Here is a 230,686-nt window from a genome sequence, read left to right on the forward strand (position 1 = left end):
TCGTCCGGAGATCCGGGGAATGATCAACGTCGTGCGTCACCTCGTGACTGTGGAAGAGGTGGATTGATATGTCGAACGATGACTCACTCAAGGTCCACGATCTCCGTCCTGCTCCCGGAGCGAAGACCTCCAAGACCCGTGTCGGTCGTGGTGAAGCTTCGAAGGGCAAGACAGCCGGTCGCGGAACCAAGGGCACACGTGCCCGTTACCAGGTTCCTCACGGCTTCGAGGGTGGACAGACTCCGATGCACATGCGTCTGCCTAAGCTGCGTGGGTTCAAGAACCCCGCGAAGGTGACGTTCCAGGTTGTCAATCTTGACAAGCTGTCGGCCTTGTTCCCAGAAGGCGGCGACGTCACAGTCGCCGACCTGGTGGCCAAGGGCGCCGTGCGTCCGAAGCAGCCAGTGAAGGTTCTGGGCACCGGTGAGATCACCGTGGCTCTGAACATCACTGCAGACAAGGTCTCGGGTTCAGCACTCGAAAAGATCAAGGCTGCAGGCGGAAGCGTCAGCGAAGCCTGAAAGACTCCCGCACAGCGGGTCTGAGATTTCTCAGGAAGGGGCGGTCACGCAAGTGACCGCCCCTTCGTCGTCTCTGTTTCACCACTCTTATGACTGTTACCACAACCCGTAGAAGTGGGTGAGGACACAGTCCAGCCGACAACGGGCCCTACCCGCGGCCTAACGGGCCTCTCGGTTTCAGCCTGACGGTCATACCCTGGTAGTCTTTTGCAGGTATTTGACTCGTTCGCCAGGTCGTATCTGCGACCCTGACTTTTTCATCCCCCAATGAGGAGGACGCTTGATCGGCGCAATTCGGAGGGCCTTCAGAACGCCCGACTTGAGGAACAAACTCCTCTTCACCCTGGGCATTCTTGTCATCTTCCGCCTCGGTTCGTTCATTCCCTCGCCGGGAATCGATTACACCCAGGTACAGGAGTGCGTGGCATCCCCTCAGCTGAATGAGGGCGGGTTCGCAATGATCAACCTGTTCAGCGGCGGCGCACTGCTGCAGCTGTCGATCTTCGCCCTGGGCATCATGCCCTATATCACCGCCAGCATCATCGTCCAGCTTCTGCGCGTGGTCATTCCCCGCTTCGAGTCCCTCCACAAGGAGGGCGCTTCAGGACAAGCCAAGCTCACTCAGTACACGCGCTACCTCACCATCGGTCTCGCCGTGCTCAACGCCACCACGCTGGTTGCAACCGTGCGTTCCGGTGCCCTCTTCGGCGGAATCGAAGGCTGCAACGACCTCATCACGAACGACTCCTGGTGGGGCATCTCCGTCCTCGTCATCACCCTGGTGGCAGGCACCGGCCTCATCATGTGGCTCGGCGAGCAGATCACCGAACACGGCGTCGGCAACGGTATGTCGCTGCTCATCTTCACCTCCGTGGCATCAGCGTTCCCCTCCTCACTGGGAGCCATCTTCCGCGAGCAGGGTGTCGACATCTTCCTCATCGTCATCGCAGTCGGACTCGTGCTCGTGGCACTCGTCGTCTTCGTCGAGCAGTCCCAGAGGCGCATTCCGGTCCAGTACGCCAAGCGCATGGTCGGACGTCGGATGTTCGGCGGTACCTCGACTTACATCCCGATCAAGGTCAATATGGCCGGCGTGATCCCCGTGATCTTCGCATCCTCGGTTCTCTACCTGCCCAGCCTGATCTCGCAGTTCTTCGATCCGGAGAGTCAGTGGGTGGAGTGGATCAACACCTACTTCACGCGCGGTGACCACCCGATCTACATCGCCACCTACGCTCTGCTGACGATCTTCTTCGCATACTTCTACGTCGCGATCACCTTCAACCCGGAGGAAGTCGCCGACAACATGAAGAAGTACGGCGGTTTCGTCCCCGGCATCCGCGCCGGGCGACCCACAGCTGACTACCTGAGCTTCGTGCTCAGCCGTATCAACTTCCCTGGCTCGCTCTACCTGGCCTTCATCGCACTGATTCCACTGATCGCACTCGTGCTCATCAACGCGAACCAGAACTTCCCGTTCGGCGGCACTTCGCTGCTGATTGTGGTGGGAGTCGGTCTCGAGACCGTCAAACAGATCGACGCACAGATGCAGCAGCGTCACTACGAGGGCCTGCTGCGCTGACCGTCCCCGACCGCGGAATTCCATTGGAAGGACAAACACCTTATGAGCTCACGCATCATCCTGATCGGCCCTCCCGGCGCTGGCAAAGGCACCCAAGCTGCCCGTCTGTCTGAGGCGCTGAACGTCCCGGCCATCTCGACCGGTGACATCTTCCGTGCCAACGTGAAGGGCGAGACCGAACTCGGCAAACTTGCCAAGCGCTACATGGACGCTGGAGAGTATGTCCCCGACGAGGTGACGAACTCAATGGTCGCCGATCGTCTGGGTCAGGACGACGCCGCCGAAGGATTCCTCCTCGACGGCTACCCGCGCACCAGCGCACAGGTCGACGAACTCGATCGGATCCTCGCTGCTGAGGGCCATGAGATCGAACAGGTCGTCGAACTCACCGCCGACGTCGATGAGGTTGTCGCTCGTCTTCTGGCACGTGCTCAGACCGAGGGCCGCAGTGATGACAGCGAGGACGTCATCCGCCACCGTCTCGACGTCTACGCCGAGCAGACGCAGCCGCTGACCGACATCTACCGTGAACGCGGTCTGCTGCGCCAGGTTGACGGACTCGGCGAAGTCGCCGAGATCACCGACCGAATCCTCGACTCCATTCGATGATCTTCGGTCCCCGGATCGAGCTGAAGTCTCCCGAGCAGCTGGTCACGATGCGCCGGGCAGGCCTGCTCACGAGCGCAGTGCTCAAGGCGGCCCGATACGCGGCTGTCCCAGGCGCAACCACCGCCGAGGTGGACGCGGCTGCCGAAGCTGTCATCACCGAGGCCGGGGCGCAGTCCAATTTCAAGGGCTACCAGGGATTTCCTGCTGTCGTGTGCATCTCCGTGAATGAGGAGATCGTGCACGGTATCCCTGGGGACAGAGTGCTCGAAGCCGGTGACCTCGTGTCGATCGACGGCGGAGCCATCGTCGATGGCTTCCATGGAGATTCGGCGTTCACCATGATCGTCGGGGGAGATTCCGCTGGCTCGAGTGACGATATCGCACTGTCGCAGGCGGCGGAGAAGGCGATGTGGGTCGGCATCGCCGCGTTCGCTGCCGGGAACAAGGTCAGCGACATCGGTGACGCAATCGACGATCATGTCTCACGAGAAGCCCCGGAGCTGGGGTTGGTGGAGGAATTCACCGGCCACGGCATCGGCACCGCCATGCATATGGCCCCCGAGGTGCTGAACTATCGCGCGAAGTCGAACGGACCGAAGATCAAAGCCGGTATGTGTCTGGCAATCGAGCCGATGCTCACCGCCGGCAGCAGCGAGACCATCACTCTGGCAGACGACTGGACCGTCGTGACTGAGGATGGTTCGCGTGCGAGCCATTGGGAGCACAGCGTCGCCAAGCATGATGGGGGAATCTGGGTACTCACTGCTGCGGATGGGGGAGTGGCCGGGCTGGCACCGTTCGGAATCACACCAGTCCCGCCGGCTGGCTCCTGAGTCGATAGGTCGACCAGGCAGCCCTGCCGATGATGCGGTTCACGGTTGTGGAGTTCGCTGTGTTCGTTTGAGGTCGTTCGTCGTGACGATGTGAATGATGACGAACAGTGCCGAACCCGACATGAGGCTCAGCGCGAACATCCACGCTGCAGTGACCTGAATGTCGAAACCTGCGATCATGAAGGCCGCGAAGGTGATGAACGCTGTGATCGATGCGGTCAGAACCGCGGTCGTCCGCGCCCTCTGAAATACTCGTAGATTCGTTTCGTATGCCTCGTCGTCCATGACGCTGCTCCTTGTGTTCGGGGGCCGTTTTCGGCGGCCGTCTCAACACTATCCTTGTGATTTCACGTTAGGATCTGCTCATGACGGGTGTCCACGATCACACGAAACGTTCTGCAGATGTGGGCGATCGGTATCGCCTGACCCGCATCGCCTTCGACGTGATCTCTGCGTTCGGCTGTCTCCGCGCGCAGGGACTTCCGGGTCCTGTCATCGTCGGGATCCTCGCTGAGCACGGCTATTCGTCCTCGAGCGTGCACAATCAGCTGGTGAGGATGGTCCACCGCAGTATTCTGACCAGTGAGAAGTTCGGTCGGGTCACGGTCTACCGGTTGGGCGAACGCATTCTCTCCGGATTCATGGACATCGCGGGTGACCGGGAAGCGCCGACGTTCGACGGCTGTTTCCATTCCGCCCTGTACTCGATTCCAGAGACCTCGCGGATGCTGCGCGACAGGTTCCAATATGTGGCCAGGATGCTCGGATATCGGCAGCTGCGCCCGGGACTCCTGCTGTGTTTCGCCGATCTCTCCCAGGAGTTGTCCGCTCAGCTGCCCGACATGGTCGAGCCGGGTTGGTGCGAATTCGCGACGATACGGCCTCAGAGCCGGGAAGCAGCCGAACGGATGACCTCGCGTGCCTTCGACTTGGAGTCTGCGACCCTGCGGCTGCCACCTCTGGAGGAAGCTCTTGACGCCTTGAGCCTGAACGACACTCAGCCGGGCGCTGGACAACCGGACATATCGCTGGTGAGGTTCTTCGACATCTACTTCCAGGTCGCCGAGGCGGTCATGTCCCATCCGATTCTTCCGCCTGAGCTGGTCGGACCCGAGCAGCCTGCGCTGCGGTTTCGCATGCTGATGGACCGGTGCAATCTGGAGTACTACCTGAGGTTCGACCAGCAGCTTCTGGAGCGCGCTGGCGCCAGTTCGGCCTTTGACCTCATCGAATGGCTGCCGAGCAAATGAGACGACGGTGCAGACGCGGGTTGCTCACAGCGGCCGGGGTCGGCTCAGGCACCGCCTCAGTCGGTGACGTCAGGTCACAGGGCAGCGGCGATGCGATCGATCGCCTCGGTCAGGAGAGGGCGGGGCAGGGCGAAGTTGAACCGGATGTGGCCGTGGCCGACCTCACCGCACAGTCGGCCCTCTGTGATGGCCACCTGCGCACGTTCGTTGAAGTGCTGCGACAGTCCGGTCTCGAGACCGTACCCACGCAGATCCAGCCAGGCCAGGTACGTTCCCTCCGGTGGGAGGAATGTGGCATTGGGCAGACGAGTGGAGACAAGATCGGTCAGCAGTTCGCGATTGCCCTTGAGGTAGGCAGTGATCTCATCGAGCCAGTCTCCGGACTGGGTGTAGGCCGCAGTGGTGGCGAGAATGCCAGGGTTCGATGCGGCGCCTGAGACGAAGTTGCCCTTCTCGGCCCAGATCTTCCGATCCTTCTCACTGCTGAGAATGAGCTGCGCGCACTTGAGCCCGGGGATGTTGAATGCCTTGGATGCGGCGGTAGCGGTGGCGGTATGCCCCGCGGTGGTCTCATTCAGGCTCGCATAGGAGATGTGACGGGCCGGCGCATAGACGAGGGGAGCGTGGATCTCATCGGAGAACACGCGCGCACCATTGCGCTCGACCACCTCGGCGAGGGCCAAGAGCTCTGGTTCGGTGTAGACCTTGCCGATCGGGTTGTGGGGATTGCACAGCACCAGAGTGGCGCCGGGCACCAGAGCCGCATCGATCGCATCGAGGTCGACGGACCAGCCGGTCTCGGAGCGGATCATCGGGACCTCGATGAGTTCGCGCCCGGAGACCTTGGCGACGTCGAAGAAGGGCATGTAGGCGGGAGTCGGAAGGACTATCGGAGTGTCTGCCGGGGTCAGGTGTGTGAGAATGCCCAGGAAGCTCGCGATGACATCGCTGGCGAGTTCGACATGCTCGGTCGGGAACTGCCAGCCGTAGCGTTCGGCACAGAACGCCGAGGTGGCCGACTTGAGGTCGGCGACGATCGACTGCGGGGCATAGCCGAAGAGGTCACGCTCATCGACTTCGCGCAGTGCCTGACGCACACCCGGTGCGACTCCGAAGTCCATCTCCGCGATGAACGCACCGAGACTGCCCGGAAAGCTCGACCACTTTCGGCCGCCCTTGGCGATGAGTGATTCTTCTGTGATCGAATCCAGGTTCTCCACGTGATGCTCCTTCGGTGGCCGTTATGCGACTGTTGGTTTTCACGCTAGCAGGGGAGAGTGCGGTTGTGGCCCAGGTTCTGACATGCGCGGTCACGGTGGTCTGGCTTCGATGCTGGGACATGGCGACACACAGGCGGTCACGGACTACAGTGGAACCGGCGGCAGGAGCCGCTTCCGAATCGACAGTCCATGAAGAGGTGGAAGCCGCGATGTCAGCACACTCGTCTTCCGTCTTCCGGCGGAACCAATGGTCGCTGAGTCTGGCACAGCTCTTCTCCGGCATCGGCATCGCCACGGGATTCGCCGTCGGTGGAATCCTCGCCGAGCGTCTGACCGGTCGGACCGAGCTCGCCGGATTCGCGCAGACGGCGTCCATCCTCGGCGCCGGGCTCCTCGCGGTTCCCTTAGCGAAGCTGGCCGAGCGCAGAAGCCGCAGACTGGCACTGGCCAGTGCCTACGCGATTGCCCTCTGCGGCGCCATCCTCATCGTGCTGGCCATCCTGTTGGGCATCGACATCGCATTCTTCCTCGGAATGGGCTGCTTCGGAGCTGCCACTGCCGCGGGCCTGCAGGGCCGGTATGCAGCCACGGATGCCGCCCCTGACCACCTCAAAGGCTCCGCTATGTCCGTCGTCGTCTGGGCCACGACCATCGGCTCCGTGATCGGGCCCAACCTCTCCGGCCCCGGTGCCGGTATCGGCCGTGCCCTGGGACTCGATCCTCTGGCGGGACCATTCGTCATCGCCATTGCCGGGTTCGGCCTTGCGCTGCTCAGCGTGCTGTTCCTGCGCCGGCTCGCTCCCGCCACCCGTGAGCAGTCCTCGACCTCCCCGCGCCGAGGTGGCACCTGGCAGGCCATCCGACGTTCCCCGAGCGCGCTCATGGGGCTGCTCTCCGTCGTCACCGGGCACATGATCATGGTCGCGACCATGGTGATGACTCCGCTGCATATGGACCATCACGGGCTCGGCCTCGAACTCATCGGAATCACGATCGGGGGTCATATCCTCGGCATGTACGGCCTCTCGCCGGTCTTCGGCTACCTCACCGACAAGTACTCCGCCGGACGAGTCATCCTCGGCGGACACGCGTTGTTCGCGCTGTCACTGGTCCTCGGGTTCATCGATGCACTCGGGGAGTCCTCGTTCCTGCGGCTGTCAGTGGCACTCTTCGTGTTGGGCCTCGGGTGGAGCGCTTGCCTCATCGCCGGATCCACCCTGCTGACCAAGGAGATCGACCCCGCGCACCGCATGTCAGTCCAAGGCCTCTCCGACGCGGGAATGAACTTCGGAGCCGCTGCGCTGGCGGCTCTGTCGGGACCGCTGCTGGCCTTCGGTGGGTTCGCCTCGATCACCCTGATGGGATTCATCGTGCTTGCTGTGGCCGTCATCGCCAGCATCCGGGCAGGGTACGGAACCGCACACAGCACCTGAGTTCGGACCAGCCTCGGTGATGGTGGCGGTGATTGTAGGGGAGTTCGCGCGGGGAAGCCAGCACCATGTGGAAGAATCTTCGACGATAGTGTAGGGTTGTTGATTGGTCTGTTCTCACTCAACTCACCCTTTTTCAGTTGTGGGCGGCATCTGCCATCCGCAACTTTTCATGTGGTGGGACGAAACACAGACCATGGGGTCGTCGGGGTAAATCGACGATACACGATTACGTCGAACGCGAATGTTTCGCGGGAATACGAGGTTAGCGAACGATATGGCCAAAAAAGAAGGGGTCATTGAGATCGAAGGCTCTGTTGTCGAAGCCCTCCCGAACGCATCGTTCCGGGTTGAGCTGAGCAACGGGCACAGGGTGCTTGCGCATATCTCAGGGAAGATGCGACAGCACTACATTCGAATCCTGCCCGAGGACCGGGTCATCGTGGAGCTGTCTCCATACGACCTCTCGCGTGGACGAATCGTTTACCGCTACAAGTAAGGATCTTCGATCATTCGTACCCGCCCCTGCGCAGGGGTAAGGGTCGGAAGAAGGAAAAACCATGAAGGTTAAGCCAAGCGTCAAGAAGATCTGTGAGAATTGCCAGATTACCCGCCGTCACGGCCGGGTCATCGTCATCTGCTCCAACCCGCGTCACAAACAGCGCCAGGGTTGAGCAGCTCTTCGAGCAGATAGAGGCACCCGCAAGGGGCTTCAGCAGCACCACACCCGCGCAGACCTCGCCAGCACCACCGCCTCTGAGGCAGTGGCAGGGCGACACCTTCGGTCGGGGGCCGAGGACCTTGGGAAACCAGGGACAGGTCTGCATCAGCACCTCCGGAACTACAACAGGAGATAGTACCTATGGCACGACTTGCCGGAGTCGACATCCCGCGTGAAAAGCGCGTGGAGGTCGCCTTGACTTACATCTATGGTGTGGGCCGCACCCGTGCGAGCCAGACCCTGACAGAAACGGGAATCAGCCCTGATACCCGTGTGAAGGACTTGAGCGATGCCGAGCTCGTCCAGCTGCGTGACTATATCGAGGGCACATTCCAGGTTGAGGGTGACCTCCGCCGTGAGGTTGCTGCCGACATTCGCCGCAAGGTGGAGATCGGAAGCTACGAAGGCCTGCGTCACCGCCGCGGTCTGCCGGTTCGCGGACAGCGGACCAAGACGAATGCGCGTACCCGTAAGGGACCGAAGCGCACCGTGGCCGGTAAGAAGAAGTAACATGCTCACCCGGTTGACCAGCATCAGCCACCTCGATCAGGAGTAAAACACATGCCTCCCAAGTCACGCGCCGCTACAGTGCGCAAGCCTCGCCGCAAGCTCAAGAAGAATATCGTTGCCGGCCAGGCACACATCAAATCAACGTTCAACAACACCATCGTGTCGATCACCGATCCGACCGGTGCCGTCATCTCCTGGGCCTCCTCAGGTGAGGTCGGCTTCAAGGGGTCGCGCAAGTCGACTCCTTACGCTGCGCAGATGGCCGCGGAGTCCGCTGCCCGTCGCGCACAGGAGCACGGCCTCAAGAAGGTCGACGTCTTCGTCAAGGGACCAGGTTCGGGACGCGAAACCGCGATCCGTTCGCTGCAGGCCGCCGGTCTGGAACTGGGCACCATTCAGGATGTCACTCCGGTTCCCTTCAACGGCTGCCGTCCCACCAAGCGCCGCCGCGGCTGATCCTTCCGTGGATCTGTGATTGATGTCGGGCTCGGCCCGGCATCGATCACAGAACGGATTCCAAGATAAACCGAACCGTTCTTCATGGCTTCAGGCCATGACGTGCAGTGCGAACGTCATATAGCGGATGTTCGCTGAAAGGAAGCCCACGTGCTCATTGCACAGCGCCCAACGCTCACGGAAGAAGTCGTCTCCGAGAATCGCTCACGGTTCGCCATCGAACCACTTGAGCCAGGATTCGGCTACACCCTCGGCAACTCACTTCGTCGTACCCTGCTGTCGTCGATTCCAGGTGCAGCCGTCACATCCATTCGGATTGACGGAGTGCTCCACGAATTCAGCACCGTTCCAGGAGTCAAGGAGGATGTCACTGAGTTCATCCTCAACCTGAAGTCCCTGGTCGTGTCCTCGGAATTCGACGAACCTGTCGTTGCCTACCTGCGCAAGCAGGGCCCAGGCACCGTGACTGCCGCCGATGTCTCTGCTCCTGCCGGAGTCGAGATCCATAACCCGGATCTGCATATCGCCACGTTGAATGGTGAAGGCCGTCTGGACATGGAACTGACCATCGAACGTGGACGCGGTTACGTTTCGAGCGCTCAGAACAAGAACGCGGATGCAGAGATCGGTCGGGTCCCCGTTGACTCGATCTACTCGCCGGTTCTCAAGGTCACCTACAAGGTCGAGGCTACTCGTGTTGAGCAGCGCACCGACTTTGACCGCCTGGTGCTCGACATTGAGACCAAGCCGTCGATGACCCCGCGCGATGCCATCGCATCTGCGGGCAAGACACTGGTCGAGCTCTTCGGCCTGGCTCGGGAACTCAACGTCGAAGCCGAAGGCATCGAGATCGGACCGTCGCCGGTTGACGCAGCTCTGGCTGCTGATCTGGCTCTGGCCATCGAAGATCTCGATCTGACCGTGCGCTCCTACAACTGCCTCAAGCGCGAAGGCATCCACACGGTCGGCGAGCTCGTTGCTCGCAGCGAAGCCGACCTCATGGATATCCGCAACTTTGGTTCGAAGTCGATCGACGAAGTGAAGGCCAAGCTCAACGAGCTGGGCCTGAGCCTCAAGGACAGTCCCGCCGGGTTCGAAGCCGGTCTCGTTGATGAGGACCAGTCCTACGTCGAAGACGAACAGTACTGATTAAGACCTAGGAGTAAGACACTATGCCAACCCCAACAAAGGGTCCTCGTCTCGGAGGCTCCCCAACACACGAGCGCATGATGCTCAACAACATGGCTGCGGCCCTGTTCGAGCACAAGAAGATCACCACGACCGTGACCAAGGCCAAGCGCCTGCGTCCGGTTGCGGAGCGCATGATCACCGCTGCGAAGAAGGGCGACCTCGCCGCCCGTCGTCGCGTGCTCGGCAAGATCGGTGACAAGTCGATCGTGCACGAGCTCTTCACCTCGATCGCCGAAACCATGGCCGAGCGTCCCGGTGGATACACACGTATCACCAAGATCGGTCCTCGCGCCGGCGACAACGCGCCCATGGCCGTCATCGAACTGGTTCTCGAGCCCTACTCGCCTAAGCAGGCAACTGTGAAGGAAGCCGAGCAGGCCACCGAGACTGCCGCTGCGAAGAACGAAACCGCAGAGGTCGTCGAAGAGGCTCCTGCAGAGACCACCGAGGAGGCAGCCGATTCGGCCGCAACCGACGAGGTCGCTGAAGAGGCAACCGAGGAAAGCACCGAAGAGACCAAGTAAGGCTCCTTCGTCGCAACATCTCAGGCGGGCACCCGATGGGTGCCCGCCTGAAGTGTATTCACAGGGGCGTGGGCGTGTACGCGGGGGTGTGGGCGTCTCCCAGGGGAGTGGGCGGGCAGCACCTACCGGCAGCAGCATGTCGTACCCGGAGGCGGGCAGGAACCACTCAGCGGCTATTCCTCCCGTTGGTGGAGGAATAGCCGCTGGGTGTAGGGCGTAGCGATGGCGACGGGCCAAGCTCGCCGATGAGCAGCTGCCCGTCAGGCGAGCTGCTGGTTTGTCACTTCACGCGTGAGAGCTCGACCGATTCGTCGAACTCGCGATCCGTTTCTGCGTTCGGCTTGTACGTGAACTTGCTGACCACGATCGCCACAATGAGGTTGACGGCGAAGCCGGGGATGATCTCGTAGATCTGCTCGGTCAACGGGGTGCCGAGCTGTCCCCAGATGAACGCGACCGCCGCGCCCGAGATGAGACCGAAGAGTGCGCCCCAGTTGCTGAGCTTCTTCCAGAACAGGGTCAGCAGGACGACCGGTCCGAACGACGCGCCGAATCCGGCCCAGGCGAACGCCACCAGGTCGAGGATGCTGTTCGACGGCGAGATCGCCAGGAGCACCGCGATGAATGCGACGACGAGAATGCCGAGGCGTCCGAGCAGGACATAGGTCTTGTCCTGCAGGGTGCGCTTCGAACCTGTGCGCAGTGCCACGATCTTGTACAGATCCTCGATGAGTGCTGAGGAAGTGACGACGAGCTGTGAGGAGATCGTCGACATGATCGCTGCCAGCACCGCAGCCAGGACCAGTCCCGCGATGAACGGGTGGAACAGGATCTGCGCGAGGTCCAGGAACACTGTCTCCGGGTCAGTCGGCTTCATATCGGCATGCTCGGAGAAGTAGGAGATTCCAACGATCGCAGTGGCAATGGCGCCGAGGGCCGAAATACCCATCCAGCCCACACCGATACGGCGAGCGACCGTGGCATCTGCTGGTGTCCGCAGAGCCATGAACCGGACGATGATGTGCGGCTGGCCGAAGTAGCCGAGGCCCCAGGCCAGAGCTGAGATGACGGCGAGATAGGTGCCACCTGCCCAGAAGGGTCCGCTCCCGAAGAGACTGAGCATGCTGGGGTCGATCTCCCTGACGTTGGAGATCACGGTTGAGGGACCGCCGGCGTTGAACACGGCAACGACCGGCACGGCCACAAGGGCCGCGAACATCAGCAGCCCCTGGGCAACATCGGTGAGCGTGGCCCCGAGGAAGCCGCCGAACAGTGTGTAGACCATGGTGATGGCGGCGACGATGAGCATCCCAGCCAGATAGTTCAGACCGAAGCTCGATTCGAAGAATTTGCCGGCTGCGACCATGCCCGAGGACACGTAGAAGGTGAAGAACACCAGGATGATGATGCCGCAGACGATGCGCAGCAGACGGGTGTTGTCCTTGAGTCGCTGCTCGAAGAAGCTGGGGATGGTGATCGAATCACCGGCGGTCTCGGTGAAGGCACGCAGACGCGGGGCCACGAACTTCCAGTTCACCCAGGCCCCGATCGTCAGTCCCACAGCGATCCAAGCTTCGACCAGTCCCGAAAGGTAGATCGCTCCTGGCAGACCCATGAGCAGCCAGCCCGACATGTCAGATGCTCCGGCGCTCAGGGCTGCGACGCTGGGGCGCAGTCCGCGGCCTGCCAGCATGTAGTCGTCGAGGCTGTTCTTGGTCTTGCGGTACGCGAACCAGCCGATGGCCAGCATTCCTGCGAAGTACAGGACGATTGCAATTGTGCGGAAAGTGGTTTCCGTCATTCTTAAGTCGTCTCCTTTTGTAAACCGGGGCGACTCTACAACAGTTTCAGTACTCGACGTGAATCAACTGTGTATTGGCTCCACAGGGCGGCGGGCGGAGCGGGGCACCGCTGTTGTCGAGAGTCCGACGGAGAACGCGGCCACCGGCAGCGCATGCATGCCGTGATCGTCGAGGAGATAGTCGGAGACAGCGGATCTCGTCTGTGGGCAGTCTTTGATCTCGGAATGCACGTCAACGCGCAGGCCGTGCCGATCGAGCAGAAGCCAGATGCGCAGCAGGTTGCGGCCCAGCTCGATCTCCTGCTTCGCCAGCGAGTCGGCACCTGCGGAAGGAGCGGTGGAATCCTTGACGAGCACAAGATGATGCAGCGGTGCGGACCCGCCGGTGGAAGCCGGTGCCGGTGACCTTCTGTCTCTCGATGTTCGCCGCACCACCGAGGCCCGCAGTCTGTCGATGAGTTCCACGGGTGCCAAGGCCGCCGAGGTGAGCGCACCGATCCATGGCCGCAGTCTCGCCGTGTTGAGTCGGGCGGCGACCGCGGCCAGAGTTCTCGGGATCTGCAGGCAGTCCGCGCTCAACCCGTCCTGGGCGTAGGAGCTCGCCCGGCGGTCGAACCGCAGCCATTCCAGGGTTTCGGTGAAGATGTCTGCATGAGAGTACGAATATCGTGTGGCACGTGCCAGGTTCGTCTCCCACAGGTCATGGGGCACTTCGACGAGTGCCATGCCCTTGGTCGGTGCCCTCCCCTCAAACGGCGCCGTGCCCGAGGCGGCCAGCCCCCTTTCTGCGGCAGCGAATGCTGTGGCGAAGGGCTCTTCGGCTCTGCGCATCGGCCCCCGATCGACCTGACGATGGTGCAGATCGGCGGAGGTGAACCTCGGCCAGAGGTCAGAGGCACCGGGCCGGTCGGGGAGGGCTGTGAGCACCAGACGGATTTCGAGTGCGGGGCCGCGGCCCCGCACGGACCCGATGCCGACGTGGATGCCCACCTCGGCGGCGGCGATGGTGAAGGACTCCACCCAGCATCCCATGGCCAGATGCAGGTCCTGGGAATTCGGGTCGCCGACCGGAAGGGTGCGGGCCGGATCCACAGCCACGTGCACCTCCGCGGGGGACCTTGGCGTCGTCGCAGGTGCGAAGCGAGGAATCCAGGGCTGAGTGTTGTGCGCCGAGGGGGAGCGAGCCGCGTGTGCGAAGAGCTCAGCGATGAGAGTCGCGGTGATCGCCATCATCGTTCGTGCTCCTCGGTCGGGTCGCCCTCACACTGGTGCTCGTCGATCGGGACAGGAGTGCTATCAGAGGTGAGATCTCGGTCGAGGAAGGCGAGCTCGTGCAGGACCCGGCCGCCAGACCTCTCGAACACCGCGGCCGAGGCGGGATTGTCCTCGGCGATGAACGTCACCCGCATCCGCCGGTAGCCTCCGGCGGCAAGACCGGCGTTGAGATCACGGATGACCAGAGAGAGGATGCCCTGGCCCTGGAAGCGGGGATCTGTGCCCTGGATGATGAGCACAGCATCGTGCAGGCGGCGACGGTTGATGACGAGATCGAGGATCGCGCGTGGACCGAGCCGACCGCCGTGCCTGCGCAGGATCGGCACGGGGTCGGGGATGACGAGGGCGAAGCAGCGTGAAGGTGCGGAGTCAGCGTCCTCGGTGCCGACGATGTCGAGGATGAGAGCAGGATCCATGAGTGCAGGCAGCCCTGCCATCTGCGCCTGCAGCTGAGCGCGCGGGATCTGGGTGTAGTAGGGCAATTGCGCGAATGCGGCATTGAGTGTCGGCAGCAGTCTGCGGGCGAAGGCACGAAGGCCGGTGCGGGAGACCCGGCGCCGGCGCAGGCCTTGCTGTGCCCACTCGGACTCGGAGACGGCGGTGGCTCGTGCGGCGGGGATCGAGCCGACCTCGACTTCCCAGGTCTGGGCTCGGCCCCAGTCGGAGAATCCCGCGCTGTGGAATGAGGGTGCGAAGAAGGCCGGGTTCCAGGCGGAGTCGAAGAAGCCTGGATGCTCGGTGCCGGACAGCAGCAGACCGCCAGTGACATTGGGCAGAGGGGAGACGGGGCCGAAGATCCGTTCGGCCGCGAGCTCTTGGGCTCGTGTGGTGAGGAAGGAGATGAGGTGGTCAAGTGCAGCCTCGTCGGCGACCTCGAGCGCGCCGAAGAAGAGCGTCGTCGGTGTGTGCCCAGAAGCAGATGCGCCGGAAGTGTCGTCCTCGTGATCCGATGCTGCGATCTTCTGCGCCAGTTCGGGAGAGCGATGGCAGATGGTGCGGGCGACGGGCTGGTCTTTCGCGTCGAGGATGAGCCACAGTTCGACAGGTTCGCTGAACCATCCGCGGTGGGCGAACCACTCCTTGATGTCTGAGGCGAACAGGGGCACGTAGTGCTCCGATTCTCCTCGCTGCGCGGCCAACCGCGGTGCCAGGTCAATGAAGTCGGCCAGATCCTGACGCGTGCTGATCCGTTTCGCCTTCATGCGGTGCCGACCTTCATTCGGAACTGAGCTTGGTGAATGAGTCGATCATGCCCAGCCGGGAGTCCTCCGCGCGGAACTCTCCGTTCGTGTAGCCCCACTCCTCGGCGTTGAGGATGCGGATGAACCCGCCCTTCGCCGGGGATGAGTCTGCGCTGCCGACCAGCCATTTCATGATCTCGACGTGTTCAGGGGTGCGGGCATACTTCATGAGGTCATCTCGCGTAGCGAAGGCGACGATGAGGCCGATGCGGTCGGGGAATTCGTAGTAGCTGCGGTGCCACAGGTACCCGGGCGCCCGTTTGAGTCCCTTCGCCAGCTTGGGCCAGCGCCGCAGCTGGCCCACCATCACCAGGGGATTGCGATACCTGTTCGCGCCGAGGAAGACCACCTCGGCGCGGGCTTGAGGAGGGGCTTTGGAGAAATCATTCGATCTCATGGGTTCCATTCCTTCGCTGAATGATCAGTGCTGATGAAGAGTGCCGGATGTCGGGTGCCGAGGTCTCAGGTCCTCTGCACATACACGTTCTTGATCTTGGCGTTGCCGTCGGTGAAGGGACCGGTGGCGAAATCGTGGAGTTCGATGTGGATCTCCGCGGTCGTCGGATCCTCTTTCATGCTCTGGGCGAAGTCCCGTGACACCGAGGCCAGGTGGCCCAGGACTCCGGCTTGGATGGTCCCGGCCATCTCGGTGCGCTCAGGAGCCGACAGCTCTCCGCTGTCCTCACGCAGCTGGATGTGCAGAGTCGGGCGCTGTTCATGGTTGTCAGTCTCACGCAGCTCGATCCGGAAGGACTCGATGAGATGAGCCTGCGGATTGTCACGGTAGAGTCCGTTCTCGATGTCGAGTGGGTAGATGTTGGCACCCATATACGAGATGGTGGAATCGGCGCGGCCGAAGAGGAGCACGAAGGGTAGCTTCATGCCGTTGTCCGCGAAGGCTCGGGAGCATTCGGCGGCCAGCTGCGGATGCTTGCGAGTGAGTTCGACCATGCGCGGAAAGTCGATGAGGGTGGCCTCGTCGCCGATGTTGTATCGCAGCCGGGGGCTCATCACCGCGGCGGAGTTGATCGTCGCGACGAGCTCCCCGGAATCGGTCGTCTCCAGATAGGTCTCAAGCGGGTTGTACTGGAAGACCATCGGCACCCGCGATTCGGATGGTCCGAGCACCTCGGCGCGGAAGTCGAGGTCGTGGGCCAGTGACCGGCGGATGACGACGGAGAGATCGGACTCGCCGGCCATCCCGATCGTGAGATCGCTGGCCCCGTATCCGGAATAGACCCGATGGAAGCGTGACTGCACGTAGTCGCGCAGCCCCTCGGTCATGGCCTCTCCTCCGACGAAGCCGTTGATCCGGAACTCGTCCCAGACTCCGGGTTCGGAGTCCATCCGATCGACGAGGTGTTTGAGGAACGGGGGATAGGCGCTGATGAGGTAGGTGTGGCTCGGTCCGAAGTGGGTCATCGTGTCGAGGATCTTCTCGAGGTCGGGGCCGGTGTTCTTCACCATGGCGACCTTGGCCATCGCCAGGCCTGTGTTCGTTCCCGTGGCCCACGCGCCCATCGAGAATGCGTTGATGCAGAAGAGGTCCTTGTCGTTGAAGAGCATCGTCACGTAGCCGGCGACGTTCTTGTGGACGGTGTCGAGCTCCTTCTTCGACCGCATCCAGTTGAAGGGTGTGCCGGAGGAGCCGGATGATTCGTCGACGACCGTGCCGACTCGTTCGATCCGTCCATCCCAACAGCGGTGCTCCTCGCTGTAGCGGCGGACGAAATCATCCTTGGACGTCGGTGTATAGGCATCGAGGTCCCACCACCTGAAGGTGAAGCCGGTGCGTGCGAGATAGTCCTGATAGGCCGGGACATCGAGTGAGGCCTGCTGGCAGATCATCCACGCATTGAGCTTCGCGAAGGGCTCGAGGCCCGGATGGTAGTGCTTGGCCGTGAACCTCCAGATCGCTGGGTGGAGCCGGTAGGCTCCGTAGGCTGCGGTGAGTCCGACGTTGGCCAGGCGCAGGACGGCCTGGCGGGCCAGATTCACCGGACCGCGGGGGATCGGCAGGCGTTGGAGATCGGCGGCAACTCTGGTCTGGGGCTGGCTCATAATGTGACCGTAGCCCAGGTCACCGGGTCCTGGGTGGCAAACGCAGGATTTGTGTCAGAATCGCATCATCACCCCGCCGAGGTGGCCCTGCCTGGGTGGTCCCGCCGAGGTGGTCGGCTCAGTTGAAGACGACTGTGCGGTGGCCGTCCATGAGGACCCGGCCCTCGGCATGCCAGGCCACGGCGCGGGCGAGCACGGCTGCTTCGACGTCCTGTCCGCGCTGGACGAAGTCGGCGATATTGCGGTTGTGATCGACGCGGGCGACGTCCTGTTCGATGATCGGGCCCTCGTCGAGGTCAGGGGTGACGTAGTGGGCGGTGGCGCCGATGATCTTGACACCGCGGGCATGCGCCTGGTGGTAGGGCTTGGCACCCTTGAAGCTGGGCAGGAACGAGTGGTGGATGTTGATGACTCGGCCCTCCAGCCGAGCACACAGATCGGGGGAGAGGATCTGCATGTACCGGGCGAGGACGATGAGCTCGACGTCGAGGCTCTCGACGAGGTGACTCAGCCCCGCCTCGGCGGCCTCCTTCGTATCCCGGGTGATCGGAATGTGGTGGAAGTCGTGGCCGTGGAATTCGGCCAGTGACCGCAGCGAATCATGATTGCCGGCCACCCCGACGATGTCGATGGGCAGCTGACCCGAGCTCTGCTGGAACAGCAGGGTGTTGAGGCAGTGGGCGGCCTTGGACACGAGGACGAGGGTCCGCGTCTTCTTCTCCACCGGTTGGAGACTGAGCGTCATGTCGAAACGGTGGGCCGCCTCGGCGAGGGCAGACTCCAGAGTCGTGGCCTCGGCATCCGCACTCGTGACGAACTGGACCCGGAGGAAGAACTGCAGAGAATCGGGGGAGGAGAACTGCTGGGACTCGGTGATGTTGGCACCGAGCGAGGCCAGAACCCCGGTCACGGCGTGGACGATTCCGGTGGCGTCCGGGCAGGTGACTCGCAGGATCCATTCTCGACTCATGCGCTCGATTCTAATCGCCGACCCCACGCTGCTCCGAAACCGGCCCATCATCCGGATGACGAACGCCCCATCGGTGTGATCTGGTTCGCTGTTAGCATTGATTTCGGGTGCTCGCGGAGCCGATCGCGGCGTCCCACTCATCACTTTGGATGCCACAGGAGTGTACACATGACTGATAACACGATGCAGGCTTCGCTTGCAGACATCGATCCCCAGATTGCGGAAGTCCTCGACCAGGAACTGGGTCGCCAGCGTTCGACTCTGGAGATGATCGCCTCGGAGAACTTCGTGCCGCGCGCAGTGCTGCAGGCACAGGGCTCCGTGCTGACGAACAAGTACGCCGAAGGCTACCCGGGCAAGCGCTACTACGGTGGCTGCGAGTACGTCGATGTCGCTGAGACGCTGGCTATCGACCGGGCCAAGAGCCTCTTCGGTGCCGAATACGCCAACGTGCAGTCGCACTCCGGCGCCTCCGCCAACGCTGCCGTGATGCACGCGCTCGCCCGTCAGGGTGACAAGATGCTCGGCCTCTCCCTGGCCCACGGAGGTCACCTCACCCACGGCATGAAGATCAACTTCTCGGGCCGCCTCTACGACGTCGCCTCCTACGAAGTCGATCCCGACACGTACCGCATCGACATGGACAAGGTGCGCGAGCGTGCGCTCGAACACCGTCCAGAGGTCATCGTCGCAGGTTGGTCCGCTTACCCGCGTCAGCTCGACTTCCAGGCCTTCCGCGACATCGCCGACGAGGTCGGAGCGAAGCTCTGGGTCGACATGGCACACTTCGCCGGTCTCGTCGCCGCCGGCCTGCACCCCAACCCGGTGCCCTTCGCCGATGTCGTGTCCTCGACGGTGCACAAGACCATCGGCGGCCCACGCTCAGGCTTCATCCTCGGCAAGGAGGAGTACGCGAAGAAGCTGAACTCCGCAGTCTTCCCGGGGCAGCAGGGCGGACCTCTGATGCATGTGATCGCCGCGAAGGCAGTGGCGTTCAAGCTTGCCGCCTCGGCAGAGTTCAAGGCTCGTCAGGAGCGGACCGTGCGCGGTGCGCAGATCCTGGCCGAGCGCCTCCTGGCCGATGACGTCGCCAACGCCGGAGCCACGGTGCTCACCGGCGGCACCGACGTTCACCTGGTACTCGTCGACCTGCGCAACTCAGCCCTGGACGGACAGCAGGCAGAGGATCTGCTGCATGAGGTCGGAATCACGGTCAACCGCAACGCCGTTCCGTTCGATCCACGTCCGCCCATGGTGACCTCCGGTCTGCGCATCGGCACCCCGGCCTTGGCCACCCGTGGGTTCGGCGACGCCGAATTCACCGAGGTCGCCGATGTCATCGCCGAGGCGCTCAAGCCCGGTGCGAACGTCGAAGCCCTCAGCGCTCGGGTCAAGAAGCTCAGCGACAACTTCCCCCTCTACGAAGATCTGGAGCAGTACTGATGGCAGCCCAGATCCTTGACGGCAAGGCCTGTGCGAAGGAGATCAAGGACGAGCTGCGGACAGCCGTCGCGAACCTGGCCGAGCGGGGAGTCGTCCCCGGCTTGGCCACGGTCCTCGTCGGGGAGGATCCCGGTTCGAAGTGGTACGTGGCAGGCAAGCATCGTGACTGCGCCGAGGTGGGCATCCATTCCATCCGCCGTGATCTGCCGGAGTCGGTGAGCCAGGACGAGCTCCTGTCGGTCATCGACGAGCTCAATGCCGACGACGAATGCACCGGTTACATCGTGCAGCTGCCGTTGCCGTCCCACATCGACACGGACACCGTCCTCGAACGCATCGACCCGGCCAAGGATGCGGACGGGCTGCATCCGACCAACCTGGGCCGGCTCATGCTCAACGTCAACCGGGAGATCACGACCCCGCTTCCGTGCACCCCTCGCGGGGTCATCGAACTCATGCAGCGCAACGGGATCGAACTGGCGGGCAAGCATGTGGTCGTCGTCGGCCGCGGCGTCACCGTCGGCCGGTCGATCGGAGCACTGCTGACTCGCCGTGAGCACAACGCCACGGTGACGCTGACACATACCGGGACGAGGAATCTGCCCGAGCTGCTGGCTCAGGCCGACATCATCGTCGCCGCCGCAGGATCGGCTCGGATCGTGACCGCCGACGCGGTCAAGCCCGGTGCCGTCGTCCTCGACGTCGGAGTCTCACGCGAAGAGGACCCGGAGACCGGGAAGTCGAAGATCGTGGGAGATGTGGATCCTGCCGTCGCCGAGGTGGCGGCCTGGGTGTCCCCGAATCCTGGAGGAGTCGGACCCATGACCCGGGCACTGCTTCTCAAGAACGTCGTCGACGTGGCCGAACGCGCCGCAGCGGCCGCCTGAGCCGAAAGACAGTCAGAGACTGACGGCCTCCCACATCTGTGTGTGGGAGGCCGTCAGTCTCTGTTGTGCTGGTCAGACCAGTGTGTGCGCCCTTCGGCTCACTCCTCGAGGAGTTTGAGTTCGAAGAACACTCGAGGATTTCCTGCACCCGCGTAGTCCTCGATGAGTTCACCGCTGAACCCGAGCGAAGAATGGAACGAGATCGCTGCCGAGGAATCCGGCATGGTTGTCGCCTGCACCGATGAGACACCCAGCTTTCGGGCGTGCTCGATGAAATACTGGTACAGGTGCCGGCCGATGCCCTGATGGCGGAAATCTGTCCGAGCCGCAACCAGATGGATGTAGGCAGGGCCGTCATGGGGGACGACGCCGAGCAGATAGCCGACGATCTCCGAACGATACCTGGCAACCAACCCGGAGGTCACGAACTGATGGAACCAATAGGCATCGTGGTCTCCGCTGAGGTCCCTGTCTCCCCAGAAGTTCTTCTGCGCACCGAGCAGGAACTCTCGCATCTCACGGGCGTCTACTTCGTCGAGCGGGCTGATGCTCAGCTGCTCAGAATCGAAAGTCTCGTCTACGGCCATTGCGCCTCCTGAAATATGCTTCTTTCCATCACTGTATAACGCCCAGGCCCGGATGAGTAGTGCGCTCATGCCATGATAGGACACATGATTCGGATTGCATCAGTCAACGTCAACGGAGTTCGAGCGGCATGGAGAAAGGGGATGCCCACCTGGGTCGATAGTGCGAAACCCGACTTCATCACGCTGCAGGAAGTCAGGGCGGCCAACGACATCGCCCTCACAGTGCTCGAGGACACCGGGTACACCACGATCAGCCACGACGCCGAGGCGAAGGGACGTGCCGGAGTCGCCGTCATGGCTCGGAATGAGCCCGTCGAAGTCCGTGAAGGACTCGGCACGGACGGGTACTTCGATCGGGCCGGTCGGTGGTTGGAGACGGACTACCGCCTCGGCGATGGGTCGCTGCTGACTCTCGTCTCGGCCTACGTCCATTCAGGCGAGGTCGACACTCCCAAACAGGAGGACAAATACCGCTTCCTCGACCGGATGACGTTGCGTCTGCCTGAACTCGCAGAACACTCCGATCACGTGCTCATCACCGGTGACCTCAACGTCTGCCACACCGAACGGGATCTGAAGAACTGGAAGGCCAACCGCAAGAAGGCCGGGTTCCTGCCCGAGGAGCGCGCCTACTTCGACGGGTTCTTCGGCGAGGTCGGCTACGTTGACGTGCACCGCGACCTCAGCGGAGACGTCGACGGCCCCTACACCTGGTGGTCCATGCGTGGGCAGGCCTTCGACAACAATGCCGGGTGGCGTATCGACTACCAGATGGCGACACCGGCACTCGCGAAGGCAGCAGTCAAAGCAACGGTGGACAAGGCCGACAGCTGGGCCGAACGCTGGTCCGATCATGCTCCGCTCGTCATCGACTACGATCTGCCCGCACCAAAATAGTCGTCGCCGGCCGGCGATGTGACGGGGCCCGGGTCGGTGTGGAGATCTCCACACCGACCCGGGCCCCGTTTCAGCACTCACCAGCGCTGCTGGTCACGCGAACTGTGTTTCAGCAGCACCGAGCCTTCGGATTGCGGTCCTGCTCATCGGTGAGATCACGCCAGAACTCCTTCTCACCCATCGCACCCTCACGAGTGCCGTGGCGGCGCTCATAGGACTCCATGTAGTGGATGTAGGCGTTCTCGCCCATGATCTCCTTGAGATACCACAGGAGTCCCGCCGCGCCTCGGCGCAGCGAACCCCATGGGTCCTTGACGAGACGCTCAAGCGGATGTGTGCTTGCGCTGGTCATGATGTTGCTCCTCTCCGTGCCGTGGTTGCGACACTGAAGACGCGGTCATGGTCGGTGCTGCGGGGAATGCTCTTCCCACTGGGCCTGGACTTCGCGTTCGGCCTTCCTGGCGATGAGACCAGCCGGGGCGAACATCTTGGTCTCCGTGTAGGGCTCCTCGGAGGTGGGCAGCGAACCCTTCTTGATGGCTTCGACAGACTTCCACACGGCCATGATGACGACCATCGCCACCAGCAGCGCGAAGACGATCGAGAGAGTGCCCTGCACGAAGGTGTTGCGGACGACGGCTCCCATCGCCGCCGCACCTTCGGTGTTGCCCAAGGAGGTCTCTCCGGAGGCCAAGGCGTCCCTGTAGGCGAAGTGCTGAGCCCAGTAGCCGAGGGCGGGATCGGAGGAGAAGATCTTCTGCCACGACGCGGTCATGGTGACCACAAGGTCGATGACCAGAGGAATTCCCGGAATCCATGCCCAGCGGGCCAGGCCCATCTTGCACACGATGGCAAATATCACCGCCAGTGCAATGGCCGCCAACAACTGGTTGGAGATGCCGAAGAGCGGGAACAGAGTGTTGATGCCGCCGAGCGGGTCGGTGACACCCATCAGCAGGATCGACCCCCACGCTCCGACCATGATCGCCGTCGTCAGCCATGCGCCAGGGGTCCACGAGGGATCGCGGAACTTCTTGGAGAAGTTGCCGAGGGCGTCACTGAGCATGAAGCGAGCGACACGTGTGCCGGCATCGATGGTGGTGAGGATGAACAGGGCCTCGAACATGACCGCGAAGTGGTACCAGAAGGACATCCATGCGGGTCCGCCGAAGATGTTGTGGAGGATGTGTGCCATGCCCATTGCCAGGGTTGGGGCACCACCGGTGCGGGAGACGATGCTTCCTTCGCCGACGTCCTTGGCCGCCTGATCCAATATTTCGGGACTTGTCGTGACTCCGGACATGCCCAGCGAGTTGTTGATGAAGTCCGAAGCTCCCTGCGCTGTCCCTCCCGTGAGGGGTTCGGCGGCATTCATGGCGAAGTACAGTCCCTTGTCGAGGCAGATCGCGGCCACCAGGGCCATGATCGCGACGAAGGACTCCATGAGCATTCCTCCGTAGCCGATGAGGCGGGCCTGGGATTCCTTCTCGATCAGCTTCGGCGTGGTGCCCGAAGAGATCAGAGCGTGGAATCCCGATAGCGCCCCGCAGGCAATGGTGATGAAGAGGAAGGGGAACAGAGCTCCAGCGAAGGCAGGGCCTTCGGAGTTGAACGCGAACTCGGTCACGGCAGGCATCTGCACGCTGGGGTTGACGATGAGGATGCCGACAGCCAAAAGGATGATGGTGCCGATCTTCATGAATGTCGACAGGTAGTCACGCGGCGCCAGCAGCACCCATACCGGCAGGACGGCTGCAAGGAAGCCGTAGATCATCAGGCACCAGGCCAGGGTGACCTTGTCGAGGTGGAAGACCTCCGACCAGACAGGCGAGTTGTGGACCCAGCCGCCGGCCACGATGGCCAGGATCAGGAGGACGATGCCGATGACCGAGACCTCGACGACCTTGCCCGGGCGCAGGTAGCGCATATAGATGCCCATGAACACGGCGATGGGAATCGTCATGGCGATGGAGAACACACCCCAGGGGCTCTCGGCCAGAGCGTTGATGATGACGACGCCGAGGACGGCGATGAGGATGACCATGATGAGGATGATGCCCAGTGAGGCGATGATTCCGCCCGTGCGACCGAGCTCATCACGAGTCATCTGACCCAGCGAGCGGCCGTTGCGGCGCATCGAGAAGAAGAGCACCAGGTAGTCCTGAACGCCGCCGGCGACGATGACGCCGAGTACGATCCACAGGGTCCCGGGCAGGTAGCCCATCTGTGCGGCCAGGATCGGGCCGACCAGGGGGCCGGCACCGGAGATGGCGGCGAAGTGGTGGCCGAAGAGCACGCGCCGGTCCGTGGGCGCGAAGTCGCGTCCGTTGTCATTGAGCTCTGCCGGGGTGGCCCGCTTCGGGTCGGGGCGGCAGATCTTCCATTCGATGAACTTGGCGTAGAACCGGAACGCGATGAGGTAGCTGCCGACTGCAGCGGCGACGAACCAGCTGGCCGACATCTCCTCTCCGCGCACGAACGCCACCATCGCCCAACCGGCGGCCGCGACCAGCGCGATGACCACCCAGATGACGATCTTCACCGGGGTCCACCGCGGCTTCTCAACCACAGCCACCGGTGGCAACCCCTCTTCGGTTCTGACGTATTCGACCGACAAGATTTCCTCCTCGTTGAGCTCGATGACCATTCACCGAATCTTCGTTGCCCATGATCACCGACCGTCGCAAAGTCGGAGGCGAATCATAGTCGCTTGACCGAACCTTGTGAGATGCCTTGATGAATCATGTGATCTGCATCGTCACTATACCGCTTGCTGGTGGCGCACAGGTGGCGGAGGTCACCGGAGCAGAGAAGCCGGTCTTCAGTGCCGGTTTTACTCCAGTATTCCGACATCGTCGACACAGTGTGCTCGCGACTGCTGCCATCGGCGTCTCGCACGGGGGTGGTCTGCGAAGATGCGGGGGTGAAGTGGCATCATAGTTCTATGATGACTTCTTCTCAGCCACGCACAGTTTCCGGTATTCAGGCCACCTCGGACTCACTTCACCTGGGGAACTACATCGGAGCTCTGCAGCAGTTCGTGGCGCATCAGGAGTCACACGATGCCTTCTACTTCATCGCGAACATGCACGCGATCACCGTCGAGCAGGATCCGACGGACCTGCGCGAACGGACTCTGCGCACGGCGGCGCAGTTCATTGCGGCAGGCATCGATCCGGAGAAGTCGACGATCTTCGTCCAGTCTCAGGTCCCCGCGCATCCGCAGCTGTCATGGGTCCTCGAATGCACCACGTCCATGGGCGAGGCCAGTCGGATGACGCAGTTCAAGGACAAGTCGGCCAAGCAGGACCACGTGTCCCTGGGTCTGCTCACCTATCCCGCGCTGATGGCAGCCGACATCCTCCTCTACAACCCGCAGATGGTGCCCGTGGGTGAGGACCAGCGCCAGCACCTCGAACTGACGAGGAACTTGGCCGAACGCTTCAACTACCGGTTCGGTGAGACCTTCGTCGTCCCCGATGCACAGATCCTCAAAGCCACCGCGAAGATCTACGACCTGCAGAACCCTTCGGCCAAGATGTCGAAGTCCCTGCCCAGCCCTCTGGGCCGCATCGACCTCCTTGATGAGGCGAAGTCGCTGACGAAGAAGATCAAGTCTGCTGTCACCGACGACGGCAAGGAGATCGCCTACGACCCGGAGGCCAAGCCCGGAGTGTCGAACCTGCTCACGATCTACTCCTCCCTGACCTCTCGGTCGGTCGACGACATTGTGGCCGAGTACGAAGGGAAGATGTACGGCCACCTCAAAGTCGACCTGGCCGAGGTCGCCGTCGAGGCGCTCGCCCCTATTCGTGAGCGCACCAATGAGCTCCTGCAGGACCGGGCTCAGCTCCAGACGATCCTCGATGCCGGTGCTGAGAAGGCCAATGAGATCGCCGAGGTGACCCTGCGAGACGTCTATGACAAGGTCGGCTTCATCTGAGGCAGTCCCGGTTCGATCCGACCGCGTTCCCGCCAGCCCCCTTTCCAGCCCGACCCGAGCAGACCTGACCCGACGTGCGACGAGTGTGAAGGAAGAACCGTGGCGAAGAAGAAACCCGAAGAAGGACCGCTGAACCTCAGTCCGGACATGCTGCACACTGCGGCCCGACTGGAAGACCGTTTCAACGGCTGGCTGCAGAATCGCGCCACCGACCACACCTATCAGCGCACGGTCATCGCCTATGACACCTACGGTGGAACCGGGTGGGTGAGAGTGCTCGGCCGTTTGGTCCTGACGCCGACGGGCCAACCGGCGGCGGACGTGGAGGCGAGCATCCGCGGCTGGAGGTCCTTCGTCAGTGTGCCCCTGCCCAATGACACAGCGTGGGTGCGAGTCAACGACGAAGAGCATATGGTCACCGCTGACCGCGGCGGCATCATCGACACAGTGATTCCCGGGGACTTCGAGCCGGGAGAGACCGAAATCGAGCTGTGGACCGACGGGTCTCTCGTCGATTCCGCCAACGTGCGGATCATCGGTGAGGACTCGACGTTCGGCATCATCTCCGATATCGACGACACCGTCATGGTCACGTCGCTGCCCAGGCCGTTCCTGGCCGCCTGGAACACCTTCGTCCTCAGCGAACATGCCAGGTCGCCGGTGGCGGGAATGGCGGTCCTCTATGACCGGATCACCTATATGCGCCCCAACACTCCGATGGTCTATCTCTCAACGGGTGCATGGAATTCGGCGCTGACGATCAAACGGTTCCTGTCTCGCAATCTCTACCCGATGGGCCCTCTGCTGCTCACTGACTGGGGGCCGACGACGACGCGGGTCTTCCGTTCGGGCAAGGAACACAAACGCAATTCTCTCGAGCGGCTGTCACGTGAGTTCCCGTGGATGAAATGGCTGCTCATCGGCGACGACGGGCAGAAGGACGAAGAAGTCTACGGTGAGTTCGTCGACAACCATCCGGACAATGTCGCCGCTGTCGCCATCCGGCAGCTCACCGTCGGTGAAGCAGTCTGGGCCGGTGGCCGCTCGAAGCGCCACGGCCGCGGTCAGGGAGTGCCGTGGATCTATGCCCCGGACGGTGCAGGCCTGTCATCGCGCCTGACCGAACGGGGCATCATCTCCACGATCTGAGCTCGCGCCCAGACCGGTCTGGCCTCCCTGACCGGTCTCGCCTCAGAGGCGGGCGCTGAGTTCCTTCTTCGCCGCTTCGTACTCTGCTGCGAAGCCCTCGACGAGCTCTGCGGTGGTGCGCTTGGCACCGAGGACGCCGATGCCCTGTCCTGAGCCCCAGATGTCCTTCCACGCTTTGGAGTCCGAGCCGTCCTTGGTGCCGAAGTCCATCTTCGTCGGATCGGCCTCGGGCAGGTTGTCGGGGTCAAGCCCTGAAGCGGTGATCGATCCGCGCAGGTAGTTGCCCTTGACTCCCGTGAAGTAGTTGGAATAGACGACGTCTTCGGCTGCGGAATCGACGATCATCTGCTTGTAGTCGTCGACGACGTTGGCCTCGGTCGTGGACAGGAAGGCCGAGCCCACGTAGGCGCAGTCTGCCCCGGCGGCCAAGGCGGCGAGGACCGAGCGGCCGTGTGCAATGGCACCCGAGAGCAGCAGCGGCCCGTCGAACCAGGTCCGGATCTCCTGGACCAAAGCGAAGGGGGAGAGCGCTCCGGCATGCCCGCCGGCACCGGCGGCCACGGCGATGACGCCGTCGGCGCCCTTCTCCACGGCCTTGTGCGCGAACTTGTTGTTGATGACGTCGTGGAGGACGATGCCGCCGTAGGAATGGACGGCCTCGTTGACCTCTTCACGCGCTCCCAGAGACGTGACCACGATGGGCACCTGGTGGCGAACCACCTCGGCGAGGTCTTCTTCCAAGCGGTTGTTTGAGCGGTGAACGATGAGGTTCACCGCGAACGGTGCCGCAGGCCGGTCAGGATTCGCCGCGGTGAACGCGGCGTTGGACTCCCTGATCTCGTCCAGCCAGTCGGTGAGCATCGCAGCCGGACGGGCGTTGAGGGTGGGGAAGGAGCCGATGATGCCGGCCTGGCACTGGGCCTTGACCAGTTCGGGCCCCGATGCGATGAACATGGGAGAGCCGAAGACCGGCAGCCGCAGCTGGGGGAGAAGATTGGCAAAAGAATTCATAGTGCCTCCTTTGGGTGGATGAACATTTCCACTCTAACTGAACGATTGTTAAAAGTGATCACGGGAACAGAGACGACGATGGCGCAGACGAGTTCGACTCGTCTGCGCCATCGTTCATCCATTGCACTGCAGTGCCTGCCGCGGACTTCCGGGGTCAGGCACCGGGAATCAGGAATCCGTGAAGTTCGCGTCCCGCTTCTCGACGAATGCGGCCATTCCCTCGGACTGGTCGTTTGTGGCCAGGCTCGAGTGGAAGAGGCGACGTTCGTACTTCAGCCCCTGCTCGAGGGTCGTTTCGAATGCGGTGTTGACCGCTTCCTTGACCATCGCCGAGGCGATGCGGGACTTGGACGCGATCGTCTGCGCGATCTCGTTGGCCGTTGCAAGCAGTTCCTCGGGCTCGACGATACGTGCGACGAGACCCGAACGCTCGGCCTCCTCGGCATCCATCATGCGTCCGGTCAGGCACAGGTCCATGGACTTGGCCTTGCCGATGGCCCGAGTCAGGCGCTGGGATCCGCCCATGCCAGGCAGGACGCCGAGGTTGATCTCCGGCTGGCCGAATTTCGCCTTGGTCGAGGCGATGAGGATGTCGCCCATCATCGCCAGCTCGCAGCCGCCGCCGAGGGCGAAGCCGTTGACCGCGGTGATGACCGGTTTGCGGACGTCGGTGAGGCGGGTCCAGCCGGCGAACCAGTCGGCCTTGTACGCGGTGGCGAAGTCGAGGTCAGACATCTCCTTGATGTCTGCGCCGGCGGCGAAGGCCTTGCCGGTGCCGGTGATGATGATCGCTTTGACCTCGTCATCGGCGTCGAACGCGGCGGCCGCGTCGGTGACGTCGGTGAGCACCTGCATGTTCAGTGCGTTGAGGGCCTTCGGACGGTTGATCGTGATGGTGGCAACGCCCTGGTCGACGGCCGTGAGGATAGTTTCGTAGTCGCTCATGCGAACACCTTCTCTTCGTGGTCGGTGGTGAGGATGTCGTTGACTGTTTCATCGCTGACCTCGGCGAACGAGGCCGGCGACCACTGCGGATTGCGGTCCTTGTCGATGACCTGAGCGCGGATTCCCTCCTTGAGGTCCGGCCGCCGGGTCAAGGCGACGGCGGCGCGGTAGTCCTGCTCGAGGACCTCTGCCAAGGACATGTCTCCGGCCTTGCGGACGGCTGCCAGGGTGACCTTCACCGAGGTTGGAGCCTTGGTTTCGATCAATTGTCCGGTGGCATTGGCATCGGAATTCTCGTGCGCGGCCAAGGCTGCGACGATGTCTTCGACGCGATCTGCGGCGTAGCACTCGTTGATCCATCCTGCAGCCTCGGCGAGTTCGTTCTCCGGGGTCTCGGAGGCGTGGCGGGTGATGGTCTCCTCGACATCACCGCCAGCTTCGAGTTCGGCGATGAGTCCCGGGACATCGGCATCGAGCACGTAGTAGTCGGCCAGGCCCATGGCCAACGCTGCTCCCGCGCCGACCGGCTGTCCGGTCAGGGCCAGGTGGGTGCCCAGTTCGCCCGGGGCGTTGGCCAGCAGGTGGGTGCCGCCGACGTCGGGGAACAGGCCGATTCCGGTCTCGGGCATCCCGATCTTCGTGGAGTCGGTGACGATGCGGTGTGAACCGTGGCCCGAGATTCCGACGCCGCCGCCCATCGTGATGCCGTTCATGATCACGACATAGGGTTTGGGGAACTCGGAGATCGCATGGTTCATCTTGTATTCGCGATTCCAGAATCGGGCGTTCTCATCGGTTCCGGCCACAATGTCGTTGTAGACGGCCTTGATGTCGCCTCCGGCGCACAGTCCGCGTTCGCCGCGACCTGTGACCAGAACGGTTCTGATCGAGTCGTCGTCACGCCAGCTCTTGAGGGCGTCATCGATGGCGCCCACCATCTCCTGGCTCAGTGCATTGATCAGCTTCGGTTTGTTGAGCTCGATCCGGCCCACTCCGTTGGTGATCGAGGTGATCACCGAAGATTCCGTCGGCGGCGCCGAGGTCTCTGTTGTCATATCAGCCCACTCCTGTGCTCTTGCGCGAAATGATCACGCGCATGATTTCGTTGGTGCCTTCCAGAATCTGGTGGACGCGCAGGTCACGCACCAGCTTCTCAATTCCATACTCTGTCAGATAGCCGTAGCCGCCGTGCAACTGGAGTGCCCTGTTGGCGACATCGAAGCCCGAATCCGTGGCTGTCAGCTTGGCCATTGCCGAGAGCAGTGAGGTGTTCGGATCGCCTGAGTCGTAGGCGCCAGCGGCCCGCCAGAGGAGGGAGCGGGCGGCTTCGAGCTTGGTCTGCATCTCTGCGACTTCGAATCGCAGGGCCTGGAATGCCGAGAGTTCGGTGCCGAAGGCCTGCCGTTCGCCCATGTAGTCGATGGCCTTCTCCAACGCGGACTGGCCACCGCCGAGCGAACAGGCGCCGATGTTGAGTCGGCCTCCGTCGAGCCCGGACATGGCGATCTTAAATCCCTGACCGGGTTCGCCGAGGAGGTTCTCCTTCGGCACGCGCACATTTTCCATGATGACCTGTCGGGTTGGCTGCGCACGCCACCCCATCTTCTGTTCGTTGGGACCGAAGGAGAGTCCCTCCATGCCCTTTTCGAGGATGAATGCGGAGATTCCGCGTGATCCGTCCTGTCCGGAGCGTGCCATCACCAGATAGGTCTCGGAGGTGCCGGCTCCGGAGATGAACTGCTTGACCCCGTTGAGGACGTAGGAGTCCCCGTCCTCCCTCGCCGAGGTGCGCAGTGCGGCGGCATCGGAACCGGCGTTGGGCTCGGTGAGGCAGTAGCTGCCGAGGTGGTCCATCGACACCAGCGGAGTCAGGTACTTCTCCTTCTGCGCGGCATCGCCGTACTTGTCGATCATCCACGCCACCATGTTGTGGATGGAGATGTATGCGGCGACCGAAGGGCAGGCGGTCGACATCGCTTCGAAGATGAGGGCGGCGTCCATGCGTCCCATGCCGGTTCCGCCGGCCTCTTCGCTGACGTAGATTCCGCCCATCCCCAGATCGGCCGATCGTTTGATGACGTCGACGGGGAAGTGGTGGTCGGCGTCCCACTCCAGAGCGTGCGGAGCGATCTCGGAATCGGCGAATTCGCGCACCATACCGGAGATCGTCTGTTGTTCTTCGGTGAGACCGAACGGCAGGGCAGATGCTGTGCTGCGGGACATTGTTCCTCCACGGATAGGGCTATTCACGACTGAGGCTGATCGCCTACGTGATGATGTTCACCACGATACGGAGAAATTACTTGGACGTCCAACTAATTATGGTCAGCACGTCTCTTTCAGGTGCAGCAGACGGGGGTGGTCGGAGAACTGCTCAGCGGCAGAGCTTCAGACTCAGGCCTGGTCCTCGAGCTCGGACCGCAGCGATTCGAGGTGGGGGATGAGTTCGCTCAGATCGGCGCGTGCCAGCGCTGGTGAGCTGAAGACCTCGTCGTTGAGGGCGGCAGTGGCGCGTGAGGAGAGCTCACGACCGATTTCGGTCAGCTCGACGAGCGTGGTGCGACGGTCGTCAGGGTGGCTGCGTCGTTTCACGAGTCCGGCTCTTTCCAGCCGGTCGACCGAATTCGTCGTCGATGTGGCGTGGACTTGGAGGCGGGCCGAGATCTTCGACATCGGCAGAGTCCCTGATTTGGTGAAGGAGAGGAGCGTGAGGACTTCGTAGCGTGAGAACGTCAGCGCAAATGGTTTGAGTGCGGCATCGACCTTGGCCAGGAACAACTGATGGACTCTCATCACTGAGATCACGGTCGTCATGCCATCGGTGGAATCGTGCCAACCGTGGGCGAGCCACTGTTTCCTTGATTCCTCGATCGGGTCGAGTCTGCTCGCTGTTGTCTTTTCCGCCGCCATTGTCGACAGTGTAGTGAAGTGAGAAGATAAGCGCATGTGTGGTCGACTCAATATGTCTCTCGATCCGGCAGATCTCGCCGATGAGCTCCGCCTTGACGTCATCTCGTATGACTACACGCCTAAATACAACGTGCCACCAGGTTCCTTCGTGCCGATCGTCGTGGAACGTCTCGACGACAGCGGACAGCTGACGCGTCGGCTGGAGACAGCTTCATGGGGGCTGGTCCCCGGCTGGGCGAAAGACACCAAGATCGGGTTCAAGGCTTTCAATGCCCGATCGGAGACGGTCCTCGAGAAGCCGATGTTCAGGCAGTCCATCAAAAGGCGACGCTGCGCACTTCCGATCCCCGGCTACTACGAGTGGGAGACCACGGAAGACGGCAAGCAGCCATGGATGATGTCGGCGGCAGGCGCTGACCCACTGTTCATGGCCGGCCTCTTCGAGTTCTGGAAGCAGCCGGACCAATCCTGGTTGGTGTCGACGACGATACTGACTATGGAGGCAGCGGGGCATCTGCAGGACGTCCACAATCGGATGCCGGTCTTCCTTGAACGCGGGGCCATTGATGGATGGATCGATCCAGCGGTGTCGAGTGCCGAGGTTCCTCCGTTGTTGGAATCGACCCTGGCGCAGGTGGACCCAGCGAGCGTGACTCGTCACAAGGTGGGCAAGTCCGTGGGGAATGTTCGCAACGATGGTCCAGAGCTCACCGCGCCCGTGGCCTGACTGCTGACTCAGGTCTGCAGTGACCGTCTCATTGGGCGTCGGCCGGGCCCGAATAGGTCCGTTTTGCGCAGTCGGCAGGAAGTGTGTAGTGTGTACCGAGTTGCCAGCCCGCAAGGAACGGCAACAGTCGCTCTGATCAGGTTTGATTGCAGCAAATTGAAGATGAACTTCAAGTTGCGAAGATCGAAACAACACTGTAGAGTAGATATCCGCTGGTACGGCGGGCCGCAAGGCAGAAAGTACACAATTGAAACTGACACCCCCAGTGAACATGCCCAGATGTTGGGTTGTGGTGATGGGTGAGTGTTTGTGGTTTGAGAATCCAATAGCGTGTTTGTTTGAACAAATAGTGATGCCAGAAACATTATTTTTCTGGTAAGACAATCACATGGTCACACATTTGTGACTGCCCTTCGCCGGGTGGTCACGCCAGCGTGTGTGGACATGAACATTGAGCCGACTGCGGTCACCCCGTGATCGTTTGGTTGGCTGTCTTGCTGGGATTCATTCGTAACATAATTTTTTTATGGAGAGTTTGATCCTGGCTCAGGACGAACGCTGGCTGCGTGCTTAACACATGCAAGTCGAACGCTGAAACCCGCAGCTTGCTGTGGGTGGATGAGTGGCGAACGGGTGAGTAACACGTGAGTAACCTGCCCCCGACTTCGGGATAAGCCCGGGAAACTGGGTCTAATACCGGATATGACAACCGAAGGCATCTTTGGTTGTGGAAAGTTTTTTCGGTTGGGGATGGGCTCGCGGCCTATCAGTTTGTTGGTGAGGTAATGGCTCACCAAGACGACGACGGGTAGCCGGCCTGAGAGGGCGACCGGCCACACTGGGACTGAGACACGGCCCAGACTCCTACGGGAGGCAGCAGTGGGGAATATTGCACAATGGGGGAAACCCTGATGCAGCGACGCAGCGTGCGGGATGACGGCCTTCGGGTTGTAAACCGCTTTCAGCAGGGAAGAAGCCCCTTACGGGTGACGGTACCTGCAGAAGAAGTACCGGCTAACTACGTGCCAGCAGCCGCGGTAATACGTAGGGTACAAGCGTTGTCCGGAATTATTGGGCGTAAAGAGCTCGTAGGTGGTTGGTCACGTCTGCTGTGGAAACGCAACGCTTAACGTTGCGCGTGCAGTGGGTACGGGCTGACTAGAGTGCAGTAGGGGAGTCTGGAATTCCTGGTGTAGCGGTGAAATGCGCAGATATCAGGAGGAACACCGGTGGCGAAGGCGGGACTCTGGGCTGTAACTGACACTGAGGAGCGAAAGCATGGGGAGCGAACAGGATTAGATACCCTGGTAGTCCATGCCGTAAACGTTGGGCACTAGGTGTGGGGGACATTCCACGTTCTCCGCGCCGTAGCTAACGCATTAAGTGCCCCGCCTGGGGAGTACGGTCGCAAGGCTAAAACTCAAAGGAATTGACGGGGGCCCGCACAAGCGGCGGAGCATGCGGATTAATTCGATGCAACGCGAAGAACCTTACCAAGGCTTGACATACACCAGACCGTTCTGGAAACAGTTCCTCCCCTTTGGGGTTGGTGTACAGGTGGTGCATGGTTGTCGTCAGCTCGTGTCGTGAGATGTTGGGTTAAGTCCCGCAACGAGCGCAACCCTCGTTCTATGTTGCCAGCACGTGATGGTGGGAACTCATAGGAGACTGCCGGGGTCAACTCGGAGGAAGGTGGGGATGACGTCAAATCATCATGCCCTTTATGTCTTGGGCTTCACGCATGCTACAATGGCTGGTACAGAGAGATGCGAGACCGCGAGGTTTTAGCGAATCCCTTAAAGCCAGTCTCAGTTCGGATCGTAGTCTGCAATTCGACTACGTGAAGTCGGAGTCGCTAGTAATCGCAGATCAGCAACGCTGCGGTGAATACGTTCCCGGGCCTTGTACACACCGCCCGTCAAGTCACGAAAGTCGGTAACACCCGAAGCCGGTGGCCCAACCCCTCGTGGGAGGGGGCCGTCTAAGGTGGGACTGGTGATTGGGACTAAGTCGTAACAAGGTAGCCGTACCGGAAGGTGCGGCTGGATCACCTCCTTTCTAAGGAGCACACATCAGAACCCCAACGTGTCACCCGAACGTGGTGCCGGTTGGGAGCTCAAGGGTGGAACATCATTATTTTCGCTCAACCCGCACAGCGTCGTTAAGGTTCATGCCTTGTCGACGGTGTGATGATGGTGGGCTAGAACGAACACGTTATTGGGTCCTGGAATCACAAACCAACCAGCAATGGTTGTCTGTGGTTTCAACCAACAGGACCAACCCGTCCACACTCGCAGTCGAAAAAGCTGTTCGTGGTGTGGGTGGTGTTTGGTAGTGGTTTGAGAATCGTATAGTGGACGCGAGCATCAACAGCCCGAACATTTGTTTGGGTTGTTATGTAATGTGATTTTTCTTGTGAAATCTTAGTGTGAAAAATTTCGCACACACGATTGCAACCAATTTGTTTGGGTGTGATGAGTGTGTAAGAGCGCATGGTGGATGCCTTGGCATCAGGAGCCGATGAAGGACGTGGAAATCTGCGATAAGCCTCGGGGAGCCGATAAACGGGCTGTGATCCGAGGGTGTCCGAATGGGGAAACCCCGCCACATGAGAGTGTGGTGACCCGCATCTGAATATATAGGATGCGTGGAGGGAACGCGGGGAAGTGAAACATCTCAGTACCCGTAGGAAGAGAAAATAAAACATGATTCCGGGAGTAGTGGCGAGCGAAACTGGATCAGCCTAAACCGTGTGCGTGTCAAACGTGCTGGTGTTGCGTATGCGGTGTTGTGGGGAATGCGTGTTCGGTCCAGCATGACCGAGTCGTTGATGTGTGCCTTGTGTAGTCGAAGCTGGTGGGAAACAGTACCGGAGTGGGTGAGAGTCCCGTAGACGAAACATGTGGCCCCGACGATATGTGTTTGCCCGAGTAGCACGATACTCGTGGAATGTCGTGTGAATCTGCCAGGACCACCTGGTAAGGCTAAATACTTCCTGATGACCGATAGCGGATAGTACCGTGAGGGAATGGTGAAAAGTACCCCGGGAGGGGAGTGAAATAGTACCTGAAACCATGTGCTTACAATCCGTCAGAGCCTCCTTTGTTGGGGTGATGGCGTGCCTTTTGAAGAATGAGCCTGCGAGTTAGCGGTGCGTGGCGAGGTTAACCCGAGAGGGGTAGTCGTAGCGAAAGCGAGTCCGAATAGGGCGAATGAGTCGCGTGTCCTAGACCCGAAGCGGAGTGATCTAGCCATGGGCAGGGTGAAGCGTGTGTAAGAGCGCGTGGAGGCCCGCACCCACTTCAGTTGAAAATGGAGGGGATGACCTGTGGTTAGGGGTGAAAGGCCAATCAAACTCTGTGATAGCTGGTTCTCCCCGAAATGCATTTAGGTGCAGCGTTGCGTGGTTCTTGCCGGAGGTAGAGCTACTGGATGGCTGATGGGCCCCACCGGGTTACTGACGTCAACTAAACTCCGAATGCCGGTAAGGTTCAGCGTGGCAGTGAGACAGTGGGGGATAAGCTTCATTGTCGAGAGGGAAACAGCCCAGACCATCAACTAAGGCCCCTAAGCGTGTGCTAAGTGGGAAAGGATGTTCAGTTGCGAAGACAACCAGGAGGTTGGCTTAGAAGCAGCCATCCTTGAAAGAGTGCGTAATAGCTCACTGGTCAAGTGATTGAGCGCCGATAATGTAGCGGGGCTAAGTACACCGCCGAAGTTGTGGCAGCACCCCAAGTAGCCGTAATGGTGGGGTGTTGGGTAGGGGAGCGTCGTGCTGGCAGTGAAGTCGCCGTGTGAACGAGTGGTGGAGCCGGTACGAGTGAGAATGCAGGCATGAGTAGCGAAAGACGGGTGAGAAACCCGTCCACCGGATGACCAAGGGTTCCAGGGCTAGGCTAATCCGCCCTGGGTAAGTCGGGACCTAAGGCGAGGCCGACAGGCGTAGTCGATGGACAACCAGTTGATATTCTGGTACCGACACATAACCGTCAATACCAAAACACACGATACTAACCATCCAATCGTCCTTTCGGGTCTTCGGACCTGTTGTGGATGTGCGGCTGGGACCTGAGTGTGGAGTCGGTAAGCGCGAGGTGTGACGCAGGAAGGTAGCCAGGCCACGCGATGGTAGTCGTGGTCTAAGGTCGTAGCACGTGGGGGTAGGTAAATCCGTCCCCACTTTGAGTGTGAGAGCTGATGGGCGCCCCACTTGTGGTGGGGTGATCTGGTGATCCTATGCTGCCGAGAAAAGCATCGGCGTGAGGTTGTGTGTTGCCCGTACCCTATAACCGACACAGGTGGTCAGGTAGAGAATACTAAGGTGATCGAGAGAATCGTGGTTAAGGAACTCGGCAAAATGCCCCCGTAACTTCGGGAGAAGGGGGACCATCCCGGTGAAGCCAACGTGCTTGGTGATGTGCTGGTGGTGGTCGCAGAGGCCAGAGAGAAGCGACTGTTTATTAAAAACACAGGTCCGTGCGAAGATGTAAGTCGATGTATACGGACTGACGCCTGCCCGGTGCTGGAAGGTTAAGAGGACTCGTTAACCCGTAAGGGTGAAGCGGAGAATTTAAGCCCCAGTAAACGGCGGTGGTAACTATAACCATCCTAAGGTAGCGAAATTCCTTGTCGGGTAAGTTCCGACCTGCACGAATGGCGTAACGACTTCTCTGCTGTCTCAACCACGAACTCGGCGAAATTGCATTACGAGTAAAGATGCTCGTTACGCGCAGCAGGACGGAAAGACCCCGAGACCTTCACTATAGTTTGGTATTGGGATTCGGTGTGGTTTGTGTAGGATAGGTGGGAGACTGTGAGGCTATCACGCTAGTGGTGGTGGAGTCGTCAAGTGAAATACCACTCTGATTATACTGGATTTCTTAACTTCGGACCCTGATCGGGTTCAGGGACAGTGCCTGATGGGTAGTTTAACTGGGGCGGTTGCCTCCTAAAGAGTAACGGAGGCGCCCAAAGGTTCCCTCAGCCTGGTTGGCAATCAGGTGTCGAGTGTAAGTGCACAAGGGAGCTTGACTGTGAGACGGACGTGTCGAGCAGGAGCGAAAGCTGGGACTAGTGACCCGGCCATGGCTTGTGGAAGCGTGGTCGCTCAACGGATAAAAGGTACCTCGGGGATAACAGGCTGATCTTGCCCAAGAGTCCATATCGACGGCATGGTTTGGCACCTCGATGTCGGCTCGTCGCATCCTGGGGCTGTAGTCGGTCCCAAGGGTTGGGCTGTTCGCCCATTAAAGCGGTACGCGAGCTGGGTTTAGAACGTCGTGAGACAGTTCGGTCCCTATCCGCTGCGTGCGTAGGAAATTTGTGGAGGCCTGTCCTTAGTACGAGAGGACCGGGACGGACGAACCTCTGGTGTGCCAGTTGTACCGCCAGGTGCATGGCTGGTTGGCTACGTTCGGGAAGGATAACCGCTGAAAGCATCTAAGCGGGAAGCCTGCTTCGAGATGAGATTTCCAATCCATTAAGTTGGGGTGAGGTGTCCTATAGATTATGGGTTTGATAGGCCGGGTATGGAAGCACTGTGAGGTGTGGAGTTGACTGGTACTAATACGCCGATCACTCATCAACCTTTCATTTTGGTTGGTGTGTGCGTGTTTACGCTATGGGTTTTACGAGATACTTTATGAGTCACATTATGTGTGGTGTTCGCGTTCGCTGTACGGTTCTTGGACCGCTACTACATCCTTGAGTCTTTGTGATTCGGGTGGTGGTGGTTTGTTGGTTTTGCGGTGGTGATAGTGGTGGGGAAACGCCCGGTTAACCGTTCCGATCCCGGTAGCTAAGCCCATTCGCGCTGATGGTACTGCAACTTGGTGGTTGTGGGAGAGTAGGTGACTGCCGCAATATTCTTTGAGTAGAGGTCACTCCTTTTTGGGGGTGGCCTTTACTTGTCTGTGGTGGTGTGGATTTCGGTTCTTTTTGGGGCGGGGTCGGCACCACCACTTTTTGCATTCACCAATGATCTGGGGTGGGGGAGCGTTCGCTGAAGCAGTTCAGCGGGTGCTCCCCTTTTTCTGCCATTCACGGACACTGTAGTGGCTGATCATAGATCCTGTGCCAGGTGCCGGATTGTGTTGGGTTCGGCCCTGGCCGCTGGCGCAAGGGATCCTCAGCCCGGCATTGTCAGGCTCTCAAGCCGATGTCAGCCCGAGGAATCGACGGACCACCTCGGCGCCGGCAACCTCGACCAGTTCCGGACCGCGGATGATCTCCTCAGCTGCCAGCATGACCTGCTGCTCAACGCGCGCCTGCCCATCCTGCGCGACGAGCGTCTTGACCCCATTGGGCGTGTACCCGAGCTTCTCTGAGACTCTGCGACTGGCTGCGTTGCCCTCGAAGAATCCCGAATTGAACTCTCGCGCACCGAAGTGATCGGCGAACGCCACCACCACAGCTCTGCGCATCAGGGTCCCATACCCTTTGCCCTGCTCATGCAGCGCTAACCACGATCCAGTCGAGACTGCCTGGGTACGGACGAAGTCGTTTGCGCTCACGCCCTGCACGCCGACGGCATGACCGTTGACCCTGACGGTGAACTCGATCGTCCAATCATCGACGCGGAAGTTTGCTCGTGTGCTCCATTGGTACTGAGCGATGGACTGTGCGATTTCTTGAGGAGTACCGGAATCCCAGTTGACGAGAAAGGCAGGAATGTTGTTTCGCCGGACCCCGCCGGACGCAATGTCGGCCAATTCCGAATATTCCGATTCGCGTACTGGTGACAAATCCATACGTCCGCACCGTATTCTTAGTGAAAAGGGCGGCCAAACGTCTTCTAAATCCATAAACCGAGTGTAGCCGCGGATAGTTTTCGGCAACGCGAAACGCCGAAACTTGCAATATACCAAACTTGCGCCGCGACACCAGTTTGTCCATTATTCGGTCGGATCAGCTCATGTTATGCGGGTCACGGTAAATTGATCCCATGAGCTTACATCCATCACTGCAGCCAATCTTCGACACTGTGCTCCATCGCAATCCCGGAGAGTCGGAGTTTCATCAGGCGGTACAGGAAGTTCTCTATTCCCTGGGCCCTGTCGTCGACAAGCACCCGGAATACCTCGAACTCTCAGCCTTCGAACGCCTTTGCGAACCCGAGCGCCAGATCATCTTCCGCGTACCTTGGATCGATGATCAGGGCGTCGTCCAGATCAACCGTGCGTTCCGCGTGCAGTTCAACTCCGCGCTCGGCCCCTATAAGGGCGGTCTGCGGTTCCACCCGTCTGTGAACTTGGGCATCGTCAAGTTCCTCGGTTTCGAGCAGATCTTCAAGAACGCCATCACAGGTCTGCCCATCGGCGGCGGCAAGGGTGGATCCGACTTCGATCCCAAGGGGCGCAGCGACCTTGAAGTCATGCGCTTCTGCCAGTCATTCATGACAGAACTCAGCCGCCACATCGGAGAATACCGCGACGTTCCGGCCGGTGACATCGGTGTCGGCGGTCGCGAGATCGGGTACCTCTTCGGCCAGTACAAGCGCATGAAGAACGAATACGAGGCCGGTGTCCTCACCGGCAAGGGCCTGTCCTACGGCGGCTCAATGGTCCGCACCGAGGCGACTGGCTACGGTGTCGTGTACTTCCTCAAAGACATGCTCGCAGCTGCGAAGAAGAACATCGACGGACGCACCGTCTCGATCTCCGGATCAGGAAATGTTGCTGTCTTCGCAGCCGAAAAGGTCGCAGCATTCGGCGGTACGGTCATCACAATGTCCGACTCCGCCGGTTTCATCCACGACCCCGACGGCATCGACACCGACATCGTCAAGCGCATCAAGTTCGAAGAGCGCGGTCGCATCTCCGAATACGTGGCTGAACGCGGAGGACGGTCCGTCTACCACGAGGGCGGCAACGTCTGGGATATCGAGGTTGACGTCGCACTTCCATGCGCGACCCAGAACGAGCTCGACGCCGATTCGGCGCGGACCCTGGTGAAAAACGGCGTCATCGCCCTCGCGGAAGGGGCGAACATGCCCTGCACCCCTGAAGCCGTGAAGACCTTCTCCGACGCTGGTGTGATCTTTGCCCCGGGCAAGGCAGCCAACGCCGGCGGCGTGGCCACCAGCGCTTTGGAGATGCAGCAGAACGCCAGCCGCGATACGTGGGACTTCGACTTCACCGAAGCCCGACTGGCTGAGATCATGGGCGACGTTCATGACAGCTGCGCCGAGGCGGCCGCAGAGTTCGGCTCACCCGGTGACTACGTTGCCGGCGCTAACATCGCCGGTTTCATCCGCGTTTCTGAAGCGATGCTCGCACAGGGCGTCGTCTGATCTGAGTGACAGGCAGCCGGCCTCGAGCCGGCGCACAGCGGCCCTCCGATCATCTGCCAGCTTTGAAAGAAGCTGAGGGATGAACGGAGGGCCGCTGGCATTCAACCAGGCTCGCCGTCAGCGTGGCCCGATCGTCCCGTAGCCCTTGCGCCACCGCAGTAGCGGTTTGCCCTTGCTGCTGCTGGCTCCTGTACCCATCGACACGACTTCACCGACGACGAGGTAGTGTGTGGCGATTTCAAGGGTCTGCGTCTGCCGCAGTTCGAACCATGCGATTGCCTCCGTCAGGACCGGCTGGCCCGAATGCGGTGCCGGAAACGTATCGATGCCCTTGAGCGAACCATAGAGCGGCTGCCCGGATGCACCCAGCCGCTCGGAGACGTCTCGCTGGGATGAGTTGAGCAGGGAGATGGCATAGTGGTCACTCATCTCCAGGGATTCCATCATCCGTGACCCGCCGTAGATGCTCACGGCCATGGTCGGCGGGTCGTAGGACACGTCGAGGAATGAGTCGACGGTGATCGCATGCAGGGCAGTTCCGCGTTTGACTGAGACCACGGCAACAGCAGCGGCAATATCATCGCTGAGTTCGCGATAGCGTTCTGTGAGGGAATCCTCGTGAGTTCTGTCCATGGGTCTCATTCTAGGGAACTACAATGGAGCCATGACCTATCCAGCATCAGGTGGTTCAGCAACAATCGAGCGTGAGCAGTCCGAACAGCTTGTTGAACCCGGCGACCACGAACGATTCAGCCATTACGCACCCAAAGACAAGATCATGGAATCCATGGTCACGGGCACACCGCTGATTGCTCTGTGCGGAAAGGTGTGGGTGCCCACACGCGACCCTGAGCGGTTCCCCGTGTGCCCACGATGCAAAGAGATCTACTCATCGATGTCTGAAGGACCCAAGGAGTAAATGGCCGCGGAACGTCTCCCAGGGACCTCCGCCGCCGAACAACTGCCACCGGCCTTTCCCGAGCGTGCTGCTTGGGGAACGGCCGGAAAGTTGCGTGCGTGGCAGGCAGAGGCTCTCGAACTCTATTTTCGGGAACAGCCGAAGGACTTCCTCGCGGTCGCAACGCCTGGTGCAGGTAAGACCACCTTCGCCCTGCGATTAGCTGCAGAGCTGCTTGCCCAGCGGGTAGTCAACAGGGTCACCGTCGTCGCCCCGACTGAGCACCTCAAGGTGCAGTGGGCCGATTCGGCATCACGCGTCGGCATCAAACTCGACCCGCACTTCAAGAATGCCCAGGGCAAGCACGCCCCCGGCTATCACGGTGTTGCCATCACCTACGCTCAGGTCGCGGCGAAACCGGTCCTTCACCACAACCGCACCGCTGCCGGTCGCACCCTTGTCATCCTCGATGAGGTCCACCATGGTGGCGACGCATTGTCCTGGGGCGATGCAGTCCGCGAGGCGTTCGGCCCAGCAGTGCGCAGACTCTCCCTGACAGGAACCCCCTTCCGGTCCGATACCTCGCCGATCCCGTTCGTCACCTACGCTCCCGACGAAAACGGCATCCGCACCTCGGTGGCCGACTATTCCTACGGCTACGGCCGTGCACTCAAGGACTCCGTCGTGCGTCCGGTCCTGTTCCTCACCTACGCAGGCACCATGTCGTGGAGGACGAAGGCCGGCGACGAGATGTCGCACGTCCTCGGTGAGGAGACGACGAAGGACATCAACTCCCAAGCTTGGCGGACTGCGCTCGACCCCTCCGGTGATTGGATGCCGGCTGTCCTCAAAGCTGCCGATATCCGTCTGACCGAGGTTCGCCGCACCGTCCACGACGCCGGCGGACTCGTCATCGCCACCGACCAAGATTCCGCCCGCGCCTACGCGAAGATCCTCCGCGAACTCACCGGAGAGGCACCGACTGTCGTGCTCTCCGACGAGGCCGGAGCCTCGGCGCGCATTGAGCATTTCCAGAACTCCACGGATCGTTGGATGGTCGCCGTGCGCATGGTCTCCGAAGGCGTCGACGTGCCGAGACTGTGTGTCGGGGTCTATGCCACCTCCTCGGCGACTCCGTTGTTCTTCGCGCAGGCGATCGGGCGCTTCGTGCGTGCCCGCAAGCGCGGGGAGACCGCCTCGGTGTTCCTGCCCTCCGTGCCGATCCTCCTGGCATTGGCCAATACGATGGAGGTCGAACGCGACCACGCCCTCGACCGGCCGAAGAACGAGGACGAGAACGACGTCGTGGTCTTCGACGATCAGGCCATGGAACAGGCCAACCGCAGCGAAGGCGCTTCCTCCGATCAGCTGGGATCATTCGAAGCTATCGGCGCCGAAGCGCTCTTCGACCGTGTGCTCTTCGACGGAGGAGAGTTCGGCACCGGGGGAGCGGTCGGCTCTGAGGACGAGCTCGACTTCATCGGCATTCCCGGCCTTCTCGAACCCGACCAGGTCCACGAACTGCTGCGCACCCAGCAGGCACGTCAGGCCAAGCGGAAGACCGCTTCCGCGCCGCCTGCACCGGAACCTGAGGTCAGCGAACTCGACCACCGGGCGATGAAGGAAGAGCGCAATCAGCTGCAGAGCCTCGTCGGTGCTTGGTCACGTCGTACGGGTACGCCGCACGCGACCGTTCACGTCGAACTGCGCAAGGCCTGCGGGGGACCGGCTGTGGCACAGGCAACCCAGGAACAGATCCAGGCACGGATCAAAAAGCTGCAGGGCTGGTTCGTCGGCAAGAAGTGACGCCTGAGCGTCCTCAGCTCAGGTGACTCAGGTCCTGATCATTTGGGGTAGAACACTGTGGGGATCGCGGGTTCGCCGTCCTGCATGCGGCGGGCCGAACGTGGCAGCTCGGCCAGAGACTCGTCATGTCGGGCGCAGGCCTTCGTGACTCCGGCCGCGCCGATATAGGACTCATCGATCTCACCATCGACGACGAGGTCGACAGTCAGCGAACGACCATCGCCGAGGTCATCGGGCAGTGTCGGGATGCCCACGGCCTCTTCGACCGCGATGGCCCCATCGATGAGGCGCAGAGCGTCTTTGTGCCCTCCTCGTGAGGGCTTGCCTGTCGAGTTCTTCGCCACCGAAGTCCAGGCGCCCGACTCGTCGGCTCGGGCCACGAGCTTGTAGACGAGTCCGGCGGCCGGAGCACCCGAGCCGGTGACCACTCGTGTTCCGACACCATAGGAATCCACTGGCGACGCGGCGAGAGCGGCGATCGCATATTCGTCGAGGTCGCTGGTGACGGTGATGGTGGTGTCATGAGCGCCGAGGCGGTCGAGACCGGCCCGAACTTCGCTGGCCTGCTCGACGAGGTCGCCCGAGTCGATGCGCACGCCGCCCAGATTCTCACCGGCCAGACGTACAGCCGTCGCCAGCGCCTCCTCGACGTCATAGGTGTCCAGAAGCAGAGTGGTGTCGGTTCCCAAAGATCTGAGCTGAGCGGCGAAGGCCTCCTGCTCGGAATCGTGGAGAAGAGTGAAGGAATGGGCCGAGGTGCCGATGGTGCGCAGACCGTACCGGAGTCCGGCGGCGAGATTCGACGTCGATGCGAACCCGCCGATGACTGCAGCGCGGGCGGCCGCGACCGCTGCATGTTCGTTGGTGCGGCGTCCACCCATCTCCGCACAGGGTCGATCTCCTGCGGCCTGGGCCATGCGCGAGGCCGCCGAGGCGACGGCACAGTCATAGTTCATCGCCGAGAGGATGAGCGTTTCGAGGATGACTCCTTCGGCGAACGTGGACTCAATCGTCATCAGAGGTGACCCGGGGAAGTAGATCTCGCCCTCGGCATACCCTCGAATGCTGCCGGAGAACGAGTAGTCGGCCAACCAGTCGATGGTTCGCGAGTCGACGATCTGCTCGCGGCTGAGGAACGAGAGCTCATCGTCGCCGAAGCGGAAGTCCTTGAGCATCTCGAGAATGCGACCTGTACCGGCAACGACACCGTAGCGCCGACCGGCAGGCAGGCTGCGACCGAAGACTTCGAACAGGCTCCTGCGGTGCGCAGCACCCGATTCCAGGGCAGCCTGGACCATCGTCAATTCGTACTGATCGGTGTAGAAAGCCGTCGAACCGGTCCGTGTGAGATCACTCATAGGCGCGATACTACGTCACGACAGCGTCAGTGTTCTGCCGTAAGGTGGAAACGTGAGCAATCCAACGACTCCAGTTCTGGAGCCGGAGGTCGACATCCGACCGGCGACAGAACAGGCAAAGCCATGGAAGACCGTCGTCTTCAACGACCCCGTCAATCTCATGAGCTACGTCAGCTATGTCTTCCAAGCCTACTTCGGCTATTCGACCGAGAAGGCTCACTCGCTGATGCTTGAAGTCCATGAAAACGGTCGCTCCGTCGTTGCCACAGGCGGCCGCGAAGCCATGGAGCGGGACACCCAGGCCATGCACGAATACGGCCTGTGGGCCGCGTGCCAACCCGAATCAGGATCCGACTGAGATATGGCTGCAATCGATGCCCGTGGGGACGATGTCGTCCTCAAACTCGAGGACAACGAACGATCCCTCATGCTCACCGTCTTCACCGACTTGGCAGCACTGCTGACAGAAGACGACAACGAAGACGGTCGCCCCGATTCGGAGAATTGGGAGGCACGCCTCGGGCTGGTCGAACGGCCACGCCCCCAGGACCCCGCTCTGCTGCGGCTCTTCCCCGACGTCGACCCACTCGATGAAGAACGTTCACAGGAGTTCCGACGCCTCACAGAGTTCGACCTTCAGCAGGCGAAGGCCCACAACGTGCGCATCGTGCTCAACGGGCTGGCCAAGGGGCCCTCAATCACCTTGAGCCACGATGAAGTTCTGGCGTGGATGAAAGGTCTCAACGATCTGCGTCTGGTGCTTGCCGTTCGTATGGGCATCGACACCGAAGAAGCCCAGGAAGAGAAATACGCTCAGCGGGAGGACCTCGATGAGTCCGAGGAACTCACGCTGACCCTGTATGACTTCCTGACTTGGATTCAGGACCGACTCACCACTACCTTGCTCAGCGATCTGCCGGGGGACGACGACGTATGAAACTCACTGCCATCGGCACCGCCGGCTCCTTTCCCGGACCCAATTCCGCAGCCAGCTGCTACCTCATCGAAACAGACGAGGAAAAGCCGACGCGCGTCGTCCTCGACCTCGGATCCGGGGCACTGAGCCCGCTGCAGCGCGCGGTCGACACGGACGGGCTGAGCGCGGTCGTACTCAGCCATCTTCACCCCGACCACTGCATGGACATGACCGGTCTCTACGTCAAGCACTGCTATGACCCGAAGTTCTTCAACGGCAACATCTCCGACACGGGGTCGATCCGCACGAGGACAAGCGTCCTCGCACCCGCGGGCGCACAGGAACGATTGACCCGTGCCTACTACACAGATCCTGGGAAGTCCCCAGTCGCTGCCAGCGCACACGACTCCGACCTCAGCCACGCCTTCGACTTCACCGACATCGATCACGGGACCAGCCATCAGGTGGGCAGCCTGACGATCGAATCGTTCCTCGTCGACCACCCGGTCGAGGCCTATGCCCTGCGCATCACCGACGCCAAGGGCGCGGTGATCACCTACTCCGGTGACAGCGACGAATGCGACAACCTCGTCGCAGCAGCCCGCGGAGCGGACCTGTTCCTCTGCGAAGCCGCCTTCCAAGAAGACCGCGACACTGCTCGCGGCATCCACCTCACCGGCAAACGTGCCGGACGTGTGGCACAGGCGGCAGATGCCAAGTCACTCGTCCTCACCCACATTCCCTCCTGGACGGACTGCTCCATCGTCCGTGGAGAAGCAGCCCGCGAATACCGTGGACCCATCGAACTGGCCAAACCAGGCAACAGCTGGACCGTGTGAGACTCTCCAGCGAGAGAGATCACAGAACACTCAGGACGCAACAGAACAGCACCGACAACCGAAAGAGGCCCACAGTGCGCGCAGACGGACGAAATGCCGACGAACTCCGCGAAGTGACGATCACTCGCAACTGGATCAACACCGCCGAAGGATCCGCCTTGGTGGAATTCGGCAACACCCGTGTCCTGGTCGCGGCCTCACTGACCGCAGGAGTGCCGCGCTGGCTCAAGGGCCAGGGACGTGGATGGGTCACCGCCGAATACGCGATGCTGCCGCGAGCCACGGACTCCCGCAACACCCGCGAGTCCGTCAAAGGCAAGCTCGGCGGTCGCACACATGAGATCTCCCGCCTCATCGGCCGCAGCCTGAGGGCCGTCATCGACCTCGACAAGCTCGGCGAGAACACCCTCGTCCTCGACTGCGACGTTCTCCAGGCCGACGGCGGCACCCGCACCGCATCGATCACGGGAGCCTACGTGGCGCTGGCCGATGCGATCGACAAGGGACGGTCGACCGGCATCATCCCCGCTGCGAACAATCCGATCAAGGACTCGATCGCAGCCATCAGCGTCGGCATCATCGACGGTGAACCCGTTCTCGATCTGCCCTATGTCGAGGACTCACGTGCCGATACCGACATGAACGTCGTCATGACCGGCAGCGGACAGTTCGTCGAAGTCCAGGGCACCGCCGAAGGCGCACCGTTTGACCGTGAGGAACTGGGCAGACTCCTCGACCTGGCAGCCAAAGGCTGTGCCGACCTCACCGCCATCCAGTCGGAAGTGCTGGGCAAATGACCACGTTCGTGCTGGCCACCCACAACGAAGGGAAGAGACGCGAACTCCTCGCGATCCTCCTGCCTGAGTTGGGGGAGGACACGAATGTTCTCACCGCCGCCGAGGCTGGACTCGGCGATATCCCGGAAACCGGGGTGACCTTCGCGGAGAATGCACTCATCAAGGCCCGTGCCGCAGCGCAGGTCACCGGTCACACCTCCATCGCCGATGATTCGGGAATCGCCGTGGACGTCCTCGGCGGGGCACCGGGAATCTTCTCCGCCCGGTGGGCCGGCCGACACGGAGACGACCGGGCCAACCTCGAGCTGCTTCTCGCCCAACTGTCGGCCATCTCAAGCGAGCATCGTGGGGCGCAGTTCCGCTGCGCCGCCGCTGCGGTCACCCCCGACGGTCGCGAATTCTCCGCAGAGGGAGTCATGCCGGGCCGCCTTGCCACAAGCCCTGCGGGAGAACACGGCTTCGGCTACGACCCGATCTTCGTCCCCGACGGTTCTGACATCAGCGCCGCACAGATGACATCGGAGGAGAAGAACGCTCGCTCACACCGGCGAATCGCCTTCGACAAACTAGCCGCAGTGCTCGCGGCACAGGCAGGCCTCTGACACCTGCGCATTAGGCCCGGACATGCTCCGGGCCCTTCCCATTTGGTCTTCTCCACAATCTGGACAGTCACGCTTCGCCTGGTGAGAACTTCCGCTAAACTGGCGAGGCCGGTGTGCGCCCGCGCACAGTTCGGTCAGAGAAGATGAATGAACCACCGTCGGTTCGTGACAATGGGAGAGCGATGAAGACTCCGCGCATCAGAACGTGGATGGCAGCCCTTGCTGCCTCAAGCCTGATCCTGACCGGTTGTTCGGCAGGAGCATCGGACTCCGGCGAGCAGGCCAAGAAGGATTCGATGACGATCGCGTTCACTGCTGAACCGGTCAACCTCGACTTCACCTCCACCTCGGGCATCGCCATCCCCGAGGCGCTGATGGAGAACGTCTACGAGTCTCTCGTCCGAGTCGACGGTGAAGGCGAGATCCAGCCGGCTCTGGCCGAGGACTGGGATGTGTCCGATGACCGCAAGACTTACACCTTCCATCTGCAGAAGGACGTGAAGTTCTCCAACGGCGCCGATCTCACGAGCGAGGACGTCAAGTTCTCCTATGAGCGAGTGCAGAACGACTGGAAGAACGCACTGAAGTCCAAGATGGACGTCGTCGAGTCGATCGAAACTCCGGATGACCTCACCGTTGAGATCGCCCTGAAGAAGCCGTCGAACACGTGGCTGTTCAACCTCACTTCTCTCGTCGGAGCGGTCTTCGACACCGAAGGCACCGACAACCTGGCCAAGGAGGCCATCGGCACCGGGCCCTTCTCAATCGAGAAATTCACCGCCGGACAGTCGATCGACTTCGCCGCCAGAGACGACTACTGGGGTGAGGCCCCAGCAGTCGACAACGTTCAGTTCAAGTACTTCAAGGACGCTGTCTCGGCCTCGAACGCCCTGAAATCCGGAGAGATCGACATCGTCTCCAACCTCCAGGCCCCCGAACTGGCAGGAGAGTTCCAGAGCAACGACTATCAGATCATCTCGGGTACCACGAACGGTGAAGTGGTGCTGTCGATGAATAACGCGAAGGGCATCTTCAAAGACAAGAAGGCGCGCGAAGCAGTCATGCATGCCATCGACCGTAAGGCAGTCCTGGACACCGCATGGGCCGGCTACGGCGAGCTCATCGGCTCCATGGTTCCACCGACAGACCCGTACTACGAGGACCTCACGAAGGTCTGGGACTATGACCCGCAGAAGGCCAAGGACCTGATCGCAGAAGCCGGCATCGAAGGAGAGACATTCGCCTTCACCGTACCGAACCTGCCGTATGCGAAGGCCATCTCTGAGATCGTCTCGGCGCAGTTGGAAGAGGTCGGGCTCAAGGCCGATATCGAAACGCAGGAATTCCCCGCCGTCTGGTTGGATAAGACCTTCACCGAACACAAGTTCGACATGTCGGTCATCAACCATGCCGAGCCTCGGGACATCCTCACCGTCTTCTCCAACGACTACTACATCGGCTACGACGATTCGAAGATCAAGAAGATCGCAGAGAAGGCCGATACCGGCACGGAAGAGGAATACGTCTCAGGGATGAAGAAGATTGCGAAGACGATCACCGAGGACGCGGCCTCGGACTTCCTGTTCCTCTTCCCGAACCTCGTCATCGCGAAATCCGATATCGCCGGAATCCCTGCCAACAGAGTCAACGACGCATTCCGGATCGCGGATCTGAGCTGGAACTGAAGTACCCCCACCTATGATCACCTATCTGGCCAACCGTGCTGTCCAGTTCGTCTTGGCACTGATCGTCGCCTCCGTGGTGGTCTTCGCACTCATGAGCATCCTGCCCGGCAACGCCGCGCAGGTCGCACTGGGAACGAATGCCACCCCCGAGGCGGTCGCGGCGCTTGAAGCTCAGTACGGACTCGACCAGCCACCGCTCGTGCGCTACTTCGACTGGGTCGGCGGAATGCTCACCGGCGATTTCGGAACCTCCTATGTGACCGGATCCTCGATCACCCCCGTCATCGTCGGCAGCGTCCAGGTCACCGGCATCCTCGTCGTCGCCGCGATCATTCTGGCGATCGTCATCGCCGTCCCGCTGGGCACCTTCGCCGCCCTCGAGCAGCGCAACTGGATCGGAGTCACGATCTCCGCGCTGAGTCAGATCGGCATCGCCGTGCCGAACTTCCTTGCCGCCATCATCCTCGTCATCGTCTTCTCTCTGACACTGGGCTGGTTCCCCTCCCAAGGATGGATGGCTCCGGTCGAAGGACTCGGCGGCTTCCTCCTGCGCCTGGTGCTGCCGGTCGTGTCCCTGGCCCTCGTCCAGGCCGCGATCCTCACCCGATATGTGCGGTCAGCGGTCCTCGACGTCATGCGTGAGGATTACATCCGTACGGCGCGAGCAAAGGGCCTGACGCAGACCAAGGCACTGTTCGTCCACGGTCTGCGCAATGCCGCGATTCCAGTGATCACCGTGGCCGGGGTGCAGCTCGCAACTCTGCTCGTCGGCGCTGTGATCATCGAACAGATCTTCGTCATTCCCGGAATCGGCTCTGAACTCGTGCGTGCCGTAGCCAACCGCGACCTCGTCACGGTCCAGGGCATCGTCATGGTCCTCGTCCTCCTTGTGCTCATCATCAACCTCATCGTCGACGTGCTCTACCCCCTCGTCGACCCCCGGATCAGGAACGCATCATGAGCGAGAACCCGAGCCCAACCTCGGCGAGGGCCACCACTGTGATGCGGCGCCGACGCACGAAGCTGCGGCTCAACGTCTCGATGATCATCGGCGCTGTCCTCATCTTCCTCATCGTCGCCCTCGCACTCGTGTCCTTCGTGTGGACGCCCTACGATCCCAGCACCGTGGACCCGGCCGCCCGACTGCAGTCGGGCAGCCCCGAGCACCTGTTCGGCACCGACAAATTCGGCCGCGACACCCTGACCTGGGTGATGTACGGGGCTCGGATCACCCTCATGGTCGGTGTCGTGGCCGTCGGCATCGCAGTGCTCATCGGCACCCCCATCGGCATCATCGCCGCCGTCTTCGCCCAATACCCGTGGGGTGTGTGGCTAAGTGCGGTGATCATGCGCGCCAACGACATCCTGCTTGCGTTCCCTGCACTGCTGCTGGCGATCGTCTTCGCCGCCGTCTACCAACCGGGGACCGGTCCGGCCATGGTTGCCGTGGGAATCGCTGCGATCCCCGGATTCGCCCGCGTCGCCCGATCCGGGACGATGCAGGTGCTCGGCTCCGAATATGTTCGTGCGGCTAAGGCCTCGAACCGGAGCGCCCCGGCGATCGCCATCGTCCACGTCCTACCGAACATCGCCGGCATGGTCATCGTGCAGGCATCAGTGGCATTCGCGATCTCCGTCCTCGCCGAGGCGGGGCTGTCCTTCCTGGGTCTGGGCACACAGGCCCCGGTGCCGTCCTGGGGCAGAATGCTCCAGGAGTCCCAGCAGTTCCTGTCCACCCAGCCTGAGCTGGCACTGTGGCCGGGATTGTTCATCGCCCTCGCCGTGCTCGGCTTCAACCTCTTAGGCGACGGACTCCGCGACCGATTCGATCCGAAGATGGAGGCCCGCGGCAATGAGTGAGAATCTGCTCGAGGTCCGTGACCTCACCATCACACCAGCCGGCGCACAGGCACCGGTGCTTGAGAACGTGTCACTGAGTCTGGCCCCGGGCGAAAAAGTCGGCCTCATCGGGGAATCCGGGTCCGGAAAGTCACTGACCGCGCAGTCCGTGATGGGTCTGCTCCCCGAAGAGCTGCGCGCCGAGGGCAGTGTATCCCTGCAGGGGTTTTCCGGAAACATCCTTGATGCCAAGGAGAAGACCCTGGCCCGGATGCGCTCGAAACTCGTGTCCATGGTGTTCCAGGAGCCGATGAGCGCGCTCAATCCGCTGATGCGCATCGGCGACCAGATCGCCGAGTCGCTGCGCATCCACGGTGCGGTGGCCAGAGGCGACATTCCAGCTCGGGTTCTCGATCTGCTGACGGGCGTGCATATGCCCGATCCGGGCAGTGCTCGGTATGCGTATCCGCATCAGATGTCGGGTGGTCAACGACAGCGAGTGATGCTCGCGATCGCCTTGGCGAACTCGCCGCGGCTGCTCATCTGCGATGAACCGACGACCGCTCTCGACGTCACCGTGCAGAAGCACATGCTCGAACTCATCGCCGAGCGTGTGGCCGCGGTGGAGGCGGGACTGTTGTTCATCACCCATGATCTGGCCGTCGTCGCTGAAGTGTGTGAGCGTGTCATCGTCATGTACGCCGGACGCATCGTCGAATCCGGTTCTGTGCGACAGATCTTCACCGATCCACAGCACGAGTACACGCGGGGCCTCCTGGCCTCCTCCGACCTCGAAGCCACCGATGGCAATGGCAGGCTCTACACACTCAAGACCGCACTGTCCTATGCCGGCCCGGTTGAGGGCGCAGAGCCGGTTGATGAGGCCGGCCCGGACGGCGAGGACGAGCTGTCTGCTGACGATGGGGCAGCCGACGTGCGGGAGTCCGCCGATGTGCCGGAGCCGGCCGACACGCGAGAGCCAAGGGCCGCCTCGGCGGGGGAAGCGCGCACTGCCGCCGGATCTGCGCCGCTCATCGAAGTCAGCGGGGTCTCGAAGCACTTCGGCTCACGCGGAATTCTGCGCCGCAGATCCCCGGTGCGTGCGCTTGCGGACATCAGCTTCAAGGTCGCCTCCGGACAGCGCTTGGGAATCGTGGGGGAGTCGGGGTCGGGGAAATCGACCCTGCTCAACATTCTCTCCGGACTGGACCGACCGAGCTCCGGACACGTGCGGGTCGGTGATATCCGCGTGGAGTCCGCGAGCTCATCGGCGCTGAGGTCTCTGCGCGAAAATCTGCAGATCGTCTTCCAGGACCCCTTCGCCTCACTCGATCCCCGCATGACGGTCGAGGACATCGTCTCCGAACCCCTTGTCGCCCGCGGACTGAGCCGGGAGGAGCGATTGGCCAGGGTGGAGGAGATGCTGCAGGCGGTCGACCTCGATACGAAGGCCATGCGACGCTACCCGCACCAGTTCTCCGGGGGACAGCGACAGCGGATCTCAATCGCCAGGGCGCTCGTGACCCGGCCGCAGATCCTGGTCGCCGATGAGCCCGTCTCCGCGCTCGACGTGTCCGTGCGCGCCCAGGTCCTCAACCTGCTCACCGACTTAGTCGATGACTATGCGCTGACCCTGCTCTTCGTCTCCCACGACCTCGGCGTCGTCAGACATCTGTGCTCCGATGTCATCGTCATGAAGGACGGTCATATCGTCGAAGCCGGGTCGACCGAGGACATCTACGCGAACCCGCGCGAGGACTACACCCGCAGCCTCATCGCAGCCACCCCCAACCTGGCCGGTGCGCTCGCCTCAGCGAACTGAGTCCGACGCGGCGCCACTGACCCCAGCAACAACAGAAGAAAGGACGGCAGATGAGCCACACCACGCTTGCCGACCACAGTGCAGACGCCATGACCAGCGGTTACGCGTCAGGAGATTTCGACCCGTCCGAGGTCCTGGCCGCAGTCGTGGACAGGATGGACGAATGCGAACCCGTCATCAACGCTCTCCACCACCGCGACGATGAGCGTTCGAGGGGCGCGGCACAGGCCAGCGTCAAGCGCTGGCGCGAGGGCAGATCGCTGGGAGCCCTGGACGGGGTACCGGTCACGATCAAAGAGAACGTCGCCCGCAAAGGAGTGCCGATGCCCAGCGGACACGCCTGGGTCGAAGTTCCCGTCGCAACGCACGACGCTCCGATCACACAGCGTCTGGAAGAGGCCGGCGCCGTCATCGTGGGATCGACGACGATGCCCGACTGGGGCATGCTGTCCTCGGGTGTCTCCTCTCTGCATGGAATCACCCGCTCGCCCTTGGACCCGAGCCTGACGACGGGCGGATCAAGCGCAGGCGCCGGTGCCGCCGCCGCAGCCGGATACGGACCCATTCACATCGGCTCCGACATCGGCGGATCGATCCGGCTGCCCTGCACCTGGTTGGGACTGGCCGGACTCAAGCCCAGTTTCGGTCGAGTTCCCCTCGATGCCCCGTACATGGGGCGATGTGCCGGACCGCTGGCGAGGACCATGGCAGACGTGAAGGCGGCGATGGACGTCATCTCCGCCCCCGATGTCCGTGACTACTCCAGCCTGCCCGCCCAAGAGGCTCCCGCCCCGTGGGACTTCGACCCGAAAGGGCTGCGCATCGGGCTTCAGCTCGATGCCGGATGCGGAGAGCCGGTCAACCCAGAGATCGCATCCACCATCGCCGAGGCGGCTGATCGTTTCGCAGCTGCCGGAGCCGTGGTCGAGACCATCGACGCATTCATCGACGATGAACTGCTGAGAGACATGGACCTGTTCTGGCGAGTCCGCTCGTGGGGCGACCTGCGCGCCCTGCCCGTGCAGGAACAGGCCCTGATTCTGCCCTACATTCAGCAATGGGCCCAGGGCGGTGCCGATGTCACCGGACTTCGACTCATGGAGTGCTATCACAGCGTGCAGGAGATCCGTCGTCGCAGCGTCGCCGCCACAGCCGCCTACGACCTCGTCATCTCACCGGTCTCACCCGACGCGGCGTACCCGGCCGAACAGCCCATGCCCTACCCGAAGGTCAACGAACCGATGGGGCACATCGGGTTCACCATGCCCTACAACATGTCCGAACAGCCTGCTGGCACGGTCCTGGCCGGATACACCGAGGATGGTCGGACCATCGGTGCCCAGATCTCGGGTCGCCGCTTCGCCGATGAACTCGTCATGGCCGCCGGCTCCTGGTTCGAACAGACGGCCGAAGTGCCGATGCCCGTGCGGGCCGCGACGAGCTGAGAAACGTCAAGCAGCGAGGGCCTGGGTTCGATTGAACCCAGGCCCTCGCTGTCTGCACTGTCTCGCTGGGGTGGGGCCACCTCGGCGAGGTCAGCGACTGCCGTCGCCGATGACTCGAATCAGAAGTCGAAGAACTCGATTGAGAGCTTGTCCCCGTCGATCTTCACACTGCCGGAGACCGACAGCGGGTTGCCGTTGGAGAAGTAGGACGAACCGGCCTTCTTGCCCTGCACGGTGAAGTCGAACTTGCCCGGCTTCTTGGTGAAGAACGAACCGGTGTTCGTATCGCTCGAACCGAAGCTCGCATCGACCTCAGGCATGTCCTTCATTTCCCACTTGGCGGTGTTACTCTTGGCCAGATCGGCCAGCTTCTCATCGGAGCCGCCGACAGGGATCTCAGTGGGATCGAACTTGATGAACTTGCACTTGGGCTTGATGTCCTTGTTGTCGAAGCACTTCTTGAGTTCCTTCTCGACCTGTTTCTGAACTTCCTTCTGGAAGGCGCTCGTGGGTGCCAGATCAAGATTGAGCGTCGTCGGAGCCACTTCGTCATTGTTCGGCTTCTCGCCCGGGGCGAAGGCCTGAGGGAAATTCACCGCAGCTGTGTCCTTGGCTTCACCGACCCATTTGCTCTTAGGGATCGTGAAGTCGTAGTTGCCCGGATATACGGCGAAGGACGTGGTGCCCGACTGTGCCTTGTAGTCCTTGCCGTTGACGCTGAGACCATCGGCGGCCGGGATGTCCAGAGAGATCACGTTGAGCGCCGGACCCGTCAGCGTCCACTTGTCGAAGAACAGGTCCTGCTTGCCGTCCTTCTTCGCGTTCAGCTCGACGTTGTACTTGGAGCCGTCGAGGTCATAGGACACGACGACTGTTCCCTTGTCTCCATCGACCTTCGACGATTCGACCTTCGCATTCTCAACCTTTGCCGAGGACGCGTCTGTGAACTCCTTGGACAGGAGATCAAGATTGGTCCCCTCCGGTCGTGGAGACGGCGCAATCTTCTCAGCAGCGGCGAAGTCGCCCTTGCTCAAAGCTGACACGTAGTCTTTGGCAACCTGGTCGGGTCCGTAGTTGTTCTTGTTGACCGTGTTGACGACGAGGAACCCGACGAGGACCAGCACGATGACGAGCGCGACCGAACCCAGAGCGATGAAGAGAGGCATCCGGTTCTTCTTCTTCTCGGGGCGGGCATCGGCACGCGTCGCGGTTGCGGCGTTACCGGCGAACCCTGGCGCAGGTGCTGGCTGCGGGATTGCCTGGGACTGGCCCGGACCTGACCCCGTCCGATTGGCGTCGGGACCGGAACCGGTCTGGTAGGGCCCGGACTGACCGGGGGCAGACTGATACGGCGAATTCTGGGCAGGGCCCGACTGGTACGCCCCGCCTGGGTAAGGTGCGCCACCCTGGTACTGACCACCCTGCTGAGCGCCGCCCTGCTGCTGGCCATTCTGGTAGTGCCCACCCTGGTACTGGCCCGGGTGCTGCTGGCCGCCCTGCTGGGGGCCGCCGTTGTAGTGCGGGGGCTGGTTCGAGCTCGCCTGCTGCACCTCGGGGCGCGGAGGCTGGTACTGGCCCGGCTGGTTGCCGGGGGCCGAATCGCTCGCAGCGAGCGGAGGGGCCTGATCGTCGCGGTAGGACGGAGCCTGTTCAGGTCCGTTGGCTGCCGCCTGCGGACCGGAGCCGCTTGTGTCCACCGAATCATCATTGGTCTTGTCCGCCGACGTCTCCGCACCGGATCCCGTTCTGTTGTTCTCGGGAGGGTTTGTGGGAGGTGGCGGGAAATTCGGTTCGTCGTTCCCGTTGCTCATCGTTGGATGCATCCTTCGTGTCTACAAGCGTGTCCTGGCGCAATTGTACTTCCCACTGCAGAGAATCGCGTGGTCAATACCAGGAAGAGGGCGGTGAGTCAGCGAAAATGAGAGGGATGCACACTTCTCCTCACCTTCGAACCCACCGCCACCCGATCCTGCTGGGACTGTTGGAGGCCCTGCGAATCGACCTCATCGCCGTCCCCGCGGCATTCGTCGTCGCCACCGTCTTCTGGATCATCGGACTCGGATCACAGCTGCCGTACTCGATCATTCCCGAGTGGGCGTTCGCCCTGTGGGGCGTCGTCCACGGGCTGAGCGTGTCGACGATGGGCTTCGACTTCTCACTGGCTCCGAGCCTGGTCACTCTCGGCATCTGGTTCTTCTTCGCCGCAGGCGCCAAACGTCTGGTCGCCGGCATCACCGAAGAGGAATCCGCGGACGTTGAGATCATGGACGCAACAGGGTGGAAGCAGGTCGGCATCGCGGTGACGACGTACGTCCTCGCCTATGCCGTTCCGATGGTCACGTTGACCTTGCTGCTGGGGGAGGGGACACCGACACCGTTGGGCTTCCTCCGCATCGGTCTCCTGCTGCTGTCCGCCGCGGCGGCCGGGTTCCTCTGGGTGCGCGGTGTTGACGACGTACCGCGCCTTCGTGATCTCGACAGCGAGGTCTGGGAAGCTGGCGCCCATCTGGTCAAGCGACTGCTGTGGGGGTCGGCGTTCCTCTCCGTCCTCGTCATCGCCTCCGGCATCGTATTGAGGTGGGACGAACTGAGCGAATCACTGCAGGTCTACAGCTCACCTCTGTCTGCCGGTGTGGGTCTGCTCGTCATCCAGCTCCTCTTCGCCCCTGGCATCCTGTTCGCTTCACTGTCTTGGATCGCAGGCACCGGTGTCAGCGTGGGAGCCGGAGGCTCAAGTTCGGTGTTCCACACCGCGACGGGGCCGGTCCCACATGTGCCTGTGCTCCAGCTGCTCGTCGGTGACTACCCCGCATGGACGGCTGCGGCACCGGTGCTGCTCGTCCTGCTCGGAGTCCTCAGCGTCATCCTCGGTCGAAACCGTGCCCGCCAGGTGATGGGTGCTTCGTGGCCCGGGCTCGCGACCGCAGCGGTCAAACTCTTCGTCGTGCTCCAGGTCCTTGCAGTGTTCGCTCGCGGGGCCATGGGGCCACTGGGGCTGTCGGCATTCGGGCCCTCGCCGCTGACCTCGGCTCTGGTCGTCACCGTATGGGTGGCGGTGGGCATGGCTGTCGGGCTGTTGCTGACCAGGCTCTCCGATATGCAGGCGGGGTCGGGATCCTCCGATGACGAGGATGATTTCGACGACGAGGAACCCTTCGGCCACATTGCCGACGAACGACGCGCCGACTACTCCGACGAGGACTGAACCACGAGTGGGGCCTGATCCACAGTCGAGGATGGCTCAGTTCGTGCCGGGCAGTTCCTGGCCGGTGAGCTGTTTGAACCAGTCACCGAGCCCGGTCTGGTACTCCGTGGTGCATGAGAGCTGAGCCTGCTGCGTGATGGCATCACGAACGCATTCCTCATACTTCGACTGCACCGGCCAGAGGACGACGGAGGACATCGTCGAGAAGATGAGGTAGAGAGCGAGCAGGCCACCCAGGATGCCCAGTGACATGTTGCGCTTCTGCTTCGTCCTGACGACGGCCACGATGTAGCGAATCGCCCAGACGATAGCGGCAATAGCGAAACCGATGGCCGCGACCTTGAACGGCAGCGGATACGTGAACGTCAGGACCGAGGCGAGGATCAGCAGGATCAGGACCAGGCCATGTCGAGCGGGTGCGGCCTGCTTCTCCTCTTCGGGAGTGGGCGCGCTCTTCTCTTCAGTATTGTTTGGTGACGTCACACGAATAGTTTGTCACAGTCCACTGACAAAAGCCTTGACGGATGGCGGAGTCCGCATTCTGATGCCCTGACCGACAGCCGAAGAGACAAACGTTAGAATGGGTCTGTGCGCATCGTTCTTCTGGCATCCGGCTCCGGTACCCTCACACAGGCAGTCATCGACGCGTTCGCAGATGCGCAGCGGGGAGTCGAGATCGTCGGCGTCGGCTCCGACTCGCAGACGGCGGGTGTTCTCGACCGTGCGAAGGCCCACTCGATTCCCACCTTCGTCGTCCGACCCAAGGACTGCGCAAGCCGCGAAGACTGGAACCTCCAGCTGCGTGACACCGTCGCAGACCTGACTCCTGATTGGGTGATCTCGGCCGGGTTCATGCGGATCCTCGGGCCCACGTTCATCGCGGCCTTCCACAATCGCATCATCAACACGCACCCGGCTCTGCTGCCGGCATTTCCCGGCGCACATGGGGTGCGAGATGCCCTCGCCCACGGTGTGCGCATCACCGGCGGCACCATCCACCTCGTCGACTCAGGAGTCGATACGGGCCCGATCATCACCCAGTTCGCAGTCCCCGTCGACGACGCGGACACAGAAGACACGGTGCACGAACGCATCAAGACCCAGGAGCGGGCCGAGCTCGTACGGCTCCTGACTCATCTTGCCCACCACGACCTCATTATCGAGGGACGGCATGTCAGCGGATATGCCACCTCGGCGTCCCCAGTCTGATCCACTCACCAACCGCACGAAACGGCAATCGAGCCTTCAAGGAGGACTTGTGACAGGAACCCGCGCGATCAAGAGAGCGCTCGTCAGCGTCTACGACAAATCGGGATTGGAGGACCTGGCCCGCGGACTGCACGCCGCCGGTGTGCAGATTGTGTCCACCGGTTCGACGGCAGCGAAGATCGCCGAGGCGGGTGCTGCGGTCACGAAGGTCGAAGAGCTGACCGGGTTCCCCGAATGCCTCGAGGGTCGGGTGAAGACCCTGCACCCGCGGGTCCACGCCGGCATTCTGGCCGATTCGCGCAAACCGGATCACATGAGCCAGCTCGAAGAGCTCGAGATCGAGCCCTTCGACCTCGTCATCGTCAACCTCTACCCTTTCTCCGACACCGTGGCCAGCGGAGCCGGCTTCGACGACTGTGTGGAGCAGATCGACATCGGCGGGCCGTCCATGGTGCGGGCAGCGGCGAAGAACCACCCGAGTGTCTCCGTCATCACCGACCCCAGCGACTACCCCGCGGTGATCGAAGCGGCCCAGGGCCAGGGCTTCGATCTCGCGGCCAGGCGCAGCTTCGCTGCCCGCGCCTTCGCCCACACCGCCGCCTATGACACGGCCGTGGCCTCCTGGTTTGCCGCCGAGATCGCATCCGGTGCTGAGGATGCGGCAACGCCGTCTGCCGGTCAGCCCGCGTTCGCCGGGGTGACGGGGGAGAAGCTGACCGATCTGCGCTACGGCGAGAATCCGCACCAGGCTGCAGCCGTGTATTCCGATGGAACCCGCGGAATCGCCGGTGCGAAACTGCTGGGCGGCAAGGCGATGTCCTACAACAACTACACGGACACCGATGCCGCGATCCGCGCCGCCTTCGATTTCGATCGTCCCGCCGTGGCAATCATCAAGCACGCCAACCCCTGCGGAATCGCGGTGGCCGACACCGCTGCCGCCGCACACAAGGCAGCCCACGAATGCGATCCTCTGTCGGCATACGGCGGTGTCATTGCGACCAACCGCGAGGTCGACGCCGAGCTGGCTGCCTCGATCAAGCCGATCTTCACCGAGTGCCTGGCCGCGCCGTCGTTCTCGGCCGAAGCGCTGGAGCTGCTCTCGGGCAAGAAGAATCTGCGTCTGCTCGAACTCGGCGACGTCGATTTCGCACCTGCTGAGATCAAGCCGATCACCGGCGGATTCCTCGTCCAGGACCGCGACGCGTTCCAGGCCGAGGGAGATACCGCCGAGAACTGGACGCTGGCCGCAGGCCCGGCCGCTGCACCAGAGATGCTCGCCGACCTGGAATTCGCGTGGAAGGCCTGCCGGGCCGTGAAGTCCAACGCCATTCTCGTGGCCAAGGACGGTGCCTCCGTGGGCGTGGGCATGGGTCAGGTCAACCGTGTCGACTCCGCGAAGCTCGCCGTCGAGCGTGCCGGTGAGGAGAGGGCAACGGGCGCAGTGGCGGCCTCGGATGCGTTCTTCCCCTTCGCCGACGGACTCCAGATCCTCCTCGATGCCGGCATCAGCGCAGTCGTGCAGCCAGGCGGCTCGATCCGCGACGATGAGGTCATCGCAGCGGCGGAGAAGGCGGGGATCACCATGTACCTGACCGGGAGCCGCCATTTCTTCCACTGAGAAGGTGAAGGCCCACCCACGCCATGCCAGGCGTGGGCGCGGCCCGATCGCCAAGCGCTGGATCTACTGGAAACGGCGTTACGCGCACCCTGTCCTGCGCGACTGGGTTCTCCTGGGGTGCCTATTGGGCATCTTGATCGCCGCCGCATGCACCCTCATCGACTTCCATCTCGGTGCGATCGTGCTGGCAGTTGTGCCGGCAGGATTGGCGATGATGCGCGCCATGCCCGAACCCTGGGCCGAGGTCTGGACCAATCGATCCAAGACCGTCGACATCGCCACGGGCCTCATCTTCGCCGTGGTTCTCGTGGCTTTGGCGTTCGTCGTCCCGGAGTCACGCTGAAGCTACCGAGCTCACAGAATCGGTTACTTTGTGCATTCCCTGAGAAATGGGAATCTTCGGTTACACCGAAGCGGAATAGATGGCAGGGTGAGTGGTGTAAGAAGGTTCGCAAGAACCTTTTCCATTGAAGGGAGACAGTATGGGACTCGACGATCTTACAAACAAAGCCAAGGACGCCGTGAATAGCGAAAAGGGTGAAGAGTTCAGCGATCAGGGTCTGGATAAGGCTACTGACTTCGCCAATGACAAGACCGGCGGCAAGTTCGAAGACCAGATCAACCAGGGTCGCGACGGAGTCGACGGAAAACTTGGCAATGAGTGACTTTTAATTCCATCGCCGCGTCCGGCATGGAAGAAGCGCCGAGGTGAATTTACTTTCACCTCGGCGCTTCATTTATGTCTTCAGCCGAGCTTCTCGATGGGGGCGTAGCGCAGCAGCAGGCGCTTCGTGCCCAAGGAGCCGAAGTCCACGACTGCGACCGTCTTGTCGCCGACACCGTTGACCTCCGTCACGGTTCCCAGCCCGAAGGACTCGTGCGAGACCTTCTCTCCCACCGACACGGTGATGACCTCTCGGTTGGGGCGGATCCGATTCGGGAAACCAGCCACAGGAGACGAAGAGTTCGCGGACCCTGAACGAGAGCCCGAGGACCTGTTCGACCCTCGTGACGAACCGAATCCACCGCTGCGAGAGCTGCCATAGCCGCCACCGAGGCTTCCCCCGCCGTAGCCGCCGGAGGAGAAGCCGCCGCCCATGCTGGACGAGAAGGTGCCGGTGTTCTCCCATTCGATGAGGTTCTCGGGAATCTCTGACAGGAACCGGCTCGGCGGGTTGTACTGCGGCTGGCCCCACATGCTGCGTGTCTCGGCACGAGTCACAATCAGGCGCTGCCTCGCCCGCGTCAGACCCACATAGGCCAGACGCCGCTCCTCAGAGAGCTCACTGGGGTTCTCGAAGGACCGAGCATGGGGGAAGCCGCCGTCCTCGAGCCCGGTGAGGAAGACGACCGGAAACTCCAGTCCCTTCGCCGTGTGCAGGGTCATGAGAGTGACCTGTCCGAGTTCGGCATCGGGAATCTGGTCTGTGTCGGAAGACAGGGCCACCTGCTCGAGGAAGGCTTCGATCGATGAACCGGCTGTGGACGGAGCACCTGGATTTTCATCCGCAGCGTCTGCGCCTGCGTCGTCGGTGCCGTCGCCCGCATCGCCTTCTACGGCTGAAGAGCCTTCGTCGCCGGCAGCGCTCGAGCCGGTCTCGGCTGATTCTGTGTCCGCGTCATCTGCGTCTTCGTCTTCTGCAGTATCGGCCAGGGCCTGAGTGGCGACGAAGTCTTCGGCCACGGCCACCAGCTCGGCGAGGTTGTCGACCCGGGACTCGTCCTGCGGGTCGGTGCTCTTCTGCAGCGACTCGAGGTAGCCGCTCTGTTCGAGGATGGCTTCGATGACCCGTGAGAGCGGAGCCGCCTCGGCGGTGGCTGCCAGGTCACGCATGAGGTCATAGAACTTCGCCACGGAGGTCTTCGCTCGGGCCGAGAGGTGGACGATCTCGTCAAGGCGTCCCAGCGCCGTGTAGAAGCTGATGCCCTCACGGTCGGCGAAGTCTGCGACGATGCCCTCGGTGCGATCGCCGATGGAGCGCTTGGGGACGTTGAGGATGCGTCGCAGATTCACATCGTCATCCGGATTGGCCACCACGCGCAGATAGGCAAGGGCGTCCTTGATCTCTTTGCGCTCATAGAAGCGTGTGCCGCCGACGACCTTATAGGGAATGCCCGAGCGGACCAGCGCATCTTCGATGGCACGCGACTGGGCGTTGGTGCGATAGAAGACGGCGAAGTCACCGTAGGTGAACTTCTCATCGTCGATGAGCTCATCGACCCGGTCGACGATGAAGCGAGCCTCGGCCTGTTCGTTCTCGGCGACCCAGCCGACGATGGATTCGCCCGTGCCCTCCGAGGTCCACAGCTTCTTGTCCTTGCGGTCCTGATTGTTGGCAATCACGGCGTTCGCGGCATCGAGGATGTTCTGCGTGGAGCGATAGTTCTGCTCCAGCAGAATCGTCTCCGCATCGGGGAAGTCCTTCTCGAACTCCACGATATTGCGCACCGTGGCCCCGCGGAAGGCATAGATCGACTGGTCTGCGTCACCGACGACGGTGAGTTCAGCACCGGTGGCACCACCGGCACCATCACCGGCCAGGGACTTGATGAGGGCGTACTGTGCCGGGTTCGTGTCCTGGTACTCGTCGACGAGGATGTGCCGGAAGCGCCGGCGATAGAAGTCGGCCACTTCGGGGAAGGCACCGAAGAGATGCACGGTCTCAGCGATGAGGTCATCGAAGTCAAAGGCATTGGCCAGACGCAGACGGGAGGTGTAGCGCTTGAACACATCGGCGAGGACCTCGTCGGCCGGATTGTTCGGCCTGGGCATGAAGTCATCGGGTGTCTGCAGGTCGTTCTTGAGATTGGAGATTCGGTGCAGCATCGACCGCGGGGTGTACTTCTTCGTGTCGATGCCCAGTTCTTTGAGGATCTGGGACACGAGCCGCTGTGCATCCTGGGCATCGTAGATCGTGAAGTTGGACTTCATGCCCAGCACCTTCGCCTCCCGGCGGAGGATCCTCACACACGAGGAGTGGAAGGTCGAGACCCACATGGCACGCGAGGCCGGACCGACGATGGAACGCACGCGTTCGGCCATCTCCTTGGCTGCCTTGTTCGTGAACGTGATCGCCAGGACCTCACCGGGATGTGCCCGACCGGTGGCCAACGCATAGGCGATGCGCCTGGTCAGAACGGTCGTCTTACCCGAGCCGGCGCCCGCCACGATGAGAAGCGGTGACCCTGTGTGGGCGACGGCCTCGCGCTGTCGTGGATTGAGTCCGGTGAGGAGTTCGGCCGTACGTGAGTCGGCTCCCGGCGTGGCTTCTTCGATGTTTTCAGCTGCAGCAGTCATGTCCGGATCAACGATACCGTCCGGCACTGACGCAGGGAAAAGAGGTGAAGGCCGAATGCAGAAGCGGCCCCGTTCCGACCACCGCAGACTGGGTGATCGGAACGGAGCCGCCTCGGCGAATGCTCAGAGGTGACGATCAGTGGACGAAGACGGCCACCAGAACGTTGATGATCGCTCCGGCGAAGACCAGATGCGCCATCGTCGCCGAGGGATTCTTCACCCCGGTTGCCACTGCCGCGTCGGCGCCAGCTCCTGCGGGAGCACCATTGAGAGTGCCGGAGGCGAAGGCCTTCTGCTTCTTGTTGCCGATGAATGCGAAGACGGTGACGAGAATCGCAATGACGAGCTTGATGCCCATCTTCATGTGGTTGACCTCGCCGTCACCCATCTCGGCGAGACCAAGCAGAAGAATCCCGGTGATCAGCTGTAAATAGGAGCCGTGCAGCATGCCCGGGGCGACTTTGGGGGAGCGGATGAGGCTGAAATATCCACCCACGATGATCGCCATTCCGATCAGATGCAGGGCCACTAGAATCTCGCGAAGAATTTCCATACGGTTCATCGTAGTGGCATGATGGTGTCTCGTGAGCGCGGGCCCTCTACTGGCGCACGCTGTTCCGCCCTGGTGTAATGGCAGCACGCCGGCCTTTGGAGCCGTGCAGTATAGGTTCGAATCCTATGGGCGGAGCTGGCCCAATCCGACTTGCGAAGGATTCTAGAATGTCGCAGACCCGACCTACCGCCGTCATCGTTCTGGCCGCTGGCCAAGGCACCCGTATGAAGTCGACCCTGCCGAAGGTCCTGCACCCGATCGGCGGTCGATCCCTGCTCCACCACTCCATCTCGGCGGCAGCAGGTGCCACCCCCGAGCACCTCGTCGTGGTTGTCCGGCACGAACGTGACCAGCTCGTCTCCCACCTCGAATCCCTGCCGATCAATTCGACGCAGACCGTTCTCATCGCCGATCAGGACGAGGTCCCCGGCACCGGCCGCGCCACCGAATGCGCGCTGACCCAGCTGCCCGAGGACCTCTCCGGCACCGTGGTCGTGACCTACGGTGATGTGCCGCTGCTGACCGCGGACACGATCAACAGCCTCGTCGAGGTCCACGAGTCCTCGCACAATGCCGTCACGGTCCTTTCCGCCGAGGTGGACGATCCCACCGGCTACGGACGCATAGTCCGCGACGCCTCCGGTGCGCTGCTGCGCATCGTCGAGCAGAAGGACGCCAGCGATGACCAGCGCAGCATCCGGGAGATCAACTCCGGCATCTACGCTTTCGACGCCGCGGCACTGCGGGACGGTCTGGCCTCACTGACCACAGACAATGCCCAGGGCGAGAAGTACCTCACCGACGTCATCGGATTCTCCCGCGACGCCGGACACTCCGTTGCCGCCACGGCCACCCAGGATCTGTGGCAGGTCGAGGGTGCCAACGATCGCGTGCAGCTGGCCAACCTCGGCAAGGAACTCAACCGCCGCGTCTGCGAGAAGTGGATGCGCGCAGGAGTGTCCATCATCGATCCCGACACCACCTGGATCGACATGGATGTGTCTCTGGGCGAGGACGTCACCATCCTTCCCGGAGTTCAGCTCCTCGGCGCCACCGACATCGCCTCCGGTGCCGTCGTCGGCCCCGACTCGACGCTCAAGGACACCGAGGTGGGTGCCGGGGCACAGGTCGTGCGCACCCATTCGGAACTGGCCGTTGTGGGCCCCGGAGCCAAGGTCGGACCGTTCGCGTACCTGCGACCAGGGACCAACCTCGGCGAGGATGGGAAGATCGGCACCTTCGTGGAGACGAAGAACGCCGACATCGGACGGGGCGCGAAGGTGCCGCATCTGTCCTACGTCGGCGATGCCGAGATCGGTGAGGGCTCCAACATCGGTGCCGCATCCGTCTTCGTCAACTACGACGGTGTCAACAAGCACCGCACCGTCGTCGGAAAGCACGCACGCATGGGCTCGGACAACATGTACGTCGCCCCTGTCACAGTAGGCGACGGCGCCTACTCCGGTGCGAGCACAACAGTGCGCAAAGATGTCCCTGCGGGAGCGCTTGCCATAACCGTGGCGCCACAGCGTAACCTGGAGGGCTGGGTCGTCAGCAACCGCCCCGGCACACCTGCAGCGCAGGCAGCCGAGGCCGCATCTGAAGGGGAACCGGCAAGTGAATGAAATAACGACGGCGGGCGAAAAGAAGCTCGTCCTGGTCAGCGGGCGCGCGAACAATGAGCTCGCTGAGCAAGTCGCAGAGAACCTGGGGACGGAACTTCTCCCCACTGACATTTACAACTTTGCCAATGGAGAGATCTACGTCCGGTTCTCCGAATCGGTCCGCGGCACTGACGTCTTCGTCCTGCAGTCGCACAGTGCACCGATCAACGAATGGCTGATGGAACAGCTCATCATGGTCGACGCACTCAAACGCGCATCCGCCAAACGAATCACGGTCATCGCACCGTTCTTCCCCTACGCCCGCCAGGACAAGAAGCACCGCGGCCGTGAGCCGATCTCGGCTCGTCTCGTCGCCGACCTGTACAAGACGGCCGGTGCCGACCGCATCATCACCGTGGACCTGCACACCGCGCAGATCCAGGGTTACTTCGACGGACCGGTCGACCACCTCATCGCGATGCCGATCCTCGCCGGCTACGTCAAGGACAAGTACCCGACCGACCTCGCTGTCGTCTCACCCGACGCCGGCCGCATCAAGGTCGCCGAGAACTGGTCGAACTCGCTGGGTGGAGTGCCGCTGGCATTCATCCACAAGACTCGCGACATCACTCGTCCGAACGAGACCAAGGCCAACCGCGTCGTCGGTGAGGTCGAGGGCCGCACCTGCGTCCTCGTCGATGACATGATCGACACGGGCGGAACCATCGTCCAGGCTGCCGATGCCTGCATGGCCGCCGGCGCCACCGGAGTCATCGTGGTCTCGACGCACGCAGTGTTCTCCGGCCCGGCCGTCGAGCGCCTGTCGAACTCCGTGGCACAGGAAGTCATCGTCACGAACACACTGCCGCTGACCGAGGACAAGATGTTCGACAAGCTCACCGTGCTCTCGATCGCTCCGCTGATCGCCCGCGCCGTGCACGAGGTCTTCGAAGACGGATCGGTGACCAGCCTCTTCGAGGTCTGAGACACTTTCTGCCGACGTTTCATCCGAATCGAACCCCGAGCCGATCTTTCGGCTCGGGGTTCGTTCTGCCTCGGGCGGTTCCCTCTACACTGGAGACAACAGAGTGAAGGGAACCGTGACGATGTCGTCCCACGATTACAATCGGTACCGAGTCAGCGTCTCCGGCGGCGAGCTGTCCGTCGGCGTCTGGGAGCCGGTGGCCTTCGGGCCCGGCCGCGTCCCCACCGTGTGCGTCATCCACGGCATCACCTCGAACCATCTGTTCTTCGCCGGTCTGGTCTCAGCACTGCCCGGGGTGCGCATCATCGGCCCCGACCTGCGAGGACGCGCCGATTCTCGCCTGCTGGGCCCACCCTTCGGGATGAAGGCCCATGCCGAAGACGTTCTCACCGCCATCGATACCTTCGCCGAACCCGGACCGGTCACGCTGGTCGGACATTCCATGGGCGGGTTCGTCGCCATGACCCTGGCCGGGATGGGCGCCGGGGTCGATTCCGACGCCGAGGTGGCCGACCGTTTCCGTGGACCTGTCCTCATCGACGGGGGACTCCCGCTGTCCGTGCCGGAGCCAGGCAGCGGCAGCGGCTCGCAAGCGCTCGATGATCTCTACGACCAGGACCTGGACACCGATGATCTCATCGCCCCGGTCCTCGGTCCGGCCGCCGAGCGGCTGTCGATGTCCTTCGGCTCGGTCGAGGAGTACCTTGCCTTCTTCGCCGCGCACCCGGCGTTCGTCGACGGCCTCGACACCGTGGCCACGGAGAGCTTCGTCTACGACCTTGCGGCCAAGGACGATCACAGCTTCCAACCCTCCACTCCTGTCGAGGCGATGCAGGCCGATTTCGCCGACATGTACTCCGGGGGTGCCTACCGCAACTCCCTGGCGGCGGTGATGAGCAGCCAGCGGCGCCAGGCCGATGTGACGTTCCTCTTCGCCGAACGTGACCTCGTCGCTTCCGAACCAGGGCTCTACCCGCCTGAACTCGTGGCTTCCTACCAGCAGCGGTGGGAGGAGATGACCGTCGTCGACGTACCGGGTACGAACCATTACGACATCCTGCTCACCGAGACCGCCATCGATGCCTGCGCGAAGGCGGTGGTGGCCCGACTTGGTGCCATCGGCGACGGTGAACTAGAATGATGGGGTTGCCTCGGCGAGGGAAACACATGTTTCCGTTATCGACGCGGTCCTGACCCACAACGCTGACCGGCCCATTTCGGCCGAATTGAGCAGCGACAGTGCGGTTGAAGGCTGTTTCGCCGTGGTGCTGGCAAGATAAGGACACCACGAAGGAGAGAAAATGGCTGACTTCAAACTCATCGCCGAACCCCGCAATGAATTCGGCAAGGGCGCTGCCCGCCGGACCCGCCGCGCAGGACGTATCCCCGCAGTCGTCTATGGACACGGCGGAGACCCTGTGCACATCTCAGTTGACGGCCACGCCACAATGATGGCCCTCAAGCACGCCAACGCTCTGTTCGAGATCGAAAGCACCGACGGTGCCAAGAACGTTCTCGCCATTGCCCGCGACGTGCAGACCGACGCTGTCACACGTGAGATCGAGCACCTTGACCTCATCATCGTCAAGCGCGGCGAAAAGGTCGAGGTCGACGTTCCCGTTCACATCATCGGCGAATCCGCACCGGGCACCATGGTGCAGCAGGAAGAGTCGACCATCCTCATCAAGGCCGACGCCACCAAGCTCCCTGAGTACATCGAGGTCACCGTCGACGGCCGCGCCGCCGGTGAGCACGTTCTGGCCGGACAGGTCGCACTGGATTCGGGCATCGAACTCGCCGCCGATCCTGAGCTGCTCGTCGTCAACGTCTCGGAAGAGGCTGAGATGGACACCGAGTCGGATGCAGAAGAGACCGCCGAAGAGTCGACCGAGGAAGCTGCAGAGGGTGCAGAAGAGGAGAAGACCGAGGACGAGTGACCTCGGCTTCTGCGAATGCGCCAGCATTCTGGGCGCAGCCTGAGCTATGAATTCGGTGGGTCGTTGACGAAACGGCCCACCGAATTCGTTTCGCGCACACAGAACAGATCGCAGACACGGAACAAGCAGAGACGCCTGAACATTCAGGCGACCTCGATGGGCAATGACACAGTACGAGCAAAGGACGACGATGACGAACGAAGCGTGGCTGGTCTTCGGCTTGGGCAATCCCGGCCCCAAATACGAAACGACGAGACACAATGTCGGGCAGATGGTCATCGCCGAACTCGCACACCGCATCGGAGTCAACCTCACCCGCACGAAGCTGCGCGCCAACGTCGGCACGTCCCGACTGCCGACAGGGTCAGTCCCCGGCGTTCCCGGACCGCGAGTGGTGCTGGCCACCTCCACGGGCTATATGAACGAATCGGGCGGGCCGGTCAGGCAGCTCGCCGACTTCTACTCGATCGACACCGACCGGATCATCGCCGTCCACGATGATGTCGACATCCCCTACGACACGATCAAAGCCAAGGTCGGCGGGGGAGAGGGCGGACACAACGGACTGCGATCAATGACCTCGGCGCTGGGGACGAAGAACTACCCGCGAATCCGCGCCGGAGTCGGACGACCTCTGGGTCGCCAGGACACCGCCGACTATGTGCTCAAGCCCTTCTCCAAGGACGAACGTGCAACACTGCCGATCTTCATCTCGGACATCGCCGACGCCGTGGAGATGTACATCGTCGAGGGACTCGAGAAGGTCCAACTCAAATACCACTCGAAATGACGGTGACGGTCACTGCTGGGCAGTCGGTGTCTTCCCTGAAGTGCCACCCTGACGTTTGCGGTGGATGATCCAGGCGGCGAAGACGCCGCCGACGAAGCCGAAGAGATGACCCTGCCAGGAGATCCCATTGGTCTGGGGCAGCATCCCGAAGATCATCGAGGCCCCGAAGGTGATGAAGACGAAGAAGCCGATAGCGAAGTAGACGATCTTGCGGAGCATGTCGTCGGTGAACCAGGTCCGCACCGCCAGGTATCCGAAGAACCCGAACACGATGCCCGAGGCACCGACGATGTGCTGCCCGACCGGCAGAGTCGTCAGCCAGGCGCCGAGGCCGGAGACCACCGCCGTGATGGCGGTGACGAGCCAGAATCGACGTTGGCCTTCAACGGCGATGCACAGGCCGAGGATGAGGAACGGGAACGTATTGGCCGTGAGGTGCCCGAATCCCGAATGCAGCAGGGGAGAGGTCACCACTCCGTAGAGCGACAGCGGGTTCCAAGACTGCAGGCTGAGCATGTCGAGATCAGCAGGCAGGATGGTGTCGACGATCTCAATCACCCACATGAGCGCCAAAAGGACGACGACGGGGACGAAGCGCGACAGCTTGTGATCGCGGGTCACGGTTGTGCGCAGATTGGCGACCTTGGGCGGTCCTGCCGGTGTGTGGCCGCCTGACCTGGGGGAATCGGAGGCGGTTGAATCATTGCCGAAGATGAACTGGGATTCTGCGGAGGTGAAGCGAGGGGACTGGTCGGAACTCATGTCTCAATTGTGAGTGATGAAGCTTGGAGAACGCCGAAGAACCGGGGCACAGAGACAATCGTGTCCGTTCCGTTAGGCCCGTTACAGTCTTGAGATCTCGGGGATTTCACTCCACCGATGTGCTGCCGATCGCCTCCTTGTTCTCATCCAGAGCCTCGACGACGATCCGAGAACCGGTGGGGGAGACATCGGCAGCGGTCTCGAAGCCTTCTCGATCGACGACCGCGGTCTCTGTCAGCTGTTCCTCGCTGTCACCGCTGAGGATGCGCCAGGACTCGACCTCGGTCGCTCCGTTCCAGCTCATATGCACGCGCGTGATGCCCTCGCCTGGTTCGGACTTCGTCGCAGTCGGCGGGGCCGAGGGGGTCGCCTGCCAGTCGAAGCGGTAGGCCCGATAGTTCGAGCCGCCTGTGAATGTTGCGTCGTAGAGCAGCTTGCCATCGTTGGTGAACTCTGAGAAGTGCGGTTCTGAACCCCATCCGATGAGCACGTTGCCATTGTCCAACTCCTGGAAATTGCCCTGACTTCCCGATGAACGATCATCAGGAGCCGGGTACTCGGTGACGACCGTGGCCTTCTTCGCCTCTTCATCCACGTCGAGACGCAGCCCTCGAGAATCGCCGAGGCGGGGCGCGGCCTGATTGTCGAAGAGAGTGATCATGCCGTCATCACGGCGTTGCGCATCGTGTTGCCAGGCGAAGGTCGCGCCCTCGCCCATCTCGAAGTCACTGGCGGATCCGCCCAGCACCCAATGCAGGTCAGCGTTTCTGCGATCGAGCTGATAGATCGCATGCGTGTTGCGGGCAGAGACGAGCAGAGACTTCCCATCGTCGTCGATGGAGACCGAGTTCAGATGAATGTAGTCGAAAGGTTCCTCCTCGGTGCCTTCGCCGTCCTTGAGCTTCGACTCCGTCTGCTCGACGGGAACGTCATCAAGAGTCCGCCATTCCACCACGGGTTCACCGGTGGCGATGTCGACCTCCTGGACGACTCCCTCCCAAACCCAGCCGTCCTTCGCACCTCCCACAGAGCTGAGATCCGTCTGAGTTTTGATATAGGACAGGAGGAGCATCGTGTCGTCGTCGGTGATCGTCGTCTCGTGCAGATCCGAGGTCTTGTGGGCCAGGTCCCCGCCCATGCCGACCCGGGCGATCTCGTTGTAGCTGTCATCGAGCATGACGACCTCGCCGGCTGTTTCCGGGGTCTGCGCCAGACCTTCCCACCAGGTGAGGACTGGTTCGTCCTGGTACTCCTGGACCCGCAGGTCCCACATCTGTCCCGAGCCCTGCCGCGCCCAGACCGGTTGTCCGGCCGAGTCGAGGATGAGTCCGCCGACCCATGACTCCTCGTCAGCGGCGGTCTGCCCCTTAGGGCCGAGGAACGTCTTGAGGTCCTTCTCCTCCTCCGGCGGGGCAGAGCTGACGTTGAAGTCGAACTTCGGCGGATTGAGATCGGGTCTGCTGTGAAAATCCCAACGTTCGGCTTGGGGAACTTCTTCTCCAGCAGTGCATCCTGACAGGAGCAGCGTCGCGGCCGCCACAGATGCGAACAGAGCGCGGTAAGACATAGTCTCATCTTCACACGTTCGTGCGTGCAGAGGGCGAAACGGTCGCTGTCGTTTCTCGTGTCCGGCCCGTGGCATAGAATTGCATGGTGCTCAACGGACTCGATCTCACACGCCAGAACCCCACCATCACTGACCTCGTCTCAGCGTTCAACGACCCGGAGACCACCGGTGGGACGATCGATGCGATCAGGGGACTGTGGCCATCGATCCTGCGCCGCACGCTCGTGTCCGGCGATTCCGATTCGACCACCTCGGCGCCGCAGCTCATCGTCACGGCCACCACCCGTGAGGCCGAGGACCTGGCCCGGTCACTGGCTGACTGGGTGGCCGAAGATTCGATCGCGATCTTCCCCAGCTGGGAGACCCTCCCTCACGAGAAGCTCTCACCCCGGTCCGACACCGTCGGGCAGCGCCTGCAGATTCTGCACCGCCTGGCCCACCCCAGCCCGGACCGACACCTGGCCTTCATCATCGCCCCGGTCCGCGCCTTCCTGCAGCCCTTGGTCAAGGGACTCGGCGACATCGAGCCGGTGGAACTGGCCGTCGGTGACGAATACGAGATCGACCAGCTCTCCCAGCGACTGACTGAACTGGCCTACTCACGTGTGGACATGGTCTCCCGCCGAGGTGAGTTCGCAGTTCGTGGCGGCATCGTCGACATCTTCCCACCGACGGACAAACATGCCCTGCGCATCGAATTCTTCGGTGACGAGATCGACGAGATCCGCGAGTTCTCCGTCAGCGATCAGAGATCCATTCCCGCTGAGGCGGACGCTTCGCCCCTGACCCTCTCGGCACCGCCCTGCCGTGAACTCCTGCTCACCGACTCTATCCGAGAACGCGCAGCCGCGTTGTCACAGACGCTGCCGGCTGCCTCGGACATGCTCGACAAGATCGCCGGCGGAGTCGCCGTCGAAGGCATGGAATCGCTGTCTGCCGTATTGGCCGATGGCATGGAGCCGATCATCGCTCTGCTGCCCGCAGCCACGAAGATCATCATCACCGAACCCGAACGAGTCCACGCCAGGGCCGCCGACCTCGTCGTGACGACGAACGAATTCCTTGAGGCCGCATGGTCCGGGGCGGCAGCCGGCGGCGAATCCCCGATCGATCTGTCCGCAGCGACATTCCGGACGATGGAGGAGATGGAGGAAGGCGCTCGCCTCATCGGTCTGGCCTGGTGGGAGCTCGGCGGCTTCTCCACCGATGAAGAACTCGTCTCACCCACCCAGAACCTGTTCCCCGTCCCGGCTCGGGCACCTCGAGGATATGCCGGCGACGTCGAAGCGATCCTCACCGACGTCAAGGGACTCATCCACGACAAGTGGCGCATCCTCGTCCTCACCGAAGGCCAGGGACCGGGCCAGCGCATGGTCGAGGTGTTCTCGGAAGCCGGAGTACCGGCGACCTTCGTCGATGACCCGAATGACCTCGCCGAGGCCCTGGTCACCGTCACCACCGCCGCGCCGTTCGGCGGGTTCGTCTTCGACGACCTCAAACTGGCCGTCCTCACCGAAGCCGATGTGCTCGGACGCGCCGCCGCCACCTCGACGAGGGACATGCGCCGCCTGCCCACTCGACGCAAACGCAACCAGGTGGACCCACTCAACCTGGCGCCCGGGGACTACGTGGTCCACGACCAGCACGGTGTCGGCAAATTCGTTGAGATGACGCAGCGGACGACGGGCAAGGGCCCGAACAAGCACACACGCGAATACCTCATCCTCGAATACGCCCCGGCCAAGCGTGGACAGCCCGGCGACCGCCTGTACGTACCCAGCGACGCACTCGACCAGGTCAGCCGGTACGTGGGCGGGGAAAGCCCGAGCCTGAACAAGATGGGCGGTGCCGACTGGTCGACGACGAAGGCCAAGGCCAGGAAGGCGGTCAAGGAGATCGCGGGCGAACTCGTCCGCCTCTACTCCGCTCGCCAGGCCACGGTCGGCCACACATTCGGACCCGACACCCCGTGGCAGCGTGAACTCGAGGACGCCTTCCACTATGTGGAGACCGCCGATCAGCTCACGACCATCGACGAGGTCAAGGGTGATATGGAGAAGTCGGTCCCCATGGACCGTCTGATCTGCGGCGACGTCGGCTATGGAAAGACTGAGATTGCAGTCCGTGCCGCGTTCAAGGCGATCCAGGACGGCAAACAGGTCGCCGTGCTCGTGCCCACGACGCTGCTTGTGCAGCAGCACTTGGAAACCTTCGCCGAGCGCTACTCGGGATTCCCCGTCACCGTCGGTGCGCTCTCGCGTTTCCAGACGAAGCAGGAGTCGGACAAAGTCGTCGAGGACCTGGCCGCAGGCAAACTCGATCTCGTCATCGGCACGCACAGGATCCTCAGCGGCGAGGTGCGGTTCAAGAGCCTTGGGCTGGTCATCATCGACGAGGAGCAGCGCTTCGGCGTCGAACACAAGGAGACGCTCAAGGCGATGCGCACGAATGTCGATGTGCTCGCCATGTCCGCCACCCCGATCCCACGCACACTGGAGATGGCGGTGACCGGCATCCGCGAGATGTCGACCTTGGCCACGCCCCCTGAAGAGCGTCACCCTGTCCTGACCTATGTGGGCAAGAAAGAAGACCAGCAGATCAAGGCCGCCGTCCGTCGTGAGCTCATGCGCGAAGGTCAGGTCTTCTACATCCACAACCGGGTCAAGGACATCGAGGCCGTGGCCGGCCACATCGCCGAACTCGTTCCTGAAGCGCGCATCGCCATTGCGCACGGAAAGATGAATGAGACCCGCCTGGAACAGGTGATCGTCGACTTCTGGGAGAAGAAGTTCGATGTGCTGGTGTGCACGACCATCGTCGAGACCGGAATCGACATCGCCAATGCGAACACCCTCATCATCGATCATGCCGATCGTTTCGGCCTCTCCCAGCTGCACCAGCTGCGCGGCCGCGTGGGTCGCGGCAGGGAACGTGCCTATGCCTACTTCCTCTACCCGGCTGACACTCAGCTGACAGAGACCGCCCATGACCGGCTGACGACGTTGGCCGCTCACACCGAGCTCGGTGCCGGAATGCAGGTGGCCATGAAGGACCTCGAGATCCGCGGTGCGGGCAACCTCCTCGGAGGCCAGCAGTCCGGGCATATCGAGGGGGTCGGCTTCGATCTCTACGTGCGTCTGGTCGGCGAAGCCGTCGCGAACTTCCGCGGCGAGGACACGGAGCCCGAGGCCGATATGCGCATCGAGCTTCCCGTCGATGCTCACCTGCCGGCAGAGTACGTCGACCATGAACGACTGCGCCTCGAGGCCTATCGGAAACTTGCGGCAGCGGCGAACGAGACCGAGCTGCAGGAAGTGCTGGACGAACTCGTCGACCGGTATGGGCCCTACCCGGAGTCCGTGGGTGTGCTGGCGGACGTTGCCAGGCTGCGGATCAGAGCCAAGGCCTCGGGCGTCAACGACGTCGTCGTGCAGGGCAACTTCGTCCGCTTCGGTCCGCTCGAACTTGAGGATTCGCAGGTGGTACGGCTCAAACGGCTCTACCCGAAGTCTCTGCTCAAGCCGGCGATCAGGTCTGTGCTCGTACCCAAGCCGATGTCCGGCAGCGGCTTCGACGCGAAGGAGATGACCGATTCCGACATCGTGCGGTGGGCCCACCAGTTCCTCGACGCGATCGTTCCGGTCGTGACCTCCGAGGTCGTCGAAGCCGGAGTGTGATCGCGGCGAGGTCGCAGGACGGGATCGGTGATGATCGACGCGAGGACGATCTGCACGTATTCTGAAAGTTCACATTCGACCGCTCCAGCTAGCGTAGAGTGCGAATACGGGTACAGACGTACCGGACGACTTAAGGAGAGCCACCATGGGTTTTGACGACAAGTTCGACAACAAGACTGAAGAATTCTCCGGCAAGGCAAAGGAGACCGTCGGTGACATGACCGGCGACGACGAGCTCAAAGCTGAAGGGTCTGCCGATCAGCTCAAAGGCAAGACCAAGCAGGTTGGCGAGAAGGTCAAGGACCTCGGCAAAGACGTCAAGGACAAGTTCAGCAAGTAATGAGGAATTCGGCCCCCATCGCACCCGCGGTGGGGGTCATTCTTTTGGTTCGGTCCGCTGTGTGGTCCGAATCTTCACAGCGTCACCCTCACAGCAACGCAGGAATCGGAAGGCGGCACGGCAGTGGAGCAGGCAGAGGCAGCGGGCAAGAACGACACCTCAAGCACTGATGTCCTCAGAGCCGGGACCGGGGTCGGCTCCACCGGCGTCACTCCGGCACAGACCCAGGGAGTGATCGAGGCGATGGCGACTCTGCGTCGCCGGTGCCCCTGGTCGAGCCGGCAGGACCATGGAAGTCTCGAGAAGTTTGCACGCGAAGAGACCGAAGAGCTCATCGAAGCGCTCGAAGACTACCGCAGCGACGCCAGTTCTGCCCACAGGGTGGCCGTTGTCGAGGAGCTCGGAGACGTCTTCTACCAGGTCCTCTTCCACTCGGCCCTGCTCGATGAGAGCGGTTCAGCTCCCTATGGCCACACGTTGGGACTCATCATCGACGGCCTCGAAGAGAAGCTCATACGGCGTCACCCCCTGGCTTTCGGGGAGGACAGCCGTGACGACGAGATGCCTGAGCTCGAAGACGTCGAACGCGAGTACCGCCGAATCAAGACCGAAGAGAAGCAGCAGAAAGACGATAATCAGTGAGCTTGGATCGCATCGACATCGAAGGCACATTCAATTTCCGCGACATCGGGGGAACGCCCACCTCGGCGGGCGAGATGACCATCGCCACAGGCAAGGTCTACCGCGCCGACGGACTCGCCCAGCTCACCGACAGGTCGCGTGCCGACCTCAGAGCACTCGGCATCACCACCGTCGTGGATCTGCGTGATGTGGGGGAGCGGTCCAAGCTGCCCGACGCTGTTGCGGGACTCGACGTGAACCACATCGAGCTGCCGATCTTCGATGACCATTTCTTTCCCGCGAAGCAGCTCAGCCGCGAGGAGATGAAGAAAGCCGCCGAGGCGACCGGCATGGACCTCTCAGATCGCTCGCTGAGCAAGATCTATGACCTCATGATCGGCCATTTCGGGACCCGCCTGGCCATGGCCGTCGACGTCGTTGCACAAAGCTGTGGCGAGGCAGTGGTCTTCCACTGCTCTGCCGGCAAAGACCGGACCGGCGTGGTCGCCGCATTCATCCAGACCCTCCTCGGCGTCGGGCGACACGAGATCCTCGAAGAATACTCAATTACCTCGCAGCACCTGTCCGGTGGCTTCCTCGAGAACATCGTCAGAAACTTCGCCGATGCCGGCATCTCCGGCAACCTCGCCGAGACCGCAACAGCGGCACCGCCGGAACTCATGGCCAAAATCCTTGACTCCATCGAGGGTCAGTACGGCGAGAACGGTGTCGAGGCCTATCTGCTCGAGCATGGAATGGACCCGGAGAGTCCGGAGAAGCTGCGCCGACAGCTGCTGGCACCCGTGAACCGCGAAGAATCCGTCCAGGGCTGAGCCGGAGAGTAAGCCTGGTGCCTCGGTGCATTAAGCTGTCCTGCAGGCACATGTTCCCCATGTGAAACCAATTGCGAAGGAGTAATCAGTGGCTGAGATTGTTGCCGCAAACGCCCGTGAAATCCTGGATTCCCGGGGAAATCCCACCGTTGAGGTGGAAGTGCTGTTAGCCGACGAATCGGTCGGTCGTGCCGGTGTCCCCTCCGGTGCCTCCACCGGTGAGTTCGAAGCCGTTGAGCTGCGCGACGGAGACCCGGAACGTTACCTGGGCAAAGGCGTCACCAGTGCTGTTGACGCAGTCGTCGACGAAATTCATGAAGTCATCGTCGGTCTGGAAAGCGATGACCAGCGACTGGTCGATCAGGCTCTGATCGAGCTCGACGGCACCGAGAACAAGTCCCGCCTGGGCGCCAACGCAATCCTCGGCACCTCGCTGGCAGTCGCTCGTGCAGCCGCCGTGTCCGCGGATCTGCCGCTCTACCGCTACCTGGGCGGACCGAACGCGCACGTAATGCCCGTTCCGATGATGAACATCCTCAACGGTGGATCGCACGCCGATTCCAACGTCGACATCCAGGAATTCATGATCGCCCCGATCGGTGCGGCCAGTTTCCACGAGGGACTGCAGTGGAGCGTCGAGGTCTACCACGCGCTCAAAGGTGTGCTGAAGGAACGCGGTCTGTCCACCGGGCTCGGCGATGAGGGCGGATTCGCACCGAACCTCGACTCCAATGCCGCGGCGCTCGACCTCATCCTCGAGGCCATCGAGCTCGCCGGACACCGTCCGGGCCGTGACATCGCAGTGGCACTTGATGTGGCCTCCTCAGAGTTCTACTCAGACGGGGCCTACGAGTTCGAGGGCGAGAAGAAGTCGGCTCAGGACATGGCGGCCTACTATGAGGGTCTGCTGGCCAAGTACCCCCTCGTGTCCATCGAGGACCCACTGGACGAGAACGACTGGGAAGGCTGGGCCACGCTGACCCAGTCCATCGGCTCAAAGGTTCAGCTCGTCGGCGACGACCTGTTCGTGACGAACCCCGAGCGGCTCCAGCGCGGTGTCGATAACAACACCGCGAACTCCCTGCTCGTGAAGGTCAACCAGATCGGCACCCTGACAGAGACCCTCGACGCAGTGTCGCTGGCACAGACCAACGGCTACACGACGATGATCTCCCACCGCTCGGGCGAAACCGAGGACACGACGATCGCCGACCTGGCCGTGGCCACGAACGCCGGCCAGATCAAGGCAGGCGCTCCGGCCCGGTCCGAGCGTGTGGCCAAGTACAACCAGCTGCTGCGCATCGAAGAGCAGCTCGGCGACGCGGCCCGCTACGCCGGCCGAGGAGCGTTCCCGCGCTTCAACGGCTGAACGAGCCTTTTCGCTCGTCCGACAGGGCGGGCTTCGCGCAGTCGGCTGAGCGAACTTCGTTCGGACGGCTGAACGACTGCAGCGCTGAGGCGTTGAATGGCTTTATCCCCGAGGCGGGGGCCAGGTGATCATTCTATGGTCACCCGGCCCCCGCCTCGGCGACATTCATCGGCAGGGCGTTTTTGCTGAGGTCGGTGTGCTTCGCGATGACACAACCTCGTCGCGACTTCAAGAACTCTTGGCGATCCCACAAAACTACTCCGCGACTCCAAAACCTCCTGTGCCTCGCAGAACACCCTGGGAGTACAGCAACTCCACCCGCACCGCTCAATTCATACATTTGCAGAGGTTGTTTATGAAGTCGCGGGTGAGGGGTCTATCGAGGCTGCCGACCGCATTGCTGGGAAGTCACCTCGTGTTCATGAGGGCTCGCCTGATCTCTTCGAACTTCGCCTCTGTGAAGAGCTCTTTCCACGTGACTCTGATGACCCGCCAGCCCTGATCGCGCAGCCATTGTTCTCTGCGCCGTTCGCGTTCGAGTTCGTCTCGTGGCACTCCTGAGCCGAGATACAGCTTTCCAAGTCCATCGATCTCAATGATCAGCCGAGCCGCCTTGTGGCAGAAGTCGACGCGAAACTTTCTTCGCAGCGAGGGTGCGCCGAACTCAACTTGGGGGACGAAACCGACGAATCCGTGCTGAAAGAACCTCACCGCGGCGATCGACTCGGCGGGGGACTCGCGACGGGCATCGGTCAGTTCGAGGGCGAGATGAACCTTCTTCGTGTTCCTGGTCTCGAAGCATTGCGCCAGCGTCGCGAGGATCTTCTCCCTCGTCGTCAGTCCGCGGTGTAGAGCATCGTCGAGCATCGACACAGAGATGTCGGGGTTGTACGTGCGAGCCACATCAATGAGCGTTCGTTCGAGCGTCGTCACCTCGGTGCCGCGAACTCTTTGCCGGTGATGCTTCGGGATCGTCACGCCCCTGACATGGATGCTCTTGAACCTGCGGTTGATCCCGGGGCGCACCACCTCCACCTGGTGAGTCACGGGATAGGCAATAGGCAAGCCGTGGATGAGGGCAGCTGAGATATGGGAGAACACCTCAGCCGGTGGCGATCCCGGCGACGTTCGGACTGCTGTATTGGACCCTTCTGCGGTGTCGGGTTCTACCTGCCGCGCCTCCTGATTCTGCTTCTGGAATCTGACTTCGCATCTCGCCATGACTGCGGCGTCGAGCTCTTCGATCTGGTCGCGGAAGTCTCCGTGCTCGGTGAACTCCGAATGAGTTCCTTCAACGATGCTGGCCCACAGCCGCCGATGTCCTTCCACGGTGCAGACGTGTCTGACCGAATAGACACCGCGAGACAGCCGACGTACGCAGCAACTTCGGGCCCGTCGAATGTCTGCGTGAGTGAACCCGAGCCGGATGATCTGTTGTGTGGTCATAATCTTGTACATGGAATTAAACTGCATCAAAACTTATCAAACTGCAATAGAGTACTCCTGATCTGTGTATAACTTTGTGGATAAATGCGTCTGGTGTGGGAGCTGGGGAGGGGAGTGCGGTGGCCGGAAAGCGTCGAGGCGCAAGTCGCAGCTTCTGTACCCTGCGCCGTGAGTGCTAAATCACCCAGTAGCAACGGGATGTTTTAGAGCTGGCGGTGCCGAGAGCGGAACTAGCTGGAGGACGTGAGGGTAATGGGAGGGCGTGCGCGCGGGACGGTGGCGTGAGACCCCGCTGCGGCCTCAGAGGGCAGAACGGGGGAGGCGAGCGAACCGGGCTGACTCAGACTTTCGAAAAATAGAACACGCCACGACACCCAAATCCTCGCAGTCCGGATGCTGACACGGCAGACTTAGATGTGTTGTGACTGCCTTCCCCATCCCCGGTCGCAGAGGAAAGAGACATGGTTCCGAGCAAACCTAGAAACAGCGCCCCCAAATCGGCTCCGGGCCGAGCCGCTCCCCGTCGACGCCCCACGCCGGTCGTCGAGGCTCAGCCCACCGAAGGCACTCGCAAACGGAAACTGTCCTGGCAGACAGGCGTCTTCCTCCTCGTCATCGCCATCGTGCTCGTCACTTTTCTCCCCTCGATCAACTCCGCACTCAAGCAGGCACAGCAGATCGCGGCACTCAACAGCGAGATCGAATCGACGAAGTCCGAGGTCCAGGGGCTGGAAGAGAAGAACGAGAATCTCAAGGACCCTGCGTACATCAAACGCAAGGCCCGCAAGGACCAGTACTACGTGGAAGAGGGCAAGAACGCGGTCATCGTCACCAACCAGGAGGCAATCGACGGTGACGATTCGGATGCTGAACGTCCGCAGCGCAAGCAAGCCTGGTACCTTGAGTTGCTGGAGTCGATTCAAGAGGTCGGCAATACCGTGGAGAAGGGCTGATGATCACAGAGTGCACCGAGGCGGACTTCGCCATCCTGAAGGAACAGCTCGGGCGGATTCCGCGCGGTGTCGTCGGGATCGCCGCCCGCAGCACATCGGGTGAACCGCTGGTCGTCGCGACCGCTCCTCGGCTCGAGGATGGCACACCGTTCCCCACCACCTTCTACCTCACGCACCCTGCCTTCGTCGCTGAATGCTCACGCCTCGAAGCATCGGGAATCATGACCGAATGGAGTGCCGAGCTCGCCGAAGACGAGGAGCTCGCGGCCGCCTACGCCAAGGCCCACGCTGCGTACCTCGCGGCTCGGTCGGAGATCGGAAAGTCTGCCGGAATCGCCGAGGTGGAAGAGATCAAGGACTACACCGCCGGTGGCATGCCCACCCGAGTGAAATGCCTGCATGCTCTCGTCGGACATTCCCTGGCCGCTGGGGCAGGAGTCAACCCGATCGGTGACCGCGCCATCTCCTTCATGACCGACGTCCCCACCCCGGCGGGCGCAGAGGGCGCCTCGACCGAGGCAAGCGAATAGGAGAGCTCATGCGCGTAGCCGCCTTCGACTGTGGGACCAATTCCCTGCGTCTGCTCATCGCCGATGTCGACGAGCAGGGCCAGATGACCGAACTGCGTCGCGAAACTCGGATCGTGCGACTGGGCCAGGGAGTCGACGCAACGGGTGAGTTCGCCCCCGAAGCCCTCGAACGCACCTTTGCCGCGGCCCGAGAGTTCGCCGAGGTGGCCGCCGAGTACTCACCGGAGAAGCTGAGATTCGTCGCCACCTCCGCCAGCCGTGACGTGAAGAACCGTGATGAATTCTCCGCCGGAATCTTCGGCATCCTCGGCGTCGTGCCCGACGTCATCACAGGTGATGAAGAGGCCCATCTGTCATTCCTCGGCGCTACCGTCGGACGTTCTGCCGACAGCGGCCCGTTCCTCGTCATGGACCTCGGCGGCGGCTCAACCGAACTGGTCCTCGGCACCAAAAGCGTCACCTCGGCGGTGAGCATGGACATCGGATCCGTGCGCCTGACCGAACGCCACATGTCTGTCGACATCCCCGACCAGGCGCAGATCCAGGCGGCCATCGACGACATCGACGCCAACCTGGACAAGGCGGCAGAGATCGTCGACCTCGCTGCGCCGCGGACGATGATCGGAGTCGCAGGCACCGTCACCACACTGACCGCGGGAATACTTGACCTCGAGAGCTATCAGCGAGATCGCATCCACGGCACCCATCTGCGCGTGGCAGACATCGACGCTGAGGCGAACGAACTCTTGAGCATGGGGCGTGAAGCTCGTGCCGCACTGCCGTACATGCACCCCGGGCGCGTCGACGTCATCGCGGCCGGGGGACTCCTGTTCGCCCGCATCGCGGCCTGCATCGACTCTGCAGTCAAGAGCGCGGGAGGCGAACTCGACATCATGGTCTCGGAGACGGATATCCTCGACGGCACCGCGCTCGACCTCGCGCGCACGCAGTCGTGAAGCCCTTTGTTGCGGGGGAACGGACAGCTCCCAAACATCCACGCGTTGGGAAGCGCTCTGCGAAACTCGCTCTCGTCGGATCCCTGGTGCTGGGGCTGGTCATGGGCACGACCCAGCCGGCTCTCGCTGCGCCCGAGCCCGGACCCGGGCAGTGGTACATCAAGAAGTACGGCATCGATGACATGTGGAAGAAGTCCACGGGCAAAGGTGTGAAGGTCGCCGTCATCGATTCCGGCGTCAACACCAAACATGAAGACCTCAAGGGCGTGGTCAGCAGGTCCAAGGACTTCAGCGGACTCGACAAAGACGGCAAGACCCCCATCGGCGGCAAGACCACCATCCATCACGGCACCGCTGTCGCCGGCGTCATTGCCGGCCAGGGCAAGGGCGCAGGACCGACGGGAGTCGCCCCCGATGTCGATATTCTCTCGGCCTCGATGTGGCTGGGACCCGAGCGGCCGAAGGAATCCGGCTCGACTCGTGAACAGGCCGACAAGGCGATCAGATGGGCCGTGGATTCCGGAGCCAAGGTCATCAACATGTCGCTGGGCTGGGACGATCCGGCCTGGCCCTCGAGCTGGGATGAATCCTTCGCCTACGCCTATGAGAAGGACGTCGTTGTCGTCGCCTGTGTCGGCAACGCCTCACAGGGAGCCACGCAGGCGTGGTCACCGTCGACAGTGCCCGGTGTCATCGGGGTCGGTGGGCTGGACAAGAAGAACCGCGTTCTGTCAGAGTCCACGGCGCCCGGAACAGCCGTTGATCTCATGGGACCAGCGGAAGACATCCCGATCCCGTATTACTCTGGCGGCTATGCCGAGGGGCAGGGCTGTTCCTTTGCCTCACCCATCGTCTCCGGAGTGGCCGCACTGATCCGGGCCGAGAACCCCGACCTCAGTGCCGACGAAGTCACCGCCAAGCTGAGCTCGACGGCCAAGCCGGTCCCCGGGCATAAAGGGCAGAGCAAGAAGGACAAGCCGGATCCGATCGTCGGCTGGGGCCGGATTGATCCGAAGGCCGCGATGAAGTCAGACGTTCCGAAGTCGGTGCCCAGTGCGGCCGATGATCTCGCTGACTGGGTGACAATGCACCGACGTTCGTCGTCTGACCCGTCCGAGACTGAAAACGCAGTCCCGGCTGAGGACAACAACCCAAAGGCAGTCGCGCCCAAAGACGTCGTCTCATCACAGTCGACACCCAAGCTGGGCTTCTCGGTTCTGGCTGCCGGCGGCCTCATCGCGGTGATCCTCTTCGTGCTCTCCGCAGTGGTTTTCATCCGCCGCAGACGGTGATCGAACCGGGTGCTGATCCTCTGAACTGGGGCGTCGAGATTCAATTAGTGAAAGTTTTCACAAAGGCCTAGGATGGGAATATGGCACTCATCAGAAACTCAAAATTGCGTCCTCGAATCCTCGTTGTTGGTGGCGGCTACCTTGGTCTCGTTACCGCTCAGAATCTGTTGAAGAACCTCGGTCGTGGCGAAGCCACAGTGACCGTGGTCGATCCCAACCCGTACATGACCTACCTGCCTTTCCTCCCCGAGGTGGCGGCCGGGTCCATCGAACCGCGCCACGCTGTCGTGCCGCTGCGCCGCAACCTCTCCGGTGCTGAAGTCATCACCGCGAAGGTCACCTCGATCAACCACGGTGACAAGTTCGTCACTGTCGAGCCGGAGAACGACGAAGCGTTCGAGCTCGACTACGACCACATCATCATGGCCGCCGGTTCGGTGGCGCGTGCTCTGCCGATCCCCGGCCTCAAGGAGAACGCCATCGCGCTCAAGCGCATCGAGGAAGCCGTCGCACTGCGCGATCACCTCCTCAGCCGCTTGGCCGATGCCTCGCTGATGGAAGACGATGACGAGCGTCGCAAGGCGCTGACCTTCGTCTTCGTCGGCGGCGGTTTCGCAGGCATCGAACTCCTCACCGAACTCGAAGATGTCGTTCGCTCCGCAGTGGCTCAGTACGAGACGCTGACCGAAGCCGATGTCCGCTTCGTCCTCGTCGAGGCACTCGATCGTGTCATGCCCGAGGTCGGCGAAGCTCAGGCTCGCTGGGTCGTCGAGCACATGCGCGAACGCGGCATCGACGTGTACCTCGAGACCTTCCTCCAGGACTGCACCGACAAGCACATCAAGCTCTCCAGCGGCGAAGAATTCGACGCCGACACCATCGTCTGGTCGGCAGGCGTCAAGGCCAACCCGATCCTCGTTGACTCGGACCTGCCTCTCGATGAGCGCGGTCGTGTGACCGTGCGCGCCGATCTGCGCGTCGAGGGCGACAACGGTGTGGTCGAAGGCGCTTGGGCTGCCGGCGACAACGCTGCCGTGCCTGACCTCTCCGGTGGCGGCGTGGGCGGCTACTGCGTGCCCAACGCTCAGCACGCCGTGCGCCAGGCACCAGTGCTGGCTGCCAACGTTCTTGCCGCACTGCGCGGAGAGACCGAGTTCAAGCAGTACTTCCACAAGACCATCGGCACCGTTGCAGGTCTCGGCCTGTACAAGGGCGTTTCGCAGATGGGCGACTTCGAAGCCCGCGGACTCCTCGCTTGGCTGATGCACCGCGCCTACCACGGCTACGCGATCCCGACTGTGGACCGCAAGGTCAAGGTCTTCGGCAACTGGATCCTCAATGCCATCGTCGGCCGCGACGCCATGCCGCTGGCTGATCTCGATGTTCCTCGCAAGAACTTCGTCGAGGCAGCCAACTCGAAGCCGGCACCGAAGAAGGAAACTGCCAAGGCCTGATAACTGAGTGCAGGATTCACCCCAGGCTGTAGCCGTGGTGTGAACCCTGATGAGTTCTGAAGAACGCCGGGAGCGCGATTGCACTCCCGGCGTTCTTGCCATTCATGAGGGGCTGGAGCAGAGCGTCTGAGGCTCCAACCATGCGCAGTTGAGCGACTGACGCTCCGAGCTCCGGGGCCCTCAGTTCGCGACGGTGAAGCGAGCGTCGATGTGCTTCGCGTTGACGATCTCATCGACCATGGCCACAGCAAAGTCCTCCGCGGAGATGGAATCTCCGGCAGGCGTCTCTAGTTCGGTCTTGTAAGTACCCGTGCGCTCACCGGGGTCGATCTCCGGGGCGGGGGAGATCAGCGTCCAGGGGGAGTAGCTGCCGGCACGCATGAGCTCGAGTGCCTTCGTGCCGGTCTCCGACTCGGCCTTATAGGCCTCTGGGAAGCCTTCGGTATCTTTGAGCATGGTGTCACCGACGAAAAGCGATCCTGCACCACCGACGACGAAGACACGCTTGTCTCCGCTGGCCTGAGCCAGTGTCTCCAGGGCATTCAGCCACTCTTCGTGTGGTGCGCCGGTACGGCTGGGTCCGGTTGTCGAGACGATGATGTCATGGTCGGCGACGATCTGTCGGTCGAACTCGGCGTCTCCCATATCGCCTCGGAGGTTTGCTGCGGCTCCCGGAACCTCAGTACCAGTTCGAGTGATGGCCGTGACCTCGAGGCCGCGCTCGGCGGCTTCTGCGGTGACGCGGGATCCGATCATTCCTGAAGCGCCGAAGAGTGCGATCTTCATGGTGTGTCCTTTCGTGTATGCGGATGTTGCCACAAAGATACCCTTTGGATATCGAGTACCTCAAAGATACTATTGGGATATGAGATTGAGCAGTTCCTGGGAGGGCGATGCCTTCGATCCCGAATGTCCGACCAGAATCGTCCTCGATCGGGTCGGTGATAAGTGGACGGTCCTCATCATCGGGACTCTCGACGAAGGCCCGAAGCGCTTCAGTGAGATTCGTATGGCGATCGGCGGAATCACGCCGAAGGTCCTCACCTCGACCCTGCGGGCTCTGGTGGCAGACGGGCTGGTGACCCGCGAAGTCTTCGCCGAGGTTCCTCCTCGCGTGGAGTATGAGCTGACCGACCTTGGCCGCTCGCTCCTAGGGCCCGTTGAGGCTCTGCGCAGGTGGGCTGAGATCAATGTCGCGGCGATCGTCGACAGCAGGGACCGGGCGGACGCCTAACGGGTATCTCAGCGCGTCTGGTCTCGACGGCACCCGATCCCACCTGCGGCGGTGTCCGACTCTTCAACGGTACGATCAAGTCATCTTCTCGAAGACGAGGGGCGGACATGCACACGAAGGAGTGTCACATGCGTAAGTTGAACTGGGTCATCGTTGCCACGGTTCTCGGTCTTAGCCTGAGTGGATGTGGGCAGGGAGGTACTCCCTCCAACCCGGGTGATGGCGAAGAACGGCCCACGTACGAGGTGAGAGATGATGTTGACCTGGCCGGGTCACCGACCTGGAAGGGTGCCCAGGAACAGAACTCCATCACGATCGGGGTCTATCACGATCAGCCAGGTATCGGGAACCTCACCGCGGGGGCCGAACGGCCAGAAGGCTTCGACGTTGAGATCGCGACTCTTGTGGCCGGGCAACTCGGCTTCGCACCTGAGGACATCGAATGGGTTGAAACCGTGACCGCTAATCGTGAGACCTTTTTGCAACAGGGCAACGTCGACCTCATAGTGGCCGGATATACCATCAACGATGAACGCAAGAAGATCATAGATTTTGCCGGTCCCTACTACACGACCGGGCAGGATCTCATGGTGAGTTCCGACTCGGACATCTCTGGCCCTGACGATCTTGATGGTAAGACGGTCTGCGCAACGGTCGGGGGAGTGCCAGGTCAGCGGATGGAGGAGGACCATCCGGAAGCAGAGCTCGTCACCTATGACACAGTGTCAAAATGCGTGACCGATCTGCAGTCCGGCTCCGTTGACGCGGTCACCACGGATGATGCGATTCTCCGAGGCTATGCGGCACAAAGTGCAGATGAGCTGAAGGTAGTTGGCAAGCCCTTCTCCGAGGACCAGTACGGGATCGGACTGCCGAAAGGTGATGATGAACTTCGCGGCGCCGTCAATGACGCAGTTGAGTCGGCTGTTGAGAATGGAAGCTGGACTGAAGCCTTCGAGCATACGCTGGGGGATTCGGAAGGTGTGAAGCTGCCAAGCGTCGATCGGTATTAGCCGACCGTCGATCGATACTGGCCGCGCTGGGAGAAGTCAGTCGCTGGTGATCTCCGCGAGCACCTCGGCGAGTTCACGCAGCTCGCCCGCGATGCGGTAGATGCGAGGGGAACCGGAGTAGGTCCAATTGCTGGTGATCATCGACGCGCTGGCACCGTTGGTGGTGGCGGAATACTCCTCACGGCTCACCTGCGCCGTTCGGTCAGCGATGAGGCGATCGCGCAGCTCGGGGGTCAGGCCCTCCCAGTGGTCGGACGCTTCGTATCCAAGGTCATGCCAATCGCCGCCGGACTCGCGGTAGGCGATCGGGCGATTGGCCAGAGCTGAGTCATTGTCCTGAGCCAGGGGTGCTTCGATGCCTGCGTCGGTGCTGGACTCGTCCCTGGCCGATGAGACTGAGAAGAGAACAGCGGGCCCCGGTGCGGAAGTGACAATGGGATCGGCAACGGTGCCGACCGTCTGGGGCGGTCCCTGCGGAGTGAGAAGCAGCTTCGTCATGCCACCATCTTGCCCGGGCCAGAGCTGAGACGCGAACTTGTCTGCGCCTCTGCAACTCTCAAATGTCGGCGAGGAACCCACGAACCCGTTCGAGGAGCAGCGCCGTGGCCTTCGGATCGTAGGCATCGAGGGATGAGTCGAGGAACAGGTGTCCGTCGCCCGGGTAGACGAAAAGCTCCGCCGAGGAGGTCGAATCAGCGAGTTCTCGGGCTGAGGGCAGATCCTCCTGGAAGAACTCATCGTCTTCCTTGCCGTGGATCTGTACGCGCACGCTCGTGGGCCAGGCAGTCCCGAATTCGGAGATTGGGAGGCAGGCGGCGAAGAGAAGCGCGCCTCGGGCATCGTTGCTGGTTTGTGCGAGGTTTTGGGCGGTGGCAACTCCGAAGGAGATTCCTGCGTAGACGAATCCGCCGTCTGGTGTGGGGAGCGAGGCGGGGCCACGCTGGCGAATCGTGTCGAATCCAACCTCTCCGGCATAGGCGAATCCATCTTCGATGGACGCGAACGTGTGGCCTTCGAACATATCGGGAGCGTGCACAGTATGCCCGGAGGACCTCAGTTCCTCTGCGAACGCGGCGACTCCGTCGGTGAGCCCCTGGATGTGATGGAAGAGTGCGATCTCGGCCATGGCGATGAATCTCCATTGACTGCCTTCGGCGGATGCTCCGATTGTACGCAGGAGAGAGGAGAACGGCGAGAAGAAAAAGTCCCCCCAGTGGGACTCGAACCCACACTTGATCGATTTTAAGTCGACTGCCTCTGCCGATTGGGCTATAGGGGGATATGCGGGCCTTCGCCCGTTGTACAGACACTGCATTCACAGCGCCAGCACTCACTTTATAGCGTACCTGGGCCTGCCGCGATCCGAGACACGGCGACCTCGCCGACGCCGCGATCTGAGACACACCGACACGCCATTTGTGAGACGGCTAGTCTCAAACTCATGACCGAGAATCCGCCCAGCAGACAGGCCTGGGTGATCCTCGTCGTCGGAGTCCTCTCCCAGATGGCAGCCACTATCGCGATCACCGGTCCGGCCTTCCTGATCCCGTATATGCACTCCGATCTCGGATATACGCTGACTCAGGCCGGCACTGTGGCCGCGGCCCCGAGCTTCGGCCTCATCCTCACTCTCATCGCCTGGGGTGCCTTCGCCGACAGGTTCGGCGAACGCCTGGCCATGACCCTGGGCATCGCTCTGACTGCTCTGGCATCTGGAGTCGCCGTGGCCCTGGTCGGCTCACCGGTGTGGATGGTTCTCATCATCGCAGCCTCAGGCGCCGCCGCGGCCTCCGTGAACTCGGCCAGCGGGCGTGTGGTCATGGGCTGGTTTCCCCGCCACCGTCGCGGTCTGGCCATGGGGATCAGACAGATGTCGCAGCCCCTGGGCACGAGCGTCGCGGCACTGTCCGTCCCACCCATCGCCGCTGCCGGCGGGTTCAGCGCTTACCTGTGGTTCGTCGTCATCGTCACCGGGGTCATGGCCGTCATCTGCTTCGGACTCGTCAAAGACCCTCACCGCGCCGAGGCGGCTCCCAGCCCCGTACTCACGACCACCGGTGATGGACAGCCGGGTCCCACCTCGGCGACGGACAACCCCTACCGGATGGATTCGTTCCTCTGGCGAATCCACGCGGTCTCCGCGCTCCTCGTGATCCCGCAGTTCGCGTTCTCCACCTACGGCCTCATCTGGCTCATCGCGAACCAGCACATCAGCGTCGGCATCGCCGGCGGCATCGTCGCGGCCTCCCAGATCGTGGGAGCGATCGGGCGCCTCATCGTCGGCGGACTCTCCGACCGACTCGGCTCCCGGGTCGGACTGATGCGGGTCGTGGCGATCGCAGCGGTCGTCTTCGTTGCGGCGATCGCGCTGATCTCACTGACGCCGATGCCGATCGTGGCCACAGTGGTATTCATCCTGGCATCCACGATTTCCGTGGCCGACAACGGACTGGCCTTCGCCTCGGTCGCCGAGGCGGCTGGCCCTCACTGGTCAGGCAAGGCCATGGGCACGCAGAACACGGGACAGTTCGTCATGTCTGCGCTGTTGGGCCCGGGATTCGGTGCGCTCATCACGATCTTCGGCTATCCGCTGTCCTTCGCCTTCGTCGCCATCGCACCCCTGCTCAGCCTGGGAATCATCCCAAAACAGGACATTGATCGGATAACCTGATGTTCATCTTTGCTCAGTACTGTGCCTGAAGACTGGTGACGACCGCGACATGACGAGGCCAAGCCGCTGAAGAAGACGAAAGCTGTCGATGTGAAGGAGCGCCCGTGAACAACCTGCTCAATGAGAATCTGCGCGAATACATCGACAAGCTGCGAATCGAAGGCTACACGGTCGAGGACACTCACACCACGGACCCGCACCTCATCGACCCGATGGGCCGCGCAGTCGAGACCTGGCGTGAAGGCTACCCGTATCCGGAACTCATGGACCGGGAGGAATACGAGGTCGAGAAGTACCAGCTGCAGGTGGAGCTGCTGAAGTTCCAGTACTGGGGGCAGGATACCGACCGGAAGCACGTCATCGTCTTCGAAGGCCGTGACGCGGCGGGCAAGGGCGGGACGATCAAACGCTTCACCGAGCACCTCAACCCTCGTGCGGCTCGTGTCGTGGCTCTGAACAAGCCCTCGGACAAGGAAGCCGGGCAGTGGTACTTCCAGCGCTATATCAGCCACCTTCCGACCAGTGGTGAGATCGTCATGTTCGACCGCTCCTGGTACAACCGGGCCAACGTCGAACGCGTGATGAACTTCTGCACCGATTACGAGTATGAGACCTTCATGGGCCAGGCCCCGGTGTTCGAGAAGATGCTCATCGACTCCGGCATCCACGTCACCAAGCTCTGGTTCTCCGTGACGCAGCGCGAACAGCGGACGCGTTTCGCCATCCGCCAGATCGATCCGGTGCGACAGTGGAAGCTGTCTCCGATGGACCTCGAATCCCTGGATCGCTGGGACGACTACACTGCGGCGAAGGAAGAGATGTTCCGTCGCACGGACACCGATCACGCTCCCTGGATCACGATCAAGAGCAATGACAAGAAGCGGGCGCGACTCAATGCGCTGCGTTATTTCCTCAACCAGTTCGACTACGAGGACAAGGACACCTCGGTCGTCTACGAGCCCGACCCGATCATCGTGCGCCGCGGCCGCGATGCCGTCGACGACTGAGGTTCGCCGAGGCCGGGGATATTTCGACGCGGCCGAGAATCGAGCCGCTGGAATGAGAAATACTGCGGCCGGGTGGAAGGGGAAAGACCACCCGGCCGACAACCATGGAGCGGACAGAGTCCGCAGCATTCACTTGGGCATGAGACCCGTGTTGGGCATGATGCCTACGTTGAGCATGAGGCCCGCGGTGCTCAGGCTTCTCGCCGAGCCTTCTTCAGCGCGCGGCGCTTCTTGTGGCCTGCGAAGCTGAGCCAGAAGAGGACGATGGCCAGGAGCACGAAGAGTCCGCCTCCGGCGATGCCCGAGTCGACCCAGAACTGCGGTGGGAACAGGCGGATGAGGGAATCGTCGCTGTAGAACTCCCAGGTTCCATCGGAGAAGAAGATCTTGTGGAATCCGCGGAAGAAGGTGTCCCAGCCGAGGAACGCGAGCACTGCCGCGGCAGCCATGACGACGACGCTGATGATGGCGCCCAAGCGCAGTCCGACATGGATGCCCATCCCATGCCTGCGTGACATGTAGAGGCCGAAGAGCACGGCACCGATGAGGCCGATGAGCGCAATCAGGTAGAGCAGTGAGATGAGGCCCTTGACGTCGGCCATGTGGTTGAGCTCGTCGGAGATGAAGATGGGCTCGCCGTTGGGCATGATGACGTCGGCGAGATAGCGCCGGGAGTCGAGGTTGGCCAGGTAGTCGATGACGTAGGTGCCGTAGTGCTCGCGGTCGGCGGCGCTGAAGCCGAACTGGTCGGCTGGGAACCCGGGACGGAAGTACTCGAATTTGAGGAACAGGCCTGAGGCCACGAACCGCACGGCCAGGGCCAACAGGATGAACGGTGTGGCCAGGGTGATCCAGATGGTGCCGATGACATCGAGGACGCTGCGGCGTCGCTCGGGCACCTCGGGGTCATGAGGTTCGGTCGATGTCGCGGCATGAGTGACTGCTGCCCAATCGGCTTCGCTCATCACCGCGGTGCGCGAGTTTGCGGGAACCTCACGGGTCCTGGCGGTCTCGGCAGGGTTCGATGAGTGAGCGGGCGCAACGCGCACCGGTCCGGTCGAAGGCTTGGGCTCGTCCTTGGCGATCGGCTCCCTGATGGGGTCGAACGCCTCGGTGTCGGTTGAAGGATCATTCGCGGCCTCCAGCGGAGGCTCCGACTGCTTTTCGGCAGCACTACTGGATCCTGAACTCATCCGCCTGCTCAGGAGGTCTTCGGTCTCGTTCTTCTTGTCTCCAGCCACGTTCCCATTGTCATTGACCCGAGTGGGCAAGCAGGCTCCGACACGCCACAGACCCCCAGATCACCGAGGAGGCCGGGGCAGAGCGTCGGCCCGGCAGGACGGATTTTCGGCTCAGCCGATCACCCGTTCGCCTCGGCTGCTCAGCCCAGCAGGGCGGCGATGATGACCAAGGTCGGCACTGCCAGCACCGTGGTGATGAAGACCGCATCACGCATGAGTGCCTCGGACTGTCGATATTGCATGGAGTAGATATAGACGTTCTGGGCCGTCGGCAGGGCCGAGGTGACGACGATGGCGAAGAGCGCGATGCCCGAATATCCGAGCAGAGGGCCGCCGATGACCCAGGCCAGCACCGGTTGGATGACCTGTTTGGCGATCGTGATGTAGGTCAGCTGTTTTCTGGTGCCCGGTGCCGGCAGTGCCCAGCCGTCTTTGAGGGAGATGCCGAAGGCCAGCAGTGCTCCCGGAACTGCGGTGGCTCCGATCATGTCGATGGGTTCGAAGATGAAGCGTGGGAGTTCGAAACCGGTGGCCGAGGCGGCCACGCCTGCGGCCGCGCCGAGGACGATGGGGTTCTTGAGGATCTGGAGGACTCCCGAGTACCAGCGCTGATTGTGCTTCTTCTTCCCCGTAGCGTCGAGGACGGCCATGCCGATGGGCGCGAGGATGAGCAGCTGGAACAGCAGCACGGGAGCGACATATCCGATGTCGTGGAGGACGTAGGCTGCGATCGGGATGCCGAGGTTGCCGATGTTGACGTAGCTGACGGCCCAGGCCGAGAACATCGCCTCACCGGTGCTGCGTTTTCGGATGTAGCGAGTGAGGACGAACAGCAGCACACCCACGATGAGCGCGGACCCTCCCGTGGCCAGGAGGGCAGTGTTGAAGATCAGGCCCAGATCGGTGTCGGCGACCGTGACGTAGAGCAGGGTCGGTGTGCCGGCGTAGAAGACGAGCTTCGCGATGACCTGCTGCCCGTTGGGTCCCAGAACCTCGGATCTGCCCAGCACGAAACCGACCAGGATGACTCCTGCGATGACGGCGAAGCCTTCGAAAACAGCCAGCATGGGCTACCGGTGGTCCTCGCTTTCCGAGTCAGTGGGTGTCGGCCTCGGTCGAGGCAGACGGAAGTGGTCGAGCCAGTCCGTAGAGGCCGGTTCAGACTACTTCGGCGGAGTCGACGGCCACATATGCAGCCGTCGCTGTGACGGCAGCGACGCTGAGCACCGCGGGCCAGGCACCGATCTTCTTCGCGAGTGGATGAGAGGCCCCGAACCCGCCGAGGTAGCCCAAGGTCAGTGCTGTGCCGATGGGCCAGCCCTGCTTGGTGAACCATGTGCGGGCCGCGTAGGCACCGGCGGCGGCGAGCACGACTCCGCCGAGGGGGCGGATCCCGGTCTCGCGGGCGGTCAGGTACCCGCCGACGAGGCCGACGGCGACAATCGGGGCGGTTGAGACTTCACGAGCGTCCTTCATGAGGTCCAGTTTAGGCAACGCCGTTTTGGAACCGGAGGCCGGTCTCACAACGAGGAACGTCATTCGAGGGTGATCTTGATGACCGAGGCGATTCCGAGAGCGGCGATGAGGCAGACGGAGCTGCTGAGGAAGAGGACAGCCCATGGGGTCGGTCGCCCCCGTTCGGCCCGGATCGATACAGATCCGAGTCGGTAGCGCCTCACCTGCATGGCGATGGCAGCGATCGCCAAACCTATGCAGACGACGAAGATGACGATAGACAGTCCTTCGAACACGTTGATCCAGCGGACGAACAGGAGGCTGACAACCGTCATCGTCAGACTGGTGCGCAGCCAGGACTGGGTCGTCCTCTCAGGCTGCAGCCCCGGATCGGCGTGGGGCTGGGGCCGTCTGGGACTCGGCGTGGTCACAGGACTCCGGCGAAGACCAGAACGAGGAGGCCAGCGCCCAGCGCAGAGGCGAGTGAGACGATGGGAATGATGAGCGGCAGCGGCAGCGAAGTCTTGTGTCGCATGGCCGACTCGATGCGATACCACCTGAAAGCCGCACCGGCGGCCAGGATGAATCCGATGACCATGAGGACGATGGACAGCGTCGCCCGCAGCCCGGAGGTGAAGATCTCCGAGGTGAAGGCTTCGACCGCGATGCCGCCGCCGATGAATGCCAGAGCCGTGCGGATCCACGACAGGAACGTGCGTTCGTTGGCGAGGGTGAAGCGCGGGTCAGGGTCCTCGCCGTCGGGAAACATTCGTCGGGCGATCCTGCTGCGTGGGTCATCGGGGGTCACGTATCGAGGATAGCCGTTGTCGTCGAATACCATGTCAAGGTACGACGATTTCCGCTGAAGTTCGCTTCCCGCGCGAAGCCGCCGGTGGCGCGAAGTCAGCGCAACGGTGAGTTCGCTGTCGGTGGCGGACGCAGTGACAGCCGATGACGAAGGTGAAGACCTGACATGACTGACAGTGACGACAGACCCCAGAACTCCGGACCCGGTGATGGTTTGGGACCCGGTGACGGTTTCGATCCGGCCGCAGACACCGGCGTAGCCGAAGCCCAAGGACCCGCCAAATGGAAGGTGATCGGTCCCGGACTGGTCGTTGCCGCCACCGGTGTGGGCGCCGCAGATATGGTGGCGACCCTAGTGGCGGGCAGCCAGTTCGGATACGGGCTGCTGTGGGCGGTGATCGTGGGTGTGATCCTCAAGATCGTCCTCGTCGAGGGCGCCGGCCGATTCACCTTGGCCACAGGAAAGACGATCTTCGAAGGCTGGACGTCGCTGGGGCGGTGGACGACCTGGTACTTCGGGCCCTACATCATCATCTGGGGATTCGTCTACGGTGCCACCGCGATGAGTTCTGCCGCGCTGCCCCTGGCCGCGCTGTTCCCCGGAGTCAACCTCACCGTGTGGGCCATCATCATGGGTCTCGCGGGCTTTGCCATGGTGTGGTTCGGACGGTATTCCGTCTTTGAGAAGATCACTGCCGCCCTCGTCGGAATCATGTTCGTCACCGTCGTCGGTTTGGCCATCATCGCCGTTCCCAACATCCCGGACATGCTCACCGGACTCATCCCGCTGATCCCGGAAGGCGGTGTCATCTACACCTTGGCTCTGGCCGGCGGTGTCGGCGGCACGATCACTCTCGCCGCCTACGGATACTGGCTGCGTGAGAAGGGATGGCACACACCGAAGTGGATGCGTGTGATGCGCATCGACAACTCTATGGCCTACGTACTGACAGGAATCTTCGTCATCGCCATGCTCGTCGTCGGTGCCGAAGTCGTCCGCGCAGCCGGTGTCGCCATCTCTGCCGATGACAAGGGACTCATCGAACTCTCTGATGTGCTCAAAGCCAAGTACGGCGATGTGGTCGGAATCGGCTTCCTCGTCGGCTTCTGGGCCGCGTCCTTCTCCTCGATCATCGGAGTCTGGAATGGTGTGTCGCTGATGTTCGCCGACTTCTGGGGACACATGCGCAAGAAGCCGGCCGGTCACCCCGACACGCTGACCGGTGGAAAGTACTTCAAGGCCTACGTGCTGTGGCTGACCTTCCCGCCGATGCTGCTCTTCCTCCTGGGCAAGCCGATCGGTCTGATCCTGGCCTACGGCGTGCTCGGATCGCTGTTCATGCCGTTCCTGGCGATCACGCTTCTCGGTCTCCTCAACGGCAAGAAGATTCCGAAGAAGTGGGCGAATAAACTGCACACCAATATTGCGCTGGCCATCACAGCGCTGCTGTTCATCGTCCTCGGCATCCAACAGCTCTACTCGAGCCTGGCTCCGCTCTGGGGCGGATGATCGGTCATCTGTTTCACATGATGCATCTGAGGGAAGAAGCCTGTCCTTCTTCCCTCAGGTGCGGCAGACTTGAAGCATGGCCCGCGACGATGCGATGAAGACGATCCTCAAAAACCACCTGCAGGCATGCCGCAACGATCTGCTGTGGAAACTCGAAGGACTCAGCGAACGCGACCTGAGGCTGCCGCGCACGGCCACGGGGCTCAACCTCGCCGGCGTGGTCAAACACATGGCGAACGTGGAGATCGGGTACTTCGGCGACACCTTCGGCAGGCCCTGGCCGAACCCCGAAGAGGCCATCACACCCGAGCAGTTCGAGACCGACCCGCAGGCCGACTGGTACGCCACGGAGAGCGAGACAGCAGGCTCTGTCATCGACTTCTACACACGTGTGTGGTCCTTCGCCGACGAGACCATCGACACGCACACACTCGATGCGCAGGGCACGGTTCCTCATTGGCCTGCTGAGAAAGCGGCGGTGTCTCTGCAGCAGATCATGGTCCACGTCATCGTGGACCTCGCGCGGCATCTGGGCCAAGTCGACATCGTCCGCGAGAGCATCGACGGCCAGACCGGGCTCAACCCCCGCAACCCGAACATGCCGGAGGGCCAGGACTGGGATGCCTACCTGGCCAAACTGCGGTCACTGGCGAACAACACCTGAACCCAACCACCGGAGCGGGCGAGTGCACCCACAAGGGGCACCCACCTCGGCGGGGCAGACGATAAGCTGGGACTGAAATGGCATATGAGAACTCAGCATCCTTCACCCCGCGCCCTGACTCGCAGCCCTCACCGAAGGGTGCGCAGTCGGGGAAGCGATCACCTCGGCGAAAAAATCCACGGCACAAGAACACCGGTGCAGGACATCGTGAGCGCCGGGCACGGCTGACGGCCGCCCGCCGATCGCAATCTGTCGACGTCACCTACCCGGAGAACCTGCCGGTCAGCGCCGCCAAGGACGAGATCGCCGAGGCCCTCCGCGATAACCAGGTCGTCATCGTCGCCGGCGAGACCGGCTCCGGCAAGACCACCCAGCTGCCCAAGATCTGCCTCGAAATGGGGCTGGGAGTCAACGGCCTCATCGGGCACACCCAGCCTCGGCGAATTGCGGCCAGAACCGTTGCCGAGCGCATCGCCGACGAACTCGGTGAGGACCTCGGCGGGACCATCGGCTACCAGGTGCGATTCACCGCTCAGGTGGCGGACTCAACCCGGGTCAAGGTCATGACCGACGGCATCCTGCTCTCGGAACTCTCCCGCGACAAACTGCTGCGCGACTACGAAGTCATCATCATCGACGAGGCCCACGAACGCAGCCTCAACATCGACTTCCTGCTCGGCTACCTCAAAGAAGTGATGGGGAAGCGGCCCGAACTCAAGGTCATCATCACCTCGGCGACGATCGATCCGCAGTCCTTCGCCGCGCACTTCGACGACGCCCCGATCATCGAGGTCGCCGGCCGGACCTACCCGGTCGAGGTCCGCTACCGTCCACTCGTCGACGATGAGGAGGACGACGACGTCGATGGGCCGGGGGAGTCGGGAAGCTACGAAACGGGGCCCGAGGAACAGACCGAAGGCATCATCGCCGCCTTCGACGAACTCAGCACCGAAGCACCCGGTGACATCCTCGTCTTCCTCTCCGGGGAACGCGAAATCCGCGACACAGCCGAAGCCCTCGAGGCTCACCTGCGCAAACGGCCGCGCCTGAGCAACTGGGAAGTCGTACCGCTCTTCGCCCGGCTCTCCGCCGGTGAACAGCAGAAGGTCTTCAAACCGCACTCGCGTCCGCGCCTGGTCCTGGCCACGAACGTCGCCGAAACCTCGCTGACTGTCCCCGGCATCAAATACGTCATCGACGTCGGCACCGCCCGCATCTCCCGGTACTCCAACCGCACCCGCGTCCAACGTCTGCCGATCGAACGCATCTCCCAGGCGAGTGCGAACCAGCGCAAGGGCCGGTCGGGACGCACCAGCGACGGCATCTGCATCCGCCTGTACTCGGAAACCGACTTCGACTCACGACCCGAATTCACCGACCCGGAGATCCTGCGCACGAACCTGGCCAGCGTCATCCTGCAGATGACCGACCTCGGATTCGCGGCCAGTGACAAAGAGATCCTCGAATTCCCGTTCCTCACCCCGCCGGAGGCCAAGGCCGTCCGTGACGGGCGCACCATGCTCGCCGAACTGGGCGCGCTGACCAGCGACAAGGCGGGAACGATCACGGTCACCCCGACCGGAAGGCAGCTGTCTCTGCTCCCGATCGACCCGCGGCTGGCACGCATGGTCATCGCCGGCGCCGAGGCGGGATGCGGGGGAGAGGTCACCATCATCGTCGCGGCCCTGTCCATCCAGGATCCCCGTGAGCGCCCCACCGAGGTCCGTGCCGCCGCCGATGAGAAGCACGCTCGCTTCACCCACCCGGGCAGCGACTTCCTGTCCTACCTCAACCTGTGGAACTACCTGGATGACCAGCAGTCGGCTCTGACGAGCTCGAAGTTCCGACGTCAGTGCAAGGCCGAATTCCTCAACTTCGTGCGCATCCGCGAATGGCAGGACCTCGTCGGCCAGCTGCGCTCCCTGCTCGGATCGGCCGGCATCCGCGTCAACAAATCCGTGTGGCGTCCGGTGGAAGCATCGACCGCCGAGGTGGGGCCTGGGTCTGCGTCGAACGCGAAGGGGGCGAAGGGGACCGCGTCGAATGCTGCCGGCTCGAACGCTGCTGTAGCCGCGACTGGAGCGACGACCGGAGCGAAGAGTGCCAACGGCAAGATCGGCTTCGCCGAACTCAGTGCGCAGAAACGCAGTGCGAAGAAGAGCGGTGGATCTGACGGGGCGAACGACTCCGGGCAGAATGCGGCCAGTGCCCGCCTAGACCCGCATGCCGCGGCCATCCATCGGGCTCTGCTGACCGGACTGCTGTCGATGATCGGCTCCCGGTCCGAACGCAACAAGGACTATCAGGGAGCCCGAGGTACCCGCTTCGCGATCTTCCCCGGCTCGGGCCTGTTCAAGAAGAAGCCCGACTTCGTCATGGCAGCCGAACTCGTCGAAACCTCACGACTTTGGGCGCGCACGGTCTCAGCGATCGAACCCGACTGGGTCATCGAAGCCGCCGGTGACTTGGTGACCAGACAGTATTCGGATCCGCACTGGTCGAAGAAGGCCGGCGGGTCGATGGTCTACGAGAAGATCTCCCTCTACGGCGTCACACTCGTCTCCGACCGTCGCGTCGGATACGGCACCTTCGACCGGGAGGCCGCGCGTGACATGTTCATCCGCAAGGGTCTCATCGAAGGTGACTGGCATGAACGCTTCGGATTCCTTGAGGCCAACGCTGCCGTCATCGACGAGGCGGAGGCGCTCGCCTCACGTACACGCAACCGCAGGGTCCTTGACCAGGACGATGCACTGTTCGAGTTCTACGATGAGCGGATTCCGGCCACGATCACCTCGGCGGCGGATTTCCGTGCTTGGTGGAAGAAACAGAAACGTCGTGACTCGCACATCCTGGATCTGTCCACCTCGATCCTGCTCAGCGACGACAGTGAGGAACTGACCGCCTCGGTGGCCGACGACTTCCCGATGGAATGGGAACTCGTCGACGGGTCCACGGCCAAGCTGCGCTACTCCTTCGAACCCGGCAGCACCGAGGACGGGGTGACCGTCGAACTGCCGGCGGCAGCCGTGCCGTTGGTGGACTCCGACGAATTCTCCTGGCAGGTCCCGGGACTGCGGGAGGAACTCGTGGCCGCCTACATCCGCTCGCTGCCGAAGAACAAACGCCGCTACTTCGTGCCCGCACCTGACGTCGCCCGCGACATCCTTCCAGTCCTCACGCCCTATCGCGGGGCTCTGCCCGAGGTGCTCGCCGCGCAGTTGAGCGAACGTGCCGGCGGGGGAGGCCTGAACGACCTGGTGCCGATCACAGTGACCGCCGAGGACTTCGACCTCGACCGCATCCCACCTCATCTGCGGATCCGCTTCCGCGTCATCGACGGCACCACCACCGTGGGCATCGGGGAAGACCTGAAGAAACTGACGAAGACCGCGAAACCCCAGGTGCGCAAGGCTCGGGCACAGCAGGTTTCGTTCACTGCGCAGACCGGGATGACCTCATGGTCCTTTGGCGCACTGACCAATCCAGATGAAGCGGAAGTCGGAGCTGTGCCAGGGCTCGTGGACCGCGGAACCAGTGTCGACCTCGTCGCCTTTGACACTGCTGCTCAGGCACGACTGTCCTCACGCGAAGGACTTATCACTCTGCTGAGCCTGCGCACGAATGAGGCGCTGAAATACCTGCGAGACGGACTCACGACCGATGAGAAGCTGGTCCTCGCCGGCCATCAGAAAGCCTCGGACGAGATGCTGCATGCCCTGGTCAGGGCAGGGATCCGCAGTGTTGTCGAAGCTGAACTGGGAGCAGCGGAGACCGCCTGGGTGGCCGATGCTGCAGAGTTCGGTTCGCTCGAGACGAAGGTGCACGCTGCACTGACCGACATGTGCTCGAACCTCCTGCCGCACCTGATGAAGGCACTGCGCTCGGCCACCGAACTCGACAAACTCGTATCGAAGGCTTCGTCCCTGGCGATCCTGTCAAACCTCGCCGATGTGCAGGCCTGGCGCGGATCGCGGGTCACCGGGGCGTCGGTAGCTGCGATGACCGAGCAGATTATTCGCGATCTGCCTCGCTGGGTGCAGGCCGAGGTGGTCCGCATTGATGGCATGCAGAACTCGCCGATGCGTGACAAGCAGCTCATGGATCGCATCAGTGGCAGCGTGGACTCCGTGCTGAAGAAGGTCGGCAACAGGTTCCCCGATCTGGCCAAAGCGGACTGGTCGCGGATTGTGGTTTCGGTGCCCAGCGAGTGGCGGGACGTGATCATCATGCTCGAGGAGCTCCGCGTCAGCCTTTACGCGAATTCCCTGGGTACCGCCCACCCGGTGTCGGAGAAGAGGATCGCCAAGGCACTCGCGCAACTGTAAGCGACGGGTTGCGCCGCGCACCATCAGTCGCATAACGCACTGTTGCAACGGGAGGTTTTGGTGCTGCTGGTGCGGGGTGCGAAACTCCCGGGTGGCAATAGCACTACGGGGAGGGAACGTCGCCAATTGTAGGACGTGGCGTTAATAGGGTGGCGTTGGGTCGGAAGGTCCTGCGGCGTCGGAGGCGGCAGCTGCGTCAGCGAGCGTGCTGGGTGCGGGAAGTCGGTCGTGCGGGTGCGGGGTGAAAGAGGTTTTGCCTAGGCGGGGGCCGAGGTGAAGTAGCCGGCGAAGAGCCACCAGATCGGGAGGATCGCGGCCGCAAGGAAAGCCGCGACGGCCCACCAGATACGCCACTTCCATGTGCGCCTGCGGGTGCCGAAGAAGAGGAACACGAGATAGAAGACGAGACAGAACGCACCGGAGAGACTGAGCATCACCATGCTGAAGGCCTCCAGCCCGGAGGTCCCGAGGTCGAAGAGGTAGCTGGTGACCTGCCCGATGTCGAGGGAGAACTTGATCGCCAACACCAGGAAGGGGATGCCGAGGAGTGCCGCCAAGATCAGCGGCAGGGCCTTGAGCAGGCGTTCCTTCGGTTCAGAGCGGCCAGCGTATTCAACAAATTCCTCATTCATCGCCACCCAGCATAATCGTGGAATCCGACAGGATGCTGGACGAACCGCGCGGCACGAACTGCAACTCTGGAGCTGCCCGGGACACTGGATCCGCTGCGACATTGACGCTGCGAGCAGCACTGGGTCTGCCAGCGACACCGTCGGATATACGGATGCAGGGCTCCCCGACAGGCATACAAAGACAACTGTGACTGACCGGACACCCGGTCGGGGACAGAAGAGGGATAAGATATTTTGGTGACTTCTGGCCAGTATTCTGACAAGGACATTCGAACCCAGGCGGACCGCCGCCGGACGTTCGCTGTCATTTCGCACCCCGACGCGGGTAAATCGACGACCACCGAGGCGCTCGCCCTACATGCGCGAGCCATCGGCAAGGCCGGCGCCACCCACGGCAAGGCCGGTCGCCGCGCTACTGTCTCCGACTGGATGAAGATGGAGCAGGACCGCGGAATCTCGATCTCCTCGGCGGCCCTGCAGTTCGAGTACCGGGATGCTGTCTTCAACCTCGTCGACACCCCGGGTCACGCCGACTTCTCCGAGGACACCTACCGTGTGCTCTCTGCCGTCGACTGCGCAGTGATGCTCATCGATGCAGCAAAGGGCCTCGAGGCCCAGACCATGAAGCTCTTCGAAGTCTGTGCCCACCGAGGCATCCCGATCATCACTGTGATCAACAAATGGGACCGCGCGGGTCTCGACGCACTGGAGCTCATGGACGAGGTTCAGGAACGTACAGGCCTCCTGCCTACCCCGCTGACCTGGCCGGTCGGACAGTCCGGTGACTTCAGGGGAGTCCTCGACCGACTCACCGGCGACTACACGAAGTACGACCGCACCGATGCCGGTGCCAACATCGCCGGAGAAGAGACCTATTCGGCAGACAAGGCCATCGAGCTCGAAGGCGATGCCTGGCAGACCGCCGTCGACGAATCCGATCTTCTTGACATGGAAGATCAGAATCACGACCAGGAGACATTCCTCGCCGGCAAATCGACCCCGGTGATGTTCGCCTCGGCCGTGCTGAACTTCGGCATCCACAAACTTCTCGACATGCTCGTCGACCTGGCACCTGCCGCCGAGGCCCGTCTGGACAAGGACGATGAGCCCCGCGACGTGGCCGACCCGTTCTCCGGATTCGTCTTCAAGGTCCAGGCCGGTATGGACTCCAACCACCGTGATCGCCTGGCCTACATCCGCGTGTGCTCCGGTGTCTTCGAACGCGGTTCCGTGCTCACCCACGCCGCGACCGGGAAACCCTTCGCCACGAAGTACGCCCAGCAGGTCTTCGGCCGTGACCGTGATGTCGTCGACGAAGCCTTCCCGGGCGACGTCGTCGGTTTGGTCAACGCCAGCGCACTGCGCGTGGGCGATTCGCTGTACTTGGACAAGAAAGTCGAATTCCCCGGCATTCCGACCTTCTCACCCGAGCACTTCATGGTCATCAGGGCCAAGGACTCCTCGAAGTACAAGCAATTCCGCCGCGGCATCGAACAGCTCGATCACGAGGGTGTCATTCAGGTGCTGCGTTCAGACCTGCGTGGTGACCAGGCCCCTGTCCTCGGCGCCGTGGGACCGATGCAGTTCGAGGTTGCCGAAGACCGGATGAACAACGAATTCCACGCACCCTGCTCACTCGAGCGCCTCAACTTCTCCTTGGCCCGACGCACCACACCGGAATGTGTGCCGACCCTGGCACGAGAACGGTCAGTGGAAGTTCTGCACCGTTCCGACGGTGAGCTGCTCGCTCTGTTCTCGGACAGGTGGCGACTCCAGGGTGTGCAGAAGAACCATCCGGATCTGGTTCTGGAGCCGCTCGTCGTCAGCTGAGTACACACACCGCGAGCAGCTGTGCCAAATGCACGAGCGGCCGCATGCCTCGGAATCCGACGAGGAGGTCCACCGTTTCGACGGGAAGCCTCGCCGTTTTGACGAGGACATTAAGATGAATAGTCGGGGTCATTTCAAGTTGGCCCCAGTTGGGGAGACCTGACGCTCGGGGAGACCCGAAATGACAAAGGAGATATCACAGACGTGGGAACGAAATCGATTCGAGTCGCAATTGCCGGACTGGGCAACTGCGCCTCTTCCCTGATCCAAGGTGTTGAGTATTACCGGGACGCAGCTCCGGGCAGTAAAGTACCGGGACTCATGCACGTGGAATTCGGGGACTATCACGTCGGTGATATCGAATTCGTCGCCGCATTCGACGTCGACGACAAGAAGGTCGGTGCCGATATCGCCGAGGCGATCACCGCCAGTGAGAACAATACGATCAAAATCGCCGACGTCCCCCCGACCGGGGTCCAGGTGCAGCGCGGACCGACCCTGGACGGACTCGGCGAGTACTACCGCGAGACCATCGTCGAATCAGATGTCGAACCCGTCGACGTTGCTCAGGCTCTGCGCGATGCGCGCGTCGACGTCCTCGTCTGCTACCTGCCCGTGGGTTCGCAGGAAGCGGTGGAGTTCTACGCACAGGCCGCCATCGACGCGAAGGTCGCCTTCGTCAATGCCCTCCCGGTCTTCATCGCCGGCACCAAGGAGTGGGATGAGAAGTTCCGCGCCGCCGGTGTGCCGATCGTCGGTGACGACATCAAGAGCCAGATCGGTGCGACCATCACCCACCGTGTGATGGCCAAACTGTTCGAAGACCGCGGCGTCGTTCTCGACCGCACCTACCAGCTCAACGTCGGCGGCAACATGGACTTCAAGAACATGCTCGAGCGCAAGCGCCTCGAATCGAAGAAGATCTCGAAGACTCAGGCCGTGACCTCGAACACTTCAGCCGAGCTCGAACCTCGCAACGTCCACATCGGCCCCAGCGACTACATTGAGTGGCTCGACGACCGCAAATGGGCTTTCGTTCGCCTCGAAGGCCGCAACTTCGGCGATGCTCCCGTGTCCCTGGAGTACAAGCTCGAGGTCTGGGACTCACCGAACTCGGCCGGAGTCATCATCGACGCCGTCCGTGCGGCGAAGATCGGCCTCGATCGCGGTGTCGGCGGTGCCCTCATCTCCGCATCGTCGTACTTCATGAAGTCACCCCCTGAGCAGAAGGGCGACGACGCAGCCCATGACGCAGTCGAAGCCTTCATCCAAGGAAACCTCGAGCGCTGATCTGAGCACCACAGCATCCTGAGAATGCCGATCACACCTTCGTGTGGTCGGCATTTTCGCTGTCCCCATTTCTCAGTATCCGGGTGTACGGATGCTCCTCGACCACCTCGGCGAATGCAGCAGTCGATCCAGGATATGAGATTGCCTCGCCGCAATCGGCATTGTCCATAACACTGAGAACTTGCACACAGTGGTCCCTGCCACAGAGATCGTGATCGACCACCGAGGTGGGCGGCTCCGCCTGGATCACCTGCACACCCCTTTCGACGAGTCACCGAGGAGTATCGATGTCGCGCAATACCGCTGTCAACGACACGAAACCGAAGAAGCCGGATGAGTTCAGCTGGCTGATGCGTCTGCTGGTCATCATCGAGAAGGCCGGAAACAAGCTGCCGCACCCCTTCTGGCTGTTCCTGTCTCTGGCCGTAGTGGTCATGGCGCTCTCGGCGATCTTCTCCGCCACCGGTCTGCAGGCAGTCAATCCTGCCACCGATGAGACGGTGACGGTGACGAACCTCTTCAGCACAGAGTCCCTGCGTGAGATCGTCGCGGGGGCCACGAACAACTTCGTCACGTTCCCACCGCTGGGTCTCGTCCTCATCGTGCTCATCGGTGTCGCCGTGGCAGAGCAGTCCGGGCTGATCCCGGCAATGCTGCGCGGAACGATCGCCGGTGCCTCACCGAAGTGGATCACTTTCATCGTCGCACTCGCCGGTACTGCGGCATCGATTGCCTCCGACGCCTCGTACATGATCATGATTCCCCTCGGCGGACTCGCGTTCAAAGCGGTGGGGCGCAACCCGATGCTCGGCTGCCTCGTCGCCTACGCCGCAACCTCGGGTGGGTATTCCGCGGCACCGATGGTCAACTCCTTGGACACGATCCTCGGCGGGCTCTCCACCTCGGCGGCTCAGATCATCGACCCGGACTACGTGGTCAGCCCGCTGGCGAACTTCTACTTCAACTTCGTCTCGATGTTCGTCGTCGCGGCCGCCGTCACCCTCGTCACCGAACTGCTGCTGTCGAAGCGAGCCGACCAGATCGAACTCGACGAACCGGACGAGAACGATCCCGACAACTTCGACGTCAAGATGGCACTGGACTCCAACGAGAAGCGCGGCATGGTCATCGCCGTCCTGTCCATCGTCGCCTGCGCCGCGATCCTGTTCTTCCTCGCACTGCCGAAGGGTTCGTTCCTGCGAGACGAAGCCGGTGGATTCGGTCCCGAATCGGGGCTCATGGCAGGAATCGCGGCCATTATCGGCTTCGGGTTCTTCATCGTCGGCATCGTCTACGGCTATGCCACCGGATCGATCAAGAAGACCTCAGACATTCCCGACATGATGGGCAAGGGACTCCTGCCCTTTGTCCCGGTCATCGTCCTCTTCTTCGCGGCCAGCCAGTTCCTGGCGCTGTTCAAAATGTCCAGCCTCGGCGAGATCCTCGCAATCAAGGGAGCCGAGTTCTTCGGTTCACTCGAGACGGGAACATTCGTCATCCTCCTCGGCGGATGGCTGCTCGTGGCCCTCGGCGCACTGTTCCTGACCTCAGGCTCGGGACTGTGGACACTCATGGCGCCGGTGCTCGTGCCGATGTTCATGCTCCTGTCCATCTCCCCAGAGACCACTCAGGCCCTCTACCGCATCGGTGACTCGACGACGAACATCATCTCGCCGATGAGTCCCTACTTCGTCGTCGTCCTCGGCTTCATCCAGAGGTACAAGCGAGACGCCGGAATCGGCACGGTGCTGTCGTTCACCATTCCGCTCTCATTCGCGATGTTCGTCCTCTGGGGTCTGCTCTTCTTCATCTGGTGGTCCATCGGAATTCCTTGGGGACCCGGTTCGGCCACGAGCTACCACATGGGCTGAGGTTTCAGTCGGGTGACCACATCTGCCGTTGAAACAACATCTGCCGTGGAAACGGGAATAATCGACCCAGCAACCGGCGTTACGATCGTGCAACGCTCGTTGACTTGAGCTCTGGATCATCAGTGACTGTCCAGCTCAAGTGACTAGACTGAGACTATGAAACAACTCTCGTGCGGCATTTCGTCTGTGCGAGCAACCTGCTCAGATCGAAAGGATCTCGACCGTGAGTAACCCTATGATGAACCGGACCCTCAACCAGGGAGTCCAGGCCGGCCGCAACGAACCGGTCATGTCCGACCAGGAACTCAACAACCTGTTCGACCAGCCTGCCGCACAGAACCGCAACGCCGGCCCGCAGGCCGCCGAACGTGCGATGACCTACGACGACGTGATGATGAAGACCGGTGTGCTCTTCGCCATTCTTCTCGCTGGTGCCGTCGTCGGCTGGTTCGTTCCGGTCCTTGCCCTTCCTGCGATGCTCATCGCGCTGGTCCTCGGCCTGGTCAACGCCTTCAAGAAGGAACCGAGCAAGGCCCTGATCATCGGCTATGCGGTCTTCGAAGGAGTCTTCCTCGGCGGCATCTCCGCGATCTTCGAAGCCCAGTTCTCCGGCATCGTCCTCCAGGCCGTTCTGGCCACGCTCTGCGTCTTCGGCGTCATGCTCGCCCTGTTCAAGTTCAAGGGTGTGCGCTTCGGTTCGAAGATGAAGAAGTTCATGATGATCGCCATCGGCGGTTACGCGATCTTCTCGCTCATCAACTTCGGCATCGCGATGTTCACCGGCACCGGCGGTGCCCGCAGCGTCGAAATCAACATCATGGGAATGACCTTCCCCTTGGGCGTCATCATCGGCCTCGTCGCCACCGTGCTCGCAGCCATGACACTCATCATGGACTTCCAGATGATCGAGCAGGGCGTGAAGCAGCGGATCCCGGAGAAGTACTCCTGGATGTGCGCCTTCTCCCTCATGGTCACCCTCGTGTGGCTCTACATCGAAATCCTGCGCCTCATCTCCTACTTCAGAAACTAGGAGCACATCGCCTGCCTCGGGGACACCACCGAACGGCGGCGACAGCAGCGAAGCGAAGGGCGGATTCCCAGACAGGGAGTCCGCCCTTCGTCGTATCTGAAACCATGCTCTCGAAGGTGCTGAGCGGGCACGTCGAAGCTGCCGGAAAGGAACTACGGGGCTGAGGCGTCACGGTCGTTGGTGCGTTTGTGCACCACGGTCTGTATCTCCGGGCATTGAAGCCCACCGTCGGTGTTCATAGGCTCGAAGTGTCGGAACCAGCAGAACTTCACCGCCGAAGCAGCGCCGAGAGAAGGATGATCCCATCATGAGCAGACCGAGCATGCGCGGCGTCTTCGCCGTACCCACCACCCCCTTCGACTCAAACGGGGCGCAGAGTATCGAGCAGACCGCCGTAGGTGTCGAATCCGTGCTCGCCGCCGGAGTCACAGGAATCCTGTGCCTCGGCGCCACGGGGGAGGCACTGGCACTGAGCCGGCAGGAACGCGATGCCCAGATCCGCACAGTGGTCGACACCGCAGCCGGTCGAGCCCACGCCGTCGTCGGCTGCATGGCCTACACCCCGACAGAGATGAGCGCACAGATCGCACAAGCACAGCAGCTGGGGGCAGACGCGGCGATGATCACCCCGCCCTTCTACGGAGGGCTCGAACCCGATACCGCAGTCGCCGCACTGCACACGGTGATGTCCACATCGGAGCTGCCGGTCATGGTCTACAACAACCCGCACTCCACGGGGACCGACCTCCTGCCCCAGCACCTCGGGACACTGCTCGACACCGGCAGCTTCTGGAGCGTGAAGGAGACCTCCGGAGAAGCCACCAGAATCCGCGAGCTGCGTGATGAACTGGGCACTGACGTCGAGGTGTTCGTCGGCGCCGACGGCATCGCACTCGAAGGGTTCACCCAAGGTGCCAGCGGCTGGGTCGCCGCCTCCGCCTGGCTCCTGCCGCGACAGTGCCAACAGCTGTGGGACTTCTCGAACCAAGGCCGGTGGGACGAGGCCGTGGCACTGTGGAATCAACTGGCCGGTCCTCTGGGACAGATCGAAGACAGCCCCGCCTTCATCTCCCTCATCAAACAGACGCTGAGCCGTCGCGGGATCGAGCAAGGCCCTGTCCGTCCTCCACTGCCCACCGCAGCACCCGACACCGTCGACGCGCTGCTGGCAGCGATCACTGCGATGGAGAAGGAGGCTGCACATGTCTGAGAAGGGCGAACTTGTCGTCACCCGCATTCTCGAGGGCAACCTCGGCGTGCATATGAATGGTCGCAGCCTTCCCGGAGAAGGTCCGCGCCTCGATCTCATCTCCCCGATGACAGGCACCGCATTGGGGACATTGTCGGAGGCCTCGACTGCTCAGCTCGACGCTGCGGTCGGGCATGCCCGCCAGGCGTTTGCTGCTGGTGCGTGGGCTCGCGATGCCGCGTACAGGGCAAGCGTCCTACGCAGCCTCGCTGAGGCTGTCGATGCCGATGCGGAGGTCATCGCCCATCTGGATGCCGTCGAGGCGGGTAAGGTCTTCGCCGGCAGCGTCACCGAGGACGTTCCGGACGTCGTCGCGAACCTGCGCTTCTTCGCCGACCTGCTCGCCCGCGAGGAGGGTCGCTTCCTGCAGGATGACTCCGGCTGGGGCTGGGTGAGAAAGGTGCCTGCCGGCGTCGTCGGGGTGGTGCTGCCGTGGAACTTCCCCATCGCGATGCTCGGGTGGAAGGTCGCTCCCGCACTGGCCGCCGGCAATGCGCTCGTGCTCAAACCCTCCGAGGACTCCGTGCTCAGCGCCCTGCACTTCGCGCAGCTGGCCGCTGAGGCGGGAGTGCCCGACGGGATCATCAACGTGCTCACCGGCACCGGTCCGCACATCGGGCAGGCGATGGGACTGCACTCCGGTATCGATGTCCTCACCTTCACCGGATCCGGGCCCACCGGCCGATCCTTCCTCGAATCCTCGGCACGATCGAATCTGAAGAAGGTCTCCCTCGAACTCGGCGGGCGGGCCGGCTACATCGTCGACAGCGAGCACGCCTCGGACTATGCGACCATCGCTGCTGACATCGCCGCAGCAGCGTTCGGCCAGAGCGGACAGAACTGCACGGCCTCATCGCGCACGATGTTCATCGGCGACGAAACCGAGTACACCCGCTTCCGCGAGGCCCTCATCGCAGCAACAGCCTCGATCACCGTCGGCGACCCCTTCGCGGAGGGGACTGATATGGGCCCGGTGATCAACGCCAAGGCCCACCAGCGAATCAACTCCTGGATCGACGAAGCTATTGAGAAGGGAGCAAGGGTCGTCAACGAGCGAGTCGAAGTGCCGGGCGCCGGCTATTGGGTCCCGCCGACGATCCTCGAAGATGTGCCGGGCGAGAGCGAACTTGGTCACGGCGAGATCTTCGGTCCCCTCACCCAGCTGCTGCGCATGACTTCGCGGCAAGAAGCCGTGAGCGCCATCAACGATGAGCCTTATGGCCTGGCCTCGACCGTGTGGTGCGAGGATCTGGCCACGGTCAAATGGTGGGCCGATCAGATTCGGGTGGGAACGCTCGCGATCAACGGCTACAGCGAAGGAACGGTCGCCACACCCTTCGGCGGAATGCGCGAATCCGGGTTCTGGGGTCGAGACAACGGACCGGAGGCACTCGAGACCTACCAGGAGTCGATGACCGTGTGGATTGCACACAGCTGAGGGCCACGGTTCACGCGTCGAACAGAGGTCGGGGCACCCGGTAGAGTCTTTGAGAGAGACGTATCGAGGAGGATCGTTGGCATGAAGGTGGACGCGGAAGATGTCAGGTACTTCCATGTGGTGGCCAACGCCGGCACCCTTGCCCGCGCCGGAACCGAGCTCGGTGTGGATCATACGACCGTCAGCCGGCGAGTGCAGCGCCTCGAGCATGCCCTTGGCATGCGGCTCTTCACGCGCACACGGACCGGGTGGGAGCTGAACGCAAACGGGGAGAGCCTGCTGCCGGCGGCGCGAACTCTCGCGCTCGGCTACGATGTCTTCACCGACGGCGACCCGACGCAGATCGGCCCCGAGGAATGGACCGTGCTCACCTCCGACGGCTTCGCCTCGACGATACTCGCCCCGCGGTGCGGGCCGCTTCTCGCCGACGGGCGGGCCATCCTGCGCATCGTCTCCGCCCCCTCATTAGCCTCCCGAGACGGGGTGTCCTACGATGTCGCGGTGGTGCGCTCGCGACCCTCATCGCCGTCGGTGCGCTCGAAGCTGCTGGCACGTTACGAGATCGGCCTGTTCGCGACCGAGGAGTATCTCAGCCGTCATCGACCCATCCATGACCTCGCAGACCTGGAAAACCACGTCATCGCCTGGTACTCCGATGATCCTGTGGCACCCGAATACGACACCTTGCGGACGAAGCTGCCGACGTCGATCCGACTGCAGTCGAACAGCCTCAATGTCCACGAGCAGGCGGCTCTGGCGGGAGTGGGGCTGGCGGTGATGCCCACGTACACTGCCGGTCGGCATAACGAGCTCGTGCGAGTGTTGCCAGAGGAGATGAGTTTCCACGGCAGCTACTGGACTGTGCTGCCAGCTGCGCAGCTGCGCTGGCAGGTCACCGACAGGGTCATGGCGTTCCTCCACGATGCTGTTTGTGACGCCGGGCTCACCGTCCCCGGGGACTGAACAATTACGGGCCCGACCTCGGAGACGGGCGCAGTCGGGAACTGGCGCGCACCCGGACTATTATGGGCTCATGAGCACAGCAGTGGCGGATCTTGAGACAGAGGTTCGGCGTCTGCGCATCCGCATCATCGGTCTCAACCCTCGTCAGCTCGCCGAGGCGGGCCCAAATTCTCCCGCCACCGACGCTGGCACCATGTCCAGAAGAGACTCCATCGCCGAGGCGCTCGCCCGGTTCTCATCGATCGGCTCGGATGGTCGCAGTGTCCCGGACCTGGGTGATCAGAGCCTGGCGGACCAGGTCGTCGTCCTCATCGAAGACGGAATGGCTCTGTCAGCAGGCCTGCCTGAGACGCAGCGGCAGGAACGATTGGAGCAGCTGCTCGACGCCGCAGTCCGACTGCGCCGCGAACTGGCTTAGAATCGTCGGCGCGCTGAAGCCGGCGGGGGAGGATAATCGAGGACACCAGCCGCTGTCCCAAGAAGGTGCACCACCGTGATGACCGATCGCCGTCCACTGCTCTTCACCCTCGCAGGCATCGTCGCGACCCTCGTGTACTTCGGTGCCGGCGAGTTCATCTCCGGTGCCTTCTCAGCCACCTCGGCGCCGTTGCTGATCCTGGGACAGACGATCATCCCGCTCGTGCCCACCGCGATGATCAAAACCGCCATCAGCATCTTCGGGACGAACGACAAGCTGGCGCTCGTCATCACCATCGTCATCGTCGGAGCAATCCTCGGCGGCGTGATCGGCCGGATCGGCCTGCACCGGCGGGCACTGTCATTCGTGCTCCTCATCGGCCTCGGCGTCCTGCCCGTCGTCGTGCTGCTGAGCACGGGAGGATCGTTCCTCGACGCCATACCGGCACTCGTAGGTGTGGGGCTGGGATGCGCCGCCTATGTGGGGCTCATCGGCTTCGCACGTCGGGCCGAGCAGCTGTCCGGAGGCCCAGTCGATACCGACGTACCCACAAGCGCCGATGTGCACCCCGGAACGGATTTACAGCCCGGCACCGACCGCCGTACCTTCTTCGGTCTGGCGGCTGGGCTGAGCGCGGTCGGAATCGCCGCCATCGCGGCCGGACAGTCGGCCGCGATCCTTGCTCGAAATGCGGCAGGAGCGGTGACGAAGCTGGTGCTGCCACGGCCGGCCACCTCGGCGCCGAAGATCCCAGCGGGAGCAGATCTGGACATCGAAGGACTCGCCCCGATCATCACCCCCAACGACGACTTCTACCGCATCGACACCGCGCTCATCCCACCCGCACTCGACGCGGCCTCCTGGTCCCTGCGCATCCACGGAATGGTCGACGAGGAAGTCACGATCACCATGGACGAGCTGCTCGAACTGCCGCTGGAAGAGCACCGAGTCAGCCTGACCTGTGTCTCGAACGAGGTCGGCGGTGACCTCGTCGGCAACGCCACCTGGCTCGGCTACCCGGTGCGCGAACTGCTTGCACGCGCCAAACCTCAGGACGGGGCAGACATGGTGCTCTCGACCTCCGATGACGGCTTCACCGCCTCCACGCCACTCGAAACCCTCACCGACGATCGCGCGTCCCTGCTGGCCGTGGGCATGAACGGCGAACCGCTGCCCCGCGACCACGGATTCCCCGCCCGACTCGTCGTGCCCGGACTCTACGGCTTCGTCTCCGCGACCAAATGGGTCACCGAACTCGAAGTCACCCGCTTCGCCGACAAAGAGGCCTACTGGACGACGCGCGGCTGGTCCACCCACGGGCCCATCCTCGTGGCCTCCCGGGTCGACGTCCCCCGCGCCGGTGCCCAGGTCAGCCCTAACAAAGACGGCCAAATCGTCACCGCAGGCATGGCCTGGGCCCAGCACGTCGGCATCTCAGAGGTGCGGGTGCGCATCGACAGCGGAGACTGGCACACCGCCGAACTGAGCGAAGAGCTGAACTCCGACACCTGGCGGCAGTGGCGCTGTACCTTCGATGACCTTGAGTCGGGCAGCCACACCGTGACGGTGAGAGCAGTCGATGCCGACGGCAACGTCCAGATCTCCGAACGCAGACCCGCGATCCCCGGCAGCGCCACCGGTCTCCACGACAGGGACTTCACCGTCGCCTGAGCAGCCGAGTCCCACCTGCGGACAGTCAAAAGCCGAGGCTGTCGGACCTCAGGGCCGAGAAGCTTGAGAACTATCTGACAAAACGTTGTATTCTCGCCTCAACATGGTGGTGAGCCCCGTGGAAGCCCAGGTCGCCCCACGCAGCCTGTGGCTCGGCACGGTTCCGACACCGCCAGCCCTGTTCAGCGACACAATGAGGTGGTCTCAATGTTCGGTCTCCCGGCGGCAACTGTCGCCATCATCTTCGGCATCCCCGCGATCTGGGTGATCTACACGCTCACGTTCGTCTACCTCTCCCGCGGCTGGAAGGCCGAAGACGTCGCCGAAGACCAGCTCACGGCGGGCGGATCCGGTCCGGCCACCTCGGCGCCGGGGCACCGCTCCGAACCTGAGAACGGGGGAGCGGCATGAACCTCGAAACCTGGTTCCTCGTCATCTACTTCATCGCCATGGCCGGCATCGGCGTGTGGACGCTCAAGATCGGCAACAAGGACAGCGAAGGCTACCTCCTGGGCGGGCGCAGCCTCGGCCCCGCGGTGACCGCGCTGCGCCTGCAATCCTCATCGATGTCGGGCTACATGTTCCTCGGCGCCGGCTCCCTGGCCTACACCAAGGGCTACTTCTCGCTCTGGTACGCGATGGGCGACATCGGCGGCGGTGTGCTCAACCTGTCGATCCTGGGCAGGCGGATGCGCAAACTCTCCCAGATCCTGGGGTCGCTGACCTCGATCGAATACCTCGAGCACCGGTACCCGTCGAAATGGATCCGGGCGATTGCCGCTCCGGTCGCCGTGTTCTGCATCTTCTTCTACGTCATGAGCCAGTTCATCGCCGGCGGTCGCGGACTCGAGATGGTCACCGGCATCCCGTACGCGTGGGCCCTGCTCATCGCCGTCGGCGTCATCGTCTTCTACACATTCCTCGGCGGCTACCTGGCCGTGGCCTACACCGACTTCGTCCAAGCGATCATCATGCTCATCGGCATGGTCTGGATCCTCATCGGCACGATGCAGGCGGTGGGCGGATGGACCGCCGGCAACGAGGCAGTCGGTGAGATCAACCCGAACCTGCTGACCATGTGGGGACCTGACGGCTTCGGCTCCGTGCAGTGGGGCGTCATCATCGGTGCCGTGCTCGTCTTCTCCATCGGCTACATGGGCTGGCCGCACGTCAACGTCAGTCACATGGCCATGAAACGGCCCTCGGTTGCCCGCACGGCGAGCATGTACGCCACCGGCTTCAACCTGCTCTTCATCCCCGCGCCCTACATTGTGGGCATCATGGCGCTCATCCTCCTGCCCAACCTCGACAACCCGGAACTCGCGGTCTTCCAGGTCGCAGACACCGTGCTGCCGAACTTCGCCGTGGGCATCGTCATGGCGGGCATCATGGCGGCCATCATGTCCACTGCGGACGCGCTGCTGCTGCAGTCGGGCACGATCGCCAGCCAGGATCTGTTCCAGCGGTTCGTCAAGAAGGACATGTCCGACAGTCAGTCCGTGTGGGTCTCACGCTTCACCGTCCTTATCCTGGCCATCATCGGCTACATCGTGGCCGTCAACGATCCACCGGCCGTCGCCGAGGTGGTCATCTTCTCCACGACCGTGCTCGGTGCCGCATTCGTCCCCGTCTACGTCGCCGCAGCATGGTGGAAGAAGGCCAACGTTCCCGGGGCCATCTCCTCGATGGTGCTTGGCACCGTGTCTTCAGTCGTGTGGCAGCTGACCGGACTCGTCGACGTCACCGGCGTCGACCCGATGGGCATCGGCATCGTCTGCTCGACCCTGGCCCTCATCCTCGTGTCCCTGGCCACGCAGAAGTCCCACCCGGTACCGGCACACGTCGTCGCGGCGCTGAAGGAGACCGACAAGATCGGTGCCATCCCCGCTCACATGCTCACCGGCCAGAATGATGCGCTGGCAGCTCAGGTGCCCAAGGATGCGTGAGCACCCGGAATCCGGTGCTGATCGGGGAGAGGAACCGTCCGATCAGAGTACCGGGACTCCTCAGCCGGCAGGCGTCACTGAGCCTGCACTGCGTCTGACCCCGCACATCACGGCCGCCGAGGCGCTCGCCGTGTTCGCGCGCAAGCTCCCGGGCGCTCAGGCCGAGGCACGGCAAGTCCTCCACCCGTTCTGGTGGACGGTGCTCATTGCCCGCACTCGAGGCATCTTCGTTCGCTCCCGGAGGAAGCCTTTGAGCAATGGTGCTGCAGGTGCGGGTGCAGGCACTGGTGCGGGTGCCGGTGGGGGTTCGGGGCCTGGGGTCGGGCAGCGCATGAATGTCCTCGTCAACGCGTATTCGGGCAAGGGCTTCATCGCCGACTTCGAACCGCGCGGCACGCCCGTCGACGCTGCCGAGTGGGACGCCGCTTTCGACACTTCGAACCAGGCAGGTCCGAGACCGAGTCTCTTCGAGGTCTCACGAACGGCCCGTTCACTGGTGCGGACCAAGGTGCTCAAAACGGTGAAGCTGGGCATGGGAATCACCCTCGACGAGGTGGCGCCACCTCGGGGGATCCTCAAACCGAATTGGATCGTGACCGGAGCCAATGAGAAGTTCGCGGCGACGATCCTCGTCGACGGACTCGATTCCTCGCACTACATTGTGAGGGTGGAGAGGCTCGAACAGGACTGACAGGCGTCCCCGCGGGGACGCCTCGATGGAACAGCGACCGTGGTGGTACGGATGCGTCAGCCCCAGTTCTTCGCGTCGGTGAGGCAGAACGGATGCCCGGCCGGATCGAGGAGAACGACCCAGGTATCTCCTGGCTGCGGATCGGCGCGGGTCGCTCCGAGTTCGACGCAGCTGGCGGCCGCAGCCTCGATGTCATCGGCAGCGAGGTCGAAGTGGAACTGTTTGTGCCCGTCGTCGGGCCATTCCGGGCGTTTGTAGTCCGGGATCGTCCCGATACCCAGTGCATTGCTGGGGCCGGTGAGCATGGCGTATTTCTCATCGGAATACGCCACAGGCCAACCCAGCACAGCTGAATAGAAGTCGCCGAGCGCCGCAGCATCCGGAGCGTCGAGGGTGACCATCGCGAGCTTCGCGACAGGGGTGCTCGCAGTGGTGGAATCGGTAGTTTTCATCTCTGTATCAGTCATGTCTGCCATTCTGGTTCCATGGACGACGTCGTCGATAGGAAAAACCCGCCACACAGCAAGCAAGCCCCGCCGCCCGACCACTTCTACGGGCGGGTGCTCAAACCGGCTCAGATGCTCGAGCACGCTCACTACTCGGCGGTGACCGAGATCGCCGCAGAGCTGCGCCCGTGGGTGAAACGGTATTGGTCGGTGAATTGGGATCTGTCGGACGGAGAGCGCTATCAGACGGCGACAGTTTCGGAGCCGACGATCAATCTCACCGTCGAATACGGTGACATCCACCGGGCAAATACGAGTGGTCCAGGTATCTGGCTGACTGGTCCGGTGACTGGGCAGCGGTTCGATGTCGGACTCTTCGGTCGCGGCGGTGTCGTCGGAATCAACTTCCACCTCGGCGGGACTGTGGCCTTCGCGAACGAAGGGCCCGCGACGATTCGGGATACGACGGTGCCCGCGAGGAGCTGGTTCCCGGGCATTGATGAGGCCCTGGCCGTCGTGGATGAACTCACTGTCGGCGATGACCTCGGCGTCGCGGATGGACTGGCTTCTGCAGTGGAGGTCATCGAGAGTTGGCTGTTGTCATTCCGCCCGCAGATGACCGAAGGTTACGCCAGGTTTCGTCGGATACTCGGCCTGCTCGATGACCCGACGATCGTCAACCTCGGCGAGTTGGCGTTGCGCACCGACACCAGCGAACGGTCGCTGCAGAGGCTGTTCCAGGATCACTGCGGTGTCGGGGTCAAACAGATCCTGGTCCGTGCCCGGATCCGGGACGCCATCGCAGCCCTCGACCGGGGGTGGGACGGAGCATTCGGCGATCTGGCCGCGGACCTCGGATGGTTCGACCAGTCTCACTTCACCGCGGACTTCCATAGGGTCACCGGTTACACGCCGAGCGAATATCTCAGCGCTCAAGAGAGGAGCGGCCAGCCACAGCAGTGAATCAGGGTGGTACGGAATGAGCCGTGCCAGGCACAGTCGGGACCATCCTAGGTCAGCGGCGTCTGGCGATGCCGATTCCGGTGTATCCGAGAATGATCGCGAAGGCGAAGCCGACATAGCAGAACACTGCCCACGGGGCGTAGTCGAGGACGGAGACGCCCAGAACGCCTGCCATGTAGACGCCTGCCGAGGACCAAGGAATGAGCGGAACGACGACCGTGCCGGAATCCTCCAGCGTCCGGGAGAGGTTCTTCGCGTCGAGACCTCGGTCGGCGTAAGCCTTCTTGAACAGCTCGCCCGGGACGATGATCGACAGGTAGGAATTGCCGGTCACGACGGCCATCGTGAGGCATGAGACCACCGTGGAGAGAACGAGGTCACCTGTGCGCTTCACGAACTTCAGCAGAGACCGGATGATGGTCTCGAGAGCACCGGACTTGGACATGATGCCGGCGAAGGCGAAGGCACTGAAAGCGATGAGGATGACACCGGTCATCGACGCCATCCCGCCCTGGGAGACCAACTCGACGACCTGAGGATCCAGATTCTTCAGAGTCGAGGACCCGACCTCGAGCATGTCCGGGGTGAACCCGTCGACGGTGGAGGCGAAGATCGATTCGATGCTGACCTTCTGGAAGATCGCGGCGAGGATACCGGCCACCAAAGACGAGCCGATGATCGTCGGAAGCGTGGGCAGTTTGAGAACCGCTCCGCCGAGGACGATGAGCATCGGCAGGAGTAGAAGAACATTGAAGGAGAAGAGACTGTCCAAGGTTCCTGTGACGGCAGTGATCTGGTCCGAATCGGTCCCACCGGACTGCTGATTGATGCCGACGAACAGATACAGTGCCAGCGCCACGACCGTGGCCGGGATCGTGGTGTAGAGCATGTGCCGAATGTGTTCCCACAAGGTGGTGCCGGCAGCGATCGGAGCCAGGTTCGTCGTGTCCGAGAGCGGTGAGAGTTTGTCACCGAAGTACGAACCGGCGACGATGGCGCCCGCGGTGGCCGCCATCGGGGCGTCCAAGCCCGCGGCGATTCCCATGAGGGCGACTCCCACCGTTCCGGCCGAGCCCCAGGAGGTGCCGGTGATGACCGAGACGATCGCGGAGATGACGAAGGCGATGAGGACGATGAACTGTGCGCTGATGAGCCCCAGGCCGTAGTAGATCATCATCGGTATGGTGCCGGCGATCATCCATGTGCCGATGAGAATGCCGATCGAGATGAGCACGAGCAGTGCCGGCATCGCAGTGTCGAGCTTCTCCCTGATGCCAAGCAGCATCTCCTCCCAGCTCAGCCCCATCCGCAGAGCCACCAGGCCGGCGATGATCGCGGAGAGGATCAGGAGCGGTTCGGGTGCGAGCCCGAGAACGCCGTAGCCCACCGCCAGCAGTACGAGCATCGCTGCCAGGGGCACCAGCGACCAACCCAAGGGCGGACGCTTCTCCTCGACAGCGTCGGAAAGAGTCGTCGTGTCGTGCTCGTGGCTCATTCGAAGGTTCCTTGGATCTGTGGTGTGCCGTCGCGGACGACCTCCCGTCCCCGAGCGAAGGCGAGCGCAATGGTGTGGTTGTCATCGGTGAGGAGGATGTCGGCATCGGCTCCGGGGCGCAAACGCCCCTTGTTCTCGAGGCCGAGGACATCTGCCGTATTGGAGGTGACGAGGGAGAGAGCCTGAGACAGCTCGACACCGGGCAGGTCGGCACACGCCCACACTTGGTCATACAGGGTCGTCTGCTTGGCCACGTCCATGCCGATGAGTCGTCCATCGGAGTCGAAATCCGGCAGGCTTCCATTGGCATCGGAGGAGAGGGTGAGACGTCTGAGATCCCCGCCGAGGTCGATGTAGCGTCGCAATGATTTCGTCGTTGTCGACGAGGCCGTCATATCGACCGTGGCACCCTTGGCCGCCAGGTCCACCGCGTCGGCCAGAAGCTCGGGGGACCGGGTGATGTGGGTGGCGTAGATGGCCTGTGGTGCGATCGGATATTCGTCGAGGAGTCGGTGCAGCGGGGCCAGGCGTGAAGTGTACGGTCCGACGTGGAAGTGGGTGACTCCGGCTTTGCCGGAGAGCAGTCCGCCGACGTGCGACTGGCTGACGAGTTCGGCCAGAGCCTCGACGGTGGGTTGGAATGAACGCCGGTCCGAGATCGCGACCTCGCCGACGCCGATGACCTTGTCGATGAGGACGACGTCATCGACGACGGCACCGGTTAAAGTTCGTGCCGGGACCTGGTAGCTGCCCGTGTAGATGAAGGTGGAGATGCCCTCAGTCTCGAGGGCTCGGGCCTTGGCGAGGAGATCGGCGTGGCTGCGGGTCACACCGTCGGTTCCCAGGCACCCGATGACGGTGGTGACTCCGGCGCTTACGATGTCGCTGATGCGGATCTCGGGGGTGCGGTTGGCGTAGCCGCCTTCGCCTCCGCCGCCAGCGATGTGGACGTGCGGGTCGATGAAACCTGGAGTGGCTGTCAGCCCCTGGGCATCGATGACGGTGGCGTTGGGGAGCGCACTGACAGCTTCGGCACTCACATCACCGATGAAGGTGATCTGCTGCCCCTCGATGAGGATGTCCTGCTTCCCGAGCCGTTCCGGGGCGTAGATCTCGGCCCCGCGCAGCAATGTCACCATATGTCGTCGTCTCCTTGGGGGCTTAGCGTGCAGCGGTTATCCGGGAATGATTCCCTTGCCGTCGACCTTCGGAATGGCCGCAAGCAGTTTCTTCGTATAGGGATGCTGCGGGTCATTCCAGATCTGTTCCGTCGAACCGACCTCGACAATCTTACCTGCCTCCATGACGGCCACTCGGTCCGCGATGTCACGCACGACCGAGAGATCGTGGCTGATGAAGATCATCGATGCACCGGAGTCGATGGCCAGGTCCCTCATCATCCGCGCGATCCTGGCCTGGAGAAACGCATCCAGGGAGGCGATCGGCTCATCACCGACAAGCACCTTCGGTCCGGCGGCGAGCGCACGAGCGATGGCGATGCGCTGCCGTTGCCCACCGGAGAAAGAGTGGGAGTACCTCTGCGCAGCATCGACGGGCAGATCGACTGCTTCCAGGAGAGATTCCACGGTCCAGTTGTGTTCCGGGTCGAGGGCGAGTGCGTCGGTGAGCTGATCCCTGATGCGCCTGCGCGGGTTCAACGATGCGTAGGGGTTCTGGAAGACCATCTGGACTCCCAACAGGTTCTTGGGCCGACGGCCAAGACCCAGAGGCTTCACCGGATGGGAGTCGAAGGTGATGGTGCCACCGGCAGTCTTCTCGAGTCCGCAGATGAGCTTAGCCAGCGTGGACTTCCCGCAGCCGGATTCGCCCACGAGGCCCAACACCTCCGAATGACCCAGCTGCAACGACACGTCGCTGACCGCCCGGAACCGGCCGCCGCCGTTGAGCTTGTACTCGCAGGAGACGTGGTCGAGTTCGAGCAGCGGCGCTTTGATTGGTTGAGGCGTGTCCTCGGTCGTTGTCGTGGTTGTCATCAGCGTGAGACCTCCGCTCCGGGCAATGATTCGATGAGCGATCTGGTGTACTCATGCTGCGGTGCGGTGATCACCGGTTCCCGATCTCCGGTCTCGACGACTAGCCCGTTCTTCATCACAACGATGGTGTCGGCCACCGAGGACAGGACACCGAAGTCGTGTGTGACGAGGAGGACGGCCAGGTTGAGATCATCGCAGAGTTCGCGCAGCAGGCGCAGGATTCCGGCCTGCACCGTCACATCGAGGGCTGTGGTGGGTTCATCGGCAATGAGCACGTTGGGGTCGCAGATGATCGCCGAGGCGAACGCGATGCGCTGCAGCTGACCGCCGGAGAACTGGTGCGGGTACTTCCCGATCGCCTCATCAGGGTGAGGGACGTGAGTGCGCTCGAGGATGTGGACGGCGCGCTCAAGGGCCTCCTTCTTCGAAGCTTTCTTGTGATGCCGGTAGTGATCGGTCATCTGATCGCCGATGGTGAGCATGGGATGGAACGCCGAGGCCGGATCTTGGAACACCATCGACAGCTGCACGCCGCGCAGGCGATTGTGGACCTTGGGCGGCATCCCCACCAGCTCGGTGCCGTCGAAGTCGATGCTGCCGCTCAGCTGGGCACCGGCGGGGGAGAGGCCCATGATCGCCAGACCTGTCTGCGTCTTTCCCGAACCGGAGGCTCCGGCGACGCCGGTGATCTTTCCCGCCTCCAGATCGAATGAGACATTGCGCAGGATGTGCTTCTCGTTCTTGCCAGTTGTCACCGACAGGTTGAGGTCTTTGATGCTGATCATGCTCATGAGGTGGTCTCTCCCACTTCCTGCGCCGTATGCGGGTCAAGGGAGTCACGCAGACTGTCTCCGATGAAGTTGAAGGCCATCACGATCGTGAGAATACACAGACCCGGGAAGAACGCGATCCACCAGGCAGCGAACTGCGAGACTCCCTCGCTGATCATCGCTCCCCAGTCCGGTGTCGGTGGCACAACGCCCAGGGATAGGAACGAGAGACCAGCCATCGTGAGGATCGCCGAGCCCACATCGAGGGTGGCAAGGACCACGACTGGGGAGAGCACGTTCGGTGAGATCTCTCGTACCAGTGACTTCCCGGCGCTGAAGCCGAGCAGCCGGCCGGCGACGACGTATTCGCTGTTGCGTGCCGACATCACCAGCGATCTGGTGACACGGGCGTAGGAGGGCCAGGAGACGAGGAGGATCGCGATGATGGCGTTCTTCAGGCCCGGTCCCAGTGCCGCGGCGATGACCATGGCGAGGATGATGGTGGGGAACGCGAAGACGAGGTCAGCGATGCGCATGATGATCTCATCGACGGCGCGTCCGAAGTAGCCGGCGATCGCGCCGAGGACGGATCCGAGCACCGCCGAGCAGATGACGACGAAGACGGCGGCCGGCAAGGTGGTGCGTGCGGCCACGATGAGTCGCGAGAGAACATCACGACCCAAGGTGTCGGTGCCCAGCAGGTTTTCGCCTCCCGGCGCACTGAGCCGAGGGAAGTCCTGCGCCAGCGGATTGAACGGTGCCAGGAGCGGCGCGAACAGCGCCACGATCAGCCAGATGGCCAGGATGATGCCTCCGATGAAACCCAGCGGAGTGCGCAGTGCCTTGGGAAAACGCAATTGCCACCGTTTGACACCGCGGTCGACAGGATTGCGATCTGCCACCTCGGCGGTGGTGGAATCGGTGTTCGTCGGTGGCTGTTTGGGGGTCCCGATGCTCATCGCACCCTCACTCTCGGATCCACGAAGCCGTAGATCAGGTCGACGATGAAATTGACGATGATGTAGACGATGCCGATGACGAGACCGACTCCCATGATGACGGGCAGGTCGAGTGTCGTCGCACCGCGGAAGGCATACTGACCAAGGCCGTTCCAGGCGAAGACGGTCTCTGTCAGGACTGCGCCGGACAGGAGTGAGCCGAATGCCAGGCCGACGACCGTGATGATCGGGACGAGAGCACCGCGGAAGATGTATTTGAAGACGACCGTGCGAGCCGGCAGTCCCTTTGCCTTGGCGGCGGTGACGTAGTCGAGACGGATGATGTCGAGGACGCTGGAGCGGCTGAACCGGGTGAGCAGGCCGATCGTGAACAGGGCCAGCACACACGAGGGCAGAATCAGGTGCCCGAAGGCGTTGACGAAGGTCGACATCTGGCCGGCCAGGAGAGAGTCGACGGTGTAGAGGCCGGTGACTCTCGGCGGTGGGGTGATCCACGGGTCGAGGCGTCCGGCGCCGGGAACGACGCGGAGTTTGAAGAAGAAGACGTAGTAGCCGACCGCGGCGATCCAGAAGGTGGGAGCCGAGATGCCGATGAGGCTCAAGGCCCGGATGGCGTGATCGAGGATCGTGTTCTGCTTGAGTGCGCTGGCCAGACCGAGGAGCAGGCCGATGATGACCGAGATCAGGATGGCTCCGATGCCCAGCTCGATCGAGGCAGGGAAGACCTGGCCGATGGATTCGAGCACGGGTGTTCGTGTCTGGTTGGAGACACCCATATCGCCTTGGAGCAGGTTGCTCAGATACGTGAAGTACTGGACGATGAGCGGCTGGTCGAGGCCGAGGCGCTCGCGGGTGGCGGCGACGATCTCCGGATCCGCGGCCGCCCGGTCGCCGAGGATGGCGGCGACCGGGTCGGTGGGGACCAAGTTGGTCATCAGGAACGTCACAACTGTGACACCCCAGATGAGGATGAGGCTGATTCCGATCCGGATGAGGATGTAACGCAGCAGTGGAGGCAGCAGCGGTGGCTTGATGCGCTGTGCTTCGTCGCTGCTCGGCGGGTGGGCGGTGGAGCTATCGGTGGTTGAGACCGACATCCTCACTCAGCTTTCGCGAAGTCGAATGAGATGTCGGCATTGGACACGTACTTGTTGATGCTCGATCCCACTGCCACGGTGTTGACGGGCTGGACCAGAGGAATCCAAACGGCGGTGTCCGTGGTTGCCTTGTACAGCTCGGCATAAGCGGCGTCACGGTCGCCTTCCTTGGCCTTCTCCGCTTCAGCTGCGAGCTTCTCCAGCTTCGGATCGGACTTCCAGTTGACGCGGTCGGCGACGCTGCCGCCGGGGATGAAGACGTTGTAGTTCGTGGGATCCGGGTAGTCAGCACCCCAGGTGCCGATGCCCATGGGCTGCTTGGCCGAACGGAATCCATCCAGCTGTGTCGAACTCGGTGCCGGTTTCAGCGCCAGATTGATGCCGGCCTCCTTCAGCTGAGCCTGCAGGGTCTCGGCCAGCTGAGCCAGATCAACACCGTTGACTGCCTGGTCGCTTGAGTAGTGGAAGGGAATCTTCTCCCCGTCGTAGCCGGCCTTCTTCAGCAGCTTCTTCGTCTTGTCAAGGTCCTGCTCCGGAGCCTGATCCTTCGGCACGGCACCGACGAACTCGTTGGGCACGAGGCTGCCCATGCGCTGCGATCCTTCGCCGGCGAGGTCGGTGAGCTTGTCGTAGTCGATGGCAGACATGACGGCCTTGCGGAAGTTCGGATCGGCGGCAGGTCCACCGATCTTCTCGTCGGTGTTGTTGAAGATGTAGAGGCTGCGTGTCGAGGGCAGGCTCGCGATCTCACCCATGGAGTCATCGATCTGCTTCGCCTGCTCGGCGTTGAGGTCGTAGGCGACCTGAGCCTGGCCGGACTGGATGTCGGTCAGCTGAGTCTCTGCGGAGACATTGCGCAGCACGACGCGCTTGTACTTCGGCTCCGGGCCGTTGTAGTGCTCGTTCGCCGTCAGCACGACCTGGCTGTCGGCATCGTACTTCTCGACCTTGTAGGGTCCCGAGCCCTGCGAGTTCTCATTGAGGAAGGCCTCTGCACCGTCCTTCTCGTCGGTGGTGCCGTCATTCTCCTTCACGACCTTCGAGTTCACGATGCCGATCGAGGCGTTGGGGAGAATGTAGGGGAGGGCAGGATTGGGTTTCTTGCTGGTGAGTTCGACGGTCTCGTCGTCGACCTTCTTGATGGAGACACCGTCGAGGAAGAACGAAGGATTGCCCTTGATGCCCTTGAGCCGCTCGAAGGAGAAGACGACGTCATCCATGGTGACAGGGTCTCCGTTGGAGAACTTCGCGTCCTTCTGCTTGAGCTTCAGCGTCATCTTCTTGTTGTCATCGGACATCTCGAAGGAGCACAGGCCGTCGGTCGGCTTGGTCAGGTCGCCGTCTTCGAACTCCAGCGCGGTCTGATAGATCGCAGTGTCGATCGTCGACCCGGTGAACTCGAACTGACGGTGGGGATCGATCGTCTTGAGGTTGAACGCGGTCTCGGCCACCAGCGTGTCGCTGGCATCACCTCCGCCTTGGTCCCCTCCGCTGCAAGCAGCCAGACTGAAGGTAAGAGCGAGAGCGGAACCGATTGCGAGCACTCGGCGGGGGAGGCGGACCTTCATGTGAGATTCCTTACGGTAGGTGTTGTAGCTCACACTAAATCCCAATCGGTCCCCGTTCAATCAGCCATGCCACAACGCTGAGTGTTTTCTGCTGTGGCATTCTGCCAATGTCTCACCAGGTGGGAGGCCTGACCTTCGCGTCGTGGAGTCTGACCGCCGCCGAGGTGGCCGCTCAGTTTCGCACGGATGTGCCCAGGCCCAGTGCGAGGTCAGATGCGGCACAACTGGCCGCAACCGCCTCGGCGTCCCAGTCCGTTCTGTCGATGTCGGGGATCGCCTGGCTCATGACGTCCTTCCAGCCGCGATGCCACTGGGCGGGGAAGGCCAAGCGCAGCAGGTTGAGCATGATCGGCACGGCCGTCGACGCCCCGGGCGAGGCTCCGAGCAGCCCGGCGATGGAGCCGTCGGCGCCGACGACGAGCTCGGTGCCCTGCTGCAGGACACCGACTCTCTTCGGGTCCGGTTTCACCAGCTGTGCCCGCTGTCCGGCCGGTACCAGTGTCCATTCGTTGAACCTGGCCTTCGGGTAGAAGCGGGCCAGCTGTGCGAACTTCTTCTTCGGACTCGCCGTGAGTTCCTTGATGAGGAACTTCACGAGATCGAGGTTCTGCAGTCCTGCGGCGGCGATGACATGGAGATTGTCTGCTCGCAGGGTGGTGAAGAAGTCACTGAGGCGACCGTGCTTGAGCAGCTTGGTGCTGAACGTCGCATAGGGGCCGAACAGCAGGTGCTCCTCATCATCGATGATGCGTTTGTCCAGGTGGGGCACCGACATCGGAGGAGCACCGACTGCGGCCTGACCGTAGACCTTGGCATCGTGCCGATCAACGACGGCGGGGGTGGCGCTGCGGTAGAAGGAGGCTCCCACGGGCAGAACGGCGTAGCCTCTGACCTCAGGGATTCCGCTCTTCTGCAGGAGTTTGAGGGCGAACCCGCCGGCGCCGACGAACACGTGTTTCGAGTTGATCGCGAATTCTCTGGCCGGCATCGAGTCGGCGCGAGTGGCCGCTGTCGGGTTCGCGGTCTTCCCGCTGACGGCCCAGCCGTCCTTCGTCGCCCGCAGTCCGGTGGCCTCGTGATTGGTGAGGATCTCATTGGCGGCCTGTTCGGTCATTACGTGCAGGAGTCCTCGGGTCAGGGCGCCGAAGTCGACATCGGTCCCGCGCACGTTCCTGGCCGCTGCGATCGGTTCACCGTCATCTGTGCGGCCTTCCATCGTCAGAGGCGCCCACTGTGCGATCTCACTGCGATCGGTGGTGAAGTCCATGTCGGCAAACAGCGGATCGGCGCACAGGGTCTCCACCCGCTGGCGCAGGTAGTCGACATCGGACTTGCCGAAGACGAGGTTCATGTGGGTCGTGGGATGGATGAACTCGGCCGGGTCGAGGCAGCCGGTCTGAGCCAGGTGCGCCCACCACTGGCGGCTGAGGTGGAACTGCGAAGCGATCGAGGCGGCCTTCGTTCCGTTGCCGGGGTCGGGCATGTAGTTGAGTTCGCAGAAACCGGAATGCCCGGTGCCCGCGTTATTCCAGGCCTCACTGCTCTCCCCAGCGATGTCGCTGGCCTTCTCGAGGACGACGATGCGCATATCGGGGGAGAGCTCGGCGAGCATCGACCCCAGGGTCGCTGACATGATGCCTCCGCCGATGAGAACGACATCGGCGTCGGGCAGCTGCTGTAGTGTGGCGGGGCTTCGCTTCATAACTTCACCATGAGCCTTGAAGAATCATCCGTCCAATGAAGAAGAACATCGATACAATCCGAATATGGATGAATCGCTGTCTGGTCAGTTCCCACAGCTGACGGCACTGCTCGAACTCGTCGACCAGGACGGGCATATGACCGACGCGGCGGCGGTCCTCGGCATCCCGCAGTCGACGATGAGTCGACGCATCCACGGACTCGAGGACCACCTCGGCGTGCCTCTCATCGTTCCCGACGGCCGGGCGATCAGCCTGACTGCGGCGGCACGTGAGCTCGCCGATTCGATCAGGGGGCCGTTGCATGAGATCGGAACGGCGATCACCGACCTCGCCGAGGCGGCCGATCCCGACCATGGCACGATCCGGTTCGGTTTTCCGCTGACGATGGGGGCTGGCCGGATTCCCGATCTGCTCGCCGCCTTCAGTTCGCGGCATCCGGGCATCAGGCTCGATCTCAGGCAGGCACATGGCGCTGAGCTCGTCCGTGATCTGCAGAAGGGGGCACTTGACCTTGCGATCATCATCCCGACCCCGGTCGAGCTGCCGCATGAGGTCCTGGCCTCCCAGGAGATCGTGGCGGCAGTGCCGGCCGACCATCGTCTGGCCGGCAGGCGACGCGTCACCGTGGCCCAGTTGGCGGTTGAGGAATTCATCGCCAACCCCGAAACCTACAACCTGCGCAGCCTCACCGACGAGTGGTGTGCGCAGGCCGGGTTCGTCCCGCGAGTCAAGACCGAGGTCACCGAGTTCTCCACGATCCGCGAATTCGTCAGTCGGGGGATGGGAGTGGCGCTGATCCCGCGCGATGTGCGGTTCATGGAAGGCATCGCCGAGGTGGAGCTGCGTGGCGGTGACTATGTCCGCGAGGTCTCACTGTGCTCGGCGGTGCGTCAACCCAGTCGCGTCGTCGGACGCCTGCGCGACTTCATCCACGAGCGTGCCAGGGAGTGGGAGACGACTCCGTAGCGTCGGCAGGGGCTTCAGCTGTGCCATTCCTTCGAGCTGCTGACCTTGCGGAAAGATCGGACCAAGGCCAGCACAGCCGGTGACGGGACGCGCTCGGGCAGCTGTGACAGCACGATCCGACGCGGCGCCGGGTTGCCTCTGATCGAGACCACTTTGACGTCGGATCCGTGTGAGCGCACGGCCAGGCTCGGGGCGATGGCGACGCCCAGGCCGGCCGAGACCATTCCGAGCAGCTCCTGATAGTCGTTGGCTTCGAAGACAATGCGCGGGTCGAATCCGGCCTCGTGGCAGATGCGGCCGAGCACCGAGGCGACGGGGTGGGAGGAGCGGGTGATCCACGGGTCGTCTGCGACTTCTTCGAGTTTGATGACTCTGCGTCTGGCGAGAGGATGCGATGTGGGGATGAGCAGTTTCGTGGGCTCTTTGAGCAGGGTCGTGCGGACGGGGATCTCCTGGTCGATCGGTGTCCAGGGGTAGTCCCACAGGGTGGCTAGGTCGACTTCGCGTCGTTCCAGTGCTTCTTGGATCCGGTCCAGCCGGTAGCTCTTCACGGTCACGTCCACCTCGGGGTGAAGATCGTGGAAATGCTGGAGCACCTTCGGCATCACTGAGGCCGCGAATGTCGGGAACGTCGCAATTCGAACCTCGCCGCGCTCGAGCTGCGCGAATGCCGACATGTCATTGCGTGCGGCGGTGAGGGCGTTGTCGATCGTCATTGCGTACGTGGAGAGCTTGACCCCGGCATCGGTGAGGCGCATTCCTTTGGGGTGTCGGACGACGAGCGGCAGTCCCACTTCGCGTTCGAGTTTGCTGATCTGCTGCGACACCGCCGAGGTGGACAGGGCCAGTTCGTCCGCCGCTGCCGACAGGCTGCCGGTCCGATAGACGAGAAGCAGCAGGAGGAGCCGATCGACGTTGTAGGGCGCTGAACTCATGGTTTAAGCATAGCTTATAGAGATGTAAATAAGTTTTGATTGAACTTAATATGTCGATGTGGAAACTTGATTCCTGTCGTCGCAGACAGCGGCGAGGGAACAAGGAGACACGAGTGGCTCATCAGCTCCACGGCCAGTGGTACAGAGGCGGAACGTCCAAGTGCTGGCTGTTTGCCAATGACGAGATGCCCGCCGACAGGGCGGGCATAGCTCAGGCCCTGGTCGCGGCATTCGGATCCGGCGACGAGCGTCAGCTCAACGGTGTGGGCGGCGCTTCGTCGACGACATCGAAGGCTGCCGTCATCTCACCCTCCGCGATTCCCGGCATCGACATCAGCTATCTGTTCGCGCAGGTCGGGATCGGAGCGTCTGGGGTCGAGTTCACGTCGAACTGCGGCAACTGCGCCTCAGCCGTGGCGCTCTACGCGATTCAGAACGGACTGGTCCGCCCGCAGGGTGAGATCACCCAGGTGCGGATGGTCAATGAGAACACACGATCGGTCCTCGTCGCCGATGTCGCAACACCGGACAAGAAGATTCCGTCGAATGGTGCTGAGACGATCCCCGGCTCGTCGATGCCCGGTGTGCCCGTCAACGTCTTCTTCGAAAACGTCGACGGTGCGTCCACTGGGGAACTGCTTCCGACCGGTGGCGCGATGACCCAGCTGGCGATCGCCGACGACTTCGTCGGGGCCAGCTGCATCGATGCCGGTGCCCCCGCATGCTTCGTCAAGGCTGCAGAGCTGGGCATGACTGGAACCGAATCGGTAGCCGAAACGCGTCTGCGGCTGGGCGAGCTCATCGCCATCCGGTCTGCTGCGTCGGTAGCCATGGGGCTCTCTGCCGAGGACGAGGTGCCGAGCCCTGCCGTTCCCAAAGTCGGGCTGGTTGCGGCGCCGGCAGACTACACAGCCATCTCCGGGGAGAAGATCCCGGCCGAAGCCTATGACATCTCTGCTCGGATGGTGTCGATGTTCGATCCGCATCCAGCGATCGGAATCACCTCGGCGATCGCACTGGCCAGAGATGCCTTCGTCGAAGACAGCCTGGTCAATTCCATCATCGCCGACGACGTGCTCTCACCCGTCGATGGCACCCGAGAGATCTCCATCCGCATCGGCACTCCTGTCGGAGTCATATCCTGCCAGGTTCAGCTCGACGAACTCGGACACGTAGCACGTCTCGGAGTGAGGCGAGTGGCCAGACGAATTGCGAATGCCGACATCGATCTCCCCATGGTCGGCTGAACGACCAAAACACGGACACCCTGAGTCTTCTCAATGAAGATCAGCTGACAATGAAGTTGGAGGAACACCAATGACGATGATTCAAATTCTTATGCTTGTGGTGCTGGTGGTGATGTTCATCGCCGCGACGAAGTGGCCGATCAACATCGGAATCATGGGCCTTGTCGCCGCATTCGCCTTCGGAACCTTCGTGTTCGGCATGGACGACAAGGAGATACTTGAGGAGTTTCCGGCAAGTATCGTCCTGACGATCGTTGGTGTGACCTTCTTCTTCAGCATTGCTCAGAAGAATGGGACGATCAAGATCCTCGTCGATCTCGCGATCCGCGCAGTGCATGGGCGCATCAACGTCGTGCCCTGGATCTTCTTCGTGATCTCCTCTCTGCTCACTGCTCTGGGCACGTTCTCTCCGGCAGCGGTGGCGCTGCTGGCGCCGGCAGCCATGGGCTTCTGCGCGACGACGGGCTACAGCGGCGTCGTCATGGCAGCCATGGTCATCAACGGTGCTCATGCCGGCGGCTTCTCGCCGATCTCGGTCTCGGGAAACATCGTTCGTGACATTGCAGAATCCAACGGCTTCGACATCGATGCTGGTGCGCTCTTCGTCGCCGCCTACGTCGTGAACCTGATCGTCACAATCCTCACCGTCGTCGTGATGAAGGCGCTCAAGCGTCTGCGCACATGGCCTGAGCCAGACGATTTCAACACCGGCTCCGGCTCGCCCGCACCCGACTCCTCGCCGATGCGACCGGATTCGACGGGCGGCTCGGCTGCAGGCAGTGGGCAGGGGGCCGGCGTCGCAGTGGCGACACATGCGCCGACCGTGACCTCGCGAATGACCGGCCACGTGTGGCTGACCATCGCCCTCATCGGTGTCATGGTCATCGGCGCCGTCGGATTCGAACTGCCGATCGGGTTCCTCGCGCTCGCCTGCGGCCTGGTGCTGGCCTTTACCTCACTGAAGCACACTGAGGGACTGGTCTCTGGAATCTCATGGTCAACCGTCCTCCTCGTTTCGGGCATGATCGTCTACGTCAGCCTGCTCACCCACGCCGGTGTCATCGACTCGTTGTCGAAGATGGCCGTGGCCATCGGAGCGCCGCTCCTCGTCGCAGTGGTCCTCTGCTATGTGATCGGCATCAGCTCGGCCTTCGCTTCCTCGACGGCGCTGCTGACGGCCCTGATTCCGCTGTCGATTCCACTGCTGGAACAGAGTGATCTCAGTGCGACGGCAGTGATGGCCGCACTCGCGGTGTCTGCAACCATCGTCGATGTCTCCCCGTTCTCGACGGACGGCGCACTGATCATTGCGAATACACAGGGCAAAGAGGCGAAGACCATCTGGCGCGATCTGATGATCTACGCGGGCTTCGTCGTACTCAGTGCGCCGCTGCTGTCGTGGGCTCTGCTGGTTCCCACCGGCATCATGTGAGGTGCGCTTCGCCAATTGACGAGTTCGCCAACTGACCGGTGAGCGCTGCAAGCGCCCACCGGTCAGCTGCGTTCGCTCACGCCTTCGAGCGTGCCAGCAGGTACACGAAGTAGGGGGCGCCGATGAGGGCGACGATGAGACCGGCGGGAATCTGCGCAGGAGCGATGACCGTGCGGCCCAATGCGTCGGCGACGACAAGCCCAAGGGCGCCGAGGAGCATAGCCGTCGGAACCACTCTGGCGTGTCGATTGCCAACCAGTGCCCTGGCAGCGTGCGGGGCGACGAGACCGATGAACCCGACCACCCCGACAGCAGAGACGCTGACCGCGGCAAGCACAGCGGCGGTGACGAGCACGCCCAGACGCACGGGTTCACGCGGAACTCCGACCAACCTCGGCGTATCGTCATCGAGTGCCAGCAGATCCAGCTCGCGCGTCCAGACGAAGGCCAGAGGGATCGCTATGAGAAGGACCAGCGTCACGGGTGCGACATCGGCCCAGACTCGGCCGTAGGTGGACCCGGAGAGCCAGGTGAAGAGGGTCGGTGTGTCCCACGGGTTCGCACGAACGAGGAACAGAGTGGTCAGGGCGGTGAAGCCGAACCACATGCCGATGCCGATGAGCACGAGCCTGTCGGTGTTCATCCCGCCGCGCCAGGAGAGTCCGTAGACGATGGCAAAGGCCACGAGCGCACCAGCGACCCCCGCACTTGAGATCAGTACGACGGTGGCGCCGGGAACAAGGGTGATGACGATGACGGCACCAAGCCCGGCGCCGCCGGTGATGCCGAGCAGGCCCGGCTCAGCCAACGGGTTGCGGGCGCTGGCCTGGACAAATGTTCCCGACAGTCCGAGGGCGGCACCGGCGGCAAGTGCGGCGGCCACGCGTGGAGCCCGGGAGTCGAAGGCGAAGGAGATCACTGGCGCCGCCTGGTCCTTCATCCACAGCATCACATCGCCGAGGAGGTAGAACCGTTCCCCGGTGAGCAGCCCGAGGGTCGCAACCACGATGAGCAGCACTGTGCAGACGACGATGACAAGCACCGCGTGACGTGGGCTGTGCACCCGTGACTTAGCCGCCGACGTCGCCTGCGCGGGGCCCGAGGAACGCATAGAACGCGCCAGCAGGACGAGAACGATCGCACCGAGCACGGTCGTCGTCACACCCGAAGGAAGAGTGATCGCCTCGGTGGCCCCGACGATGGCGCGCAGCACGGCGTCAGCCAGGATGACGATGATCGCACCGATGAGAGCCGTGGCCGGGATCATCACCGCATGCTTTCCCAGCACCGGCACCAGGCGGGCCAGCAGGCGGGCGATGACCGGGGCACAGAGTCCGACGAAGCCGATCGGTCCGGCCAAGGTCACGGCAGTGGCGGTGAGGATGACGGCGAGCAGAACCCCGATCGCACGGGTCGATCGGATCGGCACACCGAGGACAGAGGCGGCATCGTCGCCGAGGCTGAGCAGATCCAGGCGTCGTGAGAGCAGGATTGCGGCGGCTATGATGACGACGAGGACGGGAATGCTGCGGATCGCGGCGGTCCCGTCGAGCTGATTGAGGGTGCCTGAACCCCACGAGTAGAGACTCGTCGTCTCCTCTTGGAACAGAATGAGCAGGGTCGAGGTGCCCGCCTGCAACGCCAAGGCGGTCGCGGTGCCGGCGAGCACGAGGCGGGTCGTCGATGACGCCGCGCCACCGGCAAGTCCGAGGACCAGAGCTGCCGCGAGTAAGCCGCCGATGAAGGCAACGCCTCCGGAGGCCCACACCGGGATCGCGATGCCGAAGGCCGTGACCACGGTGACCGCGAAGTACGAACCGCCAGTGACGGCAAGGGTGTCCGGTGAGGCCAGCGGGTTGCGAGCCAATGATTGGAACAGCGCACCGGCAACGCCGAGGGCGGCCCCGACGAGTATCCCCGCACCCACGCGCGGCAGCCGGGATCCGATGAGGATGTCACGGGCGCTCGGGCCCGCCTCGGCGGGGGAGGACGCGGACCCGGTCACAGCCGCGAGCAGATCCCGGAAGCCGATCCCCGATGTGCCCTGCGTGATGTGCCACGCGGAGAGCAGGGCAAGGACGATGATCAGACCGAGCAAGATACCGGTGGCCGAGAGAGTGCTGACGATCCCCACGCCCCGTGCTGGTGTGGTGGGTTCCTGGGGTGTCCGGGGGCTCGCCGAGGCTGTCGTGGGCCTGGTCGTGGGTGCGGGAGAACTCATGGACTATTTGGTCAGAGCCTCAACGTAGGCGTCGAGGGCCTGCTCGGAGGACTTGGGCCCACCGAAGGTCCAGATCCCGGACGGGAACGGGTATGTGCGCTTGTCCTTGACTGCAGGGATATTGGACCAGATGTCGTTTTTCTTCAGGAGCTCGACATAGTCCTCGGACTCGGGGTCATCGGTGCCGGTGTAGAAGAAGTTCGCGTCGCCGACCTTCGAGATGCCCTCGATGTCTGTCTGGCCCAGTCCGTATGCGGGATCGACCTCGCCGGTCCACACGTTCTCCAATCCCAGCTCCTCTCCGAGTTCACCGAAGAGCGATCCCTGGCCGAAGGGACGCAAGGCCACATTGGAGCCGTTGACCCAGCCATCGAAGTAGACGAATTCCTTGGTTTCGAGGTCGGCGGATTCGAGCGCCTTCTTCGACTCCTCAACCTTCGCATCGAAGTCCGACAGGACAGTCTCGGCGCGCTCGCCGCGGCCGGTGACCTCGGCGACAGTGGAGAAGGTGTCCTTCATATAGGCGATCGGGTCCTTGCCGTTTGCGCCGGTCATCGCCATGACAGGGATGCCCTGGTCCTCGAGCTGGCCGACGATCTTGTCGTCACGGGACGTTGTCTCCATGATGACGAGATCCGGGTTGGCAGAGAGGATCGACTCCACGTTCGGCTCCTGCCGGGTGCCGACGTCGGTGACGCCTTCCGGCAGCTTTTCCGCCGTATCCCAGGTGGTGAAGCCCTTCGCATCGGCGACAGCAGCAGGATCGACGCACAGGGAGAGGAGATCCTCGGTGTACTGCCATTCGAGTGAGACGACCGTAGATGCAGGCTTGTCGAGTTTGATCTCGTGGCCGGTGTCGTCCTTGACGGAGACCGGGTCCGCCGAGGTGGTGCTCGAGTCGTCAGCACATGCTTCGGAGGTCGACTCGGAGTTCTTGTCATCGGCTGAAGCGTCAGTGCCCGTTGTGCCGCAGGCAGACAGCGCGAGGGCGCAGACGGCGGAGAGGGAAGCGAGGACGAACAGGGGCTTGCGCGGACGTGCAGAGGGCGGAGTTGTCACAGAGGTATCACTTTCTTGAGAGGTGAAATGGTGGTAGTTCAGTGAAGAAGTCAGGAGGCCGCGGCGAGGGTGCGACGGCGGCGTCGCGGCAGTGCCTCGATGCGCACCATCCCGGTGTCCTCATCGACGAGTGTGCGGATCGGCAGATCGTAGACCTCGGTGAGCACCTCGGCGGTGAGTACCTCTTCGCAGGTGCCCGCGGACCTGACTCGGCCCTGGCTGAGCAGGACGATGTCATCGGCGACGGCGGCGGCATGATTGAGATCGTGGAGAACGACGCCGACGGCCGTTCCGTGATCGTCGGCGAGATCGCGCATGAGGTCGAGAATCTCGGCCTGATAGCGCAGGTCGAGGTGGTTCGTCGGTTCGTCGAGCAGCAGGACCCCTGTCTCCTGGGCAAGGCAGGTGGCCAGCCAGACACGCTGGAGCTCGCCACCGGAGAGCTGATCGACGGAACGCTCTGCCATCGAGTCTGTGCCGGTCAGATCGAGTGCCTTGTCGATGGCGGCCCTGTCGGCATCGGTGAGGGAGGCGAAGCGGCGCCGGTGCGGGTGGCGACCGAACGCGACGATCTCGCGCACACTCAGCCCGGAAGGATGCGGTCGGGACTGGGAAAGCAAAGTCACCGTGCGGGCGAATTCGCGTGCCGAGAGTGCGGTTGTCGGAGTGACCGTGCCGGCGAATTCGACGCTGACGTCGCCGGAGGTGATGGGATGCAGACGGGACAGGGACCGCAGCACAGTCGATTTGCCGCTGCCGTTGGGCCCGATGAGCGCCGTGACTCGACCGGGAGTGATCGAGACGGACACATCATGGACGACCGGCATGCGATCGTAGCCCAAATGCAGGCCCGAGGCGTGCAGTTCAGTGGAGTTCATCGTCCCATTTGCGTTCACAATGTATAGCCTAACCTAAGTAAGGGTGGGCTGGGTGACAAATTTCGGCGGCGGAGGCCCGCGGGACCTGCGAGGCTAGCTGAACTTCTGCCGACCCACCCCGCGAACATGACCCGCCTCACATTCCATGTCAGTGCCCCGCCATAGGGTGGGTGTGCATACATAGGATGGGGGAGAGCCAAGGAGGAACCCATGAGATTCGTCGCCACAGGAGACTGGCAGCTGGGCATGACGGCGCACTATCTCAGTGCCGAAGCCCGTCCGCGGTTTCACCGTGCCCGCCTCGACGCCGTCAAACGCATCGGTGAGATCGCTGCCGCGCAGTCCTGCGAATTCGTCCTCGTCTGCGGTGATGTGTTCGAGTCCAACCAGCTCGACCGTGCGATCGTCTCCCGCACCTTCGAAGTCTTCAACGCTTTCACCGTGCCCGTCGTACTGCTGCCGGGCAACCACGACCCCCTTGATGCCGCTTCCATCTACGACTCTCCGGCCTTCACTTCGCGTCAGCCCGATCACGTCCACGTTCTGCGTGACAGCGAACCGTTCGAGGTCATCCCGGGAGTCGAGATCGTCGGTGCCCCATGGTTTTCGAAACGTCCCCAAGGTGACCTCGTCGCCCAGGCAACACAGAACCTCGCCGAGGTGGCCCCGGGCAAGGTCCGCATCATCGCCGGTCACGGTGCCGTGAGCACCCTGGACCCCGATCGGGAATCTCTGGCCACGATCGACACAGACAACCTCAGATCCGTGCTGCGAGAAGACAGAGCCCAGTTCGTCGCGCTCGGTGACCGGCACGCGACCTATTCCGTCACTGACCGAATCTGGTATCCCGGCGCACCGGAAGTAACCTCCCGGCGTGAAAACGACCCCGGCAACATCCTCCTCGTCGACATCGACCCGCAGACCCATGTGAGCTCAGTGGAGAAGGTGCACATCGGACGCTGGTCCTACCTCGTCGTCGACGAGGACGTGAACTCTGATGAGGACGTCACCCACCTCGAGCAGCGCCTGAACGACATTCCTGACAAGGACAGCACCGCCGTGTGGCTCATCCTCAATGGCACCCTGTCCACGGCGACGAAATCGCGACTCGACGAGGTCCTCGACCACGCCCAAGACCTATTCGCGTTGGTGTCTTTGTGGGAACGACACACGGATATTGCCGTGGTCGCCGGCGATGAAGACTTCGCCGGCCTGGGCTTGAGCGGATACCTGCAGGAAACGCTCGACCAACTGGCGGAATCCGCGACAGGTGAGGACTCAGCTGCCGAAGCGGCACAGGACGCGTTGGGGCTGCTGTACCGATTTGCGAGGAGCGGATCATGAAATTCCATTCCATCCACCTGCGCAACTACCGCGGAATCGCGGACTCCCGCGTCGAATTCGGCGATGGCGTCACCGTGGTCGAAGGGCCCAACGAGGTCGGCAAATCCTCAATCCATGAGGCCATCACCCATCTGCGCGAAGACAAAGCGAGCTCACGCAAGGCCAGTGTCAAAGAGACCCAACCCGTCGGGGTCGATGCCGGACCCGAGGTGGAACTGCATCTGAGCACCGGGGACTACGAGCTCAAGTACCGAAAGCGGTGGATCAAACAGCCCTTCACCGAACTCAGCGTCATCAAGCCCAGGCCCGAACAGCTCAGCAGTGATGATGCTCATGATCGGTTCCTCGCGATCCTCGCCGAGACCGTCGACGTGGATCTCCTCGACGCTCTCGATGTGGCACAGGGAGAGAGCCTGGCACAGGCGCCGCTGGCGCAGATCAAGGCACTTCACAGTGCGCTCAACGAATCGGGCGTCGAGGTCGCCGACCATGACGACTTCCTTGACCGGATCGAGGTCGAATACGCGAAGTACTTCACCAAGTCTGGCAAAGAGACGGGAGACTTCAAGACCGCAAATGCCGAAGTCCCGAGTGCCGAAGCCGCCTTCGAAGAACTGCGTGAACGCAGCCGCGGGATGGACGAGCTCGTCGACAACCACGCCCGAGCCGCAGCACGCCTCGAATCGATCCGTGACCAACTGACACAGGCCGTGACCGACCGTGACGAAGCTGAACAAGCAGCGAAGGCGGTGGCCGAACTCAAAGCAGTGCTCGATCAGGCACTGGAACAGGCGAAGTCGGCGCAACGCGACGAACAGATCGCCCGGGAAACTCTGGACCGACGCACACAGCTCATCGAGGATGTCGCCGCAGCCGAAGAAGCCGTGACCGCTGCGCGAACCTCGTTCACTGAGCTTGAGACGACGCAGAGTGACAAGGATTCAGACTTCGATCGCGCACAGAAGATCCTCGAAGAGAAGCAGAACGCACTCGACGAAGCACGGGCCCTGGCGAAGACTGCAGCCAAAGACGTGACCAAGGCACGTGCCCGCACTGAACTCACCGAACTCACCCGCCGACTCGACACCATACGTGACCATGATGAGAAGAAGAGCCGGGCACAGGCGACGATCGCATCGATTGCGGTCACTGCCAAGGACGTTGAAGCGCTGATCTCACTTGAGACAGAGGTGCGGATCGCGGAGAACGCGAAGACCTCCGCAGCGGCACAGATCGTCGCGAAGCAACTTGGCTCGCAGCCCATAGACGTCGATGGAACCGCGCTGGGTGACGGTGAGACTGGAGAATTCGCCGCGGTCAAGGATGTGCGAATCACGATCGACGGCATCGCCGACATCACCGTGCGCCCAGGGGCATCACCTGTCGAGCTGGACAAAGCACTGACCTCGGCGCGGCAAGCCTTCGACGCTGAGCTGCAGCGTCTCGACGTCGACTCCGTGGCTCAGGCACGGCAGAGAGCACATGTGCGTGCGGACGCCGAGGCAGTCAAGGCAGAGGCCGATTCGACTCTCATAGTGCTCCTCGGAGACGACAGGCGAGACACGCTTGAAGCCGCACTGGCCAGGGCACAGCAGATCGTCGAGGCAGACGGAACCGACCCAGACAGCCGCGCAGACGAGAGCAATCTCAACGACCTCGAAGCCGCTGTCACCGAGGCCGAGAAGAACGCCGAGACTGCTCAGTCTGAGGTGGATACCGCACGAATCGAGCTCGAACGCACTCGCACGAGTCGAGATGACGCACGAGTGGAAACCGTTCGAGCACAGACCAGTTTGAAAGAGGCCGAGGCTCAGCATCAGCGCCTGACGAACACCCTGACCGAGGCACGAAAAATCGCCACAGATGCCGGCCTGGATGAAGCAGTGAAGACTGCCCGGTCACAAGCGGAGAGTGTGAGCACTCGAGTCGAAGAGGCCCGAGTCGACTACCAGGCTGCCGACCCCGAGACCTTGGAGATGCAGCTGCAGAACGTGCGCCAGCTCGTCGGCAGCAAGGAGACTCAGCGAGAAGAAGTTCGGCAGGAGGTCGACCGCTTGTCGGCGCTCATCGACGACCGCGCCAGCGAAGGCATCTACGAAAAACTCGCGGCCGCCGAAGAGACAATGGAATCGGCACGGAAGAAGCAGGCGAGACTGAGCCGTCAGGCAGCGGCAATCAATCTGCTGCGCACCACTGTCCTCAAACACAAGGAAGAATCCCAGCGGAAGTACGTCGCTCCCTTCAAAGAGCAGATCGAACGCCTTGGCCGACTGGTCTTCGGACAGGGACTGTCGGTTGAAGTCTCCGAAGACCTCGAAATCGTCTCAAGAACCCTCAACGAACAGACAGTTCCCTTCGAATCACTATCGGGCGGGACGAAGGAACAATTGGCGCTCATCGGCAGACTCGCAGTGGCGACACTCGTCGACACCGACTCTGGGGCGCCGGTCGTCCTCGATGATGCCTTCGGCTTCGCCGATGCCGAGCGCCTCAACGCTCTCAACGTCATCCTGGGCACTGTCGGCCAGAGCGCTCAGGTCATCCTGCTCACCTGCCAGCCAGACCGCTTCGCCCGCCTCGGCGGCGCGAAGACGGTCAGCCTGACTTAATCGCTCCCGCGGCAGACCTAGAACTCAGACAAAGCGAGATGACTTAGCGAAGAGGGAGTGCAGGAGAACCAACTATGGCGGAATGGAAATCGGTTAAGCGTCACCGACCGATCAAGCAAGTGTGGGCCATGTATGCTGCTTCGGCAATGCTGTCTTTTCTCACTTTTTTCGTATTTGGATACGTTTATTCTCTAATTAAATCTATAGGCAAGACCTCCGACTTTGATCCGAGTTCCATATGGCTCTCGAGTCTGAATATAATGACTGAAGCTGCTCATCATATAGGCGATAAAGACGCCTTGTCTGTCACGGTATTTCTTGGTCTTATCGCAGGAGGTATAGCGCTGTATGTGCATGCTTCCAGTAGATATAAGGGCGCCATGAAAGGTGAGTCAAGGGAAATTGAGGCGCTAGCAACAGCTTCCTCAATCTATAATATTGGGCTTTCCTCGCTTTGCCTGGCGGCAGTTGTGTCAATAGTTCTCGGGTGGATCGACAGTCAGTCGGAGTGGCTGCGTATTTCACCGATTATTATTATTCCTGCGATCACCGGGTTTCTGGTTTGTGGTGCTTTGGCTGGTCTTAGAACAGTCGGCCCTGAGAGGCGCCTGGAGCAAAATAGAAAACTTGAACGACAGGCTGGGGAATACTTTCGTAGATTATCTGGGATATCTACTTCAGTACGGGCGCGCTGGTACTCCCTCTACGGTTTTCCGTTGTGTGTGTACTCTCTCTTCATCTTGTTGTATTTTTTCTACCTGGGAATACTTGGCCTCTCACTAGCCGCTGCAATTTCCTATTTCGCAATATTGATGACCATTGAATTATTTATGATTATTCTGGCGGTTAAGGCAGGGTGTTATTTTAATACATTCTATCCTGGTGGTAGCGTTTTGAAGATTGCATTTTGGGCTTTTCTGCTGTTTTGTTCCATTCTTGTTTCGGCTTCATTTTCTGTAGGACTGTTTTTGGGGGCCTCGGATGCTCGCGTCGTCGTTGGTAATTTTATTGTATTGTGCATTTTATTTTTTACGCCGTTATTTGTTCTGGGAAAATTTCCTTGCGTGTATTCTTGCAAGATCTACTATGCATTAATTGAATCTGGGCGAGGGAAGGAGTGGTGGGTGCGTGCTCTCGGTATCTGTGCGTCGTTCTCTGTGTTTCATTCTATTTATGAGGCCTCGAAGCGGCAGAGTCTGGAAAACGAATTGAACAGAGTGGTTCACGATATAGCTAGAAACTATGAATGGGTTTCTCCCGACGAGTGAAACTTTCATGTTTTTACTTTTCTCATGTCTGTGATCAGGCATTCGGCTCCGACAGACGGTCTGCCCAAACAGACACGGCCGCCGCGTCGAGCAGACGCAACGGCCGTGACCGGCTGACATCATTGGCAGCGTGCTGGCGGCTCCCGACTCACTCACCTGCGCTGGCCTTCGCCTCCTGTGCCGCAGCCACGGCATCGGCGCGAATCGTGCGGCGCAGGACCTTGCCGGAGCTCGTCTTCGGCAGCTCGTCGATGATCGTCACCTGACGCGGTGCCTTGTACGAGGCCAGCTTCTCCCGGCAGAAGGCGACGATCTCGTCTTCGCTGACCGTGTCCGCTTCAGGACCCGGCTGCAGAGTGACGAACGCAGCGACGCTCTCGCCCCGATACTCGTCGGGAATGCCGACGACGGCGGCTTCCTGGATGGCCGGGTGCGTGTAGAGGACATCCTCGACCTCGCGGGGCCACACCTTGAAGCCGGACGCATTGATCATGTCCTTCTTCCGGTCGACGATGAACAGCCATCCTTCGTCGTTCATATAGCCGACGTCACCGGTGCGCAGCTCACCGTCGGGGATCTGCTCCGAGGTGGCCTTGGCATTGTTGATGTATTCGGAGACGACCTCCGGTCCCGAGATCGCGACTTCGCCGATCTCATTGGGCCCCAGCGGCTCACCGAGGTCGTCGAGGATGCGGATCATCGTGTCCGGCTGTGGCAGACCGCAGGAGAGATTGCCGCTGTCGGGGTCGACCGGAGCTCTCATTCCCGGGGGCACGATCGCAGCCTGAGCACAGGTCTCGGTCAGTCCGTACCCCTGTCCGATGTAGATGCCGGCCTTCTCTTCGAACTTGTTGACCAGGCCTTCGGGCAGTGGTGCGCCACCCGACATCATCCGTTTGAACGGCGCAAAGTGAGCTGGAGTGACGGCCGGATGAGCAAGCATCGCGGTATAGACAGTGGCCGGCCCGGCCATGTATGTCGGCTGTTCTCTGAGGATCAGTTCGAGGAACGCAGTCGGTTCGAACCGGTAGTTGAGGATCAGACGGGCACCGCCGGCGACGCCCGCAATGAACTGGCAGATGAAGCCGGTGATGTGGAAGATCGGTGCCAGAGTGAGGAATCCGTCTCCGGCCTCGAAGGTCGGGGTCCGCAGGCAGTATCGGGAGTTGCTCGACACAGAGGCATGAGTGCCAGAGGCACCTTTCGCCTTGCCGGACGTGCCCGAGGTGTAGACGACAATCGCCTCATCCTCGGGAGTCGGAGTCGCCGGGGTGAAGTCCACATCGAGGTGAGATTCGACGACAGCCTGGAAGTCCGGCCGGTCGGGAACCTCACCGGCACCCGGACTCTGACCGGGAGTGCCGGGAAGGGCGTCGAACATCGCGAAGATCGAATCGGGACCTTCGGTCTGGAAGCTGCGGTCATCGCTGAGCACGACGACCGGGATGTTCTCGGCGTACGGAGCCACCCGGTCCAGGAACGCCGCCTTTGAGACCATCAGCCCCTTCACCTCGGCGTCGGCGAAGATGTGTTCGAGCTCCCCGCGATACATCGGATTGAGCGGAACGACGGTACCGCCCGCCTTCCAGATGCCGTACGTGGCGATCATGAACGCCGGGGTGTTCTGGTCGTAGATGCCGACCCGATCACCGGAGACGATGCCCTGTTCGGACAGGTACGCGGCGAAGGCCGTGGAGTACCGGTCGAAGTCCGACCAGGTCAGTGTGAATCCGTAGTAGTTGAGTGCCTCCGCCTCGCCGCGGGCGGCAACTGTCGCCGCCAAGTCCGCAAGTGTCGTGGACTTGTCCAAGGTGCGGGGCTCGGTGATCAGGTCGCCCCAGGTGTTCAGCCAAGGGCGGGTGTCGAACCAAGTGCTCATTGCTTCGCTTCCTTCATCATTGAATGGATGTCGAACAGGCTGTGGTGGTGCCGGACTACTTGCGGTACTTCTTCATCTCGTTGCGAGCGATTGAGCGCTTGTGCACCTCATCGGGACCATCGGCCAATCGCAGCGTTCGCATGTGCGCCCACATGCTGGCCAGTGGGAAGTCCTCGGTGACACCGGCGCCGCCGTGGACCTGGATTGCGCGGTCGATGATCTTCAGCGCCATCGCCGGAGCGACGACCTTGATCTCGGCGATCTCGTTCTTCGCGACCTTGTTGCCGTGCTTGTCCATCATGTCTGCCGCGTGCAGTGTCAGCAGACGGGCCTGATCGATCTCGATCCTGGCCTCAGCGATCCAGTCCTGGATGTTCGCCCGCGAGGACAGCTTCTCACCGAAGGTCACGCGCGACTCGGCGCGTTTGACCATGAGTTCCAGTGCTCGTTCGGCCGCACCGATCGCGCGCATGCAGTGATGGATGCGTCCCGGTCCCAGTCGGGCCTGGCTGATCGCGAAGCCCTCACCTTCGCCCTTGAGGATGTCTTTGGCCGGGACGTGGACGTTGTCGAAGGTGATCTCGGCGTGGCCCTCCCGATCGTGGTATCCGAAGACGGGCAGGTTACGCACCACGGTCACACCGGGGGCATCGATCGGTACGACGAGCATCGATTGTTGGCGATGCACCTCGGCGTCGGGGGAGGTCTTGCCCATGACGATGAGGACACGGCAGTTGGGGTGCATGCCATTGGAGGCGAACCACTTGCGGCCGTTGAGGACGAATCCGTCATCCGTGGCGTCCATGCGCATCTCGACATTGGTGGCATCGGAGCTGGCGACGGCGGGCTCGGTCATGGCGAACGCCGAGGCGATCGTCCCGTCGAGCAACGGCTGGAGATACATCTCCTTCTGCTCGTCGGTGCCGAAGCGAGTGAAGACCTCCATATTGCCGGTATCCGGGGCATTGCAGTTGATGGATTCGGGGGCGATCTCGATGCTGTGTCCGGTGATTTCGGCCGGGGGAGCGTACTCGAGGTTCGTCAGCCCTGGTCCCCACTCGGGATCGGGGTGGAAGAGGTTCCACAGTCCCTGACTCTTTGCCTCGGCCTTGAGGTCCTCGAGGATCTGCGGCTGAGAGTGAGGGCTGCCTGCCGCTGCCATCTGCTCGGCATAGACGGACTCCGCGGGGTAGACGAAGCCGTCCATGAACTTTTTCAGGCGCTCCTGGTAGTCGCGGCCGCGTTCAGTCGTTTCCAGCATGTGTGGTCTCCTCGTTGAGTCGGTTCTGTTCGTTGAGTCGATTCTGATAGCGGCTCATGCCCTTGAGCCAGCGGTCGTAGTCGCTGCCCTTCATGCGGTACATGTCGAGCACCTCGGGATGGGGGAGGATGAGGAACTGTTCGGCCTCGACGGCGTCGAGGGCGATCGTCGCAACCTCGGCGGGAGCCAGCACAGTGCCGGCCTCCGTGACAGCGCTCTGGGCTGGTCCAGCCGATCCCGCTGCCCGCAGCAGGTCCGTGTCCACTCCCATCGGGCAGATGACCGAGGCTCGGATGCCATCGTCGCGGTAGGTCAGTGCCAGCCATTCGGCGAAGCCGACCGAGGCGTGCTTGGTCACGCTGTAGGCCGCCGATCCGATCTGAGTGAGCAGTCCCGCCGCCGAGGCGGTGGCGACGAAATGTCCTGCACCGGCCTCCTTCCAACGGGGGATGAGGGCTTGGGCAGCGCGGATGTGGGCGCGCAGGTTGACGTCGATGACCGTGTCCCAGTCGGCATCAGAACTGCCCAGATCGGGTGGTCCGATGATGCCGGCATTGGCGAAGTACATATCCACTCCGCCGAGGCGGTCGTCGGCGAAGGCGATGAGCTCGTCGATTCCTGCCACTGCGGACACATCCCCGACCCACGAATGTGCCCCGGTGCCGAGCTCGGCAGCAGTGTCGGTCACGGTCTCAGACAGGTCGGCGAGGACGACGGTGGCACCGCGGGAGATCAGTTCTGCGGCAAGGGCGGCACCGATGCCGCCGGCGGCTCCGGTGACGATGGCCCTGGTGTCTGCGAGGGTACTCATGCCTTCTCCAACAGTGTCATCGCCTGGCGGGCGAGGTCTTCGACTCCGGCGCCGGCGGCTTCGGGATCAAGGTCGAGGTCACCCATCTTGCCGGTGACCAACCGGGTGTAGACGCCCTCACGGATGCATGCGAGCTTCCACATGGCGAACGCCTCGTAGTACCCGACGTCGTGGACCTCATGGCCGCTGACTTCCTGGTAGCGGTCGATGAGTTCAGCAGGCTCGGGGAATCCCAGCTCCGGGGTAGGGACCCAGATGCTTGTGTACTTCTCGGGCACGGAGAGCATGGCGATGAAGTAGCCGAGGTCGGTGAGCACCTCGCCTACTGCCGTGAGCTCCCAGTCGACGACGGCATTGACCGTGCCCTCGGGGGCGAAGATCATGTTGTTGGGTTTGTAGTCGCCGTGGGCCAGACCGACAGGACTGCCTGCCGGGTCGGGCATCCGCTCGGCGAGAGCGTCGTGGACCTCGTGGATGATCGGGGTGTCACGCATCGATATCTGCTCGACCTGACCGAGCCAGCGTCGCAATTGACGTTCGATGAGACCACCGTCGCGGCGCAGATCGCCAAGGCCCACCTCGTCGATGTCGACGCGATGGATGGCCGCCAGCGTATCGACCATGCCGAATGCACACGACCGCTTGTCATCAGGGCCAGGTCCCTCGGGGATGCGCGCCCAATCGGCGGGGGTGTTGATGGCGAAGCCGGGGCAGTGGTCCATGAAGACGAACGGGACGTCAAGGACCTCTGGATCGTCGACGATCTCGACGATGTGGGGGACCGGGACGCTGCTGTCGCCCAGCGCTGCCATGATGCGGCCCTCACGGGCGACGTTATGAGCGCTGCCACCTGTATGGCCCAACGGCGGGCGCCGAAGAACCCACCGGGGAAGCCCGTCGACCATGATCGTGAACGTGAGATTCGAGCGTCCGATGGACATGACTTCGACCTCGAAGTCCTCGACTCCGAACTTGTCTTTGATCCATCGACCGATCGTTTCGGCGTCAAACCCTGCAGGTGCACTGGTCAACTTTGACCCTCCCAAGTGAACAATCGTTCAGTTTCATTTACAGTATTCAACCCGGGCGTGCGAGTCAAGCTGAAATCGTGATGCCGGTCACCGTCGGATGTGATAGGCATGAATAAGTGACGCGGAATGGCGCTGGCCCTGCGACGAAAGCATCGTTGCCGATGAGAGCGCTATGAACCGGTCACCCCCAGAGCATTCGCCGACAGTGAGGAAATCATGAGAGCCATTCGCGTTGCCGCGTTGACCGGACCCCAGGACGTCGAGATCGCCGAGGTGGACCGTCCGAGTCCTGGACCCGGAGAAGTCCTCGTCGAGGTCGCCTACGCAGGCGTGACCTTCCCAGAGCTGCTGCAGACCCGTGGCATGTACCAGACCAAGCACGAACTTCCCTTCGTCCTCGGCTCCGAAGCAGCCGGCATCGTCGTCGAAGCCGGTGAGGGCTCTCGGTTCTCCGTCGGTGACCGGGTCGCGGCAATCCCTGGAAAAGGATCCTTCGCCGAGTACATGGTTGTCAGCGACGAGCAGACCGTTCCCGTGCCCGATGACGTGAGTCTGGCCCATGCTGCAGGAATGCCGATGAACGTGCTCACCGCCGACTTTGCACTGCGACTGCGCGCGCAGGCACAGGCAGGGCAGTCCATCCTCGTCCACGGAGCCGCAGGAGGGCTGGGCTCGGCCACGGTCCAACTGGCGCTGGCCATGGGACTCGAAGTCATCGGCGTGGTCTCGACCGAGGCCAAGGCCGAGACCGTGCGAGAGCTCGGTGCCACGCATGTGGTCATGGCCGAGGGCTTCAAGGACGCGGCCAAGGAGATCTACCCGAAGGGGGTCGACTATGTCTTCGACCCGGTCGGTGGGGACCGCTTCACCGACTCGACCCGTGTTCTTGCTCCCTACGGTCGACTCCTGGTCCTCGGATTCACCGCCGGTGAGATTCCCTCGGTCAAGGTCAACCGTCTGCTGCTGAAGAACATCTCAGTCGACGGCGTGGCTTGGGGTGCGGCGACGCGCGAACGACCGGGATACATCGCGGAACAGTGGGATGCGATCGCCGAATACGTCGCGGCAGGCAAGCTCAACCCCGCGATCCACGCCACCCATCCGCTCAGCGATGCTGCGAAGGCCATCGGCGAACTCGACTCCCGCAGCGTGCGGGGCAAGGTGCTGCTCAAACTCAAGGGGGAGTAGGCCCAGCAGGTAATAGGCCGTCGGTCCGCCGAGGCTGTGCTCAGTTTTCGTAGATCTGGTCGAAGGCACTCATATCGCCGACGACCACGAGTTTCGTCGTCGCTCTCGACATGCCGACGTAGAGCATGTCCACTGCCCGGTCAGGATCACGGAAACCGTTGAGGCAGAGGACGACGACGGGACGTTCGAGGCCCTTGAAACCGAGCACGTGGCCGTAGAAGACGTCTTCGGTGGCGAAGAACTGGTCCCAGTAGGCCGACGTGCCCTCGGTCTCGACGATCGATCGCTGCTCGGGATGTCTGCTGCCCGTGGTGAGCAATGCGATGTCATCGGGGTTCCAGCCGGCATCCATGAGGGACTCGACCTGCCCGTCTGCCTCGGCCAGCGCTGACTCGAGGTCCGTTTCGACCCAGTCGATCTCCTCGCCGGGACCGTTGCGAGGAATCGGCGGGTCGAGGGCGAGATCGGCGAAGCCGGCTACGATCTGCTCGGAGTTGCGCAGGTTCTCATCGAGCTGGATCGGGTTCATCGTGATCGGTGATGCGCCCTCCCGGCCGAAGATCCGCTGCCGTTCATCGGTGAAGACGTAGAGTGTGCCGTCGACTTGATTGCGCAGACACGATTGGACGGCTTCCCACCACAGGAGGCTGAAGTCCTGACCCTCGTCGATGACGATCGCGTCGAAGAGATTCTTCCGCGGGCGCTCATCGGCGAGGTCTTTGAGCTGGCGCGGCAGGTGGTGCTCCCAGTACTCGGAATCGTCGTCGCTGCCGGGTGCAGCTCCCCACGAGATCGGCAGGTCATGGAACAGGCCCACGTAGGCGGGGCGATCCTCTTCGGGCCATTGGGCGGTGAAGAGCTGAAGGAACCGGCCCAGGCCGCGGGAATAGCACATGAGGGCGACTCGTTTGCCCTCGCGAGTCAGCGCTTGGGACTTGAGGAGTGCCAGGTAGGTCTTCCCGGTTCCGGCACCGCCGCTGATCTCGGCCCGGTTCTGATGCCGCAGAATGCTGATGAGCTTCGCCTGCTCCCGGCTGAGCTCATCGGCGCGGTCGGAGATCTCCGTGGCCCTGAGGCTGACGTTCTCCACCGCTTGGTTCGTCCGACGCAGGTTCTTGAGGACGAACTCGTGCGGAATCGAGATGTTGTCGCGCTCAGGGGTGAAGTCGTACCTCAGCTGGGTTGAGATGGCACCGGCGATTGAGTCGAGCTGAGTGGAGTCGATGAGCTGGCCTCGGAGCGCGTCCGGCTGATCCCAGCCCTGGGGCAGCTGAGTGTAAGGCAGCACCGCAAGATGGCTGATGGGCCCGGGCAAGGTTGAGACCCGCGAATGCAGATAGTCCACGAGAGTGTGTTTGGCGACCATCGCCTGCTCAAGAGGGGAGACCTTGAGTCGATTGCGGTGACCTTGAGCATCCTGAGTGATCCAACGACCGTCCTCGACGCTGACTCGACCGCCCTTGACCTCGATGACGGCGATTCCGAAACCGGGCCAGAGCACCAGGATGTCGATTTCGACGTCCTTGTCGTCTCCGGTCAGGCGTTGGCCGTGTACCATCGTCGCGTCCTCAGGAAGCTGCTCGCACAGAGCATTCCACACTGCCGCCTCGGCGGTGGAACCATTGAAATCAGGCTGCTGCGGGATCAGTGTGACCATAGCTCGAGACTAACCCAGGGTGTATCTATTTCTCAGCAAGCACGGACTCCTCTGAAGGAGCGTCTTTGTCGATTCCGAGCGGAGTATGCTCGCCCCCGAGATTCCAGAAGCGGGTGACGAAGAAGCAGACGGCTCCGAGGACAACGCCAATGACCGAGAAGGCGAGCTCTGGCGCAAAGGTCAACAATCCAGCCACGATGAGGAGGGCCCGCATCACCCAGTTGGGCCTACGTCCGACGAAGACCAGCCAGCCTTCGAAGGCGCATCCGAGGAAGATGACCCCGACAATGGCGAAGACGAAGGTAATGAGGACTTCGGGCAAAGGCGCTTGTGCGACGAGGGCAGGATTGAGCGCGAAGGCGAACGGAACCACATATTTCACGGCGCCCAAACGCATCGCGACCAGGGAAGTCTGCATTGGTGGAGTTCTCGCGATATTCGCCGCGGCAAAGGATGCGAGGGCAACCGGGGGAGTGATGTAGGAAACCGTGGCCCAGTAGATGACGAAGAGGTGACCGGCAATCGGATTGACTCCCAGCTCCACGAGTGCCGGAGCCATAACAATGGCGAGGAAGACATATACCGCAGAGACCGTCATGCCCATTCCGAGGACAAAGGATGTGATGGCTGCAGCAATGAGGACAAGGATGAGGTTGCCGGAGAATGCGTTGACGAGTTCGCGAGCAAGCGACAAGCTCACTCCGGTCATCGACAGACCACCTACGATCAGACCGACACCGGCGATGATGCCGAGAATTTCGGCAATTGTCTTACCCGAGCTGTAGAGGAACTCTCCGAATCCCTTGATGCCCATGCGGTACTTCTTGGAGAAGAATGCTACGACGAGCAGGAACCCAACGATCCAGTAGGGAGCCTGACTCTCATTCTTCTGTATCACCAGGAGGAGGACGAGGCCGACGAGCGCCGCCAGATAAGCCCAACCGAGTACGACGACTTTGCCGACATTAGGCAGGAGGTTCTTCGCCACGCCTTTTAGTCCGGACTTGGCGGAATAGGCGTCAGCCTGAACGAAGATTCCGATGTAGTAGAGAAGAGCTGGGATGACAGCGGCGAGTGCAATCTGCCCGTAGGGGACGCCGACGAAGGACACCATAAGGAAGGCGGCAGTGCCCATGATCGGCGGCATAATCGTACCGCCGGTGGCAGCCGTCGCTTCGATGCCGGCCGCGTAGCGTCCGGTGAAGCCCGCCTTTTTCATCGCTGGGATAGTCATCGGACCAGTGGTGAGAACGTTGGAGACGGCTGACCCACTCATCATTCCCATGAAAGCCGAGGAGATGACTGAGACTTTGGCAGAGCCCCCTCGGAAACGGCCGAACAGGCCCATCGCCAGATCGTAGAAGAACGTTGCCCCGCCGGAGTGCTGAAGTGCGACTCCGAAGAGCAGGAAGCCGACGAGAATGGTTGCACCGGTCTGGAGGGGCAGTCCCAGGATGGAATCAACACCCATGGCGTGGATCTGTGCAGCAGTCTTGATGTCGAAGGGGATTCCCTGCAGGAATGGGACCGGAATGTAGGCCGTGAATATCGGATACAAGGAGAAGACCAGCGCGATGATCGTGACCACGAGCCCTGCCGTGCGGCGCAGCGCTTCGAGCACAATGATCCAGAACACGAACGACAGCGCCGAGGAAGTCGGCACGGGTGCGTAGTCCCATCCCAAGGTCACGATGTTCTCTGCATTGACGCAGAAGTAGGCGCAAGTGGTCAGGGTGATGAGGGCCAAAGCGATGTCGTAGATGGGGATCGGCCTGTCAATCTGCGACTTCTTCGCAGGGAAGACGATGAAGACGATGGGAAGGAACGCGGCGAGCACGGCGTACATGTACGCGTTCTTCAGCAGCGAGACTCCGCCCGGATTCCAGAAGAACGCCTGGTTCATCGCAATGAGCACGCCGATCACAGTGAGCGTGATGACGGTGGCTTTCCAGAAAGGGGTGATTCGGACGTTCATTGTCGTTCCTCAACTGATTCGCGGCCGGGGCACTGGCGGTGTAGTGGTGCTGCGTCTGATCCGTCGGCGCGAATGTCTGCACTTCTTCCTTGAAAGTTGCGGACGTGCCCGGACGAATAGTGTGGTGTGTTGCATATATTACTTAAAAGACAATAATCTAGGTTCATATATTCTGCAATATGTGTCAGCGGAACGTCGGTGTCTGAATTTCTGAGACTTCGTTCGTGCTACTGACAACGACACCGTGATCCATGCCGATGTGGAAGGCCGAACAATGAAGTTTCGCGCATTACTCGCAATCCTCTTAACCCTTACGCTGGCCCTGAGTGCCTGCACCCCGCCGACAAAGAAGGTGAATGGGATCCGCGACCCATTGGTATTCGCCACGTATGGCACTGGAACGTCGACCTATGCGGACTTGGCCGCAGTGACGGATGCGGTGTCGACGGATACCGACGCGCGACTGCGCATCATCACCTCCGACACAGCGATCGGCCGACTGGCACCGATGAAGGCCGGGATCGCCCAGATGGGCAGGCTCGGTGATGAGTACATCTTCGGGTTCGAGGGCCAAAACGAGTTCGCCAGCGAGAACTGGGGGCCACAGGACCTGCGGGTCGTCTGGGCGCCGCTGTCGCCGCACTCCCTGCTGACACGCAAGTCCGACGGAATCAAGACCCCCGCCGATCTCAAGGGCAAAAAGATCCCCAACGTGACCGCAAACCCCTCAGTGAACGGAAAGATCGAAGCCTACCTCGCATATGCGGGGCTGACCTTGGACGATGTGGAGCTAGTCGACGTCGCCTATTCGGAGCAGCCAGCGGCGCTTGAGTCCGGGCAGATCGATGCTCTCTATCAGCAGGTCTATGGCTCTTCGCTCTTCGAGCTCGAGTCGAAGTTCGACGTCAGTTGGATTGAACTCGATCCCAAAGACAAAAAGGGAATCGAACGGGTGCACGAGCTGGCACCGCAGCTCAACATCCTGCCGTTCGAAGATGCACCAGGCCAGGAGGAGGGCACCAGCACACACGGCTTCGTCTACACCTTGCCGATTTCCACGTATGCGGATGCTTCGGACGACGAAGTGAAAAAGCTGGTGAGCTCGATGGCATCGACATTCCCGAAGTACAAAGCGTCAACGCTCAATACGCCGAGGTGGAAGCCCGATGATGTGGAGACCATGCCTCGAGTCATTCCCTTCCACCCGGGCACTATCGCGTGGCTCAAGGAGAACGGTCAGTGGACTGACGAAGCGCAGAAGCGCAATGACGAGCTGATCGAGCGTGGAGAGAAGCTTCGCGCGGAATGGAAGAAGTTCATGGACACCAAACCGGATAAGGATGACATTCCCAAGAAGTGGAGCGAGTGGAAGGCCTCGTCCGATCTATAAGAAGCGGGATTCAACAAGGTCTAGAATTTGAGACCACCAGTCGGCCAGCTGCGTATCCGCAGCAGCCGTCTTTGTGGGGAAATGCTTTCGTCCGAGGCAGTGAGTACGAACGGCGTGGAAGGTGAAGAGTGGAAGTTCAACAGGCGCGTGTGTTCATGGCGCTCGCAGAAGAGTTGCATTTCGGCCGGGCTGCGGAACGTCTGGGGATGGGACAGTCGCTGCTCAGTCGGACGATTCGGCAGCTTGAGGAGGAGCTCGGCGCCACCCTGTTCCAGCGGACTACTCGAAACGTGCGCCTGGCACCGGCAGGGTTAGCACTTTTCGAACCAGCTCGACAGATGATCAGTCTGCAGCGAGTGGCGGTCGATTCGGTGAAGCGCGCGGCGGCTGGAGAAGTCGGGCAATTGGGTTTCGGATTTGCGCGGGCGTCCTCGCGTGGCATGGCCGCCTCGTTGGTGGCGGCGGCATACGAAGACCATCCCGGCATCACCTTCGCTATTGAGTCCAATGTCTTCGCCGACGAAGGACTGACCCGGTTGGCTGATGGGAGTCTTGATATTGCTCTTGTGAGGTGGACCCGGCAACCGCCGACCATCACCGGGCGACCTGTGCTGATCGAACGTCCCGTCGTCACTCTGCCTGACTCGCACCGTCTCGCCCGGAGGAAACTCATTCGCGTCGATGAACTGGCAGATGAAGACCTGCTCTCTCTCCCAGCGAACCCGAACTCAACGCTTCGTGAGACGACAATCCGACTGTGCCATAACGCAGGCTTTTCGCCCCGGGTAATTCTCGAGCTTCCCGACGCTCAGACGATCTCCGCCCTGATCGCAGCGGGCATGGGAATCACCATCACCTTTGACTCGGTCGCTGCAACCATGCGTGAGCCCGGCACAGTGACAGTTCCACTCGACGTTACGAACGAGTCGTCGGTGGTCTATCTTGCACACCTGCGGACTCATGGAAGTGCATCGTTGTCAGCCGTGTTGGCAATAGCGGAGACCGTCCTGCCGACGGTGAGCAGCGCCAGTGAATGATTTTGACTGAGTAGTTTGCTGGCGTGGCCAAGAACTAAGCTCGGGCCCGCTGGAAATCCAGCGGGCCCGAGCTCATCAGGTTCAGTCGAGGATCACTTCTTGTCGTCGACGAGTTCCTGTTCTTCGAAGACGACGTCGGCGCCAGCTTCGGGGAGACCAGAGCCGCGCAGCGACGCGCCCTTCGTCTCCTTCATGAAGATGGTGGCGATGAAGCCGATGACGCAGGCGCCCATCACAAAGTAGGCGGGCACGATCGTGTTCCCTGTCGCCCCGATGATCGCTTCATTGGCTGAAGGTGCGGTGCCGCCGAAGATTGCGGTCGAGACGTTGTAGGAGATCGCGAATCCCGCGAAGCGCACCGGTCCGGGGAACATCGCCGGGAAGGTCGCAGAGATCGTCGAGATCTGCGGAATGTAGAGGACGCCGAGCACCGCCAGGCCGATGAGTGCCCAGATGAAGCCGTTGGCCATGAGCATGAACATCGGAATGGCCGCAACGAACAGGCCGACGAGCGAGAAGTACCAGACTGGCTTGCGACCGACCTTGTCCGAGAGCATTCCGCCGAACGGAATGAGGACCATCATGAACGCCTGGGCCAGGAACATCACCGTCAGTGAGGAGTTCGAGTCCATGCCGACCGGATTCTGCAGGTAGGCGGGCATATAGGACAGCAGCGTGTAGTTGACGACGTTGACGGCGACGACCATGCCGCCGAGGATGAGCAGCTGCTTCCAGTAGTCCCTGAAGAGGATGGTGAAGACTTCCTTGACCGACTTGCCCTGTTCGTTGTCGTCGAGTTCCTCATAGACAGGGGATTCGTCGAGCTTCGTCCTCATGTAGAGGCCGACCACGCCGAGAACTCCAGCGAAGACGAAGGGAATCCTCCAGCCCCAATCCATCATGGTCTCTTCACCCAGGCCCAGCTGGAGCAGCAGAACGAAGAGCGAGCCAGCGGCCATGCCGGCGAGGGTGCCGAACTCGAGGAAGCTGCCGAAGAAGCCGCGACGTTTGTCCGGGGCGTATTCGGCCATGAACGTGGCGGCACCGCCGTACTCTCCGCCCGAGGAGAAGCCCTGGATGACGCGCAGGAGGACGAGGATGATCGGCGCGGCGACGCCGATCGTGGCGTAACTGGGCAGCAGCGCGATGCAGAATGTTGAGCCGGCCATAAGCAGAATCGTCAGAGCAAGCACTGCCTTGCGACCGAGGCGATCGCCCATCGGACCCCAGACGATGCCGCCGAGTGGGCGGAAGATGAAGGAGACGGCGAAGGTCAGCAGGGCCAGGAGCTGGCCGTGGCTGCCGGGGAAGAAGTGCTGGGTGATGTAGGTGATCGAGACCGCGTACAGGCCGTAGTCGAACCACTCGGTGGCGTTTCCGACCGCCGAGGCGGCAACGGCTTTGCGGACCGTCTTGAGGTCCGGCTCGGGTGGAGCTGCGGGGATGCTGGCCTCGGGATGCGTGTTGGAGTTACTCACGTGTTCCTCCGATCGTGTCGGGCCATCATCGTGATGGCCCTCGTGAGAGAAGCGACTATGCACGCTACGAGCATCTGTTCAGCGAATCAAAACGAAAATGCTGTCAAGCCAACGGCGTGTCCGCCGACCCCTTCGAACTCTGCGACCCTGTGACCAGCGAGTATGTAGAAACAAGCTGAAATCTGATCGCGGGTTGAGGTTCACAGAGAAATCTCTAGATATCGTTACTTCCGGATGGTTGACAGAAAATCACTTCAATGACTGACTTCGTTCGGCGGTGAACCGAGAGTAATGTGCGCATTCCATCGCTTCCGTCATCGGGTTCGTTCCGGGCGCAGCCTGCCAGGGTTATGACGTGGGTGATAGAGAGAATTGGGTCGTGAGCTATTGGGCAGTCTGCTCAGAAGCTCAGGCGTTGACAGCACAGCCATCTCGATACCTGCAGCAGCTACCCCGATTTGTCTTGCAGCTGTTTCCGGTGCCGTAGCGGCCCGATTCCGAAGCGTTGGCGATAGCCGCGCGAGAGCTGGGCTTGCGAGCCGAACCCACAAGCTGAGGCAACTTCGGCCATCGGTGCGTTTGCCCAGACGGGGTCGGCGAGCATTTGGTGAACCGTGGTCAGGCGGGCATCGACAATGGTCTGCGGGACGCTGCGTCCAGTGGCGGAGAACAGTCGGGAGAGTTGGCGTTCGGAGACGCCGACGAACTGGGCGAGGCGAGAGGCGTTGAGCCTGGGATCGCAGTGTGCTTCGGCGATCACGGCCATCGCCTCCTGCAACGGCCCGGTATGCGCCAGCGGTCGTGAGAGCACTCCGGTGAGAAGGTCGAGCAGGCGAGTCTCGAGTCTCTGTCCGTGACGCAGCCCGCGATCCAGGGCCCCAGCAGCAAGCTGGGTGAGTTCACGAGCTGCCAGATTGAGCGAATTGTCTGGGTCGAGGTCGAGTGGCATCGGCCGTCGCACAGAGTCTGCGTCGGTGAGCTGAGCCAGGGTCTCACGGGGGAGTTGGATGACCAGTTCGCTGACTCCCTGCGGGAAGGTGCGGGAGAAGGCGGTGTCACCGTCGCAGATGAGGCCTCGTCCGGGCCCGACGGTGAGCGAACCGGTGCGGTGGGTGAACTCGTTCGTGCCCTGCAGCGGAATGTAGACGACGACTCCCGACACCGGGTGTGTAGCGACGTCGTCCGCAGTCCGCTGCACAGAATGTGGGCTGCCGTTGACCTTCGCGACCCGAATCCGGGGCAGTCGCAGTGTTGCGGTCTGTGCACGCAGCTGTGTGCCTGAGCCCAGTCGCGTTCTCAGCCCGACGAGCATGCTGGCGTGGTGAGTCTCCCATTCGGTGACCCGACGGCCCGGCGGCACGGAATCGGTGGAGAACCAGGTCTGTTCGGGAAGGAGGAGCGAACGCGAGCCGCCCACTGCGCTCGCCGTCGTCCCACCTCCGCTGACCATGCCCACCATAGTAGTCGCGACGAGGCACCGAGGTGTGCTCGCTCACATTTTTGACGATTTCGGCCATGTTCTCTCCGGCCTCGTGCTCCGCCGGTGTCTGGGTGGCAGGCTGTGGGATCAACGCCATGTTTCACCGCAGCAACAGGCAAGGAGCACCCATCATGGTCATCTTCAACGACGGAGTCGCAGAGACCCGCACCCCTGACTCCCAAGTCGTCGACACTGATGTTCTCATCGTCGGGTCCGGGCCGGCAGGAGCTTCGGCAGCGCTGTTTCTGTCCACCCTCGGCGTGGACAACATCATGATCACGAAGTATCGGTGGACCGCGAATACGCCTCGTGCCCACATCACCAACCAGCGCACGATGGAGATCTTCCGCGACGTCGGGATCGAAGACCAGGTCCTCGCCGAGGCGACCCCGCATGACATGATCGGCGACACCGTCTTCTGCACCTCCATCGCCGGTGATGAGATCGGCAGGATCCTCACCTGGGGCAACCATCCGGCCCGGCATGCCGACTATGAGCTGGCCTCACCCTCGCTCAACTGCGACATCCCGCAGACGTACCTCGAGCCCATCCTTGTGAAGAACGCGACGATGCGAGGGACGCAGACGCAGTTCTCCACCGAGTACCTCTCCCATGAACAAGATGCCGACGGTGTCGATGTGCGTGTGCTCAACCGGCTCACCGGCCGCGAATACACCATCCGCGCCAAATACCTCATCGGAGCCGACGGGGCACGATCCAAGGTGGCCTCCGACATTGAGCTGCCGCTCGAGGGCGACATGGACATCGCCGGATCGATGAACATCACGTTCAAGGCCGACCTGGCGAAACTCGTCGGACACCGGCCCTCCGTCCTCTACTGGGTCGTCCAGCCGGGATCGAACATCGGCGGCATCGGCGCCGGACTCGTCCGTATGATCCGACCCTGGAACGAATGGCTCATCGTCTGGGGATTCGACATCAGCCAAGGAGCCCCGGAGGTCACGGAAGCCGATGCCCTGGAAGTGGTGCGCAACCTCATCGGCGTGCCCGACCTCGACGCGGAGATCACCGGCATCTCCCTGTGGGGCAACAACGAACAGTATGCGACCCACCTGCAGAACGGACGAGTCTTCTGCGCCGGGGACGCCGTGCATAAACATCCGCCGTCGAACGGACTGGGCTCGAACACCTCGATCCAGGATTCCTACAACCTGGCATGGAAGATCGCAGCCGTCGTCAACGGACAGGCTGCAGACTCCCTGCTTGAAACCTACAGTGCCGAACGGGCACCGGTGGCCAAGCAGATCGTCACCCGTGCCAACCAATCCGGCCGCGAATTCGGTGCACTCTTCGAGGCCCTCGGGCTCGAACCCGGCCAATCCGAAGACGAGATGCACGCCGCCATCGCCTCCCGGAAGGACAACTCGACTGCAGGAGCGAGCAAGCGAGCCAAGGTCAGAGAAGCCATGGAGCTGAAGAACTACGAGTTCAACGCCCACGGCGTCGAACTCGGGCAACGCTACGCCTCGACCGCAGTCGTCACCGATGACCGGGAGCCGACCCCGAACCCACGCGACCCTCAGCTCTACTACGAGGCCTGCACCGACCCCGGTGTTCGTCTGCCCCATGTGTGGATCGGAGACTCGGTGGACAAGCACTCGACCCACGACCTCGCCGACTACTCCCGTTTCACCGTCATCACCGGCACGACCGGGGCGGCATGGGAAGACGCGGCACGCGAGGCCAGCGACCACCTCGGCGTCGGCATCGACACGGTCGTGATCGGACCCGACCGGGAGACGACCGACCTGTACTTCGATTGGGATCGAGTGCGCGGGATGGCCGAAGATGGGGCCATACTCGTACGCCCCGACAAACACATCGCCTGGAGAATCCAGAGCCTGCCGGTCAACCCGGCAGCGGAGCTGGAACACGCACTGGCATCGGTGCTGGGACGGAACACCAACGGGCCGCCGAGCGTCGGCGGAACCTCGAGCGTCGGCGGCAGCCGGGCACACGCAGATTCCCACGAGAAGGAGACAGTTCGCTCATGACTATGAACTTCGAACACACCACACTTGGCCAACGCGTCATCTTCGGCGCCGGAGCTGCCGCAGAGAAGATCGCTGCCGAGGTCGGCAAGCTCGGCGCAGACAACGTCATGGTCATCGTCTCCAAGTCGGCCACCGAGAAGGTCACTGACTTCGATGAGCACTTCACCGTGGCCCTGTGGCACCGAGAAGTCGTCATGCACGTGCCCGCCGAGGTGGCTGATCGGGCCGTAGCCGCAGCCCGCGACAATGACATCGACCTCGTCGTCACCGTCGGCGGCGGCTCGGCGACGGGACTGGGCAAAGCGGTGGCGCTGGAGACGAAAATCCCGATCCTCGCCGTACCGACCACCTTCTCCGGTTCAGAGGCGACGAACGTGTGGGGGAGAACCGAGAACGCCCGCAAGAAGACCGGAATCGACGACGGCGTTCTGCCGACGACAGTCATCTACGACGCCGAACTCATCCGTGACCTGCCAGGCGACCTCGCCGTGGCCTCCGGACTCAACGCACTGGCACATTGCATCGACTCGCTGTGGGGGCCTCGGGTCGACCCGATCAATCAGGCGCTCGCCCTCGAAGGGATCCGGGCGCTGAACGAGGGGCTGCCCTCGGTGTGTGCGGACTCGACGGACATCGATGGGCTCGAGCGCACCCTCTACGGCGCCTACCTCGCTGCGGTGGCGTTCGCCTCGGCGGGGTCGGGGATACATCACAAGATCGCTCACGTGCTCGGCGGCACTTTCAACCTGCCGCATGCGCAGACTCACGCCACGATCCTGCCCTACGTTCTGGCCTTCAATGCTCCGGCTGCCGGGGACGCGGAGCAGCGCATGGCCGCAGCTTTCGGCGCCCCGACCGCGCTCGAGGGACTGCAGCGACTGCGTGCAGCCGTCGATGCACCGAAAGCGCTGTCGGAGCTCGGCTTCACTGCCGATGACATTTCTGAGGCAGTCGAACTGTCGCTGGCGGCCATTCCTGCCAACAACCCGCGTGAGGTCACCGCGGAAGGATTGACCGAACTGTTGACTGCGGCATTGCACGGCAGCGATCCCGCCGCCGAAGGTGGCCAGAACCTCAGCCCGACAGAAGTTGAAGAAAGGCTCGTTGACACGGTGACTGCCTCATTCGCCGGCTGCACCGACGCACGACTGACCCAACTCATGACCTCCCTGATCAAGCACCTGCACGGCTTCATCAGAGATGTGCGACTGACCGAGGCCGAATGGAACGCCGCGATCGAATTCCTTACGAAGGTCGGGGACATCACCGATGACCAACGACAGGAATTCATCCTCCTCTCCGACGTCCTCGGCGCCTCCATGCAGACGATCAACGTGAGCAACCAGCCATACAAGAACGCCACCGAAGCAACGGTGTTCGGTCCCTTCTTCGTCGACGACGCACCACAGATCGACAACGGTGGTGACATCGCCGGGGGAGGGACTGGCCAGCCCAGCTGGGTCGAAGGAGTTGTCCGCGATACCGAGGACAATCCGATCCCCGGAGCCCGCATCGAGGTGTGGGAAGCCGATGAGGAAGGACTCTACGACGTCCAGCATGAGGACGACCGGGTCTTTGGGCGGGCACACCTGTTCGCGGAGGAAGATGGTTCGTTCCGCTTCTGGGGCCTGACCCCGACGCCGTACCCGATCCCAGACGACGGACCGGTCGGTCAGATGCTCGCCGCCACAGGGCGCTCGCCTATGCGGGCCAGCCACCTGCACTTCATGGTCACCGCGCCCCAGATGCGCACCCTCGTCACCCATATCTTCGTCGAGGGCGACGATCTGCTGGCCTCGGATACCGTATTCGGCGTCAAGGAGTCACTGATCAAGAACTTCGAACAGCAGCCAGCGGATGCACCCACTCCTGACGGCCGTGATCTGGAGGGGCAGACCTGGTCGAGGGCGCGTTTCGACATCGTGCTGGCACCGGAAGGGGTGTGAGGGTAGAGGTTCGCGGGCGCTAGCCTAACCGAACCATTTTTCTTCGGCCTCGTCATACGTGCCGTCGTTCTTGACGATGTGCAGCCAAGTGTTGACGAACTGGAGCATCTCATCATTGCCGAGGCGGACTGCATATCCTTGTTCGCTGAAAGTCAGTGGCTTCTCCGGTTTGACCGCACACAGTTCCTTTTCGGTATGGGCTACCCACTTGGTCTCCGGTGCGTCAGTGACCATGACGTCGGCATCGCCTGCGATGATCTGGTCGAAGATGGTGTTGTTGTCGTCCCACTTGATGACGTTGGCATCGGGGAAATTCTCCTCGGCGAAATCTTCATTCGTGCCGCCCTTAGGTGTGATGACGTCGACCGCATCATCATTGATTTTGTCGATCGAATCATATTTTCCCTTGTTTTCGCACAATGTAATTGGAGTCTTCCCATCTTGGACGGTGGCATCGGACATGTACAGCTGTGAGGCTCGCTCCGTAGTGATTGAGAGCCCACCCATCCCGATGTCGCAGTCCTTCTGCATCGTTGTGGCGAAATCATCCCACGTCGTCTGCACGAACTCTGGTTTGGCCTCTAACCGTTGTGCCAAATCTTTCGCCATGTCGATGTCGATGCCCGACCACTTCTTCGTGTCTGGGTCGAGATAGGTGAAGGGGCGATAGTCGCCGGTGGTGCAGATCCTCACGGTTCCGCTGTTCTCGATTCGAGGGAGCGTTCTCTCTAGGGGATACGAGTCAGCAGAGTCCTCTGCGTCGCCGGCATCAGTGTCATTGCCGCCAGCCGTGCAACCGGACAGCATGAGAGCAACGACGCCGGTAACGGCGATGGTTTGAGGGATCAGTCTTCGGGCAGTCATGTTCTCGTCTTCCTCGTCGGGAACGCCTCTTGCAGGATGAGGCAACCTTGTGAGAATCCTAGCCCGAAGAGGCATTCGAACAGTGGTGACGAGCCCGTTTCGACATCGTGCTGGCACCGGAAGGAGCCTGAGTATCCCGATCCGCTGGTGCCGATCGTCGGCATCGGACATGATGAGGATATGACTGACGCAAACAGCAGTGCCCACACAGAAGCAACGACGATGAAGGCCATGAACCAGACCGAGTTCGGCGGCCCCGAGGTCCTCCACGAGGTGGAGTTGCCGAAGCCGCAGCCGGGGCCCAGCCAGCTCCTCATCAAGGTCCAGGCCTCAGGTGTGAACCCCACGGATTGGAAGCACCGCAGCGGCCCCCGCTTCCTCCCCGATCCACCATTCGTCCTCGGCTGGGATGTCTCCGGCACGGTCGAACAGGTGGGTGTCGGCGTGACGCTCTTCAAGCCCGGCGACGAGGTCTTCGGGATGCTGCCCTACCCCTTCGGAGTCGGCGCGCATGCCGAATACGCTGTGGGTCCGACACGAGCCTTTGTTCCCAAGCCAGACGCAGTTGACCACGTGCAGGCGGGAGCCATCCCGCTCGTGGCGCTGACGGCGTGGCAGTCCCTGGTCGACACCGCGAAGATCGCTCCCGGTGACCGGGTGCTCGTCCATGCCGCAGCTGGTGGAGTGGGGCACGTGGCGGTGCAGATCGCGAAGGCTCGCGGCGCCTATGTGATCGGAACGGCGAGTGCGCCGAAGCATGATTTCGTCCGCGGCCTGGGCGCTGATGAGATGATCGACTATCGCGCGGAGGACTTCGTCGAAGGCGCTCGCGACATCGACATCGCCTTCGACACCATCGGCGGTGACTACCAGCTGCGCTCTCTCCGGACTCTCAAACCCGGTGGAATCATGGTCTCGACGGTTCCAGTTCCCGCTGAGGGGCTCTTCGAAGAAGCTGACGCCCAGGGAGTGAGGGCCAAGACCATCCTCGTCGAGGCCGACCAGGCAGGCATGCTCGAGATCGCCGCCCTCGTGGAGAGCGGACAGCTGCGGGCGACAATCGCGGACACGTTCCCGCTGTCAGACGCGGCGAAGGCGCATGAAGCAGGCGAGACGAACGCGACGACAGGCAAGCTGGTGTTGACAATGGATTAAGACTGACCATGGAGTGAAGGATGGCGTGGGCTGCTCGACGGTCTGACTGTTCGACGAGGCTCACCCATGATCGTGGCCATGCACCCCGAGCTCGTTGATCCAGATCCACCCCTCGGGCAGAGGTGCCCACGCAGCCACATCGCGTCTGGCCTTCGACCGGTCTGCGAGGACCACGACGCGTTTGGCACGTTCGGCGATGAGCTCCTTCGTCCGTGCCTCGTCGAGGGTCGGTTCGCCGAGTCCCTTGGCAGGATCCACCGCATCGGCGCCGAGGAACGCGACATCGACGTGGAGTCGGCTGAGCGCATGGTCACTCAGCGCACCCGTCGTCCCGTGGGACATCGTCGAAACCTCACCGCCGACCATGATGACCTTCGGGCCCATCGGGTGGGCAAGAGCCAACGCAATCTCGAGTCCGCGCGTGATGATGGTGAGATCTTGATGATCCCGAATGCGCTCGGCCAAACGCACCGTCGTCGACCCGGCGTCGAGGAAGACCGTGCGCACGGATCCCTCGCCGAGGTGGTCCATCGCGGCCGCGGCAATGGCATCCTTGGCCTCGGCGTTGGCTTCCATCCGCTGTCCCAGCGGAGGCTCGACATAGCCGGCGGCAGTGGCTCCGCCGATCGTGCGGATGACCTCGCCGGTCTCTGACATCTCCCGCAGGTCGCGACGGATCGTCGACTCTGAGGTTGCCAATTCGTCGGCCAGCCGGGAGATGGTCCACGAGCCGGTCTTGAGCAGAGACAGGATGTCCTCGCGGCGCTTCTGTGTGCCCGTGCGAATCGCCATGATGACACTCCTACTTCGGCAGGTACCGGTTGCTGGGACAGGTGCTGGTTACTTGGGCAGGTACTCGGCGCGGATGCCGTCGACGTACGGTGCGTAGCCGATGGCTGCGGTGTAGGCCGAGCGCATGGTGCCGGCATCGGCGATGCCCTGACCGGCGATGTCGAAGGCCGTGCCGTGGTCGACCGAGGTGCGCAGGATCGGCAGGCCCACGGTCACAGAGATCGTGCCGTCGAAGTCGAAGGTCTTCGAGGCGATGTGTCCCTGGTCGTGGTACTGGGAGAGGATTCCGTCGAAGCGGCCCGACAGTCCCTGGTGGAAGACCGAGTCCGCTGGAATCGGACCGGCGACCTCGAGACCGGAGTCGACGACGCGCTCAACGGCGGGTCGCAGGATCTCGATCTCCTCGTCACCGAAAGCACCATTTTCGCCACCGTGCGGGTTGAGCGCGGCGACGGCCAACCTCGGCGAGGCCACACCGTAGAGCTGCAGGGCGCGGTGGGCACGTTCGATGGAATCGACCTGGGTGTCGACGCTGAGCGCGTCGATGGCCTTGCGCAGCGACATGTGGCGGGTGGCGAAGAAGATCTGGAGCTTGTGCTCGGCCACCTTCGTGTTCTCGACGACGAACATGGTGTCCTGCTTGGTCACGCCGGTGAGCTCGCCGAGCATCTCCGTGTGGCCCAAGTGCTTGGAGCCGGACTTCCACACGGCTTCCTTGTTGATGGGGCCGGTGACGATGCCGGCGATCTCCTGGTTCATCGCCGCCTTCGTGGCGATCTCGATCGCGGTGACAGCGGCCTGACCGGCGCGGGCATCGACGACGCCCCATTCGGGCAGGTCCGATCCAAGGACGCCGATGTCGAAGACGTCGATGACGCCCTGTCCGGCGGCAGGTGTCGACCAGTCGGTGATCGCTCGGAGTTCGACGTCGAGTCCCAGGACGTCTACGGCGCGTTTCATCACGGCCAGGTCGGCCACGGCGACTCCGTGCTGGTCATCGCGGCCGGAGAATTCGGCGAGCACCGTCGCGGTGATCTCTGGGCCGATGCCCACCGGGTCGCCCACGGTCATGGCGAGTACGGGTGCGGTCATGTCAGTCTCCTCAACGTTGTGTTCTCAGGTGTGGTGCGCGCGTCGACATTGCGCCGATGCGCGAAACTGTGGGGGCTCATGCGCGGCCCATTCCTGCGGTCTGCATGAGGTGGTCCAGGCACAGGACTCCCGTGCCTGCGTCTCCGATGAGGCCGCCCTTCGTGACGATCGGCACTCCGGCGGCGCTTCCGCCGACGATGCTCCCGCCCACGGCCAGGGGCACGATCTCGGTGTGGATCTCCATGCCGAGCGCGCCCAGTTCGCCGAGTACGGCCGCGGTGACATCCCCTCCGGTGGTGTAGAGGCCGGTCAGAGCGGTGGTGGCCATGAGTTCGGCGGTGATCTGGGCGAGGCGGCGGGGGATGAGCTCGGACTGTTCGTCGGTGAGCTCGAGCAGATCGGTGGCGTCGACGACGGTGGCGATGATGATCGCTCTGACCGTCTCGCCGTTCGCTTCGCCGTTCGCCGAGGTGGCCGTGCGGACCAGCTCGACCGTGTCCTGCACATCGGGCAGGTTGTCTTCGTCGAGGGCGACCCGCAGCACCGTGATGCTGGGATCCTCGTCCAGCTTCGCCAACTGGGTGCGGGTGATTTCGGTTGCCGAGCCGGAGACGCCGAGGATGACCCCGGACTCTCGTTTCGGCAGCAGCGCTCGAGCGATAGCAAGGCTGCCCGGCCCGGGGTCGATGGCGACCCATTCCAGGCTCTCTTCCTGGTTGAGCCCGGCGACGGCGTGGGCGATGAGGTCGATGTGATCGTTCGTCAGCGCGTCGGCGACGACGACCTCGGTGCCCGCAGAAAGCGCCTTGAGCACGTCGGTGCGGATCGCCTCGGCGCCGGCCAGCACCGTGGACAGGTCCACGGTGTGGCACCTGAGTTCGGTGTTCTCCCGCAGAATATCGGCGACGACCGAGGTATGCATGGGGGAGCGGACGTCATGGCGCAGCTCGGTGTCTTCCAGGAGCTTTCCGTGCAGCAGCTGCTGGCCACCCATGGTCACCCGACCGGAGGCAGGGAACGCGGGAATGCACAGACCCACCACACGGCCCGAGCCCGCTGCGGAGGCCAACGCTTGTCGGGCACGAACAGCAGCCTCGGCGGTGGGTCCGACATTGCCGCGCAGGGTCGTGTCGATGCGGCAGGCCACAAGGTCGACAGGTCCCGCCTCACGGATGAGCGCATCGGTCAGAGCCGCAGCCTCGGCCGGCTTCAGGTGCCGGGAATTGGCATTGACGACGACGGCGTCATAGTCATCGAGCGCGGCGGCGACGTTGACTTCACCGCCGCCGCTGGTGCCGGTGATCGTCATCGTCGCCAGTCCTGCCTCGGCGAACAGGGCGCCGCAGGCGTTGCCGCCGGTGAGGTCGTCGGCGACGATGAGGATCCGTGGGCTGTGCTGGCTCATACGATCAAGTCGAGCACGAACAGCAGCGGAATGGAACCGGCCCACACAGCGGTCGTGATGCCTGACCAGCCCTTGATGGCGTTGATGCCGTCGAGGCCGGTGAAGCGGGTGACGACCCAGAAATACGAGTCGTTGAAGTAGGAGAAGACCATCGATCCGGCGGTGCAGGCCATGACCGCGACCAGTGGGCTCAGACCCAGCGGGGCGATGAGCGGGGCGGTGACCGAGGCTGCAGTGATCATCGCGACCGTACCCGAACCCTGTGCGATGCGCACGAGGGTGGCGATGAGGAACGGCACGAGGAAGGCCGGCAGACTGATCGAGGCGATCGCCTCGGCCAGGGCATCGCCGACGCCCGATTCGGTGAGCACCTTGCCGAAGGCGCCACCGGCACCGGTGATGAGCAGGATGAGTCCGGCCGAGGCGGCGCCGTCGGCGAGCCAGTTCTGCACCTTGTTGCGTGGGGTCACGCGAGGCAGCAAGGTGTAGACGGCGAGGATGAGGCCGATCATCAGCGCGATGACGGGGTTGCCGAGGAACGCCAGTGGGGCGACCCAGGATGAGGGCTCATAGGCGTCGCCGGAAAGTTCGCCCTGAGCGCTCTTGTCGATGGCCGTCGAAACGGTGTTCGCGACGATGAGCAGCAGAGGAACGATGAGAGGAAGGAACCCGAGGAAGGCTCCCGGATTCTTCTTCGCACCGGTTTCACTGTTGACGGTGCCCGCATCGTCGCCCGAGCCGGCAGCGTTCACGTTGTCAGCGGTCGCGGTGGCAACTGAGCCGTAACCGGCATCGCCGCTTCCGCCTTCGTGGGCCTCGCCTGTGGCATGTCCATCCGCCGAGGTGGCCGTGACCGAACCGTACACGTCGTGCTTGACCGCTGGGTTGAGGACGGGTTCGAGCTTCGGTCCGATCCAGCGGGCGTAGATGACGACAACCGGCAGGAGGATGACGGTGAAGATGAGGCCGGTGAGGATGACGGCACCGATGTCGGCGCCGAGGATTCCTGTCGCAGCCAGGGGTCCCGGGGTCGGCGGAACCATGTGGTGGGTCAGAGTCATACCGCAGCCCAGGGCGAGTGCGAGGGTGACGTAGCCTCCGCGCTTGACGCGGGCGATGGAGCGGGCCAGCGGGTTCATGATGACGTAGCCGGAGTCGCAGAAGACCGGGATCGACACGAGAGAGCCGACGGTGCCCATGGCCCAGGGCTCGCGGCCCTTGCCGAAGGCGCTGAGGAATGCCCGGGCCAGTGAGTCCGCGGCTCCGGAGACCTCGAGGATCTTGCCGATTCCGACGCCCAGGCCGATGACGATGCCGATGCTGGCCAGTGTGTTGCCGAAGCCGGTGGTGATGGCGTCGACGAGTGAGAGCAGGTCTTGCCCGGCGACGATGCCGGTGACGACTGCTGCCGTGAGAAGCGCGATGAAGGCGTCGAGACGGGTCGCTAAGACGATGACGACGATCGTCGCGATCCCGGCGATGAGCGCCAAGATGAGTTGCAGATCCATGAGATCCTCCGCAGTGAGGCCGGCTCAGTCAGCGAGCCGGGGTTGATCCGAGTCGACTCTCAGCGAAGCCGGTGAGTCTGACCCGAAGTTGAACAGCATGAGCAAGTATCGCCTATACATGCGCAACTATGCAATGTGTGTCACGGTTTGGTGCGCGGGCGGGCTTTAGTGTGACGATTCATACCCTCGCTTTATACCCCCTAGGGGTATATGATGAAGCCATGAATACAGGGCATGCACATGAGAACCACACCGGTCACGCGGGACATGATGGCCACATCAGCCAAATGGACCACGGCGCCCATGACCCTCACGGCAGTCACGAGGGTCATGGCGAGCACGCGGGCCACGACGCTCACGACAGCCACTCTGGCCACGGTGGCCACGCGGGCCACGGTGACCATGTCGCGCAGTTTCGGCGGCTGTTCTGGATCATGCTCGTCATTGCGATCCCGGTCATCGCCCTCAGCCCCATGTTCGGTCATCTCGTCGGCTACGAGGTTCCAGAGACCGGCATCCTCGGTTGGCTGCGCTGGCTCTCGCCGATCCTCGGCACGGTCATGTACTTCTGGGGCGGCAAGCCGTTCCTCACGGGTGGGCTCAGCGAACTGAAGGCTCGCAATCCGGGCATGATGCTGCTCATTGCTCTGGCCATCACCGTCGCATTCCTCTCCTCCTGGGGTTCCTCCCTCGGGCTACTTGATGCCCAACTCGACTTCTGGTGGGAGCTGGCACTCCTCGTCGTCATCATGCTCGCCGGGCACTGGCTGGAGATGCGGTCCCTGGCACAGACCACCTCGGCGCTGGACAGCCTGGCGGCGCTGCTGCCCGATCAGGCAGAGACGATCGTCGACGGTGAAGTCGTGATGGTCGACCCCGCCGAGCTCAAGCTCGGCGCCACTGTCATCGTCCGCCCCGGTGCTGCCGTCCCTGCCGACGGCCGGGTCATCGACGGTTCGGCCAGCATGGATGAGTCCATGGTCACGGGGGAATCGACGACCGTTCGCCGTACAGTCGGCGATACCGTGGTGGCAGGCACCGTCGCCACCGACTCCGGGCTGCGCCTGGAGATCACAGCCACCGGCGATGACACTGCGCTGGCTGGCATCCAGAAGCTGGTCTCCGAGGCACAGAACTCAACATCGCGGGCACAGCGGATCGCCGATAGGGCCTCGGCCTGGCTGTTCTGGTTCGCCCACGGGGCCGCCGTCATCACCGCGATCGTCTGGACCCTGGTCGGTCTACCGGACTCGGCGGTCGTGCGCACCATCACCGTCCTCGTCATCGCCTGTCCCCACGCTTTGGGCCTGGCCATCCCGCTCGTCGTATCCATTGCCACCGAGCGGGCAGCCCGCGGCGGTGTCCTCATCAAGGACCGGCTGGCGCTGGAGACGATGCGCACAGTCGATTCCGTGCTCTTCGACAAGACCGGCACCCTGACCAAGGGCGAACCGAGCGTCACCGCGGTCGAAGTCACGACCGACAACAGCACTGAGGATGAGATCCTCGCGCTCGCCGCAGCCGCCGAGTCAGGCAGCGAGCATCCTCTGGCCCGCGCCATCGTCCGCGCCGCAGGAGTCCGTGCGCTCGAGATTCCGGCGGCAACGAACTTCTCCTCGTCGCCAGCGGTTGGAGTCAGGGCTGAGGTCAACGGCGCCGAGGTGGCTGTGGGCGGACCCTATCTGCTCAGCAAGCACGGCGTGGAGGAAGCTCCGATCGCCGCGCAATGGAGCAGCGAGGGCGCCATCATCCTCCACGTCCTTCTCAATGGAAGCGTCATCGGTGCGCTGAAGCTCGCCGATGAGATCCGACCCGAATCCCGCGAAGCCGTCGATGCGCTGCACAAGCGGGGTGCACAGGTGGTCATGATCACCGGTGACGCCGAGGCGGTTGCTCAGTCCGTGGCCGCCGAGCTCGGCATCGATCGGGTATTCGCAGGAGTCCATCCAGCCGACAAGGCCGCAAAGGTCGCCGAGCTGCAGGGAGAAGGGCGCAAGGTCGCGATGGTCGGCGACGGAGTCAACGACGCGCCGGCCTTGGCCGCCGCAGATGTCGGCATCGCCATCGGAGCTGGAACCGATGTGGCCATCGGCTCGGCTGGAGTCATCCTGGCCTCCGATGACCCGAGGTCCGTGCTCTCGGTCATCGAACTCTCCCGAGCGACGTTTCGGAAGATGAAGCAGAACCTGTGGTGGGCCGCTGGCTACAACATCATCTCGGTTCCACTCGCAGCCGGAGTCCTGGCGCCCATCGGGTTCGTCCTGCCGATGAGCGTCGGCGCGATCCTCATGTCGATCTCCACGATCGTGGTCGCACTCAACGCCCAGCTGCTGCGGCGGTTGGACCTGCGACCCGAGGTGTCGGCGTCAGCCGCACGGTAAGCGAACCGTCGGGCCAGTGCGACGGTTCGCGACTCGAGTTCGGGGAAGGCGCCATCTCGGGGGATGTGCCCGTCGCGAAAGAGGCCTTGGCAGGAACCGAAGTTCCTGCCAAGGCCTCTGACTGAGCGGTGAGATTACCGCGCCAGGGTCTGATCTGTTGAGCTGGTGCCGATTCCCAAGGTCACCTGCGTGCCCCACGGATCGGAAAGGCGGACTGAGCGACCATCGTCGGCGAAGTCCATCTTCCGGGCCTTCAGGCGAGCGACGAGTGCGTCGAGGTCCTCACGACCCGGCACGGTGATGGCGACATCGCCGAGGCCGAGGCTGGCTGCACGTGGGCCGGCACCGCGGCTGTTCCAGGTGTTCATCGCAACGTGGTGGTGGTATCCACCGGCCGCGGCGAAGAGGACGCCTGGCATCGAGGCCAGCGTCGGCTCGAAGCCGAGAGCGTCGACATAGAACTTGCGTGCGGTCGGCACATCGCCGACCTGCAGGTGGACGTGGCCGATGATTCCCGGCAGAGTGTTGGCCTGTGACAATGTCTTTTCGTCAAGGTGCTCGGCCAGGAAGGCATTCGGGTCGAGGTAGATGGTGTCCATGCGGACCTCACCATCGGCAGAGTGCTTCCACTCCGAGCGGTCGCGGTCGACGTAGAGCTCGATGCCGTTGCCCTCTGGATCGGTGAAGTAGAAGGCCTCGCTGACGAGGTGGTCGCTCGAACCGACGAACTGGCTGTTCGTGTTCTGCGCAGCGTGAGCAACAGTTGCGGCCAGCGACGCCTGGTTCTCGAACAGGAAGGCAGTGTGGAAAAGGCCCGCCTGGGTGCGGTCGACGCCGGGCAGGTTGGGTGTGGCGACGAGCTTGACCAGGGGAGTGGTGCCGCGGCCGAGGACACGGTGGATCTCGTTGCCGCGCTCCACCTCTTCGAGGGGTTCCATCGCGAGGGCGTTGGAGTAGTAGGTCGACATCTTCTCGAGATCGCCGACGCGCAGGGTGACGGCGTCCATTCCGGTGGCTGCGCTGAGCAGGGTGTCGTTGACGACAGGCGATGCGGTAGCGGATGCTGTGGTGTTCTCGGTGACGGTCATGTCGCCCTCCTGGGTGAGGAATAATTGCGATACAAGTAGTTTAACGTTCAACTACCACTGTACACGGGTGCAACCGAGAGGGCAACACCAATATTCCCGGCTACTTATTCAGACGCTCGAGCGTTACGGCATCTGTGCGTGATATGACAGAACGAACGGCTGACTGCGGATGCCGAAGACCTCCGTGGCCGACTTCAAGGGAGATGATGGCATGAATGGCGCCGAGAGCCTGCTGGAGACACTGGGTCACAACGGTATCGAGGTCTGCTTCGCCAACCCCGGTACCTCGGAGATGCACTTCGTCGCAGCGCTGGATCGACAACCCCACGTCCGCGGCGTGCTCGGTCTCTTCGAAGGCGTCGTCACCGGGGCTGCAGACGGCTACTCGCGGATGCTCGACAAGCCCGCAGCCACCCTGCTGCATCTGGGGCCAGGGGCGGCCAACGGGCTCTCCAGTCTTCACAACGCTCTGCGTGCCCGGGCCTCGATGGTCAACATCATCGGCGATCATGCCGGCTACCACCGGAGCCTCGACGCACCGCTGACCTCTGACATCGAAGGGGCCGTTCGGCCCTTCAGCAACTGGGTGCGCACCTCACCCTCGGCGAACTCAATCGCCAAGGACGCAGCCGACGCCATCGGGTACAGCCTCTCAGGACAGATCAGCTCCCTTATCCTGCCAGCCGACACCGCGTGGAACACCGCCGATGAGTACACCCAACCCGTGAACGCGGTCGCGTCCACTCCGGTAGCCATCGATCCCGCCGAGGTTGCCGCCAGTGCCGCACGACTGCGGGCCTCGGGACGGAGAACGGCCATCCTCCTCGGCGGACGTGCCCTGCGTTCAGCCCAGCTGGAGACCGCGGCTCAGATCGCCGAGGCCGCCGGTGCCACACTGCTGGCTGAAACCTTTGCCGCCCGGACCGAACGTGGGGCCGGTCGGCCAACGGTGACGAAGATTCCCTACCCTGTCGAGCCATCGGTGGAGCTGCTGAAGGACTTCGATGCCCTCATCCTCGTCGATGCGAAACCGCCTGTGGCCTTCTTTGCCTACCCCGACAAGCCAAGCGTGCTCACTGCTCCTGGCACCACTTTCTTCACTCTCAGTCCCATCGGCGCGGATTCCTCGGAGGCTCTCGAAGCCCTGCGCGAATGCGTCGGTGTGGGTCCAAGCACTCGCGGGTCGGGCTCGTCCGATATTGCACACTCGGCCGACCTCGAATTGGTTCGCTCCACTCACCGGGCCGAATTCGCCCCGGCGCAGATGCCCAGCGGATCCATCACCGTGGGCAAGCTCGCCGCCTGGCTCTCGGGTGCGATCCCAGAGAATGCGATCGTCCTCGACGAATCCATCACCACGGGACGAGACTTCTACGCTCAGACTGCAGGCTCGCATCCGCATGACTACCTCGGCGGCACCGGCGGATCCATCGGCTGGGCACTTCCCGTCGGTGTCGGCGCTGCGATCTCCAGTCCTGACAGGAAGGTCATCGTCTTGGAATCCGACGGTTCGGGCATGTATAACCCGCAGGCTCTGTGGACCTATGCGCGGGAGCAGCTCGACATTGTCGTTCTCATCTTCGCCAATCGGAAGTATCAGATTCTGCGCAACGAGATGTCCAATGTCGGCGTCCCCGACTTCGGTCCGAAGGCCGAATCACTACTCGACATCGGTAACCCCGCCATCGACTGGGTCGCCCTCTCCCACGGCATGGGGGTGCAAGCAAGCCGGGTCGAGACCATCGAGGAACTCGACCGCGACTTCCGTGCAGGCCTGGGCGATTCGGGACCACGACTCATCGAGGTCCTCGTCTGATTCAGTACGCGGCAGACCGCAAGCGGTCGGCAGCACGCAGCAAGCGGTCGGCAGCAGGCAGCAATCGGCAGGCTGAACCGGTCAGCTGAAAGTGTCTCCGGCTTTCGACTCATCAATGGCCTCGTGCGAGCCATCCGAGTGCCGATAGAGCTTGACGCCTTCGTGCAGTGCAGTTGACTGCATGCGGGCTTCCGAGCTGTCTTCGGTGTATCCGACCTTCTCTCCCTGACCGATATTCACGCTGGTGAATCGTTTGGCCAGGCGGCTGATCGGGTTGGTGGAATTGTGTGATCTCTTCACTTCTGCGGTCATGATGATTCGCCCCACTTCATCGCAGATCCAATGGACTGATTATAGCTCCGCCGGGTGAGAAAGCGCCGAGGAATCTGCTCGAAGCGAGCTGGCCGATGGCGGTGATTGAGGCGGCGGCCGATGAGGTCAGCGAGGGGAACCCTAATGCAGGGATCCGGCCGTATATCGATAGGGTAGAACCATGAAGTCCGCTCCTCAGCTAGTATCGGCGTTGACCGTGGCCATTGCCCTCTCACTCAGCGGCTGCAGCGCCGATGAGTCCGATACTGGTGACATCGAAGCAGGCCAGAGTGCCGAGGTGCCCGGCAGTGACTTCGACACCACCGATGCGCTCGGTGACTTCTTGAGCGAGACTATCGACGAGGTCCATGTGCACCGAGAGTCCGAGAGCAACCCGGACTTCGACCACGACAGAGACGCCGACCGTCTGCACGTCGAATTCCCGTCTGAAGGGAAGTTGCACACCGACCAGAAGGCCACCGCCGATGCGGTTCAAGGCGCAGGCAACGCCGAGTTCGACTATGACGTGCTCATGGTCACCGGCACCACCGACACTGGCACCTGGTCATATATGTTCAGCACCGACACCGTGGACGAGCTGACAGCAGGGGACTCGGTCGTCGAAGCCGACACTGTGTGGGACTCCGCAGATCAGGACTTCGATTCGGTGCATCGCTGAGGCAGGGCATCGTCAGGCCGATCAGGCTCGCGGGTCGACGATGATTTTCACATGATGCTCATTGTTGTTGATGAGTTCGTCGAAGCCTCCGGAGACCAGTTCATCAAGCCCGATGCGTCCGGTGATGAACGGAGCAAGGTCGATCTTTCCGCTGCGCACGAGTTCGATTGTGGACGGGTGATCGCCGGAGTAGCCGATGGTCCCTCTCAGGTCGATCTCTTTGAGCACAAGCTTCGGCATATCGACTTCGGGCTTGTGGCCCCAGATGGAGACGTTGACGATCACTGCTCCCGGGCGAACCGCGTCGAGCAGCATGTCGAGTACCACTGGAACCGATGAACACTCGAAGCCGAGGTCTGCACCTTGACCGTTTGTGCGGTCACGGACCTTCTCGGCCACGTCACCCTCTCGTGGATCCAGGACTTCGTCGGCAACTCCGGTCGACAGCGCCATCTTCTTCCGCGCCTCGGAGAGCTCGGAGATGAAGACAGTGAGGCCCTCCGCCTTGAGCACAGCAGCGGTGAGCAGCCCGATGGGGCCCGCTCCGCCGACGATGGCGACCTGGCCGGACTTCGCACCGGAGCGGACGACCGCATGGTGGGCCACGGAGAGCGGTTCGATGAGCGCAGCCTGATCGAGCGGAATGTCACCGATCGGATGAACCCACCGCCGCTGAACGACGATCTTCTCGGACAGACCACCGCCACCACCACCGAGCCCGATGAAGTTCATGTCCTTCGACAGCTGATAACTCTGCCCGACGCTCGTATCGACATTGTCGCCGATGATGAGGGGCTCGACGACGATGTTCTGGCCCACTTCAAGATCAGTCACGCCCTCGCCGAGGTTGGTGATCGTTCCTGAGAATTCGTGTCCCATGGTCACCGGGGCAGATTCGCCGGAGATCGGATGTGGGTGTCCTTCGGGCGGGACGAAGATAGGACCTTCGAGGAATTCGTGCAGGTCGGTTCCGCAGATTCCGCACCAGGCTACGTCAATTGCGACAGTTCCGGGCCTCAGCTCGGGCTCGAGAATGTCCTCGATGCGGATGTCATTGCGATCATGGAATCGTGCCGCCTTCATATGAGTCGACCCTTTCGTCATTGAGAACGAAGCCGGTCTGACCTACAGCAGAAATCATCGGTGACTCGCGAAGGCCGTGGCTCCTGGTCGAGACTCTACTTCGAGACAACCGAACTGTATTGCCGATTTATCGTCTCGTGAGAATGTTCGCGCTCGGGCGGCAGTCGGAGTCTCTCATGCCACCAGAATCGAACCGAGGGCACGTTCGGCAAGGCTCCACTGCGATGCACAAGTGGCTCTAGTCGTGCCGCTCATCGCTGACGACAGCTATGTCTGCGACCTCAGAGCGCAGCTGCTCAAGGAGCCGATCGCCTTCCTCCCAATAATGCTGCTCGTTCTCAGCCGAGTCCCACTCGAAACTTGGACCGTGCGAATCCGTGAAATGTGCGTTCCAGAACCTCATCAACTCCCTCAACCCGGATGAAAGTCCATCGGACAGGTCGTAGTCACAGGGGTCCATCGCATATTTGTCGGTGCCGCTTTCCCATAGCGGATGCTTCCTCCCATGATCGGGAAAGTACCTGATCTCGCGCCGTTTCCTGCCCACCCCTACTTCTCCACCACAACACCATCGGGGTCGGCGAAGACCATAGCGCCGGGGCGAATGGTGGCGCCGCCGATCTCGAGGGTGACGTCGAGATCTCCCTCGCCGGTCTTGGCACTCTTGCGCGGGTTGCTGGCCAGGGCCTTGATGCCCAAGCCCATGGACGACAGCGCCACTCGGTCGCGGACGGCTCCATTGATGACGACTCCGGCCCAACCGTTGCTCACAGCGAGCTCGGCGATCATGTCACCCATCAGGGCAGTAGCGATCGAGCCGCCGCCGTCGATGATGAGTACGGCACCATCGCCGGGCTGGGACAGCGTCGACTTCGCCAGTGCGTTGTCCTGGTAGCAGCGAACGGTTCGGGCCGGACCGGAGAATGAGTCCTTGGCGCCGAAGTCACCGAAGTTCAGGGCAATAGAATCCAGCTCTGGTCCGCGTTCGTCCCAGAGATCGGCGGTCGAGACTGTCATGGTGGTGTCCTCCAGGTAGGTGAGTCACGCAAGCGGATTGTTTGAGAAGACGTTCGTCGTTGGCTCCAGACTATGCGAATGCTCCGGCCCGAGCATAGAGTCCAGGCACTCCACCCGAATGGATGAAGACCACGTGATCGTCGGTCCCGAACCGTCCTTGCCGGACCAGGTCGATGAGACCTGCCGCGGCCTTCCCTGTGTAGACCGGGTCGAGGAGAATTCCCTCGGTCTGGGCAAAGAGCCGCACGGCTTCGACCATTTCTGGGGTCGGCAGGGCGTACCCGGTACCGAAGTAGTCGCCGAGGCCGAGACTGCGTTCGCGGGGGACTGGTGGGAGTTCGAGGAATGCGGCGAGCTCGTCGACGAGGCCCACGATCTTCGGTTCCTGCTCCTCCTGCGAGCGGCTGACGTTGATGCCGACCACCGGAATCTGACTGTCGGCACTGTGCAGGCCGACGATGAGTCCGGCCTGCATCCCAACAGACCCGCTCGGGGTCACGATCGACGAGACGTCCAGGCCCACCTCGGCGAACTGGGTGAGCAGCTCCTGCGCACAATCGACATAGCCCAGGGCGCCGGTGACGTTCGAGCCACCGACTGGGATGACATACGGATTGCGCCCCTGGGCCTTGAGCTCGCCAGCCAACTCGTGGGCGCGAGCAATGAGGTCACTGCCGTTGGGGTGGACTTCAACCGAGTCCGCGCGGAGGAGGTCGAAGAGCAGGAAATTGCCCGTGTGCTCCGGAGGATTCCCGCCAGCGTCTGCTGGGATCGGCGCACCATCGGAACCGAGGTCTTCTTCGAGGACCAGGTGGCACTCGAGCCCTTCACGACTGGCGGCAGAGAGGGTGAGTCGACAGTGATTGGACTGTACCCCGCCTGCGGTGACGAGGGTGTCGGCACCCTGGGCCAGGGCATCAGCGATGAGGAACTCGAGTTTGCGGGTCTTGTTCCCGCCTTGGGTCAGTCCCAGCTGGTCATCACGCTTGATCCAGATCTGCGGCCCGCCCAACTGCCTGCTCAGACGCTCGAGATGGTCAAGCGCGGTGGGTCCGTTGGTGTACCGGCGGCGGGGCAGTGTGTTGAGGTCAACCATGGTTCCCGAGTCTACTTGCCACAGGCTCTCGGCAGGATCTTTGAGAGCCGGTCAGTGAGACGGCAGGCTCAGAGTGACGGGTGGGTGGCGTCTTTGAACTGGACATGGTGAACAGCCGGGTGCAGGCCATGTGTGGCGCCTTCATTGTTGACGCTGAAGGTCAGCAATTCTTTGGTGACCTTGTTCTGGTAGACCACGGAGGATGATTCCCCGGACCCGTCTGCGGCGATGCGATCCCACTGCGTCGCAAACACGTCACCATGCTCAGACAGTGCTTTGACCACGCCGGGCGTGGCATACTCGTTGACTTCCTCCTCAGAGCCGACACCCCACGCCTTCACAAGCGCGTCCGCGTAGCCGGAGGCATTCGTCGGATGACCATCGCTGTGCGCGCCGACGGCAACACTGACCTCAGGGCTCGACCCGGCATCTGCTGGGGAGTGCGTTGCAGCCAGCGCGGATCCGCCGGTCACCCCGACTCCGGCAATCCCGGCGATCGCGGCGATGGCCAATGCTGCTGCGTGTCTGCGAATGGTGGTGGTCATGGCGTCCTTGCCTCCTGCTGGTGGCTGACAGTGCTGGTGCCTGTCAGAGATAGTCATCGATCACGATGATTATCGTCATCGCAGGTGAGCGACGAACAACGGTCCCTGAGAAAACGCTCAGTGACTGTTGCAGTTCTGCGAACTTCACATTGCGATGAGATCGCAGCTTTGAGATATTTGCATGGATCCTTGTGGAAAAGATGATTTGGGAGTCCGACAAGGAGGCTTTCAAGGACGATGTCGAAATCGGATCGTGATCAAGATTTTTCGGTCGAAGCCACCTCGGCGAGGGCGATCTCCGATTCCTCGGAGGCGTCGTCATCGGACTTGTCCATCCAATCCTTCCCGTCCAGGACGCGGGCGACCATCATGGAACTGGCCTGGTCACCGACCGAGTTGACAGTGGTCGCTGGGGGATCGATGACGGTGCCGATGATCTGGATGATGGGAAGTGCCGCGGCGGGGAAGCCATAGAGGGTGATGATCATCAGCTCGCCGATGAAGCCGCCCGAGGGGATGCCTGCCATGACCATCCCGGCCAGCAGTGCCACGGCGATGCCGATGAGGATATTGCCGGGGGTGAAGAAATCGCGTCCGAAGACGGCGAAGAGGAAGGCGATCTTGAGGATCGCGGACAGGCTCGAGCCCTCCATGTGGATCGTCGCCCCGATCGGAATGATCGTCTCCCGGATATCGCGGGGCACGCCGATGCGCTTGCCCGCTCGGAGATTGGCCGGGATCGCCGCCACCGAGGAGGACGTGCCCAAGGAGATCGCCGTCGGTTCGATGATGTTCGACCAGAACGCAGAGATCCCGCGCCGGCCGCCAGCGAGGAAGGCATAGAGGGTGAAGGCGACAACGAAGTAGACGATGGCCACGGGGTAGTAGACGAGGAAGGCGCGGACGTAGTCACCGACCAGCTGTGCCCCGAGCTCACCGATCAGAGCTGCGAAGTAGGCGCCCAGGCCGATCGGGGCGTAGTACATGATGATCGAGGTGAATTTGAGGAAGACCTCGGACCCGGAATGGAGGAACTGGGCGAAGGGTTTGCCGGCCGCACCGATCTTGGAGGTGGCGATGCCGACGATGACGGCGAAGACGATCAGGGCGAGCATGTGCTCGGCGGAGAGGATCTTCGAGAAGTCATCGACAACGAAGGTCGACACTAGCTGATCACCGATCGACCCGACCTCCTCGACGTCCTCGGGTTGGGTCATCTCGACCTTGACGCCCTCGGTGGCCTTGGTGATCCACAGGGCCGCGATCATCACGAACGAGGCGATGATGCCGGTGATGGCGAAGATGCCGAGCATGCTGCCAAGGATCTTGCCCAGCCTGGTGGCCGAGGACATGCTCGCCACCGCCGAGGAGATGGAGAAGAAGACCAGCGGCACGACGAGGGTGAACATCATGTTGATGAACAGTGTGCCGAAGGGTCTGATGACCGTGGCCTTCTCGCCGAAGATCAGCCCGATGATCGCACCGATGACGACGCCGGTGAGGATGAGCAGCGGAAACCGATAGTTGCGCAGGATCTGGCCGAGCCTCGATGTCGATTGTGGTGGGGTGCTGTCGTTCGAACTGTTCGTACTGGTGGCTGAAGGGCCAGTGTTGTTGGGCATGAGGAGCGACCTTTCCGGGAATATCTCACCTGCGCGGCAGCCCATGGTGACAAGGAGAACTGCCCAGGAGATCCTAGTGGAAAGAGCGACCTCGGGCCGGACCGGTCCAAACACCTGTACTTAACGATCAATTAGTTTAGACTGAGCTCCGTGAACGATCAGAACCTGGACAATGTTGTCCCACCGGCCACCACCGACTCTCTGCTCTCGGCGGCAGACATTCAGTTCCTCCTCTATGACTGGCTGCACGTCGACGCATTCTGCGAACGCGAGCGATTCGCCGGACATTCCCGTGAGACCTTCGACTCGGTGCTGGCCGCCAGCGAAGAACTGGCCAAGGAGCACTTCGCTCCGCACGCCAGAAAGTCCGATCTCAACGAACCCACCTTCGACGGTGAGCGCGTCACCCTCATCCCCGAGATCAAGACCGCTCTCGACCGCTTCGCCGAGGTCGGATTGCTCTCGGCGACCATGGACGAAGAAGTCGGAGGCATCCAACTGCCCCAGACCGTGGCCACGGCCTGCTTCACCTGGTTCCAAGCGGCCAATATCGCGACCTCGAGCTACCCGATGCTGACCATGGCCAATGCGAGCCTGCTGCTCGAATACGGGACGCAGGAACAGATTGAGACCTTCGTCCTCCCCGAGATCGAAGGCAGATTCTTCGGCACCATGTGCCTGTCCGAACCCGACATCGGTTCCTCGCTCGGAGACGTCACCACGCGTGCCGTGCCCGATCCCGAAGGGCCAGAGGGCACCTTTCGGGTGCATGGGACGAAGATGTGGATCTCCGGCGGCGACCACGAACTGTCTGAGAACATCGTCCACCTCGTCCTCGCCCGCGCCGAGGGTGACGGACCCGGAACCAAGGGGCTGAGCCTCTTCATCGTCTCCAAACACCTCGTCGACAGCGACGGCAGCATCGGCGAACGCAATGACGTCGTGCTCTCGGGACTCAACCACAAAATGGGCTGGCGCGGGACGACGAACACGCTGCTCAACTTCGGCGAGGGTACGCACACACCCCAGGGTTCAGCCGGTGCCGTCGGCTACCTCGTGGGGGAGCGCGGCAAGGGCCTGAACTACATGTTCCACATGATGAACTCCGCACGCATCGGTGTCGGCGCCGGTGCCGTCGCGCTCGGCTACCACGGCTATCTTGACGCCCTGCGCTACGCACGTGAACGCCGCCAAGGCCGCTCCGACGACGGCCGCGGCAAAGACTCCCCGCAGGTGCCGATCATCGAACACGCCGATGTGCGCCGCATGCTCCTGTCCTCGAAGAGCTACGTCGAAGGAGGCCTGGGACTCATCCTCTACGCCGCCAGACTCCTCGACGAATCCGAAACCGCTGGCACCGAGTCCGGGCGTGCTCGTGCAGCACTCCTCCTCGACGTGCTCACTCCGATCGTGAAGACCTGGCCGAGCGTCTGGGGACTGAAGGCCAATGATCACGCGATTCAGGTCCTCGGCGGAGCCGGCTACACCCGTGACCATGCCGTCGAGCAGCTCTTCCGCGACAACCGACTCAACCCGATCCATGAGGGCACACACGGCATCCAGGCCAAGGATCTCCTCGGCCGCAAAGTCATCATGGGCGGGGGAGAAGGACTGAAGGTTCTCGTGGAGGAGATGCGCTCCACCCTCGTCGAGGCGGACGCTACTACCTCATGGACTAACGAATCCGCGGCGCTGGCCGCAGCAATCGAGCGCATCGAGACCGTGACCGCCGCCGTCTGGAAGTCCGGGGATCCCGTCCATGCGTTGGAGAATGCGTGGACCTACCTCGAGGCGGTCGGGCACACGGTCATCGCCTGGCTGTGGCTGCAGCAGGGCATGGCCGCCGAGGCTGCCGCTGCGTCGCGTGGTGACTCAACGCTGCTGCGCGGCAAGATCGCGGCCGCTCGCTACTTCTTCATCCACGAACTGCCGCAGACCGAACCCTGGTTCGACCTGGTGGAGACCGGTCCGACGACGTTCACCGGACTCGACGACACCTGCTTGTGAGACTCCTGCGGCCATGAAGCCTCGGTGGAGACTTTCGCCAAAGTGATCCCCTTGCTACGGTGGCGGCACAAGCGGAATGTTTCTGTCGTTCCCACAGATCCTGTCCCGGAGCGGCGAGGCATTCGTCCAATCCGAGGAAGGAGACTGATGACTGTAATCTCACCATCGACAACCACGGATCTCTACCCCACTCGCACCGGCGAGAGGACTGAAGTCCTGGATCGCAGGGGCCCGATCGCCTACGGTTCGGTCGAACAGGGACCTCTCGATGCGAAGTCGCTGCAGCACTACGACGACAAGGGCTATCTCACCATCGACGAGCTCATCACCCCGGAGGAACTCGACACGTTCCGGGCCGAGCTGCACCGTCTAGCCAATGACCCGAAGGTCAAGGACGATGACGCCACCATTGTCGAGGCGAAGTCCAACGAAGTCAGGTCGATCTTCGACATCCACCGCAGCAACAAGATCTTCGCCAAGATCGCCAATGATCCCAGGGTAGTTGCGCGAGCCGAACAGCTGCTGGGCTCCGAGGTCTACATCCATCAGAGTCGCATCAACTACAAGCCCGGTTTCGTGGGCAAGGAATTCTCCTGGCACTCTGACTTCGAGACCTGGCATGCCGAGGATGGCATGCCCGAGCCGCGGGCCGTGAGCTTGTCGTTGTCGTTGACGGACAACTATTCGTTCAACGGGCCGCTGATGATCATGCCGGGTTCGCATCAGCGCTACATCAGCTGCGTCGGCGGCACCCCGGAGGACAACTACAAGAAGTCACTGGTCATGCAGGGCGCGGGCACCCCCGATCCGCAGACATTGAGTGACTTCGCTGACGAATACGGCATCGATGTCCTCGAGGGTCCCGCCGGTGGCGCGGTCATGTTCGACTCCAACTGCATGCACGCCTCGAACGGGAATGTCACCCCGTATTCGAGGTCGAACATCTTCATCGTCTACAACTCGGTGGAGAACACATGCGTCGAACCCTTCGCCGCACCGAATCCGCGCCCCGAGTTCGTCGGCAGCACGGATTTCACGCCGGCCGGTTCCTGACATGATGAAGCCCGGCACCTGGATGATCAGGTGCCGGGCTTCGCCCGTTGGGGCATGGTTTCGTCAGTCGGCTGAGCTCGTCTCAGTCGTTTGAGCCGTCTTCCGGATCGACCTTGGACTCGTCGACGGCCTCATGCGAGCCGTCCGGATTGCGGTAGAGCTTCACACCCTCGCCCTCGGCAGCGGCCTGAGCATCCTCTTCACCGTGTTCTTCGACGTACCCGGGGGTCGCACCGTAGGAGACGTTCGGACCGACGGCTTTCGAACCTACCTCTTCGAGCTTCTCATTGATCTTCTCGGTCTTGTTCTGCTCATCGTGATCATTGTTCATGTCTCAACACCTCGCTCTACTCAGATCGTCCGTGGCCCTCATGCTACTCCGAGATGCGCTGAACGTGGGCCTGTCGCGCTGCTGCTGGTGCTGTCATCGTGGACAACGTGTTCGAAACGGTTCATGAAAAACTTGGATCTGACGTATCGGAAAGGTGTTTGAACGCGCATGATGGTGATACCAAGTTCGAGCACTGACATCCGAGGGGAGGTGCAGCCATGTCTGAGAATCATCAGCCAGAGAACGGGCAGGACGAGTCCTCAACCTTCCCCGCCGAGGCGACCGAGGGTTCCGCTGAACGTTCCGAGTCCGCACAGAGCCGTCACGACCACGACGACAAGATGGTCGACGAATGGGAAGACGAATCATTCCCCGCCAGTGATCCACCAGGACACTACTGACGGTCCCGCCGCTGAAACGACGATCGCGGCGCCACACCGGCGAGTCGACTGTCGCGGAGAGTCAGGCAATGACTCCTCCGCGACAGCTCGTCAGCCGGGTCGCAGCCATCGGTGCCGGCTTTACTGCATACGGTGGTTACTTCGCCCAATTCGATGGGGCTGTGTCTTCCGCGACTTGTCTGAGCACGTCCAGCGCCGTCGTCACCTTCTTCAGCATTCGCGAGTCTTCCACGGTAACTCCCACGATGGTGTTCGAGAACTCGGGATTGTTCACCGGCAGGTATGTGACCTCCATGCCCTGGAACGAACGGATATCCGGGTGGGGCACCGCGTTCGCCAAGGAGAAGCCAAGCCCCCAGGCGACCATCGACCGGATTGTCTCGGCATTGGGCAGCAACCACCTGACGTTCGGTTCATGCCCCAAACCACGGATCTGCCCGACGAGCAGATCTGCTGTCGGAGGGGAGTCAAGGAGGATGAGCGGGTCACCGACGAGCTCAGCGATATCGACTCCTCGACGCTTCGCTAGCGGATGATCGGCCGAAACCAATGCGTGCAGCTGAACTTCTGACAACGGATGTTTCTTTAATCCTTCGATCTGCACCTGCTTGCGGTACATCACAGCCAGATCGACCTCACCCGCCAGGATCATCTGCTGAATCGTAGTCGGATGGGCCTCGACGAAGCTGATGTCGATGTCGGGAAACTGCCGTTCGAAACACGACGCCGTGCCGGGAAGCATCCTCGGCGCTGCCGTGGGAATGCATCCGATGCGCAACGGTCCGTGAAGAACAGCGGAGTCTTCATTGACCGACTCGACAGCTTCGGTGACAGTAGCCAGGATCGACCTGGCCCGGATTCCGAATTCACGGCCGGCGCTCGTCGGTCGAGCACGCCTGGCAGGTCCCCGGGCGATAAGTGTGACGTTCAACTGCTTTTCGAGCTGACTGAGGGCTGCCGACACAGTCGCCTGTGACACATTCGATGCAGCAGCCGCGGCGCTGAGAGATCCCCGATCAAGTACGGCGAGAAAGTACTCGATCTGGCGGAGCGTGATGTCCTTCATCGTTTTTACCTATGTTTATGCCGATAATATTTTGATTTTCTTTTTGATCGTGCCGCGGAAGACTGGGCTGAGTCAACCGACCTGAGCAATGAAGCACGAGGCAATCTCACAATGGACAGTTCAAAGATGAAAGTCATCACCCTGGGGACCGCGGGAGGTCCGCGATGGTGGAAAGGTGACGCCAAGGACCGAGCGGGAATCTCGACCGCGGTCGTTGTCGATGACCGGTTCTACCTTGTCGATGCCGGACACGGAGTGGGGCGCAGGGTTCGGCAGGCAGGATTGGATCTCGCCGATCTCGGGGGAGTCTTCATCACCCACCTGCACTCGGACCATACGATCGATCTGCCCTCCCTCATCGTCTTCGGAATGCACGAGCTCCAGGAGCGCGTCGGTGATCCGGTTCCTCTCATCGGTCCGGGGCGGCGCGGTGAGCTTCCGCCCGTATCCTCACGCGCGGTGACAGCTCCAGAGCCCGTTTCTCCGCACAATCCGACCCCTGGTGTCGCGGACATGTTCACCAGCATTGTCGAGGCCTATGCCACGGACCTCAACGACCGGGTCTTCGATTCCCTGCGCCCGTCACCGAAACTGCTGTTCGATCCCCGAGACATCAACGTTCCCGCCGAGGTCGGCTACCACCCGAATGACCATCCGACCCCTGATATGGAACCGTTCGTCGTCTTCGAAGACGATCTGGTTACCGTTTCCGCGATCCTGGTCGAGCACCCACCCATCGCACCGGCGTTCGCTTTCCGCTTCGACAGCGAATTCGGATCTGTGACCGTCTCCGGTGACACCTGCGAAACCGCTAACATGGTGCGGTTGGCCCAGGACACCGATCTGCTCCTGCACGAGGCCATCGACTTCAGCTGGGTGGAGGACAAGTACAGCCATCGGACCGATGCAGAAGGTATCGCTTCACGCGATCATCACTACAAATCGCACACCTCTGTCGATGGGGCGATCCGCATCGCCGACGCCGCCGGGGCACGAACGCTGGCCCTTCATCACCTTGTCCCCGGATCAGCGGACGATTCCGTCTGGTCCCGGGGGAGCGAACAATTCACCGGAACATTCCTCGTTCCCGAAGACCTCGACTCCGTTTCCGTAACCACACCTGCCAACGCGACTATCAGGAGCTGAACACACCATGACGAACAACAATGACGTTGTCGATTCCGACGGTCTGCAGACCTCACTTCGAACTCCGGAGATGCGCCGAATCCTGGCCTCGAGCTTTGTCGGATCCGCGATCGAGTTCTACGATTTCATCCTCTATGCCACAGCATCCTCGATCGTCTTCGCACAACTCTTCTTCGCCGGCCTTGGCCCCGGCCTCTCCCTCTTCGCCTCCTTCAGCACGCTGGCGGCAGGGTATCTGGCCCGGCCACTCGGCGGGGTCATCTTCGGTCACTTCGGTGACAAGGTAGGCCGCAAGAAGGCGCTCATTGTCTCGATGATCATGATGGGAACAGTCACCGTCATCATCGGACTCATGCCACCAACGGCATCCATCGGGGTGATCGCACCAATCTCACTGTTCATCCTGCGCATCATCCAAGGCGTAGCAGTCGGCGGAGAATGGGGAGGAGCAGCTCTCATGGCCTTGGAGCATGCGCCCAAGAAGCGCCGAGGTTTAGCCGCGGCTTTCGCGAACGCCGGAGGGCCCGCCGGCGCCATCCTCGCGACCCTCGTTCTGTCAATGACCGCGACACTCACCGGCGATGGCTTCGCCACATGGGGGTGGCGACTGCCCTTCCTTCTGTCTGCGGTACTCATCGTCGTCGGACTCGTCATCCGACTCAAAGTCAGCGAGACACCGGCCTTCCAACAGCTCGAATCCGAAAGCGAGGAGCGGAAGGTGCCACTCTTGACAGTCTTCGCTCGTTACAAGAAGCAGGTGCTCATTGCCCTACTGGCCACAATGACCATCTACGTCTCGCAGGGACTGACCACCGTCTGGGGCGTCTCCGTCGCAGTGGCGGCAGGCGAGGACAAGTCCGAAGTGCTCAATTGGAAAGCGCTCGGGGCCCTGATCACTCTGATCGTCACGTTCGTAGTCGCTCGTCTCAGCGACCGCCTCGGCCGCAAACGGACGCTGATCGGAGCGCATATCGTGGCAGTGGTGCTCGCGGTGCCGATCGTCCTCCTGATCGTCAGCGGCGAGATCCATCAGTACGCACTTGCCATCATTCTGGGCAATGGCATCGTCCAGGGCATGTGCTACGGACCGATCGCGGCCTACGTCTCCGAGTTGTTTCCACCACAGGTCAGATACTCCGGTGCCTCGGCAGGCTACCAGCTGGCGGCGGCCCTGGGTGCAGGCCTGTCCCCGATGGTCGCCTCGGCGCTGATCCTCGTTCCCGGCACGGGGCCGTATCTGATCGGCGGAGTGTGGGCTGTGATCGCAGTCATCGGTGCAGTTGCCGTATTCAAGAGCCGCCCTTTTGCTGAGGATTCCGAACCAGTCGAGCCAGAGTCGGAACCGGAGACAGGAGGCACACCGGCAATAACCAAGGCGCAGCGAACTGCGGTGTGACCCGGCGCCGACTGGATCTGGTCGGCATCGTGTGGGCTTACGCCATCCGCTCTCCAATCGGATGGAGCTCTGGCAGTTGCACATGAACACCGCACGTGAACTTTGCACGAACTTCGTCGAACGGCCGAAGAATTTGATCGTGTTTCCCACGTCACACGACAACCCTGCTTGTAGTGTTTATATATGACTCACCTCTCCGTTCCACGGGACTATGCGAGCACGCTTGTGCAGGCGACTGCTGACAGCACTCTGCTGGGTACCTACACTCCGCTTCCAGGTGCTTCACCGGTCGCGGCGATACGGCGTTACTTCTGTAAGTACGCGGTGTTCTTCGGACGAGCAAGCCGCAGCGAATACTGGTGGATCGTGCTGCTCAGCACCGTTGTCTACGGCGTGGGTGGTGCGTTGGCCGGGGCCACCCAGATCACGACAGCCGGGGTGAGTCACTTTGGTGGTGTCATCACCGAAGTCAGCATAGGGGCAGGGCTGATCGGTACGTTTCTGCTGGTGTACTTCCTCGCGACGATTCTGCCGACCATCAGCCTCAGCGTGCGCAGGCTCCATGACGTGGGCTTGAGCGGGTGGTTCGTTCTTCTCGGGCTCGTCCCAATCCTGGGCTCGATCACGTTGTTCGTTCTCTTCCTGCTGTCGAGCAATCCCGCTGGACAGCGATTCGACAAGCGCTGACGGTATACGCTCACGTCGAGGCCACTGTGAGTGCCGCCGTAAGCCATCCCGAGGAGACGAACCGTTGACCCAGCAATCCGAGAACTTCGACGCCTCAGGCTCCGGCGTGCCGTCCGCACCATCTCTGAGTGACATCACCGCGCCAGAGCTGTCCTACTTGGCGACCATCGACGTTGATGTGGACGCACCGATCACCATCGGCACCACGGTTGACGGCCTGCGGAAGGTCGTCCCCATCCGCGGTGGTCGAGTCTCCGGTCCGGGACTCAGCGGAGAGGTGCTTGACGCCGGTGCCGACTTTCAGCAGTACCCCAGCGACACCGTGGCCTACCTTGCCGCCGACTACGTCCTGAAGACCGACGACGGGCACCACATCCTCGTAGAGAATCGGGCACTGCGCACCGGAAGCAGCAGCGATCTGAACAAGCTGATGAACGGCGAACAGGTCGACCCCGAGCGTATCTACTTTCGCTGCGTACCGCGATTGAGCGCCGATCAGGACAGTCCCTACGCCTGGCTCAGCGACGTCCTATTCATCGGCTCCGGAGTACGCAGCCCCAACGGCGTGCGCATCGAAATCTTCCAGGTTCACTGACACCTGCCAACTCCGCTGGCACCAGCCAGTGTCACAGACACCGGGCCGATGACCTGACCGTCACGCCGCTGCAGTCTCCCTGGCGTCCGGACGACGGTTCGCTTCGACATCGACTCCACGCATGCCCAGCAGTACGACAGCGGCCAAGAGCAGAATTACGCCGACGAAGACGTAGATCGCCTGCGGGCTCCACCCGCCATCGAGCAGAGCACCTGTGGCGGTCGGAGCGATGATTGCGCCGAAACGGCCGATGCCGATACCCCAGCCCACGCCGGTCGAGCGCAGCGACGACGAGTAGGACTGAGGGGTCAAGACGTAGAGACCGGCGATGCAGCCGTTGCTGAACATACCCACCAAGACGCCGACGATGACGACGAGCGCAATCCAGTGCGCCGTGAAGATGAAGACGGCCATGAGGATCGCGGCCATGACAGAGAAGCACATCAGCACCGATCGGGTCGACCAGCGTGAGGTGAAGAGTCCGAAGACGACCGAGCCGATGGCCCCACCCAAGGTCAGTCCGACGGTGACGACCATCGACAAAGTGTCGGTCAGCCCTGTTTCATTCATCAGTCGTGGGGTCCATGAGTTCACGAAGTAGAAGCCGAACATCACGATGAAGAACGTTGCCCAGACGACGACGGTGACTCGGCGGTTGCGCCGGTTGAACAGCGACATGATTCCGGTGTCGCCCGATTCGCCGGTTTCGACGACGGGGGTGCCGGTGAGTTCAACCGGATCACTGTGACCGAGCCTGCGGGCAATCACGCCGAGCTTCTTCAGCGCGTTCTCGGGTCGTCGATTGTAGAGATAGGACGGCGATTCGGGAATGAGCAGCAATACGAGAACCAGGGAGATCGAGGCCATGACTCCGCCCAGGACGAAGACCGACCTCCAGCCTGACGTGGCGATGAGCGAGATCATGACAGACCCGCCGAGTGCTGCGCCGATGCCGTAGCCGGCGGTGTAGATGCTGATGACCAAGCCGCGACGTTTGCGAGTGGCGTATTCCGCGCAGATGACATTGGTGCCCACGAGGATGCCGCCGATTCCCAGTCCTGTGACGACGCGCCAGATTCCCAGCTGAGTCGCCGAGGTGGCGGTGGCGGAGAGGAAGAGACCGCAGATATTGACGATGAGAGCCACAATCGTCATGTTCCGTCGCCCGATCCGGTCCGCAACCGGACCCAAGACCAGAGCGCCGATCGCCATACCCAGAAGCGCCGCACTCATAACGAGCCCGAGTGCTGTTCCCGAGAGCCCGAATTCCTCGGTGACCTGGTTCGATGAGAAGGAGATCGCGAGGACGTCGTAGCCATCCAGTGCGTTGAGGAGGGTGCAGATGCCGACGATCAGCCACTGATAGGCCGACATCCGTGAGGTGTTGATTCGTTCGCGCAGGTCCACCGCATACTCCGATTCTGTGGTGAGGTAAGCACCCGCATCATTGCGGGATACCTATGACGATAGGTAAAGCGTGACGATCAGCACAGTATCAGCGACGTGAGTCGCAGGCAATGGTTTCGTCTTGCCCAGCAGGTCGACCGCGCCCAGATGCCACCAGCAGAGAATTCACCAGCGGGTGACGGTTTGCCTATGGACATAGGTAAATGCCTATGTCTATAGTGATTCCAAGAACCCATCGCAGTGTTCATGAAAGGAATCACCACGTGGAGGCAACGACCGCAACCCAGGTGCTCGACGACTTCTCCCTGGAGATGACAGGCAAAGATGTCCCCAGCCTCCAGCAGGCCGCTCATGCGATTCCGCAGGGAACACGCGTCAACGTCACCTTCCTCGGCAATGAGAATCTTCAGATGCGTGTTGAGGCTGCCAAGGAGGTCCTCGAACTCGGGTTCGTTCCCGTCCCTCATATCTCTGCCCGCAGGCTGAAGTCGGAGGCCGAGCTGCGCGAGTTCCTCGATGCGCTGCGGCAGGCCGGGGCCAGTGACCGAGTCTTCGTCGTCGGGGGAGACCCGGCGACTCCCGAAGGCCCCTACTCCGATTCGCTCTCGGTCATTCGCACCGGTCTTCTGCAGGAATACGGCGTGAGCGAGGTGGGAATCGCCGGTTACCCCGAGGGCCATCCTGATATCAGAACGGAAACCCTCTGGGAGCACATTGAAGCCAAGAGCGCTTCCCTGGCAGAACAGGGACTGGGCCAGGTCGTGCTCACTCAGTTCGCCTTCGACGCCGAGGCGGTCGTGGCCTGGGTCCATGAAGTCCGCGGCCGCGGCATCGAGGCAGATCTTCGCATCGGCACCCCCGGACCTGCAGGCATCAAGCGTCTCCTGGGCTATGCCCGCCGCTTCGGCGTGGGCACCAGTGCGGGAATCGCGAAGAAGTACGGGTTCTCGCTGACGAACCTCCTGGGCACTGCCGGGCCGGACAGATTCCTCACCGATCTGTCCTCCTATGAGTCCATCACCTCGGCGTCCTCGGGAGTGAAGACCCACTTCTACACCTTCGGCGGACTCGCTGCCACGGCCGAATGGGTCCAAGACTTCACCACCCAAGCCTGAACACGCCCAAGCCTGAATACGCACATGCCTCAACAGCAGCCACACAGAGATAAGAACAGAGAGGTTCATCGACCATGACCGACAATCTCCAGCAGATCCTCGATTCGACCAATGCCGTCGACCATCTGCGCAATTCGCAGATCGGGTCCTACATCTACCCGGTCGTCCCCGCCGACTTCACCAACTGGATCAAGGAACAGAAGGCCTGGCGTGAGACCGCTGTCCTCTACGACCAGTCGCACCACATGGACAACGTGTTCCTCAAAGGCTCCGACGCCATCAAGCTGATCTCCGACACCGCGATCAACTCCGTGGCTAAGTTCGCCGTGAACAAGGCCAAGCAGTACGTGCCCACCACCGCATCCGGCCACGTCATCGGCGACGGCATCCTCTTCCACGAAGCCGAAGATGAGTACGTCTACGTGGGGCGCTCGCCAGCATCGAACTGGCTGCTCTACCACGGTGAGACCGGCGGCTACTCGAACCTCGACATCGAGGTCGACCGCAGGTCCCCATCACGGCCCTACGGACACAGTGTCAGCCGCCGCTACTACCGCTTCCAGATCCAGGGTCCCAACGCCTGGGCGATCATCGAAAAGCTCAACGGCGGCGAGCTGGAGAAGCTGAAATTCTTCAACATGTCGACCATGTCCATCGCTGGCAAGCAGGTTCGCACCCTGCGCCACGGCATGGCCGGAGCTCCGGGTCTCGAAATCTGGGGACCCTATGAGGACCATGACGTGATCAGGGATGCCATCGTCGAGGCTGGTGCCGAGTTCGGTCTGCTGCCCGTCGGTGCGCGGGCCTACCCGTCGAACACCCTGGAGTCGGGCTGGATCCCGTCGCCGCTGCCGGCCATCTACTCCGGAGAGGCCGAGCGCGGCTACCGCGAATGGCTCGGCGCCGACAGCTACGAAGCCACGGGCACACTGGCGGGATCGTTTGTTTCCGACAACATCGAGGACTACTACCTGACCCCATGGGAGCTCGGCTACGGATCGTTTGTGAAGTTCGACCACGACTTCATCGGCCGCAGCGCTCTGGAGGCCATGGATCCTGCCGCCCAGCGCAAGAAGGTGACCCTGGCCTGGGACGCCGATGATCTCGGTGAAGTGCTGGCGTCGCCGCTCAATGTCGATGGACCGAACTACAAATACTTCGACCTGCCCTTGGCCAACTACGGTTCGGCGAACTACGACTCCGTCGTCGATGCCGATGGCAATGTCGTCGGCTTCTCGATGTTCACCGGCTACTCGGCCAATGAACGCCGAGGTTTGTCCTTGGCCACGGTCAACCCTGATGTTCCGGAAGGCGCTGAGCTCAAGGTCGTCTGGGGCGAACCCGATGGCGGCACCTCGAAGGCCTCGGTGGAAAAGCACGAGCAGACCGAGGTCGGCGTCGTCGTCAGCCCCGTTCCGTATTCGACGGTTGCACGCCAGACCTACCGTGGCGGGTGGCGCACCGGCAAAGACGCCTGAGAGTTGTAGTCTGAGGGGGTTCGGGCAGTGCGCCTGGACCCCCTCGCCGATTCACAGAATAGGAACCACGATGAGTCTCCGAAGCGCGCTGTTGGCCCTGCTGCGCATCGGCCCGATGTCCGGATACGAGCTGCAGAAGCAGTTCTCCCACTCCGTCGGCCACGTGTGGCATGCACCCGACTCCCAGATCTACCCGGAGCTGCGGAAGATGGCGAACGAAGAGCTCATCATCGCCGAAGAGCAGACCCGCGGCTCCGCAGGCATGCGCCGCGTCTACCATGTCACCGAGGCGGGGGAGCTTGCCTTCACGGAGTGGATGAACGGTCCGCTGAAGTACCAACGCACCCGCGATGCCGCCCACCTGAGAGCCGCCTACCTCGAGTCGGCCGATCAAGATGCGGTCTATGCCTTCCTCAACGACCACATCAGTCACTGGCAAGCAGAGCTGAAGGTTTGGGAAGACGAGATCGCCACCATCGAAGCTCTCGAATCGCCCATGCTGAACCGTCGTCTGGCGGTCACAGCCGATGAAGATCGTGAAGAGACGATCGCCTACAAGAAGTTCGCCTACGAAGGGCTGGCTGCCCGCGCCCGGTCTGAGATCGACTGGGCAAAGCGGGGGCTGAAGCTCAGTCAGGGGCTCGAACGAAAGGATGCGCAGGCCGCTCAATAGGGCCCCGAGGCATCGCAACGAGAAGAACGCCATAAACTCCTTGCCGACTGTCGTCAGAAGATCAGTCAACGAAGACTAGGTAACAGCGGCGGTTTGGCTTCATTCGTTCTGTCTTACGGATGCTATGGCTTCTAGGGTCGGCGTCACGAGAGTTAAGTGAGATTGCGACCTGGGTAAAAGAACTACAGTGCCACTCTTGTAAAGCTGTGATCTATTTCATACTATTGTCATACTTCGAAGAGGAAGAGGGCAAATGGCTCAGAGCGCTTCACTGTCACCAGAATCCGCCAAACAGAGTGAGCCTTACATGTCAGGCGGTGATGCGTCTCAGGCCCTTGCAGAATCCATCAAGAAGCTACGCACATCGCAGAGGATGACTCAAAGTGAGCTCGCTTCGAGAGCGCAACTGAGCACCTCGTTTATCAGCCAGCTCGAGCGAGGCAACACAGATGTCACCTTCAGTACGCTGACACGATTGTGTGCTGCTCTCGGCACAACAATTGGCCATATGTTCCCGGCAAAGCAGCCGAGCGGCCGAATCGTGCGGTTCGATGAATACAGACACTTGGACTACAACGGAGTCGATAAATATGTTCTCACTCGTGAGGAGATGGCAGACGTCGATGTCTGCCTGTTCGACTTTCCACCAGGTTCAAGCACTGGAACGCGAGTCCCTCCAGGAGTCGATCGCACCGAGCTTTGGATTTGTTTGGCAGAGTACCTCGGCATCGACATCGGCTCAGATGTTCACTTCCTCAAAGCCGGTGACAGCCTTGACTTTGCTTCAGATCAAACCAACTCGGTCTACAACCCAGGACCGACATCAAGCAGGGCTCTCTTAGTGATCAAGAATCATAAGAAATAGAGGAATCATGATGAAACGATATTCTGCAATTGCTGCAGCACTGATATTGCCATTTGCCCTTACCGCATGCATGCAAGGGGGCGAGAGCACCAGCGAAATCAACGCAGAGGATTTCAAGGATCCGGTTGCCGGTGAGGTTGCCGAAGGGTCGTTGGACGGTACGACGATGACCTTTGTCTCCTGGGGCGGAGGGTTCCAGGATGGTCAGACAAAGGCCTTCTCTGAACCATTTGCCAAACAGTCCGGAGCAGAGGTGCTTTCGGACGGTCCAACGGATGCAGCCAAGCTCAAGGCACAGGTTGATTCCGGCAACGTGTCCTGGGACGCAATCAATGCAAGCCCCACGCAGAACGCCGCAAACTGCGGAACTCTGTTTGAGAAGCTGGATCTCTCGCTGATCGATACCAGCAAGATCCCGGAAGGTACTCCGCAAGGAGACTGCTACTTGCCATCTCTGGTCTATGTCTATGGGATGTTCTATGACGCAGACAAATACGGAGACAATCCTCCAACCGGTTGGAAGGACTTCTTCGACACGGACAAGTTCCCCGGCACTCGTGCCGTTGAAGGCCGTCCGTCGGCTACCGCTGGAACGTTCGAAGCAGCACTGCTGGCTGATGGCGTGAAGCCAGACGATCTGTTTCCCCTCGACACAGAACGGTCTTTGAAGAAATGGGACACCATCAAGAAGGACGTCAAATACTGGCAGACAGGTGCTGAGCAGACTCAGATGGCTCAAGCCGGCGAAGCCGATATGATCTTCGGCTGGAGTGGCCGAATCTATGAAGCCAATAAAAACGGCTCCAACTTCAAACCAGTCTGGGACCAAGGGTTCCTTGCCAGCGATACTTTCTCGATTGCCAAAGACTCGCCGAACAAGATCGCTGCACATGCCTACATCAACTATGCATTGGGAGCGAAGCAGCAGGCGGAAATGGCGGAGGCGACCAGCTATTCGCCCGTCAATGTGGACTCCAAGCCGAAATTTGAAGGCGAAGCCAAAGAATTTAACGTCACGCGACCTGAAGTGCTTGACGTGACGCTTCCACAGAACGCCGAGTACTGGGGAAAGAACCAAGAGGAGCTTTACGCCGCCTGGGGAGATTGGCTCAATAAATGAGTGAGTCTGTGAAGGTGTTTTCAAATGAGTACTAAGCAATCACGAACAGCAGTGCTGGCGTGGCCAGCACTGCTGCTGGTGGGGCTTGGCTTCATTATCCCGGTCGCAATCATTTTGGTGATGAGTGTGACGGATCCGGAGCCAGGTACCCAGAACTTCGAGTGGTTGGCCACGAACTCGACCGCTCACGATATTATCTGGCGGACTATTTACATTGCGGTGTTGGCTACCCTGATAACAGCAGTGTTGGCCTACCCGTTCGCCTATCTGATGGCAACCAGCTCAACTTTGGTTCGCTCGATTCTCATGGTGGTGGTGCTGCTGCCTTTCTGGACCTCGATGATGGTCAGGGCATTTGCGTGGATCATCATCCTCCAGAAGAACGGGCTGCTCAATTCGATCCTCGGCGCGATCGGCATCGAGCCTCTGACCATTCTGGGCACGAATACTGCTGTGCTCATCGGCATGTGCCAGATACTCATGCCGTTCATGGTCCTGCCGATGGTGTCTGTCATGGTCGGGATCGACTCCCGGCTGCCTTTGGCCGCACGAATCATGGGAGCTCCGAAGTGGAAGGCATTCCTTCAGGTCTATTTCCCACTGTCCTTGCCCGGGGTCTTCGCCGGGTCATTGATCGTTTTCATCCTGTCACTGGGCTTCTATGTCACACCGGCACTTCTGGGTTCACCACGGCAGCAGCTCATTCCCAACGCTCTGTTCACGCAGGTGCTTGAGCTGCTGTCATGGGGCAGGGGAGGCGCATTGGCAGTCGCCACGCTGGTCATGGTTGGAGCAGTGTTCCTTCTTCTGTTCCTCGTGGCGAAGGTGATGGGCATCAAGATAGGAAAGATCGGGGGCGGACTGTGAACAAATCACGTGTAACACTGTGGACGGCGTGCGTCTTCATCGGGCTGTGGCTAATCGCTCCGACGCTCATTGTGATCCCGATGAGCTTCAACGAACAGCGATCACTGGCGTTCCCTCCCAAGGGCTTCTCATTGCGATGGTTCGAAAACTTCTTCAGCGACGCACAGTGGATCGGAGGCTTCCTCAACTCTGTGCAGATTGCGCTGCTGACAGCTGTCTTGGCAACAGTACTGGGAACGCTGGCGGCCTACGGACTTTCTAAGGTACGGGGCATCAGGGAATCCATTGGGCGCAACTTCCTCGTCATTCCTATGATCATTCCGTCCGTCATCTTCGGCGTAGGTCTCTACAGCCTGTTCCTCAGACTCGGTCTGGTCGGAACGCTGCCTGGATTCCTCATTGCCCACACCGCACTGGCTGTCCCCTATGTTGTTGTGACGGTGGGATCAACTTTGGCTGCATACAACGTGTCACTCGAAAGAGCAGCTTGGGTTTGCGGAGCCAATAAATTCCGGGCATTCATCGGCGTCACCGTTCCTATGCTGATGCCGGGCATTCTCTCCGGAGCATTCTTCGCGTTCATCACCTCGTTCGATGAAGTGGTGGTGTCAATGTTCATCTCAAGCCCGTACCTGCAGACGCTGCCCGTAACGATGTTCGCCGGGATGCAGCGTGAAGTCGATCCGACGATTGCCGCCGCAGCAACTCTCATCATGATCACCACGACCGCTGCCGCCATCGGCGGAATTCTGTCTCAACACCTCAAGAGGAAACGCACATGAGCACACAAGTCATCGGTGCAGCGCTGAGTCTTCGCGACATCAGCAAACGATTCGGATCCGTCACTGCTGCTGCGGACGTCAACCTCGACGTCGAGCCAGGAGAGTTCATCTCCCTACTGGGACCCAGCGGTTCCGGCAAGACGACGACGCTCAACATGATCGCAGGGTTCGAAGAGCCCAGCGGCGGTCGAATCATGATCAACGACAAAGACATCACCGATATCCCCATCCATCGCCGCAACATCGGCATGGTGTTCCAGGGATATGCCCTGTTCCCGCATATGACTGTGGAGAAGAACGTCGAATACCCGCTTAAGCAACATGGGTTCGACAAGGGCGAAAGGAAGCAGGCCACCGACGAGGCGCTGGCAAAGGTCTCCCTCGCGAAGTACCGAGATCGGATGCCGGGGCAGCTGTCCGGAGGTCAGCAGCAACGTGTCGCACTTGCGCGCGCGATCGCCTACAAGCCGCCACTGTTGTTGATGGACGAGCCCTTGAGCGCGCTCGACAAGGCGCTGCGTGAAGGTCTGCAGACAGAGATTCGTCGAATTCACCGGGATCTGGGCACCACGGTCGTCTACGTGACTCACGATCAAGATGAAGCAATGGCACTGTCCGATCGCATCGTGGTGTTCAATGAGGGGCGGATTCAGCAGATCGGGACACCCAACGAGTTGTATAAGAACCCGAGCAATGAGTTCGTATCGCGATTCCTCGGTGAATCAATCCACCTCGATGGATTGATCGAAGAGCAGAGAGGCGGCCGCGAATTCGTCAGAGACGACTTCCGCTTGCCCACTGAGGTCGATCATCATGGTCGTGCACAGTTGATGATTCGACCAGAAAATGTCGAGCTCATCAGCGCTTCGAATTCTGGGCAGTCAGGACCCACCGTAGAGGCATCGATCATCGACAAGGTGTACGTGGGGCATTCGGTGAAGTATATGGTTTCCTGCCGAGGCGGTGGCGGCGTAGTTCGATCACGGGTGAACGACCTCGAGGACTTTGCCATTGGTCAGGAAGTCCTCCTGACATGGGAAGCTGATCGGTCTCGCATCCTACCGTTGGCTGCTTCGACGAAGAACGAGGGAAAATCATGAAGAATGGACATCTGTCCCACTGGCTCGATTCCACCAGGGACCTCAGTCGAACTCGGCAGAGGATCGAAGGGTCCACTCAAGCGGACGTGGTCATCATCGGCGGCGGGTACACGGGACTGTGGACTGCCTATTGGACCAAGAAACAGGATCCGTCACTCGACGTCGTCGTGTTGGAGAAGGAGTTCGTCGGATACGGAGCCTCCGGGCGAAACGGCGGCTGGATCAGCGGAAAGACTGTCGGCCTGCGCCGAAATCTTCTGTCTGAGTCGGTCAATGCCGAACAGGTTTTAGAGATCGAGCGCACATGCCATCAGGCCGTCTTCGAAATCGACGATCTGATGGCCGCCGAAGGCAAAGACATTGACGCTCACCGGGGCGGGTGGATGCAGATCGCTCGCAGCGATAGCGAACTCGCACGATTACGAACCCATGTTGGCGAAGACCGGAGCTGGGGGTTGACCGAGGACGAGATCTCTCTGCTGAGTGCGCAAGAGACCCATGACAGAATCCATGTGCCTGGAGTGCAAGGCGCCATCTACAGCCCCTATTCGGTCAAATGCAATCCCGCGAAATTGGTGTACTCGCTCGCGGAACTATGCGAAGAGCTCGGAGTCAAGATCTATGAGAATTCTCCGGTAGAGGAGTTCTCCGATGGCGATTGTCAGACCACTCGTGGACACGTCCGTGGTTCAGTGGTCGTTCTCGCAACCGAGGGATACACTTCGGCGCTTCCCGGCAGGAAACGGGACCAGCTGCCGATGGTGTCGTCGATGGTTGTCACTGAGCAGATTCCTGAGTCGCAATGGGAATCCATCGGTTGGTCGGGCTACGAATGCGTCAGTGGCGCACAGCATATCTACTTCTATGCTCAGCGGACTGCCGACAATAGGATCGCGATCGGCGGGCGTGGAGTGCCATACTTCTGGGGATCGCGGTTCGATACGAGCGGGGAGCTCGATCCCGGGACGACATCCCAATTGGCAGAGATCCTGCAAGGATTGTTCCCGACGGTCCCCATCAAACTTGCGCACTCGTGGCGAGGGGTTTTGGGAGTGCCTCGTGACTGGTCGCCCTTCATTGACTATTCCAAGCCGAATCGACTGGTTCGAGTCGGAGGCTACGCTGGGCAGGGAGTGACGGCCTCGTACGTAGCTGGACGCACTGTGGCAGGACTCATCTCCGAGCAAGACTCTGCACTGACAGAATCGGCGTGGGTCCGAAACATGCCGCGGAAATGGGAAGCTGAACCATTGCGCTGGATTGGTTCCCGATCTGTCCAGATGATGTACAAGGCGGCAGACACGATCGAACATCGAAGGGGAGGGACGGACACCTCCGTGTTTGGTCGCTTGGCCGATAAGATCTCGGGTCGATAGGGCGGAGTCAGCCGAATGATGTTGCGAGTTGCCGTCATCGACCGATCCGACGGCGCGGATTCTTTCCTACTGGGCGACCTGGGCTCGGCAGTAAACGTTTCGGAAGCCGAATTCGCGGTTCAGCGGTTGCTACCAACGGAACTTCGACAGGTTCATCCCGACACTTCGGTAGTGTTCGTGCGTGCCGGATATTGGAAAGACGTTGAGAGTCTTCTCGAAATTGCATCGTCGTTGACGTGGCTACACGTGAACATGACCGGTATCGACCACCTACCCGTGGACCGATTGGAAGCAGCAGGCGTCATTCTTACGAATTGCAGCGGAGTCCTCGACCATGCGATTGCGGAATTTGTCCTCGGCGGTATGCTCCTCTGGTCTAAGGGCTTGCTCCGTTCAGCTCTCGATACACGGGAGCGCCAAACAGAATATCGAGAGCCAAAAGCGAATTCCGAACTCAACGCTCTAATCATCGGAACAGGAAATATCGGGTCGGAGTGCGCGCGAGTGCTTCGACAGGCAGGTGTCGGGCGCATCGTCGGTATCCGTCGAACACCTGTTCCACTGCCTGACTTCGACGCGGTGCTCAGCGGGGGAGCGCTGTCGGATCAAATAGGTCAACACGATGTGATTGTGTCTTGCTTGCCGGCTAGCAAGGCAACCGATGGACTTATTGGGTCCGACGTGCTCAGACGACTGCGCGAAGAATCCGTCTTTATCAACGTCGGACGAGGATCAACGGTAGATCACTTGGCGTTGGCAGAAGAGATGAACGCTCGGGCTAAAGCTGTCACAGTATTAGACGTTACCGATCCCGAGCCACTTCCGTCGGATCATCCTTTGTGGCGTTGTTCCAATGTAGTGATTAGCCCACACATGTCCGGAGACACCATCGGCAGGCACGATGCCTTTGCGACTCTATTCTTGGAAAATCTGCGCCGCTACTGCGCTGGGGAGGACCTGCTCAATCGCGTAGGGCAACAGCCCAAAACAGCGTGAATGTGTATCAGCTTCTTGTAGTGCCATGCGGCATTATTACTCAGCCCGATTATTTCAGGCTCGGCCGCTTGCCTCTAGCGACAATGAACTGCGTCGTGATTAAACAGGTGGGTCACCGTGAGGCCAGTGCGATGGTCTCCTGCTGTTCTGCTCGCCTGCGCAGACGTCTGTCGCACTCGACCAGGATGCGCAGGAACAGGCCGCCTGCGATGAGTCCGGCGATGAGGTCGGTGGCCCAATGCCAACCGAGGAGGAATGAGACCACCACGGAGTTGACGCTGATGGCCACCACGACCCAGGTCAGGATGTGCACGAGCTTCCTGGATGCGTTGCTGTAGTGGGCGATAAGGTAGACGGCCGCTCCATAGATGAGCACCGCCTCGGCGGCATGACCGGAGGGGAAGCTGATGCCGCGGTTACCGACGTCGAGGAGCCCTCCCTGGAAGAACCTTGGATCGTGCAACGTCGTTGACGGCCGAGCCAGCAGCACCTTCATGCTGCCCACGCCGAGGTAGAACGCTGCCTCGGTCGCCAAAGCGAATCCAATGGGCCGCCACGACTGATTGCGGCGAGCAAGCACAATCGCCACGACCGCCAATACAGGCAGACAGACGGCCTGACCAGCAATTCGATCCAGAACATTCTGAGCGAACCAGACTAGTTCAGGGTTGAAGAGGTAGAGCCACCGTCGGTTGAGTAAGTAGTCATAGACGCGCAAAGGCCCAGCGGCGGCGATGGTCACGACGACAAAGCCAATCGCCAGTGCCCAAATTGAGGTTGCCCGAGTAAGCCATCCCTTACTCTGCGCCTGGAATCGATCAGGACCGGGGGAAAGGCCGATCGGACCATCAGGCGTCGTACGCGAATCGACAACCATCACAGATGAGTTTAGACGCTTCAAAGTACCGACATGGAAACAAGCGAATAACGAATAACGAACCATTGTGAATAACGGACGCTGGACATCCATTGGCTCTATGACGCAGATCACGTAGCATCAGGTATGGACGTCGTCGACTTTGTTCCTCAGCGTGATCAGTTCGTCTACACCTTCGGCGGAGCAGCACCCGCCGCCACAATCCGACCCGGCACAGCATTGAGACTGTGGTCCGAGGACGCATTCAACAATGCGATCACCTCGAGGTCAGATGTGCCCAGCAGCAAGCTTGATCCACGGTTCCTCAATCCCCAGACGGGTCCGTTCTATATCGAGGGAGCCGCACCGGGCGACACTCTGGCCGTACACATCGTGGAGCTGACTCCGGCCCGAAGTTGGGGTGCCTCTGCCACGATCCCGTTCTTCGGCGGGCTGACCATGACAGACAGGACCAGCCTTCTCCACGAAGCACTGCCTGAGGCGGTGTGGATCTACGAGATCGATTCGGCGGCGCAGACGGTGGGATTTCAGACACGACGCGGCGATTTTGAGCTGGCACTGCCCCTCGAACCCATGTTGGGCACCGTCGGTGTGGCCCCGGCCGGCAGTGAGGTGTTCTCCTCGCTGACGCCCGAACGGTTCGGCGGCAACATGGACACTCCTGAGATGAAGGTCGGCACTACCGCCTACTTCAACGTCAATGTCGACGGAGCGATGTTCTCCCTCGGAGACGGCCACTACCGGCAAGGCGAGGGAGAGGCGTGCGGGACCGCGGTCGAAGGTGCCATGAACTCAACCGTCATCGTCGACCTCATCAAGGGAGGTGGACCCGTTTGGCCGCGGCTGGAGAACGACAGTCACTGGATGATCGTCGGTTCCTCACGGCCGATGGAAGATTCCTGGAGGATCTCGCAGGTGCAGATGATCCATTGGCTCAGCGAACTCTTTGAGCTGGAGACGATGGATGCCTACCAGCTGCTCACGCAGATCTCCCTAGTACCGGTCGCCAACGTCGTCGACACCAACTACAGCGTCGTGACGAAGGTGTCGAAGGATCTGCTGCCGCAGCGCAGCGCTTTCGGCGGAATCCACGCGGACCTGCGCGAGCGTGCACGGTCGTTGATGTAGCAACTGCGAAGCATAGAGGAGAGGGGACCGCCATGGACTTGAAGATCGGTGGGAAGACAGCAATGGTCACTGGAGGTACGCGCGGAATCGGGCGTGCCATCGTGGAGGCGTTCCATGCCGAAGGTGCTCATGTGGCCTTCTGCGCACGGAATGCAGCGGAAGTCGCCGAGGTGGAAGAATCCCTATCCGCGAATGCGCGGGTCGTCGGTACCGTCCTCGACGTCAGAGACGGGGACGCATTGAGGGAGTGGGTTGAAGCCACGGCATCGGAATTCGGCGGAATCGACATGGTCGTCAACAGCGTGAGCGCACTGGCGATCCCCGACACCGAAGAGAACTGGCATGAGTCATTCAACGTCGACATGATGGGAACGGTCCACCTGTCCAAAGCGGTGCTCCCGCACCTGGAGAACAGCGAAGTCGCCTCCCTGATCTCCATCTCGAGCGTCTCGGGACGTGAGGCGGACTTCGCCTCCGGGCCCTACGGGACGATGAAGACCGCGATCATCGGCTACATGGCCGGATTGGCGCTGAGCCTGGCAGACAAGGGCATCAGAGTGAATACGGTGTCACCAGGCAACACCTATCACCAAGATGGTGTGTGGCCGGGGATCGAGAAGAACGATCCCGAATTGTTCTCCTACGCCCTAGGTCTCAACCCGACAGGTCGCATGGGCACACCCGAGGAGACAGCTACGAGCGTTGTGTTCCTGTCGAGCCCGATGTCGAGTCGAACCTCAGGAGCGAATCTCCTGATCGACGGTGCGTTGACGCGCGGGATCCAGTTCTGATCTCACCGTGACCTGTCAGCAGCTGGCGTCAATTCAGTCGCTGGAGTCGTCGCGCTGGTCCTCGACACTGGGCTCGGGCTCGTCGTCGTTTGCGCGGTCCTCAGCGTCCCCGTGCGCTTCGGCCGTCTTTTCCTTCATACCGAATTCGTCTGCATCGACGACTTCCGAGGTTGGTGCCGCCTCGGCAGCCTCGTCGAGATTCTTGGTGGCGTTGCGGATACCGTCTTCGATCGGCACGATGATCACCCTTCGCGATGGAGTGGGAAGTAGTACCGAGTCTACGCGCAGCTCACAACCCCAGCACCCGCACGGCGTTCTCCTTCATGATCAGCGGCACGGCTTCCTCCTTGATGCCCAGGCCCTCGAAGTCGTTGATCCAGCGCTCGGGGGTGATGAGCGGGAAGTCGGAGCCGAAGAGCGTCTTCGTCTTCAGCATCGAGCCGATGGCGCGCGTCAGCTGTGGTGGGAAGTACTTCGGTGACCATCCGGAGAGGTCGATGAACACGTTGGCCTTGTGCGTGGCGATCGAAATCGACGCGTCGGCCCAGGGCACGGACGGGTGCGCGAGGATCATCGTCAGCGTGGGGAAGTCGGCGGCCACATCGTCGAGGAGCATCGGGTCCGAGTAGCGCAGCTTGATGCCGCGTCCGCCCGGCAGTCCGGCACCGATTCCGGTCTGTCCCGTATGGAAGAGCGTGACCAAGCCGTGTTCGGCGCAGGCTTCGTAGATCGGGTAGTACGTGCGGTCGCTGGGATCGAATCCCTGCAGACTGGGGTGGAACTTCATGCCCCTGACCCCGTAGTTCGTGGCAAGGTCATGGATCCGGGCAATCGCCTCGGCGGTGTTGAGCGGATCGACGGAGCCGAAGGGGATGAGGACGTCGTTGTGCTCGGCGGCCTTCTCCGCGATCATCTCCGACGACACCGGGGGATGATTGCCCAGAGCGGTCCTGGCATCGACTGTGAAGATCACGGCCGCCATGTTCCGCTCCCGGTAGTACGCGGCAAGGTCATCGACCGTGGGCGTGCGGGGGACTGGTGCCTTGAAGTACCCCGCCGAGGCGTCGAGGAGTTCCCGATCCAGCGAGGTGTGCTGGTGATCATCGGCCTCGACATGCGTGTGCACGTCGATCGCGGTGATCGTCGAGAGGTCGATATTGGGTTGGTAGATCATGAGAGTCCTTCCGGTAGTGAGATCGTCGGCAACGTGGTCGTGTGTGGCTGGCTCTACGGCAGTTCCCCGTACTTGCGTTTGAGGGCGATGAGTTCGAGCAACATCTCGTCGCGCTGCTTGGCCATAAGCACCGGATCCTTGCCCTCGAGTTCATCGTCGACACCGGCGACGAGCTTGTCGGTCAATTCCTCGCCGAGGTGGACCTGCCCCAGGTCACGCATCCACACTTCCTGTGGTGGCCCCAGGTGTTCGAGCACGTGCCGCATACCGCCCGGTCCGCCGGAGAGTCCCTGCTGCACGAGGGGACCGAGGATCGCCCAGCGCAGACCGGGGCCGTAAGAGATCGCCGTATCGATGTCCTCGACAGAGACCATGCCACGGTCGACGAGCGAATACGCCTCCTGCCACAGAGCCGCCTGCAGACGGTTCGTGACATGCCCGGGCAGTTCGGCACGTACGAGGATAGGCTTCTTCCCGATCGACCGGTAGATTTCGAGCCCACGCTCGACCACCTCGGCGGGAGTGGCCGGTGTCGGCACGAGTTCGACGAGGGGAACCAGGTGAGCCGGGTTGAAGGGGTGTCCGACGACGATCCGCTCAGGAATCTTCGTCGCCTTCGCTGCCAGCTCGCTCGGCGCGAATCCGGACGTTGACGAGGCGATGATCGCGGTGGCGGGTGCTGCCGCATCGGCTTCGGCGAGCATGGACTGTTTGATGTCGAGGCGCTCGGGACCGTTTTCCTGCACGAAATCAGCATCGGCGACAGCCTCGGCCAATGATCCAACGAAGTGCAGGCGCTCCATCGCCGAGGTGATGTCAGCTTCCCCTGTCACCTCGAGGTTGGACCCGACCTGAGCACGTAATCTGGTTTCGGCACCCTCGGCCGGGTCGAAGGCGGTGACCGAGTGTCCGGCAGCGAGGAATCCCGTCGCCCACGCGGCTCCGATGACACCGGTGCCGAGGATCGCGACTGTGAGCGTCTCACTCATGCGTCCACCTTCGCTTTCCGTGCCCGCGCGTAGTCCACATACTCATCGAGTGACCGCGGGTCCTGCAATGCTCCGGCGCTCGCCACCGACTCGGCGGCCGCGCCCTGGACGATGCGTTTGACCGGGACCTCGAGCTTTTTGCCCGTGCGTCCCAGCGGAATCCGGGTCACCGGCACGACCTCGTCCGGGGCATGCCTGGGGGACAGGCGCGACTTCAACTCGGTCCGAATCCGACCCGACAACTCGTCAGTGAACGTCACCCCGTCCTCGGTCTGGACGAAGAGGACGAGTTCGCCCATCCCGCCATTGGGATCCTCGAGGTGGATGACCAGGGCATCGGCCACCTCGGCGAAGGTGTCGAGGACCGAATAGAAATCCGCGGTGCCCAACCGCACCCCGCCCCGATTGAGCGTGGCATCCGAGCGGCCAGTGACCACGACCCCACCATCGGTGGTGAACTTCGCCCAGTCGCCGTGGCGCCAGACGCCGGGGTACTTGTCGAAGTACGCGGCCTCATAGCGGGCATCACCCTCGGGGCCCCAGAACGTCACCGGCATCGACGGCACCGGCTGGGTGAAGACGAGCTCGCCCAGGTCATCGCGGACCTCTTTGCCCGACGCATCGAAGGCGGTGGCGGCGAAGCCGAGGGAGACTCCCGACATCTCACCGGAGTAGACCGGGGTCAGCGGGGAGGCCTGGAGGATGCCGGTGCATACATCGGTGCCGCCGCAGCCCACGTTGAGCAGCACGTCCTGGCCGAACTGGTCCATGACCCACTCGTAGCCCTCGGCAGGCAGTGGTGCGCCGGCGGCTCCGAACTGGGAGACCGCGGACAGGTCGAACTCCTCGGTGGGGTTGAACCCGGCCCTGCGCGCGGACATGATTGCCCCGGGCGCCACCCCCATGAGCGTGGCCTTCGTGTTCGCCGCGATGCGCCAGAGTTCCTTCGGGTCCGGATAGTTCGGGTTGCCGTCGATCATGACGATTCCCGACCCGAGGAGCAGCCCGCCGACGAGCGTGTTCCACATCATCCACGCGGTCGTGGAGAACCAGCAGAACTGGCTGCCCGGACCCAGGTCGAAGTGCAGGGCGTGATTCTTCAACGTCTCGAGCAGGATGCCGCCGTGGCTGTGGACGATGGCCTTCGGCTTGCCCGTCGTGCCCGAGGAGAAAAGGATGAACAGCGGATGGTCGAACGGCACAGCCTCGAATTCCAATTCCGCCGAGGTGGCTCCACCGTCCGTGCCCGCCGAGGTTGCCCCGAGTCCCGCATAATCGACAACGTCGATCGCGTGGTCGAGTCCCGACCCGGACGTGAACGCCTCGCGTGAGTCGTGATCGAGGCTGAACTCACCGTAGTCGACGGTCACGAGGTGGGACAAGCTCGGGAGGGCGGCGGCCACCTCGGCGAGTTCGCCTGTGCGGTCGACGGCCTTGTTGCCATACATGTACCCGGAGATCGCGAGAAGTACCGTCGGTTCGACCTGGCTGAAGCGGTCGATGACGGACTGCGTGCCGAACTCGGGGGCACAACTGGCCCAGATCGCCCCGATGCTCGCCGAGGCGAGGAACGCGACGAGTGCCTCGGGCTGGTTGGGCAGATACCCGACGACTCGGTCACCCTTCTTCACACCCAAGGACACGAGCCCGGCGCGGACGCGGGCCACCTCGGCGCGCAGCGCGGCGAACGTCAGCGTGGAGTCCTCACGGGTCTGAGACACCGCAGTCACGGCCACATCGTCAGCCTGTGCAGAAGAGCCGAAGGAATGCTCGGCGTAGTTGAGCGTCGCGCCTGTGAACCAACGGGCGTGCGGCATGACCCGTTCCTCGAGCACCGAACTATACGGAGTGTGGGACTGGACGCCGAAGTACTCCCAGACTGATTCCCAGAAGTCCTCGATGTCAGTGATCGACCACTGATAGAGCTCGTCCCACCCGGTGAACGAGTAGCCGAACTTGGCATTGACCCAGCCGAGGAAGTCACCGATGCGGCTGGTCTCGAGAGCGTCGGAGGGAACCTCGCGGATGATTGTCGACATGTCAGCTCCTCTCACTTGTTCACTTTGGGGCCGGAGCCGTCGAGAAAGGCGCGCATGAGTTCCTTGGCCTCGGTGCTCGACTGGGCGACGGTGGCCATGAGGGATTCCATCATGTAGCCCTCGTCGCGGCCGGATTCGACGATGCGCGGCAGCGCCTGGGTGATCGCGTAGTTCGTCACCGGGGAGTTCGAGGCGATCGAAGTGGCCAGTTCACGAGCCTTGGCCAGGCCTTCACCGGCACCGACGCGGTAGTTGACGAGTCCGATGGACTCGGCCTCGGCGGCGTTGAAGCGGCGGCCGGTGAGCATCATGTCCTGGACGCGGCTCAGGCCGATCAGGCGGGGGACGCGGACCGAGGCACCTCCGCCGACGAAGAGTCCGCGCTTGCCCTCGGGCAGAGCGAAGTACGCGGATTCCTCGGCCACCCGCAGGTGAGCAGCGGAGGCGAGTTCGAGCCCGCCGCCGATGACTCCGCCCTGGAGGACAGCGACGACGGGGATCTGGGATTCGGTGATCCGATTCATCGTCGTGTGCCAGCCGCGCGAGTGGTGGAGGCCGGCAACGGCATCGCGTTCGGCCATCTCGGACAGGTCGAGGCCGGCACAGAAGTGATCGCCGGTGGACTTCAGCACGATCGCGGAGACCTCGGGTGGGGTGCGGAAGAACTCGCCGAGGCTGGCCACCGTCGCATCATCGAGTGCGTTGCGTTTGGCCGGGCGGTCGAGTGTGAGGATGCCGATGTCGCCCTCTGCTGTGAAGCGCAGTGTGTCCGAGATGTCGACGGTCGTCGGCTGCGCGGAGCTGCCTGGGCTGTCAGAGGCGGCGGTGAACTGGGTGGTGGGGAGGTCGGTCATGCGTTGTCCTTTGGTGGTGCAGCTGGTGCTGAGTTGTCAGTATTCGGGGTGGCGGGGTCTGAGGGGCTGGTGGTCGCGTGGGCGCCGAGTCCGCCGGTGGTGCGCAGGGAGACCTTGTGCACCTTTCCGGAGCCGGTGCGTGGCAGCGACTCGACGAAGTCGAAGTACTGCGGAACCTTGTACTTGGCCAGGCGGGTCAGCAGGAATTCGTGCAGTTCGGCAGCGCTCGGCGGCTGCGCCTCATCCTCGGCAGACACGACGATGAACGCGTGTCCGACCTCGCCCCAACGGTCATCGGCCGCGGCGACGACGGCGGCCTCGGCCACGGCGGGGTGGTCGAAGAGGTTGGATTCCACCTCGGCGGGGTAGACGTTCTCCCCGCCGGAGATGAACATGTCCTTGAGCCGGTCGACGATGAAGAGGAATCCGTCGGCGTCGAGGTAGCCGATGTCGCCGGTGTGGAACCAGCCGCCGGGGGAGAAGGCCGCATCGGTGGCGGCCTGGTTGTTCCAGTAGCCGCTGGTGACATTGGGGCCGCGGACGACGATCTCGCCGTTGACGCCCGCCGAGCAGGAATTGCCGGAAGCATCGCGGACCTCGACCTCGGTAAAAGGCACGGCCCGACCTGCCGAGCCTGCTTTGTCCAGGGCTAACGCTGCGGGCAGAAAGGTGCATCCGGGGGAGGTCTCGGTCAGTCCGTAGCCCTGGCAGAACATGATGTCCTTCGCCTGGTACTCCTGGATCAGGGAGACGGGGATCGGGGCGCCACCGGAGTTGACGAACCTCAGAGATGACAGGTCAGCGGTCTCCCACCTCGGCGACTGGAGCATATCGGCGAACATGGTCGTCACACCGGCCATCCAGGTCAGCCCCTCGTGCTCGATGGCATCGAAGGCCCGGTCCACGTTCCACTTGGACTCGATGAGCATGCGCCCGCCGCGCAGGTAGCTGGTCATCACCTGCTGGTCGAGGCCGATGACGTGGAAGAGGGGAGCGGTGACCAGCGTGACGTCCTCGGCGGTGAGATCGGAGTTGAGCAGGAGGTTGAAGGAGTTCCACAGCAGATTCGCATGCGTGAGCACCGCGCCCTTCGGCCGTCCCGTGGTCCCGGAGGTGAAGAGCAGGAACGCCGGTTCATCGCCGGTGACCTCGGCCGCGGGGACGGCAGGCACCGTCGCCGAGGTGGCCGCCGGGTCCCAGTCCACCGTGCCCCGGGCAACGTCGACACTGAGTCCCTCGGCGGTCGCGGAATGCTCGGGGGCGACGATGAGCAGGGAGACCTCGGCGTTGATCAGCTGATAGTCGAGCTCGGCCGGGGCCAGGCGCCAGTTGAGGGGGATGAAGATGGCGCCCAAGCGCAGGCAGGCGAGCAGGACTTCGATGAGCGCTGGGTGGTTGGGTCCGAGGTAGGCGACCCGGTCACGTCGGCGAATGCCACGTGAGTGGAGGTCGGCGGCCCGGGTCAGGGTGCGTTCGTGCATCTGGACGTATGAGTAGTCGATGCCGGCGAAGGTGATCGCGGTCTTCTCGCCGTAGTCGATGGCCTGGCGTTCGGAGAGCCGGGCCAGGCTGGGGTGGGTGAAGGTCAAGGAGTCGGTCCTTCCATGGCTGCTGGTGGGGTGTCGGTCGCTGGAGTCTCGGCGAAGTTCTGTTCGGACAGGGTCCGCGACTTCGTCTCTCCCAGGCGCCAGATGCAGAAGATGCTGATGGCGGCGACGATGAGGAGGACGACGGAGAGCGGAATGGTCGACGGTGAACCGGTCGAGCTCAAGATCGCGGCGAAGAGCACGGGGGAGATGCCCGCACCGATGCCGGCGATCTGATAACCCAGCGAGGCACCGGTGTAGCGATGCTCGGTGTCGAAGAGCTCCGAGTAGAGGCCGGCCAGAGGGCCGTAGATCATCGGGTGGATGACCCCCTGGCCGATGACCATGCCGATGGTGATGATGACGCCGCTCTTCGTCTCCAGCATGGGGAACAGTGCGAAGCCCCAGACTGCGATGAGCACGGCACCGGCGATGACGAGTGGTCGGCGTCCGATCGTGTCGGAGAGGCGGGACCAGCCGATGATGCCGAAGATCGCGAAGAAGGAAGAGAAGGACAAGGCGTTGAGGATCGTCTGTCGTTCGATGCCGATCTGCACACCGTAGGCGATGGAGTAGGTGGTGAGCAGACCCTGGAACATGAACGCGGACAGGCCTACGCCGACCGCGAGCACCAGGGTGAGCGGCTGCTTGCGCAGGGTCGCGATGATCGGGATGCCACGCTTTGGTGTGCGCTTCTTCGCGGCGAGGAACTCCGGTGACTCGTCGACGGCGGAGCGGACGATGACGCCGACGATGAGCAGGATGACCGAGGCGAGGAAGGGCAGGCGCCAGCCCCAGGCGATGAAGGCATCCGGTCCCATGGCTGCCAGGGTGCCGGCGATGACGAGAGCGGAGACGAGCTGGCCGGTGGGTGCGCCGGCGCTGGTGAAGCTGGCCCAGAAGCCACGGTTCTTAGTAGCATGCTCGGCGGACATGAGCATGGCGCCGCCCCATTCGCCGCCGATGGCGACACCCTGGATGACGCGGATGAGGATGAGGAGGACCGGGGCGATGAGGCCGGCCTGGTCGTAGGTGGGCAGCAGGCCGATTGCGGTGGAGGCGATGCCGATGGTGAACATGCTGAGGACGAGCATGCGCTTGCGGCCCAGCTTGTCGCCGAAGTGGCCGAAGATGATGCCGCCCAGTGGACGGGCGAGGTAGCCGGTGGCGAAGGTCGCCAGGCTGGCCAGTGTGCCGACTGCCGGGGTGAGATTGGAGAAGAAGACGTCTTTGAAGACGAGTGCGGCGCAGACGGAGTAGACGAAGAAGTCGTAGTACTCGATGACACTGCCCAGATACGCCGAGGCGGCTGCTCGTTTGAGCATCGGTGTCGATTTCTCTGGCGATTTCGTGGAAGCCATGTGATCCTCGCTGATTGTGTGGCTTGGATGGTTGCGATGCGTGCTGGGGGAGGAAGCCCGATCGTCGCTGACCGGACCCGTATCGATACTATGCAACATAACGTTGTCACGTCAATGAATTGCGATCCATTAATCGTTCGAGGGCGGTAGGAGACCGTAAAGTAAGGGCATGACGGTTCAGCCTCAGTCACTCTTCTTCGCGCTCGCCGGCCTGCACATGCTCGATGACCCCAGGCCGCTGAGTGGTGCGTCGATCGTGTTCGTCATGGTGAAGCTCGGGGTAGGGGAGTCGGCGGCGAGGTCGGTGCTGCAGCGCATGACGGCAAAGAAGTTCATCGTGCGACACAAGGAGGGGCGAAAGACCTTTTATACGCTTTCTGACCGGGGGCGGGCGATCCTGCGCGAGGGCCAGGAGAAGATGTTTGCCGGTTGGCAGCCACAGGATTGGGATGGCAGGTGGACCTTCGTGCGTATCCAGGTGCCGGAGTCGAAGAGGACGTTGCGCCACCAGATGGCGTCGCGGCTGTCGTGGGCTGGTTTCGCCCAGCTCGATGGCGGCCCTTGGGTCGCGCCGGGACCGCATGATGTTGCCACGATACTAGGACCGGAGGCGTCAATGATCTCCCCGATTGTCGTCTATGGGATGACGCAGCTTCCGACTACCAATGAGGCGCTGGTTGGCGCGTTCGACCTGGAGGCGTTGGCCGCCGACTATGAAGCGTTCGGCGAGAAATGGCGTGCTGTAGATCCTGAGTCACTTGCGCCGTTGGAGGCGCTGGTTAAGCGCGTTGAGCTCCACTTCGATTGGCTGACGTTGACGCGGACTGATCCGCAGTTGCCGGGGCGCCTGCTTCCGGAGGGGTGGCCTGGGACTGCGCAGGGAGAGATATTTCGTGCGGGAAATGACGAATTGTGCACTAGAGAAGCCTCCCAAATGCACAAATTCGTAAATGGCGAGTTGGATTCTTCATCCACACTGAATTGATCTGCAACCACGGCTGTCCAAATTGCTGGCGAGCGACAAGAGCAGATCTACTGATCTAACTGCGGTCAGCGATCAATTCGAGTTGCATCTACTTGCACCTGTATGGGCTCAGGAGGATTTCTGAAATCAACTGGCCCTTGAGGAGATGCATTCGACATAACGCTTGGAAATGTTCGGTCCGAGTTCTGCAATCGGTGAAAGGCCCGTGCAACCAGGTGCCTTGCTCGCTCAGCCGACTCGTTGCCGGAGAAGATCACCTCGCTGAAACGGCTGAGCACATCGCCAGCGGCGAGGACAGCATCGTCGGTGCCAGTGTGAAGATCGGGACTCTCCTGGAATTGGCTCTCACTGTTCGAAAGCGCCTGCTTCACGAGAGTCTCGTCTTCGCCGAGCTTGGACACGATCGTTGCCACTGCACCACGGGTGGTCTCTTCGGATTCCCCGAGCAGAGCAGAGAGCTCACGCACGACCTCCAGCAGGGCGACCAAGTTCGGGTCCCGTGGATCAGCACTGGCGACGGCAGAGGCCCCAGTCACGGTCCCGCCTGCGGAGATGTCGATATCGACGGGCTGCTCTTCGACAAGCTGCAACCGTGTCAGCTCGACGTCGGACAAGTCAATCTTGTCCGACACTTCAGTGTCGCGAAGGTGCGGTGCGAGAAGTCGAAGATAGATCGCTTTCTTCGCTAGCTCCAGGTCTTCGTAGTCGACGACCTGGGTGATGAAGTCATAGAAGCTCAAGAAGGATGTCGTATTTTTTCGGAAGATCTCGAGCTCGTCAAGTTCGATGCGGTCTTCTCGCAACTGGGCATGTTTCAACCGATCGCGATAGCGCTTCTTGGCTGGGCCTAGGCCGGCGGCGATCTTGCCATTGACCTTCGACCCTCTGCCGGTGCCCTCGAGAAGGAACGCACTTGCCACCTGCTCGACCTCATCCAGTTCGTAAATGTCCGCGCCGTCGAGTTTGGAGATAATGTCCCAGATGAGGTTCGGGTCAGTTGACTCATCGATTTGGGCATCGAGGAAGTAGGGCTCGAATGCCTCCTGGATATCGGCCGGGTCATTGACGAAATCCACGACCTGCGTCGTCAACGCAGTCTTCTTCGTCCCCTTCGCGGTTGTATGTGTGCGGTTCAAACGTGAAAGCGTCTGAACCGCAGTGATGCCAGAGAGCTTCTTGTCGACGTACATCGCGCACAGCAGCGGCTGGTCGAAGCCAGTCTGGAACTTGTTCGCGACGATCATGACCCGGTATTGGTCACTCTTGAACTCCTGGCGAAGGTCGCGCACACCAGCGTTCATAGTGCCTTCAGTCAGTGACTCCAACCCGAGCTCCGCACTGGTCTCCGCGTCTTCAACAGTGCCGGAGAATGCCACCAGAGTCTCGTAGCCCAGACCCCGCGCCTTGATGTAGCGATCGATTTCGCGCTTGTACCGCACTGCGCCGAGCCGACTGGGGGAGACGACCATTGCCTTGGCAGTTCCATCGAGCAGGTGGGCGACGTTCTCGCGGAAGTGCTCGACGATGATAGCTGCCTTCTGTGCGATCGTGGTCGGGTTGACCCGTACCCACTGCATGACAGCTTTCTTCGCTTTTGACTCTTCGACCTCGGTGTCGAGTGCACCCTCGATTCGTTCGGCGAGGTCGAAGTACATCTTGTATGTCCGGTAGCCACGCAGCACGTCAAGGATGAACTCTTCTTCGATCGCCTGTTTCATCGAGTAGAGATGGAATGGCTTCGGTTCTGCCTCGTCGTTGTCGCGATGGCCGAACAATTCCAGTGTCTTCTTCTTCGGTGTTGCCGTGAATGCAAAGAACGAGATGCCTTCGTGACTGGCTCGAGCTTTGAGGTCATCCGAAAGCATCCGATTGATCATCATCTGCTCGGCGTCGACCTCGACCTCACCGGTCTCAGCGAGCTCGTCTTGCTGCTCCGAGGTCAAGACACTCTTGAGTTTTGCTGCAGTCTGTCCCGACTGGGAAGAGTGGGCTTCGTCAGCGATGACGGCAAACCTCTTCCCAGTGAACACGTCAGTGCTCTGAATCTGTTCGAGGATGAACGGGAATGTTTGGATTGTGACGACGATGATCAGCTTGCCGGACTCCAGAGCCTGGGCCAATGCGCCAGACTTGGAACCGGTGCCGGAGTCTCGGATGGTCTTATCGTCGATCGTGGCGACGATTGATTGGCTGTCGGTGTCGATCTGTCGGATGGCTTCCTGCAACTGCGCGTCGAGCACGTTTCGGTCGGTGACGACGATGACTGAGTCGAAGAGCTTCTGATTATCGACCTGTAGCCGGGCCATCCGGTGGGCGGTCCAAGCGATTGAATTGGTCTTACCCGATCCGGCCGAGTGTTGTATAAGGAACCGCCGGTCTGGGTCGGGCGCTGTCACTGCACGCTCAAGCTTTTCGACGACGTCCCACTGATGGAAGCGAGGAAAGACCAGCGTGTAAGCACGCTTCTGCCGCCCGGATCGGTCTTTGGTACGGGACTCGGAGATCCAGATGAACCGAGATAAGATCGCCAGCCATGCGTCGCGCTGCAGGACTTGCTCCCAGAAGTACCCGGTCCTCTGCCCCTTCGGATTGAGGGCATTGCCGGCACCACCGTCCTCGGTCCCGCGATTGAACGGCAGGAACCGGGTCCTCGGCCCGTCGAGCTTTGTGGTCATCCAGACCTCGTCCTCGGACACAGCGAAGTGGACTAGAGCTCGGGTACCGTTGCCAAGCAGCGCATAGGGTTTCTTACCCCTCGCGCCGAGAGAGCGGGCCTTGTACTGGGCCTTCGCGTTCTCGACGGTTTGTGTGTTCTCGGTCTTGACCTCGGCAGTGGCCACTGGGACACCATTGAGGAAGAACACCAAGTCGATGGATTTGTTGCCGTCGCCGTAATGCACTTGGCGCATGACGCGCAGACGGTTCGCATTGTAGCGGGCAAGCGTCGCCGGGTTGAGGGATGTCTCCGGGCGAGCCTGCATCATGTCGAACTTCGCAGAACCAGCGCCGAGGCCTGCCACGTTGAAGCCCTTGCGGAGAGTGCGCAGGGCGCCCTCGCGATCGGTCATCGACTTATCAAGGCTGGCTACGAGGCGATCGAGGAGCATCCGCTGGCGTTTGTCTTCGTCCGGTGACCCGGGCTTGACGAATTTCTCGAACGCCGCTGATTGCGTCTCCTGGAGCCACGCGAAGACATCTGCGGGTACCAGCGCGCGCTCAACGTCGTAGAAGTCGTCGTTCTCGGAGTAGATCCAGCCGTTCGCTTCGAGGTACTCGCAGAGCTCGCGCTCGAACTCAATCTCCTTGTGCTGTGCCATCAGGCGGCCGTCCTTACGTCAAATTGGCCGGTGACTGCAGCGGTGATCAGCGCGACTCGCCGCTCTTGCGAGAGCGCGATGAGTTCTTCAGACTCGGCAATGAGCGCGTCGATACGAGAGTTATCCACCTTGCCTGCTTGTACGATTTCCGTCTGCTGTTCAAGGCTCGGCACCGGAATTGTGACTTCACGGACCACAGAGGTGTTCAACCGCGCTCGAGTGGCACCGCGCGCCAAAAGCGCCATCTGTCGTCGCGACGCCGGAGCTGAAAGTGCCCAGGCAAGGTATTGAGCGGATACCAAACTATTCGGCCGCGCTCGGTAACAGTCAGCCTTCACGATGGCAGGACCCATTTCGGGCAAAACGGCAGCGCGGCCTAGCGGCCACCTTTCGTCACCAAGCCCCGCGATGACGACATCGCCCGGACGAGCTGCGTGAGAGCTGAGTTTTGCGGCGTATTCCAGCGAAACAAACGCCTGATCTTCGTCACGGAAATCGTTTATCCCAATATTTCCAAGCCGGACTACTCGCGCACCTTCGTCGGAGTAGTGCGCACTTGTTAGGGACGAGCCGAACGGGCCGTCAACGATGGACTCGAGGACTCGTCGAACCTGAATCATTCGACCGACAGAAATCGCTCTTTCGTATAGGGACGACCACCCGGCATCCCGTCGCTCCCGCAATGTTTCGATAAGGCCGCGCTGCTCGGCGATCAGCTCGTCGATCCGATTGGTCTCGCGATCGAGGTAGTCGGCGATGTCATGCTGCTCTTCGAGGTCGGTAATCAGGACCGGGAACTTGGTAAGCCAATCAGAGGGCACACGACGAAGATTCCCGACGCCCTGCAGCGTTGTGGCACCTTCTTGCAAGAATGGCAAAGATCGGGTCACGTAGGCGATGAATCTAGCGTCTACACCTGGAAGTGCGCGAAGGACGTGCAGCTCAGTAGTGCCCGCACCAAGTGGCGTCTCGAGGTCGGCCACGATCGCCCTCGCAGCTTCGAAGGTTGGCGTGATTTTTGGGACGAGAACGTCGCCGTTTCGGAACTGTGTGTACCCTCCAGCTACTTTTGCAGCGATCGCGCGACCCGAAACGTCTGCACGCCCATAGGGCCAAACAGCCGCTAGTGGCAGGAATGTGACTTCCGCGTCCCGATAGTCGAGAAACTCCGGTGTTGGCGGGTTAACGTTGACGAGCTTTCCGAGAGGCATACTCATGCCTCCACCGCCTTCAGCATGGTGAGGATCTTCGCGATCTTCGCCTCGAGGTCCTTGTCGATCTCCTCCAGAGGTCGGGGCGGCACGTACTTGTAGAAGATTCGCGTGAAGGGGATTTCGTAGCCCACCTTCGTCTTCTTCTCATCGACCCAGGCATCGGGTACGTGCGGTGCGACCTCGGCGGCAAAGTACGCCTCGATGGTCGTGTCCTTGCCGTCAGCACCGTCAGTGTTGCCGCCGTAGGTGAAGGGCACGTTCTCGGTGTCGCGCTTTTTGCTGTCCGGCTTCGGCTTGCCCTTGCGGTCGCGCGCGATCTCGCCGTCGTCATCCAGCAGAGGGCGCTCCACTGTAATTGTCCAGTAGCCGAACTCGTCGGTGGGCATGATCTTCGAGGTCTCGCTGTCATCGTGGGCGTCGTAGAGCGCTACGATTTCGTCCCGCTGGCCCATGGAAATTTCGCGGCGTTTAGATCCCATTCCCTTGCGCATCTTCGTCCACATGCCACTCGCATCGATCAATTGGACTGTGCCCTGACGTTCGGGCTGCTTGTTGTTGTCGAGGACCCAGATAAAGGTGGCGATGCCGGTGTTGAAGAACATGTCCGTGGGCAGCGCGATGATCGAATCGACGAGGTCTTCTTCGAGCAACCACTGGCGAATCTTGCTCGGTCCCGACTCAGCTGCGCCGGTGAATAGTGGAGAGCCGTTCAGGACTATGCCGGCGCGGCCGCCACCCTCGTGGGCGGGGCGCATCTTGCTGACTAGGTGCTGTAGGAATAGCATCTGTCCGTCGCCGACGGGCGGAAGTCCCGCATTGAATCGGCCATTGCCGCCAGTGCGGTGTTCTTCCTTGACGACCTTCTCCGCGGCTTTCCAGTCCACACCATAGGGAGGGTTGGAGAGGCAGAAGTCGAAAGTGCGCTTGTAGAAGTGGTCGTCAATAAGGGTGTCGCCGCGGCGGATGTTGCCAATGTCCTGGCCTTTGGAGATCATGTCCGATTTGCAGATGGCGTACGACTGCCCGTTAATCTCCTGCCCGAACAACGTCAGCCTCGCGTTGGGATTGCGTTCGCTCAGTCGTTCTTCTGCGACTGAAAGCATGCCGCCTGTGCCTGCAGTCGGGTCATAGACCGTGCGCACGACGCCCTCGCCGAGGAGTGATTCCTGCTCTTCGGCGAAGAGCAGATCGACCATCAGGCGAATCGCATCGCGAGGTGTGTAGTGCTCGCCGGCTTCCTCGTTGGAGGCTTCCGCGAATTTATAGATAAGGTGCTCGTAGAGATCTCCCATCTCGGCGTTGGAAATCGCCTTTGGGTGCAGGTTCACACCTGCGAATTTTTCAACGACGAGGTACAAACGGTTGTTCTCGTCAAGCGTGCTGATAACCTGCTCGAACCCGAACTGTTCGAAGACGTCGATGTTCGAAGAGAAACTCGTGACGTACTCAATGAGGTTCTCACGCAGCTGGTCGGGATCCTTCAACAGTCGGTCGAAGTCGTACTGGCTTGTGTTGTAGAACGACAGCCCTGTGGCCTTGCGCATTTGTGCGTCGAGGACACCGCCAGTGTGTTTGGAAGCTAAATGTCGCATAGTGTCGCGATTCGTGGCCATGAGCGCGTCCAGGCGGCGGAGGATCGTGAAGGGGAGGACGATGCTTCCGTATTGATGCGGTTTATACACGCCGCGGAGCTGGTCAGCGATCGACCAGACGAAGGGCCCCAAATTGCTCATTCATGTTCCTGTCTTGATTGAATTATGCGACGTAACTCATCGTACTCATTGATCAAGGCACAGACATGATGGTGTCACGACAGATCTAGTCATTTGCTGTGTGCACCAGCGGGAGCTGCGGAGTGACTGAACAAAGCAGATGTCTTCAGAACGACTCGCGGGTGCAGCCCTGGGTCTTGTTGAAGTAGTCGAGCACACAGACCTGGCATAGTGGGCGATACACGCTGGATTCTCACTCGATCGACGAGGAGCACCAATGACTGTGTCCCTAAACGCCGCGGAGATTGTCGAGATGTTTGTGACGGACGAAGAAGCGCCTTCATCAGAGACGGTTCATGCTCAGGCGATTTCGTTCTATCCTCAGCACTGGCGCAAACGCTGGCCCGAACAATTGGACATCGATTCCTTATCCATTTTGAGTCTTGACGGTCTAGATGGAACCGGGCGACGGACCATATCGCGTTCGGACCTTTTTGGATTGGGCCGTGAAGTCGAGACACCCCTCGATGCGCTGAACTTCTTCGTCGCAGTGTATTCCTGGGGTGTGGGGACCTTTGCCCGAGGCGTCAGCCGTGGCCTCCGAGTCCTCGAGGCCGACGATGCCAGCGATAGAATTCTCGGCGCGTTGGAAACACTTCGCGAATCAGATTTCGACCCGCGAGTGGGTTACTCCGCATTCAACAATTACGACCAAGCGAAACTAAAGCACCTCGGTCCTGCCTTCTTCACCAAGTTGCTGTACTTTTATAGCCACGACAGATTGTCGCGGACGACGAATACCCCACTGATTCTGGATCAGTATGTTGCTGCGTCGCTGAATTGGGACTCCTGGGGCTGGGGTTCCGCACAGTACGCCGGCTACATCAAATTGGTGGATCAAGTGCGTTCGCATCTCGACGCCGATCTACCTGGCGATGTCGTCGAGTACGTTCTCTTCAAGCATGGTCAGCGAGCGCATATGCGCGGATAAGTTAGGGAATAGGTGCATGCCTTCAGTTAACAGTTCAAACGACGACCCGTTGCGGCGAGCCATTTGGTCGATTTTTGACAGATTCCGAAACTACTCATCCGAAAAGGTAGCCGACGTTGCTCTACGCGAAGTTTTCGGCCTTTGGCTAGCTGCAGGAGACGGTAGCTCATGCAAACGGGAGCTCGAGCATAGATTCCAGAGCTATAAAGTAGCCGAACCGGAACTGGCGGATATCGTTAGGGCACATCTCGAAGATTTGGTTCGAGCGGTCAGCAAGCCAGGTGTATTCGCCGAAATCTTCGAACTGGTCCTTGAAGCCAGCCTGACTGTGTTGGGGAGAGCCCGACAGGAGTATCAGTCATCCGAAGTCCTGAACTCGTTCCTCGGTGAAATAATTGAACCTCCTGAGAGTGTTTTCGATCCTGCCTGCGGATTTGGTGGCACTCTTCTCTCAATGGGTGCGCCCAAGACCGCAAAAATTGTAGGGACTGAGCTCCACTCCGGATCTGCAGACGTCGCCGAAATGCGCCTACGGATACACGGCTATAAACATGTCGAGATCCGTTGCTCAAATTCTCTTACTGATGGGCCAACTGCGAAATGGGATCAAATCGTCGTTCAACCTCCCTTTGGGCTTCGTCCTAGCGCCAGCGAAGTTGATCCACGTCTGGTTCAGGGGCATTCGCCTCGAGGGCAGATAGACGGTGACAATGCCTGGCTCCGTTTGGTTGCCGATTCGATGGCCCCAGCAGGAAAAGCGGTCATCGTTGTGCCACAGCGATCGATAACTATTCAGGCTCGAAAATCAACGGCTATCAGCTACATCATCGAGAATGATTGGCTTGATGCATCGATTGCGATCCCTCCAGGGCTCATACCGGGGACACAAATTGGAGCGACAGTTCTGGTACTTGATCGTGACAAGTCAAGTCACAAGCGGGGAAAAGTGCTCGTATGCAATGCTGCTGACTTGGTCAGCAGGCATGTTAGCCCAAGTTCAACGGCGATCAAGGAATGGCTGTTGCAAGGGGTTACGCCCCAGACGCCAAATTGGCAGACCAGCATAATCGCCGCAGAGGAGCTACTGGTTCATGGGCCGTTACCCAGGCGATACCTTTCCGAGCCGCCTACTGAACAAACATTAAGACCCGAATCGCCTGGTCGATTCCTCTCTTCGGTCATTCTGGAGAACTTCAAGAGCATAAGCGAAGAGACTGAAATTCCGCTACGACCTCTTACCGTAGTTTACGGAAAAAATTCAGCAGGTAAATCGAGCGTTCTACAATCACTTCTGTTACTGAAGCAATCCGTTCACGCGAACGAATTCGCTGCGTCCGGTCAGGTTATTGACCTGGGCTCGTATGCCGGTGTACTAAATAACCACAATCGTGATAAAACGCTGAAAATTGGCGTGAAGTTTTCCTCTAATCCCAAGATCGATTCGGATCATGTTGTGCCCAGTCCGAGTGAAAATAGGTATGTATCTGTTGGGTGGAGCAACGTAAATTCGGCGTCGTCACAATTTCCGAGCAGCCTATGCGTGGGACTAGGTGAAAAGACTATTGAGTTGACGGGAAACTCCGACGAGCCGGACACGCTGAATCTTCCCACTGATGCCATTGAGACATTCGTAGGAACGACGTTTCAGGATCTCGCATACTACCCTCCAAATAAACCTACTAAAGGTGGTCAAGGAAAGAGACTTGCCCAAAAACTAAATCGGGAGAAAATATTCTCTATTCCGATCTCGCTTTCAAACCTGCGTTTGCACAGTATTTCTCGAAACATTGTGACTAAAATTTCCCATTTTGATTCGGATTTCAGGCGCGGCTTATATGGTTCGTATCTAAATCGTGGTCTAGCATATTGGTCTGCGGTGGGTGAAGAGTTATATAATCTGGTCAATCGTATGTCATATATAGGCCCATTGAGGCAATCTCCTTCAAGATTTAGCCATAGGGTTGAAGCTTCCGGCCGTTTGGACATGCCTTTCTACCTATTGGACAATGAATCCGAACGGATGGAAGTTTCGAGGTGGCTGTCTCGCCTGGGGACGAATTATGAGCTTGATGTTGTCAATCCGATTCGTCCGGAATATAGAGATGCTGTCGGTGACATGGCCTCTATGCTGTTGACTGATAGCCGGTCCGGCATACAAGTGACACCTGCTGATGTCGGATTTGGTATCTCTCAAGTTTTGCCTATCGTTACTGAACTGCTTGTGAGGATGGATTCGATTGTTTTGATTGAGCAGCCAGAAATTCATTTGCATCCCGCGATGCAGGCTGAACTTGCGGACTTGCTAATTGAATCGACATCGGCCTCGGGCCGAGCAAATCAAGTAATTGCCGAAACTCACAGTGAAACGCTGGTTCTCCGCGTGCAAAGAAGGATTAGGGAGGGAGTCCTGTCTTCTGACGACGTGGCGGTTTTATATGTAGATCAGAATCCTGACGGTACGGGATTTGTTCAGGAGCTAAGACTGGATTCGAGTGGTGAGTTTATCGACTCGTGGCCGAATGGCTTCTTTGACGAACAGTTTGACGAGATTTTTGGTGATATATGATGCTGATCAATCTTTCCCTCGCTCCAGAAGCAATTGGAGACATTTCTAAAGCCCGTAAGGGAATCGCCGCCAGGACTCTTCAGATGCATCTTTTTGAGATGATTAGAAGGTTCTGTGGAGTTGTTCAGATGAACGATAGTGAGGCTTTGAAGCTGGTTCAGTTTATCAGTTCTGAGGCGCTAACTACGGATGAAAAGAAGAACTGGCGTGAATTTCTGATTTATCTCCGTAAGCAAAGGCGATTCACCACAGCGACGCCACCAATAGACACAGATTTCGTTAAGTTGACGGACCCTATGATTGTTGCGTCGTTTCGTAGTGTGGCTCCAATTTTGGCAATCATTCCGGAAGTTGATTATGAGTCTATTTTTACCGATGAGGACGGTGTTCACTCGGCCAGTGACGATGTTGAATTTGTTACTTCGGTAACTGCTTCCTCTTCTGCTTTGGTTCAGAAGTTGGTTTCAATGGTCGATGATGGCGTATTTTCTGCAGGAACGCCGCGAGATGTTGTGTGGGAGGACCTGTTTGCTCCTCTGGCACGATCGAGTCATGAGATTGTCATTTACGATTCGTATTTATATAGCGAGATGTGGCGTAGATCCTCGGACTCGACACCAAGTAAAGAACATTTAGCGTGGTTTGTTGACAAGGTTGATTCGTCGGGAGGTGCGGTTCGTAGCATTTCTTTGGTTGGTGCGGCGGGTGATTCGAGAATTGGTGGATTGCCGAGTGATCCTGCTGCGATTGCAGATATGTTGTTTGAAAAATTTGATGGTAGGTTGACTGGTATTGATGAATTAAATTGTTTTGTGGTCGCTAATAGAAGAATTATGCATCATGACCGTCATATTGGATTTAGTTCTGGTCAGGTTATAGATTTGCCTGCCGGTCTCGACCGGCTTTCTCGTCCTAGACTACGTGATGTTATGAATTTTTCGTACCGTTATACACCGTCTTCTGTCCGCGAATTTCGTCGAACTTACGACTCGGCGGTTGAAGGCTCCAGTACTACGCTCTTTACTATAGTTAAATAGTATTCTTGCAGTTTATTCTATTTTGGTGATTCTGCCCTTTTTGCTTTTTTCGGAATTGAAGCTAATGGTGTAATTCCTCTTTGATTGGTTGTGTAGAAATTCGTCGCAAACTCGATTAACGTATGTGTTCTGTTCGAGATCGCGCGGCTTGCGGGCCAGATCACCTCAACAGCAACCGGCTCGACTGCCGGCTCAATTTCCTTCACCACCAGCGGATACCCCTCATAGCTCGAAGTATTGTTGAGCCGCTGCACCAGCACTCCGTACCCAAGTCCGCGTCCCACGAGAGTCCGCACCACCTCGTAGCTGGTCGTTCGGTGGCGGATCTTCGGCTGCAGGCCGCGGGCAGTGAACATCGACAGCGTGTGCTGGCTCGACGGGGGAGAGTCGAGGAGGATCATGTCCCTCTCCACTAAGTCCTCAAGGCGAACCATCTCTCGTGAGGCGAACGGGTCATCGGCCGCCAGGATGACATGCGCCGGTTGTGCAAAAAGCTGCGCGTGGTTGGGCGTTCCCGGGATGAGCGTCTCATAGACGAAAGCCACATCGATCTCACCTGACTCCAGTTTCCCCGCCAGCTTGTCCTGCGTCGTCTCGACGATCTCCAGGCTCACCCGTGGATGCTGCTCGCCGAACTCGGCCAATAGTACCGGCAGGATCATCGGCGCCAGCGTCGGATAGCAGCCGATGGTGATCGGCCCCGCCAACTCGCCATCGCTGGTCTTGAGATCACGCTCGAGTTCATTCGCCTCATTGATGAGACTTGTCGCCCGTGCCGCCACCTGCTTGCCCGCCGCCGTCAGCACCAGACCATGCGCCTTCTTCCGGATGCACAGCTGTGCACCCATCTCATGCTCGAGTGCAGTGATTGAGTCGGAGATCGCCGAGGACGAGACGTGCAGCTCGGCCGCCGCAGCCGAGATCGTACCCAAGCGAGCCGCCGTGACGAGATACGAAAGCTGGCGCAATGAGAAGTTCGGGACCTGGTCAATGTACATATCCGCTTTTCCGGACTAGTAGTCAGATTAATTCCGCTTTTCCTTTTATATCACTCGTCGCACACTGGACTGTGAACGCAGTCACACCGACTGCAAAAGACAACAGCATCACGAACTCAACGATGAGGGGGAGACGACGATGACTTCCGGGCTCCACATGAACACGAACCAAGCGACCACCTCGGCGCCGGTGGCGGACTGGGTGACCATTCCGGAACTCTACGAGGATCCGTTCCCGATCTACGAACGACTCCGTGCCGAAGGCGGCGTCCACTGGGTGCCCGCAGTCAACCGCTACCTCATCACCAGCTACGACGCCGTCAGTGCCACCGAACACAACCAGGAGATCTTCTCCGCCGACGAAGAGGGCTCCCTGCAGATCCGCGCCATGGGCCACTCCATGCTCCGCCGCGACGACCCCGAACACTACGAACAGCGCCGCGCGTGGCAGACCGTCCTCAAACCCGGCTACGTCAAACGCGTCTGGACGAAGATGTACCGCGAAGTCGCCGAGGACCTGCTGACCAAACTCATCGACAAAGGCCCCGGCGCCGACCTCATCTGGGACTTCGCCGCGCCTTACGCCGCCGAGACCCTCCGACGCATGCTCGGCCTCTACAACGTCGACCAATCCGACCTCCAGCGCTGGTCCCAGACCCTCATCGACGCCACCGGCAACTACGCCGACGACCCCGAGGTCTGGGCCAAGGGCGAGAAGTCCTTCAACGAAGTCGACGCAGCCCTGGACGAGATGCTCGAATACCACCTCACCCACCGCGACGACTCGCTCATCTCCGGACTGCTGTCCATGCCCGGCGACATCATGCCGATCGAGAAGATCCGCGCGAACATCAAGATGACCATCGGCGGCGGACTCAACGAACCCCGCGACGCCCTCGGCGTGGCAGCCCTGGCCATGTTCCACCACCCCGAACAGCGCACCGCCGCCATCGCCAACCTCGCACTGTGGCCGACCGTGTTCGAAGAGACCATCCGCTGGATAGCCCCCATCGGCATGTACTCCCGCCAGACCACCCAGGACACCGTGTTCGCCGGCACCCACCTGCCCGCCGGCGCGAAACTGGGCATCTGCGTGCTCTCGGCCAACCGCGACGAAACCATCTGGGACCGAGCCGATCAGTTCGACATCCACCGCGAAGCCAAACCCCACCTGGCCTTCAGCAAGGGCGTCCACGTATGCCTGGGCAACTGGGCGGCAAGAGCCGAAATCGCCGAGGTGGCCCTGCCCCTGCTGTTCAACAGCCTCGAAGGTCTCGCCATCGATGAGACCCAGGAAACCCGCGTGGGCGGCTGGGTCTTTCGCGGAATGCTCAACCTCCCCGTCACCTGGTCCAAGGCCAGCGACGGACCCAACTACGGGGTCGCAGCCAGCGGGGGAGCCGCCTCGGCAGGGGAATCGACATCAGCCGAAGGGAAGGGACCGAAAGTGGCGGTCATCGGTGCCGGACCGGCCGGCTGCTTCAGCGCGAAGGAGATCCTGCGCCAGGTGCCCGGATCCACCGCCGACGTCTACGACCGGCTGCCCGTTCCCTACGGACTGCTGCGCTACGGCGTCGCCGCCGACCACCAGGGCACCAAATCCGTGTCCACCCAGTTCGACCGCCTCTTCGCCGATCCCCGGGCGACGTTCATCGGCAATACCGACCTGGGCGCCGACGTGACCATGGACGAACTCAAAGCCAACTACGACGCAGTGGTCCTCGCCAGCGGTCTCTCCCACGACCGTCCCCTCGACATCCCCGGCACCGAGCTCAAGCACGTCTACCGAGCCGGCACCATCACCCGCCTGCTCAACGGCCACCCCGACGAAATCGACGCCGATTCGTCCCTCGCTGAACCTCTTGTGCTCGGGTCGCGGGTCGCCGTCGTCGGACAGGGCAATGTCGCCATCGATATCCTCCGCCTGCTCACCTGCCAGTCGGAGACGCTCGAGGGCAGCGACATCGATGACTTCATCCACGGCTCGCTGCGAAGCGACATCGCCCGCATCGACGTCATCGGCCGCTCCGAACCACGTGCCGCGAAGTTCGACCCCGTCATGATCCGCGAGCTCGCCCGCGTGCCGGGACTGACCCATGTGCTCCATGGAGTCGATCTGGACTCGGTTCCCGTCGGCAAGGACGCGAAGCTCGACGCGCTGCGCGATCTGCTTGATCCGGCGAATCGGGCTGGTGGTGGCTCGGATCAGGGCGATGCTGCGGGGAAGGAGATTGAGCTGCACTGGTGGTTCGCGAGCACCCCGGAACAGCTCTCTGGGTCCTCTGTCGGTGGCTCGTCGTCTTCGGACCCGGCTGGTGCTGTCGCCGGCATCGACTTCACCCATGCTGGTGAGAAGGTTCACCTGGATGTGGACTCGGTCATTACCGCCATCGGCTTCGTCCGCGACCCGATGACAGTCGCGAAGCAAGGCATCTGCCCCGTCTCGCCCATCCCCGCCGACGGGAAGATCAGCGACGGCCTCTTCGCCATTGGCTGGCTCAAGGGCAACGGCCGCGGCACCATCCCCGACCAGCGCACCGACGCTCGCGCCTTGGCCGCGACCATTGCCGCCGAGGTGACCGCAGGGTCGATCTCGACCGGTGCACCAGGCATCGACCCGCATGAAAACGCCACCGACTTCAACGGGTGGCGCCGGATCGACCTCAAGGAGCGCCTCGGCGCCGGTGTCGGACGGTGCCGCGCCAAGATCAGAACTCGAGCAGAGCTGCTGGATGCTGCACGGGACGACAGCCTCGACGAGCAGCTCACGGTCGCCTCGGCGAGTGCCGCGAAGGATCTGACACCGGGAGTGCCAGTGACCATTCTCTTCGGCACGGAATCAGGCAACGCAGAACTCGTCGCCGAGGAACTGGGCACGTTCCTGGGTGAGCGTTCGGACCTGGAGATCTCCGATCTGGCAACGGTGTCTCCAGGGGACTTGGACCCGGAACGGTTCTACCTGCTCGTGAGTTCGACGTATGGGGACGGTGACGTCCCCAGCTCGGCCACACGGTTCTACGGTGAGCTGAGAGCATCGGACGTCGACCTCGGGGGAGTGCGATTCGCCGTGTTCGGGATGGGCGATGCCAGCTACACAAAGACGTACTCGCGCGGCAGTGAGCTGCTCACCGAAGCACTCGAGGCTCGCGGCGCAACCAGAGTTGGCGAATACGGTCGTCACGACGCTGGGGGACCCGTGCCCGCAGCGGAGGCCGCCAGCGAATGGGCGGAAGGAGTGCTGACGAACCTGACCACGGAACTCGTGCGGGCCTGAGCCGGGCCGTACCTCTGCATCACTGCTGATACACCGCGAACGACACAACACATCAGAACAAGGACGTTCATATGACTGCTACTACCCAAACAACGCCGCCGGCGCAGAAGAAGAACCAGCGCAAGGTTGCCTTCGCCGCGCTCATCGGAACGACGATCGAATGGTACGACTACTTCACGTACTCGACAGCCGCGGCCCTGGTGTTCGCGCACCTGTACTTCGCACCTGCGGGGGAGGGCGTGGGCCAGTTGCTCGCATTCGCGACGATCGGGATCTCGTTCCTGTTCCGGCCCGTCGGCGCATTCCTGGCCGGGCACTACGGGGACAAGCTGGGTCGTCGGTTCATCCTCGTCGTCACTCTTATCACGATGGGAGTGGCCACAGCGCTCATCGGCGTCATTCCCACCTACGAGACGATCGGCGTGACCGCACCGATCTTGCTCATCCTGCTGCGGATCCTCCAAGGACTTTCAGCCGGTGGCGAATGGGGCGGTGCGGCACTGCTGGCCGTTGAGCATGCCGACGATTCGAATCGTGGCCGGGCAGGATCGTATCCGCAGTTGGGCGTGCCGTTGGGCATGCTGCTGTCATCGGGCGTCATTGCTCTGATGACCGGCGTTATCTCACCAGGGGAGGCGTTCATGGAGTGGGGCTGGAGGATTCCATTCCTGCTCTCGGTGGTACTCATCGGCGTCGGCTACTGGGTGCGCCGGTCTGTGGAGGACACTCCAGTGTTCCAGGAGATGAACGCCGAGGCGGCCAAGCGCAAGGCCCCGATCCTCGTGCTGCTGAAGAAGCATCTGCCCTTGGTGCTGGTCGCTGCACTGATCTTCGCGGGCAACAATGCCAGCGGTTACATGACGACCGGTGGATTCGTCACGAAGTATGCGACCACCGATGCGGTGGGCTTCTCCCAGACTGACGTGCTGCTGGCGATCACGTTCGGCTCGTTCGTATGGCTAGTCTCGACGGCGGTCTCCGGCGTGCTTGCTGACCGCATTGGGCGGGTGCGGACCTATGTGATCGGGTTCGTGATTCTCATTGCCACGGCATTCCCACTGTTCTGGCTCATCGACACCGGTTCTCTTGGATTGATGTACCTGTCTCTCGGCATCTTCTCGATCGGCCTGGGGCTGTCGTACGGCCCGCAGGCGGCACTCTACGTCGAGCTGTTCCCAGCATCGATCCGGTTCAGCGGCGTAGCGATCTCCTACGCGTTGGGTGCTGTCATCGGCGGCGCCTTCGCCCCGACGATCGCGCAGGCCCTGCTACAGGCGACCGGAACGACGGCTTCGGTGTCTGTCTACCTCGTCGGAATGTCCGTGATCTCGCTGATCGCTGTGTCGCTGGTGCGTGACCGGAAGGGGATCGACCTGTCTGTGGGCAATGAGGCGGAGCAGAGCGTTGGGGTCTGGCGGTTTGGGACAAAACGAGCATAGCGGCAAAGATGGACGCGTTCCAGAAAGAAGCCTATGCCAAATCCTCCGCTAGTTGCATTTGACGCGACAGACGGCAAGCGCAGGAGTTGAGTCAAAGCGTAAGTTTTCTTTTAATTCGCGTTCTTTTCGTAATGCGATTTCTCCGCCTCCAGTAAGAATATATGAAACAGAACCCAGCCAAGGTAATAGCTGACTTCAGCAATAGGAGAGAAAATTCTTCACTTTCCGGGAAGTACTTTTGATTATCAAGAACGAGATAGTGGTAGATGTCGATGGAAGATAAGTTGTCGAAATCGTCGGCAGGACGCTCTTCTCCATTGAATCGGTTCTCGATTTTATGAAACATTCTATTCGGAGAGGCGAAAGCGCTAAATGCAGTAGCTATGCATGAGATGGCGGATACTATGGTAAAGATAATTTCCCGATAAAGCAAGTTAGTGAAGTGAGAGAAGAATCGTCTGATTGTTAGGAGCATCCCTAGTGATAATCCGACAGCACCTCCAAGGAACGAAGTTGATACTAGAGTTTGAGGTTCGATCACAACAAGATAGTCGCGAACGGAGACACGAAAGAAGGTCGACATTAATACCGAATGGAACAAGGGTGAGGCGGCACCAAGTAGGATCCCAGCTAAAGTGCCAACTCCGATGCATGTTCCCAGATCTGTAACTATTTCGCGTAGAGAGATCATGCGAAGTTTCGCGAAACAATCAGGTAGTAGAAAACTGGCCAATTTCGATAGAACCGTTACGGCAGCAATAAAAACTATCCAAAAATAGATAATCCCAGGTCCGTAAATTCCGGTGGTAAGAGCAGCTTGCGATCTCACGATGTTTGCTGGAAGCGTGTCGGTTCCAGCAACATACACGACAAATATAAATGCGACTGACAAGGCGATCAGCAGCGCTATCGATATGCTTGCTATCATGTATATCCAATATAAAATTGTAACGATGGAAACTTTTCTTCCGCTCGTTTTGGATTGGTAGTGCAAATATATTCGGTAGTGATTAAATGGAATAGGAGAAACAGGGTTCCAGCCGTGGGGTGCTATGATTTGTGATGCCTCACTGGTGCTTCTTCTAATTTTATCTATTATTGCATCGTAATTCCATCTGACGACATCATTCCATGTCGCATGTGTGTCGTTTCCGGTATAGCGAGAATGCATGACCGCAAAGTCCATAACCATAAGAAGCAAAAGGCTCAATATGGCGAGAGGCCCGAGGATACTCAATGATAGAAAGTCCACATAATTCATTAGAGTAAGCGATGTAAGGGCCAGCATCGCATAGCTGGCGAGTCTGAGTCGTCTGCCCTGATAAGGGTACTTCAACATTCTTTCGACGGCTCTCCTGGTGGTTAAGATGTCTAAATGCAAACTTGCTGGATCCTTTCTCCCGGAAAGCTATCTCCGATACTATTCGCGCGGAGTAGGCTTTTCCGTATTAACCCGAAGTGCAGTTCCTATTCTCGCCCGCACTACGGTCACAGCGATGTTCACGCGGTTGCTGGTGTCCAGCTTGATGTTGATGCGGTTGAGATGCGTCTTCACGGTGGCGGTGCTCATAAAGATGGAATCGGCGATCTCCTGGTTCGACAGCCCCTGAGCCACGAGGACCGCGATCTCAAGCTCCTTCGCGGTGAGATCAGCCAGAAGCTCTGTCGCCTCGCGCTGCTGACGCTGATCCTGGCCCGTCGTCACCTTAGAGATCAGCTGCTGCATCGACCTCGGGGAGAGAATCGGCTCGCCAATATGGACCTTGCGAATGGACTCTGCCAAAGCCACCGGAGCGACGTCCTTGAGCAGGTAGCCGGCCGCACCGGCCTCGAGGGCGCGGAAGAGATAGTCATCGGTGTCGAAGCTCGTCAGTGACACGACCTTGGGTGGACGCACACTGTTGACCAGCCGCTCAATTGCCTCGATCCCGCCGATGCCTGGCATACGGATATCCATGAGCACGACATCAGGGAAATGCAGTGCCACCTTCTCCAGCGCCTCTTCACCACTCGACGCAGTCCCGACGACTTCGATGCCTTCGGCGGCCTGGAGGATTCCCCGGATCCCGGTGAGAACCATCGCATCATCATCGACGACGAGCACACGGATCGGGGCAGCATTCTGGGTCATGATCGACACATTACCCGAGGGCTATGACACCGATAGTCCAGTCGTTCAGCTCCGGTGTGCGAAGGGCGGAAGTTTCGCGTCGACGACGAACGATCCTTCGCGGACCCCAATGAAGATCTCACCCTCGAGCATCGCCACTCGCTCCTGAATTCCCGCGAGCCCGGCACCTGATCCCGTCGATGACAGATCCCACTGACCGGTGGGGTGTGACGAACCCACGCGGGGCGCGGACGTCGGGTAGGGCGGAATGCAG

198 protein-coding genes, 2 tRNA genes, 3 rRNA genes and 1 pseudogene (2 of these 204 only partly in view) are annotated in these 230,686 nt (G+C 61.6%); 117 read left to right on the forward strand and 87 right to left on the reverse strand.

Annotation, left to right across the window (positions count from 1 at the left end):
- From rpmD to map, 5 genes are all read left to right on the forward strand, one after another.
- Positions 1-67, forward strand: the final stretch of a protein-coding gene (rpmD, locus tag LQ788_RS06785; RefSeq protein WP_143921951.1) for a 50S ribosomal protein L30. Its footprint begins 116 nt before the window's first position; only the last 67 of its 183 coding nucleotides appear in the window; its start codon lies beyond the left edge, outside the window; the stop codon is at positions 65-67.
- 1 nt (position 68) lies between these two features.
- Positions 69-521 carry a 50S ribosomal protein L15 gene (gene rplO, locus LQ788_RS06790; RefSeq protein WP_231446062.1) on the forward strand — a complete coding sequence of 151 codons (453 nt, stop codon included), beginning with the start codon at positions 69-71 and terminating at the stop codon, positions 519-521.
- A 280-nt stretch (positions 522-801) separates the two neighbouring features.
- Positions 802-2,103 (forward strand): preprotein translocase subunit SecY, encoded by a 1,302-nt coding sequence (secY, locus tag LQ788_RS06795; RefSeq protein WP_231446063.1) that lies wholly within the window; start codon positions 802-804, stop codon positions 2,101-2,103.
- 42 nt (positions 2,104-2,145) lie between these two features.
- The gene (locus LQ788_RS06800; RefSeq protein ID WP_231446064.1) at positions 2,146-2,712 is read left to right on the forward strand and encodes an adenylate kinase; all 567 of its coding nucleotides are present in this window, start codon (positions 2,146-2,148) and stop codon (positions 2,710-2,712) included.
- The gene (map, locus tag LQ788_RS06805; protein ID WP_231446065.1) at positions 2,709-3,545 is read left to right on the forward strand and encodes a type I methionyl aminopeptidase; all 837 of its coding nucleotides are present in this window, start codon (positions 2,709-2,711) and stop codon (positions 3,543-3,545) included. The genes LQ788_RS06800 and map overlap by 4 nt, the downstream gene beginning before the upstream one ends.
- A 39-nt stretch (positions 3,546-3,584) precedes the next feature.
- Here the strand turns inward: map and LQ788_RS06810 are convergent, their stop codons facing one another.
- The gene (locus LQ788_RS06810; protein WP_231446067.1) at positions 3,585-3,830 is read right to left on the reverse strand and encodes a hypothetical protein; all 246 of its coding nucleotides are present in this window, start codon (positions 3,828-3,830) and stop codon (positions 3,585-3,587) included.
- Between the two features lie 80 nt (positions 3,831-3,910).
- Between LQ788_RS06810 and LQ788_RS06815 the strand changes: the two genes are divergently transcribed.
- Positions 3,911-4,795 (forward strand): PaaX family transcriptional regulator, encoded by an 885-nt coding sequence (locus LQ788_RS06815; RefSeq protein WP_231446069.1) that lies wholly within the window; start codon positions 3,911-3,913, stop codon positions 4,793-4,795.
- 74 nt (positions 4,796-4,869) lie between these two features.
- On the opposite strand, the gene LQ788_RS06820 is transcribed toward LQ788_RS06815, so the two are convergent.
- A complete protein-coding gene (locus LQ788_RS06820; protein WP_231446071.1) occupies positions 4,870-6,015 on the reverse strand; it encodes a MalY/PatB family protein in 1,146 nt (381 codons plus the stop codon).
- Positions 6,016-6,224: 209 nt separating this feature from the next.
- Here LQ788_RS06820 and LQ788_RS06825 point away from each other — a divergent pair, with 209 nt between their 5' ends.
- From LQ788_RS06825 to rplQ, 7 genes are all read left to right on the forward strand, one after another.
- Positions 6,225-7,448: an MFS transporter gene (locus LQ788_RS06825; RefSeq protein WP_231446072.1), complete on the forward strand. Its 1,224-nt coding sequence runs from the start codon at positions 6,225-6,227 to the stop codon at positions 7,446-7,448.
- Between the two features lie 274 nt (positions 7,449-7,722).
- The gene (gene infA / locus LQ788_RS06830; protein ID WP_009884961.1) at positions 7,723-7,944 is read left to right on the forward strand and encodes a translation initiation factor IF-1; all 222 of its coding nucleotides are present in this window, start codon (positions 7,723-7,725) and stop codon (positions 7,942-7,944) included.
- Between the two features lie 61 nt (positions 7,945-8,005).
- On the forward strand, positions 8,006-8,119 hold the full coding sequence (gene rpmJ, locus LQ788_RS06835) for a 50S ribosomal protein L36 (RefSeq protein WP_009884960.1): 114 nt from the start codon (positions 8,006-8,008) through the stop codon (positions 8,117-8,119).
- Between the two features lie 188 nt (positions 8,120-8,307).
- Positions 8,308-8,676: a 30S ribosomal protein S13 gene (gene rpsM / locus LQ788_RS06840; RefSeq protein WP_009884959.1), complete on the forward strand. Its 369-nt coding sequence runs from the start codon at positions 8,308-8,310 to the stop codon at positions 8,674-8,676.
- A 51-nt stretch (positions 8,677-8,727) separates the two neighbouring features.
- The gene (gene rpsK, locus LQ788_RS06845) at positions 8,728-9,132 is read left to right on the forward strand and encodes a 30S ribosomal protein S11 (protein ID WP_009884958.1); all 405 of its coding nucleotides are present in this window, start codon (positions 8,728-8,730) and stop codon (positions 9,130-9,132) included.
- Between the two features lie 150 nt (positions 9,133-9,282).
- A complete protein-coding gene (locus LQ788_RS06850) occupies positions 9,283-10,281 on the forward strand; it encodes a DNA-directed RNA polymerase subunit alpha (protein ID WP_009884957.1) in 999 nt (332 codons plus the stop codon).
- Positions 10,282-10,304: 23 nt separating this feature from the next.
- Entirely contained in the window at positions 10,305-10,847 is a 543-nt protein-coding gene (gene rplQ, locus LQ788_RS06855) for a 50S ribosomal protein L17 (RefSeq protein ID WP_231446073.1), read from the forward strand.
- Between the two features lie 280 nt (positions 10,848-11,127).
- Here rplQ and putP read toward each other — a convergent pair whose 3' ends face one another.
- From putP to purU, 6 genes are all read right to left on the reverse strand, one after another.
- Positions 11,128-12,648: a sodium/proline symporter PutP gene (gene putP, locus LQ788_RS06860; protein ID WP_231446074.1), complete on the reverse strand. Its 1,521-nt coding sequence runs from the start codon at positions 12,646-12,648 to the stop codon at positions 11,128-11,130.
- A gap of 63 nt (positions 12,649-12,711) precedes the next feature.
- Entirely contained in the window at positions 12,712-13,881 is a 1,170-nt protein-coding gene (locus LQ788_RS06865) for a nitroreductase family protein (RefSeq protein WP_231446075.1), read from the reverse strand.
- On the reverse strand, positions 13,878-15,125 hold the full coding sequence (locus tag LQ788_RS06870) for a hypothetical protein (protein WP_231446076.1): 1,248 nt from the start codon (positions 15,123-15,125) through the stop codon (positions 13,878-13,880). Before LQ788_RS06870 ends, LQ788_RS06865 begins: the two co-directional genes overlap by 4 nt.
- Positions 15,126-15,138: 13 nt before the next feature.
- Positions 15,139-15,561 (reverse strand): hypothetical protein, encoded by a 423-nt coding sequence (locus LQ788_RS06875; protein WP_231446078.1) that lies wholly within the window; start codon positions 15,559-15,561, stop codon positions 15,139-15,141.
- Positions 15,562-15,626: 65 nt separating this feature from the next.
- Complete coding sequence (locus LQ788_RS06880; RefSeq protein ID WP_231446079.1) at positions 15,627-17,225, reverse strand: phenylacetate--CoA ligase family protein; 1,599 nt, start codon at positions 17,223-17,225, stop codon at positions 15,627-15,629.
- 118 nt (positions 17,226-17,343) lie between these two features.
- Positions 17,344-18,195: a formyltetrahydrofolate deformylase gene (purU, locus tag LQ788_RS06885; protein WP_231446080.1), complete on the reverse strand. Its 852-nt coding sequence runs from the start codon at positions 18,193-18,195 to the stop codon at positions 17,344-17,346.
- A 168-nt stretch (positions 18,196-18,363) separates the two neighbouring features.
- On the opposite strand from purU, the gene LQ788_RS06890 reads away from it, so the two are divergent.
- Entirely contained in the window at positions 18,364-19,638 is a 1,275-nt protein-coding gene (locus LQ788_RS06890) for a serine hydroxymethyltransferase (RefSeq protein WP_275902125.1), read from the forward strand.
- Entirely contained in the window at positions 19,638-20,525 is an 888-nt protein-coding gene (locus LQ788_RS06895; RefSeq protein WP_231446081.1) for a bifunctional methylenetetrahydrofolate dehydrogenase/methenyltetrahydrofolate cyclohydrolase, read from the forward strand. The genes LQ788_RS06890 and LQ788_RS06895 overlap by 1 nt, the downstream gene beginning before the upstream one ends.
- Positions 20,526-20,623: 98 nt before the next feature.
- Here LQ788_RS06895 and LQ788_RS06900 read toward each other — a convergent pair whose 3' ends face one another.
- Positions 20,624-21,112: a GNAT family N-acetyltransferase gene (locus tag LQ788_RS06900; RefSeq protein ID WP_231446082.1), complete on the reverse strand. Its 489-nt coding sequence runs from the start codon at positions 21,110-21,112 to the stop codon at positions 20,624-20,626.
- Between the two features lie 84 nt (positions 21,113-21,196).
- On the opposite strand from LQ788_RS06900, the gene LQ788_RS06905 reads away from it, so the two are divergent.
- Positions 21,197-22,009 carry an exodeoxyribonuclease III gene (locus tag LQ788_RS06905; RefSeq protein ID WP_262908324.1) on the forward strand — a complete coding sequence of 271 codons (813 nt, stop codon included), beginning with the start codon at positions 21,197-21,199 and terminating at the stop codon, positions 22,007-22,009.
- 109 nt (positions 22,010-22,118) lie between these two features.
- On the opposite strand, the gene LQ788_RS06910 is transcribed toward LQ788_RS06905, so the two are convergent.
- Positions 22,119-22,361, reverse strand: coding sequence for a CstA-like transporter-associated (seleno)protein (locus tag LQ788_RS06910; RefSeq protein ID WP_231446084.1), 243 nt, complete (start codon positions 22,359-22,361; stop codon positions 22,119-22,121).
- 45 nt (positions 22,362-22,406) lie between these two features.
- Positions 22,407-24,656, reverse strand: a complete 2,250-nt coding sequence (locus LQ788_RS06915; RefSeq protein ID WP_231446085.1) for a carbon starvation CstA family protein — start codon at positions 24,654-24,656, stop codon at positions 22,407-22,409.
- A gap of 297 nt (positions 24,657-24,953) precedes the next feature.
- On the opposite strand from LQ788_RS06915, the gene trpS reads away from it, so the two are divergent.
- On the forward strand, positions 24,954-25,952 hold the full coding sequence (gene trpS, locus LQ788_RS06920; RefSeq protein ID WP_231446087.1) for a tryptophan--tRNA ligase: 999 nt from the start codon (positions 24,954-24,956) through the stop codon (positions 25,950-25,952).
- A gap of 99 nt (positions 25,953-26,051) precedes the next feature.
- On the forward strand, positions 26,052-27,101 hold the full coding sequence (locus tag LQ788_RS06925) for an App1 family protein (protein ID WP_231446090.1): 1,050 nt from the start codon (positions 26,052-26,054) through the stop codon (positions 27,099-27,101).
- A gap of 42 nt (positions 27,102-27,143) precedes the next feature.
- On the opposite strand, the gene LQ788_RS06930 is transcribed toward LQ788_RS06925, so the two are convergent.
- From LQ788_RS06930 to LQ788_RS06950, 5 genes are all read right to left on the reverse strand, one after another.
- Positions 27,144-28,112 carry an NAD(P)H-dependent flavin oxidoreductase gene (locus LQ788_RS06930; protein ID WP_231446091.1) on the reverse strand — a complete coding sequence of 323 codons (969 nt, stop codon included), beginning with the start codon at positions 28,110-28,112 and terminating at the stop codon, positions 27,144-27,146.
- Positions 28,113-28,280: 168 nt separating this feature from the next.
- Complete coding sequence (locus LQ788_RS06935; protein ID WP_231446092.1) at positions 28,281-29,057, reverse strand: enoyl-CoA hydratase; 777 nt, start codon at positions 29,055-29,057, stop codon at positions 28,281-28,283.
- Complete coding sequence (locus LQ788_RS06940; protein ID WP_231446093.1) at positions 29,054-30,112, reverse strand: enoyl-CoA hydratase/isomerase family protein; 1,059 nt, start codon at positions 30,110-30,112, stop codon at positions 29,054-29,056. The genes LQ788_RS06935 and LQ788_RS06940 overlap by 4 nt, the downstream gene beginning before the upstream one ends.
- Before the next feature lies 1 nt (position 30,113).
- Complete coding sequence (locus tag LQ788_RS06945) at positions 30,114-31,280, reverse strand: acyl-CoA dehydrogenase family protein (RefSeq protein WP_231446094.1); 1,167 nt, start codon at positions 31,278-31,280, stop codon at positions 30,114-30,116.
- Between the two features lie 171 nt (positions 31,281-31,451).
- A complete protein-coding gene (locus LQ788_RS06950) occupies positions 31,452-31,967 on the reverse strand; it encodes a MarR family winged helix-turn-helix transcriptional regulator (protein WP_231446101.1) in 516 nt (171 codons plus the stop codon).
- Between the two features lie 52 nt (positions 31,968-32,019).
- Here LQ788_RS06950 and LQ788_RS06955 point away from each other — a divergent pair, with 52 nt between their 5' ends.
- From LQ788_RS06955 to rrf, 4 genes are all read left to right on the forward strand, one after another.
- Positions 32,020-32,694 carry an SOS response-associated peptidase gene (locus LQ788_RS06955; protein WP_231446103.1) on the forward strand — a complete coding sequence of 225 codons (675 nt, stop codon included), beginning with the start codon at positions 32,020-32,022 and terminating at the stop codon, positions 32,692-32,694.
- A 523-nt stretch (positions 32,695-33,217) separates the two neighbouring features.
- A 16S ribosomal RNA gene (locus tag LQ788_RS06960) occupies positions 33,218-34,752 on the forward strand.
- Positions 34,753-35,166: 414 nt separating this feature from the next.
- Positions 35,167-38,280: ribosomal RNA gene (locus LQ788_RS06965) — 23S ribosomal RNA — on the forward strand.
- A gap of 157 nt (positions 38,281-38,437) precedes the next feature.
- Positions 38,438-38,556, forward strand: a 5S ribosomal RNA gene (rrf, locus tag LQ788_RS06970).
- The 16S, 23S and 5S rRNA genes sit together here, the layout of an rRNA operon.
- 287 nt (positions 38,557-38,843) lie before the next feature.
- Here rrf and LQ788_RS06975 read toward each other — a convergent pair.
- The gene (locus LQ788_RS06975; protein WP_231446106.1) at positions 38,844-39,443 is read right to left on the reverse strand and encodes a GNAT family N-acetyltransferase; all 600 of its coding nucleotides are present in this window, start codon (positions 39,441-39,443) and stop codon (positions 38,844-38,846) included.
- Between the two features lie 194 nt (positions 39,444-39,637).
- Between LQ788_RS06975 and gdhA the strand changes: the two genes are divergently transcribed.
- Positions 39,638-40,984 (forward strand): NADP-specific glutamate dehydrogenase, encoded by a 1,347-nt coding sequence (gene gdhA, locus LQ788_RS06980; RefSeq protein ID WP_231446107.1) that lies wholly within the window; start codon positions 39,638-39,640, stop codon positions 40,982-40,984.
- A 117-nt stretch (positions 40,985-41,101) separates the two neighbouring features.
- On the opposite strand, the gene LQ788_RS06985 is transcribed toward gdhA, so the two are convergent.
- Positions 41,102-41,617, reverse strand: a complete 516-nt coding sequence (locus LQ788_RS06985) for a flavin reductase family protein (protein WP_231446109.1) — start codon at positions 41,615-41,617, stop codon at positions 41,102-41,104.
- 31 nt (positions 41,618-41,648) lie between these two features.
- Between LQ788_RS06985 and LQ788_RS06990 the strand changes: the two genes are divergently transcribed.
- Positions 41,649-41,903, forward strand: coding sequence for a DUF3039 domain-containing protein (locus LQ788_RS06990; protein WP_009884033.1), 255 nt, complete (start codon positions 41,649-41,651; stop codon positions 41,901-41,903).
- The gene (locus tag LQ788_RS06995; RefSeq protein ID WP_231446111.1) at positions 41,904-43,688 is read left to right on the forward strand and encodes a DEAD/DEAH box helicase; all 1,785 of its coding nucleotides are present in this window, start codon (positions 41,904-41,906) and stop codon (positions 43,686-43,688) included.
- Between the two features lie 38 nt (positions 43,689-43,726).
- Here LQ788_RS06995 and LQ788_RS07000 read toward each other — a convergent pair whose 3' ends face one another.
- Complete coding sequence (locus tag LQ788_RS07000) at positions 43,727-45,046, reverse strand: nicotinate phosphoribosyltransferase (protein ID WP_231446113.1); 1,320 nt, start codon at positions 45,044-45,046, stop codon at positions 43,727-43,729.
- A 52-nt stretch (positions 45,047-45,098) separates the two neighbouring features.
- Here LQ788_RS07000 and clpS point away from each other — a divergent pair, with 52 nt between their 5' ends.
- From clpS to LQ788_RS07050, 10 genes are all read left to right on the forward strand, one after another.
- On the forward strand, positions 45,099-45,404 hold the full coding sequence (clpS, locus tag LQ788_RS07005; protein ID WP_069599797.1) for an ATP-dependent Clp protease adapter ClpS: 306 nt from the start codon (positions 45,099-45,101) through the stop codon (positions 45,402-45,404).
- A 3-nt stretch (positions 45,405-45,407) separates the two neighbouring features.
- Positions 45,408-45,983, forward strand: coding sequence for a DUF2017 family protein (locus LQ788_RS07010; protein WP_231446115.1), 576 nt, complete (start codon positions 45,408-45,410; stop codon positions 45,981-45,983).
- A complete protein-coding gene (locus LQ788_RS07015; RefSeq protein ID WP_231446117.1) occupies positions 45,980-46,801 on the forward strand; it encodes an MBL fold metallo-hydrolase in 822 nt (273 codons plus the stop codon). Before LQ788_RS07010 ends, LQ788_RS07015 begins: the two co-directional genes overlap by 4 nt.
- Positions 46,802-46,875: 74 nt before the next feature.
- Positions 46,876-47,598, forward strand: coding sequence for a ribonuclease PH (gene rph, locus LQ788_RS07020; protein WP_231446122.1), 723 nt, complete (start codon positions 46,876-46,878; stop codon positions 47,596-47,598).
- The gene (gene rdgB, locus LQ788_RS07025; RefSeq protein WP_231446123.1) at positions 47,595-48,200 is read left to right on the forward strand and encodes an RdgB/HAM1 family non-canonical purine NTP pyrophosphatase; all 606 of its coding nucleotides are present in this window, start codon (positions 47,595-47,597) and stop codon (positions 48,198-48,200) included. Before rph ends, rdgB begins: the two co-directional genes overlap by 4 nt.
- 182 nt (positions 48,201-48,382) lie before the next feature.
- Positions 48,383-49,885 (forward strand): ABC transporter substrate-binding protein, encoded by a 1,503-nt coding sequence (locus LQ788_RS07030; protein ID WP_231446125.1) that lies wholly within the window; start codon positions 48,383-48,385, stop codon positions 49,883-49,885.
- A 13-nt stretch (positions 49,886-49,898) separates the two neighbouring features.
- Entirely contained in the window at positions 49,899-50,846 is a 948-nt protein-coding gene (locus LQ788_RS07035; protein ID WP_231446127.1) for an ABC transporter permease, read from the forward strand.
- Positions 50,843-51,745, forward strand: coding sequence for an ABC transporter permease (locus LQ788_RS07040; protein WP_231446129.1), 903 nt, complete (start codon positions 50,843-50,845; stop codon positions 51,743-51,745). Before LQ788_RS07035 ends, LQ788_RS07040 begins: the two co-directional genes overlap by 4 nt.
- Positions 51,738-53,546: a dipeptide ABC transporter ATP-binding protein gene (locus LQ788_RS07045; protein ID WP_231446131.1), complete on the forward strand. Its 1,809-nt coding sequence runs from the start codon at positions 51,738-51,740 to the stop codon at positions 53,544-53,546. Before LQ788_RS07040 ends, LQ788_RS07045 begins: the two co-directional genes overlap by 8 nt.
- Positions 53,547-53,596: 50 nt before the next feature.
- On the forward strand, positions 53,597-54,991 hold the full coding sequence (locus tag LQ788_RS07050; protein ID WP_231446134.1) for an amidase: 1,395 nt from the start codon (positions 53,597-53,599) through the stop codon (positions 54,989-54,991).
- Between the two features lie 119 nt (positions 54,992-55,110).
- On the opposite strand, the gene LQ788_RS07055 is transcribed toward LQ788_RS07050, so the two are convergent.
- Complete coding sequence (locus LQ788_RS07055) at positions 55,111-56,802, reverse strand: zinc ribbon domain-containing protein (RefSeq protein WP_231446136.1); 1,692 nt, start codon at positions 56,800-56,802, stop codon at positions 55,111-55,113.
- A gap of 116 nt (positions 56,803-56,918) precedes the next feature.
- On the opposite strand from LQ788_RS07055, the gene LQ788_RS07060 reads away from it, so the two are divergent.
- Entirely contained in the window at positions 56,919-58,196 is a 1,278-nt protein-coding gene (locus LQ788_RS07060; RefSeq protein ID WP_231446138.1) for a cell division protein PerM, read from the forward strand.
- 36 nt (positions 58,197-58,232) lie between these two features.
- Here LQ788_RS07060 and LQ788_RS07065 read toward each other — a convergent pair whose 3' ends face one another.
- Positions 58,233-58,679, reverse strand: coding sequence for a hypothetical protein (locus LQ788_RS07065; RefSeq protein WP_069599808.1), 447 nt, complete (start codon positions 58,677-58,679; stop codon positions 58,233-58,235).
- A 105-nt stretch (positions 58,680-58,784) separates the two neighbouring features.
- Here LQ788_RS07065 and purN point away from each other — a divergent pair, with 105 nt between their 5' ends.
- The 4 genes from purN to LQ788_RS07085 all read left to right on the forward strand — a co-directional run bounded on the left by purN (position 58,785) and on the right by LQ788_RS07085 (position 61,691).
- Positions 58,785-59,405, forward strand: a complete 621-nt coding sequence (gene purN / locus LQ788_RS07070) for a phosphoribosylglycinamide formyltransferase (RefSeq protein ID WP_231446139.1) — start codon at positions 58,785-58,787, stop codon at positions 59,403-59,405.
- Positions 59,406-59,454: 49 nt separating this feature from the next.
- The gene (purH, locus tag LQ788_RS07075) at positions 59,455-61,026 is read left to right on the forward strand and encodes a bifunctional phosphoribosylaminoimidazolecarboxamide formyltransferase/IMP cyclohydrolase (protein WP_231446141.1); all 1,572 of its coding nucleotides are present in this window, start codon (positions 59,455-59,457) and stop codon (positions 61,024-61,026) included.
- A 4-nt stretch (positions 61,027-61,030) separates the two neighbouring features.
- Positions 61,031-61,369 carry a hypothetical protein gene (locus LQ788_RS07080; protein ID WP_231446143.1) on the forward strand — a complete coding sequence of 113 codons (339 nt, stop codon included), beginning with the start codon at positions 61,031-61,033 and terminating at the stop codon, positions 61,367-61,369.
- Between the two features lie 139 nt (positions 61,370-61,508).
- Positions 61,509-61,691, forward strand: a complete 183-nt coding sequence (locus tag LQ788_RS07085; RefSeq protein WP_009884014.1) for an antitoxin — start codon at positions 61,509-61,511, stop codon at positions 61,689-61,691.
- An 80-nt stretch (positions 61,692-61,771) separates the two neighbouring features.
- Here LQ788_RS07085 and LQ788_RS07090 read toward each other — a convergent pair whose 3' ends face one another.
- On the reverse strand, positions 61,772-64,324 hold the full coding sequence (locus LQ788_RS07090; protein WP_231446144.1) for a UvrD-helicase domain-containing protein: 2,553 nt from the start codon (positions 64,322-64,324) through the stop codon (positions 61,772-61,774).
- Positions 64,325-64,460: 136 nt separating this feature from the next.
- Positions 64,461-64,877 (reverse strand): hypothetical protein, encoded by a 417-nt coding sequence (locus tag LQ788_RS07095; protein ID WP_009884012.1) that lies wholly within the window; start codon positions 64,875-64,877, stop codon positions 64,461-64,463.
- 63 nt (positions 64,878-64,940) lie between these two features.
- Here LQ788_RS07095 and LQ788_RS07100 point away from each other — a divergent pair.
- The 6 genes from LQ788_RS07100 (at position 64,941) to pth (ending at position 70,193) form a co-directional block, all read left to right on the forward strand.
- A tRNA-Gln gene (locus LQ788_RS07100) sits at positions 64,941-65,012 on the forward strand.
- A 32-nt stretch (positions 65,013-65,044) separates the two neighbouring features.
- Positions 65,045-66,502 carry a bifunctional UDP-N-acetylglucosamine diphosphorylase/glucosamine-1-phosphate N-acetyltransferase GlmU gene (gene glmU / locus LQ788_RS07105; RefSeq protein ID WP_231446146.1) on the forward strand — a complete coding sequence of 486 codons (1,458 nt, stop codon included), beginning with the start codon at positions 65,045-65,047 and terminating at the stop codon, positions 66,500-66,502.
- On the forward strand, positions 66,495-67,466 hold the full coding sequence (locus LQ788_RS07110) for a ribose-phosphate diphosphokinase (protein ID WP_231446148.1): 972 nt from the start codon (positions 66,495-66,497) through the stop codon (positions 67,464-67,466). Before glmU ends, LQ788_RS07110 begins: the two co-directional genes overlap by 8 nt.
- Positions 67,467-67,569: 103 nt before the next feature.
- On the forward strand, positions 67,570-68,607 hold the full coding sequence (locus LQ788_RS07115; protein ID WP_231446149.1) for an alpha/beta fold hydrolase: 1,038 nt from the start codon (positions 67,570-67,572) through the stop codon (positions 68,605-68,607).
- Between the two features lie 160 nt (positions 68,608-68,767).
- Positions 68,768-69,403, forward strand: a complete 636-nt coding sequence (locus LQ788_RS07120) for a 50S ribosomal protein L25/general stress protein Ctc (protein ID WP_231446151.1) — start codon at positions 68,768-68,770, stop codon at positions 69,401-69,403.
- Positions 69,404-69,593: 190 nt separating this feature from the next.
- Positions 69,594-70,193 (forward strand): aminoacyl-tRNA hydrolase, encoded by a 600-nt coding sequence (gene pth / locus LQ788_RS07125; protein WP_231446152.1) that lies wholly within the window; start codon positions 69,594-69,596, stop codon positions 70,191-70,193.
- Between the two features lie 9 nt (positions 70,194-70,202).
- On the opposite strand, the gene LQ788_RS07130 is transcribed toward pth, so the two are convergent.
- Positions 70,203-70,955: a rhomboid family intramembrane serine protease gene (locus LQ788_RS07130; protein WP_231446154.1), complete on the reverse strand. Its 753-nt coding sequence runs from the start codon at positions 70,953-70,955 to the stop codon at positions 70,203-70,205.
- Positions 70,956-71,061: 106 nt separating this feature from the next.
- On the reverse strand, positions 71,062-72,522 hold the full coding sequence (locus tag LQ788_RS07135) for an arylsulfotransferase family protein (protein WP_231446156.1): 1,461 nt from the start codon (positions 72,520-72,522) through the stop codon (positions 71,062-71,064).
- A gap of 83 nt (positions 72,523-72,605) precedes the next feature.
- Here LQ788_RS07135 and mfd point away from each other — a divergent pair, with 83 nt between their 5' ends.
- The 5 genes from mfd to eno all read left to right on the forward strand — a co-directional run bounded on the left by mfd (position 72,606) and on the right by eno (position 79,362).
- Positions 72,606-76,199 carry a transcription-repair coupling factor gene (mfd, locus tag LQ788_RS07140; protein WP_231446157.1) on the forward strand — a complete coding sequence of 1,198 codons (3,594 nt, stop codon included), beginning with the start codon at positions 72,606-72,608 and terminating at the stop codon, positions 76,197-76,199.
- Positions 76,200-76,344: 145 nt separating this feature from the next.
- Positions 76,345-76,539 carry a CsbD family protein gene (locus LQ788_RS07145; RefSeq protein ID WP_143921044.1) on the forward strand — a complete coding sequence of 65 codons (195 nt, stop codon included), beginning with the start codon at positions 76,345-76,347 and terminating at the stop codon, positions 76,537-76,539.
- A gap of 123 nt (positions 76,540-76,662) precedes the next feature.
- The gene (locus LQ788_RS07150; protein WP_231446158.1) at positions 76,663-77,181 is read left to right on the forward strand and encodes a MazG nucleotide pyrophosphohydrolase domain-containing protein; all 519 of its coding nucleotides are present in this window, start codon (positions 76,663-76,665) and stop codon (positions 77,179-77,181) included.
- A complete protein-coding gene (locus LQ788_RS07155) occupies positions 77,178-77,993 on the forward strand; it encodes a tyrosine-protein phosphatase (RefSeq protein WP_231446159.1) in 816 nt (271 codons plus the stop codon). The genes LQ788_RS07150 and LQ788_RS07155 overlap by 4 nt, the downstream gene beginning before the upstream one ends.
- Positions 77,994-78,081: 88 nt before the next feature.
- The gene (eno, locus tag LQ788_RS07160) at positions 78,082-79,362 is read left to right on the forward strand and encodes a phosphopyruvate hydratase (RefSeq protein ID WP_231446160.1); all 1,281 of its coding nucleotides are present in this window, start codon (positions 78,082-78,084) and stop codon (positions 79,360-79,362) included.
- Positions 79,363-79,770: 408 nt separating this feature from the next.
- Here the strand turns inward: eno and LQ788_RS07165 are convergent, their stop codons facing one another.
- On the reverse strand, positions 79,771-80,691 hold the full coding sequence (locus LQ788_RS07165; RefSeq protein ID WP_231446161.1) for a DUF559 domain-containing protein: 921 nt from the start codon (positions 80,689-80,691) through the stop codon (positions 79,771-79,773).
- 578 nt (positions 80,692-81,269) lie between these two features.
- Between LQ788_RS07165 and LQ788_RS07170 the strand changes: the two genes are divergently transcribed.
- The 5 genes from LQ788_RS07170 (at position 81,270) to LQ788_RS07190 (ending at position 85,993) form a co-directional block, all read left to right on the forward strand.
- On the forward strand, positions 81,270-81,761 hold the full coding sequence (locus LQ788_RS07170) for an FtsB family cell division protein (RefSeq protein WP_231446162.1): 492 nt from the start codon (positions 81,270-81,272) through the stop codon (positions 81,759-81,761).
- Positions 81,761-82,291, forward strand: coding sequence for a DUF501 domain-containing protein (locus LQ788_RS07175; RefSeq protein ID WP_231446163.1), 531 nt, complete (start codon positions 81,761-81,763; stop codon positions 82,289-82,291). Before LQ788_RS07170 ends, LQ788_RS07175 begins: the two co-directional genes overlap by 1 nt.
- An 8-nt stretch (positions 82,292-82,299) precedes the next feature.
- Complete coding sequence (locus tag LQ788_RS07180; RefSeq protein ID WP_231446164.1) at positions 82,300-83,247, forward strand: Ppx/GppA phosphatase family protein; 948 nt, start codon at positions 82,300-82,302, stop codon at positions 83,245-83,247.
- A complete protein-coding gene (locus tag LQ788_RS07185) occupies positions 83,244-84,539 on the forward strand; it encodes a S8 family peptidase (protein ID WP_231446166.1) in 1,296 nt (431 codons plus the stop codon). Before LQ788_RS07180 ends, LQ788_RS07185 begins: the two co-directional genes overlap by 4 nt.
- 80 nt (positions 84,540-84,619) lie before the next feature.
- Positions 84,620-85,993 carry an NAD(P)/FAD-dependent oxidoreductase gene (locus LQ788_RS07190; RefSeq protein ID WP_231446168.1) on the forward strand — a complete coding sequence of 458 codons (1,374 nt, stop codon included), beginning with the start codon at positions 84,620-84,622 and terminating at the stop codon, positions 85,991-85,993.
- Between the two features lie 180 nt (positions 85,994-86,173).
- On the opposite strand, the gene LQ788_RS07195 is transcribed toward LQ788_RS07190, so the two are convergent.
- Positions 86,174-86,779 carry an NAD(P)-dependent oxidoreductase gene (locus LQ788_RS07195; RefSeq protein WP_231446170.1) on the reverse strand — a complete coding sequence of 202 codons (606 nt, stop codon included), beginning with the start codon at positions 86,777-86,779 and terminating at the stop codon, positions 86,174-86,176.
- A 79-nt stretch (positions 86,780-86,858) separates the two neighbouring features.
- Between LQ788_RS07195 and LQ788_RS07200 the strand changes: the two genes are divergently transcribed.
- A complete protein-coding gene (locus LQ788_RS07200) occupies positions 86,859-87,227 on the forward strand; it encodes a winged helix-turn-helix transcriptional regulator (RefSeq protein ID WP_231446171.1) in 369 nt (122 codons plus the stop codon).
- Between the two features lie 128 nt (positions 87,228-87,355).
- Positions 87,356-88,240: a glutamate ABC transporter substrate-binding protein gene (locus LQ788_RS07205; protein WP_231446173.1), complete on the forward strand. Its 885-nt coding sequence runs from the start codon at positions 87,356-87,358 to the stop codon at positions 88,238-88,240.
- Positions 88,241-88,276: 36 nt separating this feature from the next.
- Here LQ788_RS07205 and LQ788_RS07210 read toward each other — a convergent pair whose 3' ends face one another.
- The 3 genes from LQ788_RS07210 to LQ788_RS07220 all read right to left on the reverse strand — a co-directional run bounded on the left by LQ788_RS07210 (position 88,277) and on the right by LQ788_RS07220 (position 89,519).
- Positions 88,277-88,738, reverse strand: a complete 462-nt coding sequence (locus LQ788_RS07210) for a hypothetical protein (RefSeq protein WP_231446175.1) — start codon at positions 88,736-88,738, stop codon at positions 88,277-88,279.
- 58 nt (positions 88,739-88,796) lie between these two features.
- Positions 88,797-89,366 carry a dienelactone hydrolase family protein gene (locus LQ788_RS07215; RefSeq protein WP_231446177.1) on the reverse strand — a complete coding sequence of 190 codons (570 nt, stop codon included), beginning with the start codon at positions 89,364-89,366 and terminating at the stop codon, positions 88,797-88,799.
- A gap of 79 nt (positions 89,367-89,445) precedes the next feature.
- Positions 89,446-89,519: transfer RNA gene (locus LQ788_RS07220), tRNA-Leu, on the reverse strand.
- 162 nt (positions 89,520-89,681) lie between these two features.
- Here LQ788_RS07220 and LQ788_RS07225 point away from each other — a divergent pair.
- Entirely contained in the window at positions 89,682-90,911 is a 1,230-nt protein-coding gene (locus LQ788_RS07225) for an MFS transporter (protein ID WP_231446179.1), read from the forward strand.
- A 104-nt stretch (positions 90,912-91,015) separates the two neighbouring features.
- Positions 91,016-91,918 (forward strand): polyphosphate kinase 2, encoded by a 903-nt coding sequence (ppk2, locus tag LQ788_RS07230; RefSeq protein ID WP_231446182.1) that lies wholly within the window; start codon positions 91,016-91,018, stop codon positions 91,916-91,918.
- A gap of 191 nt (positions 91,919-92,109) precedes the next feature.
- On the opposite strand, the gene LQ788_RS07235 is transcribed toward ppk2, so the two are convergent.
- From LQ788_RS07235 to LQ788_RS07255, 5 genes are all read right to left on the reverse strand, one after another.
- Positions 92,110-93,159, reverse strand: coding sequence for a TIGR01906 family membrane protein (locus LQ788_RS07235; protein WP_231446184.1), 1,050 nt, complete (start codon positions 93,157-93,159; stop codon positions 92,110-92,112).
- 140 nt (positions 93,160-93,299) lie between these two features.
- Complete coding sequence (locus tag LQ788_RS07240) at positions 93,300-94,226, reverse strand: AEC family transporter (protein WP_231446186.1); 927 nt, start codon at positions 94,224-94,226, stop codon at positions 93,300-93,302.
- Between the two features lie 91 nt (positions 94,227-94,317).
- Positions 94,318-94,635 carry a hypothetical protein gene (locus LQ788_RS07245; RefSeq protein ID WP_231446188.1) on the reverse strand — a complete coding sequence of 106 codons (318 nt, stop codon included), beginning with the start codon at positions 94,633-94,635 and terminating at the stop codon, positions 94,318-94,320.
- A gap of 59 nt (positions 94,636-94,694) precedes the next feature.
- Positions 94,695-95,045 (reverse strand): DUF202 domain-containing protein, encoded by a 351-nt coding sequence (locus LQ788_RS07250; protein ID WP_231446189.1) that lies wholly within the window; start codon positions 95,043-95,045, stop codon positions 94,695-94,697.
- Positions 95,042-95,455, reverse strand: a complete 414-nt coding sequence (locus tag LQ788_RS07255; protein ID WP_231446192.1) for a YidH family protein — start codon at positions 95,453-95,455, stop codon at positions 95,042-95,044. Before LQ788_RS07255 ends, LQ788_RS07250 begins: the two co-directional genes overlap by 4 nt.
- Before the next feature lie 132 nt (positions 95,456-95,587).
- On the opposite strand from LQ788_RS07255, the gene LQ788_RS07260 reads away from it, so the two are divergent.
- The 3 genes from LQ788_RS07260 to hrpA all read left to right on the forward strand — a co-directional run bounded on the left by LQ788_RS07260 (position 95,588) and on the right by hrpA (position 101,923).
- Positions 95,588-96,931, forward strand: a complete 1,344-nt coding sequence (locus LQ788_RS07260; RefSeq protein WP_231446199.1) for an Nramp family divalent metal transporter — start codon at positions 95,588-95,590, stop codon at positions 96,929-96,931.
- 76 nt (positions 96,932-97,007) lie between these two features.
- Positions 97,008-97,595, forward strand: a complete 588-nt coding sequence (locus LQ788_RS07265; protein WP_231446208.1) for a DinB family protein — start codon at positions 97,008-97,010, stop codon at positions 97,593-97,595.
- Between the two features lie 77 nt (positions 97,596-97,672).
- On the forward strand, positions 97,673-101,923 hold the full coding sequence (gene hrpA, locus LQ788_RS07270) for an ATP-dependent RNA helicase HrpA (RefSeq protein WP_231446213.1): 4,251 nt from the start codon (positions 97,673-97,675) through the stop codon (positions 101,921-101,923).
- A gap of 257 nt (positions 101,924-102,180) precedes the next feature.
- Here hrpA and LQ788_RS07275 read toward each other — a convergent pair whose 3' ends face one another.
- Positions 102,181-102,555 carry a hypothetical protein gene (locus tag LQ788_RS07275; RefSeq protein ID WP_231446214.1) on the reverse strand — a complete coding sequence of 125 codons (375 nt, stop codon included), beginning with the start codon at positions 102,553-102,555 and terminating at the stop codon, positions 102,181-102,183.
- 237 nt (positions 102,556-102,792) lie between these two features.
- Here LQ788_RS07275 and LQ788_RS07280 point away from each other — a divergent pair, with 237 nt between their 5' ends.
- The 12 genes from LQ788_RS07280 (at position 102,793) to LQ788_RS07335 (ending at position 116,952) form a co-directional block, all read left to right on the forward strand.
- Positions 102,793-104,385 carry a peptide chain release factor 3 gene (locus LQ788_RS07280; protein ID WP_231446216.1) on the forward strand — a complete coding sequence of 531 codons (1,593 nt, stop codon included), beginning with the start codon at positions 102,793-102,795 and terminating at the stop codon, positions 104,383-104,385.
- A 204-nt stretch (positions 104,386-104,589) separates the two neighbouring features.
- Positions 104,590-105,675: an inositol-3-phosphate synthase gene (locus LQ788_RS07285; protein ID WP_231446218.1), complete on the forward strand. Its 1,086-nt coding sequence runs from the start codon at positions 104,590-104,592 to the stop codon at positions 105,673-105,675.
- A 287-nt stretch (positions 105,676-105,962) separates the two neighbouring features.
- Positions 105,963-107,546, forward strand: coding sequence for an AbgT family transporter (locus LQ788_RS07290; RefSeq protein ID WP_231446220.1), 1,584 nt, complete (start codon positions 105,963-105,965; stop codon positions 107,544-107,546).
- A gap of 235 nt (positions 107,547-107,781) precedes the next feature.
- Positions 107,782-108,576 (forward strand): Bax inhibitor-1/YccA family protein, encoded by a 795-nt coding sequence (locus tag LQ788_RS07295; RefSeq protein ID WP_231447363.1) that lies wholly within the window; start codon positions 107,782-107,784, stop codon positions 108,574-108,576.
- 307 nt (positions 108,577-108,883) lie between these two features.
- Positions 108,884-109,786, forward strand: coding sequence for a dihydrodipicolinate synthase family protein (locus LQ788_RS07300; protein WP_231446221.1), 903 nt, complete (start codon positions 108,884-108,886; stop codon positions 109,784-109,786).
- On the forward strand, positions 109,779-111,263 hold the full coding sequence (locus LQ788_RS07305) for an aldehyde dehydrogenase family protein (RefSeq protein ID WP_231446223.1): 1,485 nt from the start codon (positions 109,779-109,781) through the stop codon (positions 111,261-111,263). Before LQ788_RS07300 ends, LQ788_RS07305 begins: the two co-directional genes overlap by 8 nt.
- 81 nt (positions 111,264-111,344) lie before the next feature.
- The gene (locus LQ788_RS07310) at positions 111,345-112,226 is read left to right on the forward strand and encodes a LysR family transcriptional regulator (RefSeq protein WP_231446224.1); all 882 of its coding nucleotides are present in this window, start codon (positions 111,345-111,347) and stop codon (positions 112,224-112,226) included.
- Positions 112,227-112,296: 70 nt separating this feature from the next.
- Positions 112,297-112,644, forward strand: coding sequence for a hypothetical protein (locus tag LQ788_RS07315; protein WP_231446227.1), 348 nt, complete (start codon positions 112,297-112,299; stop codon positions 112,642-112,644).
- A gap of 78 nt (positions 112,645-112,722) precedes the next feature.
- The gene (locus LQ788_RS07320) at positions 112,723-114,315 is read left to right on the forward strand and encodes a molybdopterin-dependent oxidoreductase (RefSeq protein ID WP_231446229.1); all 1,593 of its coding nucleotides are present in this window, start codon (positions 112,723-112,725) and stop codon (positions 114,313-114,315) included.
- Positions 114,316-114,522: 207 nt separating this feature from the next.
- Positions 114,523-114,726, forward strand: a complete 204-nt coding sequence (locus tag LQ788_RS07325; protein WP_231446231.1) for a hypothetical protein — start codon at positions 114,523-114,525, stop codon at positions 114,724-114,726.
- Positions 114,723-116,261 carry a sodium/proline symporter gene (locus LQ788_RS07330; RefSeq protein ID WP_231446233.1) on the forward strand — a complete coding sequence of 513 codons (1,539 nt, stop codon included), beginning with the start codon at positions 114,723-114,725 and terminating at the stop codon, positions 116,259-116,261. Before LQ788_RS07325 ends, LQ788_RS07330 begins: the two co-directional genes overlap by 4 nt.
- Positions 116,254-116,952 (forward strand): hypothetical protein, encoded by a 699-nt coding sequence (locus LQ788_RS07335; protein WP_231446234.1) that lies wholly within the window; start codon positions 116,254-116,256, stop codon positions 116,950-116,952. Before LQ788_RS07330 ends, LQ788_RS07335 begins: the two co-directional genes overlap by 8 nt.
- A gap of 56 nt (positions 116,953-117,008) precedes the next feature.
- On the opposite strand, the gene LQ788_RS07340 is transcribed toward LQ788_RS07335, so the two are convergent.
- Positions 117,009-117,419, reverse strand: a complete 411-nt coding sequence (locus LQ788_RS07340) for a VOC family protein (RefSeq protein WP_231446236.1) — start codon at positions 117,417-117,419, stop codon at positions 117,009-117,011.
- A gap of 18 nt (positions 117,420-117,437) precedes the next feature.
- Here LQ788_RS07340 and LQ788_RS07345 point away from each other — a divergent pair, with 18 nt between their 5' ends.
- Positions 117,438-118,361, forward strand: a complete 924-nt coding sequence (locus LQ788_RS07345) for a helix-turn-helix domain-containing protein (RefSeq protein ID WP_231446238.1) — start codon at positions 117,438-117,440, stop codon at positions 118,359-118,361.
- 52 nt (positions 118,362-118,413) lie between these two features.
- Here the strand turns inward: LQ788_RS07345 and nhaC are convergent, their stop codons facing one another.
- The 8 genes from nhaC to LQ788_RS07385 all read right to left on the reverse strand — a co-directional run bounded on the left by nhaC (position 118,414) and on the right by LQ788_RS07385 (position 127,946).
- The gene (gene nhaC / locus LQ788_RS07350; RefSeq protein WP_231446240.1) at positions 118,414-119,856 is read right to left on the reverse strand and encodes a Na+/H+ antiporter NhaC; all 1,443 of its coding nucleotides are present in this window, start codon (positions 119,854-119,856) and stop codon (positions 118,414-118,416) included.
- Complete coding sequence (iadA, locus tag LQ788_RS07355; protein WP_231446242.1) at positions 119,853-120,995, reverse strand: beta-aspartyl-peptidase; 1,143 nt, start codon at positions 120,993-120,995, stop codon at positions 119,853-119,855. Before iadA ends, nhaC begins: the two co-directional genes overlap by 4 nt.
- A 36-nt stretch (positions 120,996-121,031) precedes the next feature.
- Entirely contained in the window at positions 121,032-121,850 is an 819-nt protein-coding gene (locus tag LQ788_RS07360; RefSeq protein WP_231446244.1) for an ABC transporter ATP-binding protein, read from the reverse strand.
- Complete coding sequence (locus LQ788_RS07365; protein ID WP_231446246.1) at positions 121,850-122,641, reverse strand: ABC transporter ATP-binding protein; 792 nt, start codon at positions 122,639-122,641, stop codon at positions 121,850-121,852. The genes LQ788_RS07360 and LQ788_RS07365 overlap by 1 nt, the downstream gene beginning before the upstream one ends.
- Positions 122,638-123,579 carry an ABC transporter permease gene (locus LQ788_RS07370; RefSeq protein ID WP_231446249.1) on the reverse strand — a complete coding sequence of 314 codons (942 nt, stop codon included), beginning with the start codon at positions 123,577-123,579 and terminating at the stop codon, positions 122,638-122,640. The genes LQ788_RS07365 and LQ788_RS07370 overlap by 4 nt, the downstream gene beginning before the upstream one ends.
- Positions 123,576-124,676 (reverse strand): ABC transporter permease, encoded by a 1,101-nt coding sequence (locus LQ788_RS07375; protein WP_231446251.1) that lies wholly within the window; start codon positions 124,674-124,676, stop codon positions 123,576-123,578. The genes LQ788_RS07370 and LQ788_RS07375 overlap by 4 nt, the downstream gene beginning before the upstream one ends.
- Before the next feature lie 2 nt (positions 124,677-124,678).
- Positions 124,679-126,244 (reverse strand): ABC transporter substrate-binding protein, encoded by a 1,566-nt coding sequence (locus LQ788_RS07380; protein ID WP_231446252.1) that lies wholly within the window; start codon positions 126,242-126,244, stop codon positions 124,679-124,681.
- Positions 126,245-126,416: 172 nt separating this feature from the next.
- Entirely contained in the window at positions 126,417-127,946 is a 1,530-nt protein-coding gene (locus LQ788_RS07385) for a malate:quinone oxidoreductase (RefSeq protein ID WP_231446253.1), read from the reverse strand.
- A gap of 64 nt (positions 127,947-128,010) precedes the next feature.
- Here LQ788_RS07385 and LQ788_RS07390 point away from each other — a divergent pair, with 64 nt between their 5' ends.
- The gene (locus tag LQ788_RS07390; protein ID WP_231446256.1) at positions 128,011-128,913 is read left to right on the forward strand and encodes a LysR family transcriptional regulator; all 903 of its coding nucleotides are present in this window, start codon (positions 128,011-128,013) and stop codon (positions 128,911-128,913) included.
- Positions 128,914-128,927: 14 nt separating this feature from the next.
- Here the strand turns inward: LQ788_RS07390 and LQ788_RS07395 are convergent, their stop codons facing one another.
- Positions 128,928-129,848 (reverse strand): LysR family transcriptional regulator, encoded by a 921-nt coding sequence (locus LQ788_RS07395; protein WP_231446258.1) that lies wholly within the window; start codon positions 129,846-129,848, stop codon positions 128,928-128,930.
- Between the two features lie 113 nt (positions 129,849-129,961).
- Between LQ788_RS07395 and LQ788_RS07400 the strand changes: the two genes are divergently transcribed.
- Together LQ788_RS07400 and LQ788_RS07405 are read left to right on the forward strand one after the other, a co-directional pair.
- The gene (locus LQ788_RS07400; protein ID WP_231446259.1) at positions 129,962-131,095 is read left to right on the forward strand and encodes a PrpF domain-containing protein; all 1,134 of its coding nucleotides are present in this window, start codon (positions 129,962-129,964) and stop codon (positions 131,093-131,095) included.
- Positions 131,096-131,165: 70 nt separating this feature from the next.
- A complete protein-coding gene (locus tag LQ788_RS07405) occupies positions 131,166-132,527 on the forward strand; it encodes an SLC13 family permease (RefSeq protein ID WP_231446260.1) in 1,362 nt (453 codons plus the stop codon).
- 76 nt (positions 132,528-132,603) lie between these two features.
- On the opposite strand, the gene LQ788_RS07410 is transcribed toward LQ788_RS07405, so the two are convergent.
- The 3 genes from LQ788_RS07410 to LQ788_RS07420 are packed head-to-tail and all read right to left on the reverse strand — an operon-like array spanning position 132,604 to position 136,685.
- The gene (locus LQ788_RS07410) at positions 132,604-134,748 is read right to left on the reverse strand and encodes an iron ABC transporter permease (RefSeq protein ID WP_231446261.1); all 2,145 of its coding nucleotides are present in this window, start codon (positions 134,746-134,748) and stop codon (positions 132,604-132,606) included.
- A 3-nt stretch (positions 134,749-134,751) separates the two neighbouring features.
- Positions 134,752-135,807: an ABC transporter substrate-binding protein gene (locus LQ788_RS07415; protein ID WP_231446264.1), complete on the reverse strand. Its 1,056-nt coding sequence runs from the start codon at positions 135,805-135,807 to the stop codon at positions 134,752-134,754.
- A gap of 50 nt (positions 135,808-135,857) precedes the next feature.
- Positions 135,858-136,685, reverse strand: coding sequence for an ABC transporter ATP-binding protein (locus LQ788_RS07420; RefSeq protein ID WP_231446266.1), 828 nt, complete (start codon positions 136,683-136,685; stop codon positions 135,858-135,860).
- A gap of 210 nt (positions 136,686-136,895) precedes the next feature.
- On the opposite strand from LQ788_RS07420, the gene LQ788_RS07425 reads away from it, so the two are divergent.
- The 3 genes from LQ788_RS07425 (at position 136,896) to LQ788_RS07435 (ending at position 141,906) form a co-directional block, all read left to right on the forward strand.
- Entirely contained in the window at positions 136,896-138,029 is a 1,134-nt protein-coding gene (locus LQ788_RS07425) for a metallophosphoesterase family protein (RefSeq protein WP_231446268.1), read from the forward strand.
- Positions 138,026-140,638, forward strand: a complete 2,613-nt coding sequence (locus tag LQ788_RS07430) for an AAA family ATPase (RefSeq protein ID WP_231446270.1) — start codon at positions 138,026-138,028, stop codon at positions 140,636-140,638. Before LQ788_RS07425 ends, LQ788_RS07430 begins: the two co-directional genes overlap by 4 nt.
- 74 nt (positions 140,639-140,712) lie before the next feature.
- Entirely contained in the window at positions 140,713-141,906 is a 1,194-nt protein-coding gene (locus tag LQ788_RS07435) for a hypothetical protein (protein WP_231446272.1), read from the forward strand.
- 148 nt (positions 141,907-142,054) lie between these two features.
- Here the strand turns inward: LQ788_RS07435 and LQ788_RS07440 are convergent, their stop codons facing one another.
- Genes LQ788_RS07440 through LQ788_RS07455 form a run of 4 tightly spaced genes read right to left on the reverse strand, consistent with a single transcriptional unit; the run spans position 142,055 to position 146,888 of the window.
- Complete coding sequence (locus LQ788_RS07440; RefSeq protein WP_231446273.1) at positions 142,055-143,785, reverse strand: class I adenylate-forming enzyme family protein; 1,731 nt, start codon at positions 143,783-143,785, stop codon at positions 142,055-142,057.
- A gap of 55 nt (positions 143,786-143,840) precedes the next feature.
- Positions 143,841-145,046 carry an acyl-CoA dehydrogenase family protein gene (locus tag LQ788_RS07445; RefSeq protein WP_231446275.1) on the reverse strand — a complete coding sequence of 402 codons (1,206 nt, stop codon included), beginning with the start codon at positions 145,044-145,046 and terminating at the stop codon, positions 143,841-143,843.
- Entirely contained in the window at positions 145,030-145,857 is an 828-nt protein-coding gene (locus LQ788_RS07450; RefSeq protein ID WP_231446277.1) for an SDR family oxidoreductase, read from the reverse strand. The genes LQ788_RS07445 and LQ788_RS07450 overlap by 17 nt, the downstream gene beginning before the upstream one ends.
- Positions 145,854-146,888, reverse strand: coding sequence for a phosphotransferase family protein (locus tag LQ788_RS07455; RefSeq protein ID WP_096160494.1), 1,035 nt, complete (start codon positions 146,886-146,888; stop codon positions 145,854-145,856). Before LQ788_RS07455 ends, LQ788_RS07450 begins: the two co-directional genes overlap by 4 nt.
- Positions 146,889-147,104: 216 nt before the next feature.
- On the opposite strand from LQ788_RS07455, the gene LQ788_RS07460 reads away from it, so the two are divergent.
- Positions 147,105-148,076 carry an NADPH:quinone oxidoreductase family protein gene (locus tag LQ788_RS07460; protein WP_096158526.1) on the forward strand — a complete coding sequence of 324 codons (972 nt, stop codon included), beginning with the start codon at positions 147,105-147,107 and terminating at the stop codon, positions 148,074-148,076.
- 40 nt (positions 148,077-148,116) lie between these two features.
- On the opposite strand, the gene LQ788_RS07465 is transcribed toward LQ788_RS07460, so the two are convergent.
- Both LQ788_RS07465 and LQ788_RS07470 read right to left on the reverse strand, forming a co-directional pair.
- The gene (locus LQ788_RS07465; RefSeq protein ID WP_096158527.1) at positions 148,117-149,733 is read right to left on the reverse strand and encodes a nuclease-related domain-containing DEAD/DEAH box helicase; all 1,617 of its coding nucleotides are present in this window, start codon (positions 149,731-149,733) and stop codon (positions 148,117-148,119) included.
- A gap of 25 nt (positions 149,734-149,758) precedes the next feature.
- Positions 149,759-151,708: a TRAP transporter permease gene (locus LQ788_RS07470; RefSeq protein ID WP_231446280.1), complete on the reverse strand. Its 1,950-nt coding sequence runs from the start codon at positions 151,706-151,708 to the stop codon at positions 149,759-149,761.
- Positions 151,709-151,982: 274 nt separating this feature from the next.
- On the opposite strand from LQ788_RS07470, the gene LQ788_RS07475 reads away from it, so the two are divergent.
- Together LQ788_RS07475 and LQ788_RS07480 are read left to right on the forward strand one after the other, a co-directional pair.
- Positions 151,983-153,098: a TAXI family TRAP transporter solute-binding subunit gene (locus tag LQ788_RS07475; protein ID WP_231446283.1), complete on the forward strand. Its 1,116-nt coding sequence runs from the start codon at positions 151,983-151,985 to the stop codon at positions 153,096-153,098.
- Between the two features lie 128 nt (positions 153,099-153,226).
- Entirely contained in the window at positions 153,227-154,135 is a 909-nt protein-coding gene (locus LQ788_RS07480; RefSeq protein ID WP_231446285.1) for a LysR family transcriptional regulator, read from the forward strand.
- A 92-nt stretch (positions 154,136-154,227) separates the two neighbouring features.
- On the opposite strand, the gene LQ788_RS07485 is transcribed toward LQ788_RS07480, so the two are convergent.
- Positions 154,228-155,613: an MFS transporter gene (locus LQ788_RS07485; protein ID WP_231446287.1), complete on the reverse strand. Its 1,386-nt coding sequence runs from the start codon at positions 155,611-155,613 to the stop codon at positions 154,228-154,230.
- A gap of 448 nt (positions 155,614-156,061) precedes the next feature.
- Positions 156,062-157,063: a helix-turn-helix domain-containing protein gene (locus tag LQ788_RS07490; protein WP_231446289.1), complete on the reverse strand. Its 1,002-nt coding sequence runs from the start codon at positions 157,061-157,063 to the stop codon at positions 156,062-156,064.
- Between the two features lie 161 nt (positions 157,064-157,224).
- Here LQ788_RS07490 and LQ788_RS07495 point away from each other — a divergent pair, with 161 nt between their 5' ends.
- The 3 genes and pseudogenes from LQ788_RS07495 (at position 157,225) to LQ788_RS07505 (ending at position 161,054) form a co-directional block, all read left to right on the forward strand.
- Positions 157,225-159,108 (forward strand): FAD-dependent oxidoreductase, encoded by a 1,884-nt coding sequence (locus LQ788_RS07495; RefSeq protein ID WP_231446291.1) that lies wholly within the window; start codon positions 157,225-157,227, stop codon positions 159,106-159,108.
- A gap of 2 nt (positions 159,109-159,110) precedes the next feature.
- A pseudogene (locus tag LQ788_RS07500) lies at positions 159,111-160,130 on the forward strand (maleylacetate reductase); the annotation flags it as partial.
- A 12-nt stretch (positions 160,131-160,142) separates the two neighbouring features.
- Positions 160,143-161,054 (forward strand): dioxygenase family protein, encoded by a 912-nt coding sequence (locus tag LQ788_RS07505; protein ID WP_231447365.1) that lies wholly within the window; start codon positions 160,143-160,145, stop codon positions 161,052-161,054.
- 24 nt (positions 161,055-161,078) lie between these two features.
- Here LQ788_RS07505 and LQ788_RS07510 read toward each other — a convergent pair whose 3' ends face one another.
- Positions 161,079-161,918 (reverse strand): transporter substrate-binding domain-containing protein, encoded by an 840-nt coding sequence (locus LQ788_RS07510; RefSeq protein WP_231446293.1) that lies wholly within the window; start codon positions 161,916-161,918, stop codon positions 161,079-161,081.
- 180 nt (positions 161,919-162,098) lie between these two features.
- Here LQ788_RS07510 and LQ788_RS07515 point away from each other — a divergent pair, with 180 nt between their 5' ends.
- Positions 162,099-163,073: an NADP-dependent oxidoreductase gene (locus tag LQ788_RS07515; protein ID WP_231446295.1), complete on the forward strand. Its 975-nt coding sequence runs from the start codon at positions 162,099-162,101 to the stop codon at positions 163,071-163,073.
- A 60-nt stretch (positions 163,074-163,133) separates the two neighbouring features.
- Here LQ788_RS07515 and LQ788_RS07520 read toward each other — a convergent pair whose 3' ends face one another.
- The 4 genes from LQ788_RS07520 to LQ788_RS07535 all read right to left on the reverse strand — a co-directional run bounded on the left by LQ788_RS07520 (position 163,134) and on the right by LQ788_RS07535 (position 167,870).
- Complete coding sequence (locus LQ788_RS07520) at positions 163,134-163,865, reverse strand: DeoR/GlpR family DNA-binding transcription regulator (protein WP_231446297.1); 732 nt, start codon at positions 163,863-163,865, stop codon at positions 163,134-163,136.
- A 48-nt stretch (positions 163,866-163,913) separates the two neighbouring features.
- A complete protein-coding gene (gene pdxA / locus LQ788_RS07525) occupies positions 163,914-164,957 on the reverse strand; it encodes a 4-hydroxythreonine-4-phosphate dehydrogenase PdxA (protein WP_231446299.1) in 1,044 nt (347 codons plus the stop codon).
- A gap of 76 nt (positions 164,958-165,033) precedes the next feature.
- Positions 165,034-166,362 carry a four-carbon acid sugar kinase family protein gene (locus LQ788_RS07530; RefSeq protein ID WP_231446301.1) on the reverse strand — a complete coding sequence of 443 codons (1,329 nt, stop codon included), beginning with the start codon at positions 166,360-166,362 and terminating at the stop codon, positions 165,034-165,036.
- On the reverse strand, positions 166,359-167,870 hold the full coding sequence (locus LQ788_RS07535; protein WP_231446302.1) for a GntP family permease: 1,512 nt from the start codon (positions 167,868-167,870) through the stop codon (positions 166,359-166,361). Before LQ788_RS07535 ends, LQ788_RS07530 begins: the two co-directional genes overlap by 4 nt.
- A 221-nt stretch (positions 167,871-168,091) precedes the next feature.
- Here LQ788_RS07535 and LQ788_RS07540 point away from each other — a divergent pair, with 221 nt between their 5' ends.
- On the forward strand, positions 168,092-170,251 hold the full coding sequence (locus LQ788_RS07540; RefSeq protein WP_231446311.1) for a heavy metal translocating P-type ATPase: 2,160 nt from the start codon (positions 168,092-168,094) through the stop codon (positions 170,249-170,251).
- Positions 170,252-170,385: 134 nt separating this feature from the next.
- Here the strand turns inward: LQ788_RS07540 and LQ788_RS07545 are convergent, their stop codons facing one another.
- Complete coding sequence (locus LQ788_RS07545; protein ID WP_231446313.1) at positions 170,386-171,339, reverse strand: VOC family protein; 954 nt, start codon at positions 171,337-171,339, stop codon at positions 170,386-170,388.
- A 169-nt stretch (positions 171,340-171,508) separates the two neighbouring features.
- Between LQ788_RS07545 and LQ788_RS07550 the strand changes: the two genes are divergently transcribed.
- A complete protein-coding gene (locus tag LQ788_RS07550) occupies positions 171,509-173,155 on the forward strand; it encodes an acetolactate synthase large subunit (RefSeq protein WP_231446315.1) in 1,647 nt (548 codons plus the stop codon).
- Positions 173,156-173,236: 81 nt separating this feature from the next.
- Here LQ788_RS07550 and LQ788_RS07555 read toward each other — a convergent pair whose 3' ends face one another.
- Positions 173,237-173,467, reverse strand: a complete 231-nt coding sequence (locus LQ788_RS07555) for a hypothetical protein (protein WP_231446317.1) — start codon at positions 173,465-173,467, stop codon at positions 173,237-173,239.
- A 181-nt stretch (positions 173,468-173,648) separates the two neighbouring features.
- On the opposite strand from LQ788_RS07555, the gene LQ788_RS07560 reads away from it, so the two are divergent.
- Positions 173,649-174,146 (forward strand): hypothetical protein, encoded by a 498-nt coding sequence (locus LQ788_RS07560; protein ID WP_231446319.1) that lies wholly within the window; start codon positions 173,649-173,651, stop codon positions 174,144-174,146.
- 21 nt (positions 174,147-174,167) lie between these two features.
- Here the strand turns inward: LQ788_RS07560 and LQ788_RS07565 are convergent, their stop codons facing one another.
- The 5 genes from LQ788_RS07565 to LQ788_RS07585 all read right to left on the reverse strand — a co-directional run bounded on the left by LQ788_RS07565 (position 174,168) and on the right by LQ788_RS07585 (position 179,509).
- Positions 174,168-175,229: a 2,3-butanediol dehydrogenase gene (locus tag LQ788_RS07565; RefSeq protein ID WP_231446321.1), complete on the reverse strand. Its 1,062-nt coding sequence runs from the start codon at positions 175,227-175,229 to the stop codon at positions 174,168-174,170.
- Between the two features lie 549 nt (positions 175,230-175,778).
- The gene (gene rraA / locus LQ788_RS07570) at positions 175,779-176,246 is read right to left on the reverse strand and encodes a ribonuclease E activity regulator RraA (RefSeq protein WP_231446323.1); all 468 of its coding nucleotides are present in this window, start codon (positions 176,244-176,246) and stop codon (positions 175,779-175,781) included.
- A 70-nt stretch (positions 176,247-176,316) separates the two neighbouring features.
- On the reverse strand, positions 176,317-177,342 hold the full coding sequence (locus tag LQ788_RS07575) for a D-cysteine desulfhydrase family protein (protein WP_231446325.1): 1,026 nt from the start codon (positions 177,340-177,342) through the stop codon (positions 176,317-176,319).
- A 68-nt stretch (positions 177,343-177,410) separates the two neighbouring features.
- Entirely contained in the window at positions 177,411-177,887 is a 477-nt protein-coding gene (locus tag LQ788_RS07580; protein ID WP_231446327.1) for a hypothetical protein, read from the reverse strand.
- Between the two features lie 257 nt (positions 177,888-178,144).
- Positions 178,145-179,509, reverse strand: coding sequence for a dicarboxylate/amino acid:cation symporter (locus LQ788_RS07585; protein ID WP_231446329.1), 1,365 nt, complete (start codon positions 179,507-179,509; stop codon positions 178,145-178,147).
- Positions 179,510-179,659: 150 nt separating this feature from the next.
- On the opposite strand from LQ788_RS07585, the gene LQ788_RS07590 reads away from it, so the two are divergent.
- Entirely contained in the window at positions 179,660-181,516 is a 1,857-nt protein-coding gene (locus tag LQ788_RS07590) for an acyl-CoA dehydrogenase (protein WP_231446338.1), read from the forward strand.
- Between the two features lie 147 nt (positions 181,517-181,663).
- Positions 181,664-182,569 (forward strand): ectoine hydroxylase, encoded by a 906-nt coding sequence (gene thpD, locus LQ788_RS07595; protein WP_231446339.1) that lies wholly within the window; start codon positions 181,664-181,666, stop codon positions 182,567-182,569.
- Between the two features lie 82 nt (positions 182,570-182,651).
- Here thpD and LQ788_RS07600 read toward each other — a convergent pair whose 3' ends face one another.
- Complete coding sequence (locus tag LQ788_RS07600; RefSeq protein ID WP_231446341.1) at positions 182,652-182,900, reverse strand: hypothetical protein; 249 nt, start codon at positions 182,898-182,900, stop codon at positions 182,652-182,654.
- Positions 182,901-183,118: 218 nt separating this feature from the next.
- Here LQ788_RS07600 and LQ788_RS07605 point away from each other — a divergent pair, with 218 nt between their 5' ends.
- On the forward strand, positions 183,119-183,301 hold the full coding sequence (locus tag LQ788_RS07605; protein ID WP_096161631.1) for a hypothetical protein: 183 nt from the start codon (positions 183,119-183,121) through the stop codon (positions 183,299-183,301).
- Positions 183,302-183,437: 136 nt separating this feature from the next.
- On the opposite strand, the gene LQ788_RS07610 is transcribed toward LQ788_RS07605, so the two are convergent.
- The gene (locus LQ788_RS07610) at positions 183,438-184,367 is read right to left on the reverse strand and encodes a LysR family transcriptional regulator (protein ID WP_231446343.1); all 930 of its coding nucleotides are present in this window, start codon (positions 184,365-184,367) and stop codon (positions 183,438-183,440) included.
- Between the two features lie 126 nt (positions 184,368-184,493).
- Here LQ788_RS07610 and LQ788_RS07615 point away from each other — a divergent pair, with 126 nt between their 5' ends.
- The 4 genes from LQ788_RS07615 to LQ788_RS07630 all read left to right on the forward strand — a co-directional run bounded on the left by LQ788_RS07615 (position 184,494) and on the right by LQ788_RS07630 (position 188,191).
- Positions 184,494-185,513 (forward strand): MBL fold metallo-hydrolase, encoded by a 1,020-nt coding sequence (locus tag LQ788_RS07615; RefSeq protein ID WP_231446345.1) that lies wholly within the window; start codon positions 184,494-184,496, stop codon positions 185,511-185,513.
- A gap of 7 nt (positions 185,514-185,520) precedes the next feature.
- The gene (locus LQ788_RS07620; RefSeq protein WP_231446347.1) at positions 185,521-186,909 is read left to right on the forward strand and encodes an MFS transporter; all 1,389 of its coding nucleotides are present in this window, start codon (positions 185,521-185,523) and stop codon (positions 186,907-186,909) included.
- A 183-nt stretch (positions 186,910-187,092) separates the two neighbouring features.
- A complete protein-coding gene (locus tag LQ788_RS07625) occupies positions 187,093-187,596 on the forward strand; it encodes a DUF805 domain-containing protein (RefSeq protein ID WP_231446349.1) in 504 nt (167 codons plus the stop codon).
- A gap of 64 nt (positions 187,597-187,660) precedes the next feature.
- Entirely contained in the window at positions 187,661-188,191 is a 531-nt protein-coding gene (locus tag LQ788_RS07630) for a DUF3237 domain-containing protein (protein ID WP_231446351.1), read from the forward strand.
- 60 nt (positions 188,192-188,251) lie between these two features.
- On the opposite strand, the gene LQ788_RS07635 is transcribed toward LQ788_RS07630, so the two are convergent.
- Complete coding sequence (locus LQ788_RS07635; protein ID WP_231446353.1) at positions 188,252-189,598, reverse strand: MFS transporter; 1,347 nt, start codon at positions 189,596-189,598, stop codon at positions 188,252-188,254.
- Between the two features lie 263 nt (positions 189,599-189,861).
- On the opposite strand from LQ788_RS07635, the gene LQ788_RS07640 reads away from it, so the two are divergent.
- The 10 genes from LQ788_RS07640 to LQ788_RS07685 all read left to right on the forward strand — a co-directional run bounded on the left by LQ788_RS07640 (position 189,862) and on the right by LQ788_RS07685 (position 199,970).
- Positions 189,862-190,713, forward strand: coding sequence for a methylenetetrahydrofolate reductase (locus tag LQ788_RS07640; RefSeq protein ID WP_231446355.1), 852 nt, complete (start codon positions 189,862-189,864; stop codon positions 190,711-190,713).
- A 74-nt stretch (positions 190,714-190,787) separates the two neighbouring features.
- Complete coding sequence (ligM, locus tag LQ788_RS07645) at positions 190,788-192,191, forward strand: vanillate/3-O-methylgallate O-demethylase (protein WP_231446357.1); 1,404 nt, start codon at positions 190,788-190,790, stop codon at positions 192,189-192,191.
- Between the two features lie 70 nt (positions 192,192-192,261).
- Entirely contained in the window at positions 192,262-192,864 is a 603-nt protein-coding gene (locus LQ788_RS07650) for a PadR family transcriptional regulator (RefSeq protein WP_231446359.1), read from the forward strand.
- Between the two features lie 253 nt (positions 192,865-193,117).
- On the forward strand, positions 193,118-193,729 hold the full coding sequence (locus LQ788_RS07655) for a helix-turn-helix domain-containing protein (RefSeq protein WP_231446361.1): 612 nt from the start codon (positions 193,118-193,120) through the stop codon (positions 193,727-193,729).
- Positions 193,730-193,736: 7 nt separating this feature from the next.
- Entirely contained in the window at positions 193,737-194,849 is a 1,113-nt protein-coding gene (locus LQ788_RS07660; RefSeq protein ID WP_231446363.1) for an ABC transporter substrate-binding protein, read from the forward strand.
- A 24-nt stretch (positions 194,850-194,873) separates the two neighbouring features.
- Positions 194,874-195,716 (forward strand): ABC transporter permease, encoded by an 843-nt coding sequence (locus LQ788_RS07665; protein ID WP_231446365.1) that lies wholly within the window; start codon positions 194,874-194,876, stop codon positions 195,714-195,716.
- Between the two features lie 80 nt (positions 195,717-195,796).
- The gene (locus LQ788_RS07670; RefSeq protein WP_231446366.1) at positions 195,797-196,498 is read left to right on the forward strand and encodes an ABC transporter permease; all 702 of its coding nucleotides are present in this window, start codon (positions 195,797-195,799) and stop codon (positions 196,496-196,498) included.
- Positions 196,495-197,598, forward strand: coding sequence for an ABC transporter ATP-binding protein (locus LQ788_RS07675; RefSeq protein WP_231446371.1), 1,104 nt, complete (start codon positions 196,495-196,497; stop codon positions 197,596-197,598). Before LQ788_RS07670 ends, LQ788_RS07675 begins: the two co-directional genes overlap by 4 nt.
- The gene (locus LQ788_RS07680) at positions 197,595-198,974 is read left to right on the forward strand and encodes an NAD(P)/FAD-dependent oxidoreductase (RefSeq protein ID WP_231446372.1); all 1,380 of its coding nucleotides are present in this window, start codon (positions 197,595-197,597) and stop codon (positions 198,972-198,974) included. The genes LQ788_RS07675 and LQ788_RS07680 overlap by 4 nt, the downstream gene beginning before the upstream one ends.
- Positions 198,975-198,989: 15 nt before the next feature.
- Positions 198,990-199,970 (forward strand): D-2-hydroxyacid dehydrogenase, encoded by a 981-nt coding sequence (locus LQ788_RS07685; RefSeq protein ID WP_231446373.1) that lies wholly within the window; start codon positions 198,990-198,992, stop codon positions 199,968-199,970.
- Positions 199,971-200,082: 112 nt separating this feature from the next.
- Here LQ788_RS07685 and LQ788_RS07690 read toward each other — a convergent pair whose 3' ends face one another.
- A complete protein-coding gene (locus LQ788_RS07690; RefSeq protein ID WP_231446374.1) occupies positions 200,083-200,559 on the reverse strand; it encodes a phosphatase PAP2 family protein in 477 nt (158 codons plus the stop codon).
- Between the two features lie 414 nt (positions 200,560-200,973).
- Between LQ788_RS07690 and LQ788_RS07695 the strand changes: the two genes are divergently transcribed.
- Both LQ788_RS07695 and LQ788_RS07700 read left to right on the forward strand, forming a co-directional pair.
- The gene (locus LQ788_RS07695; RefSeq protein ID WP_231446376.1) at positions 200,974-201,975 is read left to right on the forward strand and encodes an acetamidase/formamidase family protein; all 1,002 of its coding nucleotides are present in this window, start codon (positions 200,974-200,976) and stop codon (positions 201,973-201,975) included.
- Between the two features lie 32 nt (positions 201,976-202,007).
- The gene (locus LQ788_RS07700) at positions 202,008-202,766 is read left to right on the forward strand and encodes an SDR family NAD(P)-dependent oxidoreductase (protein ID WP_231446377.1); all 759 of its coding nucleotides are present in this window, start codon (positions 202,008-202,010) and stop codon (positions 202,764-202,766) included.
- Between the two features lie 33 nt (positions 202,767-202,799).
- On the opposite strand, the gene LQ788_RS07705 is transcribed toward LQ788_RS07700, so the two are convergent.
- Genes LQ788_RS07705 through LQ788_RS07735 form a run of 7 tightly spaced genes read right to left on the reverse strand, consistent with a single transcriptional unit; the run spans position 202,800 to position 210,769 of the window.
- Complete coding sequence (locus LQ788_RS07705; protein WP_231446378.1) at positions 202,800-203,003, reverse strand: hypothetical protein; 204 nt, start codon at positions 203,001-203,003, stop codon at positions 202,800-202,802.
- A gap of 52 nt (positions 203,004-203,055) precedes the next feature.
- A complete protein-coding gene (locus LQ788_RS07710; RefSeq protein ID WP_231446379.1) occupies positions 203,056-203,940 on the reverse strand; it encodes an amidohydrolase family protein in 885 nt (294 codons plus the stop codon).
- Positions 203,941-203,993: 53 nt separating this feature from the next.
- A complete protein-coding gene (locus tag LQ788_RS07715) occupies positions 203,994-204,929 on the reverse strand; it encodes a 3-hydroxyacyl-CoA dehydrogenase NAD-binding domain-containing protein (protein ID WP_231446381.1) in 936 nt (311 codons plus the stop codon).
- Positions 204,926-206,968 carry an acetoacetate--CoA ligase gene (locus LQ788_RS07720; protein ID WP_231446383.1) on the reverse strand — a complete coding sequence of 681 codons (2,043 nt, stop codon included), beginning with the start codon at positions 206,966-206,968 and terminating at the stop codon, positions 204,926-204,928. Before LQ788_RS07720 ends, LQ788_RS07715 begins: the two co-directional genes overlap by 4 nt.
- 11 nt (positions 206,969-206,979) lie before the next feature.
- Entirely contained in the window at positions 206,980-207,822 is an 843-nt protein-coding gene (locus LQ788_RS07725; RefSeq protein WP_231446385.1) for a crotonase/enoyl-CoA hydratase family protein, read from the reverse strand.
- Positions 207,819-209,411, reverse strand: coding sequence for an acyl-CoA synthetase (locus LQ788_RS07730; RefSeq protein ID WP_231446387.1), 1,593 nt, complete (start codon positions 209,409-209,411; stop codon positions 207,819-207,821). Before LQ788_RS07730 ends, LQ788_RS07725 begins: the two co-directional genes overlap by 4 nt.
- Positions 209,408-210,769 carry an MFS transporter gene (locus tag LQ788_RS07735; protein ID WP_231446395.1) on the reverse strand — a complete coding sequence of 454 codons (1,362 nt, stop codon included), beginning with the start codon at positions 210,767-210,769 and terminating at the stop codon, positions 209,408-209,410. Before LQ788_RS07735 ends, LQ788_RS07730 begins: the two co-directional genes overlap by 4 nt.
- A 169-nt stretch (positions 210,770-210,938) precedes the next feature.
- Here LQ788_RS07735 and LQ788_RS07740 point away from each other — a divergent pair, with 169 nt between their 5' ends.
- Complete coding sequence (locus LQ788_RS07740; RefSeq protein WP_231446397.1) at positions 210,939-211,754, forward strand: PaaX family transcriptional regulator; 816 nt, start codon at positions 210,939-210,941, stop codon at positions 211,752-211,754.
- Positions 211,755-211,819: 65 nt separating this feature from the next.
- Here LQ788_RS07740 and LQ788_RS07745 read toward each other — a convergent pair whose 3' ends face one another.
- The 3 genes from LQ788_RS07745 to LQ788_RS07755 are packed head-to-tail and all read right to left on the reverse strand — an operon-like array spanning position 211,820 to position 218,018.
- Positions 211,820-215,071, reverse strand: a complete 3,252-nt coding sequence (locus LQ788_RS07745) for a type I restriction endonuclease subunit R (RefSeq protein WP_231446399.1) — start codon at positions 215,069-215,071, stop codon at positions 211,820-211,822.
- The gene (locus tag LQ788_RS07750; protein WP_231446407.1) at positions 215,071-216,288 is read right to left on the reverse strand and encodes a restriction endonuclease subunit S; all 1,218 of its coding nucleotides are present in this window, start codon (positions 216,286-216,288) and stop codon (positions 215,071-215,073) included. The genes LQ788_RS07745 and LQ788_RS07750 overlap by 1 nt, the downstream gene beginning before the upstream one ends.
- Positions 216,285-218,018, reverse strand: a complete 1,734-nt coding sequence (locus LQ788_RS07755) for a type I restriction-modification system subunit M (protein WP_231446409.1) — start codon at positions 218,016-218,018, stop codon at positions 216,285-216,287. The genes LQ788_RS07750 and LQ788_RS07755 overlap by 4 nt, the downstream gene beginning before the upstream one ends.
- Before the next feature lie 256 nt (positions 218,019-218,274).
- Here LQ788_RS07755 and LQ788_RS07760 point away from each other — a divergent pair, with 256 nt between their 5' ends.
- The 3 genes from LQ788_RS07760 to LQ788_RS07770 are packed head-to-tail and all read left to right on the forward strand — an operon-like array spanning position 218,275 to position 222,591.
- The gene (locus LQ788_RS07760) at positions 218,275-218,988 is read left to right on the forward strand and encodes an 8-oxoguanine DNA glycosylase OGG fold protein (RefSeq protein WP_231446411.1); all 714 of its coding nucleotides are present in this window, start codon (positions 218,275-218,277) and stop codon (positions 218,986-218,988) included.
- A 16-nt stretch (positions 218,989-219,004) separates the two neighbouring features.
- Complete coding sequence (locus LQ788_RS07765; RefSeq protein ID WP_231446413.1) at positions 219,005-221,554, forward strand: DUF3696 domain-containing protein; 2,550 nt, start codon at positions 219,005-219,007, stop codon at positions 221,552-221,554.
- The gene (locus LQ788_RS07770) at positions 221,551-222,591 is read left to right on the forward strand and encodes a hypothetical protein (RefSeq protein ID WP_231446415.1); all 1,041 of its coding nucleotides are present in this window, start codon (positions 221,551-221,553) and stop codon (positions 222,589-222,591) included. The genes LQ788_RS07765 and LQ788_RS07770 overlap by 4 nt, the downstream gene beginning before the upstream one ends.
- A gap of 17 nt (positions 222,592-222,608) precedes the next feature.
- Here LQ788_RS07770 and LQ788_RS07775 read toward each other — a convergent pair whose 3' ends face one another.
- Positions 222,609-223,589, reverse strand: a complete 981-nt coding sequence (locus LQ788_RS07775) for a LysR family transcriptional regulator (protein ID WP_231446417.1) — start codon at positions 223,587-223,589, stop codon at positions 222,609-222,611.
- A gap of 202 nt (positions 223,590-223,791) precedes the next feature.
- Here LQ788_RS07775 and LQ788_RS07780 point away from each other — a divergent pair, with 202 nt between their 5' ends.
- Positions 223,792-226,863: a cytochrome P450 gene (locus tag LQ788_RS07780; RefSeq protein ID WP_231446425.1), complete on the forward strand. Its 3,072-nt coding sequence runs from the start codon at positions 223,792-223,794 to the stop codon at positions 226,861-226,863.
- A gap of 71 nt (positions 226,864-226,934) precedes the next feature.
- On the forward strand, positions 226,935-228,302 hold the full coding sequence (locus LQ788_RS07785; protein WP_231446427.1) for an MFS transporter: 1,368 nt from the start codon (positions 226,935-226,937) through the stop codon (positions 228,300-228,302).
- A 91-nt stretch (positions 228,303-228,393) separates the two neighbouring features.
- Here the strand turns inward: LQ788_RS07785 and LQ788_RS07790 are convergent, their stop codons facing one another.
- The 3 genes from LQ788_RS07790 to LQ788_RS07800 form a co-directional block, all read right to left on the reverse strand.
- Positions 228,394-229,641: a hypothetical protein gene (locus LQ788_RS07790; protein WP_231446429.1), complete on the reverse strand. Its 1,248-nt coding sequence runs from the start codon at positions 229,639-229,641 to the stop codon at positions 228,394-228,396.
- A gap of 81 nt (positions 229,642-229,722) precedes the next feature.
- Positions 229,723-230,433: a response regulator transcription factor gene (locus LQ788_RS07795; protein WP_231446431.1), complete on the reverse strand. Its 711-nt coding sequence runs from the start codon at positions 230,431-230,433 to the stop codon at positions 229,723-229,725.
- Positions 230,434-230,478: 45 nt separating this feature from the next.
- Positions 230,479-230,686: the end of a sensor histidine kinase gene (locus tag LQ788_RS07800; protein WP_231446433.1), read on the reverse strand. The gene runs 1,235 nt beyond the window's last position; 208 of the gene's 1,443 nt are visible here — the last part of the coding sequence; the start codon falls outside the window, past its right edge; it ends in the stop codon at positions 230,479-230,481.

Origin of the sequence: Brevibacterium zhoupengii (assembly GCF_021117425.1) — a bacterium.
Taxonomy (GTDB): domain Bacteria; phylum Actinomycetota; class Actinomycetes; order Actinomycetales; family Brevibacteriaceae; genus Brevibacterium; species Brevibacterium zhoupengii.

Excerpts from the sequence above, each read along its gene's own strand:
- LQ788_RS07660 (WP_231446363.1), top strand. The coding sequence starts at position 193,737 with ATGATGAAACGATATTCTGCAATTGCTGCAGCACTGATATTGCCATTT.
- LQ788_RS07265 (WP_231446208.1), top strand. The coding sequence starts at position 97,008 with ATGGCCCGCGACGATGCGATGAAGACGATCCTCAAAAACCACCTGCAG.
- LQ788_RS07375 (WP_231446251.1), bottom strand. The coding sequence starts at position 124,676 with ATGTCGGTCTCAACCACCGATAGCTCCACCGCCCACCCGCCGAGCAGC.
- LQ788_RS06810 (WP_231446067.1), bottom strand. The coding sequence starts at position 3,830 with ATGGACGACGAGGCATACGAAACGAATCTACGAGTATTTCAGAGGGCG.
- LQ788_RS06880 (WP_231446079.1), bottom strand. The coding sequence starts at position 17,225 with ATGAGCCAGCCCCAGACCAGAGTTGCCGCCGATCTCCAACGCCTGCCG.
- LQ788_RS07170 (WP_231446162.1), top strand. The coding sequence starts at position 81,270 with ATGGTTCCGAGCAAACCTAGAAACAGCGCCCCCAAATCGGCTCCGGGC.
- LQ788_RS07655 (WP_231446361.1), top strand. The coding sequence starts at position 193,118 with ATGGCTCAGAGCGCTTCACTGTCACCAGAATCCGCCAAACAGAGTGAG.
- LQ788_RS07720 (WP_231446383.1), bottom strand. The coding sequence starts at position 206,968 with ATGTCGACAATCATCCGCGAGGTTCCCTCCGACGCTCTCGAGACCAGC.
- LQ788_RS07030 (WP_231446125.1), top strand. The coding sequence starts at position 48,383 with ATGAAGACTCCGCGCATCAGAACGTGGATGGCAGCCCTTGCTGCCTCA.
- LQ788_RS07000 (WP_231446113.1), bottom strand. The coding sequence starts at position 45,046 with ATGAGTGATCTCACACGGACCGGTTCGACGGCTTTCTACACCGATCAG.
- LQ788_RS07465 (WP_096158527.1), bottom strand. The coding sequence starts at position 149,733 with ATGGTCACACTGATCCCGCAGCAGCCTGATTTCAATGGTTCCACCGCC.
- LQ788_RS07365 (WP_231446246.1), bottom strand. The coding sequence starts at position 122,641 with ATGAGCATGATCAGCATCAAAGACCTCAACCTGTCGGTGACAACTGGC.
- LQ788_RS07560 (WP_231446319.1), top strand. The coding sequence starts at position 173,649 with ATGAAGTCCGCTCCTCAGCTAGTATCGGCGTTGACCGTGGCCATTGCC.
- LQ788_RS07215 (WP_231446177.1), bottom strand. The coding sequence starts at position 89,366 with ATGGCCGAGATCGCACTCTTCCATCACATCCAGGGGCTCACCGACGGA.
- putP (WP_231446074.1), bottom strand. The coding sequence starts at position 12,648 with ATGACGGAAACCACTTTCCGCACAATTGCAATCGTCCTGTACTTCGCA.
- LQ788_RS07470 (WP_231446280.1), bottom strand. The coding sequence starts at position 151,708 with ATGAACGTCCGAATCACCCCTTTCTGGAAAGCCACCGTCATCACGCTC.
- LQ788_RS07460 (WP_096158526.1), top strand. The coding sequence starts at position 147,105 with ATGAGAGCCATTCGCGTTGCCGCGTTGACCGGACCCCAGGACGTCGAG.
- LQ788_RS07380 (WP_231446252.1), bottom strand. The coding sequence starts at position 126,244 with ATGAAGGTCCGCCTCCCCCGCCGAGTGCTCGCAATCGGTTCCGCTCTC.
- LQ788_RS06950 (WP_231446101.1), bottom strand. The coding sequence starts at position 31,967 with ATGGCGGCGGAAAAGACAACAGCGAGCAGACTCGACCCGATCGAGGAA.
- infA (WP_009884961.1), top strand. The coding sequence starts at position 7,723 with ATGGCCAAAAAAGAAGGGGTCATTGAGATCGAAGGCTCTGTTGTCGAA.
- LQ788_RS07755 (WP_231446409.1), bottom strand. The coding sequence starts at position 218,018 with ATGAGCAATTTGGGGCCCTTCGTCTGGTCGATCGCTGACCAGCTCCGC.
- LQ788_RS06815 (WP_231446069.1), top strand. The coding sequence starts at position 3,911 with ATGACGGGTGTCCACGATCACACGAAACGTTCTGCAGATGTGGGCGAT.
- LQ788_RS07545 (WP_231446313.1), bottom strand. The coding sequence starts at position 171,339 with ATGACCGTCACCGAGAACACCACAGCATCCGCTACCGCATCGCCTGTC.
- LQ788_RS07605 (WP_096161631.1), top strand. The coding sequence starts at position 183,119 with ATGTCTGAGAATCATCAGCCAGAGAACGGGCAGGACGAGTCCTCAACC.
- LQ788_RS07255 (WP_231446192.1), bottom strand. The coding sequence starts at position 95,455 with ATGGTATTCGACGACAACGGCTATCCTCGATACGTGACCCCCGATGAC.
- LQ788_RS07395 (WP_231446258.1), bottom strand. The coding sequence starts at position 129,848 with ATGAGTTCAGCGCCCTACAACGTCGATCGGCTCCTCCTGCTGCTTCTC.
- LQ788_RS07555 (WP_231446317.1), bottom strand. The coding sequence starts at position 173,467 with ATGACCGCAGAAGTGAAGAGATCACACAATTCCACCAACCCGATCAGC.
- LQ788_RS07550 (WP_231446315.1), top strand. The coding sequence starts at position 171,509 with ATGCCGAAGACCTCCGTGGCCGACTTCAAGGGAGATGATGGCATGAAT.
- LQ788_RS07310 (WP_231446224.1), top strand. The coding sequence starts at position 111,345 with ATGAAGGTGGACGCGGAAGATGTCAGGTACTTCCATGTGGTGGCCAAC.
- LQ788_RS07445 (WP_231446275.1), bottom strand. The coding sequence starts at position 145,046 with ATGCTGGAAACGACTGAACGCGGCCGCGACTACCAGGAGCGCCTGAAA.
- LQ788_RS07450 (WP_231446277.1), bottom strand. The coding sequence starts at position 145,857 with ATGAGTACCCTCGCAGACACCAGGGCCATCGTCACCGGAGCCGCCGGC.
- rpsM (WP_009884959.1), top strand. The coding sequence starts at position 8,308 with ATGGCACGACTTGCCGGAGTCGACATCCCGCGTGAAAAGCGCGTGGAG.
- LQ788_RS07345 (WP_231446238.1), top strand. The coding sequence starts at position 117,438 with ATGGACGACGTCGTCGATAGGAAAAACCCGCCACACAGCAAGCAAGCC.
- LQ788_RS07585 (WP_231446329.1), bottom strand. The coding sequence starts at position 179,509 with ATGCCCAACAACACTGGCCCTTCAGCCACCAGTACGAACAGTTCGAAC.
- LQ788_RS07620 (WP_231446347.1), top strand. The coding sequence starts at position 185,521 with ATGACGAACAACAATGACGTTGTCGATTCCGACGGTCTGCAGACCTCA.
- LQ788_RS07040 (WP_231446129.1), top strand. The coding sequence starts at position 50,843 with ATGAGCGAGAACCCGAGCCCAACCTCGGCGAGGGCCACCACTGTGATG.
- LQ788_RS06825 (WP_231446072.1), top strand. The coding sequence starts at position 6,225 with ATGTCAGCACACTCGTCTTCCGTCTTCCGGCGGAACCAATGGTCGCTG.
- LQ788_RS07340 (WP_231446236.1), bottom strand. The coding sequence starts at position 117,419 with ATGACTGATACAGAGATGAAAACTACCGATTCCACCACTGCGAGCACC.
- LQ788_RS07650 (WP_231446359.1), top strand. The coding sequence starts at position 192,262 with ATGAGTCTCCGAAGCGCGCTGTTGGCCCTGCTGCGCATCGGCCCGATG.
- LQ788_RS07390 (WP_231446256.1), top strand. The coding sequence starts at position 128,011 with ATGGATGAATCGCTGTCTGGTCAGTTCCCACAGCTGACGGCACTGCTC.
- LQ788_RS07205 (WP_231446173.1), top strand. The coding sequence starts at position 87,356 with ATGCGTAAGTTGAACTGGGTCATCGTTGCCACGGTTCTCGGTCTTAGC.
- LQ788_RS07540 (WP_231446311.1), top strand. The coding sequence starts at position 168,092 with ATGAATACAGGGCATGCACATGAGAACCACACCGGTCACGCGGGACAT.
- LQ788_RS07315 (WP_231446227.1), top strand. The coding sequence starts at position 112,297 with ATGAGCACAGCAGTGGCGGATCTTGAGACAGAGGTTCGGCGTCTGCGC.
- LQ788_RS06930 (WP_231446091.1), bottom strand. The coding sequence starts at position 28,112 with ATGAATTCTTTTGCCAATCTTCTCCCCCAGCTGCGGCTGCCGGTCTTC.
- rpsK (WP_009884958.1), top strand. The coding sequence starts at position 8,728 with ATGCCTCCCAAGTCACGCGCCGCTACAGTGCGCAAGCCTCGCCGCAAG.
- LQ788_RS07095 (WP_009884012.1), bottom strand. The coding sequence starts at position 64,877 with ATGGAAATTCTTCGCGAGATTCTAGTGGCCCTGCATCTGATCGGAATG.
- hrpA (WP_231446213.1), top strand. The coding sequence starts at position 97,673 with ATGGCATATGAGAACTCAGCATCCTTCACCCCGCGCCCTGACTCGCAG.
- LQ788_RS07510 (WP_231446293.1), bottom strand. The coding sequence starts at position 161,918 with ATGACTGCCCGAAGACTGATCCCTCAAACCATCGCCGTTACCGGCGTC.
- LQ788_RS07665 (WP_231446365.1), top strand. The coding sequence starts at position 194,874 with ATGAGTACTAAGCAATCACGAACAGCAGTGCTGGCGTGGCCAGCACTG.
- LQ788_RS07175 (WP_231446163.1), top strand. The coding sequence starts at position 81,761 with ATGATCACAGAGTGCACCGAGGCGGACTTCGCCATCCTGAAGGAACAG.
- iadA (WP_231446242.1), bottom strand. The coding sequence starts at position 120,995 with ATGGTGACATTGCTGCGCGGGGCCGAGATCTACGCCCCGGAACGGCTC.
- LQ788_RS07425 (WP_231446268.1), top strand. The coding sequence starts at position 136,896 with ATGAGATTCGTCGCCACAGGAGACTGGCAGCTGGGCATGACGGCGCAC.
- LQ788_RS07790 (WP_231446429.1), bottom strand. The coding sequence starts at position 229,641 with ATGTTGAAGTACCCTTATCAGGGCAGACGACTCAGACTCGCCAGCTAT.
- LQ788_RS07045 (WP_231446131.1), top strand. The coding sequence starts at position 51,738 with ATGAGTGAGAATCTGCTCGAGGTCCGTGACCTCACCATCACACCAGCC.
- LQ788_RS07305 (WP_231446223.1), top strand. The coding sequence starts at position 109,779 with ATGTCTGAGAAGGGCGAACTTGTCGTCACCCGCATTCTCGAGGGCAAC.
- mfd (WP_231446157.1), top strand. The coding sequence starts at position 72,606 with ATGGTGCTCAACGGACTCGATCTCACACGCCAGAACCCCACCATCACT.
- LQ788_RS07515 (WP_231446295.1), top strand. The coding sequence starts at position 162,099 with ATGACTGACGCAAACAGCAGTGCCCACACAGAAGCAACGACGATGAAG.
- LQ788_RS07475 (WP_231446283.1), top strand. The coding sequence starts at position 151,983 with ATGAAGTTTCGCGCATTACTCGCAATCCTCTTAACCCTTACGCTGGCC.
- pth (WP_231446152.1), top strand. The coding sequence starts at position 69,594 with ATGACGAACGAAGCGTGGCTGGTCTTCGGCTTGGGCAATCCCGGCCCC.
- LQ788_RS07290 (WP_231446220.1), top strand. The coding sequence starts at position 105,963 with ATGTCGCGCAATACCGCTGTCAACGACACGAAACCGAAGAAGCCGGAT.
- LQ788_RS06875 (WP_231446078.1), bottom strand. The coding sequence starts at position 15,561 with ATGAGATCGAATGATTTCTCCAAAGCCCCTCCTCAAGCCCGCGCCGAG.
- LQ788_RS07610 (WP_231446343.1), bottom strand. The coding sequence starts at position 184,367 with ATGAAGGACATCACGCTCCGCCAGATCGAGTACTTTCTCGCCGTACTT.
- LQ788_RS07575 (WP_231446325.1), bottom strand. The coding sequence starts at position 177,342 with ATGGTTGACCTCAACACACTGCCCCGCCGCCGGTACACCAACGGACCC.
- LQ788_RS06945 (WP_231446094.1), bottom strand. The coding sequence starts at position 31,280 with ATGTCCCGCAGCACAGCATCTGCCCTGCCGTTCGGTCTCACCGAAGAA.
- LQ788_RS07725 (WP_231446385.1), bottom strand. The coding sequence starts at position 207,822 with ATGACCGACCTCCCCACCACCCAGTTCACCGCCGCCTCTGACAGCCCA.
- LQ788_RS07625 (WP_231446349.1), top strand. The coding sequence starts at position 187,093 with ATGACTCACCTCTCCGTTCCACGGGACTATGCGAGCACGCTTGTGCAG.
- LQ788_RS07320 (WP_231446229.1), top strand. The coding sequence starts at position 112,723 with ATGACCGATCGCCGTCCACTGCTCTTCACCCTCGCAGGCATCGTCGCG.
- LQ788_RS07360 (WP_231446244.1), bottom strand. The coding sequence starts at position 121,850 with ATGACAACCACGACAACGACCGAGGACACGCCTCAACCAATCAAAGCG.
- map (WP_231446065.1), top strand. The coding sequence starts at position 2,709 with ATGATCTTCGGTCCCCGGATCGAGCTGAAGTCTCCCGAGCAGCTGGTC.
- rplO (WP_231446062.1), top strand. The coding sequence starts at position 69 with ATGTCGAACGATGACTCACTCAAGGTCCACGATCTCCGTCCTGCTCCC.
- LQ788_RS07180 (WP_231446164.1), top strand. The coding sequence starts at position 82,300 with ATGCGCGTAGCCGCCTTCGACTGTGGGACCAATTCCCTGCGTCTGCTC.
- LQ788_RS07090 (WP_231446144.1), bottom strand. The coding sequence starts at position 64,324 with ATGACTGCTGCAGCTGAAAACATCGAAGAAGCCACGCCGGGAGCCGAC.
- pdxA (WP_231446299.1), bottom strand. The coding sequence starts at position 164,957 with ATGACCGCACCCGTACTCGCCATGACCGTGGGCGACCCGGTGGGCATC.
- LQ788_RS07685 (WP_231446373.1), top strand. The coding sequence starts at position 198,990 with ATGATGTTGCGAGTTGCCGTCATCGACCGATCCGACGGCGCGGATTCT.
- trpS (WP_231446087.1), top strand. The coding sequence starts at position 24,954 with ATGATGACTTCTTCTCAGCCACGCACAGTTTCCGGTATTCAGGCCACC.
- LQ788_RS07295 (WP_231447363.1), top strand. The coding sequence starts at position 107,782 with ATGATGAACCGGACCCTCAACCAGGGAGTCCAGGCCGGCCGCAACGAA.
- LQ788_RS07410 (WP_231446261.1), bottom strand. The coding sequence starts at position 134,748 with ATGAGTTCTCCCGCACCCACGACCAGGCCCACGACAGCCTCGGCGAGC.
- LQ788_RS07520 (WP_231446297.1), bottom strand. The coding sequence starts at position 163,865 with ATGGCGATTCGCACGGGCACACAGAAGCGCCGCGAGGACATCCTGTCT.
- LQ788_RS06975 (WP_231446106.1), bottom strand. The coding sequence starts at position 39,443 with ATGGATTTGTCACCAGTACGCGAATCGGAATATTCGGAATTGGCCGAC.
- LQ788_RS06935 (WP_231446092.1), bottom strand. The coding sequence starts at position 29,057 with ATGAGCGACTACGAAACTATCCTCACGGCCGTCGACCAGGGCGTTGCC.
- LQ788_RS06985 (WP_231446109.1), bottom strand. The coding sequence starts at position 41,617 with ATGGACAGAACTCACGAGGATTCCCTCACAGAACGCTATCGCGAACTC.
- LQ788_RS07600 (WP_231446341.1), bottom strand. The coding sequence starts at position 182,900 with ATGAACAATGATCACGATGAGCAGAACAAGACCGAGAAGATCAATGAG.
- LQ788_RS07245 (WP_231446188.1), bottom strand. The coding sequence starts at position 94,635 with ATGAAGGACGCTCGTGAAGTCTCAACCGCCCCGATTGTCGCCGTCGGC.
- LQ788_RS06895 (WP_231446081.1), top strand. The coding sequence starts at position 19,638 with ATGGCAGCCCAGATCCTTGACGGCAAGGCCTGTGCGAAGGAGATCAAG.
- LQ788_RS07765 (WP_231446413.1), top strand. The coding sequence starts at position 219,005 with ATGCCTTCAGTTAACAGTTCAAACGACGACCCGTTGCGGCGAGCCATT.
- LQ788_RS07435 (WP_231446272.1), top strand. The coding sequence starts at position 140,713 with ATGGCGGAATGGAAATCGGTTAAGCGTCACCGACCGATCAAGCAAGTG.
- LQ788_RS07735 (WP_231446395.1), bottom strand. The coding sequence starts at position 210,769 with ATGGCTTCCACGAAATCGCCAGAGAAATCGACACCGATGCTCAAACGA.
- gdhA (WP_231446107.1), top strand. The coding sequence starts at position 39,638 with ATGAGCTTACATCCATCACTGCAGCCAATCTTCGACACTGTGCTCCAT.
- LQ788_RS07300 (WP_231446221.1), top strand. The coding sequence starts at position 108,884 with ATGAGCAGACCGAGCATGCGCGGCGTCTTCGCCGTACCCACCACCCCC.
- LQ788_RS07010 (WP_231446115.1), top strand. The coding sequence starts at position 45,408 with ATGGCTGCAATCGATGCCCGTGGGGACGATGTCGTCCTCAAACTCGAG.
- LQ788_RS07130 (WP_231446154.1), bottom strand. The coding sequence starts at position 70,955 with ATGAGTTCCGACCAGTCCCCTCGCTTCACCTCCGCAGAATCCCAGTTC.
- LQ788_RS07055 (WP_231446136.1), bottom strand. The coding sequence starts at position 56,802 with ATGAGCAACGGGAACGACGAACCGAATTTCCCGCCACCTCCCACAAAC.
- LQ788_RS07795 (WP_231446431.1), bottom strand. The coding sequence starts at position 230,433 with ATGACCCAGAATGCTGCCCCGATCCGTGTGCTCGTCGTCGATGATGAT.
- LQ788_RS07530 (WP_231446301.1), bottom strand. The coding sequence starts at position 166,362 with ATGAGCCAGCACAGCCCACGGATCCTCATCGTCGCCGACGACCTCACC.
- LQ788_RS07750 (WP_231446407.1), bottom strand. The coding sequence starts at position 216,288 with ATGAGTATGCCTCTCGGAAAGCTCGTCAACGTTAACCCGCCAACACCG.
- LQ788_RS07135 (WP_231446156.1), bottom strand. The coding sequence starts at position 72,522 with ATGTCTTACCGCGCTCTGTTCGCATCTGTGGCGGCCGCGACGCTGCTC.
- LQ788_RS07745 (WP_231446399.1), bottom strand. The coding sequence starts at position 215,071 with ATGGCACAGCACAAGGAGATTGAGTTCGAGCGCGAGCTCTGCGAGTAC.
- rplQ (WP_231446073.1), top strand. The coding sequence starts at position 10,305 with ATGCCAACCCCAACAAAGGGTCCTCGTCTCGGAGGCTCCCCAACACAC.
- LQ788_RS07385 (WP_231446253.1), bottom strand. The coding sequence starts at position 127,946 with ATGAAGCGAAGCCCCGCCACACTACAGCAGCTGCCCGACGCCGATGTC.
- LQ788_RS06915 (WP_231446085.1), bottom strand. The coding sequence starts at position 24,656 with ATGGTCATCGAGCTCAACGAGGAGGAAATCTTGTCGGTCGAATACGTC.
- LQ788_RS07120 (WP_231446151.1), top strand. The coding sequence starts at position 68,768 with ATGGCTGACTTCAAACTCATCGCCGAACCCCGCAATGAATTCGGCAAG.
- LQ788_RS07210 (WP_231446175.1), bottom strand. The coding sequence starts at position 88,738 with ATGACGAAGCTGCTTCTCACTCCGCAGGGACCGCCCCAGACGGTCGGC.
- LQ788_RS07760 (WP_231446411.1), top strand. The coding sequence starts at position 218,275 with ATGACTGTGTCCCTAAACGCCGCGGAGATTGTCGAGATGTTTGTGACG.
- glmU (WP_231446146.1), top strand. The coding sequence starts at position 65,045 with ATGTCGCAGACCCGACCTACCGCCGTCATCGTTCTGGCCGCTGGCCAA.
- LQ788_RS07695 (WP_231446376.1), top strand. The coding sequence starts at position 200,974 with ATGGACGTCGTCGACTTTGTTCCTCAGCGTGATCAGTTCGTCTACACC.
- LQ788_RS07190 (WP_231446168.1), top strand. The coding sequence starts at position 84,620 with ATGGCACTCATCAGAAACTCAAAATTGCGTCCTCGAATCCTCGTTGTT.
- LQ788_RS06955 (WP_231446103.1), top strand. The coding sequence starts at position 32,020 with ATGTCTCTCGATCCGGCAGATCTCGCCGATGAGCTCCGCCTTGACGTC.
- LQ788_RS07785 (WP_231446427.1), top strand. The coding sequence starts at position 226,935 with ATGACTGCTACTACCCAAACAACGCCGCCGGCGCAGAAGAAGAACCAG.
- LQ788_RS07615 (WP_231446345.1), top strand. The coding sequence starts at position 184,494 with ATGAAAGTCATCACCCTGGGGACCGCGGGAGGTCCGCGATGGTGGAAA.
- LQ788_RS06910 (WP_231446084.1), bottom strand. The coding sequence starts at position 22,361 with ATGACCAGCGCAAGCACACATCCGCTTGAGCGTCTCGTCAAGGACCCA.
- LQ788_RS06870 (WP_231446076.1), bottom strand. The coding sequence starts at position 15,125 with ATGAAGGCGAAACGGATCAGCACGCGTCAGGATCTGGCCGACTTCATT.
- LQ788_RS07225 (WP_231446179.1), top strand. The coding sequence starts at position 89,682 with ATGACCGAGAATCCGCCCAGCAGACAGGCCTGGGTGATCCTCGTCGTC.
- LQ788_RS06865 (WP_231446075.1), bottom strand. The coding sequence starts at position 13,881 with ATGATGGCGATCACCGCGACTCTCATCGCTGAGCTCTTCGCACACGCG.
- LQ788_RS07420 (WP_231446266.1), bottom strand. The coding sequence starts at position 136,685 with ATGAACTCCACTGAACTGCACGCCTCGGGCCTGCATTTGGGCTACGAT.
- LQ788_RS07325 (WP_231446231.1), top strand. The coding sequence starts at position 114,523 with ATGTTCGGTCTCCCGGCGGCAACTGTCGCCATCATCTTCGGCATCCCC.
- LQ788_RS07580 (WP_231446327.1), bottom strand. The coding sequence starts at position 177,887 with ATGACCACCACCATTCGCAGACACGCAGCAGCATTGGCCATCGCCGCG.
- LQ788_RS07260 (WP_231446199.1), top strand. The coding sequence starts at position 95,588 with ATGACTGACAGTGACGACAGACCCCAGAACTCCGGACCCGGTGATGGT.
- LQ788_RS07440 (WP_231446273.1), bottom strand. The coding sequence starts at position 143,785 with ATGAGCACTTGGTTCGACACCCGCCCTTGGCTGAACACCTGGGGCGAC.
- LQ788_RS07775 (WP_231446417.1), bottom strand. The coding sequence starts at position 223,589 with ATGTACATTGACCAGGTCCCGAACTTCTCATTGCGCCAGCTTTCGTAT.
- LQ788_RS07770 (WP_231446415.1), top strand. The coding sequence starts at position 221,551 with ATGATGCTGATCAATCTTTCCCTCGCTCCAGAAGCAATTGGAGACATT.
- LQ788_RS07330 (WP_231446233.1), top strand. The coding sequence starts at position 114,723 with ATGAACCTCGAAACCTGGTTCCTCGTCATCTACTTCATCGCCATGGCC.
- rpmJ (WP_009884960.1), top strand. The coding sequence starts at position 8,006 with ATGAAGGTTAAGCCAAGCGTCAAGAAGATCTGTGAGAATTGCCAGATT.
- LQ788_RS07670 (WP_231446366.1), top strand. The coding sequence starts at position 195,797 with ATGAGCTTCAACGAACAGCGATCACTGGCGTTCCCTCCCAAGGGCTTC.
- LQ788_RS07740 (WP_231446397.1), top strand. The coding sequence starts at position 210,939 with ATGACGGTTCAGCCTCAGTCACTCTTCTTCGCGCTCGCCGGCCTGCAC.
- ligM (WP_231446357.1), top strand. The coding sequence starts at position 190,788 with ATGACCGACAATCTCCAGCAGATCCTCGATTCGACCAATGCCGTCGAC.
- LQ788_RS07240 (WP_231446186.1), bottom strand. The coding sequence starts at position 94,226 with ATGCTGGCTGTTTTCGAAGGCTTCGCCGTCATCGCAGGAGTCATCCTG.
- LQ788_RS07430 (WP_231446270.1), top strand. The coding sequence starts at position 138,026 with ATGAAATTCCATTCCATCCACCTGCGCAACTACCGCGGAATCGCGGAC.
- LQ788_RS07200 (WP_231446171.1), top strand. The coding sequence starts at position 86,859 with ATGAGATTGAGCAGTTCCTGGGAGGGCGATGCCTTCGATCCCGAATGT.
- LQ788_RS07085 (WP_009884014.1), top strand. The coding sequence starts at position 61,509 with ATGGGACTCGACGATCTTACAAACAAAGCCAAGGACGCCGTGAATAGC.
- purU (WP_231446080.1), bottom strand. The coding sequence starts at position 18,195 with ATGAGTCGAGAATGGATCCTGCGAGTCACCTGCCCGGACGCCACCGGA.
- LQ788_RS07195 (WP_231446170.1), bottom strand. The coding sequence starts at position 86,779 with ATGAAGATCGCACTCTTCGGCGCTTCAGGAATGATCGGATCCCGCGTC.
- LQ788_RS07050 (WP_231446134.1), top strand. The coding sequence starts at position 53,597 with ATGAGCCACACCACGCTTGCCGACCACAGTGCAGACGCCATGACCAGC.
- LQ788_RS07490 (WP_231446289.1), bottom strand. The coding sequence starts at position 157,063 with ATGGTCAGCGGAGGTGGGACGACGGCGAGCGCAGTGGGCGGCTCGCGT.
- rraA (WP_231446323.1), bottom strand. The coding sequence starts at position 176,246 with ATGACAGTCTCGACCGCCGATCTCTGGGACGAACGCGGACCAGAGCTG.
- LQ788_RS06940 (WP_231446093.1), bottom strand. The coding sequence starts at position 30,112 with ATGACAACAGAGACCTCGGCGCCGCCGACGGAATCTTCGGTGATCACC.
- nhaC (WP_231446240.1), bottom strand. The coding sequence starts at position 119,856 with ATGAGCCACGAGCACGACACGACGACTCTTTCCGACGCTGTCGAGGAG.
- LQ788_RS07715 (WP_231446381.1), bottom strand. The coding sequence starts at position 204,929 with ATGAGTGAGACGCTCACAGTCGCGATCCTCGGCACCGGTGTCATCGGA.
- LQ788_RS06890 (WP_275902125.1), top strand. The coding sequence starts at position 18,364 with ATGACTGATAACACGATGCAGGCTTCGCTTGCAGACATCGATCCCCAG.
- LQ788_RS07700 (WP_231446377.1), top strand. The coding sequence starts at position 202,008 with ATGGACTTGAAGATCGGTGGGAAGACAGCAATGGTCACTGGAGGTACG.
- LQ788_RS07680 (WP_231446372.1), top strand. The coding sequence starts at position 197,595 with ATGAAGAATGGACATCTGTCCCACTGGCTCGATTCCACCAGGGACCTC.
- LQ788_RS06800 (WP_231446064.1), top strand. The coding sequence starts at position 2,146 with ATGAGCTCACGCATCATCCTGATCGGCCCTCCCGGCGCTGGCAAAGGC.
- LQ788_RS07675 (WP_231446371.1), top strand. The coding sequence starts at position 196,495 with ATGAGCACACAAGTCATCGGTGCAGCGCTGAGTCTTCGCGACATCAGC.
- rdgB (WP_231446123.1), top strand. The coding sequence starts at position 47,595 with ATGACCACGTTCGTGCTGGCCACCCACAACGAAGGGAAGAGACGCGAA.
- LQ788_RS07495 (WP_231446291.1), top strand. The coding sequence starts at position 157,225 with ATGGTCATCTTCAACGACGGAGTCGCAGAGACCCGCACCCCTGACTCC.
- LQ788_RS06990 (WP_009884033.1), top strand. The coding sequence starts at position 41,649 with ATGACCTATCCAGCATCAGGTGGTTCAGCAACAATCGAGCGTGAGCAG.
- LQ788_RS07035 (WP_231446127.1), top strand. The coding sequence starts at position 49,899 with ATGATCACCTATCTGGCCAACCGTGCTGTCCAGTTCGTCTTGGCACTG.
- LQ788_RS06900 (WP_231446082.1), bottom strand. The coding sequence starts at position 21,112 with ATGGCCGTAGACGAGACTTTCGATTCTGAGCAGCTGAGCATCAGCCCG.
- LQ788_RS07565 (WP_231446321.1), bottom strand. The coding sequence starts at position 175,229 with ATGAAGGCGGCACGATTCCATGATCGCAATGACATCCGCATCGAGGAC.
- LQ788_RS07060 (WP_231446138.1), top strand. The coding sequence starts at position 56,919 with ATGCACACTTCTCCTCACCTTCGAACCCACCGCCACCCGATCCTGCTG.
- LQ788_RS07145 (WP_143921044.1), top strand. The coding sequence starts at position 76,345 with ATGGGTTTTGACGACAAGTTCGACAACAAGACTGAAGAATTCTCCGGC.
- LQ788_RS07710 (WP_231446379.1), bottom strand. The coding sequence starts at position 203,940 with ATGATCTACCAACCCAATATCGACCTCTCGACGATCACCGCGATCGAC.
- thpD (WP_231446339.1), top strand. The coding sequence starts at position 181,664 with ATGACTGTAATCTCACCATCGACAACCACGGATCTCTACCCCACTCGC.
- LQ788_RS07370 (WP_231446249.1), bottom strand. The coding sequence starts at position 123,579 with ATGAGCATCGGGACCCCCAAACAGCCACCGACGAACACCGATTCCACC.
- LQ788_RS07405 (WP_231446260.1), top strand. The coding sequence starts at position 131,166 with ATGACGATGATTCAAATTCTTATGCTTGTGGTGCTGGTGGTGATGTTC.
- LQ788_RS06905 (WP_262908324.1), top strand. The coding sequence starts at position 21,197 with ATGATTCGGATTGCATCAGTCAACGTCAACGGAGTTCGAGCGGCATGG.
- LQ788_RS07535 (WP_231446302.1), bottom strand. The coding sequence starts at position 167,870 with ATGGATCTGCAACTCATCTTGGCGCTCATCGCCGGGATCGCGACGATC.
- LQ788_RS07335 (WP_231446234.1), top strand. The coding sequence starts at position 116,254 with ATGCGTGAGCACCCGGAATCCGGTGCTGATCGGGGAGAGGAACCGTCC.
- LQ788_RS06995 (WP_231446111.1), top strand. The coding sequence starts at position 41,904 with ATGGCCGCGGAACGTCTCCCAGGGACCTCCGCCGCCGAACAACTGCCA.
- LQ788_RS07015 (WP_231446117.1), top strand. The coding sequence starts at position 45,980 with ATGAAACTCACTGCCATCGGCACCGCCGGCTCCTTTCCCGGACCCAAT.
- LQ788_RS07275 (WP_231446214.1), bottom strand. The coding sequence starts at position 102,555 with ATGAATGAGGAATTTGTTGAATACGCTGGCCGCTCTGAACCGAAGGAA.